Source organism: Thiopseudomonas denitrificans, from assembly GCF_002866065.1.
In the GTDB taxonomy this organism is placed as follows: domain Bacteria; phylum Pseudomonadota; class Gammaproteobacteria; order Pseudomonadales; family Pseudomonadaceae; genus Thiopseudomonas; species Thiopseudomonas denitrificans.
Map to the genome: position 1 here is coordinate 1 of NZ_LNJZ01000009.1, position 230686 is coordinate 230686.

Genomic DNA, 230686 nt, shown 5'->3' on the forward strand with positions numbered 1-230686 from the left:
GTGCGAATAAATTCGCACCTACAGTTGCGCTCTACCCAGACCCAAAAACCTGCCCCAAACACAACGACAGCAGCCCGGCCTGCCGTGCCGAAGCCAAAAACTCAAAGCAGCTCTAACACCGCCCGGGCAGCCTGCCGCGAAGCATCGCGGCGCATCAACTGGTGCAATTCCAGAAAACGCGCCGTCTGCCGGCTGCCGTCAGCCAATTGCTGTTCAATGGCGCCGGCAAGGTTTTCCGCCGTGGCGGCATGCTGGATGAATTCAGGCACCAGCGCCTCGTCCGCCAGCAAGTTGGGCAGGGCAAAATAACGGCTTTTCACCATCAACTTCAGGATGCGGTAGGTCAGCCAGGCCAGCCGGTAGGCAACCACCATGGGACGCTTGAACAGCATCGCTTCCAGCGTGGCCGTACCCGAGGCGATCAGTACCGCATCACAGGCCTGCAATGCCAGCCGGGACTGTCCGTCCAGCAGAGTAACCGGTACATCGGTGAAATTTTCCAGCAGGGTTTCCAGCTGTGCCCGGCGCATGGCATTGGCTGCCGGCAGGACAAAGTGCAACGAGGGATCACGCTGGTGCAACAGCCTGGCAGTCGCCAGAAACAGCTCGCCCAGTCGCGCCACCTCGCCCCCGCGACTGCCCGGCAGCAGCGCCACCACCGGGCCTGCGCCGGACAGCTGCAACTGCTGACGGGCAGCTTCGCGGTCGTGCTCCAGTGCAATGCTGTCGGCCAGCGGATGGCCGACAAAATGCACCGGCACCTGGTGCTCTTGATAGAACTGTGCCTCGAACGGCAACAGGCACAGCATCAGGTCGCAGGCCTGCCGGATCTTGAAAACCCGCTTCTGCCGCCAGGCCCATACCGACGGGCTGACATAGTGGACCGTCTTGATCCCCTGCTCGCGCAGTTTCAGCTCCAGGTCAAGGTTGAAATCCGGTGCGTCGATGCCGATGAACACGTCCGGCTGTTGCTGCAACAGGTAGGTGGTCAACTCTCTGCGTCGTCGCAGCAGCTCGCGCAGGCGGCCAAGCACCTCGACCAGCCCCATGACGGCCAGACGCTCCATCGGAAAGAATGACTGCAAACCCTGCGCCTGCATCAGCGGCCCGCCCACCCCGATGAATTCGATATCGGGGTGCTGTTCACGCAACGCCTGCATCAGGCCGGCACCGAGAATGTCGCCGGAGGCCTCACCGGCGACCAGTGCAACCTTGAGGTGACGCTCCATTAACGGGTAATGCCCCGGGTGGAGTGACGGATCGAGTCACGAAACAACGCCACTTCAGGATATTCGGCGGCGCTATCGGCCAGCTGTTCGATTGCCACATCCACGGTCAGGCCACTGCGATAGACCAGCTTGTAGGCACGGCGCAGCGCCTGCACGGTGGCCGGGCTGAAACCGCGTCGGCGCATGCCTTCAAAATTCATGCTGCGGGCTTCTGCCGGGTTGCCTGCAGCCGTGACAAATGCCGGCACGTCCTTGCCCACCGCCGTACCCATGGCAGTGAAGCTGTAAGGGCCGATGTGGCAGTACTGATGCACCAGCGTATAGCCGGACAGGATGGCGAAGTCGCCGACGTGCACATGACCGGCCAGCGCGGTGTTGTTGACCAGAATGCAGTGGTTGTCGATCACGCTGTCGTGACCGACATGAACATAGGCCATCAGCAGGTTGTCATTGCCGATGCGGGTCTCGCTGCGGTCCTGCACGGTCCCCCGGTGAATGGTGGCACCTTCGCGAATCACGTTGCGGTCACCTATCACCAGCCGGGTCGGTTCGCCCCTGTACTTCAGGTCGGGGGTGTCCTCACCCACCGAGGAAAACTGGTAGATCTGGTTGTCGCGGCCGATCACCGTCGGCCCCTTGATGACCACGTGTGAGGCAATCACACAACCCTCGCCGATCTCCACATCCGGACCAATGATGGTCCAGGGGCCGACCTGCACATTGGCGGCCAGCTTTGCGGATGGATCAATAATGGCGCGAGGGTCGATCAAACTCATAGTTTGCGTTCCGCACAGATGATTTCAGCCGAGCATACCAGAGCATCGCCAACGGTGGCACGGCAATCAAACTTCCAGATGCCGCGCTTGACGCTGAGGAAACGTGCTTCCAGCTCGAGCTTGTCGCCGGGCACCACCGGCTGACGGAAGCGCAGCTTGTCCGAGCCGACAAAGTAGTACAGGGTGCCGTCATCCGGCGTCGAGTTCATCATCTTGAAGCCGAGGATACCGGCCGCCTGGGCCATGGCTTCAGTGATCAGCACACCCGGCATGATCGGATGCTGGGGAAAGTGGCCGTTGAAGAACGGCTCGTTGATGCTGATATTCTTGTAGGCCTTGATGGTTTTTTCTTCAAGGTCGAGGGTCTCTACCCTATCCACCAGCAAAAAAGGGTAACGATGAGGCAACAACTGGCGAATTTGATTGATATCCAACATGGGTAAATAACCTTAAATTTCAAATAGGCATTCGGGGCGCAACAATGCGCCCCGATTCAGCAAATCAAGAAAGCGGAAGCGGCACCTGCCGTGCAACTCACTTCCTGTCGTTTTTTTCCAGTGCGCGAATCCGTTTGGCCATATCATCCAGCTGGCGGAAGCGCACCGCGTTTTTCTTCCAGTCTCCGGCCGGCTGCATGGCGGTACCCGACGAGTAGGCTCCCGGCTCACTGATGCTGTGGGTAACCATGGTCATTCCGGTGACGAAGACATTGTCACAAATTTCGATATGCCCGACCAGTCCGACGCCACCGGCCAGCATGCAGTTGCGACCGATGCGGGTACTGCCGGAAATCCCGACACAGGCAGCCATCGCCGTATGATCACCCACCTCGACGTTATGGGCAATCATGATCTGGTTGTCGAGCTTGACGTCATTACCGATACGGGTGTCGTCCAGCGCACCGCGGTCGATGGTGGTGTTGGCACCGATCTCCACATCGTTGCCGACCGTCACGCCGCCAATCTGGGCAATTTTCAGCCACTGGCCGTCCTGTTTGGCAAAGCCGAAGCCCTCACCGCCCAGCACCGCACCGGACTGGATCACCACCCGCTCGCCGATGCTGACATCGTGATACAGGGTAACCCGTGGCGCCAGCCAGCCATCCTTGCCGATACGGCTGCGTGCGCCCACGAAAGTATGGGCGCCCAGCACCACGTTATCGCCAATCACCGCTTCATCCTCGATGACCACGCCGGGACCAATGGAAGCCGTGGCGGCAACCTGCGCGCTGTCGGCAATCACCGCTGACGGATGAATGCCCGCAGGGGCTACCGGCTTGCGGTCAAACAGGTGCGACAGCCTGGCATAGGCCAGGTAAGGATCAGCCAGCACCAGGCAGTTGCCGGCAAAGCCTTCGGCGTCCTCCGCCCTGAGCAAAACCGCACCGGCACGGGTCTCGGCCAGCTGCTTGCGGTAGCTGGCATTGGCCAGAAAGGCCATCTGGTCAGGGCCCGCATGCTGCAGGGTACCCAGCCCATTGATCTGCAGGTCGGCTGCGCCACGCAGCTCGGCTTTCAGCAGTTCGGCCAGCTCGTGCAGGCGGTAGGTCTTCATCGCTTGTGCCTCTTAGCGCATCTGGTTCATGCGTTCGATCACGCGCAGGGTGATGTCCAGCTGTGGCTTGACATCAACCACGGCATTGCGATCGATGACCAGGTCATAGTTGCCGGCCTTGAGTACTTCTTCGACAGCCTTGTCCAGTTTCGGCTTGAGGGTTTGCAGCACTTCGTTGTCGGCAGCGGCCTTGGCTTCGTTCAGGTCCTGGGACTGGATCTGGAAGTCACGGGCTTTCTGCTTCAGTTCCAGCTCCAGACGCTCGTACTCGGCCTGCTGCATTTTCTCGCCATCTTTCATCAGACGGTCCTGCAGACGCTTGGCGTCGCTCTCCAGCGCCTTCAGCTTGTTCAGCTGGGGGGCGAATTTCTTTTCCGAGTCAACGGCATACTTCTTTGCCGCATCGGAATCAAGCAGGGCCATCTGGTAATCCAGCACGGCAATCTTGACGTCTGCCCAGGCTGCACCCGTTACCGCCAGAGTTGAAAAAACCGCAATTTGAATGAGTTTACGCACGATAGGATTCCTTTTTGATTGACGTGTACAACGGGTTAGAAGGTTTGTCCCAGTGTGAACTGGAAGAACTGGGTTTTGGAGTTGTCCGGTTTCTTGATCGGACGGCCAATGCTGAAGCTCAGCGGGCCCATGGCGGTGACCCAGGTCAGGCCGACACCGGCCGAGCTGGCCAGATCTCCTGCGCGGATGTCACAACCGGTTTCGTTACGCTGCTTCTGCTCCTTGCTGCAGTTGGTGTCAAAAACATTACCCACGTCCCAGAAGGCATAGCTGCGGATGGAACGCTGGTCCTTGACGAACGGCATCGGGAAAATCCACTCAACACCACCCTGCACCAGCACGTTACCGCCGAAGGGCAGGTAGTCTTGATCCGGATCGTTTTTGTGGTAGGTGCTGCGCGGACCAAGGGTGCCATCACGGAAGCCGCGTACCGAGTCGAAACCACCGGCGTAGTAGTGCTCATAGAACGGCAGACGGCTGGTTGAACCATAGCTTTCGGCATAACCCAGCTGGGTATGGAAACGCAGCGCATGATCGCCCCACAGGCTCTTGAAGTACTGACCCTGGTAGTCCAGGCGATAGAACTTCAGGTCGCTGCCGGGCACGGTCGCCTCGAGGAACAGGCTTTGCGAAGCACCTGCGGTTGGCAGCAAACCACGGTTCAAGGTCGACTTGCTCCAGCCGGCAGTGGCCTTGAAGTTGGTGAAGCTTTTGCCTTCACTCTTGATGAAATTCTCGATTTCCACCGCCGGATAGGTACCCGGCTTGATCTTGTCGCTCTGCGCACTCATGCCGAAAGTCAGACGCGACACCTCGCTGATCGGATAGCCCATAGTGACGCCGGCGCCGGCGCTGTCCACCGCATAGCTGGAGACGTCATAGTTGAGCTTGTCGTAGTTGGTTTTGCGATAGAAGGCGTTGTAGCCGAGGCTGACGCCGTCCACGGTCCAGTACGGATCGACAAAGCTGAAGTTGTACTGGCTCTGGTATTCACTGCGGGTCAGGCCGATGGTGACGTGGTTGCCGGTGCCCATGAAGTTGTTCTGGCTGATCGAGCCGCCGAGGATCATGCCCGCGTTCTGGGCATAGCCGATGCTGGCACTGATCGAACCGGACGGTTGTTCCTCAACGCTGAAGTTGACGTCGATCTGGTCATCGGTACCCGGTACCGCCGGGGTTTCCACTGTCACTTCCTTGAAGTGGCCCAGACGCTCAAGACGCACCTTGGACTGGTCGATCAGGTAGGTTGACGCCCAGCCACCTTCCATCTGGCGCATTTCACGGCGCAGTACTTCGTCGCGGGTCTTGGTGTTGCCGCGGAAGTTGATGCGGTTGACGTAGGCACGCTTGCCCGGATCGACCACGTAGGTGATGGTGACGGTGTTGTCTTCGTCGTGGGGTTGCGGCATGCCGCTGACGTTGGCAAAGGTGTAACCCTCGTTGCCCAGACGGCGGGTGATCAGTTCGGAGGTGGTGGTCATCACCTTACGCGAGAAAATCTGGCCTTCCCTGGACAGCAGCAGTGCCTCGACCTCTTCTTCCGGTACTTTCAGCTCGCCAGACAGCTTGACTTCGCGAATCTTGTATTGTTCGCCCTCGTCAATGTTGACGGTGATGTAGACGTGCTTTTTGTCCGGCGTGATGGACACCTGGGTGGAGGTGATGTCCATGTTGATATAGCCACGGTCCAGATAGTGCGAGCGCAGGCGCTCCAGGTCACCGGAAAGCTTTTCACGCGAGTACTTGTCGTCGCCCTTGAAGAACGAGGTGAAGTGCTTTTTCTTCAGCTCGAACAGTCCGGTCAGCTCTTCATCGCTGTATACCGTGTTACCGACAATGTTGACATTGCGGATGGATGCGACCGAGCCTTCCTTGATGTCGATCTTGATCGCTACCCGGTTGCGCGGCTGCTCGACGATCTTGGCATCGATATGCGCCGAATAGCGGCCCTGGGATACGTACTGGCGCTGCAACTCGTTGCGCACGCCCTCCAGGGTGGCCTGCTGGAAAATCTCGCCTTCGGCCAGACCAGCCTGTTTCAGGCCCTTGAGCAGGTCTTCCTTCTTGATCGCCTTGTTGCCGCTGATGTCGATACCGGAAATGGAAGGACGCTCCACCAGGTTGACCACCAGCACTTCCCCGTCACGGCTCAGGCGGATGTCCTGGAAAAAGCCGGTACGGAACAGCGAACGTGTGGCATCAGCCAGCTGCTGGTCGTCGATTTCGTCGCCGACATTAAGCGGCAGTGCAGCAAACACGCTGCCGGCAGAAACCCGCTGCAGGCCGTTAAGACGGATATCGCTGACCGTAAAGGGAGCAGCCGATACCTGGGTGCTGATGATTGCGGAAATCGCCGCGGATAATAACAGACGTTTCATGCTGTCCTTTTTTCTTCCGACTTGTCAGGGCTGTGTCGCAACCACAGCGGTATTTGGGTTGGCCGCCTGAGCGGCATGCATGTCCGGTTCACAAGCGGGCAATGTCGTTAAATACGGCAAATGCCATCAGGCTCAGTACCAGCGCTATTCCGACCTGCATGCCCAGCGCCTGGATACGTTCGGACAGGGGCTTGCCCCGTATCCACTCCACCGCATAAAACAGTAGATGACCACCATCCAGCACCGGAACCGGCAACAGGTTAAGCACACCCAGGCTGATGCTCAGGTATGCCATGAAATTCAAAAAACTGCGCAGGCCGGATTCGGCCGAAGCGCCCGCTACTTTAGCAATGCTGATGGGTCCGCTCAAGTTTTTTGCCGACATCTCGCCCAGCAGCATTTTCTTGATCGAGAGCAGCGTCATGGTGCTCATGCGCCATGTGTGGCGAACACCCTCGACAGCACCATCAAACAGGCCGAAAGAACGCTGGACCAGCATCGACTCCGGCCAGGTTCCGCCGCTGACTCCGGCGCCCAGATAACCACGCGTGATGTTGTCTGCCGTGCGCGAGCCCAGCCGTACCGGCAGCAACAGTTCACTACCGTTGCGCAGCACCCGCAGCTCGACCCTTTGTTCCGGACGTTGCTGCACCAGCTGCACCAATTCGTGCCACTGGCTGATTGCGTGCCCGTCCAGCGCCAGCACCCGGTCCTGCAGTTGCAGGCCAGCGGCCAGCGCCGGCCCCTGCTCGTCGAAATGGGTCAACACCGCCTCTGCCGCCGGCCGCCATGGCTCTATGCCCAGCGCCAGCAGCGGATTGATTTCATCGACGCCCTTTTCCCAGGCATCCAGCTGGATACTGTAACTGTTGGCCAGGCTGTTGCCGTCACGCACGGTCTCGACCCGCAGAATGCCGGTTTCACCCAGCCGGCCCACCAGGCGCATATTGACATCACCCCAGCCGGCAACCGCCACACCGTCAATGGCAACAATTTCCTGCCCGGCTTCCAGCCCCGCCACTTCTGCCAGGCTGTCGGCCGCAACGGAACCGATCACCGGGCGAACCTGTTGCGTGCCCAGCATCGCCAGTGCCCAGAAGAACACAAACGCCAGCAGGAAGTTGGCGACCGGGCCGGCAGCGACAATGGCCATGCGCTGGCGCACCGGCTTCAGGTTGAACGCCTGCGCTTCGTCTTCAGCGGTCAGCGTCTCTTCCCGGCCGTCAAGCATTTTCACATAGCCGCCCAGCGGCAATGCGGCAATCACGAACTCGGTACCCTGGCGGTCATGCCAGCGCACCAGCGGCTTGCCAAAGCCGACGGAAAAACGCAGCACCCGCACACCGCAGCGGCGGGCCACCCAGAAGTGGCCATATTCATGAATGGTCACCAGTACGCCCAGCGCCACCAGCGTACCCAGCAACATGTAAAGACCGCTCATCAACTCATCCTTGCCAGCCACTGGCCGGCAACTTCACGTGCCTGCTTATCGGCATCCAGTATCGCCTCAAGGCTGTCCGCAGCACGGCTGGCCAGCTGCTCCAGAGTGCGTTCGATAATCTGTGCAATCTGCAAAAAACCGGTTTGCCCGCCCAGAAACCCGGCCACCGCCACTTCATTGGCAGCATTCAGGATCGCCGGTGCGGTGCCGCCCTGCTCGGCCGCCTCGCGGGCCAGTCTCAGGCAGACAAACTTTTCCGGGTCCGGTTCAAAAAAATCCATGCGGGCCAGCTGGTACAAGTCCAGCGGCTGCACACCGGAGTCGATACGCTGTGGCCAGGCCAGCGCATGGGCAATCGGCGTACGCATGTCCGGGTTGCCCAGCTGGGCCAGCACCGAGCCGTCGACATAGTCGACCAGAGAATGAATCACGCTTTGCGGATGCACCACCACTTCCACCTGGGCCGGACGCGCGGCAAACAGCCAGCATGCCTCGATCAGCTCCAGCCCCTTGTTCATCATGGTCGCCGAGTCAACCGAAATCTTCTGGCCCATGGACCAGTTGGGGTGCGCACAGGCCTGCGCCGGCGTGACCCCGGCCAGCTCGTGTAGCGCGGTTTCGCGAAACGGCCCGCCCGAGGCGGTCAGCAGCAGCCGGCGCACACCGGTTTGCGGCAAGCCATCGTGGTAGTTGCAGGGCAGGCACTGGAAGATCGCATTGTGCTCGCTGTCTATCGGCAGCAGCGTCGCGCCATGTTCCTGTACCGCCTGCATGAACAGCGCACCACTCATGACCAGCGCTTCCTTGTTGGCCAGCAACACCTTCTTGCCGGCCCGCACCGCCGCCAGCGTCGGGGCAAGGCCGGCCGCACCGACAATCGCCGCCATGACGCTATCAACTTCGTCCGCACTGGCAACCCGGCACAGGCCCTGCTCGCCATGCAGCACTTCGCAATCGAGTCCGTCCAGCTGTTGCTGCAAGGTGTCCGCATCCTGCGCACTGGCCACCACGGCATAACGGGGCTTGAAACGCCAACACAGCCGGGCCAGTTCATCCAGCCGGCTATGGGCGGTCAAAGCAAAGGCGCGGTAGCGCCCGGGATGGCGGGCAATCACATCCAGCGTGCTGCCACCGATGGAGCCGGTCGCGCCGAGAACGGTAATCTGCTGCATGTCAGAGCCAGCCGGTCAGCAAAAACAACAGGGCAAACAGCGGCAGAGCTGCCGTCAGGCTGTCGATGCGATCCAGCACGCCGCCATGTCCGGGCAACAGGTTGCTGCTGTCCTTGATGCCGGCGCTGCGTTTGAACATGCTCTCGGTCAGGTCGCCGACCACAGAAAACAGCACAATCACCGCCGCAGCCGGCACAAACAGCAACAGCTGCGCAGAAGAAAGGCCCAGCACCAGCGCACAGCCCGTGGCCACCAGCACACTGGCCAGCAGGCCACCATACAGGCCGGCCCAGCTCTTGCCGGGGCTGACCGCCGGCGCCAGCTTGCGCTTGCCAAAGGCCCGGCCACTGAAATAGGCACCGATATCGGCGGTCCAGACCATCAGCATCACGGTCAGGATCAGCATGTTGGCCTGCTGCTGGCCTTTCAGCCAGACCAGCGCCACACCGGCCGGCAACAGGATCAGCAACCCGATCAGCAGCTTGCCCGGCACCCCGCCCCACCAGGCGGCGGAGCGCGGATAGGCAAACACCATCAGGGTTGCCAGCAGCCACCAGGCCAGCGCCAGCAGCACGACCGGCAGCGTCGGCACAACCAGCACCAGCGCGACGAACAGCCCCAGCACCACCAGTGCAAAAACGATACGTGCCGGCTGCGTGCCGACTCCGGCCAGCCGCGCCCACTCCCAGCCGCCCAGCGCCATGACCAGCCCGACAAAAGCGGTAAAGGCATGACCCTGCAGGCCAAAAAAGCCCAACAGGGCCAGTGGCAGCAGCCACAGGGCCGTAATGATGCGTTGTTTTAGCATGATGATTGTTTGTCCGCTTCGAGCTGCTCGCTGGTACGGCCAAAGCGCCGCTCGCGATGGGTAAAACTGTCCAGCGCAGCCTGCATGGCCTTGCGCCGGAAGTCGGGCCAGTACAGATCGGTGAAATAGAATTCGGTATAGGCCATCTGCCACAACAGGAAGTTGCTGACCCGCTGCTCGCCACCGGTGCGAATGAGCAAGTCCGGTTCGGGGCCACCCTGAGTAATCAGATGCCGGTTGATCAGCTCTTCGCTGATCTCTTCAGGTTGCAGGCTGCCCTCGCGCACCTGTCCGGCCAGCTGGCGCACCGCCTGGGTGATGTCCCAGCGGCCGCCGTAGTTGGCGGCAACCTGCAGGACAAAACGGGTATTGCCCGCCGTCTGTTGTTCAGCAGCCCGGATCGCCGCCTGCAGATCGGGGTGAAAACGGCTGCAATCACCCAGAATTTTCAGGCAGATGCCGTTTTTGTCGAGCTTGTTCACTTCACGTCGCAACGCTGCCATGAACAGCTCCATCAGCGCACTGACCTCGTCAGCCGGCCTTTTCCAGTTTTCGCTGGAAAAGGCGAACAGGGTCAGGACTTCGACACCGGCCTCGGCACAGGTCTCGATGACTTCACGCACCGCCCGAACCCCGGCCTTGTGCCCGGCGACTCCGGGCAAGAAGCGTTTTTTTGCCCAGCGGTTATTGCCATCCATGATGATTGCCACATGGCGTGGCACTACAGCGTTTTGACTGGGCATAAGGCTTACCGGTCAGACTTCCATCAGGTCGCTTTCTTTCGCGGCCAGCAGCTTGTCAACGTCTTCGACGAACTTGTCGGTGATTTTCTGGATTTCATCGGCGGCGCGGCGCTCCTCGTCTTCACTGATCTCCTTTTCCTTGACCAGTTCCTTGATGTCGCCCAGTGCGTCACGGCGCACGTTGCGCACGGCAACACGGGCGTTTTCCGCTTCCTGGCGGGCCTGGCGGGTGTAGCCCTTGCGGGTTTCCTCGGTCAGGGCCGGCATCGGCACGCGAATGGTGGTACCTGCAGTGGCAGGGTTCAGGCCCAAGTCTGATTGCAGAATGGCCTTTTCCACCGCCTGGATCATGCTGCGGTCAAATACCGTCAGGGCCAGGGTGCGGGCATCTTCGGCCACCACATTGGCCACCTGGCGCAGCGGTGTGTCGCTGCCGTAGTAAGACACCATGACGCTATCCAGGATGCTCGGATGCGCACGACCGGTGCGGATCTTGGCAAACGCATGATGCAGCGATTCCACCGACTTCTGCATGCGGGTTTGGGCATCAGCCTTGATTTCATTGATCATTCAACGGTCTCCTCAACCAGTGTGCCCTCGGCACCGCCCAACACCACGTTCAGCAGCGCACCGGGCTTGTTCATGTTAAAGACGCGCAGCGGCATCTTGTGATCACGCACCAGACAGATGGCCGTCAGGTCCATCACCTCCAGTTTGCGATCCAGTACTTCGTCGTAGCTCAGGCGGTCGAATTTTTCCGCGTTCGGGTTCTTGAACGGGTCATCGGTATACACGCCATCCACCTTGGTGGCTTTCAGCACCACATCGGCATTGACCTCGATACCGCGCAGGCAGGCCGCCGAATCGGTGGTGAAGAACGGGTTGCCGGTACCGGCCGAGAAGATCACCACTTCGCCCTTGCGCAGGTGACCCATCGCCTTGCGGCGGTCGTAATGCTCGGTGACACCGACCATGGAAATGGCCGACATGACCAGCGCAGGGATATTGGAGCGTTCCAGCGCATCACGCATCGCCAGCGCATTCATCACGGTGGCCAGCATGCCCATGTGGTCACCGGTCACCCGGTCCATGCCGGCGGCAGACAGCGCGGCACCGCGGAACAGGTTGCCACCACCGATCACCAGCCCCACCTGCACACCGATACCGATCAGCTGGCCGATCTCCAGCGCCATGCGGTCCAGCACCTTGGGGTCAATGCCGAAGTTCTCCGAGCCCATCAGGGCCTCGCCACTAAGTTTCAGCAAAATGCGCTTGTAACGGGGCTGACGACTATTGTCAGGAAGGGCCATGGGTAGTCTCCTAAAAATTTATCCGGCGAATTATAACCTGATAGCCAACAAGTAACGAGGGGGTGTTGGCCAACATCCCGGTTTTGACACCAAAGAGCAGCTGTCAACTTCACACAAACTGCCTGTCATGCATAACTCAAGCAGCCCATCCGGTTTGCCTGTCGTCAAACAACCCTTCGGGAATTTTTAAGGTAGAATCCGGCAATCGCAAGCCATGGCAACAGCTGCTGAGCAGCCTTCGGCCCGCCTCCCGCATCTGCCCGGTAATTATTGAAGTCTTTAAGGAACGATCATGCTTCCCACCCTCTTGGCCCAGGAAATCAGGACAGAGCTCGAACATTTCCTTCTGAGCGCTTTCCCGGTCACCACTGCCGGCCTCAACCAGGGCAGCCATGACAGCCTGATCAGTCAGTTCCTCGCGCAGCCGCGCAACCTGCTGCAAGGGCCATGGCTGGAAGTCAAGCTACCCTTTCGCACCTGGCAACCCGATAACAACGAGCCCTTGCCATTCAACCATGTCAAGTTGAACTTTCCGCCTTATCAGCACCAGTTCATGGCATATCAGCGTCTGTGTGGCGCACTGGCCGAATCCACCCTGATAGCCACCGGCACAGGCTCGGGCAAAACCGAGTGTTTTCTCCATCCCGTTCTCGATTACTGCTGCGGCGAGCGCCGGCAGGGCATCAAGGCCATCATCATTTATCCGATGAACGCCCTGGCCACCGACCAGGCCACCCGTTTTGCCGAAGAAGTTGCCAAACTGGATACCCGCCTGACAGTCGGCATGTACACCGGCGACACAGCCACCCCGCACAGGGTCATGGGGGCCGATCACGTCATCACCGACCGTGACACCCTGCGCAAAAGCCCGCCCGACATCCTGCTCACCAACTACAAAATGCTCGACATTCTGCTGATGCGACCAGCGGATCAGGTCATCTGGCAACATAACCTCAACACCAGCGGCCTGCTCAAATACCTGGTGGTGGATGAGCTGCACACCTTCGACGGCGCCCAGGGCACCGACCTGGCTTGTCTGGTTCGTCGCCTGCGCGACAAGCTGCAACTGGGCAACGAACTTGCCTGCGTTGGCACTTCGGCCACCATCGGCGGTAAAAACAGCCAGCAGCAAATGCTCGACTACGCCCAAAACATCTTCGCCACCGGGTTTTCACCAGATGCCATCATCATGGAAGACCGTCTTGATGTGGACGAATATCTGGACAGCTTTCGCAACCAGCTCATCCAGGCCGGTGAGCTGACACTGGACTACCGGGAACATGATGAATATCTGTTCAGCAGCTTTCCCGAATGCCAGTCCCGGGACCTGCTGCCAGGCCATTCAGGCCAGGGACCCTACCTGAAAAAACTGGCTCATCTGTGGTTTGAAGCCGACTTCGCCCTCGATGCAGACCCCGAATCCGCAGAGTACAAAGACGCCTGCGTCCAGCTGGGCCAGATGCTGCATCAGCACTTTGCCTTTGCCGCCCTGTTGCGCTCCAGCCAGCCGCTGGTCGATCTTGAGCAATTGGCCGTACAGTGGCAGCAGGCCTTCTCTCTCAAGAACACGGAACACGCCCAGCGCCTGATTGAAAGCCTGTGTGCGCTCGTTTCAGTTGCCCGTACCTGGCAAAACAAAAAGAGCAACAAGGTTGCACCGTTGCTACAGGTTCGTGTTCAGCTCTGGCTGCGCGAATTGCGACGCATGCTGGCCAGCGTCAGCAGCGAGCCCCGACTGGTCCACGCGGACGACCTGCCCAATACCACCGACCCCTTGCACCTGCCCCTGCTGCACTGTCGCGAATGCCACCAGGCTGCCTGGGGGGCCATACAGCGCCAGGGCGAACAGGAAATCCGCCCCAACTATCAGGACTTCTACCAGGCCTGGTTCTCACGTTCTGCCGATGCCATTCTGCTCTACCCCCTGGCCACAGACGACAATCCGGCACACTGGCAAGAAGGCAGAACACACAACCTCTGCACCGGCTGCCTGCACCTGCTTGCCAGCAGCACAAACCAATGCCCCAACTGCGTTGAATCTCCTGCCCTGCTGCCAGTCTGGATACCCAATCTCGTCAACGCCAATGCGGATATCCCGCAACGTGACGAACGCTGTCCGCACTGCCAGGCAGTCAACAGCCTTTCAATTCTTGGCTCACGTGCTGCCAGCCTTGCCAGCGTGATGATCGCCCAGCTGTATGGCTCCCACTGCAACCACGACTACAAACTGATTGCCTTCTCGGACTCGGTACAGGACGCCGCCCACCGCGCCGGTTTCTTTGGTGCCCGCACCTATCGCCAGACCCTGCGCCACGCCATCGCTGCCGTGGCACGCGAGCAGGGCCAGAACAGCAGTCTGGCGCATTTCATTGACGAGGTACCGCGCCACTGGCGCAGCCAGCTACCCACAGCGGAAGACTTTGTCGGCACCTTCATCGCCGCCAACATGCAATGGCTCAACGACTACCGGAGCATGATGGACGAAGGCCGGCTGCCTGGCGGCAACCTGTTGCAAATGGTGGAAAAACGCCTGCGCTGGGAAACCCTGAGCGAACTGGGCCAGCACGCCCGGCGTGGCCGCACCCTGGAGCGCAGCAGCATCGCTACGCTTCTGCCGGACAATGACGAGCTGGAACAGCTGTCTCGCACATTATTGCAACAATGGCGCGAAGAGCTAGGCAGCCTGCGTGACCTGGAGCAACCACGGCTAACAGCCTACCTGATCGGCCTGCTGGATCACTGGCGTCTGACAGGCGCTTTTTACGACCCGGTCCTGCATAGCTACGTCAGCAACAAGGGCAATGTCTTTGCCCTCAACAGGCAGGGCTTCTGGCTGCCCGGTTACGGCTTTAGCAGCCCGCCCCCCGCAGCCATCACCCTGCCCCATGTCAGCAACAATTTTGAAAGCCTGCTCGGCAGCAAAACCCGCCGTCACAGCACCTGGTATTACCGCTGGTTTGCCAAGCTGCTGGCCAGCGACGCCACTGTGCTGGCCACCGCCGAATACGAGCAGGCCATGCAGCTCATGGTTCGCATCATGGAGCGCCACGGCTGGTTGAAAAACATCAACATGGGCAATGACGATGCCTGGCTGCTCGACACCAGCTACTGGCAAGTCAGCAACAGCGTCAACAGCCTGACCTGCAACCATTGCAGCCACCAGGTCCAGGTTGCCTCAACCATGCTGGCCTGGTGGACCGACATGCCCTGCACCCGTCATCACTGCCACGGTCAATACCGCCCCCTCCGGCAGACCGCCAACCACACCAGCTATCAGGCCAGCCCGCGCCGCCTGGTTACCGCCGAGCATACCGGCCTGCTTGACGGCAAAGTGCGTGAACGTACAGAGCAGTCATTCAAGCAGGGACAGCAACGCTGGGACATCAACCTGCTGTCGGCCACTCCCACCCTGGAAATGGGCATCGACATCGGCAGCCTGTCCGCCGTCATGCTCTGCTCGGTTCCGCCCACCCAGGCCAACTACCTGCAACGCATAGGCCGCGCCGGCCGTACCAACGGCAACGCCCTGGCCCTGACCATTGCAACGGGACACTCCCACGACAACTACTTCTACCAGCAACCGCTGGAAATGCTGGCCGGCGAAGTCAGCACCCCCGGCGTGTTCCTCAACGCCACCGCCGTACTGGAACGCCAGCTGATTGCCTTTGCCTTCGACCGCTGGGTTGCCAGTGGCATCGACGACAGCGCCCTGCCCAAGGCCGTGGGCGGCGTCCTCAACAACCTCAAATATCCGCAGGACAACCAGCGCTTCCCCTTCAGCCTGCTGCACTACATCAACCAGCAACGCCAGCCCCTGCTCGATGACTTTCTGCACATGTTTCCCGAGCTGGATGACGACGGGCGCCAGCACCTGCACGATTTCATTTTCACTGTTGACGACGAACAGGACAGACCCTCGCTGACCTGGCGCATCCGCAACCGCCTGCAAGCCCTGTTCCAGTCCAGGGACAGCAACGCCAAACGCATCCGCGACCTGAAAAAACGTCATGACGGCCTGGCCAGCGGCCCGCAAGACCAGGAAAAGGAACGCCTGCTCCGCGACATTGAGGACGAGCGCCAGGCCCTGATCCGCCTCAACGGCACCATCAACGCCCAGCCTACCCTCAACTTTTTCACCGATGAAGGCCTGCTGCCCAACTATGCCTTTCCCGAAGAAGGCGTCACCCTCAACTCGGTCATCATTCGCCGCCTGGAACAGCAAGAAACAACAGGCGACAGCCACGACGACGAAAAAAAGCCGAACTACCAGCGCCTTCCCCTCAAGTTCCAGCGCCCGGCCCAGACCGCCCTGAGCGAACTGGCCCCCGACAATGAGTTCTACGCCTCGGAACACAAGATCAATATCGACCAGGTGGATCTGCGCCTGTCCGAACCGCAACAATGGCGGCTGTGTCCCGCCTGCCACTACTCGGAAGAACAAGCCACCAGCCAGCACGCACACAGCGCCTGCCCACGCTGCGGCACTCCGCACTGGGCCGACAACAGCCAGCTGCGCACCCTGCTCAAACTCAAACAGGTCTATGCCCGCGCCAACTCCCGCTTTGACCGTATCAGCGACGACAGCGAACAGCGCGAACCGCGCTTCTACTCCCGCCAGCTGTTGATCGACATCGAGCCCGGCCAGGTCCAGCGTGCTTTCCATCTGGACAACCCCGAACTGCCCTTCGGCTTCGAATTTGTCCGCCAGGCCAGCTTCCGCGAAATCAACTTTGGCGAGCCGGGCAACAACCTCAACGGCTTTTCCGTGGCAGGGCATGAAAGCAGCCGCACCGGCTTCAAAATTTGCCGCCACTGCGGCAAGGTCAGCAGCACCCGCCGCAAACAGGACAGAGACCGCGCTCATGCCCTCGACTGTCCGCTTTCACAACCCGGCACAACAGAAGCCCCGGAAGACTGGTTCGACAGCCTCTATCTGTACCGCGACCTCAAGTCCGAAGCCGTACGCATCCTGCTGCCCCTGGCTGACGTCGCCGAGTCGGAAACAGCCCGTCACTCCCTGCGTGCCGCGCTGAACATGGGCCTGCGTGAATACTTCCACGGCGCGGTAGACCACCTGGAAATCACCGAAATGCAGGAACCCGCCTCGGGTGCGCACAAGCAATATCTGGTGATCTACGACCGGGTACCCGGCGGTACCGGCTACCTCAAGCAATTGCTGCTGCAGCCGGACAACCTGTTCAACCTGCTGCAAAGCGCCCGCGACAAGCTGGCCAACTGCCGCTGTGTACCGGATGAAAGCAAAGACGGCTGTTATGCCTGCATCCTCGCGTATCGCACCAGCCGCCAGCAAAGCCTCATTTCACGCAAGCTCGCCACCGAATTGCTTGGCAAGATCCTCGCCAGCCGCGACACACTCAAGCCCATCCGGCAGCTCGGCGAAGTCAACATCAACCAGCTGCTCGAAAGCCGCTTCGAAGCCCGGTTCCTTGCCGTCCTGAAAAAACTGTTCAAGGTCAGCGCCCAGCTGGTCAACAACAAGACCGGCTACTGGCTCAGCAGCCTCGACGCAGGCGACAACCCTCCCATGTGGGAGCTGGAGCTGCAGGCAGACTATGGCCCGTCACAGGGTATCGCCCTGTCCACCCGGCCCGATTTTGTCCTGCGTCCGTTGCGCCAGGCCGAACGTGGCCGCAACAGCGAACTGCTGATCTACCTGGACGGCTACCAGTACCATGGTCATCAGGTGCGTGACGATCTTGATAAACGCATGGCGCTGATGCAGGCCGGCTACAATGTGCTCACCCTGACCTGGGACGACATCCCCGATCCCGAGACCATCACCCGGGGGCTGCCTGCAGCCGGTTCACGCCTGTTCCAGCACCAGCTCAATCGCTACAACGCTTCACGCCAGAGCCAGGGTTACTGGGCCATGCGCCAGCAGCAGCTCCAGGCCCCGGCGGCACGTGACATGCTCGAATGGGTCGGCCAAAGCCCGCTGACACTGCTGCAGCACTGGCTGGCCGACTACCAGCAGGCACGCCACATGCAGCAACAAGCCGCCCTGTTTCTGGCCATCGCCGGCTTTGCCCCGCAGCCGGGTATCCAGCACCTGGAACAACAGGCACCACGGCAAAACCTGCAAGTACAGCAGCTGATCGCCCGCACCCTGCTGGACGATGCCGCCAGCCTGGAAGCCGTCAGCGCCCATGACAGCCAGCTCACCCAGCTGCTGACCTACATTCCGCTGAGCAAAATCCAGCAGCTGGGCAGCCCGCAACCGCCGGTTGAAGTCTTCCTCCTGCTCGACGACCGCCAGCACCAGGAAGACCGGCAATCCGCCTATGCCAGTGCCTGGCACGACTTCTGGCAAGCCATCAACCTGTACCAGTTCGGTGTCCGGCTCCACGCCGCCACCCACCAGAGCATCATGCAGGGCCACTTTGCAGCCGCTGAACTGCCAGCAGCAGAACCGGCAGCCACCCAGCCTGATCAACAGGCCTGGCAAGACGTCGCCGAACTGACGGTACTCGACGCCGGCCAGCTGGACGCCCTGATGCAGCTGGGCATTCCCGTGCCGCAGGTCGGTCATGAGCTGACCGGCAGCGACCAGTCCGTCCAGCTCGAAACCGAGCTGGCCTGGCCAGACCAGCGCATCGCCCTGATAATCGAAACAGACATGCCAGCCCTGCCCGACTGGCAACTCTTCAGCCTTGCACACCCCGACTGGCTGCAACACATTAGCAACGCCTTTGCCAAGGAGGCCCCATGACCAACCTCGCCCCCAAAATAGCCCTGGGCAGTGATTTCCTCACCGCTTATTCCCGCATTCCCAAAAAGCAGCAACGCTCGGTAATGAATTTCGTCACCCGCTTTCGCGCCAACCCGCGTGCGCCGGGCATCAACTACGAAGTCATCCGTCATGCCCGCGACAAAAACCTGCGCTCGGTACGCATCGACCAGGACTATCGTGGCATCGTCCTCAGCCCCGAACAGGGTGATGTCTATGTGCTGCTCTGGGTAGACAAACACGACGACGCCTACGACTGGGCCGCCCGCCACCGCTGCGAAATCAACCCCCGCACCGGTGCGCTGCAACTCTATGAAAGCGAAACCCTGCCCGAAGACCAGCCGCAGCCAGCTGCCGGCAAACCCGAATACGCAGCACCACAGCCACAGCCTGCGGCCAACCCCTTGTTCAACCTGGACAGCGAAACCCTGCTCAGCCTCGGCGTCCCCGCCGGGCATCTGGATGCCGTACAACAGCTGACCAGTGACGAACAGCTCGAAACCATGGAACGCAAACTGCCGGTTGAAGCCTTCGAAGCGCTGTACCTGCTGGCCGCCGGCACCAGCTTGCATGACATCCTGCAAGACTACGGCCCGCAAAGCAGCGAAACCATCGACACCAGCGACTACGCCTCGGCACTGGAGCGCAGCCACTCCCAGCGCCAGTTCCACGTCCCCGAAGACGAACAGGAGCTGGGCCGCATGCTCAACGCGCCACTGGATAAATGGCGCGTGTTCCTGCACCCCACCCAGCGCAGCCTGGTCGAACGCGACTGGAACGGCCCGGTACGTGTGCTCGGCGGTGCCGGCACCGGCAAAACCGTCGTTGCCATGCACCGCGCCCGCTGGCTGGTGTCGCGCCCGGACTGGCCAAAAAACGCCAACCTGCTGTTCACCACCTTCACCAGCAACCTGGCGCTGGACATCCGCGAGAACCTCAAGGCCATCTGCACCCCCGAGCAACTGCAACGCATTGAAGTCATCAACCTGGACGCCTGGGTGAGCCAGTTCGTGCGCCGCAACGGTTTCCAGTCCCGGGTGGTCTACTCAGGCAACCCGCTCTATCAGGAAAGCTGGAACCTCGCGCAGGGCCTGCGTCCTTCCGATCTGGACGTACACGCCCAGTTCTACGAAGAAGAATGGCAGCGCGTCATCCTGCCCCAGCAAGTGCGTACCCGCCAGGACTACTTCCTTGCCAGCCGCACCGGCCGTGGTGTCGCCCTCAACCGCCGCCAGCGCGCCGACATCTGGCCGGTGTTTGAAGAAATGCGCGCCCAGCTCGCCCGCCGTGACGCCATCACCGCCGAAGATGCCATCCACCAGGCCATCGACATCCTGCGTCAGGGCCAGGACAGCCGCCAGTATCACGCCATCGTGGTGGACGAAGGCCAGGACTTCACCGCCCAGGCCTACAGCCTGCTGCGCCATCTGGCCCCCGAACAGCCCAACGACATCTTCATTGTCGGCGACGCTCACCAGCGCATCTACCAGCGCACCACCAGCCTGCGCGCCTCCGGTATCAACATCACCGGCCGTGGCCGCAAGCTGAAAATCAACTACCGCACCACCGAGCTGATCCGTCGCTACGCCACCGCCCTGCTGGAAAACCAGCCCATCGACGACCTGGATGAAGGCAGCGACAGCAGCCATGACTACCGTTCGCTGGTACAGGGTGAAGCACCTGTAGTCCAGCAGTTTGGCAATACGCAGGAAGAGACAGGCTGGCTCGCCCACCAGATCCGCGAGCTGATCGAGCAGGATGAAATTCAGGCCAGCGACATCTGCGTTGTCGCGCGCACCAATTACCTGTGCGAGCAATACGAACAAGCCTTGCAAGACCAGGGGCTGGAAACCTGGCGCCTGTCCCGCGAGCGCGACAACCGACAGCACCCCGGCGTACGTCTGGCCACCATGCACCGCATCAAGGGGCTGGAGTTCCGCGCCGTGTTCATCGTTGCCGTCAATGACCAGGTAGTCCCGCTCAAATACAGCGGCCACACCGACGACCCCGTCGAGCAGCGCCTCGGCGAGCTGACTGAACGCGCCCTGTTCCACGTCGCCGCCACCCGTGCCATGCGGCACCTGTATGTCAGCAGCAGCGGCAAACCCAGCCCGTTTTTGTAGTAACCCAAACGAACAACGCCGGCATTTGCCGGCGTTGCGTTTTGCAAACACTGCACAAATGGACTGGCTTGAAATAAAGCCTGCCAGCCGCCGTTGTCATGTCCGCACGATCGTTAGCACCCATGGATTCTGCAACTCGCCATGCTCGCGCGAATGACGGGCAAAGAAGACCACGCCATGCTGCGCATAGTCGCAGCATCCGTGGACTCAACAACTGCATCCTGCTCGCGAAGCATGCAAAACAGCCTGTGGCATCAACACAAAAAAGCCGGCTCAAAATCCGCCAAATCTGGTGCACCCATACCCAGTTGCCTGGCCAAAGGCCTCCAGCCGGCAACAGCCTGTTCAACCTCCTGCCATGTGTCTGCAGCTTCGTCAGAACCCAGACGAAAATACTCCGCCGCATCCAGCAGCATTGCTTTGCTGTCTATCGGCCCGCGGTCTTCGGTCAGCCAGGTTTTGCTTTCTCGCAGATCGCCCGGCATCGGGTTCAGGTCGAACGCAGGTGACAAACGCCAACCCCTGTTTCTGGCGTCATACAAAAACGCCGTATTACGCAAATGGTCATCGGTATTACAGATCAGATAGTTGAATACCAACCGCCGCCATAATTCATGAATATCCGCCAGCGGATCGGCACCTGCCTGCAACAACACATCCACCAGTTCTGTGTAGGCATGCTCCCGCTCTCGGCCTGATGACTGCAACAAGGATGCTGCCGACAAATACGGGATCCGCCCTCCCCCGGCCGTTCGATCAAAACGCCGAACCACCGCCACCGCTGTATCGCCAATCAGCTCAACCCGGCTGTCGGCAACCCGGATACCCGCACGCGCTGCCAGGTGCATGGCCAGCACCTCGCCGCGTATCACATCCCGCTGATCTGCCTGGCTGGGAAACTTGCCCAATGCCAGGCAGCCATCCAGATCAATCACTGTGGACTTGGGTCTGGCACCACCCAGCGAGGTTGCCCGCCCCAGCAGATACTGCAAATCCTGCTCGCTTTCCGTACCCGACTCCAATGCCCGGCTGGCCTGTAACACAGCCGCCAGCTCAACCAAAGGCGGCACATGGCGATGCTCACTTCCAGAGCGCAAATAGCTCTGCTGTTCAGGGTCAAACAGGCGCAGCGCACCCACACGCACCGCATCATCAACCCAGAGGATGAAATCAACCGGCATCAACGGCTCTTGTACGCCCCCTGCCCGCCTGAGCTTGGCATGGACACGACGAATCACCCGCTCACCCCAGGAGTCAGGAGCGGTATCTTCCAGCGCCAAAAAAAACAGACCTGTCGGATACTGCACACCAGACACCTGCTGCAATTCTGGCGACAGATTGAAAAAATCCGGGCTGGCAAGCCAGCGCTCGTCATAGGCAAACCCGCTGCGCCGGCCACTGCTGATAAACAGCCGCCCAACCAGCAACCCCTGCTGCCCAAGCCGTACTTCCAGCTGGCGATTATTCTTGCTCATCAGAAGCCCTCCAGCTCATCGGTTGGCTCGGCAACTTGTGAACTTTGCTGCTCAGCAGTTTTTTGATAGGTCCGCCTGCTTCCCGACACCCGTTTGGGCAGTTGCTCCCGCACCAGCTCCATGCCCAGCGGGTCCTGCTCGATTGCCAGCAGTTCCACTGCCGCATCCAGCCGGCCCAGCACATGCAGTGCGCGCAAAAAGGTATGCAGCGCCGTGCCATGGTAGCCATCCTCCATACGCCGCACCGTGCTGACCGAAGCATCCAGCCTGACCGCCAGATCCTGCTGACTCCAGCCACGCAAACGGCGCGCCACGGAAATAGCTTCGCCTACCCCTTGCAGTGCCCTCCTCACCGGAGCCGGCATAACGGGCTGGCTTTTTTTGCTTGATGTTTGGGAGCTCATACAAGACCCATATTTGAACGAAAACAACCACCAAAAACTCATATATGACATATTACTGAGGCTATTCATTTTCGTCCACATTAAAAAACGTCACCCCTTGCCAGCACTTCTTATCAAAACCGACCGTAATATGATTAAAAACCTCAGCTTTTCGCCCCAGATCACTCCAATTTTTTACCGGTTTGCTAAAGTAGCGACTTTTACCCAGCTAACAGCTCACCCGCACAAGGACCCGCCCCATGCACCCGCAGCTTTTCACCCCCGGCAGCCGCATTGAAGTTCGTGATGCCGAATGGCGCATCAAACGTATCGACCGCACCACCGACGGCGGTGAAGCCTTGGTTTGTGAGGGCCTGTCCGAGCTGGTGCTGGGCCGCGAAACCACCTTTCTGAGCAAGCTGGAACCGCGCATCCGCGTGCTGGAGCCGCAAGACACCCGACTGGTCGACGACCCCTCCAGCCAGTACCGCGCCAGCCGCCTGTACCTGGATACCCTGATTCGCAACAGCGTCCCCACTGACGACCGCATCTACGCCGGCCAGCACGCCGCCCTTGACCTGCTGCCCTACCAGTTCGAGCCGGCCCGCCAGGCGCTGCGCCAACCGCGCCAGCGTATTTTGATTGCCGATACCGTGGGTCTGGGTAAAACCCTCGAAGCCGGCATTCTGGTCAGCGAGCTGATCGCCCGTGGCAAGGGCAAGCGCATTCTGGTGCTGGCGGTCAAAGCCATGCTCACCCAGTTCCAGCAGGAGTTCTGGAACCGTTTCAGCATCGGCCTCACCCGTCTGGACTCGCAGGGCTTGCAGCGGGTGCGCAACCGCATCCCGGCCAACCACAACCCCTTCCACCATTTCGACCGCGCCATTATTTCCATCGACACCCTCAAGCAGGACATCGAATACCGCCACTATCTGGAACAGGCCTACTGGGACATCATCATCATCGACGAAGCCCACAACGTCGCCGAGCGCGGCAGCCGCTCCCAGCGTGCCCGGCTGGCCAAACTGCTGGCCACCCGCTCCGATACCCTGGTCATGCTCACCGCCACCCCGCACGACGGCAAGCCGGAAAGTTTCGCCAGCCTGGTCAACATGCTCGACCCGACCGCCATCGCCAACCCGTCCGACTACCAGAGCAACGACTACCGCGACAAAGGGCTGGTCATCCGCCGCTTCAAGGCCGACGTGCGCGACCAGCTCAGCACCAGCTTCCCCGACCGCGACATTGCCACGCTCAAAGTGCAAGCCAGCCCGGCAGAAGAAGCGCTTTACGAGGCACTAGCCACATCCAGCTTTCAGACCCTCAAGGGCACGGGTGCCGGCCAGCTATTCCGCACCACATTGATGAAAGCGCTGTTTTCCAGCCCTGCCGCCCTGCTCAGCACACTGGACAACCGCCTCCAGCGCCTGGCCAACCGGCAAGAGAAAACCAGCGACCCGCAGCTGCAACAGCAAATCGACCACGATATCGAGCAGCTTGAAGAGCTGCGCCACCACTGCGTGCTGATCGACCAGGCCAGCTTCAGCAAATACCAGCTGCTGGTCGATACCCTCATCAACGGCAGCTGGGATGCCAGCCAGCCCGACGACCGTCTGGTGATCTTTACCGAAAGCATCCCCACGCTGGAGTTTTTACAGCAGCACCTGCCCAAAACCTGCAAGCTGAAAAAAGACCAGGTCGCCCTGTTGCGCGGCGACATGAGCGACCGCGAGCTGGCCGATACCGTCAACAGCTTCAACCAACTGCAAAGCCCACTGCGCCTGCTGCTATGTTCCGACGTGGCCTCTGAAGGTATCAACCTGCACCACCTCAGCCACCGCATGATCCACTTCGACATTCCCTGGTCGCTGATGGTGTTCCAGCAGCGTAACGGACGGATCGACCGCTACGGCCAGACCCGCCAACCACTGATCCGCTACCTGCTCACCGACAGCCAGCACCCCAAGATCCAGGGCGACACACGCATTCTCGAAGTCCTGATCAACAAGGATGCCCAGGCCGGCAAAAACATCGGCGACCCCAGCGAGTTCAACAAGGAAGAAGGCGAAGCCCGTACCGCCGCCGCCATGGAGGCCGAACTGCTCAACCCCGCCGCCGATCCGGCCAGCATCCCGGCCATGCCCGACATGCAGGACATCGACTGGGCCAGCTTTTTCAAACCGGACAACCAGGCCAGCCAAAGCCCGGCCAGCGATCTGCTCGCCGCCTTCACCCCCGACACACCGGCCAACAGCGACGACCACCTCGCCACCCGCCAGCGCCTGTTCGACAACGACTTCGACTACGCCCGCAAAACCGCCACCGGATTGCCCGGCGGCGCTTATCGTCGTATTGGCTCTACCGATCAGCGCTGTGTGGATGAAGACCTTTGGGCTTTGCGTGGCTCAAGCCAACCCTTACACGGCCCGGATTCGACCATTCTGCAAGATGCCCGTATGGACGACTTTGATCCGCAAGCCATTGCCGAATACCGCCGTAAGCGGGCGACGGTTAATGCACAGGCAGAAGAACTCGCCTACAGCGATACCGAGTTACTCGAAGCGCTGGGCGCTTTGCGTTACGACAACGATCAGCTACGCCCGACATTGGCCGGTATTCTGTTGTTTGGCAAACCCATGGCGCTGCGCCGTATGTTGCCCATGGCCAAAATTGACTACATCCGCGTGCCGGGCGTGGAGTGGATTGAAGACCCGCACGACCGCTTCCAGTCCATCGAAATCCGCAAACCGCTGGTGCTGGCCTTGCCACAGGCAGAAGCCAGCGTAATCGACGAGCTACCGCGCGGTTTCCACCTGCCGGATGACTCGCCCTACAGCGTGCAAGAGCCCATAGTGCCGCGCAAGGTGGTGCGCGAGGCCATCGCCAACGCTGTCATGCATCGCACCTACCTCAAGCACAGCCCGATACAAATCATTCGCTACAGCAACCGCATCGAGTTCCGCAATATCGGCCATTCCATCAAGCCTGAAGACCAACTTGGACGACCTGGTTCCTGGCCGCGCAATCCGCTGCTCGGTGCTGTACTGCATGACTTGAACCTGGCCGAGGCCAAAGGCTCCGGTATTCGTACCATGCGCCGTTTATCTGCAGATGCCGATCTGAGCCCGCCAGAGTTCAAATCAGACCGCCAAGGCGACAGCTTTTGCGTCACCGTTTTCCTGCATAACCTGCTTAGCGAAGATGACCACGCCTGGCTGCGCACCCTGACCAGCGAGCCACTGGACGACGAAGAAACCAAAGTGCTGATCTACGCCCGCGCCACCGGCGCAGTGGACAACAGCGCCTGTCGTGATTTTTCCGGCATGGACACCCTCACCGCCAGCCGAGTGCTACGCCGTTTGCGCGACCGGGGATTGCTGGAAAAACATGGGGCGGGGAATAGAACCTATTACAGCTTGCTAGCACTAAGCACAGACGTAATCCCACCCAGTTCAGGCCATGGAAGTAACGAATACCCACCACCTAACTCGGGGGGATTAAGCGAATCCCCCCAAGCTTGGCCACAAATCCCCCCCAGCTTGCAGCAAAAACTGCTAGCAGCAGGGGCAAAGCCTAGGCAAGAAGTGGTCAGGCAGCTGTTACTGGAGCTATGCAGCTTGCAACCTATGAGTGCTAACGAGTTGTGTCAGGTACTTGGGCGCAAAGACAGCAAGGAATTGCGGCGAACCTATCTGCGACCCTTGGTGAATGAGGGTTTGCTGAAGCTGAAGTACCCTGAAACGGAAAGTCATCCGCACCAGGCTTACCAGGCCGCGCCTGCCAACCGGTGAACAAGCAAAGTGGAAACAGGTACATCGCCTCGAACCGGGCAAGCTATACATCCATGGAGGCTATGGATTCCGCGACTTCGCTACGCTAAGTGCGGAGTGACGGGTGGTGGAAATCTTTCAATCTATCCAGCCTCACGCCAATCAGGTGCTGCGATATTACTCATCAGCTTTTCCTAGTATCGCCGGTACCGTGATCTGGTACTGCTCATCATAAACACCGCCCTGGACCACCTGGCGCTTGCCTCTACCCAGTTCTATTTTGCTCTCATCCAAACGATTTACCCATTGATGGCCATGGTGGCGAGCCAAAAACAGGAATATCCGGTTGGTTTGTACTGCATGGCTGCGTTCAAGCAAGGACTGCACTTTTCTGGGACTTAAACCGACCAACCCCTGGAAGAGTTCGGCGACATGCTCAAAAGAAATATGCTTGCCTATGGCATCGACGATCTCATAGGCAGCCAGTTCAACCGTACTTGCCATGAGCTCCTTGCCCTCGACGGGTATTTTTTTTAAGTCCTGCTCTGGTAAAAGTTCCAGCTTGCTGCTGCTACAAAAAATCCAGTTTTGCCCGGAAAAGTTTTTAAACCACTTGGGCAGGGCTTGTTTACCCTTGGTGCCCAGCCAAATTTGTGCGTGGCCAAGCTGCAAATAATGGCTGAGGCCTTGATAAGCCAGACTAGACAAGCCTGCCAGGTGAACAGGCAAGGCCTGCTGTTCTTGCACGGCAAGCAGGGCATTTTTCCAGCCGGGTTGCATGTCTTCATCTGCACCCGGACGGAAAAATACACCGGAACTTAACCTCTTGAGCCAGCCGCTTTGCACATACCTTTGCGTCAGTGAATAGCTGATTCCATGCTCCAGCAGCCAGGACTGCAGCAGAACATCGCCAGGTAGTGTGTGAGTAGCTAGCCAGTTTAGTCTTGGCATGATTTTAATACTCTGGGTATGAATACGATGCCAATAATAAACGGATTGCTATAAAAATCCATGAGTTTGGTTTCATTGCTGGAAAGCATGGAGCGGGTAATCGAACCTACTACAGCTTGCGCCCTACCATGCAGACAGGGGCAAAGCATGGTAGCTACCAAGCCAACCATGGAGGCTATGGATTCCACGACTTCACTACGCTACGCGGGAAATGACGGGTGGTGGAAATCTTTCCATCTCCCCGGCCTCACGCCAATCAAATGCTGTACATCGAGCAACAGCAAGCGCCCGCTCAGGGCTTCGCTGGCCACCGCACTGGCAAATCTGCGTCCATAACGCAGGCAGCTTGACCAGGGTGCCGTAAGTCGGGCCACCCTCACTGCTTTTGTCCTTGCCCTGCTTTTGCAGAATGCTGGATGCTCTCCGCGATCGGTAATAAACACCGGGCCATCAAGCGCATCACGCTTGGCCTTGGCCAGGCCCCGGGTTGAGCTCGTGGCTTGAGATAGTCGTAATCATGGATAAACCCTCGTTACATTTGTAGCAACATTGCCATATGTTTTGATGGGCCAGCGTTCCCGACTCGACGTACATAACTGCCGGTACAGACAACCACTGTAAAACAAAACAGCAAACACAAAAAAACCGCCCCAACCTTTCGGCAGGGGCGGTTTTTTATGCAGCGAATTGCTTACTTCTTGGAAGCGGCAACCTGGGCGGCAACTTCGGCGGCAAAGTCTTCTTCTTTGCGCTCGATGCCCTCGCCCACTTCAAAGCGGGTGAAGCCAATGATTTTGGCACCGGCTTTTTCGGCCAGCTTGCCAACGGTGACTTCAGGGTCCTTGACGAAGGCCTGACCAACCAGGCTGATCTCGGACAGGAACTTGTTGATACGGCCCTTGACCATGTTCTCAACGATGTTCTCTGGCTTGCCCTTGATCTTGTCTTCGTTCAGCTGCATGAAGATTTCTTTTTCCTTGGCAACCAGCTCTTCGGAAACTTCTTCAGGGTTGACCACTTGCGGGTTGCTGGCAGCTACGTGCATGGCAATGTCGCGGGCCAGTTCGGCGTCGCCGCCCTGCAGGGAAACCACAACACCAATGCGGTTGCCGTGCTGGTAGGCACCCAGTACGTCGCCTTCAACGCGGGCAATGCGACGGATGTTGACGTTTTCACCGGTCTTGGCAACCAGCTCTTCGCGGGCGGTTTCACGCTCTTCGATCAGTGGTGCGGCATCGGTGTAGCCTTTGGCGGCAGCAATGTCCAGGCTGTCGGCAACAAAGCCCTTGAAGTCGTCCTGCAGAGCCAGGAAGTCGGTCTGGGAGTTGACTTCAATGATGGTTGCGCTTTTGCCGTCGTCGGCCAGCTTGATGGCGACGGAGCCTTCGGCAGCAATGTTGCCGGCTTTTTTGGCGGCCTTGATGGCACCAGCGGCACGCATGTCGTCAATGGCTTTTTCGATATCGCCGCCAGCAGCTTCCAGGGCTTTTTTGCAATCCATCATGCCCTGACCGGTACGCTCGCGCAGCTCTTTAACCATTGCAGCAGTAATCTGTGACATCGTAGTTCCTCGTAAAATCAGTTTGCATGCGCAGCCGCTCGTGGCCGCTGCGCTCCAATTCGGACAAAAAAGGGGGCCACGCCCCCTTTTTTAAGGCGCGAAAGCCGTTATCAGGCTTCGGTTGCCTCGTTGGCGACTTCTACAAACTCTTCGGCAGAAGTGGCACCGCTTTGACGTGCACGCACGACCGCGTCGGCGGCAGCAGTCAGGTACAGCTGAACGGCGCGAATGGCGTCATCGTTGCCAGGAATGATGTAGTCAACACCGGCAGGGCTGCTGTTGGTGTCCACTACGCCAATCACGGGGATGCCCAGCTTGTTGGCTTCGCTGATGGCAATGCTTTCGTGGTCAACGTCTACCACGAAGATGGCGTCAGGCAGGCCGCCCATGTCCTTGATACCACCCAGGCTGCGCTCCAGCTTTTCCAGATCGCGGGTACGCATCAGGGCTTCTTTCTTGGTCAGCTTGTCGAAAGTGCCGTCCTGGGCCTGGACTTCCAGGTCACGCAGGCGCTTGATGGAAGTACGGATGGTCTTGTAGTTGGTCAGCATGCCGCCCAACCAGCGGTGGTCAACGTAAGGCATGCCGCAACGCTGGGCTTGCTCACGGACGATCTTGCTGGCGGAACGCTTGGTGCCGACAAACAGAACCTTGTTCTTGCCTGCGGCTTTCTGCTCGATGAAGCTCATGGCTTCGTTAAACATTGGCAGGGTTTTTTCAAGGTTGATGATGTGAATCTTGTTGCGCGCACCAAAAATGTACTTGCCCATTTTCGGGTTCCAGTAGCGGGTCTGGTGACCGAAGTGAACACCAGCCTGCAGCATCTCGCGCATGGATACGGTTTGAGTCATGATGATTCCTGTAATGATTCGGGTTAAGCCTCCACATACCCCGCCTTTCAACCCCGCAGGGCACCCAGAAAAACGTGTCGGTATGTGTGTGGATTAAGTGGCTCGCAGGACTTTCCTGCAGAGCGGCGCGTTTTATAGCATACCGGGGAGCAAAACGCCAATTGTTTTGCATTTTTTGTCTAGTCTGGCCCCGTATGAAAACGGCAACAGGCAGAACAGTACCCGCCACTGAAAACCTGCCGTAAAACCGGCTACAATGCCTGCCCCGTGCATTCCCCCTGAACAAGGCAAGTTTGATGATCCAGCAAGACGTCCTCTCGGTTAGCCAGCTCAATCAGCGTGCCCGTCATCTGCTGGAGGATGTCTTTCCGGCAGTGGTGGTCGAGGGCGAGATCTCCAACCTGGCCCGCCCGGCTTCCGGTCACCTGTATTTCACCCTGAAAGACAGCAATGCGCAGATCCGCTGTGCCTTCTTCCGGCAAAACGCTCAGCGCTCGCGCCAGCAGGCCGCCGATGGCGTGCAGGTACGGGTCACCGGCCGCCTGTCGATCTATGAAGGGCGCGGTGACTACCAGCTGATCGTCAGCCAGATGGAAGCCGCCGGCGAAGGTGCTTTGCGGGCGGCTTTCGAGGCCCTTAAACAGCAGCTGCTGCAGGAAGGTCTGTTTGCAGCGGAGCGCAAGCAGGCCCTGCCCCGTTTCCCGCGCCGTATCGGGCTGGTGACATCGCCGACCGGTGCCGTGATCCGCGACATCATCAGTGTCTTTGCCCGCCGTGCTCCGCACGTCGAGCTGGTGCTGGTGCCCACCGCCGTGCAGGGCAAGGAAGCCACCGGACAGATCATCCGCGCCCTGCAGCTGGCCGACAGCGCCGGTTTTGACGCCATTATCCTGGCCCGTGGCGGCGGCTCGCTGGAAGACCTCTGGTGCTTCAATGAAGAAGCCGTGGCCCGCTGCCTGGCCAGTTGCACCACTCCTGTGGTCAGTGCCATCGGACACGAGACGGATACATCCATCAGCGATTTCGTTGCCGACGTTCGCGCCCCGACACCCACCGCCGCAGCCGAGCTGTTGTCACCGGATCGCGGGCAACTGCTGCACGGCCTGGAAGCCATGCAGCAACGGCTGACCCTGCGCATACGCGGTATCCTGCAAAACCACCAGCTGCGGCTGGATGCCCACAGCAAGCGCATGCGCCACCCGCGCGAGCGTATCGAGCAGAACACCCTCAGGCTCGACGAACTGCAGTTGCGCCTGACCCGCGGCATCAACCTGCAGCTGCAACAGATCGACTGGCAACTGCAGCAGGCCCGGCGGACACTGGACGGCCAGGCCATGCTCCAGCGCCTGCGTACCGAGCGCCAGCAGCTGGAGCAACTGGACAAACGCCTGCAACAGGGAGTGCAGCGCCAGTGGCAACAACAGGCTGCCCGCTTTCAGCAGCTGGTGCGCAGCCTGCAACTGGTCAGCCCGCTGGCCACGCTGGATCGCGGCTACGCCATCGCCACCGATGCGCAGCACAAGGTGATTCACAGCGTACACCAGGCCGCGCCCGGCCAGTCACTGGGTATACGTCTGGCCGATGGCAGCCTGCAGGTCGAGGTATCGTCGATACAGCCCGGAACAGGCAACCAGCCCGGGGCCTGATATCATAAGCCAGGCAACAATCGGGCAAAGCTGCTGTCCGACACAGACATGTCCGACACCTGCCATGACCACAACAGGAGTTTTCAATGGAAGCGACAACCAAATTCTGGGAGCTGTGGATCACCGAGTTCCCCCTGCTGGAAACCTTTGTCTACGCCGCCGGGCTGCTCCTTTTTGCCCTGGTCGTCAACCAGGTCATCAAGAAAATCCTGGTACGCGGTTTCTACAGCCTGCTCAAGCATCTGACCCAGGGCCACTCGGACGATTTTGGCACCGTCAAGCGACTGGCCAACATTGCGCCGGCGCTGGTCATCAGTTCCGGCCTGCATGCGGTGCCGCACTTGCCACCGATGCTGGTCACCGTCATTCTCAACGTGGTCAGCGGCTTCATCATTCTCACCATCACCATGGCCATCAGCGCCGCCCTGGATGTGGTCAATCACCTCTACAACCGTCGCCCCGACGCCCACCGCAAGCCCATCAAGGGCTATCTGCAGGTGGTCAAGATCGTCATCTATGCCCTGGCCACGCTGCTGATCATTGCCACATTGATCGACCGTTCACCGTTGATCCTGTTCTCCGGGCTCGGTGCCATGGCTGCGGTGCTGATGCTGATTTTCCAGGACACCCTGTTGTCGCTGGTGGCCAGCGTGCAGATCTCCTCCGGCGACATGATTCGTGTCGGCGACTGGATCGAGATGCCGCAGCAGAATGCCGACGGCGACGTGATCGACATTGCGCTGCACACCATCAAGATCCAGAACTGGGACAAGACCATTTCCTCGGTGCCGATAAAGAGCTTTATCAACTCCTCGTTCAAGAACTGGCGCGGCATGCAGGAAAGTGGTGGCCGGCGCATCAAGCGCAGCCTGCTGATCGACCAGCAGAGCATCCGTTTCCTGACGCAAGACGAAATAGACAACCTGAAAAAATTCAGGCTGATGTACGGCTACTTCGACAGCAAGATCGACGAGCTCAACCAGTGGAACGAGCGCCACATCCATGCCAGGGCTGGCGAAGCGGTCGATACCCGGCGTCTGACCAACGTCGGCACCTTTCGTGTCTACGTCGAGCGTTATCTGCGCAACCACCCGGGTGTACACCAGAACATGACCATGATTGTGCGCCAGCTGCAGCCCACTGCCGAAGGCCTGCCGCTGGAGATCTACTGCTTCACCAACACCACGGCCTGGGTTGCTTACGAGGGCATCCAGTCGGATATCTTTGACCACTTGCTGGCCATTGCGCCAGAGTTTGGCCTGCGCCTGTATCAGGCACCCAGTGGCGGGGATTTCAGCTCAGTATTCGGGCAGCGGACGTCGGCATGACGGCATCCGCCAGCTGTCTGCACATATAAAAAAACGCCAACCGGGGTCTGACCAGTGCGGCTGTCTGGCATCCCTGCCCCGCGGTCGCGCCCCAATTGGCGTTCCTCAATCAGACCGGCCCGGCATGCACAAGGTTTGCCCGCCTTCTATGCCTGCAGCCGGCCATTTGAGCCGTTAAAAACTCATGTCGATACGTGTCCACCAAATGCGGCCCGGCTCGTTCATTCTGGAGTCGGCTGAATATCCTGCGATATCCACACCATCCAGGTTCAGGTGCTCCCTGTACTCCTTGTTGAACAGGTTGTCGATACCGGCACTAAACTTCCAGTTGCTATTGATGCGGTAAGCCCCGTTAAGCGAGAACACGCCGAATCCGGAACTCTTCTCGAAATCCTTGCCAATCGAGTTACCGTAGCCTTCATGGACACGGCTCTGCTTGCCCACTACGCGCCACAGACCACCCGCGCTCCAGTCATTCCTTTCATAACCTAGGCCAAAGCGTGCTTCCATTGGCGCCACTTGCGGCAAGGGGCGGCCATCACTGCTGTTTTTACCCCAGGCATAAGCCAGACTGGCATCGGCTTTCCAGCCCGGTGCGAAGCGGTGTGAACCGCCAATTTCCGCACCCATGATGCGGGCATTGACGTTGTGCGCAGTTGTATTGGCGCCCTTGTAAGAGAATAAAATGTAGTCACGGATAAAGCCGGCATAGCCTGAAGCCCAAAGCTCTACCGGGCCCTGAGCATACTGGAAGCCAAAATCCAGCTGGGTAGTTTTTTCCGGATTGACCGTTTTAAAAGCGGTTGGCAGATAGCCACCTGCGCCGTCAGACAAGTTGGCGGCCGAGAAGAGCTCCCAATAGTCCGGGAAACGCTGGCTATGACCCAATCCCATATAGACTGTAGCCGGCAGGCTGGCCATATCGTGCTCATGGCGGATAAAGCCACTAGGCAAGGTGTCTGTTCTCTTCTTGTTGGCGGTCGGGTTAGGCTGGCAATTGAGGTTCGTGCCCACATCTGGACAGGCGGGAATATTACGGCGCCCCTCAAGGTACTCCCTCTCATCCGTTGCTTCATGCCTGTCAACCCGCAAACCGCCGATCAGGCGATCCCGTTCGGTCAGCGCCCAGGTCAGCTCGCCAAAGACTCCAAGCTGATTCATCTCGGCGTCTTTTTCCATATGGCTACGCACCACAGAAGGCTGGTTCATCGGATAACTGCCATATCTGGCCCGCAGACGGTGCCAGTTGGTTTGCGCGTCCATACCGGCTACCAGCTCAAAGTCATCCCATTCCCAGGTGCTTTTCACCCGGGCACCCAGTGTGCGGCGATCCACCTGAGTCGCCATTGCCATCGGCATGCCATTTGGCATTAGCGGCGCCGGACGCAACTTGTCGTTGGCCATGATGTGGTCAGCGTAGTTGTAGTACAGCTGTGCTTCAAAGGCAGTCCAGGTTTCGCTCATGTTGGTTTTCTTGAAGCGCAAGGCGGTGTTTTCGCGCAGGAAGCGGGTTCCGTCCATGCCGCGCCCACCATAACGGGTCTCGCCATCACCCCGCCCCAGGGTCAGCTCCAGCAGGGTGTCATCATCCGGTGTCCAGCCCAGCGCAGTCTCGGCATTCCACTTGTCCCAGCGTGATGGCACTTTATTACGACCACCGTCTTTGTAGTCACTGGCCCGGGTCGCCTGTCCCATCAGGCGGACATAGCCCTGGCTGTTGCCGATAGCGGCATCCAGATTGCGATCCCAGCGGTTGTTGGAACCGGCAACCACGTTGGCATCAATGCGCATGCCGGGCTCGTCAAACTGCTCCGGGCCACGCTCAAACAGCACGACTGCGGCATAGCTGCCCGGACCATGCTGCACACTCTGCGGTCCTTTAATAACGGTCAGCTTGTCGTAGGTTTCCGGTGCGATATAGGAGCTGGGCGAGTCCATACGGTTGGGACAGGCACCAAGCATCTCGCCACCATTGCTCAAAATCTTGAGGCGCGAACCAAACATGCCACGAAAGGAAGGATCACTGTTAACCCCGCCGCTGCGCATACCGCTAAAGCCCGGAATGGTTTTCAGATAGTCGGCGGCATCGCTGGCCGGTACCGGCTGGCGCGGCAGCTTGGGATCGGTGACCACGGTGCCCGGCGAGCTTTGCGCCACACCCGTCACCACCGAAGTCGGCAGGCGGGTGGTTTGCTGGTCATGATCATGTTCGTGAGCCTGTGCCTGGGCGGCCAGCGCCAGTACGACAGCCACGGCAAGCGGCTGCTTGTTGCAGATGAATTTTTGCATGCTTTTACCTGTGGGAGCCTGCACAAACAGGCCCCTCCTTTCAACAATTCAATAAGGATTTGAAAAAGGCAAAGGCATTACCGCGTCTTTTGTAGGTGCGAATTCATTCGCACAACCCATTCGAATTCATTCGCGCAACCCATGCGAATGAGCCCCGGCAGTCTCGTACAAACCTGTCCGGGCGAGCCCCGGCGTATGCCTTCAGGTAATTTTGTGCGAATGAATTCGCACCTACACCGGCAAGCACACGCCCTGTCGTCATTCTGCGTGCAGCGAAGCGCAGTCGCAGAATCCACACACGACACGGGACCCTGCGACTTCGTGCAGGGCAACAAATCAAAAAAACGGCAATGCCATTCAGACAAAGACAGGCGGGGCGCGCGGGGCGGCGTGATGCCAGAAGCGGGAGGCATAGACTTCGGCAACTGCCCAGGCAATGGACAGCGGGCGCGCAGCCAGCAAGGCCAGTGCAAAGACCAGCGCCAAAATCAGCGCAGGACTAAGCGTCAACAGCTCGCAATAGCCGCACATCTTCAGGTTGTTGACCCAGTCGGGCAGGAACGGATTGGGCCGGTGCCCCATCAACGCATGATGGTCGGCATCATGGCCGGAAGCGGCAGTCACGGCACCATGCTCCGCATGCAGCGGCAGTTCCAGAAACGGCACATCCTGCATGGCCGATACTCCCTGCACCCCTGAAATCAGGGGACCAAGGTGCATCATCAGCACGGCAAAGCAGCCGAGCCAGAATGCAGGATGGAAAAACAGCCGTTCAGGCACAGTATCACTCACGGGCAGGTTCGACAGAGTGTCCAATCTACCACAGGGCACGGCACAGCAGGTGCGATAGAACAGCGCAAGGCAGGTTTATTACAATTTTTTTGATTTGACGCAAAAAGATCGACAAACAAACAGCCACAACAGGATTATCTGCCAATTTTTTAACACTTATTGCATGAAAACACACATACGAGTAGCTTTATCACCATTCCGGCCTCTACCGGGCCACTTTTGTGCAATAAAACCTCAAAAAGGCAGACCTCATGAGCATGTTGAAGAATCCGGCAAAGAAATATCGCGCCTACCCTGTCCTCAATTTACCCGACCGCACCTGGCCCAACCGCATCCTGACCGAAGCGCCCATCTGGTGCAGCTCGGACCTGCGTGACGGCAACCAGTCGCTGATCGAGCCCATGAGCCCGGACAAGAAGCTGAAGTTCTTCAAGACACTGGTGCAGGTCGGCATCAAGGAAATCGAAGTCGGTTTCCCGTCCGCCTCCCAGACCGATTTCGACTTTGTGCGCCTGCTGATCGAAGACAACCTGGTACCGGATGACACCACCATCCAGGTACTGACCCAGGCCCGTGAAGACCTGATCGCACGCACTTTCGAGTCCCTGCAGGGTGCGAAAAAGGCCATCGTGCACGTGTATAACGCTACCTCCCCCGCGTTCCGCAAGATCGTATTCAAGCAGGACAAGGACGGCACCAGGGCGCTGGCCGTACATGCCGCGCAGTTGCTGAAGAAATACGCCGCCCAGCAGCCGGACACCGACTGGCGCTTCGAGTACTCGCCCGAGACCTTCAGCGCCACCGAGCCGGAATTCGCCGTCGAGGTGTGCAACGCGGTCAGCGAGGTGATCCAGCCGACCGACACCCACAAGCTGATCTTCAACCTGCCGGCTACCGTCGAAGTGGCGATGCCCAACGTCTATGCCGACCAGATCGAATATTTCTGCCGACACATCAACAACCGTGACAAGATCGTGGTCAGCCTGCACACCCACAACGACCGGGGTACCGGCGTGGCCGCCAGTGAACTCGGCCTGCTGGCCGGTGCCGACCGTGTCGAAGGCTGCCTGTTCGGCAACGGCGAGCGCACCGGCAACGTGGATCTGGTTAACCTGGCGCTCAACCTTTACACCCACGGCATCGACCCGAAGCTGGATTTCTCCGACATCGACCACATTCGCCAGGTCGTTGAAGAGTGCAACCAGCTGCCGGTACACCCGCGCCACCCCTACGTGGGCGACCTGGTGCATACCGCATTTTCCGGCTCGCACCAGGATGCCATCCGCAAGGGCTTTGCCCAGCAGGACCCGGACGGTATCTGGGAGGTGCCCTACCTGCCGATCGATCCGGCCGATATCGGCCGCAGCTACGAGGCGGTGATTCGTGTCAACAGCCAGTCCGGCAAGGGCGGTGTGACCTACCTGCTGGAACAGGAATACGGCATCCAGATGCCGCGCCGCATGCAGATCGAGTTCAGCCAGGTGATTAAGGAAGAAACCGACCGCTCCGGTACGGAAGTGTCGGCCATGCAGATCTACAACCTGCTTGACACCCATTATCTGCAGGCACACACACCTTATGCCTATCAGACCCACAGCCTGCAGGAAAGCGGTGGCGAGAGCCAGCTGCAGGTGGAAGTGCACAAGAACGGGCAGCCGGTGCAACTTCAGGGCGCGGGCAGCGGCCCCATTGCCGCGTTGGCGGCCAGCCTGCCTGAAGACATCGAGATCATGGACTACAACGAACATGCCATCGGCAGCGGCAGCAATGCCCGTGCCGCTGCCTACATCGAGCTGCGCCGGGACGGCCAGCGGCCGGTGTTTGGCGTCGGCATCGACCACAACATCACCACTGCCAGCATCAAGGCGCTGTTCAGCGCACTGAACCGCAGCCTGGTGTAAGCCTGCGGAAACAACAGACGGACACAAAAAAGCCCCGGTAAAAAACCGGGGCTTTCTCGTCAGGCAGCGCGGATCAGGCTTCTTCGGCAGCTTTCTCTACCGCTTCCTTGACCAGCTTGCACAGCTCGCCGCTTTCGTGCAGTTCGGTGATGATGTCGCAGCCGCCGACCAGCTCGCCACCGACCCACAGCTGCGGGAAGGTAGGCCAGTTGGCGTAGCCCGGCAGATTGGCGCGGATATCCGGGTTTTGCAGAATATCAACAAATGCAAACTTCTCGCCGCAGCTCATCAGCGCCTGGGAGGCACGCTGGGAAAAACCGCACTGGGGCGCATTGGGCGAGCCTTTCATGTAAATCAGGACGGGGTTGCTGGCAATTTGTTCCTTGATGGTTTCAATAATATCCACAGTTCACCTCAACAAGTTTAAACATCTACACCAGGACGGCGTGAATGCAGGCATTTTAACCTATAACCTAGCTACCCGGTCAACTATATCCCGTCTGCAAAAGGCTCTGAACACAGGCAAAACCCAGCCTTCTTGATCCGGATCACCCTGTAATATTTGCACCTGCAGCATTCTACCCGATAAAATCACCCGTTTTACGGTTGCGCCCTGTTTATTGTAGCAGCCTACCAGCACGGAACTTTCCAACATGAACATCAGGCATTTTTTATCATTGTTCGATTGCTCGCCAGCCGAACTGAACCAGATCATCCAGCGTGCCATCGAGCTCAAGCAGCTGCGCCAGCAAGGCGTGGCCCACGAAACACTTAAAGGCCGCATGCTGGGCATGATCTTTGAAAAAGCCTCGACCCGTACCCGTATTTCATTTGAAACCGGCATTTTTCAGCTCGGCGGCAACGCGATTTTCCTGTCGCCGCGCGATACCCAGCTCGGCCGTGGCGAGCCGTTGGCCGACTCGGCCCGGGTGATGTCCAGCATGCTGGACCTGATCATGATCCGCACCTTTGCCCACTCCGGCCTGGAAGAGTTTGCCCGCCATTCGTCCGTACCCGTCATCAACGCCCTGTCGGATGACTCCCACCCCTGCCAGCTGCTGGCCGACATGCAGACCTTCGTCGAGCAGCGCGGCAGCATTGCCGGCAAGACCGTGGCCTGGATTGGTGACGGCAACAACATGTGCAACTCCTATATCGAAGCCGCCATGCAGTTTGACTTCCAGCTGCGCGTAGGCTGCCCGATGGGCTACGAGCCCAGCGCCCAGCTGCTGGAAAAAGCCGGCGACCGGGTACAGATCATCTATGACCCGGCCAAAGCCATCAAGGGAGCCCACCTGGTCAGTACCGATGTCTGGGCCTCCATGGGCCAGGAAGAGGAAGCCCGTGAGCGCATGGAGGCCTTCAAGGGCTACCAGGTCAGCGAAGCTCTGCTCAACAAGGCTGCGCCGGACGTCCTCTTCATGCACTGCCTGCCGGCCCACCGTGGCGAAGAAATCAGCCACAGCCTGCTGGACGACCCCCGTGCCGTGGTCTGGCAACAGGCCGAAAACCGTCTGCATGCACAAAAGGCCCTGATGGAATTCATCGTGTTGCAGGCCTGACACGGCCGCATAAAAAAACCGCAGGCTGATTGTCTGCGGTTTTTTTATGCATCCAGAGCAGCTTATTCGTCCGCTTCTCCGCTCGCTTCCTCAATCGCATCCTCTACCGCGCCGGCTGCTTCATCAGCTTTTTCGGCACCTTTGTGCAGGCCGGATTTCAGCGCCTCCCGGGCGTCTTCGGCTTTTTCAGTCAGGGTTTCTTTGGCCTTTGCGGCTTTTTCAGCAGCAGACTCTTTAAGCGCCTCGCTTTTTTCGGCTACGGCATCCTTGACCTCCCCAGCTTTTTCAACAACAGCATCCTTGCCTTCGGCATAGGCTTCCCTGGCTTTATCGGCCAACGTATCCGCGCCCTCTTCCGCCTTTTCAAGCGTCTCTTCCACCTTTTCTTCAGCTTCGTTCACGACTGCTTTGGCAGCCTCGCGGACCTGTTCGGATGCGGCAGGTTTTTCCGGTGCTGTGGACTGTCCGGGAGCCTCGTCACCACAAGCGGTCAACAGCAGGCTGGCGGAACAGAGCAAGGATGCCAGTAATGTTTTTTTCATTGTGAAGTACCTTTTCTGAATGGACTGGATCACACACCTGACAACAGGTGCTAGGGGACGTTCCCTCTCCGGCTGTCCCCGTGCATATCCTAATCGAAGTGAAGCCATATCGACGAACAGGTAAAACTTTCCGGTCATTCTGTGATGCTGATAACAGTTTGTCACACTACCGCCGGCTCGCTTCTCCGGCCAACGGCCAGCAGAAAACTGTGCAATAATCGGGCAAACGCAGCTTTGGAATCCAATAATGCACCGTTCATGCCTGTTCATTACACTGTGTATTGCCAGCTTTTTTCTGGTCAGCCCGACACTGCAGGCGGCCAGCCAGACCCCTGCATCACAGCTGCCCGTCCTGCAAGACAACCCCGGGAACCTCGCCATGCTTGAGCACAATGACAAACCCACACTCATCAAATTCTGGGCCAGCTGGTGTCCGCGCTGCCTGGCCGAGCTGGAGGACACCGAAGCCCTGGCCAGCGATGCCGAGCTGCAGGCTCGCCTGAACATCTGGACACTGGCCTCACCCGGTGTGCTGGGAGAAATGCCCATGGCAGAATTCCAGACCTGGTACAGCGGGCTGGATTACCCCGGATTGCCGCTGCAGCTGGATCCCAAAGGCGAATGGGTGCGCCACTTCGGCGTACAGGTCTACCCGACCTGGGTTTTGCTCGGCACCGACGGCAAGCTGTTGCGCCAGGTTCGTGGCAGCCTCGACAAGCAACAAATTCTGGCCCTGCTCAACAATACGCAGGTGGCACTGGAACAGCCTTCCGGCAGCTTTTACCAGCCGGCAGGCAAACAGCAGGCCAGCGCCATCAATGCGCGTGAAATCTATCTGGCCGGCGGCTGCTTCTGGGGCGTGGATGCCTATTTCAAGCGCATCAACGGTGTGCTGGATGCGGTATCCGGCTATGCCAATGGCACCACGGAGAACCCCAGCTACGAAGACGTGATTTACCGCAAGACCGGCCATGCCGAAACGGTCAGGGTCACTTACAACCCTGCACAGATCAGTCTTGAGCAGTTGCTGCAGCATTATTTTCGCATCATTGATCCGACCACCCTCAACCGCCAGGGCAATGACCGTGGTACCCAGTACCGCACCGGTATCTATAGTAACGATCCGGCCGAGCGCCAGCAGGTCGCCCGTGCCCTGGAACAATTGCAGCAGCGCTACCAGCAACCGCTGGTGGTGGAGAACCTGCCACTGGAGCACTTCTTTCGGGCCGAGGAATACCATCAGGACTACCTGTTGAAGAACCCGAACGGCTACTGCCACATTGACCTGGGCCTGGCCGCAGTACCACTGCAGGAAGAACAACCACGGTACAGCAAGCCCGATGATGCCACCCTGCGCCAGACGCTAACGCCGCTGCAGTATCAGGTTACCCAGCAAAACGGTACCGAGCGCGCTTACACCCACGAATATGACAGTCTGTATGCGCCCGGCATCTACGTTGATATCGTTAGTGGCGAGCCGTTGTTCAGCTCTGCCGACAAGTATGACGCCGGTTGCGGCTGGCCCAGCTTTGTCCGGCCGATTGCCGCCGGCACCGTCACCGAACACATTGACACCAGCTACAACATGCACCGCATCGAGGTGCGCAGCCGCCATGCCGACTCGCACCTCGGGCATGTATTTCCTGACGGACCGCGTGAGCGTGGCGGCAAACGCTACTGCATCAACGGTGCCAGCCTGGAGTTCATCCCGCTGGCCGACATGGAGGCCCGCGGTTATGGCAGATGGGTTGATGCATTAGAGCAGTAACAGCAAAAGCCGCACACATGGCCGCCGTGCTGTGCCCTGGAGGGTATTCCTCTGCGAATTTATTCGCACATGCCTCTATAGCCCCGCTCTGCCGGGTTTGTCCGAATGAATTCGGACCTACAGGGCCGGCACGCCGCTGTGAAAACGGAATGTTGCGTCAGCGGTGAAAATGGCCTGACGCTCCTGTTCGGCAAAGAACGCCACCCGTTCCTCGATCGGCTCCTTGCTGTATTGCTGCGCCAGCTTGAGGTAGTCCTCGAAATGCCGCGCTTCGGACTTCAGCAGCGACTGATAGAACTTGCCCAGCTCTTCATCCAGGTGCGGCAACAGCCGATAAAAGCGCTCGCAGGAGCGCGCCTCGATGAAGGCACCGATGATCAGGGTATCAATCAGCCGGCCCGGCTCCTGGATGCGGGCATGCTGGTGCAGGCGTTTGGCATATTCGGATGCGCTGAGCTGGCGGTATTTGATGCCGCGTTTTTTCATGATGGCAGTGACCTGCTCGAAATGTCGCAATTCTTCGCGGGCCAGCCGCGACATCTTCTGCTGCAGATCTTCTTTCTCCGCATAGCGGAACATCAGGGTCAGCGCCGTTCCCGCCGCTTTCTTCTCGCAGTTGGCATGATCGATCAGCAACTCTTCCGGATGCTGCAGGGCCTGCTCAATCCAGGCAGGGGGAGTTTCGCACAACAAAAACGCTTCAATTTCAGGAATCATGTCAAGAACAACCAAACAACCGATATAAAACAGGGGCGACAATATACATCCCCCGGTCACTTGCAGCATACTGACGCGGGTCAGAATTTCTGCCCTGATATCAGTTAAACTGAACGCATACCAATAATAACGACAACCCTCCAGTCCGGCATCTGCAGTTGTCATGACAGATGCGGATTGATGAACTTCGCAGGAGATCAACATGCATAGCATCCGCAGAATCCTGGTGGTCATGACCCCCAACCAGCCGGAAGATTACGCCCTTGACCGCGCCAGACAGATTGCCAAGATCACTGGTGCCCATTTGCACCTGCTGGTGTGCGACCGCCGCAACATTCACGGCGACTATCTGAAACAGGCAGCGGACAAGCTGCAGGCCGAGAATATCAGCGTCAGCACCCAGCAGTCCTGGCGTGACAACTTCCACGAAACCATCATCCAGGCCCAGCGTGCGGAAAACTGCCGCCTGGTGGTCAAGCAGCACTTCCCGGAAAACCCGCTCAAGCGTGCCCTGCTCACCCCCGACGACTGGAAACTGCTGCGCTACTGCCCGGTTCCGGTACTGATTGTCAAAAGCAGCCGGATCTGGGACAAGAGCGGCACCATCCTCGCCGCGGTGGATGTGGGCAACAGCGGTTCCGAACACCGGGCCCTGCATGCCAGCCTGATCAACAATGCGCTGGCAGCAGCAGAGGTTACCGGCGCCAGCCTGCATGTATTCACCGCTCATCCGGCTCCCATGCTGTCGGCTGCCGACCCGACCTTCCAGCTGCGTGAAACCATTGAGGCCCGCTATCGCGAGGAATGCCAGAAGTTCGTTGCAGAGTTCAACCTGGACCCGGCCAGCATGCACCTGAAGGAAGGCCCGGCGGACGTGCTGATTCCACGCATGGCCAGAGAGCTGCATGCCATGCTGACTGTTGTCGGCACCGTCGCCCGTACCGGTCTGTCCGGTGCCCTGATAGGCAACACAGCCGAGGTGGTGCTGGACGCGCTGGAAACCGACGTACTGGTGGTCAAACCGAAGAATGTGATGGACTATCTGGAAAACCAGCTGCAACGCTGATTCCTGTCCTGGCCATGCCCCTCCAGGCATGGCCATTGCCCGCCCGGCCCGGGTGCCACCCCCGCACGAAAAATACCGGCCGCCTGCCGGAGCACTTCTTTCGTCTAAGCCGCTGACAACCAAGATTTTGCACCTGCCACTTAACTTGATAGCCAATTTCGCTTAGAATAGTGCCGCCTTTTTGGCCTTTCCGTCCCATTTGAAGCTGTTTTCAAAATATTGACAGAGCTGTTTTTCACTCGCTGCGGCAAGTTGCCGGACATTTGTGAAAACAGCTTCTAAATAAGCGCCCGACACCTGTGTAACGGGCCACTGATGAGGGTAAAAACTGTGCTTGAAGCCTATCGTAAACACGTAGAAGAGCGTGCAGCCCAGGGCGTTGTGCCACAGCCGCTGACCGCTGAACAAACCGCCGGCCTGATTGAACTGTTGAAGAACCCGCCTGCCGGCGAAGAAGAATTCCTGCTGGACCTGATCACCAACCGCGTCCCCGCGGGTGTTGACGAAGCCGCCTACGTCAAAGCCGGTTTCCTGTCCGCCATCACCAAAGGCGACGCAACCTCCCCCCTGATCGACAAGGCTCACGCCGTCAAGCTGCTGGGCACCATGCAGGGCGGCTACAACATCGAAACCCTGGTCAGCCTGCTGGACAACGCCGAGCTGGCTGCCAACGCCGCTGCCGAGCTGAAGCACACCCTGCTGATGTTTGACGCCTTCCATGACGTTTCCGAAAAAGCCAAAGCCGGCAACGAAAACGCCAAGGCCGTGATGCAGTCCTGGGCCGACGGCGAGTGGTTCACCTCCCGCCCTGCCCTGGCAGAAAAAATCACCCTGAGCGTGTTCAAGGTCACCGGCGAAACCAACACCGACGACCTGTCTCCGGCTCCGGATGCCTGGTCCCGTCCTGACATCCCTCTGCACGCGCTGGCCATGCTGAAAATGGAGCGCGACGGCATCAAGCCTGACGTGCCCGGCTCCGTTGGTCCAATCAAGCAGATGGAAGAACTGAAGGCCAAAGGCCACCCGGTTGCCTACGTCGGTGACGTGGTCGGTACCGGTTCTTCCCGTAAATCCGCTACCAACTCCGTATTGTGGTTCTTCGGTGACGACATTCCGAACGTACCCAACAAGCGTGCCGGCGGTTTCTGCTTCGGCACCAAGATTGCCCCGATCTTCTACAACACCATGGAAGACGCCGGTGCCCTGCCAGTCGAGTTTGACTGCACCAACCTGAACATGGGCGACGTCATCGACGTGTACCCGTACAAGGGCGAAGTGCGCCGCAACGGCAGCGACGAGCTGGTCACCAACTTCGAGCTGAAAACCGAAGTGCTGCTGGACGAAGTCCGCGCCGGTGGCCGTATCCCGCTGATCATCGGCCGTGGCCTGACCGAAAAAGCCCGCGCCGAGCTGGGCCTGGCTCCTTCCACCCTGTTCAAGAAGCCTGAAGCACCTGCCGACAGCGGCAAGGGTTTCACCCTGGCACAGAAAATGGTTGGTCGCGCCTGCGGTCTGCCTGAAGGTCAGGGCGTACGCCCCGGCACCTACTGCGAGCCGAAGATGACCACCGTCGGTTCCCAGGACACCACTGGCCCGATGACCCGTGACGAGCTGAAAGACCTGGCTTGCCTGGGCTTCTCCGCCGACCTGGTGATGCAGTCCTTCTGTCACACTGCGGCTTACCCCAAGCCCATCGACGTCAACACCCACCACACCCTGCCCGACTTCATCATGAACCGTGGCGGTGTGTCCCTGCGTCCCGGCGACGGCATCATCCACAGCTGGCTGAACCGCATGCTGCTGCCTGACACCGTAGGTACCGGTGGTGACTCCCACACCCGTTTCCCGATCGGCATTTCCTTCCCTGCCGGTTCCGGCCTGGTTGCCTTTGCCGCCGCCACTGGCGTCATGCCGCTGGACATGCCAGAGTCCGTACTGGTGCGTTTCAAGGGCAAGATGAACCCCGGCATCACCCTGCGTGACCTGGTTCATGCCATTCCTTACTACGCAATCCAGGAAGGCCTGCTGACCGTAGAGAAGAAAGGCAAGAAGAACATCTTCTCCGGCCGCATCCTGGAAATCGAAGGTCTGGACGGTCTGACCGTCGAGCAAGCCTTTGAGCTGTCCGACGCCTCTGCCGAGCGTTCCGCTGCCGGTTGTACCATCAAGCTGCCGGAAGACGCGATTGCCGAGTACCTGCGTTCCAACATCACCATGCTGCGCTGGATGATCAGCGAAGGCTACGGCGATGCACGCACCATCGAGCGCCGCGCCCAGGCGATGGAAGCATGGCTGGCCAAGCCCGAGCTGCTGTCTGCCGACGCCGATGCCGAGTACGCTGCCGTCATCGAGATCGACCTGGCCGACATCAAGGAGCCGATCCTGTGTGCGCCGAACGACCCGGACGATGCCCGTCTGCTGTCTTCCGTACAGGGCCGCGACATCGACGAGGTGTTCATCGGTTCGTGCATGACCAACATCGGTCACTTCCGTGCCGCCGGCAAACTGCTGGATCAGGTCAAGGGTGGCATCCCGACCCGTCTGTGGCTGGCTCCGCCAACCCGCATGGATCAGTACCAGCTGACCGAAGAAGGCTACTACGGCATTTACGGCCGTGCCGGCGCGCGCATGGAAATGCCCGGCTGCTCGCTGTGCATGGGCAACCAGGCCCGCGTCAAGACCGGTGCCACCGTGGTCTCCACCTCCACCCGTAACTTCCCGAACCGTCTGGGTGACAACACCGACGTGTTCCTGGCATCTGCAGAGCTGGCGGCCGTGTCCTCCATCGTCGGCAAGCTGCCAACCGTGGAAGAGTACATGGAGTACGCGAAGAACATCGACAGCATGGCTGGCGATATCTATCGCTACCTGAACTTTGATCAGATGGCCAAATACCAGGAAGCCGCTGACAAAGCCGAGCTGCCAACTGTATAAGTTGCACGGCTGAGAAAAAGCCCCGCCACAAGCGGGGCTTTTTTATGGTTGAAATTGGTGTTTGTCACCGGTTTCACGCTGTTCCCGCAGAGCCTGGATACCCACTCCTGTCACATACAGGCACGGCAACCGTTATGGCGCCCTGCCCCTCATTATTGCGCGAGCAAATGGCGTGTTTCAAAGCCCATGATCAACGAACCCCAGCGCCGGCCGGAAACATACAGCGGGATCGACAGGTCATTGAGAATCTCGCCTGTATCCCGGATGAATGTTTGCAGCAGAAACGGGCTGTCATGGGTACAGCGCCGCTGTTCCGCACGGCTATCAAAAAACTTGCGCATATTGCGGCTATAGGTGTTGTCCTCTTCCGCATTACCGGTTCTGGGCCGAGAGACTCGGGCATGGTGCACCGGGACGTAGCCATCCGTATTCGATGCCACGGCGTAGGCGAAGTCAGGCTGTTGCTGCAGAAAACCATCCAGAACAGGCTGTAAAACCGGCTCAAGGCTGCGCACATAACTTGTCATGTACTGCACATAGCGGTCTTCCGGGTTGAGCGCCTGATAATCCTTGGCAAACAGGTCGACACCCTTGGCATTCAGCGCTTCCATTACCTGCATGATCTGTCCGGCCCACTCCATTCCCAGCCGGGTCGTGGTTTCAAAGCCACCATAGCCAATGATGAAGCGTGACAACACTTCCTGGGTTTTCTGGGTGGCCTCCTCAAGCTCGTAAGCACTGGTCTGCGACAGGTCCATGTCTTCCTTGACCGAGTGGGACAGCTCGGCGATGCTGGCAACGTTCTGGTGGGTCAGCCGGTTGGTGGCAGACAGTTCTTCAATTGCGGTCGAAATCGTACTGAGCTGCTGGCTCATCTGCTCAAAGCTGGCCACCATGCCGGTAAACTGGTCACTGGTGCGGGTCAGAAAGCCTTCCGCCTGCTGTACATTTTCCAGGATGGTGCCGGCTCCGGCTTCGGTTTGTCCTACCAGCCGGCTCATTTCTGAAATGTTGGTGCCGATTTGCTGAGTCGCTTCACCGACCTTGCGGGACAACTGGCGCACCTCATCAGCCACCACGGCAAAGCCGCGCCCGGCATCACCGGCACGGGCCGCCTCGATCGAGGCATTGAGCGCCAACAGGTTGGTCTGGTCCGAAAACTCCTCGACCAACCGCAGGATGTTGGTGATGTTTTCCGAATTCCTGCTCAGTGTGCTGACCGTTTCCTGAAACCCCTGGGCCAGACGTGCAACATCCTGAATTTGCTCCGAGGCATGCTCAAGGTCCATGCCGGACTGGTGGATGTCACGCAAGTTATGCTGTGTCTGGTCACTGATATGGGTGGTATTCAGGGCGATTTCATCAATCGCCTGGGTAGACTGGCTACTGGACTCGAAGATCTGCTCGGCCTGTTGCTCCTGAACCACCGAGGAGCGGTTGGCCTGTTGAACCATTTTCTGCACTTTTGCCGCATTCAGGGCCACATCAACCGAATGCGTGCGGGTCTGGCTGATCATTTCCTTGAGCTGAGTGGTAAACTCGTTGTAACTGCGTGCCATCTGGGATATTTCATCAAAGGTGTAATCAGGCAACACTGCTGAAATATCACCGTTTTTATCCTTTACCGCCTGCAAAACCTCGGTGATGTCCCTGATCGGCCTGACAAAAATGGCCCGCATGAAAAATATCGTGAAGACTCCCGTCCCGGTGGCAAACAGTCCGGCCAGCGCCAGCAGAGTCCAGAAACTGTCCAGCGGAACTTGCTGTGCAACCCCCTGACCTTCCAGCTGCTGCCTCAAATCGATCAGCAAATAGGCGAGACCTGCAATCAGCAATGCTGTCGGCAGCAGCATTGCTGCCACATTGCCAATGATTTTTCTGGTCAGGGTGAACCAGAATGCTTTTTCTACTGTCCGGTATAGCGTCATCATCCGACAGGGTCCTCAAGTGTTCAGTGCCTAGACAGATCACGCCAGCAGTGTGACGCAAATCACAAAATCCGGACCAATATACAACCATGACGCCCGGATTAGGAAGTCTCATAGACCAAGGAAGCACTTTGGCATCACCAGCAGTGTCCTGCAGCGTGATACTGCACTTATAATCAGCAAAAGCATCAAGCCACGGAGACATCATGTCATCACCCAGCACACCACATCATGGGCTTTTCAATGCCTGGCGCTTGCAAGCCAGGGCAAATCCGCTGCTGACTCTGGGCTTCCTTGTTGCCCTGGCCATTCTGGCACTGCTGCTGGCCATCAGCGCAGTACACTCCATGCGCAATGGCAATCCCGAACACTTCACTCTGGCGATCTATGGCGGGCTGGCCGGTTTTGTCGCCACCGCCGGCGGAGCCGCTCTGGTATTTATGCTTGGCCAGCTGAAACACAAGCTGCAGGACGGCATGCTCGGCTTTGCTGCCGGCATGATGCTGGCCGCCAGTGCATTTTCCCTGATCCTGCCCGGCCTGGAAGCTGCGCAGGCGCTTTTTTCCAACTGGCTGGCAGCAGCCGTAGTGGTGGCCGGCATCGGTCTTGGCAGCCTGCTGATGCTGGGCCTGGACAAGTTCACCCCCCACGAACACGCCAGCACCGGCCCCTGTGGTCCCGAATACCGGCGCATCAGCGGAATCTGGCTATTCGTGTTCGCCATTGCCCTGCACAACATTCCCGAAGGCATGGCAATTGGCGTGTCCTTTGCCCAGGGGGACTTCAGTGTAGGTCTGCCGCTGACCACCGCCATTGTCATCCAGGACATTCCCGAGGGATTGGCTGTCGCTCTTGCGCTACGTACCATCGGCATGGGCACTTTGCGTGCGGTCCTGATTGCGGCAGCAACCGGACTGCTGGAGCCGCTGGGGGCGGTCCTCGGTTTCGCCATGGCCAGCAGCATCGCCATTGCCTACCCCCTGAGCATGGGCATCGCTGCTGGCGCAATGATTTTTGTTGTTTCTCACGAAGTCATTCCGGAAACCCACCGCAACGGCAACCAGACGGTTGCCACCATCGGCCTGATGGCCGGCTTCATGCTAATGATGTTCCTTGATACGGCACTGGGCTAATGACCAGTCAGACATCGACGAATGGCCGACCAAAGTTACTCTCCCCCAAAACCAGAAAGAAATGCAAATGTAACCGCCGCGATCGCACAAAACCCTGCTGTAACGTCACGCCTTGTGCAGTAGCGGATAACACACTTGTCCAAACTCAATTAAACCGTTAAAAACAACAGCTTTCACCGTTATCCGCTACTTTGTATCTATTGAAGCAATACTATGGAGCCATCAAGCTAGGCAACCTACATGCATATCCGGCAGTTCGCACTTCAAGCTTTCACCAGTTGCTGCCGATACCCTCAATGGGTTGTTAACGCACATTCAATTACAAGGAACTCGATCATGTCCCCCCTGCTTCGTATTTCAATCAGCAAACGCCTATGGCTGATTCTGCTACTGGTAGTTGCCGTCTTCATCGGCTTCGGTGTCATGATTGCCAGCCAGACCTACTCCGGTCTGCTGGAGGGCAAGGAAATAAAGACCCGCCACCTGGTCGAGAACACCATTGGCATCCTGGAGTATTTTCACGAACAGGAGCAACAGGGCACGCTAAGCAGGGAGCAGGCGCAAGCCGGAGCGCTGGCCGCCATCAAGAAGTTGCGTTACGGCCGCAATGACTACTTCTGGGTCAACGACCTGCAGCCGGTGATGATGATGCACCCGATGAACCCCGCCCTTGATGGCCAGAATCTGTCGGGCTACAAGGACCCGGACGGCAACCAGATCTTCAACGAGTTTGTACGCATTGCCAAGAACGACGGAGCCGGCTTCTACAACTACCGCTGGCCCATGCCCGGCGCCCGTGATCCCGTAGAAAAAATCAGCTACGTCCAGCAGTTCAAGCCCTGGGGCTGGGTACTGGGTACCGGTGTTTATGTCGATGACATCCAGGCGGAGTTCCGCAGTGCCACCATTAAAAGCACCATTACCCGTACGATCATCATCCTGATCGTGGCAGGACTGATGATCAGCATCATGCGCAGCATCACCCGCCCGCTACGCGAGGTGGCCGATGCACTAAAAAATATCGCCAGCGGCGAAGGCGACCTGACACAAATCCTGAATTATAAAGGCAATGACGAGGTCGGCGAGCTGAGTACAAGCTTCAATACCTTCACGGCCAAGCTCAGGTCCGTGATCACCGAGCTGCAACAGACCGGACTGACGCTGCAGCAATCCGCCGGCGAGCTCGACCGGACAGCCCGCGAAAGCCTTGACAGCAGCGAGCGCCAGCTGCAGGAAACCGAAGTGATTGCCACCTCCATGAACGAAGTCACCTATTCGGTACAGGAAGTGGCAAAAAATGCCGAGCAGGCAGCCAGCGAGGTGAGCAGCGCCAACCAGCAGGCCGAGGCCGGCCAGCAAAGCATTCACAACAGCCTGCAACAGACCGACCAGCTGTCGGCGACCATCAGCGAAGCGGTCGCCGTGATGGAAGCGCTGGCAGCCGAAAGCACCCAGATCGGCACCGTACTGGAAGTGATCAACTCGATTGCCGAGCAGACCAACCTGCTGGCCCTGAACGCGGCGATTGAAGCCGCCCGCGCCGGCGAGCAGGGCCGCGGTTTTGCCGTGGTGGCCGACGAGGTACGCCTGTTGGCCCAGCGTACCCAGCAGTCAACCGGCGAAGTGCAGCACATGATCGACAGCCTGCAGAAAAACACGCGGGCCGCGGTGCAGGTCATCCAGGAAAGCAGCCAGGCTTCAGCCAAGACCGTGGAACAGGCCAATATCGCCAGTGCCAGTCTGGAGCAGATCACCCTGGCGCTGGCGGCCCTCAGTGATCTCAACGCGTCCATTGCCAGCAGCACCCTGCAGCAGTCGCATGTCGCCGAGGAAATCAACCAGAATATCAACCGGGTGGCCGGCCTGGCCGGCACCAGCACCGCTGCCGCACAGCAAGCCAGCAACGCCAGCGAAAGCCTTGCTCAACTGGCCCGCAACCTGGCCGGTCTGTTGTCCCAGTTCAAGGTCTGAGCGGCTTGCCCTGCGCCACCGTCAAGTGCCTGGCGTTCTTCGTCAGGCGCTGACGCCATCCTCTGGCGTGCGCCGTATAATCTTGATCTTGCAGTCGAACTTCGCCTTGCGTGTCACACTGATGGCCTTGTGGGTCACGGCATCCACCGTGATGTTCCAGGCCCCGTCAGACGGCACCCGGATTTTTGCCGGAAAGCGGTCAAAGGCGCCGCCATGATAAGTATGACGGCCACCATTTTTGTAGCTGCGGAAGTTGGCATCATTCATCAGGCGGATATTGCATGTCTGCGAGCTGTAAATGACAACCAGGTCGCCTTCATGCAGCACTTCACGCCGGTGGATAAATTTCATGTCCGGATCACCCCTAAATAAACGGCGGATACTATAGCACGGCCCAGCCGGCCGCCGGCATGCTAGAATCCCGCTTTTTCCACGTCCGGCTGCCGTGTTTTTTCGTCCAGATTCCAGTTTTCTCATGACCATTCTCGCCACCCGTGCCGGCTTCTTCCTCGCCGGTCTGGGGCTGGCGGTGTGGGCACCACTGGTTCCTTACGTGCGCGCCCGCATTCCGATGTCGGATGCCACCTTCGGCATGCTATTGCTCAGCATCGGGCTGGGCTCGCTATGCTGGATGCCGCTGGCGGCAGTCCTGACCGGCCGTTTCGGCATCCGCAAAACGATTACCGGCTCCACCCTGCTGCTGGTACTGGCCCTGTGCGGCATGATCTTCGTCAACCAGCTCTGGCTGATGGCTGCCGTGCTGTTCTGCTTTGGCGGCAGCATGGGAGTGCTGGACATCGTGCTCAATGTACAGGGCCTGGCTGTGGAGCGGCGCGCCAATCGCAACATGATGGCCGGTTTTCATGGCATGTTCAGCCTTGGCACCATCTGTGGCGCCCTGCTGGTAACCCTGTTGCTGATGGCCGGGCTATCGCCGGTACTCAGCCCGCTGCTGGCCGTCTGCTGCATCCTGTTGCTCGCCGCCTGGGCCTGGCCCGGCTTCCTGCCCCGGCGCACACACAGCAATGCCGGCGACAGGCGCTGGCCCGGCAGCTTTATCCTGCTGGTCGGGCTGATGTGCTTCATCGTGTATCTGGCCGAAGGGGCGATACTGGACTGGAGCGCCCTGTTCCTGATCGATTTTCGCGGCATGCAGCCCGCCAGCGCCGGGCTGGGCTATGCCTCCTTTGCCCTGATGATCACGCTCGGCCGCTTTCTCGGCGATGACCTGACGGCCCGGCTCGGCCGGGTGCGCATGATCGGGCTGGGCGGCCTGCTTGCTGCCGCTGGCGTTACCCTGACCCTTGTCACACCCCATTGGGGCCTCGCCCTGGCGGGTTATGGCCTGTGCGGCCTGGGCTGTGCCAATGTCTCGCCGCTGCTGATATCCTCGCTGAACCGGCAAACCCGCATGCCGCCCCACCTGGCAGTGGCGGCCGCCACCACCATTGGCTTTGCCGGGGTGCTGGCCGGCCCGGCGCTGATCGGCCTGATTGCACACCACAGCTCGCTGGCCCACGCTTTCGCCATGGTAGCGGCCGGCCTGCTGCTGGTCGCGATAGCCAGCCCCAGGTTCCGCATGAGCTGAATTGCCGGAGCCTGTGTCACAAGCTCCGGCATCGTTCAGAACAGAACAATCAGCACACAGGCTGCCGGCAAATTCGTACAGAACCTGCCGGCCAGCGCTAGCCTACAAAGCTGAGCAATACCCCTGCCGCCACCGCCGAACCGATCACGCCGGCCACATTCGGCCCCATCGCATGCATCAGCAGGAAGTTCTGCGGATTGGCTTCCAGCCCTACGCGGTTGGAGACCCGCGCCGCCATCGGCACCGCAGAAATACCAGCCGAGCCGATCAGCGGGTTGATCTTGTTGCTGCTGAACAGGTTCATCACCTTGGCCATGATCACCCCGGCTGCGGTACCGGCACTGAAGGCGATCATGCCCAGCACCAGAATCCCCAGGGTCTTGATCTGCAGAAAGGAGTCGGCCGACAGCTTGGCTCCCACCGTCAGGCCCAGGGCAATGGTCACGATATTGATCAGCGCATTGCGTGAAGTGTCGGCCAGGCGCTCAACCACACCGCACTCGCGCATCAGGTTGCCAAAGGCGAACATGCCCACCAGCGGTGCGGCATCCGGCAGCAGCAACCCGATCAGCAGGCTCAGCACAATCGGAAACACCACTTTTTCCGTCTGGCTGACGTGACGTAGCTGCGTCATGACAATGGCCCGCTCTTCCTTGCTGGTCAGCGCCCGCATGATCGGCGGCTGGATCAGCGGCACTAGCGCCATATAGGAATAGGCGGCCACGGCAATCGGGCCAAGCAGCTCGGGAGCCAGACGGGAGGTGACAAAAATCGAGGTCGGGCCATCAGCACCGCCAATGATGGCAATGGAGGCCGCTTCACGCATGGTGAACTCCAGCCCGGGAATACCCAGCGCACCAATCGCCAGCGCCCCCAGCAGGGTACCGAAAATGCCGAATTGCGCCGCCGCGCCCAGCATCAGGGTTTTCGGGTTCGCCAGCATCGGGCCGAAATCGGTCATGGCACCCACGCCCATGAAAATCAGCAGCGGAAACACGCTGGTCGGCAGGCCGATCTGGTACAGCAGGTCGAGCAGACCGCCTGCCTCGGCCATGCCGGCACCGGGAATGTTGGCCAGCAGCCCGCCAAAGCCGATGGGAATCAGCAGCAACGGCTCAAAGCCCTTGCGAATGGCCAGATAGATCAGGCCGAGACAGACCAGCAACATGATGGCCTGCCCGCCCTGCAGCTGGTAGATGCCGGTGCTTTGCCACAGGTTCAGTAGTTTTTCCATGATACTGCTCCCTTAAGCGATGACGACCAGACAGTCACCGACGTTGACGCAATCACCCACCTTGACGCTGACGCCACTGATGGTACCGCTGCGGAAGGCGCGGATCTCGGTTTCCATCTTCATGGCTTCCAGGATGATCATCACTTCGCCTTCCTCGACCGCCTGACCAGGCTGCACCAGGATCTTGAAGATATTGCCGGTCAGCGGCGCGCCCTGCGGGTCACCACTACCATCGACAACTGCCGCTGCAGTGTCTGCAGTTGCCGCCGTGGCCAGCGGCTTGATGCCCTCGATGTCACCCCCCTCGTTGACCTGCACCACAAAGCTTTTGCCGTTAACATCAACGGTATACACCGCAGCTTCGTTGCTGTCGCCGGCCGGGCGCTCATTGCCGGTCGGGACCGGCTCGAAGGCAGCAGGATCATGGCGGTTTTCCAGGAACTTCAGCCCGATTTGCGGGAATAGCGCATAGGTCAGGACATCATCGATCAGCGCCGCGCCAGTGGCCAGGCTGATGCCCTTCTCCTGCGCCAGTTGCTGCAGCTCGGCGGTCAGTTTGTCCAGTTCGTTGTCGAGCAGGTCGGCAGGGCGACAGGTCACCGCTGCGGCACCGTCCAGCACGCGGGCCTGCAGCCCGGCATTGAACGGGGCCGGCGCCGCGCCGTACTCGCCCTTGAGCACACCGGCGGTTTCCTTGGTGATCGACTTGTAGCGCTCGCCGGTCAGCACGTTGATCACCGCCTGGGTACCGACAATCTGCGAGGTCGGCGTCACCAGCGGGATAAAGCCGAGGTCTTCGCGTACGCGCGGAATCTCGGCCAGCACCTCGTCAAAACGGTCACTGGCGCCCTGCTCCCTGAGCTGGTTTTCCATGTTGGTCAGCATGCCGCCCGGCACCTGGGCGACCAGAATGCGTGAATCGACGCCTTTCAGGTTGCCTTCGAACTTTGCGTATTTCTTGCGTACGTCACGGAAGTAGGCTGCCACCTCTTCCAGCAGCTCAAGATCCAGCCCGGTATCACGCGGCGTATCCTGGAAGATCGCCACCACCGACTCGGTTGGCGAATGGCCATAGGTCATCGACATGGATGAAATGGAGGTATCGACGTTGTCGATGCCGGCCTCCACCGCCTTGACGATCGCCGCTGTCGACAGGCCGGCGGTAGCATGGCAATGCATGTGTACCGGAACCTCGAGCACCTCTTTCAGGCGGCTGACCAGCTCGAAGGCAGCATAGGGCTTGAGAATGCCGGCCATGTCCTTGATGGCAACCGAATCCGCGCCCAGGTCCTGCAGTTGCTTGCCCATGTCGACCCACATGTCGAGGGTGTGCACCGGGCTGGTGGTATAGCAGATGGTGCCCTGGGCATGCTTGCCATTGGCATGCACGGCCTGCATGGCCCGCTGCAGGTTGCGCGGGTCATTCATGGCATCAAAGACACGGAACACATCAACACCGTTGACTGCCGCACGCTCGACAAACTTGTCTACCACATCGTCGGCATAATGGCGGTAGCCGAGCAGATTCTGCCCGCGCAGCAGCATCTGCTGACGGGTATTGGGCATCGCCGCCTTGAGCTGACGGATGCGCTCCCACGGGTCCTCGCCCAGATAACGGATGCAGGAATCAAAAGTCGCCCCGCCCCAGGTCTCCACCGACCAGAAGCCGATGCGGTCAAGCTTCGGCGCAATCGGCAGCATGTCCTCAAGGCGCAAACGGGTGGCCAGGACGGACTGGTGAGCATCGCGCAGCACCACATCAGTGATGCTCAACGGTTTGTTAGCGGTCATCTGTCAGACTCCATATTTTTTGTAATTATCAGATACTGCGGCTGCGATGCTGACGCAGTGCAAGCCGGATGGCGGCAAGCGTGTCGGCATCAGGTACTGGACCGGCCGGAACCGGGATGCTGGTGGCGACGGCAGAGGTTGTCTCGTGCACCGTGGCCCGCTGCAACAGCAGCGACATCAGGCGTGTGCAGCCGATCAGCATAACGAGGAAAACGAAGACCAGCCCCATGCCGATCAGCATGAGCTCAAGGCCCTCAAGCAGAAGTTGCCCGGACGTCATAATGGCTCCTTTGTCTACAATACAAGCTTGTTGTACTTGAAATGTCTTGCAGTAGTTTTAGCTACTCGTTCCGGATATCGACGGAAGAGCGCAGAGCACCTTAGCCCGAACATTTTATGTAGGCAAACTTTTTAGCCACTACACAATTGGCGAAAATACTTTGTCAACAATATGCCGTCAATAAAACCCCGGGCCGGTTTGACCGGTCCGGGACACGGCACCCGGCGAAAGCGCTTGTCCGCCGGTCTGCATTCAGAGAAGGAACAGCGTGGCCAGGCCAAGGAAGATGAAAAACCCGCCACTGTCGGTCATTGCCGTGATCATCACGCTGGAACCCAGCGCCGGGTCGCGTCCCAGACGCACCATGGTCATCGGAATCAAAACTCCCATCAGTGCCGCCAGCAACAGGTTGAGCGTCATGGCGCCAATCATCACCATGCCCAGGGCAAAGTAGTCATACAACAGCCAGGCCACGACACCAATAACGCCCCCCCAGATGATGCCGTTGATGAAGGCCACGCCCAGCTCTTTTTTCAGCAGGCGGTTGGTATTGCCGGTACTGACCTGCTCCAGCGCCATGGCACGAACGATCATGGTGATGGTCTGGTTACCGGAGTTGCCACCAATACCGGCGACAATCGGCATCAGGGCTGCCAGCGCCACCAGCTTCTCGATCGAGCCCTCGAACATGCCGATCACCCGCGAAGCGACAAAAGCGGTGACCAGGTTGACGGCCAGCCAGGCCCAGCGGTTGGCGATCGATTTCCACACCGAGGCAAAGATGTCTTCCTCTTCGCGCAGACCGGCACGACTGAGCACCTCGCCCTCGGTTTCCTCACGAATCAGGTCAACCATTTCGTCAATGGTCAGACGCCCGATCAGCTTGCCGTTCTTCTCGACCACCGGCGCGGAAACCAGGTTATAACGCTCAAAGGCTTCCGCCGCGTCAATGCCCTCTTCATCCGGATGGAATACTACCGGATCGGTAGCCATCACCTCGGCCACCTTCTTTTCCGGATCGTTGACCAGCAAGCGCTTGATCGGCAGTACGCCCTTGAGGATGCCGGCATGGTCAATCACGAACAGCTTGTCCATCTGGTCAGGCAGCTCCTTGAGCCGGCGCAGATAACGCAAGACCACTTCCAGCGCGACATCCTCGCGCACGGTGACCATCTCGAAGTCCATGATGGCTCCGACCTGGTCTTCCTCATAGGACAGGGCCGAGCGCACCCGTTCGCGTTGCAGCGCATCGAGGGACTCCATCAGCTCCAGCACGACATCCTGCGGCAGCTCGGCAGCCAGCTCGGCCAGCTCATCCGCATCAAGCTCCCGTGCCGCTGCGAGGATTTCCTCCTCGTCCATGTCGGCCAGCAGCGTTTCCCGCACCGCATCCGACACTTCCAGCAGGATGTCACCGTCACTTTCCGCCTGGACCAATTGCCACAGCGTGAGACGTTCTTCCAGCGGCAAACCTTCGAGGATATAGGCGATATCCGCGCTATGCAGAGCGGTCAGGCGCTCGCGCAGCCCGGCCAATAGCTGACCCTGCTCGCTGGCCTCGTCACGCCGGAAGCCTTGTTCGTCATCCAGCGCCTGCAGTCGCTGCAGGATTTCCGTTACATATGCAAAACGCTCTTGCAAGCGCTCCTGGGGCTTTTTGTTTTCAATCTCGCTCATGACTGCCTCCTCGGAAATGCCTTACAAAACGGCGCCGGCTACGCCAGCCAGTGTTTCAGCCCCCTGCTCCCCCCGACAGGAACCGGGATGGTTTTGGCAAAAAAAAAGCTTGCACTGAATGCAAGCTTTTTTATGTGGCGGACTCAGGAGGATTCGAACCTCCGACCGCTCGGTTCGTAGCCGAGTACTCTATCCAGCTGAGCTATGAGTCCGTTACTAGGTTTAGCCAGGCTAGTGCTGGTTTCATCTGGCAGTATCAATTGCCATTTGAATATGGCGGACTCAGGAGGATTCGAACCTCCGACCGCTCGGTTCGTAGCCGAGTACTCTATCCAGCTGAGCTATGAGTCCGTAAGTGCCGCATTATAAAGTATTTATTGATTTTATCAAGCCAACAAAAACACTTTATAAACATGGCGGAGAGGGGGGGATTCGAACCCCCGACACCCTTTTGAGGTGTACTCCCTTAGCAGGGGAGCGCCTTCGGCCTCTCGGCCACCTCTCCGTAACGGGGACGAATCATACAGTGTTTTTTTGTTTTTGCAAGGCGGTTTTTATCTTATTTAAAAATTTCAGTCGTGAGGCTCGTCCTTCTCGTTCTGAATGCGCTGGTAGATCTCTTCACGATGTACGGCCACATCCTTTGGAGCGTCCACACCAATGCGTACCTGGTTGCCTTTCACGCCAAGAACAGTCACGGTGACGTCATCACCAACCATCAGGGTTTCGCCTACACGTCGGGTTAAAATTAACATTCCATTTCTCCTTGATTTAAACACTCAACACACTTGAGCAGCCGCAAGAACCTCACGCCCGGGTTACCAGGGGAGTATCCAGCCCGAACTCGCCATGCAATGCACGCACTGCCAGCTCAGTGTACTTTTCATCAATCACCACAGACACCTTGATCTCGGATGTGGAAATCATCTGGATGTTGATGTTCTCTCTGGCCAGCGCCGCAAACATCCGGCTGGCCACTCCGGCATGCGAGCGCATGCCGACACCGATAATTGACACCTTGGCGATGCTGGTTGTTCCCGTCACCTGGCGGGCACCCAGCTCCTCGCCGGTTTGCTGCAGAATATGCAGCGCCTGCTCGTAGTCCTGCCTGCCCACGGTGAAGGTCAGGTCGGTGGTATTATCCTCTTCAGCCACGTTCTGGACAATAACGTCCACCTCGATATTGGCTGCGCTGATCGGACCCAGGATACGGAACGCCACTCCCGGGGTATCGGCAACGCCACGGATCGTCAGCTTGGCTTCGTCCCGGTTGAAGGCAATGCCTGAAATGATCGGCTGTTCCATGGGGGTTTCCTGCTCCGTTGTAATCAGGGTACCCGGGCCATCCTGAAAGCTGTGCAGGACGCGCAGGGGTACGTTGTATTTTCCGGCAAACTCGACCGAGCGGATCTGCAGGATCCTGGAACCCTGACTGGCCATTTCCAGCATTTCCTCAAAGGTAATGCTGTCCAGCCGGCGGGCTTCGGCCACCACCCGCGGGTCAGTGGTATAAACACCGTCAACATCGGTATAGATCTGGCACTCGTCCGCCTTCAGCACAGCCGCAAGCGCGACTGCAGTGGTGTCCGATCCGCCCCGCCCCAGCGTCGTGACATGCCCGTCGAGGTCAACCCCCTGGAAGCCGGCAACCACGACCACACTGCCAGCATTGAGCCGCTCACGCACATGATCACCGTCAATTTCCTGTACGCGTGCCTTGCCGTGCGCAGAGTCGGTACGTATCGGAACCTGCCAGCCGGTCATGGAGACCGCCGGAACGCCGCGCTGCTCCAGTGCCATAGCCAGCAGTGCAATGGTCACCTGCTCGCCGGTGGAGACCAGCAGGTCCTGTTCACGCGGTGACGGGCTGCTGCTGATCTCCCGGGCCAGGCCGAGCAACCGGTTGGTTTCACCACTCATCGCCGACAGCACCACGACAATCTGGTGGCCGTCAGCATGAAAGCGCTGCACCTTGTCGGCAACCTGCCCGATGCGCTCGATATTGGCTACCGAGCTGCCACCGAACTTCTGGACATAGAGCGCCACCGGTCAGGCTCCCTGAGCGACGAAGCTGTCAACCAGCGCCAGCGCTTCGGCCAGTTTGGCCACTTCGCTGCCGCCGCCCTGCGCCATGTCAGGACGGCCGCCGCCCTTGCCGCCGACCACGGCAGCGGCTTGACGCATCAGGTCACCGGCCTTGTACTGGCCGGTCAGGTCCTTGGTCACGCCCGCCACCAGTACCACCCTGCCCTCAAACTCGGAGGCCAGCAGGATGACGGCGCTGCCCAGCTTGTTTTTCAGCTGGTCCATCAGGTCCATCAGTGCCTTGTTGTCGAGACCGTCAACACGGGCCGCCAGGGTTTTCACGCCATTGATGTCTTTGGCCTGCCCGGCCAGATCACTGCCGGCAGCACTGGCCGCCTTGGCCTTGACCTGTTGCAATTCTTTTTCCAGCGCCTTGCTGTGTTCCAGCACACCTTGCAGCTTGTCGAGCAGGTTGTCGCGGTTGCCGCGCACCAGCCCCATCAACTGACGCAGGGTGTTTTCACTGTCTTTCACCCACTGCCAGGCAAGCTCGCCGGTAACCGCCTCGATACGGCGCACGCCGGAAGCAATACCGCCCTCGCTGACAATCTTGAACAGACCGATATCGCCGGTACGCTTGGCGTGGGTACCGCCGCACAGCTCGACCGAGAAGCCGTCGCCCATGCTCAGCACACGTACATCGTTGCCGTATTTTTCGCCAAACAGCGCCATCGCGCCCATCTGCCTGGCGGTTTCCATGTCGGTTTCGCAGGTTTCCACCGCAGTATTCAGGCGGATTTGCTGGTTGACCCGCTCTTCCAGTTCTGTGATTTGTTCAGGCGTTACCGCTTCAAAGTGGCTGAAGTCAAAGCGCAGGCGCTGGCTATCGACCAGCGAGCCTTTCTGCTGCACATGCTCGCCAAGAATCTCGCGCAGCGCGGCATGCAGCAGGTGGGTAGCGGAGTGATTCAGCACGGTGGCCTGACGCACATTGGCATCCACTTCGGCCTGGACACTCTGGCCGTTTTGCAAACTGCCTTGCAGCAGCACACCATGGTGCAAAACCGCATCGCCGGCTTTGGTGGTGTCGCGCACTTCAAAACGCAGGCCGTCACCCAGCAGGTAGCCGCAGTCACCTACCTGGCCGCCCGATTCGGCATAGAACGGGGTCTGATCCAGCACCACCACCAGCTCGTCACCGGCAGCTGCCTGTTCTACCTCTTTGCCATCACGCAGCAGGCTCAACACCTTGCCACTGGTGCGCAAGTCGCTGTAGCCGAGAAAGTCGGTTTTGCCATCAACCTTGAGTAGGCTGTTGTAGTCCAGACCAAACGAACTGGCGGCACGCGCACGTTCACGCTGAGCATCCATCTCGCGCTCGAAGCCTTCTTCATCGACCGTCAGTTCACGCTCACGGGCGATGTCGGCGGTCAGATCCATCGGGAAGCCGTAGGTGTCATACAGCTTGAACACCACTTCGCCGGGAATTACGCTGCCTTGCAGGTCGGCCAGGTCGGCTTCAAGGATGCGCAGGCCCTGCTCCAGGGTCTTGGCAAACTGCTCTTCTTCACTCTTCAGCACGCGCTCGATCTGTGCCTGCTGCTGTTTCAGTTCGGGGAAAGCATCACCCATTTCCGCCACTAGTGCGGCAACGATTTTGTAGAAGAAGCTGTCCTTCGCACCCAGCTTGTTACCGTGACGGCAGGCGCGGCGGATGATGCGGCGCAGCACATAGCCACGGCCATCATTGGACGGCAGCACGCCATCGGCAATCAGGAAGCTGCACGAGCGGATATGGTCGGCCACCACTTTCAGTGACGGGTTGTCATCGTTGGCACAGCCGATAGCGCCAGCCACGGCAGCCAGCAGGTTCTGGAACAGGTCAATCTCGTAGTTGGAGTTGACGTGCTGCATGACGGCGCTGATGCGCTCCAGGCCCATGCCGGTATCCACGCTTGGCGCGGGCAGCGGGTGCAGCACACCGTCGGCTGTACGGTTGAACTGCATGAAAACGTTGTTCCAGATCTCGATGTAACGGTCGCCATCCTCTTCCGGGCTGCCCGGCAGGCCGCCCCAGATGTGTTCGCCGTGGTCAAAGAAGATTTCGGTACAAGGACCGCAGGGGCCGGTATCCCCCATGGCCCAGAAGTTGTCGGAGGCATAGGGTGCGCCGCCATTGTCGCCAATGCGGATGATGCGCTCGGCAGGTACGCCAGCCACGTCACGCCAGATCTCGAAGGCTTCGTCGTCGGTGTGGTAAACGGTGATCCAGAGCTTGTCCTTGGGCAGGTTCAGCCACTGCTCGCTGGTCAGGAACTCCCAGGCATAGGCGATGGCATCACGTTTGAAATAGTCGCCAAAGCTGAAGTTGCCCAGCATTTCAAAGAAGGTGTGGTGACGGGCGGTGTAGCCGACGTTTTCCAGGTCGTTGTGCTTGCCACCGGCACGTACGCACTTCTGGCTGCTGGCTGCGCGGGTGTAGCTGCGCCTGTCCAGACCAAGGAAGCAATCCTTGAACTGGTTCATGCCGGCGTTGGTGAACAGCAGGGTCGGATCGTTGTCCGGCACCAGCGAGCTGGATGCCACACGAGTGTGGCCCTTGCCTTCAAAGAATTTTAGAAAGGCTTCGCGAATTTCAGCGCTTTTCATATCGGTATCCATACATCGCCGTGCTTCGTCAAGGACGGCAAATTAACAAGCGTGGTCTACAGTAAACAATTCTGGCCGGTCCGGCTCATGAATTGATCCAAATGCCACAATAAACAAAATCTATCGAGTTCCGTACGAATCCTGACAATTTTTTGGTACCGGCTCGCAGGCATGACCAGGCCTTCAGCAATCACTGCCTGGGCCGTACGGATCCGGCGGCTGCATGTCAGTGCTGGCAATCCGGCCCGTGAACATGCCCGTCCGCCATTTCATCGGGGTCTGCCGCTTCCATTTCCAGCTCGACACTGACCAGATTGGTGGCCATGGGACGCAGCAGCAGGTTGGCGTATTCGGTGTCGCCTTCCTCGACATCAACACCCAGCATCAGCTGGTTGCCGACCGGCTGCAGCCAGAGTTCCTTGTCTTGCCAGATCACTGCAACCCGGGCACATTCCTGCAGCTGTTGTTCGCCTGCTTCATTTTCCAGCAACAGGCTCAAGGTTTGTAATTTCATCATCGCTTCCTGGTTTGGCGGCTCAGCCTTCGCACAGCCGCTGGACCGCAACGGCAAAGCGTTGCAGGCCCTCATTGATATCTTCGGGTTCAACAATCAGGCTCGGGGCAAAACGTATGACGTTCGGCCCGGCCATCAGCACCAGCACGCCGGCCGCCTCTGCAGCAGCCAGAAACTCGGCGGCACGGCCCTGCCATGGCTCGGCCAGAACCGCGCCAAGCAGCAGCCCCTGGCCACGCACCTCGCTGAAAATGCCGTACTGGTCGGCCAGCTCCTGAAGTTTCCGGCGCAGCAACGCCTCGCGTTCGGTCACGCCGGCCAGCGTCTGCGGAGTATTGATGATGTCCAGCACCGCCTCGCCTACGGCACAAGCCAGGGGGTTGCCACCAAAGGTGGTGCCATGTGTGCCTGCCGTCAGGTGGCCGGCCCAGCGTTCATGGGTCAGCATGGCGGAAACGGGAAACCCGCCGCCCAGGCTCTTGGCGGCGGTCAGTACATCCGGAATGACACCATAATGCTCGTACGCAAACAATTTGCCGGTACGGCCGACACCGGTTTGCACCTCGTCAAAAATCAGCAGGGCATCGTGCTTGTCACATAGTTCGCGCACACGCTGCACCCATGCCGGGTCAGCCGGGAGCACTCCGCTCTCGCCCTGGATGAGTTCCAGAATCACGGCACAGGTCTTGTCACTGATGGCCGCTTCCATCGCCGCGATGTCGTTGTAGGGCACATGGGTGATGCCCTCCGGACGCGGACCAAAGTCCTCGGAATATTTTGGCTGCCCGGCCACGTTGACGGTAAATACCGTGCGTCCGTGGAAGCTGTTGATCGTGGAAATGATTTCGTATTTGTCGTCACCAAAGCGGTCACGGGCCACTTTCCGCGCCAGTTTCAGCGCCGCTTCGTTGGCCTCGGCACCCGAGTTGGCAAAAAACACCCGTTCGGCAAAGGTGGCATCAACCAGTTTGCCGGCCAGCCGCAAGGCCGGTTCGTTGGTGAACACATTGGACATGTGCCAGAGTTTGCCAGCTTGCTCCGTCAATGCCGCAACCAGCGCCGGATGGCAATGTCCCAGGCCGTTGACAGCAATCCCGCCGGCCAGATCAACCAGCTCGCGGCCAGCCTGGTCCCAAACGCGGGACCCCAGCCCGCGCACGGGCACAAAGCTGGCTGGCGCATAATTGGGCACCATGACCCGGTCAAAGTCGGCCCGTTCCACACGGGGTTGCTGCGTAGACATCCGGTTACTCCTCGTCAGGCAAAATCAAAGACCGCCCTTTAAGGGCGGTCGTAAAAACACAGGCGGCCGACAGCCGCCAACCAGGCGGTCTGCTAGCGATTTTCATCCCCGAACCATGCCAGGCGCTCCTTCAGGGCTACGACCTCGCCGACAATGATCAAACTGGGGCTTTCAACCTTTTCCTCTACTATACGCTGATGAATGTCACTCAGGGTACCCAAAATTACCCGCTGCTGCGTCGTGGTGCCACGCTCGATCACCGCAACCGGTGTAGCAGGCGCCCGGCCATTGGCCATCAGCTGCCTGGCAATGTCCGGCAAGGTGCCCAGCCCCATGTAGAAAACCACGGTCTGGGTGGTTGAGACCAGCTCGCTCCAGGGCAGGTTGAGGTTGCCATCTTTCGGATGTCCGGTGACAAAACGTACCGACTGCGCATAATCGCGGTGCGTCAGCGGGATACCCGAGTAGCAGGAACAACCGGATGCCGAGGTGATGCCCGGCACCACCTGGAAAGGCACACCGTGCTGGGCCAGCTCTTCGATTTCCTCGCCGCCACGTCCGAAAATGAACGGATCACCGCCCTTCAGGCGCAATACCCGCTTGCCTTCCCTGGCCAGTTCGACCAGCTTCTGGTTGATCTTGTCCTGCGGCAGGCTGTGGTTGGATGCCGCCTTGCCCACATAGATACGATCGGCATCGCGCCGGCACATCTCGACAATTTCCGGTGCCACCAGGCGGTCATACAATACCACATCCGCCTGCTGCATCAGACGCAGGGCCTTGAAGGTCAGCAAGTCGGGATCACCCGGCCCCGCTCCAACCAGATAAACCTCGCCTTCCACGGCTGCCGGTTTACCCTGCAGTTTGTCCTGCACCATCTGCTCGGCCTGCGCCAGGTTGCCGGCAAACACCTGTTCGGCAACCGGCCCCTGGAAGGTCTCTTCCCAGAACACACGGCGCTGCTGCAGGTCAGCAAAGCGCTGCTTGACCGCTTCGCGGTATTTCTGGCCAAGACCTGCCAACTTGCCATAGCCGGCAGGCAACACGGTTTCGATTTTTGCCCGTACCAGTCGCGCCAGCACCGGGGCACGACCACCACTGGAGACTGCCACCATCAGCGGTGAACGGTCGACAATGGCCGGAAAAATCACGCTGCACAGTTCCGGGGTATCCACCACGTTGACCGGCAAGCCCAGGGCTTTTGCCTCGGCGGCAATGGCGGTATTGAGCTGATGGTCTTCTGTCGCCGCCACCACCAGCACATGCCCCTTGCAATCGCCCGGCTGCCAGCCACGCAGCTGACAGCTGCCACCGGTCTCTTCCAGCAGCTGGCCAAGCTGCGGATGCAGCTCAAGCGTAACCACATTGACACGGGCACCGGCCTGGGCCAGCAGCCTTGCCTTGCGCAGCGCAACCTCACCTCCACCGACCAGCAGCACGGACTGCTCCTGCAAACGGTGAAATAACGGCAAGTAATCCATTGGTACTCCTTAATGGCTTTTATCGCCTAATCAAAAGACTCTGGTTGCGACTCTACTAACAAAACGTCTGAAGGCTCATGCGCCAAATCAAGAACCAAACCGGATATGAATATATTAAATGTTCATTAACACCCGATAGTCGTCAGCCCGCCCATGTAAGGAATCAGTACTTCCGGCACACGAATGCTGCCGTCGGCCTGTTGGTAGTTCTCGATCACGGCCACCAGTGTGCGGCCTACTGCCAGGCCGGAACCATTGAGAGTGTGGACCAGCTCCGGTTTGCCGGTTTCCGGATTGCGGTAGCGCGCCTGCATGCGGCGGGCCTGGAAGTCGGTGCAGTTGGAGCAGGAGGAAATCTCGCGGTACTTGTCCTGGCTCGGCACCCAGACCTCAAGGTCATAGGTCTTGCTGGCGGAAAAGCCCATGTCGCCGGTACACAGCGCCATCATGCGGTAAGGCAGATTCAGCGCCTGCAGGATCTTCTCGGCATGACCGGTCAGCTCTTCCAGTGCCTCGAAGGATTTTTCCGGATGAACAATCTGGACCAACTCCACTTTGTCGAACTGGTGCTGACGGATCATGCCCCGGGTATCACGGCCGGAAGCACCCGCCTCGCTGCGGAAGCAGGGGCTGTGCGCAACCATTTTGATCGGCAGGTCCTCGGCAGCCAGGATTTCACCGGCAACCAGGTTGGTCAGGGATACTTCTGCGGTAGGAATCAGATACAGCGGAGCCTGCCCCTCACGGTCGAGGCGGAACAGGTCTTCCTCGAACTTGGGTAGCTGCCCGGTGCCCTGCAGGGCCGACGCCTGTACCAGATAAGGGGTGTAGTGCTCCTGATAGCCGTGCTCGCCGGTATGGGTGTTGAGCATGAACTGCGCCAGCGCCCGGTGCAGACGGGCAATACCATTGCGCATCACGGCAAAGCGTGCGCCGGACAGTTTGGCGGCGTTGGCAAAATCCAGTCCGCCGAGGTTTTCACCCAGCTCAACGTGATCCTTCACTGCAAAATCAAACCTGGCCGGCTCGCCCCAGCGGCGCACTTCAACGTTCTGGTCTTCATCGGCACCGGCCGGTACGGATGCGTGCGGGATGTTGGGCACACCCAGCAGAATGGCATCCAGCTGACCCTGAATATCGGCCAGCTGCTGCTTGGCCGCATCCAGTTCGCTACCCATCTTGTCCACCGCTACCAGCAGCGGGGCAATATCCTCGCCACGGGCCTTGGCCTGGCCAATCGATTTTGCGCTGCTGTTACGCTCGGACTGCAGCTGCTCGGTGCGCATTTGCACTTCCTTGCGCTGGGCTTCCAGCTGCTCCAGCGCAGCCACATCCAGCTCGAAGCCACGGGCAGCCAGCTGTTGGGCGATCTCTTGGGGTTGGGTACGAACCAGTTTTGAATCCAGCATAAAATTCTCTTTTCTTTTTTACTTTGTTTGTATACCGGCTGTGTCCACGCAAGATCACAACCGGCATTTGTTACTTCCGCAAGGCCAGGCCAGCAAGGCTGTAAAAATTACGGCAAAGGCATGGGGCTTGCAGCCGGCACGGAGCTGAGCAGCGGCAGCGGCAGCGGCAGCGGGGTACAGGTTCCGCAGGGCTTCGGCGGCATGGATGCCGCCGTAGAGCTTACATGGACGTACTTGCAGCGACCCTGCGGAGCCTGTGCCCCGCTGCAGCAAACACAAAACGCCCACCCGGCAAGCCCCAAAAAATTATCTAATCAACCCCGCCAGCAAAAAACCCATCCAGCAGGCCAGCACACCACCAACAATATTGCCAAAAAAATACAACGATGCCCGGCCCCATTCACCCAGCTGCAGCATCTGCAGGCTGTCCAGTGAAAAGGCCGAGAAGGTGGTAAAGCCGCCTAGTATGCCAGTGACCAGCAGCAAACGCAGCAGCGGATTCTCGCCGCTGGCAAAATACAAGGCACAGACACCAATCAGGAAACTGCCCAGCAGGTTGACCGTCAGCGTCGCCCAGGGCTGCTGGACCAGCAACCCGCACAGGTAGCGCAACACGCTGCCCAGCGCACCACCCAGAGCCACCACGATAATTGCGTTCACGCCTTGCTCCGGCGCTGACGCGGGCTCTGCGCGTCCTGCTGTTTCAGGTGTGCCAGTTTTTCGCCTATCTTTATTTCCAGGCCCCGGGGTACCGGCTGGTAATAATTGCGCGGCTCGATCGCTTCGGGAAAGTAATCCTCGCCTGCCGCATAGGCATTGGGTTCGTCGTGGGCGTAACGGTACTCCTCGCCGTAGCCCAGCTCTTTCATCAGGCTGGTCGGTGCATTACGCAGGTGCAGCGGTACTTCCAGCGAACCCAGCTCGCGGGCATCACGCCGGGCCGCGTTGTAGCCCGCGTACACCGCATTGCTCTTGGCAGCGCAGGCCAGATAGACAATCGCCTGGGCAATGGCCAGTTCGCCCTCGGGGCTGCCCAGGCGCTCCATCACCTGCCAGGCATCCAGACAGATCGCCAGTGCACGCGGGTCAGCATTGCCGATATCCTCGCTGGCCATGCGCACCACACGGCGGGCGATATACAGGGGGTCACAGCCGCCATCGAGCATGCGCGCATACCAGTACAGCGCACCATCGGGGCTGGAGCCGCGTACCGACTTGTGCAGCGCGGAAATCTGGTCATAAAAGGCTTCGCCACCCTTGTCGAAACGCCGGGGTGTATCACCCAACACCTCGACCAGCAGCTGCTCGTCAATCTGCTGGCCGTCCTCGACCAGATCGGCGGCGTTTTCCAGCAGGTTGAGCAGGCGGCGGCCATCACCGTCGGCGGCCTGCAGCAACAAGGTACGGGCCTCATCGCTCAGGGACAGGTTGCGTGTGCCCAGCCCGCGCTCTTCCTGCAGGGCGCGGTTGAGCAAAAACGTCAGCGCCTCGTCGTCCAGGCTTTTCAGTACGTACACCCGTGCCCGCGACAACAGGGCATTGTTCAGCTCGAACGACGGGTTTTCCGTGGTGGCACCAATGAAGATGAAGGTGCCATCTTCCACGTAAGGCAAAAAAGCATCCTGCTGGCTCTTGTTGAAGCGATGCACCTCGTCGACAAACAGGATGCTGCGGCGCTGATACTGGGCAGCCTGCAGCTTGGCCTCATCCACCGCCTGGCGAATTTCCTTCACCCCGGACATTACCGCCGACAGGGTAATGAAGTGCGCATCACTGACCTGTGCCAGCAGCCTGGCCAGTGTGGTCTTGCCCACGCCAGGTGGCCCCCAGAACAGCATGGAATGCAGCGCCCCCTGCCCGATCGCTTCACGCAGCGGCTTGCCGGGCGCAAGAATGTGCTGCTGGCCGGCATACTCGTCCAGTGACTGTGCCCGCAAGCGGGCAGCCAGCGGCTGGGTCAGGGCATCGGGGGCAAACAGATCCAAGATTATTCCTCGATCACATCCACGCCGTCGGGAATTTCAAACACGAAATGGCTGTCATCCAGCGGCTCGTTCATGCGAATGCTCATGAACAGGATATTGGTGCGCTGGCCCACCGCATCGCTGAGCTGCATGTCATAAATCAGATTGTCCTTGAACGACAGGCGCAGGCTGTCAAACAGGGTGTCCTTGGCGGTCGGTGTCAGAAAGAAATCGCTGACCGAGCCGTTTTCCCGGTACTCGATCTCGAAACTGTCACGAATCTGCGCCACATCGCCCGACAGCAGCAGCGCCGGGGTGTGGGTCATGCGCTCGTCCATCGCCTGCACCGTCACCTGCATCAGGTCCGGGTCATACAGCCAGACCTTCTTGCCGTCGGAGACCAGCTCCTGCTCCAGCGGCGGCTCGGTCACCCAGCGGAACATGCCGGGGCGCTTGAGCTCCATCAAACCGGCACTTTCCTGCAGCTGGGTGCCACCGGCATCCAGGGTCAGCTGGGAGAAACGTCCCTGCAGGGTCTGTGCTCCGCCCAGCAGACCGGCGAGTTTTTCTGCGGCCTGGTCCTGTGCCGTATCCGCCTGTGCGGGAATGACCAGTGCCGCCAGCAGCAGGCCAAGCGCCCAGCGGCGCAAGGGTTTGTTTAAATTCATCAACATAAAAACCTCACTGATTGGCATCTCCGGGTCATATCCTGCCCGTTGCCGCTACTTGCTGCCATGACTGGCGGGTAAATTCCGGGTAAAGCGTCCGAATCAGTCACGAACGGGCGGCGGGGCCAGCACCTCGCGCGAACCGTTGTGACCGGCCGATGAAATCACACCAGCGGCCTCCATGGCATCAACAATGTTGGCAGCACGGTTATAGCCCACCTTCAGTTTGCGCTGCACCGAGGAAATGGATACCCGGCGGGTTTCGGTGACAAAGTGGACCGCCTCGTCAAACAACGGATCATCCTCGCTGCCGCCACCGCCGCCCTCGCTGCCACCAAAGCCGGACTCGGCCTCTTCCACGCCAGCCAGAATTTCCTCGATGTAGTCCGGCGCGCCGCGCGCTTTCCAGGCATCCACCACACGGTGTACTTCATCATCAGCGACAAAGGCACCGTGTACACGAATCGGCAGGCTGGTGCCCGGCGGCAGATACAGCATGTCGCCATGGCCCAGCAACTGCTCGGCACCGCCCTGGTCGAGGATGGTGCGCGAATCGATCTTGCTCGATACCTGGAACGCCATACGGGTCGGGATATTGGCCTTGATCAGACCGGTGATCACGTCCACGGACGGACGCTGCGTAGCCAGGATCAGGTGGATCCCGGCCGCACGTGCTTTCTGGGCAATCCGGGCGATCAGCTCTTCGACCTTCTTGCCGACAATCATCATCATGTCGGCAAACTCGTCCACCACCACCACGATGGTCGGCAGCTTGCCCAGCTCGTCCGGCTGGTCATCGGGGTTTTCACGGATGAACAGCGGGTCCAGCAAGGGTTCGCCGGCCAGCTGGGCATCCCTGATCTTGCGGTTGTAGCCGGCCAGGTTGCGCACTCCCAGCTTGGACATCAGCTTGTAGCGGCGCTCCATCTCCGCCACGCACCAGCGCAGGGCGTTGGCCGCCTCCTTCATATCGGTCACCACCGGGCACAACAGGTGCGGGATACCTTCGTATACCGACAGTTCAAGCATCTTGGGGTCGATCATGATCAGTCGCGCATCCTCCGGCGAGGACTTGAACAGAATCGACAGGATCATCGCGTTGACCCCCACCGACTTGCCCGACCCGGTGGTACCGGCAACCAGCAGGTGCGGCATTCTGGCCAGGTCGGCCACCACCGGCAGGCCGCCGATGTCATGTCCCAGCCCCAGCGTAACCGGCGATTTGGCCTCGTCAAAGGCTTCGGTTTCCAATACCTCGGCAAAACGCACGATCTGGCGGTCCTCGTTTGGCACCTCGATACCGACCGTGGTCTTGCCGGGAATAACCTCGACCACCCGCACACTGATCATCGCCATGGAACGCGCCAGGTCCTTGGCCAGATTGGTGATACGGCTGACTTTGACCCCCGGCGCCAGTTCGATCTCGAAACGGGTCACTACCGGTCCCGGATGCACCGATTCCACCTGCACCTCGACACCAAACTCCTTGAGCTTGATTTCCAGCAGGCGCGACATACTTTGCAGCGACTCTGCCGAATAGCTTTGTTTTTTCGCTTGCGGGCGGTCAAGCAGGCTCAGGGGCGGCAGGCTGCCAAGTGCCGCATCATCCACGAACAAGGGCACCTGCTTGTCTTTCAGGGCCCGTTTGCTGGGCTCGTTTTGTGGTGCACTGGCCGCCACCACCGGCTCCTGCCGGGCCGCCCGCGTTTGCACCCGCTGTTCCAGATTGCGCTCGCGCTGGATCACGCGTTCGCGTACCCGCTGCTGCTCGACCTTGTCGGTAACAACCGGCACCACCACTTCGCTCATGTGCTCATCCAGCTCGCGCTCGCGCTGCTGACGATGCTGGCGCTGCTGCGCCCCGTCCCACAGCTTTTGTACCTGGGCACCGATCCAGGCTGACAACCGCAGGGTTCCCTGCCCGAGCAGCTCCATCATGCGGAACCAGGACAGGTTGGTGAACAGGGTCACACCGAACATGAAGACCGCCAGCAGCAGCAGGGTCGAGCCTTCCATGTTGAGCCACAGCTGCAGCGGCTGCACCAGCTGCTCGCCGAGAATGTTGAAGTTGACCGGCCGCACCTCGGGCTCGGCAAAATGCAGGGCACTCAGCCCGGCACCGGCTACGATGACCAGCACCAGCCCCATCAGACGGGCCAGCAACAGGCTGGCACGCCAGTTCAGTGGCTGGTAGCGCTGCTGAAACAGCAAAACGGCTTTCAGCATGAGCACCAGAGGCAGCAGCCAGGCAAAGTAGCCCAGCACGCTCAACAAAAAGTCCGCCAGCCAGGCACCGGCACGTCCGCCGGCATTGGTGATTTCCGCTGTCTGCCCGACCGCACTGCTGAAGCCCGGATCACCGGCATCAAAACTGAGCAGAATCATCCACAAATACACGCACAGGGCAGCCAGCACGATCAACACGCCTTCTTTCAGGCGCAAGCGCACTTGTTGCTGCCACTTGGGCATATCGGCCGCACCCGGCAAACTTGTCTGTTTCAAACCTGATTCCATACCAGTAACAACTTGTCAAAAAGGCGCTTATTGTACGTCCTGCGCAGATTTATTTCATGTCCGGCAATCTCCGGCAAGCCGGACACCCGGCTTCGTCCGGGCACAGCCTGCGCCGCAGTGCTGCAGGCACTGCCTGTTTCGCGCTATCCTGCCGGCCATGTTCATTTACCGGATGCCCGCATGACTCACTGGATCGACCGCCAGTCCGACGCCTTTCCGTCCCTGGATCGTGCCCTGCGCAACCCCAACGGCCTGCTGGCACTGGGCGGCGACCTGTCGGCAGAACGCCTGATTGCCGCTTACCGCCATGGCTGCTTCCCCTGGTACAGCGAAGGCCAGCCACTGATGTGGTGGTCTCCCGACCCGCGCACCGTACTCTTTCCGGAAGAGCTGCACACACCGCGCAGCCTGCAGAAGACCCTTCGTCGCGCGCACTTCCGGATCAGCTACGACCGGGCCTTCACGGAGGTCATCAGCGCCTGCGCACAACCCCGCAGCAACGACAGCGGTACCTGGATCACACCGGCCATGCAGGCCGCCTACTGCGAACTGCACCGGCTTGGACACGCCCACTCGGTGGAAGTTTGGCATGCCGGCCAGCTGGTCGGCGGCCTGTATGGTATCGCCATGGGCCGGCTGTTTTTTGGCGAATCCATGTTTGCCCGCATGGCCGATGCGTCCAAGGCCGGCTTTGTCACCCTGGTCAAGGATTTGCAACAGGCCGGCTTTGTCCTGATCGACTGCCAGATGCCAACGGAACACCTGACCCGCTTCGGTGCCAGGGACATTCCCCGCAAGACATTCGCCAGCTATCTGCAGCAATATCTTGACCAGCCCGGCAGCATGGCCTGGCAGCGGACATAAACAGGCAGGCAAAGCCGGTTTGCCCGGCACCGGTTTTGCCATTTGCGATTAGCGTGACAATGCAGTTATAATATGCGCCTTTTTAAGGCCCCGGGTTATCCGCTGGCCCTTATTTCATTTGAGGATCTGACTGCATGTCCAAAGAAGACAGCTTCGAAATGGAAGGTACTGTCGTCGACACCCTGCCTAACACCATGTTTCGTGTTGAACTGGAAAACGGGCACGTTGTTACCGCGCACATCTCCGGCAAGATGCGCAAAAACTACATCCGCATCCTGACCGGTGACAAGGTACGTGTCGAACTGACCCCCTACGACCTGAGCAAAGGCCGCATCACCTACCGCGCCCGCTAACAGGTCCGTTGCCGCCGGCAACCACCAGACTGCAAAAACGACCCGCAAGCACAGGCTGCGGGTCGTTTTTTATTGTGCGTGACTGTCTCCCCGACAGCGGCCAGTGCCAACACACCGATACCCTGTCGGCACACAAGGCATCAAAGGCTCGGCAACAACGGCTGCGCCGATTCCACCACACAATGCAACACAAGGCCGTCACCCTCAAGATCAAAGTGGGCCACACCGCCCTGCCCGGCCAGTTCGCCAAACAGGATGGCATCGGCCAACGGCTTCTTGATGTGCTCCTGGATCACCCTGGCCATCGGACGGGCACCCATGGCCGGATCATACCCGCTATCTGCCAGCCACTGGCGCGCAGCACGGCTGACGTCCAGCTGCACATGCTTGTCTTCCAGCTGCGCCTGCAGCTCGACCAGAAACTTGTCCACCACCGAAGCCAGTACCTGCGCGTCCAGGCGGCCAAACTGGATAATGGCATCCAGCCGGTTACGAAACTCGGGCGAAAAGCCCTTCTTGAGCACCTCCATGGCATCACTGCTGTGATCCTGCTCGGCAAAGCCCATCGAAGCCCGCGACGACGACTCCGCGCCGGCGTTGGTGGTCATCACCAGGATCACATGACGAAAGTCCGCCTTGCGTCCGTTGTTGTCGGTCAGGGTGCCGTTGTCCATCACCTGCAACAGCAGGTTGAACACATCGGGATGCGCCTTCTCGATCTCGTCCAGCAGCAGCACGCAATGCGGCTGCTTGGTCACAGCCTCGGTAAGCAGCCCGCCCTGGTCAAAACCGACATAGCCCGGCGGCGCGCCGATCAGGCGTGACACGGTATGACGCTCCATATATTCCGACATGTCGAAGCGCACCAGCCCGATGCCGAGCGAGCGCGACAACTGCTTGGCCACCTCGGTCTTGCCGACCCCGGTCGGGCCGGCAAACAGGAAGGCTCCGACCGGCTTGTTCGGCTCGCGCAAGCCGGCCCGTGACAACTTGATCGCCGAAGCCAGCGCTTCGATGGCGGCATCCTGGCCAAACACCGTCAGGCGCAAGTCGCGCTCCAGATTGCGCAGCTGGCTCTTGTCGGAGCGGCTGACCTGCCGGCTTGGTACCCGGGCGATTTTCGCAATGACCTGCTCGATCTGCTCGACATCAATGCAATCGGCACGCTGGTCGGCCGGCTTCAGCCGCTGGTAGGCTCCGGCCTCATCGACCACGTCAACCGCCTTGTCCGGCAGCAATCGATCACTGACATAGCGGGCCGACAACTCGGCCGCTGCCTGCAATGCCTCATCGGTATAGGTAATGCCGTGATGTTCCTCAAAGCGGGACTTCAACCCCTGCAAAATCCGCGTGGTTTCCTCGACACTGGGCTCCACCACGTCAATTTTCTGGAACCGGCGAGCCAGTGCCCGGTCCTTCTCAAAAACTTCGCGATATTCCTGGAAGGTGGTCGAGCCAATGCAGCGGATCTCGCCGCTGGACAACAGCGGCTTGAGCAGATTGGACGCATCCATCACGCCGCCACCGACCGCACCGGCGCCAATGATCATGTGGATCTCGTCGATGAACAGGATCGCATCCGGGCGCTTGCGCAACGCATTGAGCAGATCCTTGAAACGCTTCTCGAAGTCGCCACGGTATTTGGTGCCGGCCAGCAAGGCACCCATGTCCAGCGCATAGACGCGACTATCCAGCAACAGCTCCGGTACCTGTCCCTGCTCGATGCGCCAGGCCAGCCCTTCGGCAATGGCTGTTTTACCTACTCCGGCATCACCCACCAGCAGCGGATTGTTCTTGCGCCGGCGTGCCAGCACCTGTGCCAGCCGTTCAACCTCGTGTTCGCGGCCAATCAGCGGATCGATACGCCCCTGCTGCACCAGCGCATTCAGGTCCTGGGCATAAGCCAGCAATGGGTCATTGCGCTCGTCATCAGGCACCGCAAGGCTGCCGGACTGCCCGGCATCCTGCTCCGCGCCACTGTCATGACCGCTACGTGCCAGATAGCTGACCACATCCAGCCGGCTGACCCTGTATTTGCGCAGCAGATAGACGGCATGGCTGTCGGCTTCGCTGAAGATGGCCGCAAGCACGTTGCCGCCCCCCACTTCATCCTTGCCCGAGCTTTGCCCGTGAAATACCGCGCGCTGCAATACCCGCTGAAAGCCCAGCGTGGTCTGAGTTTCCATATCCTGCAGGTGCTCGGCAAACAGTGGCGTGTTGCGCTCAACGAAAGCCTTCAGTTCGGCCCGCAGGGCTTCGATGTCGGCACCACAGCCGCGCAGCACCTGCGCCGCCTCACGGTTGTCCAGCAGCGCCAGCAGCAGATGCTCCACCGTCATGTATTCATGGCGCTGCGCCCTGGCATCCTTGAAGGCAAGGTTCAGCGTAACTTCCAGTTCCAGATTCAACATGATGGTCACCTCGCTCGAGACAGGACAACAGGCTCTTAATCGTCGCGTTTGACTTCACATTGCAGGGGATGTTCGCACTCGCGTGCATACTGGCTCACCTGCATTGCCTTGGTTTCGGCCACGTCACGGGTATAGATACCACAGAGCGCCTGGCCGCTGGTATGAATCCTTAGCATGGTCTGGGTCGCCTTTTCGCGGCTCATGGCAAAAAAGTCCTCCAGCACCTCCACCACGAAATCCATCGGGGTGTAATCATCGTTCAGCAACAACACCCGGAACATCGGTGGCGGCTGCAGTTCCGGCTCATCCGGTGCCACAGCCAGCGAATGCTGCGACTCCTCGTCAAACAGGGGTTTCTGTATATGGTTGGTCATGGTCATCTGTAATAAAAAGTGAACCTGTTGGCGTATTGTACCTGTTTGCCCGGCAAAAATTGATCCAGATCTTGTCCGGTCCCTGTTTGCCTTGACTGTGGCTCTGTTCGTTATATAACTGCCCCTGATCCGGCGGCATACCGCCGTTACTATTTATAACGCAAGGCTCGTTGATTGAGGGTTCGCCATGCTCAAGGGTACAGTCAAGTGGTTCAACAATAGCAAGGGCTACGGATTTGTAGTGGCCGACGACAGCACTGAAGAGCTGTTTGCCCATTACTCGTCCATCCAGATGGACGGTTACAAGTCGCTGAAGGCAGGCCAGACGGTTCGCTTCGAGACCCGCCAGGGTCCCAAAGGCATCAATGCGGTCAACATCAGCCCATTGCAAGCGGCCCGATAAATAAAAGGCCGCTTTCCGGCAAGATTTGAAGGCGCGAACACCGGTCACGGACGACTGAATCACACCAGGCTGGAGCGGGGACGGAACCGCCCCGGATACTGCGTACTCCGGTATCACAGAACCCGGAGAGCAAGCATCCGTCAAGGCCAGGAAGGCCCCGTGCGGGGTGATTCTACACCTGGGACAGGGGTCGGGCAGGCTTGCTGTCCCTAATTTCGCTGATATAACTGCCGGCAAACTGCTTGAGTGTACGCTGGATGGCATGCAGCGCCCGCTCGAAGAAAGGTGTCGCCTCAACCTGCTCGACAATCTTCGCCTCACCCAGTTGCAACAGCTCAATCAGCTCCTTCCAGTTCTTGATATAAGAACCCTGCCCGGCACTGTCGACAAACATGTAACGCTGGGTGGTCGGACTGAACCATGCCAGCTTGAGCCGGTGCGGCGGCTCCCTGAACTCGAACCAGGTGCCGAAACGCACATGTTTAAGCTTGTTGACCAGCTCGCGCACCTTTTCATCCAGCGCCGACTCATCAATTTTTTCAACCGCCTGCAGTTCCTTCTCATCGGCTTCGCTCATGCTCGAAGCCAGTGTATTACTGAGCTTCTCGACAACTTCATGCTGCTGCGCCTGTACGGCTTTCTGGCAAATCTGGATATCCTTGATCAGCCGCTGGATTTCGACATCCGAATAACAACCAAGCTGCTCCAGCGCCTGCTGCACCCCGGACATGATCAGTTCCTTGCGTGCCATGAACTCCTGGCGCTGCTGTTCATCCAGCGGGGTACAGCTCCATGCCAGCTCTTCGGCAATCTTTGCCTTGTCCTGCCACTGCGCACTGGCCGGGCCGGTGCGCAAAAAATAGAACACCAGCACATCCGTCCAGGCCGCCTGCAGGAAAGCCCGGATGATCTCCGGCGGGTGGTGTCGCTTGATACAGACATCAACAAAGCCACGCGCATGCTTGCGGGCGAATATCAGCTTTTCGCGCCCCTTGGCTGCGTCTACCGCACGCCGTTCACGCTTCTCCACCCGCTGCTGCAAGGCTGCAACCTGCTGGTCAAACTGGCCGAGCAAGCGCTCGAACACCTGGTCATCATGCTGGTATTCCACCAGCGCCTGCTTCACCGTTTCCTCGATGGTATCGGCCAGGCGCTGCTGTTCACTTTCACCCTGGTACTGACTGCCCGCCTGCACCATGCGATTCAGCAACAAGTGTGCCGGGTGGCGGGTATTGTGGAAGAAACTGGCATCACGCAGGGCAACCTGGCAATACAGGTTTTGCAGGTGAATTAGCACGCTCTTGTGATCATCAGCCAGGCGCTTTTCTTCCTTGACGAAATCAAACAGCATGCCGACCAGATCGATCAGGTTGGACTGGCTGCCTTCTATCCTGAAGTCCTTCGCGTTGCCGGTTGCAGCCGCCAGGGTCTGATACATGCTCTGCTTGAACGCATCGGTATCCTGCTCGTCACGCACCGACTCCTGTGCCCGCTGCCGCTGCATGCTTTGCAGCGCCTGCATCACCTGTTGCTGGCTATAGTTCTTGCTCGCTCCCGGCGGAGCAAAGGAGTCCAGCATGCGGCTGCCACTGGGCAATACCACGCCCAGCGTATTGCGATAGCTGCCCAGCAGCTGGTTGATCTCGCTGATCTGGTGTTCAATCTGCTGCTGAAACGGGGTATTGCCCAAAGCGGCATCCCCTGCTCCCTGCCCTGCTTGCGCACCTTCGGCCTGATGCTGCCCGGTACCGGCACCGGAAGCTCCCGGACGCAAGCCATGACCGCCCTTACGGCCCTGCTGCCCGTGCTCCTCTGCCCCAAGCGGCTCGTCCTCGGCTGTCGCGTGAGCATCCGCCATCTGCGCAGCCTCTTGCTTCGCCCGCTGGGCTGCCGACATTTCGGCGACAATATCGTCCACCGAAAGCCCGGGCAAAATGCCGCGTGTCTGGAAAAACTCCCCGAGGTTTGCATACACCTGCTGCAAGCCCTGCATCACGTGGCGCTCAAACTGGACATAGAAAAAACTTTTCAGCCCGGGAGAAACCGCCATCTCCCTCATCACATGCTGCAGCGTCATGGCAACACTGTCAGGACACAACGGACTCAGGATTTCATCGTCATAGCCGGCACCGGCCAGATGGGCCAAACGCCGCCGCATTACCACCAGTTCCAGGCTGTACTGCCGGCTCAGGCGACTGGCCATGGTGTTGATCAGCAGGTTTTCTTCCTGCTCATCTTTTTGCAGCAACGCCAGTGACGGCTTTCCATGCTGCTCGCCTGACGCTTCTTCCGGTTCAGTCTTGTGCGCCGCATGCCCGGAAAAATAGGCATTGAAATTGTCCAGGTGCCTCCCGAGAAAACCATTGACCAGTTCCTGCCTGCGCTCACGAAAAGAAGCAATACTCTCCATGTAATCCAAGCGGGACTCATTATCCCGCGCCTGTTCCATGGCATCAAAGAGTTCGTTTTCGGTTTCCTGGGCGGTATTTTTTATACCTGCACCCAACTGGTCAAACAGCTGCTTTTGCAGCTCCCTGACCAGCTCAGTACGCATCTCTGGCGATATGCCTGGCATCTTTGCAGGCCCTGCCTCAGCTGTTCCGGGTGTTTTGTTCATGGCCCACTATCCTGAAAATCGGGGGTCTGTTGAAAATCCAAAGCTGCCTCGACACAAGGCTGCATAATCCTGATATCCGGGCAGTCAAACCCGGCATCCAGACCAGTCCCGGCTGCCTGAAGCATGATCCATAGGGCAACCGCACAACACTTGCAGCCAATTCTAGCAAAATCACCATTACATTTCTGCGATCAAGGTGGCAAAACGACATCATCGAAATAACCCGACCGTCAAACACTTGGCATATTCGCATAAAAAATGACTTTTTGACAGTATCAATCTACGCGCACCCTCTCCATGTCAAGTCAAGTGCGTTTTTGCTATCATCTGCCGTTTGACTTTATTCCGACTCTCCAGGTGTGCTCAATGTCCGATCGCAGCTCCCGCTTGTCCCAACTTCACGAAGCGCTCAAGTCCCGCATTTTACTGCTTGATGGTGCCATGGGCACCATGATCCAGGCCGAGAAACTGAGCGAAGAAGCCTTTCGTGGCGAGCGCTTTGCCGACTGGCACCGCGATGTACGCGGCAACAACGACCTGCTGATCCTGACCCAGCCGCAGCTGATCCAGAAAATCGAAAAAGCCTATCTGGATGCCGGTGCCGACATCATCGAGACCAACACCTTCAACTCCACCGCCATTTCCCAGGCCGACTATGGCATGGAAGAACTGGCCTACGAGCTGAACTTCGAAGGCGCGCGCCTGGCCCGCGAAGTCTGTGATGCCAAGACGCTGGAAACCCCCGACCGTCCGCGCTATGTCGCCGGCGTGCTCGGCCCGACCAGCCGCACCTGCTCGCTGTCGCCGGACGTCAACAACCCCGGCTACCGCAACGTCACCTTCGACATTCTGGTCGACAACTACAGCACCGCCACCCGCGGGCTGATCGAGGGCGGTGCCGATATCATCATGATCGAGACCATCTTCGACACCCTTAACGCCAAGGCAGCGATTTTCGCCGTGGAAGGCGTGTTCGAGGAGCTGGGCGTAACCCTGCCGATCATGATCTCGGGCACCATTACCGATGCCTCCGGTCGCACGCTGTCCGGGCAGACCACCGAGGCCTTCTGGAACTCGATCCGTCACTGCAAACCGCTGTCGGTGGGCCTGAACTGTGCCCTGGGTGCCAAGCAGCTGCGCCCCTATCTGCAGGAGCTGTCGGAAAAGGCCGACACCTATGTCTCTGCCCACCCCAACGCCGGCCTGCCCAACGCCTTTGGCGAATATGACGAAAGCGCCGCCGAAACCGCCGCGCTGATCGAGGACTTTGCCGCCTCGGGCTTCTTGAACATTGTTGGCGGCTGCTGCGGTACCACGCCGCAGCATATTGCCGCCATTGCCGAAGTGATCGCCAAATACCCCCGCCGGGAAATTCCCGACATCCCCAAGGCCTGCCGCCTGTCGGGGCTGGAGCCGTTCACCATTGACCGCAACTCGCTGTTCGTCAACGTTGGCGAGCGCACCAACATCACCGGTTCGGCCCGCTTTGCCCGGCTGATCCGCGAGGAAAACTACACCGAAGCGCTGGAAGTGGCGCTGCAGCAGGTGGAAGCCGGCGCCCAGGTGATCGACATCAACATGGACGAGGGCATGCTCGACTCCAAGGCGGCGATGGTCACCTTCCTCAACCTGATCGCCGGCGAACCCGACATTTCCCGCGTGCCGATCATGATCGACTCCTCCAAGTGGGACATCATCGAGGCCGGCCTCAAGTGCATCCAGGGCAAGGGCATCGTCAACTCGATCTCGATGAAGGAAGGTGTGGAGCAGTTCATCGAGCACGCCAAACTGTGCCGCCGCTATGGTGCCGCCATCATCGTCATGGCCTTTGACGAACAGGGCCAGGCCGATACCGCAGCACGCAAGAACGAAATCTGCGCCCGCTCCTACGACATCCTGGTCAACCAGGTCGGCTTCCCGCCGGAAGACATCATCTTCGATGCCAACATCTTTGCCGTCGCCACCGGCATCGAGGAGCACAACAACTATGCCGTGGACTTTATCGAATCCATGGCCTGGATTCGTGACAACCTCCCCTATGCACTGACCTCGGGCGGCGTGTCCAACGTGTCCTTCTCGTTCCGCGGCAACAACCCGGTGCGCGAAGCAATCCACTCGGTGTTCCTGTATTACGCGATCAGGAACGGCCTGAGCATGGGCATCGTCAACGCCGGCCAGCTGGAAATCTATGACCAGATTCCGGCTCGTCTGCGTGACAAGGTGGAAGACGTCATCCTCAACCGCCACCCCGGTGCCACCGAGGCTCTGCTGGAAATCGCCGAGGAATACCGTGGCGACGGTGCCAAGAAGGAAGTCGAAAACGAGGAGTGGCGCAGCCTGCCGGTCAACAAGCGGCTGGAGCATGCGCTGGTCAAGGGCATCACCACCCATATCGTCGAGGACACCGAAGAGGCCCGCCAGCAGGCCGAGCGCCCGATCCACGTGATTGAAGGCCCGTTGATGGACGGCATGAATGTGGTCGGCGACCTGTTCGGCAGTGGCAAGATGTTTCTGCCGCAGGTGGTCAAGTCGGCGCGGGTAATGAAGCAGGCGGTCAACCATCTGATTCCCTTCATCGAAGAGGAAAAAGGCGACCAACCGGAAGCCAAGGGCAAGATTCTGGTCGCCACGGTCAAGGGCGACGTACACGACATCGGCAAGAACATCGTTGCCGTGGTGCTGGGCTGTAACGGCTATGACATTGTCGACCTCGGCGTGATGGTTCCAGCCGACAAGATCCTGCAGACGGCGATTGACGAAAAAGTCGACATCATCGGCCTGTCCGGCCTGATCACCCCGTCACTGGACGAGATGGTCCACGTGGCCAAGGAAATGCAGCGCCAGAACTTCCAGCTGCCACTGATGATCGGTGGTGCCACCACGTCCAAGGCGCACACCGCAGTGAAGATCGACCCGCACTACACCAATGACGCGGTGATTTACGTCACCGACGCTTCGCGCTCGGTCGGTGTCGCCACCACCCTGCTGTCGCAGGAGCTCAAGCCCGAATTCGCTCGCAAGACCCGCGAGGAATACGCCAAGATCCGCGAGCGCACGGCCAACCGCAAGAGCAACGTCGAATACCTGACTTATCAGCAGGCCGTCGACAACCGCTTGCAGCTGGACTGGAGCGACTATCAGCCGCCGGTACCGGCCTTTACCGGCCCGCGCCTGATCGAAAAAGCCGACCTGAAGGAAATCCGCAACTACATCGACTGGACACCCTTTTTCATCGCCTGGAACCTGGTCGGCAAATACCCGCGCATCTTCCAGGACGAAGTGGTGGGCGAAGCGGCGCAAACGCTGTTTGACGAAGCCCAGGTAATGCTGGACAAGCTGATCGGCGAAGACCTGATCCAGGCCCGCGCCCTGTTCGGCTTCTGGCCGGCCAACCAGGTCAATCATGACGATCTGGAGCTGTACGACGAGAACGGCCAGCCCTTCCGGCGACTGCACCATCTGCGCCAGCAAAGCAAGATCCGTGACGAGGGTGCCAACCGCTGCCTGGCCGACTTTGTCGCACCAAAAGACAGCGGCCTGACCGACTATGTCGGCGGCTTCATCGTTACCGCCGGCATCGGCGTGGAAGAGCTGTGCAACCGCTACAAGGCCGAGGGCGACGATTACAGCGCCATCCTGATCCAGTCACTGGCCGACCGGCTGGCCGAGGCCACCGCCGAATGGCTGCACCAGCAGGTACGCACCCAATACTGGGCCTATGCCAAGGACGAGCAACTTGATAACGACGACCTGATCCAGGAAAAGTACAGCGGCATCCGCCCTGCTCCCGGTTATCCGGCCTGCCCGGATCACACCGAAAAGGGCCCGCTGTTCCAGCTGCTCGACCCGGAAGGCAGCTGCGGCGTGTTCCTCACCGAACACTATGCGATGTTCCCCACCGCCGCCGTCAGCGGCTGGTATTTTGCCCACCCGGAAGCCAAATACTTCGCGGTCGGCAAGATCGGGAAGGACCAGGTGGAAAGCTATGCCGCGCGCAAAGGCATCAGCCTGGAAGAAGCCGAACGCTGGCTGATGCCCAACCTGGCCTATGATGCCTGACTGGCTGTTGCGGGCATTCGCTTGGCGGATGCCCGCAGCAATCCTGCCGCAGATGCACTAGCGGCCGCCCATCTCTTCCAGCGCTTTCAGCATCTCGCCCAGCGCTTCCATGGCTTGTGGTGTCTGCTCTGCCGCCTGCTCCAGCAGCACGCCAAAGTCCGGCATGCCGCCCGGCGCGGCCGGCAACACAAACCGCTCCGCCGCCGGCGTCTGCCCGTTCAGGGAGATCAGTCGCATGTCCTGGCCCATGCGCAACAGGCCAAGATTGTCGTCAAGCAGCATACGGGAAAACTTGTCCAGCGCATCGTTCGGCTGTCCCAGTGCGCTGGTCAGCACCCGTGACAGGTGTACCATGGTCCGGGTCAGCTCCAGCGCCCGGGGGTCGCTGCTCAATACCGCCTCGTCCGTCTGCCGGTTACCCTTGTCATCGACATGCTCCACCTGATACAGCTGCCCGCTGATGCCGGCAACAGTCTCGGTCCGGTCTTGCCGGCGAAGCTCCAGCACCTCGCCAGCCAGCGCATCCAGCGGCATGGCCGGCTGACCGGCAGCACCGGCCATGGCTCCCATCATCCGGCCCATACTGGCCATGTCCAGTACCACTGGCTGGCCGTTGTCCAGACTGACGGCATAGGCCTTGTTGCCATCAATGACCAGGTAGCCGTTCATGCCGCCCTGCTGCGGAGCCTCCAGGCGAATCTTGTCGCCATCGTATTCCAGTGTCGCCTGCTCGCCGGCATTGCCGGTACCTATCACCGCTGTACCGCCAGCCCAGACCGGGCCGGAAAAAATCACGGCCGCTGCGGCCAATACCACGGGTTTCATCAGATGTTTCATGGGCACGCTCCTTCTCGTGGACTACCTGCATACTGCCGGACAAGCACGGCATAATCCACTGCGTTTTTAACTCATTAGCGCTGCCAGAAAAGACCCCGGTTTGAATCGTCACACAAAATACTCCACCATACCGACCCTGGCTCGCAGCTATCATCTGATATACAAATGCCAACTGTGGATTGACCTTGCGTGTACATCCCGTAAGCGGCCAACGGGCGGTGTATGCTGCCAGTGTGCAGCATGGGTGCGTCATTGGCACCCTGCGCTCAACCCGGATGCGCAATAGCGAACACTTCAGTTTTGCCTACAATTCTGAGTGGCTGCCACAGACAACAGCCTCGACTTTGGCCTGGCCATGGAAGTCATTGCGCATTTTCAGCTGAGCGAACAAGAAGCAAAAATTATTTTTCAGGATGTGTGCGATAGTGTGAAAAACTGGCAGAAAGAAGCTGCCTCGGCAGAAATCGACCGTGCCGGGCAAGACAGGATGGCGGCTGCGTTCAGGTATTAGAACCACGCAGTATCCACCCAGCCCTACACCGCTATAGTCCTCCCCTTTTTACCTCGTGCGAGTATTCCCCATGCCCATCCAACACGCTCAACTGCACTGGGACGACCAGGGCCAGCCTCTGTCCAGCGCCTATGACGATGTGTACTTCTCCCGCGAGTCGGGGCTGGAGGAAACCCGCTATGTATTTCTGCAGCACAACCGGCTGGCCGAACGCTTTACCGCACTGCGCGAGCATGACTGCATGGTGGTGGGTGAAACCGGTTTTGGCACCGGGCTCAATTTTCTGTGCTGCTGGCAGCTATTTGAACGACAGGCACCATCAGATGCCCGGCTGCACTTCATCAGTGCCGAGAGGTTCCCCCTGCAACCAACCGACTTGCAGCAGGCACTGGCACTCTGGCCGGAACTGGAAGACTACAGCCGGCAGCTGCTGCAAGCCTATCGGGTGATCCAGCCCGGCATGCAGACACTGCTGCTGGCGAACGGACGGGTCCAGCTGACATTGCTGATCGGCGAGGCCTGCGAACAACTGGTGCAGCTCGATGGTCTGGTCGATGCCTGGTTTCTCGACGGTTTTGCACCTGCGAAAAATCCTGACATGTGGACCGATGCGTTGTTCAATCAACTGGCCCGGCTGTCGGCACCAGAGGCTACGCTGGCTACTTTTACCAGCGCCGGCTTTGTGCGCCGCGGCCTGCAGGCGGCCGGTTTTGCCATGCAGCGCACTCCCGGTTTTGGCCGCAAACGGGAAATGCTCTGCGGCCAGCTGGAAAACGCTCCCCTTGCAGAATGGCAAGCGCCCTGGTTTGCCCGGCCGTCCCGCCGTTTGTCCGCTAAAAAACATGCCATTGTGGTCGGTGCCGGTCTGGCCGGCTGTGCCACCGCCCGCAGTCTGGCCAATCGCGGCTGGCAGGTCACCGTGCTGGAACGTGAAGCGCGGATAGCCGGCCGGGCTTCCGGCAACGCCCAGGGCATGCTCTATCTCAAATTGTCGGCAGCACACACGCCGCTGTCACAGCTGGTGCTGGCCGGTTTCGGTTTCAGTCGCCGCTTGCTGCAACAGTGGCCGAACAGCGATCACTGGCAGGCCTGCGGCCTGTTGCAGCTGGCCTGGAACCCGCAAGAAAGCAAACGCCAGCAACAATTGGTGGCAGCCTTTTCCAACGATCTGTTGCAACCACTGAATGCACGGGAAGCAACCACAGTCGCCGGCATCGGACTGGAGCACGGCGGACTGTTCTACCCGGACTCCGGCTGGATCTCCCCGGCCCACTGGTGCCGGTGGCTGCTGGATCACCCGCTGATAACGCTGGAAACCTCGACTACGGTGGCGCAGCTGCAATTCGAGGAGCCACACTGGCAGGTCCTCACCACTGATGGCCGCCACTGGCAGGCACCTGTGGTGGTGCTGGCCAATGCAGCGGATGCCGCTCAGCTATCGCAAGCGGCACACCTGCCACTCAAGGCCATTCGCGGCCAGACCAGCCTGCTGCCCGCCAGCCCGGCCAGCTCGGTACTGCGCTGTGTGGTCAGTGCTGACGGCTATGTCGCGCCCGCGCACAATGGCCAACACTGCACTGGTGCCAGCTTCGTCTTTGACAATCCGTCCACAGCGCTGAACGGACAGGAGCAACTGGACAACATCCAGCGGCTGCAACAGCTGTCTCCTGAGCTTTACCGGGCCATGGGCGGCGATGCGCTGCAGCAGGCAGCGCTGGCCGGACATGCCGCCCAGCGTTGCAGCACACCGGATTATCTGCCACTGGTTGGCCCGCTGGCCGATGCCGAAATCTTCACTTCGCGCTATGCCGGCCTGCGACACAACGCCCGCCTGCAAGCGGACACGCCCTGCCCCTGGTTGCCCGGGCTCTATGTCAATCTGGCTCATGGATCGCGCGGACTGGTCACCGCACCGCTAAGCGGCGAGCTGCTGGCCGGCTGGATCTGCAACGAGCCGCTGCCCTTGCCGCGCCAGGTGGCCGAAGCCTGCCACCCCAACCGTTTCCTGCTGCGCCAGCTGGCACGGGGAGTCTGAACAGGCACGGTTCGTGGCAAACTTTCATGCTAAGATATCGCGTTATTTGCAAACATCACCCAGAGGCAGTTCATGAGCGTATCCATCAAAACCCCGGAAGACATCGAGAAAATGCGTATTGCCGGCCGTCTGGCCGCCGAAGTTCTGGAGATGATCGGGCCGCATGTCAAAGCCGGGGTGACCACCGACGAACTGAATACCCTGTGCCACAACCATATCGTCAACGTGCAGAAGGCGATTCCCGCGCCACTCAACTATAACGGATTCCCGAAATCCATCTGCACCTCGATCAACCACGTGGTGTGCCACGGCATTCCCAATGACAAACCGCTCAAGGATGGCGACATCATCAATATCGACATCACCGTGATCAAGGACGGCTACTACGGCGATACCAGCAAGATGTTCCTGGTCGGCGAGACACCCGAGTGGGCGCAGCGCCTGTGCCAGATCACCCAGGAGTGCATGTACAAGGGCATCGAGATTGTCCGCCCCGGCACCCGCCTGGGTGATATCGGCGCCGTTATCCAGCAGCATGCCGAAAGCAACGGCTATTCGGTAGTTCGCGAGTTCTGTGGCCACGGCATTGGTACCGTATTCCATGAAGAACCCCAGATATTGCACTACGGCAAGGCCGGCACCGGTCTGGAACTGAAGGAAGGCATGTGCTTCACCATCGAGCCGATGATCAACCTGGGCCGCAAGGAAACCCGCGTGCTGGGCGACGGCTGGACCGCCATCACCAAGGACCGCAAGCTGTCCGCGCAGTGGGAGCACACCCTGGTGGTGACCGCCAACGGTTACGAGATCTTCACCCTGCGCGAGGAAGAAAGCTTCCCGCGCATCACTCCCTGAACAAGCGGAGCAGCGCGTGACCACCGATCTGGAGCTGTTTGACAGTGCCGCCTTTCACCAAAACCTGAGCGGCCATGAACAGCCGCGCGTGCTATTCCGGCAGGCGCTGGAACATGCCCGCCTGGTGCTCGACCAGCGCTTTCTCGATGGTCACGACATCAACGGGCTGGTACAGGCCCGTACCAGCCTGATCGACCAGCTGCTGGGGCAGGCCTGGATGCATTACGGCCTGGAAAACCACAGCACACCCACGGCCCTGGTGGCGGTCGGCGGCTACGGGCGCGGCGAGCTGCATCCGCACTCCGATATCGACCTGCTGATCCTGCTACAACATGAACCCAACCCGGCGCTGGTCGAAGTCATCAGCCAGTTCCTGACATTCCTCTGGGACCTGGGGCTGGAAATCGGCCATAGCGTACGCACACTGGAACAGTGCAGCGAAGAAGCCGCCAGCGACCTCAGCGTAATCACCAACCTGCTGGAAAGCCGGCTGGTACTGGGCAACCGCCCGCTGTTTCTGCAGATGAACGAAGCCATCGGACCGTTGCACATGTGGAGCAGCCGCGAGTTTTTCCTCGGCAAATGCGACGAGCAGCGGGATCGCCACGAGCGCTACAACGACACCGAATACAACCTGGAACCGGACGTGAAAAGCTCGCCCGGCGGGCTGCGCGACCTGCAAACCATCATGTGGATCGCCCGTCGCCGCTTCGGCATGCAGACACTCGCCAGCCTTGAGGCTCCGGGCTTCCTGACCGGCGGCGAATACCAGCTGCTGGCCCGCTCCCGCGCCTTCCTGTGGCGGGTGCGCTACGCCCTGCACATGCTGGCCGGACGCAGCGAGGACCGCCTGCTGCTCGAATACCAGGCCAAGGTGGCCGGGTTGTTCGGCTTTGATAGCGACGATGTGAAAAGCAACATCGAAGGCTTCATGCAGCAGTACTACCGCACGGTCATGGGCATTGCCGAGCTCAGCGACCTGATCCGCCAGGTATTCGAAGAGCAGATCGTGCGTGACGCCAGCCACCAGCCGCCACAGATCATCAACGAGCGTTTCCGCATCCGTGACGGCTATCTGGAACACATCCACCCCTATGTGTTCAGCAGAACGCCCTCGGCCATGCTTGAAGTGTTCGTGCTGATGGCCCAGCACCCGGAGCTGAAGGGCGTGCGCTCGGAAACCATCCGTCTGCTGCGTGACCACCGCCACCTGATCGACGACGATTTCCGCCAGAACCCGGACAACACCCGCCTGTTCGTCGAGCTGTTCAGCTGCGCCGAAGGCGTACACATGAACCTGCGCCGCATGAACCGCTACGGCATCCTCGGCCGCTACCTGCCCGAGTTCGGCCGCGTCGTCGGCCAGATGCAGCATGACCTGTTCCACATCTATACGGTGGACGCACACACCCTGAACCTGGTCAAACACCTGCGCAAGCTGCGCCACCCGGACTTTGCCGAAAAATTCGCGCTGGCCGGTGCCATCATCGCCCGCCTGCCGCGCCCCGAGGTGTTGTACATGGCCGGCCTGTATCACGACATCGCCAAGGGCCGGGGCGGTGACCATTCCGAACTGGGCGCGGACGACGCACACGCCTTTGCCGTGCGCCACCAGCTGCCCGCCGAGGACCGCCGCCTGATGGTCTGGCTGGTACGCAACCACCTGATCATGTCGACCACCGCCCAGCGCAAGGACCTGTCCGACCCGGACGAGATCCACAACTTCGCCACCCTGGTCGGCGACCAGATGCGTCTGGACTACCTGTATGTCCTGACCGTCGCCGATATCAATGCCACCAACCCCAAACTGTGGAACTCATGGCGCGCCCAGCTGCTGCGTCAGCTGTACAGCGAAACCCGCCGCGCCCTGCGCCGTGGCCTGGCCAACCCGCTGGAGCGCGAAGAACTGATCGAAACCCGGCAAAGCACCGCCCTCAGCTGGCTGTGCAGCGATGGTGCCTGCAACAGCGCGGTGCAGGCCCTTTGGGCCAATCTGGGCGACGACTACTTCCTGCGCCACGGTACCGGCGATATCGTCTGGCATACCGCTGCCATGCTCGAACACGGCAACAGCAGCGACCCGCTGGTACTGGTACGCGAATCCAACCAGCGCGGTTTTGCCGGCGGTACCCAGATCTTCACCTATGCGCCCAACCGTCAGGATTTCTTCGCCGCCACCACCGCCGCCCTGGCCCAGCTCAACCTGAGCGTGTACGAAGCGAAAATCACCACCTCCAGCTCGCAGTTCACCATCGACAGCTACATCGTGCTGGAAGCCGATGGCGGACGTATCGGCAATGACCCCAAGCGCATACAGACCATCCAGCAGCGTCTCAGCGAGGCACTGCGCAACCCCGAACACTACCCGGACATCATCCAGCGCCACATTCCGCGCCAGCTCAAGCACTTCACCTTTGCCCCGGTGGTCAATATCCACAACGACGCGCAGCGCCCCTATACCGTCGTCGAAGTCATGGCCCCCGACCGCCCCGGCCTGCTGGCCCGCATCGGCAAGGTATTCATCGACTTCGGCCTGTCGCTGGTCAACGCCAAGATCATCACCCAGGGCGAGCGCATCGAGGACGTCTTTTTCATCACCGACAGCAACGGCCAGCCCCTGTCCGATCCGCAGCAATGCCAGCAACTGCAGGAAGCCCTGACCGCCCAGCTGTCACCCGGCCTGACCCCGCGTACCTGATTACCCATCGCAACAAGGACCCGTAATGAACAACCCGCTCAATATCATGACCCTGCTGATCATTGTCAGCATGATCATTCTTGTTTTCGGTTTCACCTGGCGCAACAAGCACTGGGGACCGGTCGTCATGCTGGTCGGCGTGCTCAGCATGATGAGTTCGATCATCTACCGTATCGTGCTGGCCCTGTCCTTCTGACGGGCAGCACCGGACCTGCAGGAGCACACCATGACCACCCTGACCCTCTACGGCATCAAAGCCTGTGACACCATGAAAAAAGCCCAGAACTGGCTACAGGAAAACGGCCACGACTTCGCCTTTCATGACTACAAGAAATCCGCGATCGACCGCCCGTCCCTGGAACGCTGGTGCAACGAACACGGCTGGGAAACCCTGCTCAACAAGCGCGGCACCACCTTCCGCAAACTGGATGACGCCGATAAACAGGACCTGGACCAGGAAAAAGCCATCCGCCTGATGCTGGAACACACCTCCATGATCAAGCGCCCGGTACTGGACCTTGGCGAGCGCACGCTGGTCGGCTTCACGCCCGACAGTTACGCAGAAGCACTGGGCCAATAACCCGTGGCGGCGCACTCACCCGCCTCGCCCTGGCGCAAGGAGTTTCCCGGTTTGTTGCAGCTGGCCGTCGACGGCCAGACCTGGCTCGACAGCGCCGCCACCGCGCAAAAACCCCGCGCCATGCTGGAAGCCCTGCAGCAGTGGTACGCCAGCGGCGTCGCCAACGTACACCGCGCCCAGCACCGGCCCGGCGAGCGTGCCACTTCCGCCTTTGAACAGGCCCGTGGCACCATTGCGCGCTGGCTCAATGCTGCCAGCGCCAGCCATATCGTACTGACCAAAGGCACCACCGAAAGCATCAACTTGCTCGCCCATGCACTGGCCGGGCAATTTCAGCCGGGCGATGAAATTCTGGTGGGCGCACACGAGCATCACGCCAACCTGTTGCCCTGGCAGCAACTGGCCCGGCGCCAGAACCTGGCGCTGCGCATCCTGCCGCTGGACACAACCGGAGCCCTGGACCTCGAAAAAGGACTGGACATGCTCGGCCCGCGCAGCCGGCTGCTGGCGGTCAGCCCGCTATCGAACGTGCTGGGCCGGCGGCACGACCTTGCTCCGCTGCTGCAACGGGCCCGCGAGCTGGATGTACTCAGTGTGGTGGATGGTGCGCAATATGCCGTGCACCAGCGCCCCGACCTGCAGCAACTGGATGCCGACTTCTTTGCCTGTTCGGCCCACAAACTATACGGTCCGGACGGTATCGGCCTGCTTTACGCCCATCCCCGTCGTCATGCGCTGCTGCAACCCTGGCAATGGGGCGGCGAAATGATCGAACACTGCGATTACCACAGCGCCAGCGCCCGCCCGTTGCCGCTCGGGCTGGAAGCCGGCACGCCGAACATTGCCGGCACCATCGCCTTTGCTGCAACGCTCGACTGGCTCGACAAGCTGGATAGCAACGCCATCCGGCAGCATGAAGCAGCCCTGCATCGCTTGCTGATTGACGGGCTGCACGCCCGTGACATGCAGCTGGTCGGCCAACCGGATACCGCCCTGGCCTGCTTCAACGCTCCCGGTGTCCATAGTGCCGATCTGGCCATGCTGCTGGGCGAACAGGGCGTTGCAGTACGTGCCGGCCAGCACTGCGCCATGCCGCTGCTGCACAGCCTCAGGCTGGGCGGAGCGGTACGGGTATCGCTGGGCCTGTATAACGACGCAGAGGATCTGCAACGCTTTTTCGAGGCACTGGACGCTGCCCTGGAGATTCTCGCATGACAACCCCAAGCCCGGCTGCACAGGCCCTGCTGGAACGCTTTGCCGCCTGCAGGGGCTGGGAACAACGCGCGCGCCTGCTGCTGGAATACGGGCAGCAACTGCCGGCGCTGTCACCGGATGAACGCACTGATCAGCGCCTGATCCGGGGCTGTGAAAGCCCGGTCTGGTGTCTGGCCGGCTGGCCGGCTGGCCGCCTGCAATTGCAGCTGGATACCGATGCCCGTCTGCTCAGGGGCCTGCTTGAAGTGTTGCGGATACGCTTGAGCGGTCTGACCCCCGAACAACTGGGCGAGGTCGATCTGGCAGACTGGTACAGCCAGTTGGGCCTGGCACGCCAGCTCTCCGGCTCGCGCAGCAACGGGCTGAATGCAGTCTATCAATACGTGATGCAAAGCCGGCCGGCATAGGCGAGCCGCTCAAGGCCCGCCGCGCGGCGACGCGGCTCACACATCCGCGTTGGCAGCAAAAGGGGAGTCCCTCAGTACTTGAGGCTCAGCTGGCGACGTTCGAAATCCAGCACACGCTGGCGATAATGCTCGATGGTCTGCCCGGTCAGGTCACTGCGGTGATCATCCTTGAGCTCGCCGCCCAGTTCACTGGCCAGCTTGCGCGCTGCGGTCAGCATCAGCTCGAAGGCCTGTTTGGGCTGTCTGGGTCCCGGCAGGCTCATGAAGAAACACAGTGAGCGGGTGCTGAAGCCTTCCAGGTTGTCCAGGTCGAAGGTGCCCGGATTCAGGGCATTGGCCATCGAGAACAGCTTGTCACTGTTGCTGGAGGCGCTTTCGTGGCGGTGAAAAATATCCATGTCGCCAAAGCGCATGCCGCTTTCCAGTACCGATTGCAGCAGGTCGGGCCCCTGGAAGCCCCCGGATGACAGCGATTCGACATAAATGATGAAGATATCGGTGACTTCCTGTTCTTCCGCTTCGGCTGCAGCCTCGGACGCAACGCTTTCCGCTCTGGCCGCTACCGGCTGTGCAACGGGTTCGGGGTCGTCCGCCAGCGGCTCATTATCAAAATATACCGGCTCCATCGGCTCGAAAACCTCAGGTTCCGGATAGTTCTGCGGCTCTTCCTCGCCCAGAACCGGCTCTTTCGGCTGGGCAACCCGCACCGGGCCAAGAATCTCGGCGTTTTCGGTTTCTTCGGAAAACTGGCTGATCAGCTTGCGGTCGAGCTTGAACTTGAGTGTGCTGCGGCCCAGATAACGGCGGAAACCGTCAGCCACTATCGCCAGGATAATCAGGACACCAACAATCACCAACCACTCACGCAATCCGATATTCATAACCCGTCAACCACCTGCAAACACGTCAAATAAAAAATAAAATACTGCAAAAACAACTGTAAACCATACCGGAAAAAGCATTCCGGCTCTTCAGTCAGAGCACGACCTGATCCGTTTGTTGCATAAAAGTCGCCATTTTAACAAAGTCCGGCAGGACATTGACACCCCTGTTTGCCCAACGTCTATTGTTCCGCCAGCGCGACCGCCTCTTCCAGGTTGACTGATACCAGCCGCGAGCAGCCCGGTTCCTGCATGGTCACACCCAGCATTTGCTCCGCCATTTCCATCGCGATCTTGTTGTGGGTGATGTAGATGAACTGCACCTGCTCCGACATTTCCTTGACCAGTCGCGCGTAGCGGCCGACGTTGGCGTCATCCAGCGGTGCATCCACTTCATCCAGCATGCAGAACGGTGCCGGATTGAGCTGGAAAATGGCAAACACCAGCGCCAGTGCGGTCAGCGCCTTCTCGCCCCCGGACAGCAAGTGAATGGTGCTGTTTTTCTTGCCGGGCGGACGCGCCATGATCGCCACACCGGTATCCAGCAGGTCGTCACCGGTCAGTTCGAGCCAGGCCAGCCCGCCGCCAAACACCTTGGGAAACAGTGTCTGCAGGCCACTGTTGATCTGCTCGAAGGTATCCTTGAAACGCTGGCGGGTTTCGCGATCGATCTTGCGGATGACATTTTCCAGCGTGGCCAGTGCTTCTTCGAGATCGTCATTCTGTGCATCAAGAAAGGTTTTACGCTCAGACTGCTGGCGATATTCTTCAATGGCCGCCAGGTTGATGGCACCCAGTCGCTGGATCTGGCTACCGAGCTGTTCCAGTTGCCGCTGCCAGTCGTCAATACCGGCATCCGCCGGCAACCCGAGCAGCACGTCCTGTACGCTATCGCCGGCCTCGCGCAGTTGTTCGTCCAGTGCATCACGCTGCACCTTCAGGGTATGCCAGTTCAAACGCAGCTGGTCGGCATCGGCGCGGATCTGCTCTGCCTGCTGGCTGGCCTCATGCCGCTGCCGGTCCATCTGGCGCAGCCGGTCATCCAGCTCTTCCAGCGCCAGCCGTTCGCCACGCAACTCATCGTCAACCTGCAAGCGCTGCTGCAGCTGCTCTTCCAGCTTCGCCTGCAGCAACTCCACCGGTGACTCGCCATCGGCCAGCCCCAGCGCCAGCTGCTCCTGGCGCTGCATGGCCCGCTCGATCTGTTGCTGCAGGCGCTCTAGCGCCTGCATGGTGGCCTGCCGCCGGGTAACCAGCTTGCCGTGCTGCAACTGCAGCTCCTGCCAGCGCTGCTGCTGTTGCCCGGCCAGCTGGCGAGCCTGCTCATGCTGCTGGCGCAAACCGGCCTGGCGCTGTTGCAGCTGCTCGCTGCCGGCTTCGGCCAGCCGCACCGCCTCTTCGGCCTGTTCCTGCTGCAGCTGCAATTCGGCCTGGCGCTCCTGCTCCTGTTGCTGCTGCTCGCGCAACTCCTGCAACTCATCACGCGCCTGCGCCAGCCGCTGTTGCAGCTGTTCGCTGCGGGCCTGGCCGGCCGCCAGCCGGCTTTGCAGGCGGGCCAGTTCGGCACCATCCTGTTGCTCCCGCTCGCGCAATTGCCGGGACTCCTGCTGCAGGCGGCCACGCTCTTCGCTGCACCGCTGCAAATGCTGCTCCTGTTGTTCCAGCTCTTGCTCCAGCAACTCCTGTTCGGCAGTCAGTTGCTCCAGCAGCCGGGCCCGTTGCAGCAGGCCCTGCTGCTGATGTTCGCCGCGCTGCAGGCGGAAAAAACTCTGGCTCAGCCAGCAGCCGTCAGCGGTAACCAGGCTGTGCCCGGCAGCCAGTTGCGGCAATTGCTGCAAGGCTTCGGCCAGGCTGGCAACCGGACGGACCTGCCCCAACCAGGGCGACAGGTCGAGACTGGACGCACGAACCTTCTCCAGTAACGAGCCGGCCACCGGCGTCAGCCTCGCCCCTTCCCTGACCAACCGCAGGTTGCCTTCCTGCAGCCCGTTGCAGTGTTCCGGCCAGCTGTCCACACAGAGCGCCTGCAGATCGCCAGCCAGCACGGTTTCCACCGCCAGCTCCCAACCCGGCTCCACCTGTAAACCGTCCAGCACACGGCCGGCGGGCCGCAGATCCTGCCCCTGCAACCATGACAACAGGTCGTCATCCTGTTGCAGTGTCTGCTCCTGCAAGGCGCGCAGGGCACTTGACTGGCCCTGCAACTGGTGCAGGCGCGAACGCCGCTCGTTGAGCTGCTGCTGCAGCTGCTGTTCCTGCTGCTGCAGGGCATGCAAGCGTTCCTGTTGCTCTTCCTGCTGCAGTTGTAGCGTCAGTACCTGCTCCTGCAGCAGCGCCTGCTCTTCCGCCATGACCTGCAGGCCGGCATCTGCCATGTCGGCCTGCAGGCTGTCCTGCTCGCTGTCCAGACGCTGGATGCGTTGCTGCAACTGCTGGCCGCTGTTGCCCAGCTGTTGCAACTGCAGGCGCACCCGCTGCAACTCTTCACGTGGCCGCTGGCCGTCAAGACTGGCAGCCTGCCACTGCTCCTGCCACTGCTGCCAGGCGTCATCCGCCTGCAGCAGTCCGGCCTGCGCCAGCTCGTGCCGTTCCCCGGCCTGCGCCAGTTCTTCCAGCAACATCTGCTCTTCACACTCAAGCTGCTCCAGCTGATCACGGTCCCCGGCCAGCTGGCTTTCGGTTTCCTCACGCTGACGTTCGGCATCGCGCAGGTCATCCTGCAGCTGTTGCAGGCGCTGGCGTGCATGCTGGATGGCCTGCTCGCTACGGGCAATCTCGGCACCGACCAGATAAAAGCGCGCCTGCACCCGGTTGAAGCTTTCGGTACGGTCATGGTGCTGGTCGCGTAGCTGTTCGGTCTGTGCATCGGCCTGATATTGCAAGCTGATCTGCGCCTGCAGGGCGGTTTCACGTTCATCCAGCAACTGCTGCAACTGCAAGGCCTGCTCGTCCAGCGCACGCCAGCGCATCGCGGTCAGCTGGGTTTCAAAGCGCTGGCCATGCTCGCGCAGCTGCTGATAGCGTTCGGCCGCCTGCGCCTGGCGCTGCAGGCGCTCCAGCTGGCGGCCCAGCTCCTCGCGCAGGTCGCTCAACCGTGCCAGGTTGTCCTGGGTACGGCGCATGCGGTTCTCGGTTTCGCGGCGACGCTCCTTGTACTTGGAGATGCCAGCGGCTTCCTCGATGAAGATGCGCAGGTCATCCGGCCTGGCCTCGACCAGCCGGGAAATCATGCCCTGCTCAATGATGGCATAGCTGCGCGGACCCAGCCCGGTGCCCAGAAACAGGTCGGTGATATCGCGGCGGCGGCACTTGGTGCCGTTCAGGTAATAGGTGCTCTGCCCTTCCCGGGTAACCTGGCGACGCACGGAAATTTCCGCATAGCTGGCATATTCACCGGGAATCCGGCCTTCGGTATTGTCGAACACCAGCTCGATGCTGGCCCGCGACACCGGTTTGCGACTGGTTGAGCCGTTGAAGATGACATCCGTCATCGCTTCGCCCCGCAGGTTCTTCGCCGAGCTTTCGCCCAGTACCCAGCGCACCGCATCAATGATGTTGGACTTGCCACAGCCATTAGGCCCGACCACTGCCGTCATGTTGCCGGGAAAGCTGACGGTGGTCGGGTCAACAAAGGACTTGAAGCCGGACAGGCGGATACATTTGAGGCGCACAGGATCTACTCGGGCCGGAAACGGGATCGGCGAAGTGTAGCAACATGCCGGCCACAGGCCAATGCAGGGCCGGTCATCCGCGCATGCGGGCCAACGCGCTTTGCCGCCAGCATCAATTCGTCAAAAAACCGTGGAAGTGCTGAATAATGCTGGCGGGGCGGTCATGGCAAGGCTAAAACAGGCTGGGCAACGGCAAGCCGACCCGCATGCACGCCCCGCCCAACGCGCCGCCATTGAGAAGCTCAAGGCTGGCTTCGGCAGATGGCTGGTCATGCATGGCGACAATGCTGGCGGCAAAGTACAGCCCGAGCCCGGTGCTGCCGGTTTCGCGGTCGATGCCGCTGGCTTCGCGCCGACGCACCGGTCCGGTCATGCCGGCAGGGTAGCCCGGACCGTCATCGCATACGCTCAACAGCAAGACCCCGTCCACCAGAACGGCATGCAGGCCGATGGCCGAACGGCAATGATTCAGGGCATTGCCCAGCGCATTATCCAGCACCGTGGCAATCAGGTTGCGGTCAAAAAAGCCTTCCAGATCCGGATCGTCCAGTTCCACCTGCAACTCCACCTGACGATAGGCCAGTAGCTCGGCGTGGCGGTTATGCAAATCCTCGAACAGGTCGTCCACACGGCAGTAGCCACCCTGCAGCTGCAACTGGCCATGTTCAAACTTGTACATGCCCAGCAGCTGTACCAGCATGGCATCCAGCCGCAGGGACTCGCGCTCGATCAAGCGCACTTCGGCAGACTGCTGCAATTCGGCCGGCATCTGCGCCACCAGGCTCTCGTACGCATGGCTGACGGCAGCAATAACGTTTTTCATGTCATGCACGCTGGATGCCATCAGCGTGGAAAAATCGACCTGCTTCACCATGGGCGTACCTCCAGCGGGTTGGTCATTCGGGAAAATTCTCGCGCTTCCGGCTCCAGCGGCGAAAGCTGGCCGATGCGCTGCAAACAGGCCTGCAACAAGGTGCGTGCCTGCCCGTCGTGGTCTGTGGCGGCCTGTGCCGCATACAGGCGGGCGGCAGCCATGTTCAACCCGATCAGCGCGGGAGCCTGCTGCAGCGCATGCGCAAACAACCCGGCGGCCTGCTCCGGCTGGCCGGTCAGTTGCAAGGCAACCGCCTCCCGCCCCTGGCGCACCGGCTGCTGCATGGCCCTGATGTCGTAGTCCGGCAGGCGTGCGGCCAGTTGCTCCGGCACACCGGTCACCGCGCTGTGACGCTGCGCACAGTGCTGCCAGCATTCCAGCGCGGCCGGCCTTTGGTCGAGCTGCTGCAGCCAGTCGCCCAGCTGCAGCAGGGTCATTGCCGCATAACCCGGCAAGCGGGTGCGCAGCTCGTCCGCAACATCGTGCAGCTGCCCTGCATCCACCGCCCGGCCCCGGATGTGCTGTTGTGCCAGACGCAACAATGCCGTGGCAGGCTGCAACACCGGTGTCTGCATGTCGCTCTGTTCCAGGATTTTCAACCAGTTTTGCGCCTCATCGGCAGCCCGTCCCTTGTTGCCGGCCAGCAGAATGGACGCCAGTTGCCACAACAGCTCGGCATCAAAGGCAATCGAGTGACGCCCGATCTCCCAGCACTGGCGCAGGGCATGTGCGGCCACATCTGGCTGACCGGCCAGCCAGGCATACCGGGCCAGCGCGATCTGGCGGCGAACGGTATTGGGCGACAAGGCTACGGCCTGCTGCAGCGATTGCACCATGACGGCAAGGTCGTTGGCGTGTGCGGCCTGTGTGGCACGAATATCGTGCAGCTCCGGCATCAGCGGAAACTGCCGCATGCCGGCATCCAGCAAGGGGCCAAGCCGTTCCTGCCGGTTTTGCTCCAGCCAGAGGCCGGCCAGCATCTGCAGGTTCCAGCTGGCCGGCCGGCTGCGTGCCTGCTGCTCCAGCAATTGCTCCAGCTCGCCATGGCGGCCCAGTTGCCGGAGCGCCTCGGCCTTGTAACGCTGGCACAACACGGCATGGCGCGAGTCCTGTTCCTCGATGGTCTGGCAGGCCTGCAAAACCTGCTGGCAATCGCCCCGTTCCAGCGCGCTCAACACCGGCGCCAGCACTTGCTTGCGCCGGACCAGCCGCTCCAGCCGGGTTTGCAGGGCCACTTTGCTGAACGGCTTGCTCAGATAGTCATCCGGCTCGCACTCGATGGCGGCCAGCACCATGGCCTGGGTGTTTTCTGCCGTGACCATGATGAAAATGCAGTGCGGCGACAGCAGTTTTTCCGCATGCAGGCGCTCCAGCACCTGCTGGCCACTGACACCGTCCCCCAGGTTGTAGTCATGCAGGATCACGTCGTAACGGTTGCGCCGGCACAGCTCCAGCACATCTTCGCCATTGGCTGCGGTATCGATCTTCTGAACCGCCAGCAGCCCGAGAATGCCGCGAATGGAGCTGCGAAACTCGGAAAAGTCATCTACCACCAGAAACCGCATTTTGCTGAAATTGATCATCATGAAATTCCCCGGACAACGGCTCCTGTTGGGCCGATCCTTTATGCGACAGTTGCCGGTGCCTTGGCCAGCCTGAACAGCGTATGGCCCAGACCGACGTCATCCTCCTCGGACAACAGGACAAAACCTGCCTCGTGCACCAGCCGCAGCAGCTCATCACTGCGGTAGAAACGGCTGTTGCCATTGGCCAGACAGGTGAAATAGAGCGATGTGGCATTCAGCGAGTAACTCGCCGCCGCATGCTGTTGCCGGTCCCAGAACAGCTCGAGGATATACAGCCGCGCATCATCCGGCATGGCGGCATGGGCCGCCCGCAGGATGTGCAGGACCTGCTCCGGCGAAAAACAGTCGAGGAACTGGCTCATCCACCACAGGTCGCCGCTGCGCGGCAAGCGTACATCCGGCTCCAGCATGTTGGCCGGATGCAGGCTGACCCGTTGCGCAAAACCCTGCTGCACCATGCTGGCACCGGCCAGCTGCAGTTGTTGCGGCAAGTCGACCAGGGTCATTTGCACGCTGGCGTCATGCTTCAGGCACTGGCTGGCCCAGCGTCCGGTATTGGCGCCAACATCGACAATATGCTGCGGGGCGTTGTCACCGAATATCTGTTTGAGCAGTTCGGGAAAGGCGCGGTCGCTATAGAAATGATCAAACTCGAACCAGCTGGTGCGCGCCGGTTCCGGCAATGCGGCCAGCGCCGGATAGATGGTCGGCCAGTCGCCCAGCTCGCTCAGGCCGGCCGGACGCCCATCACGGATGGCGTCGTCCAGATGCTCCATGGCGCGATAACACACATCATCGGTGAAGGCCATGTTGACCCGGGTCATGTCATCATGCAGCAGGAAATAGCCGGTTTTGGCCAGCCGGTACAGGCTGCCGTCAAAAATCACCAGACGACTGCTCATGCCCATGTCCAGCAGCACCTGCACGCCATATTCGTCCACACCGGTTTGCTGCGCGAGTGCCGCCACGTCACACCCCTGTTTGCCGGCGGCATCCAGCGCTTCGAGGATGCCCAGCCGCAACAGGCTGCGGGCAGCCTGGAAGGCAATGGGGGCAAAAGCAAGGTACTGGGCCAGTTCCTTGGCCTGCATGGCGGTCAGATTGTCTTGCGCATGGTGCGGCATGGATCACTCCTGTCGGGTACGTTGAGGGCCGGCGATCAGCTCACCGGCCCGGTGCAAATGGCAATCATCCTGTTTTTGCCATCACAGTCAACGTATAAAACAGGATTCCATGACGGTACCCCCGTCAGGCAGCGAAGCCATGCGCCTGACGGACTCAATAGCCGGTAAAGCTCTCGCTGTGGATGTCATCCTCGTCAACGCCGGCATCCTCAAGAATGTCATACATGGCTTCCACCATGGCCGGCGGCCCGGACAGGTAAAACAGCGGCTGTTCGAGGTCCTGGCAATGCTGGCGAATACCTGCGGCATCGAAGTAGCCGGTCGGACCGTCCCAGCTCAGGGCAGAATCATCCATATTGGTCATGGTGGCCACCAGACTGAAGGGCGGGTACTGCTGCTGCAGTTGCTGCAGCTCAGCCAGAAACGCGGTGTCTTCCGGCCGGCGGTTTGAATACAGCAGGCGCAACGGGCGCTGCAGCTGCCTGTATGCGGAATCGCGCAGAATGCTCATGAAGGGCGTGATGCCAATGCCGCCGGCAATCAACACCAGTGGTCGCGCCGAATCATCCGGCACCAGCGCAGTGCCGAAAGGGCCTTCAAATTGCAGCGTTGCACCAACCGGCAAGTCCGCCAGGGCATTCTTGAACGCACTGTCACGCATGCGTGTTGCTACCGTCAGCTGGCCCTCGTGCGGCGCACTCACCAGCGAAAACGTGTGCATGACATCCTGCAGGGGCGCGCCGTCCGGGGTCCCTGTCAGGCTCAGGTCAATCGACTGGCCGGGCGAGAATTCGAACCCTGCCGGTTTGGCAAGATGGAACTCCTGAGTGCCCCGGGCCAGCTGTGTGCCGCCTGTCAGCTCGGTATGAAGAATGGTCATTGCATGTTCCCCTTCAGGCTGTTGATCAGGCCTACAGTCTGAACTGACTGACCAGTCGGCGCAACTCGAGCGCCAGCTCCACCAGTGCCTCGCTTTGTTCATGCGTGCCTGCGGCACCCTGCGAGGTGTTGTCGGCAATCTGGCTGATGGTCGCGATGTTGCGGTTGATCTCTTCAGCCACTGCACTCTGCTCTTCTGCCGCTGCCGCAATCTGCAGGTTCATGTCATTGATGCCCGATACTTCCGCAGCAATGCTGTTCAGGCTCTGCGCCGCGTTCTCTACATGACCCACACTGTGCGCCGCCCGCTGACGGGCAACTTCCATTGCCTTGACCGCATCGGCAACCGCCGCATGCAGACGCTGGATCATCTGCTGGATCTCTTCGGTGGAATTCTGCGTGCGTGATGCCAGGGTACGCACCTCGTCGGCGACCACGGCAAAGCCCCGGCCCTGTTCGCCAGCCCGTGCCGCCTCGATGGCAGCGTTCAACGCCAGCAAGTTGGTCTGTTCGGCAATGCCGGTGATGACACCCAGCACCTCGCTGATGCTGGAGGAGTCGGCCTGCACCCGTCCAACCACCTGCGCCGCCTGCTCGATCTCCTCGATCAACAGGCCAATCGCCTGGCTGGCCTCGCTGGCCACGCTGACACCCTGCCGCGCCTCGTCATCGGCGTTCTGCGAAGCCTGTGCGGTACGCGCCGCATTGCCCGCCACCTCCTGCACGGTAGCGCTCATCTCGTTCATCGCCGAAGCCACCATGTCGGTTTCGGTACGCTGTTGCATCACCTGCTGCAGGGTATTGTCAGCCACGCTGGACACCTCGTCCGTCACCCGGCCCAGACGCCCGGTAACATCGGCCACTGCCTGCAGGCTATGACGGAACTTGGTGATCATCTGGTTGAAGGCATGTCCCATGGCCCCGATTTCATCATTGGCACCAATGCTGACGGTATGGCTCAGGTCGTCATCCCGGGTCATGTCTTCCATGGTGCGGCGCAGGGCATGCACCCGGCCGATCACCACACGCCGGACAATGGCAATGATCACCGCCAGCCCCAGCACCAGCAACACGGCCTGGATCAGCGCCGACGTCCAGAAATTGCGTTGCACCTGCTTGTCCAGCTCTTCCAGTGAATAGCTGATGCGCACAGCCCCGACCACCGAATCTTCCGGCACCATGTGGCACATCAGGCAGTCAGTTCCGCGATAGTTGCGGCTGGCATGCACCGGATTGATCACGGTGAGGATACGCTGACCGCTGCTGCTGTCGATCTCGATAATGGCTTCATCCTGCAGGGCCCGACGGTCAAGCTCGTCGGCCGGAGCCTGGTGGTCATAACCCGGGCCAAATACCGAGGTAATCGCCTCGTTGCGGATGATGCGGGCATCCACCACACCGGGACGCTCGAGGATTTTTTCGCGCAGCACGCCACGCTGGGCCATGGTGCCGGTCAGCATCATGGTGTTGATGCTGTCAAAATAGCTGTCGGCAGCGTCCCTGGTTTGCTGCTCGACCACCTCAAGCACCAGTTTGCGCTCGGCCATTACGGAAAACGCCAATGAGACGGCCATAATGACAAAAAAGACGGCCAGTAGCGCCAGGTTGATCTTGCTTTGTACTGACAGCTGCCGGGGCTGATTGGTAGGGCTCATGCCGTTGACTCCACTGCTAACGGTTGCAGATTGATTCAAAACTGTGTTGCACATCACATGTATCGGCCAAAGATTACAAACCTTTTGACGCCATGATTATGACATGCCTCAAGGAACTGACTACACTCAAGCAAATGCCAAGCCAACTTGCAATGAGAAAAGGATAAAGGGGTCAGGTACATTTAATCGGAGATTAAATGTACCTGACCCCTTTATCGACCCTTTTGTCTTGCTCCTCACCACATCAGGTCATCAGGCACCTGGTAGGCGGCGTAGGGATCATCCTCGTCCGGCGCAGCGGTCTGCGTATTGAGCAACACGATCCGCCGGGCATCCCGCTCCTGGATTTTCAGCGCTGCATCCCGCGGGATGACCTCATAACCACCGGCATGGCCGACAATCGCCAGGCTGCCGCTGCTGAGCTTGTTGCGCATCAGGTCATTGACGGCGATGCGCTTGACCTTTTTCTGGTCAACGAAGTTGTAATAATCCCCGGTGTCCAGTTTGGGCAAACGACAGCTTTCGACCAGCTGCTTGATCTGGGCATTACGGGCCTTGCGATCCGCTTTTTCCTGCTGTTCGCGGTTCAGCTCCTGATCTTTTTTCGCTTTCTCGGCCAGCGCCTGCGCGGCAGCCTGCTGCGTGCTCAGGTCTTCCTCGGCCTGGCCCTTCTTGACCATGCGCTGCTGTTTCTTCTGCTGACGCTCGGCCTGTTTGGCCTGTTTTTCATTGACCAGCCCGGCTTTGAGCAGCTGGTCACGCAAGGACAAACTCATCTTCACTCTTCCTTTCAACTGTTCCAACCACGCACCCAAGGGCGCATGGACTCATACAAAAACCTGGCAAACAACATGCAACCACTTCCACTATGCTGCGCAGCGGCAGCACCCGGAAACATCCGGCAAACGCCATCTGGTTACCGTTCAAGCCCGTGACAACACGCGCTTGGCTTCATCCCACAGGGCATCCAGTTCCTGCAAGCTGCAATCTTCCAGCTGCCGGCCGCTGCCGGCCACCTGCTGCTCGATATGCGCAAAGCGCTGACAAAAACGCTGATTGGTCCCGCGTACCGCCTGTTCCGGGTCAATGCCGGCATGGCGGGCCAGATTGGTCACGGCAAACAGCAGATCGCCAATTTCGTGTTCAAGTGCCTGATGCGAGCCGCTGGCCAGCGCTTCATGCACCTCGGCCAGTTCCTCGTGAATCTTCGCCAACACCGGCTCCGGGCCGTCCCAGTCAAAACCGGTGCGGGCGGCTTTCTTCTGCAATTTCACCGCCCGGGTCATGGCCGGCAGATTAAGCGGCACATCAGCCAGAACCGAAGCCGCATCATCCCTGCCCTGCTCGCGTTTTTCCTGTGCCTTGATCGCCTGCCACTGCCCCGGCACTTCCTCGCTGGCCACTGTCTGCCCGTCATGGCTGGCACGCAGATCACCACCGGGAAACACATGCGGATGCCGGCGCACCAGCTTGCGCACAATGCCATCCACCACATCGGCAAACCCGAAGCGTTCCTGCTCCTGGCCGAACTGCGCGTAATACACCACCTGGAACAGCAGGTCGCCCAGCTCGCCGGGCAGCTCGTCCCAGGCCTTGCGCTCGATGGCGTCGGCCACTTCGTAGGCCTCTTCCAGTGTGTGCGGCACTATGCTGTGAAAATCCTGCTGCAGATCCCACGGGCAACCGCTTTGCGGGTCACGCAGACGGGCCATCAGATACAGCAGGTCTTCCACCTGATAGCGCTGCTCACTCATCGCCTTCCTCCGCCAGCTCTTCAAACTGGGTGGCATGCAGACGGGCGTAATAACCGTTTTCCGCCAGCAACTGGGCATGGCTGCCACGCTCGACAATACGGCCCTGGTCCATCACCAGAATCAGGTCGGCCCGCTCGATGGTGCTCAGGCGGTGGGCAATCACCAGCGTGGTCCGGCCCTGTACCGCATGCTCCAGTGCAGCTTGAATGTGCCGCTCTGATTCAGTATCCAGCGCCGAGGTGGCCTCGTCCAGAATCAGCAGCGGTGCATCCTTGAGCAGTGCCCGGGCAATTGCCAGGCGCTGGCGCTGGCCACCGGACAGCAACACACCGTTCTCGCCAACCAGCGTCTGGTAACCGTCGGGCATGCGTTCGATGAACTCGGCAGCAAAGGCGGCCTCGGCGGCAACCCGCACCTCATCTTCACTCTTGCTGGCCAGATCGCCATAGGCGATGTTGTTGAACACGGTATCGTTGAACAGCGAAACCTGCTGGGTTACCAGCGCAATGTGCCGGCGCAGGCTCTGTAAAGGCAACTGGCGGATTTCAACGCCATCAATGAGTATCTCGCCTTCGCTATGGTCATAAAAACGCGGAATCAGGTTGGCCAGCGTCGACTTGCCACTGCCCGAGCGGCCGACCAGCGCCACCATCTGGCCCGGCTCGGCAACGAAGCTGATATTGTCCAGCACCCGCTTGTCAGTCTGCGGATAGACAAAGCCCAGGTTGCGTACCTCCAGCCGGCCCTGCACCTGCTGCAGCTGCTGCGTGCCTGTATCCACTTCCTGCGCTTCATCCAGCTGCTCGAAAATGCTTTCCGCTCCGGCCACACCGCGCTGAATGGTCGAGCTGACTTCCGACAGCTGGCGAATCGGTTTGGGCAACAGGCCGGCCAGCGTGATATAGGCCACCAGATCGCCCGGCGAGGCATCACCGCGCAACCACAGCACCAGAAACAGCAGCACCGACATCGCCGAATAGATCACCAGCTGCAACGACGGCGTATACACCGAGGTGGTCTTGACCATTTTCAGCTGGCGCTTGGTGTTCTGCTCGCTGGCATCAAGAAAACGCTCCTGCTCGTAGGCTTCGCCACCAAAGCTGCGCACCACGCGATGGCCCTGGATCGCCTCCGACGCGACATGGGTGACATCGCCCATCGCCACCTGGATCTTCTTGCTCTGCTTGCGAAATTTCTTGCTGGCACTGCCCACCATCAGGGCAATCACCGGCAAAATCGCCACCATCACCAGCGTCAATTTCCAGTTCATCCACAGCAGCATGCCAAACAGGAACACCACCGTCATGCCTTCACGCACCACCACCTTGATCGCCTCGGTGGCGGCACCGGTGACCATGGTGACGTTGTAGGTGATGCGGGAAATCAGGTGACCGGAGTTGTGGTGGTCAAAATAGCTGTTGGGCAGGGTTAGCAGGTTGTTGAACAATTGCACACGCAGATCGTGCACCAGCCCCAGCGAGGTCTTGGCCAGGAAAAAGTTGCCAAGGAAGGAGCCGACACCCTGCCAGAAGGCAATCAGCACAATCAGCAACGGCACCGCCTGCACCAGACGCAAATCCGCCAGCCAGCTCACGTTCGGGAACAGCACCGCTTCCGGATTGGTCAGCCCGTCAACGAAATATTTGAGAATGTAACCCAGCATCGGCTGGGTCGAGGCGAAGATCAGATAACCGAGGATACTCAGGCTGAAATAGCCGATATAGGGCCTGACATAGCGCAACAGGCGAAAGTAGATCTTGACACCGGACATGGCCGGTTTTTCTGCTTCTTTATCAGTATCAGTCATGCCGACTCACTATAAAATTCGATATCAGGGCAACAGCCCGCACACTAAAGCCGGCCATTATCGCCAAACAGCACATCTTTGACAAAAGGAATGGTCAGCTTGCGCTGGGCCTGCAGTGATGCCTGGTCCAGCTGCTCTAGCGCGGCAAACAGCGCATCCATGCTGCGCGTCAGCCGGCCCAGCAAAAAACGTCCGACCTCGTCCGACAGGTAGAGTCCGCGCCGTGACGCACGCAATTGCAAAGCACGCAATTTTTCGTCGTCGTCCAGTTCCTGCAGGTGAAACACCAGCGCCAGGTTGAACCTGGAATGCAAATCCGGCAGGTCAATCACCAGTTCGCGTGGCGAACAATCGGCGCTGATCAACAGGCGCTTGCCGGCATCACGCAACCGGTTGAAGGCATGAAACAGCCCCTGCTCCCACCCGGGCTGGCCGGCAACCAGCTGTACATCATCCAGTGCCAGCAGATCGCAGTACTCGACGCCATCAAGTACCCCCGGGCCATAGTCCAGACACTCCTGCAGCGGCAGATACTGGGCGCGCAACCCCTGTTCCTCGGCACGCAGGCAGGCTGCCTGCAACAGGTGGCTGCGGCCGGAGCCGGGCTTGCCCCACAACCAGATGAAACTGTCGACCCAGGCATCCTGTGCATGGCAGGCCCGCTCGATATAACCCTGCGCGGCGGCATTGGCACCGGCATAATAGTTGGCAAAGGTGGCATCATCACGCAGACGTATGCCCAGCGGCAACTGCACCGGTTTCTGTTCTGGATTCATTTCATTCCTGCCGGTACAGCTCGGAGGAGCGATAGCGCTGATACAAGAACCGCACCCAGACCATCAGCACCGCGGCCACTGGCAAGGCCAGCAACACACCGGTAAAGCCGAACAGCTGGCCCCCGGCAAGGATGGCAAACATCACCGCCACCGGATGCAGGCCAATGCGGTCACCCACCAATAAGGGAGTCAGGGCGACCGACTCAAGCACCTGGCCCAGCAAGAATACGCCGACAATGCCGCCCAGCATCAGGTAATCCAGCCCGAACTGGAACAGCCCGGCAATCAGTGCCACGCCGATACCGACGATAAAGCCCATATAGGGCACAATGCTGGCCAGCCCGGCCAACACCCCGACCAACAACCCCAGCTTGAGGCCAAGCAGCATCAGGCCCAGCGCATAAACCACCGCCAGCGCCAGCATCACCAGCAGCTGGCCACGCATGAAAGCGCCCAGCACTTCATGGCATTCACTGGTCAGGCGGATCACCAGCGGCTCTTCACGCCGGGGCAACAATACCTGCACCTTGCCAACAATCAACCGCCAGTCGCGCAGCAGGTAAAACGTCACCACCGGCACCAGAAACAGATTGGTTAGCCAGCCGACCAGCGCCATGCCGGAGCTGCTGAGCACTCCGAGCAGCATGCCGGCGATATTGGGAGCCTTCTCCAGCTGGCTGCTCAGCGCCTGTTTGAGCTTGTCCACCTCCCAGACGTCTTCTTCCAGCCCGAGGGTCTCCTGCAGCCAGGGCAGCAGGCTTTGTTGCAGCCAGTCCAGCAGTTGCGGAGTCAGCGCGTAAAGATCGGTCAGCTGGCGACCCAGCATGGGTACCAGAATCAGGATCAGCAGCGCCACTATTCCGGCCAACCCGAGAAACACGATCGCCACGGCCCAGGTGCGTGACAGGAACTTCAGCTGCTGCAGCCGCTCTACCAGCGGATTGCCCATATAAGCGAGCAGTGCGCCCAACAGGAAGGGGGTCAGCACCGGCAACAGGGCATAACCCAGCACCAGTGCTGCCAGCAAGGCCAGCCATGGCCAATAGGCCCTCAGGGCCTGAGCGGGTTGCATGGCCATCAGCGCACAAAGACCAGCTCGGTCACGGCAGGCGAAGCCTCGTCCTGCTCGTCATCCTGATACTGCGGCAACTCCCGGAACTGGTACAGCGCCAGCTGGCTGCGCAGTTGCTCGGGCAGTGCGGTCAGCTGCCAGATGGCCTGATTACCCTGCAGGGACACCAGTTTGCCGTCAAATACCTGCAGCGCTTTTTCGGCGGCCAGCATGCCGTCCAGGTCCAGCCCCTGCAGGCGCACACGAATATGATCGCCCTGCCCCGGCACCACCGCATATTCCTGTGCCATGTCGGCGGCCAGCTGCCGGAACAGCGCATCGGCGGCCGCCACCGCGTTGTCACCAGACAGCTTGCCGGACAACTTGTGGCTGCTGCCAAGCAGCTGCCAGTTACCGCTGATGCCTTCGGCCGCCTCCTGTGCGTTGACCACCAGCAGCGCGTCACCGCCATAACGCTGCAGCAACTCCTGCCACTGCTGCTCATCGGTGCTGTCCCAGCCCTGGTCAGCACGCACCTGTTCGCTCAGGTCAGCCAGCGGAAAGCGTGCCGGCAAGCCCCGGTGCAAGGCGGCCTGCTGCAGGTTGAGCGAACGGTTCTGGCCATCCCCCAGCAACTGACGACCCTGCAACCCCTCCTGCACCCACCACAGCAGCAAGACCGGACGATCATTACCCCAGACCGGAACCTGCGCATCACGCAATGCCTGCATGACGCTGGCCGGATCAAAGCTTACCTGCAGCTCGTCCTCCTGGTAGGTATAGCCCAGTGCCAGGTCCTGCGGGCTGGCCAGTTGTGCGGCCAGCGCCCTGTTGTGTGCATTGTCGGCAGAGCCGGTCAGGCGCTGCATCAGCGTGACAAAGGCGCGTGAAAATGCCTCCGCCCTGGCATCGTCACCAGCCTGTGCAAGGGGTTCACGCACCTGATACAGCCCGGACACCGGCGCAGCCCAGACCGCCTGCGTTGCCAGTAGAATGATGCCACCGAGTAATGTTGCCTGAAGCTGCTTCATCTTTACCTCTGCTCTTGCCGGCCTGTTGTGTGCCATCCGCTGCATTGACGTGACAGCACCGAAAAATGGATGCAATAGTGTATAAGATTCGGCAATGAAAAACCGCACTTGTCTTGCCGGCAACCGCCCAACGAAAAACGGCCCTGTCCACATCAGCAGACAGGGCCGTTGCCGGCAACCGCTCCGGTCAATCAACCGTTAGCTGGTCACGAATGCGCTCCAGCGTAGAGACGCCGATGCCGTTGACCTCCAGCAGCTCATCCACCGAGACAAAAGCCCCCTGCTGGGTACGGTAATCGACAATCGCCTGGGCCTTGGCCGGGCCGACTCCTTTCAGCTCCTTGGCCAGGGTTTGCGCATCGGCTTCATTGATGTTGATTTTCGTTGTGATGGCCGCCATGGCAACGGCCGGTGCTTCTGTTTGCGCATGTACCTGCGATGCCAGCGGCAGGCTGGCCAATGCGGCAAACAACAGTGCAGCCAGTTTGTTCTTCATTATCATGATATTGCTCTCCTTGTCAGTCTGACGGCCGGCGGCAAGCGCTCCGGCCATTCCTTGTGTCCCCTGCACTGCAAAACCCGGGTCCGGTTCTCAGGTGACACCCATAACAATAATCCACCCCGGAAAATCGTCTGCCTTTATTGCCGGTTCGTGAAGCAGATCACAAAAGCACCGCTGCCCTCCTCAGAAGCCGGCAAACTGCAAATAACTTTGGGTGATCTGCTCACCCCAGATCAGGGCAATCCAGCCGGCAACAGCCAGATAAGGGCCAAACGGCAGCGGTTGCGCCATGCCCTGGCGCTGCAGGCGCAAGATGATCACCCCCAGCACCGCCCCTACCACCGACGACAGCAAAATGGTCAGCGGCAGCACCTGCCAGCCACCCCATGCACCCAGCATTGCCAGCAGCTTGAAATCGCCATAGCCCATGCCTTCCTTGCCGGTCACCAGCTTGAACAACCAGAACACCGACCACAGCGACAGATAACCGAACGCCGCACCATAGACTGCATCCTGCAGGCTGACAAACAGCCCGAAACTGTTGACCAGCAAACCCAGCCACAGCAACGGCAACACCACCACGTCGGGCAGTAGCTGATGGTCAGCGTCAATCAGGCTCAGTGCAATCAGGCCCCATGTCAGCAGCAGCATCGCCGCCCCTTCTGCGGTTGCACCGAAGTGCCAGGCAACCACCAGCGACAGCAGGCCCGAGGCCAGCTCCACCAGCGGATAACGCGCGCTGATGCCTCCCTTGCACGAACTGCAACGCCCACGCAACGCCAGCCAGCTCGCCAGCGGAATGTTCTGCCAGGCACGAATCGGGGCTGCACAATGCGGGCAGCGTGACGGCGGCCACAACAGGTTGAACGGCTTCTGCTGCTCTGTCGCCGGCAACTCCAGTATATCCCGCGCCTGGGTTTCCCAATCCCGCTGCAGAATCACCGGCAAACGGTACACCACCACATTGAGAAAACTGCCGACCATCAGGCCCAGCACGCCAGCCACCAGCAGCAGCGCCACAGAGTTGGTCTGCAGCAAGTCGACCACATTCATCAAACCACCGCGCCCAGCTGGAAAATCGGCAGGTACATGGCAATGATCAAACCACCAACCAATACCCCCAGTACCGCCATGATCATCGGCTCCATCAGCGCAGTCAGGCCGTCAACCGCGTTGTCCACCTCGGCCTCGTAGTGGGTGGCCACCTTGTCCAGCATCTCGTCGAGGGCACCGGACTCCTCACCAATCGAGGTCATCTGCAGGGCCATGGCCGGAAACACCTGGGTCGCACGCATGGCGATGTTCAGCTGGGTACCACCGGTGACTTCGGTCTTGATTCTTTGCACCGCATTTTTGAACACCACGTTACCGGTGGCACCGGCCACCGAGTCCAGCGCATCCACCAGCGGCACACCGGCCGAAAAGGTGGTGGCCAGCGTACGCCCGAAACGGGCCACCGCCGAGTTGTAAATGATGTTGCCCACCACCGGCACCTTCAGCAGCATCCGGTCAATGCTGTCACGCAATTTTTCCGAGCGCTGCATCGCCGTACGAAACAGGAAACCGGCCGCCACCAGCGCCAACAGAACAACCAGACCATGCTCCTGCAGGGTCTCCGACAACCCGATCACCATCATGGTAAAGGCCGGCAGCTCGGCACCGAAGTTGGCAAACACTTCCTGAAACTGCGGCACCACCTTGATCAGCAGGATCGCGGATACGATCACCGCCACCAAGATCACCGCAATCGGATAGTTCATGGCTTTCTTGATCTTGGCTTTCAGCGCCTCGGTCTTTTCCTTGTAGGTGGCAACCCGGTCCAGCAGGGTTTCCAGCGCACCGGACTGCTCACCCGAGTCCACCAGGTTGCAATACAGGTCATCAAAAAACTTGGGGTGCTTGCGCAAACTGCTGGCCAGGCTGTTACCGGCCCCCACATCCACCTTGATCGACTCCACCAGACGGGTCATGTTGGGGTTCTGCAAACCCTCAAGAATGATGTCGAACGACTGTAACAACGGCACCCCGGACTTCATCATGGTAGCCAGCTGGCGGGTAAACACCGCAATGTCCATCGGCTTGATCCGTTTGCCGGAGCCAAACAGCTGCACTCCCTGCTTGCGCACCTTGGTCGGGTTGATGCCCTGCTTGCGCAGCTGCGCCTTGACCAGCGATGGGTCCTGGCCCGACATCTGACCCTTGATCTTCGTGCCCTGCCGTGTGGTGCCTTCCCACAAAAAAATCGTCTCTTTAGCTGCTTTGGCCATGATTTAGTCCTTGGTTACACGGTTCACTTCTTCCAGGCTGGTCACGCCCTGGATAACTTTCAACAAGCCGGAGGCGCGCAGATCGGGATAGCCCTCCGCGCGCATCTGTGCACTCAGTTCAATGGAGTTGGCGTTTTCCATGATCAGGCGTTGCAGAGGCGGTGTAATGCTGACCACTTCATAAATCCCGACCCGCCCCTTGTAACCGCCATTGCAGTTCTCACAGCCCTTGGGCCCATACACCTTGAAGGTGCCGATCTGCTCCCTGGTGAAGCCTTCAGCCAGCAACACATCAGCCGGCACATCAACCTCTGTCTTGCACTTGCACAACCGCCGTGCCAGCCGCTGGGCAATGATCAGGTTGACCGAAGTGGCCAGGTTGAACGAGGCAACCCCCATGTTGATCATGCGGTTGAGGGTTTCCGCAGCACTGTTGGTGTGCAGCGTGGACATCACCATGTGCCCGGTCTGTGCCGCCTTGATGGCAATCTCTGCGGTTTCCAGGTCACGGATCTCACCCACCATGATGATGTCCGGGTCCTGCCGCAGGAAAGCACGCAGCGCCTGGGTAAAGTCCATGCCCTGCCGAGGGTTGACGTTGACCTGGTTGATGCCTTCCAGGTTGATCTCGACCGGGTCTTCGGCGGTGGAAATGTTCACGCCCACGGTATTGAGAATATTGAGGCCGGTATACAGCGAAACGGTCTTGCCCGAACCGGTCGGGCCGGTAACCAGAATCATCCCCTGTGGCTGGGCCAATGCGTTCAGATACAGCTGTTTCTGGTCATCTTCATAACCCAGCGCATCAATGCCCATCTGCGCGCTACTGGCATCCAGAATCCGCATGACGATCTTTTCGCCCCACAGGGTCGGCATGGTATTGACACGAAAGTCGATAGACTTGTTGCTCGAAACCTTGAGCTTGATGCGCCCGTCCTGGGGTTTGCGGCGCTCGGAAATATCCAGCCCCGCCATCACCTTCAAACGTGCGGAGATCCGGTCGCGCAGCTGGATCGGCGGCCGGGCCACCTCGTGCAATACACCATCGGTACGGAAACGCACGCGATAGGATTTCTCGTAAGGCTCAAAGTGCAAGTCCGACGAACCGCCCTTGATGGCGTCCAGCAACATCTTGTTGACAAAGCGCACCACCGGGGCTTCGTCTGCCGGGTCCATGGAAACAGCAGCATCTCCACCGTCACCGGTCTGTTCCGTCTCCAGGCCGTCAAGCTCCATGTCATCCAGCCCTTCCAGGGCTGCCGACGGCGAGTCATACAGCCGGTCAATGGCCTGGCCGAGCTTGTCGTCTTCAACCAGCAAACCTTCGACCGTCAGGCCGGTGCTGAACTGGACATCGTTCATTGCCTGCTGGTTGGCGGGGTCAGACATGGCGATGTACAGCTTGTTGCCGCGCTTGTACAGCGGCAGGATACGGTGCTGGCGCGCCAGTTTTTCAGCCACGCAATCCTTGACAAAAACTTCCGGATTGATTGCACTCAAGTCCATGTAGGCAACGCCAAACTGGTCGGCAGCCAGCTCCATCAGGCGTCTGGCCGGTGCCAGCTTGTTCTGCACCAGCCAGGTAACCAGGGGCGTCGAATTGCGCCTGGCCTGCTGCACCGCGTCGATGGCCTTGCTGTCTTCGAGCAAGCCTGCCTCAACAGCAGCTCGTGCCAAACCGACCAGATGAACCTTAGTATTCATGCGTATTACTCATTCCCCACCCGTTGTCACTGCAAATCTACAAGACCGCAAACAACGGACTTATACCCTAATCTTGTGTTGCAGTATCAAAACCCGCGCACACTTTAGCAAACTCGCAGCCATCTCTGCTGACTAAATAGCATCACAAACGATCTGCATCAATTGCAGGCAAGGATTTATCCTGCCGGACAGCAGCGTCATCAAGTGCCTTCCGCAATCACCACCAGCCCGTCATGCCCCTTGCCGACAAACTGCTGCGTGATGGCCTGCTGCAACACCTGCTTGGCGCGCGCATCGCCATGCACCAGCCGCACTTGCTGCGGCCAGCGCTGCATGCCGGTGACAAAGCGCACCAGCCCGGCCTGATCGGCATGGGCCGAATAGCCCTCGACAGCGGCAATGCCGGCACGAATGGTCAGACGCTTGCCGTTGATATCGACATAACCGTTCTTCGGCCCGTAGGTCTGGATCTTGCGCCCCAGCGTCCCCTCGGCCTGATAACCGACAAACAGCACGTTGTGCCGCGAGTCTGCCAGCATTTTTTCCAGATAATTGACAATGCGGCCACCCTCGCACATGCCACCTCCGGCAATCACAATCGCCGGACGGCCGGTACGGGCCAGAAACTCGACCATCTGCGCATGCGCGGCATGCTCATCAATCGTCAGCAGGTGCAGAAAATCCAGCGGGTTGCGCCCCTGGCTCAAACGCTGCCGGGCCTCACCATCCCAGAACGGATACAGGCGCTGATAGGCAGCGGTGAACTTGCTGGCCAGTGGCGAATCCAGAATCACCGGTACATCTTCCCAGCGCGGGCTGGCCTGCCCGTCCAGCTCGCGCGTGAACAGCGCCAGCGGGTCCGTCACGCAACTGCGGCAACCGGCCTCGTGCAGAATGGCCTCCAGCTCGTAAAGGATTTCCTGGGTGCGCCCCATGCTGAACGCCGGTATCAGCACCGTTCCCTGGTCACGCAGGGCGGCTTCGATGACCTTTTTCAGTTGTTGGCGGCGGTTGCGGCGGTTCTTGTGCAGACGGTCGCCGTAGGTACTTTCCAGTACCAGCACATCGGCCCGATACGGCGGCTTGGGTGCCGACAGGATGGGCGCATAAGGAGCCCCCAGGTCGCCGGAAAAAACAATGCGCGGCGCAAGCTGTGCACCTTGCGGCTTTGGCAGCTCGAACTCGACATAGGCAGATCCCAGAATATGCCCGGCGCGCTGCAAGCGCATGCGCAGCTGAGACCCGGCAGCCGATGATAGCGGCAGCCACTGGTTATAGGGCACGGCAATAATGCGTTTGTGCAACAACCGCAGATAGCCATCGACCAGTTCGCGCTCGCGGCTGACACTCAGCTTGAAGGCATCTTCCAGCACGATCGGCAACAGCTCGGCACTGGGCTCGCTACAGATGATCGGCCCGTCAAAACCGGCATCCAGCAACCAGGGAATGCGCCCGACATGATCGATATGTACGTGCGTGACAATCAGTGCCCTGATTGTGCTGATATCAAAATCAATCGCCAGCCGGGTATTGGCACCCCGTTCCAGATCAGTGGTTTCCGCACCCTGAAACAGGCCGCAATCAATCAGGAAACTGGTATCGCTGTCGATCAGCAATTGATGACAGGAACCGGTGACACCGGCATGGGCACCATGATGGACGATGCGGGGCCATTCAACGTTCTGCATCCGGCAAGTTCCTTTTGTCCAGCGGCTCCGTGCAGCCATGCCGGGCGCTATCGCGCCGCAGCGGCCAGGTTGCCCAGCACACGTTGAAACACATGCTGGCACAGCTCGATATCCTCATCGGCAATGCCGTTGAACACCTCACTGCGCAGCTGCCTGGAAATCTCCTCGATTTCGCTGGCAATCTCGCGAGCCTCCTCCGTCAGCAACACGCGCTTGATGCGGCGGTCCTCCCCGCACGACTGCCGCTGCACCATGTTCATGCCTTCCAGCGTATCCAGGGTACGGGCCAGCGTGGGGCTCTCGATGCCGATCAGGTCGGCCAGCTCACGCTGGGTGGGTGGCGTACCTTCGTTGCGGATCAAATGAAGCAAAACCATCCAGCGCGCCTGTGACAAGCCGGTACTGACCAGACGGCGATCCAGCTCTGCCCGCCATGCCCTCGACACATGCGCCAGCTCCATGGCAAAACGATGTTTTTCGTACATAGAGTCCCTGCCATCCTAATTGTTGTTTGTGTCGAGTATAGCCAGTAAAAGCAAAAGGGAAGCACGCCCTTGGTCTAATGTCGAGTTTTCATCTGCAGCAATCCATGCACAACCAGGCCCATCCCTGCATCCACAAAACGCCAACCCGCTCACAAACATGCCATAACGCCAGCCACTCATCCCCCGTCAGTGACCGGCTGTCACATGACGAACGACAAGACAGAAGCGGCCAGGCAGGATGACAGTCAGAAATCCCTCAGGAGAGAGATGATGTTGAAAACTTCAAAAAAGACACGTGGTTTTACGCTGGTAGAGCTCATGGTCACGCTGGCTGTTCTGGCCATAATCATAGGTATAGCCATGCCAGCCATGGGTCAGTTTACAAAAAAACAAGCTGTGCGTAGCACGGCCGACGAGCTGATGCTTAGTTTGGTCTTTGCTCGCAGCGAAGCTCTGAAAGCCGGGCACGACATTCACATAATGCCCGTCGCCGCCGGTTGGAATGTTGGCTGGTGTGCAACCCCTGACCTGACTGGCTGCAAAGACACATCTTTATTGCGTAGTTTTTCCCCCTCAGGAAAAGGGCTGGAAATCACCAACAGCAGAAGCTTCAACACCGGAAACCCAGTCACTTTTACCCCAAGGGGAATGCTCAAGTCTGGCGGTACCGATGCCATTTTCACAGTTAAAGATCCGTTGCTGTCTGACGCTGAAAGGCGCTGTATCACACTGGTCAAAACCGGACGGGCAAGCGTCAGCGGCTGCTGATCTGTAAACCACATTCAAGGCATGCATCATGAACAGACAAAAAGGCATCACCCTGATTGAAGTTCTGGTTACTTTGCTGGTAACCACAGTAGGCTTACTCGGTTTGGCCGCTCTCCAGCTCAACGCGCTGCAGGCAACCGCCGACAGCGGACAACGTAGCCAAGCCGTGTGGCTAATGCAGGATCTGATCGAGCGCATGCGGGTCAACCCCAGGGCCAGTGATGGCCAATACCTGCAGGCTGTCACCTGCACCACAACACCGCAACAATGTGCCCCTACTCCCAACGAAACAAATTCGGTCGCCTGTTCAGCCGAACAAATGGCGTACTTCGATCTATGGGAAACCCAATGTCGCTACAGCAGTAACAATAACGAGATTTACAACAGCCGTGATGCCCTGCTACCTGCCGGCAGCCAGCCGGGCATCATCAGCTTGGCACAAGAAACCAACTCGGATGTTTTCAGAGCTACTGCTACATGGTTCTACAAAGGTGGGTCCAGTCACACCAGCTCTGGTATCAACACTCCACAGGAGATCCGCAGATGAATATCCAGTCACGTTTCCAGCGTGGATTATCCCTCGTGGAGCTAATGGTTGCACTAGCCATTGGCATGGTTTTAATTGCAGGTTTTCTGCAAATTTTTCTTTCGGTCCGCAGCACTTACTCTACGAACGAAGCTGCCTCAAGAACACAAGAAAACGGGCGCTTTGCTCTGGAATTTCTTTCCGAGCATGCACGTATGGCCGGATACCGCGACCCCAAGCATCTTGACCGCCCTCTGCCAATCATGCCTCCTACAGGTAACGGCTGCGCATTTTCCAGTGGTACCAAAAGCGCTTTTTGTACCGAGGAACGCGGAATCGTTTCCAGCCCGGATAATGGTGATGAAACTGGTGACCGCATTGCCTTCACTTACCAGCCACCACTGGACTCCAGCGGAAAACGACTCGACTGTGCAGGCAATGAAGTAACCGATGCAGATGGGGTCATTATTAACACTTTCACTACCCGCGCCACTGAATCTTCGAGCGGACTTGCCTGCCGCAGCATCTATGATGACGGGACCACACTCTCCTCAGGATACACCGAGCTGGTAGATGGTATTGATGCCGTGCAATTCCAGTATGGGCTAATGTCACCCACCGGTTTCATCCATCAATATGTAACAGCAGATAACGTACCCAACTGGTCCGATGTCGGTGCTCTACGTATTGCCGTGCTGGCCAACTCTATAAGTACGGTCACCCCGCCACCACCTGACAAGGACTACTATCTACTAGATGCCGGGCCCTACAACTTCAGTGACGGCAAGATACGTCAGGTTTTTACCACTACCGTATACCTGCGTAACAGCATTCAATAGGAGCCCCGTGCCATGAACAATCTTCACAATATTCATTCAAACCGTGGCTCTGCGCTGGTAATGTCGATGATTTTCCTGCTGGTACTGACCATTGCCGGCGTCACCGCCATGCGCTTTGCTACCCTGGAAGAAAAAATGGCTGCCAACAGCCAGGCCAGCGCCCATGTGTTCCAGCAGGCACAAAGTGAAATTCGCACACAGCTCAAACATCTGGCCACGGCCGCCGGGCGCAATCAGCTGAATAGTCTGGATTATCCGACCATGCCCAAGGAAGCCAATTCCACCACACTCAAATACATGCCTGAAACTGCAAGCCAGCGCGAATATCTTGCTGTTGCCTCCACTGAAACCTCCACCAACTTGATCTCCAATATCAATGACAACCGTCAGATCCGCTTTGTACGTGATGGCCATTGCGGGGACGGTTCCAGCATCGGCCTATTCATCTGCATCGACTTCGAAATTGAGGTCGAAGCGGCAGTGGGTAGCGGCGCACAGACTCACCAGGCACAGGGCTTTACCTTCAAGAACAACGTTGCGGACGGAAACTGACATGAAGAAGAATATTTTATTTGCACTACTTGCAATCGCAGCACTGAGCACCACCGCAACACGGGCCGAAGAATCCGGCCATGTCAACGCGGTTGAATACGAACGCTTGATCGTCAACTGGAACCCCAGTGGTACCCGTCTGGCCCGGGTACTGGCTTATGGCTGTCAAACCTGCGCACCAGCACGCTTTGAAATTCATCAAAATACCGAACTAGAAGGAGAGGACGGCAGCCCGCTGGATATTGAGTTCCTGAAAACCCGGGTGGACTGGGCCGGTACGGTACAGACCCTAGAAGGCCAAACCGATAGCATTTATAAAATCATGCTGCACTGAGCCGGCACTACGCGAGGACCGAATCATGAAACACTTTCAACTCAAGCCAGTAGCTCTTGCAACAGCCGCTTTTCTGTACGCCAGCGCAAGTTTTCAGGTCGCGATCGCTGAAGACACGGAAATCTATGTACCCAAGGACATTCCGGCAGACCAGCAAGTGCGTCCCAATATCCTGCTGGTGCTAGACACTTCTGGCAGCATGTCTACTACAGTTACAGGGACGTCACCAAAGAAATCGCGTATTGAAGTTCTTCGCGAAGTGGTGCACGACCTTGTAGGTACTTTAAAAAACCAAAACGTCAACTTGGGCTTCATGCGCTTTCACGGCAGTGATGGCGGGGCTGTTACAAAAGCGGTCGAGCACCTCACAGCAGATAATGCAGCAGCTTTCCTTCAAAAAATTGATGATACAATCAAGGACGGGGGAAACACCCCCATGTCTGAAACCTATTATGAATCATATCTCTACCTAGCCGGAAAACAACCATACTGGGGCAAGTATGGCACCAACCAGAGAAATGGAACCGATAGAAATGCTTTAACAAATGCAACAAAAAATGGCACATGCTCTACCGCTAACAACTGCCAATGGGTATACAAATCGCCCATTACACATAGCTGCCAAAAAACACACATCGTTTATATCACCGATGGAGCTCCGGTAAGCGATAACAGCTCAAATACCTCCATTCGTAATTTACTGGAAAAGACCTCTCCGCAAGGAAATCAGACCAACCCTGTCTGGAAAAAGAGCACTTGCAACTCCGGAAACGGAGAATGCCTGCCGCATCTCGCCGAGTATATGTACAACCAGGACATAGCAGCAGAAAATGGCCTGCCGAAAGGTTTTGACGATCCAACAGGACGCAAACAAAACATCACCTCCCACTTCATCGGCTTTGCTCTTGACTTGGCGCTACTTAAAAATGCTGCCGATGCAGGCGGTGGAAAATACTACACCTCCAACAACGTCAGCGGCCTTGTCGATGCGCTCCAGTCCATCATTGTCGATATTACCGCCGACAACACCACCTTTGTCGCGCCCAGTGTTGCGGTTACTGCCTACAACAACTTCGGCTTCCGTGACGAACTGTATTACGCCCTGTTCCGCCCTTCCGAGGGTAGCAACTGGCCGGGCAACGTAAAGAAATACAAACTGAAAAGTACCGATGCTGACGGTAAGCCCGTTACTCCGCTGATTGTGGATCGCAACGGTACCCACGCCATTGATCAAACCACCGGTTTCTTCAAGGAAACCTCGTCCAGTTTCTGGAACACCGTTGTGGATGGTGAGGATGTCAGCAAAGGCGGCTTTGCCGCTCGCCTGCAACCCGGTACCCGTAAAATCTACACTTGGTATGGCACCGACAAGAAAGCCGGCAACCCGGGTGCCGCCGAAACCTTGAAAGTGTTTTCCAGTAACGGCACCCTCAACACGACCACCACCAATACCAGCAATATCAGCAACACCATGCTGGGTGTTAATAGCTCAGGCGATCGCACCAAAGTGCTCCGCTGGATTCGTGGCTATCAGGAAGATAGTGACAGTGCTGCACGCTATGCTATTGGCGATATATTGCACAATGAACCTCGCCTGATTGCTTATAAGACCGATGAGAACATTGAGCGTGCTGAAGGAGAAAACTCTAAAGAGGAAGTTGTCATTTTTGTCGGCACCAATGAAGGTTTCATCCACGCCATTGATGCAAATACCGGTGACGAAAAATTTGCCTTCCTGCCCAAGGAGCTGTTGTCGGTACCCAACAAGTACCGGCAAAACAACGTAGGCTACAACAACAAAGCCTACGGCATGGATGGCTACTTCACCGCTCTCACCGAATACGGCTCACGCCTGTCGGACGACACCCGTGTCGCCAGCAAGGTAAACCTGTACGCAGGCATGCGCCGTGGTGGCAGCAACTACTATGCACTGGATGTGAAAGACCTGAGCACTCCCCAGTTGAAATGGGTACTCAAGGGCGCATACAAGGACAACTATCGCGACCTGATCAACCAGAACAGCGATGACATCTATCGTCCGGGCGGTGCCAACAGTGAAACCACCAGTGGCTTTGAACGCCTTGGCCTGACCTTTTCCGCAGCCAAGATCGGCAAGCTGAAAGTGGGTGGCACCACCAAGGACGTTCTGGTATTTGCCGGTGGCTATGATGCCAAGCACGACGTCGTCGGCAACAACGTGCCCCGCAATGACGAGGTCGGCAACGCCATCTACATTGTAGATGCAGACAGCGGAGAGCTGTTGTGGCGTGCCTCGGGCAATAACGGTCGCACACAATCCAGCCTTGCCAACAGCATGCAACTGGCCAGCATGACCAACAGCATGCCGGCCAGTCCGACCATCATCGATATCAACGGCGATGGCCTGATCGATATAATCTATGCCACCGACTTGCGTGGACAGATTTTCCGCTTTGATATCACCAGCGGCAATGTCAACAGCATCAACGGACACCTGTTTGCCCAGCTGGGCGGTGCAGATGCCACCAACAACCGCCGTTTCTTCAACAGCCCAGACGTTGCCCTGATCCGTGACCGGGGCCAGAAGCCCTACTTCACTATTTCGGTAGGTAGCGGTTTCCGTGAAAGCCCGCTGAATGAACAAACCGATGACCGCTTCTACATGATCCGGGACACCTACGTGACCCAGTCCCGCTCTTCACTGGCCACACCGCCCGTCATCACCGAAAGCGACCTGACCGACGTATCCGGTCTGGACAGCAGCGCCGCCAACACCGAAGCTGCCTATGCCCGGATTGCCGAGCATCAGTCCAAAATTGATGCCCTGGAAGCTGCCGTCCGTCAAAAAGAGCAGGAGTTTGAAGACCATAAAAATAGCATTGGCTATACGGCCGAGCACAACGCCTATCTGGATGCTATGACAGCCGCCAACGATCTGCAACGGGATATCGATGGAATCATCCTGAGCGCCTATCCGGCATTCGACCCCGAGAATTACACAGAGGACGGGTATTACAACAGCAACTACTTTGCAAATCATGTTGATGAAGCAGCACAGCAGGCCAATTATCAAAAAGCCATTGCCGGACTACAAGCTGCTATCAACAAGCTGGAAACTGACGGTAACGTGCCTGATGCCAAACTTCTGGCACAACACTATGAGCTCTTGCTTGCTTCGCAGCAGATACAGCAAAACTCTGCTAAAGAGCTGCTGAAAAAAGAAAACCTCGTACTGTACGGGCATGCCAATCCAGAACTGACACCAGAGCTAATTGCAGAAATCGAGAGTCAGTTTGGCAATCCGGGAATTGCCTATGAAAACTATGGCGACTTCTCTGACCTTGCCGAACTCGAGCTGGATTCCAGGATTGCAACATCATATGAAGCCCATTTAATCAAACCAGAGGTGCTTTTCCGAAAAAACCTCATTGAAAACAATCTCGCGGGATTGCTGACAGCACTGGATGCAGACCCACTCGATTTAACGGATATCACTAGCAATCTACCAACGATATTAACAGGTACTGAGCCAGAGCCGGACCTTGTCAACCTGCTTGAAAAAAACCAGGAAACCATTCTGGATGAACTTCAAGCAACTGCTGATAACTTCAGCAATAAGGCAAGTGATATGCAAGAAAAAGCTGACCAACTGGTAGCTGTCCAAGGCACGGCAAATACTCATAAAGCAGCCGCCGATGCCTTGGAAACCGGCTTCCAGCCTTACCTTGATGCCATCGAAGCCGCTTATGAGGCAACCCGCGACCCCAACACCGGAATCTACGCTTGGCGTGTCAAAATCAATGACGAGTACAAATCGCTTGATCTGGACGGCGACACCATGAGTGACGAGCAGAAAGCCCACCTGCTGAACAGCGACGGCTTCATGCTGCGCCTGCCCCGTGGCGAGAAAGTCCTGGCGGACTCGATCTCCTATAGCGGCACCGTGCTGTTCTCGACCTTCTCGCCCCGTGGCGAAAACATTTCCGACTGCGGTTCCGACGTAGGCGTGGGCCGCACATACGGACTCAGCCTGCGTACAGCGGAAGGAGTCTTCACCACCGAAATCGGTGGTGATACCAAATACGTCCGCAGCATGGTCAACAAGCAGGCCGGCATACCGCCAACTCCGGTGATTCTGGTCACTCCGGAAGGCACTGAAGGAGGCCTGCACGACGGTATCTACACCACACCCAACGACAGCCCCATCAACCCGACCTATTGGAGGGAGGAAGAATGAAAAAGCAACGGGGCTTTACCCTGATCGAAGTCATGATCGTAGTGGTCATCGTAGGGATTCTGGCTTCCATCGCCTACCCCAGCTACCGCAACTACGTGTTGCGGGCTAACCGTGCCGAAGGAGCTGCGCATATCCTGCGCGTGCTCCAGGCACAGGAACGTCATCACTCACAAAACATGACGTACACCACAACGCTGAGTGATCTTGGGATCAATCCAGGCTCGGAAACAGGAAGATATACCATTACAGCCACTGGTCTGGCTGCATGCGGCGGTCAGACCATCGCACAATGCGTCACCGTGACGGCAACAGCCGCAACAGCCGATCCGGTCTGTAACACAATGAGTATGGATTCACGCGGAGCCAAAAACCCAACAGCATGCTGGTAATCCCGACGTCAATAACCCGGCTCAGGCCGGGTTATTGTTTATATGCACCCTGACAAGCCAGAAGTTCCTTCTCCCGCTTCCCCATCCGCTTGATATCGACTTCCCTTCTCAGCGCCGTCCCCTTGTCCGCGCACTCTTCGACATACACCATCGCCAGCGCCGGGCTGCTGTTGAAAAAACGTGCGCCCTTGCCGCTCTGGTGCTGTTTGAAGCGCCGCTGCGGGTCGTTGGTGATGCCGCAATACAGCGCACCATTGGCAGCCCGCACCAAATAGACGTACCAGCGGCCCGGGCTAGGCTGCGCTGTCTGTTCTGGGCTAGACTGCGTGCTCTTGTTATCTGACAAACCGTTGAATTCCCATGTCAATCCAGATTTTCACCACCGGTGGCACCTTCGACAAGCTGTACCATGATGCCCTGTCCGAGTTCAGCATTGGCGAGCCCATGGCCGGCCCGTTGCTGGCCGACGCCGGCGTCAATTTTGACTACCAGATCACCAGCCTGCTGAAAAAGGACAGCCTGGAGTTTACCGACTCCGACCGCGAATTGCTGGCCCGGCATGTACGGCAGGCTGCCGGAGACAAGATCCTGGTTATCCACGGCACCGACACCATGACGCACAGCGCAGCGGCGCTGGGTGGCGTGCCCGGCAAAACGGTAGTCTTCACCGGAGCCATGCTGCCGGCGCGCATGCTGCACAGCGATGCCCCCTTCAACCTGGGCTTTGCCCTGGGCGCATTGCAGTGCCTGCCAGCGGGTGTCTACATTGCCATGAACGGGCAAATTTTCAACGCCGGGCAGGTGCAAAAAAACCGTGCCCAAAGCCGTTTCGAATCACTGTAAAGAGAGGATCACCATGCTGGAAACCGCCCTGATTGTTGAAGCCCTGAAACCTGCCGATGCCTGTGTCATCTGGCTGCATGGTCTGGGCGCCGGCCGTAGCGACTTCGAGCCGGTCGCCCGCATGCTGCAGCCGCAACTGCCGCATGTACGTTTCATCTTGCCGCAAGCGCCATCACAGGCTGTCACCATCAATGGCGGCTACAAGATGCCCAGCTGGTACGACATTCTGTCCATCAGCCCCGGCAAGCGGGCGATCAACAGCGACCAGCTGGAGGAGTCCAGCCAGAAGCTGATCCGCACCATCGAGGCCCAGCGTGACGCCGGCATTGACCCAAAACGGATTTTCCTCGCCGGTTTTTCCCAGGGTGGCGCGGTGGTGTTGCACACCGCCTACCTGCGCTGGCAGCAACCGCTGGGCGGCGTTATGGCGCTGTCAACCTACGCCCCGACCTTTGAAGAGGTCAGCACCCCGGTAGCCAAGCCCCCTGCCCTCAACATGCATGGCCGTTATGACGGCGTGGTACCACTGGTGATGGGGCAGTCGGCCTGGCAACAGCTTGAAGAATGGGGCGTGTCCACCACCTGGAAGGACTACCCCATGCAGCACGAGGTAACCCACGAGCAGATTCTGGATATCGGCAACTGGCTGTATGCCCGTCTGCAGGACGAGCACAACTGACACGGGATGTTTTAGTAACCGGACAGGGGTTCTTTAGTAATCGCCTGCTTCCCCGGTTTCCATTAAGCCCGGGCGGGTTTACATAACCTTTACCCGCCAGAACTTTATCTGTCTGCCAGTTTTGCTACTGTGTGCGCTCCCGAATGGGCCGGTGAATCTGGAGGGTTCCTTGAGCGCACGTCCTGTTTTTATTCTGCGTCTTGCCATGCGTAGCGGTGTTCTGGCGGCTGCCAGCCTGCTGGGTGCCTGCGCCGTGATCCGGGCGCCCGAGGTGACCCTGTCCGCACCGGCCACGCCACCGGCCTGGCAAGTAATCCAGCCTGCCCGGCTGGACCTGCAAACCGACACCGGGGCCGCCAACGATGCGGCGAATAATCTGGCCGGCTGGTGGCAGGCCCTGCACGACCCGGCACTGAACAAGCTGTTGCAGGCAGTGCTGGCCAACAACCCGTCGATGCAAAGCAGCGGTATCAGTTACCGTCTGGCCGAGCTCAAGGCCGGCGTGGTCAATGCCGGTTACGGCCCCAAAGCCAATGCCGGCATCAGCAGCTCACAGTCCAGCCCGCTCGGTGAAAGCGGCCACTCCAGCTCGCACAGCCTGAGCCTGAGCGCCTCCTGGGAGCTCGACCTGTGGGGCGCACGCAGTGCCCAGCGCCAGCAGGCACAAGCCTCGGTGCTGCGTGCCGGGCAGGAAGTACGTGCGGCACAGGTCAGCCTGCTGGCCGAAACCGTGCAGGCCTACATCAGCCTGCGCATTGCCCAGGCCAACCAGCAACTGGCAGCACAGACCATAGAGCTGCGTGCGCAAAGCCATGACCTGGTGCGCTGGGAATACCAGGCCGGCCTGAAAACCGAGCTGGAGCAAAACCAGGCTCTGACCCTGCTGCGCCAGGCCGAGGCGGTAGCGCCCCAGCATGAGCAGTCCCGGCTGTTGGCCCTGCAACAGCTGGCGGCCCTGCTGGGCGGCGAGTCCACCGAAGCCCTCAAGCCACTGGCTGAACCGGGTGCCATTCCCGAATTTCAGGGCCCGCAAAGCCTGCGCATTCCCGCCGACGTGCTGCGCCAGCGCCCGGATGTGCTGGCACAGGAGCTGGCCGTGCAGGAACAGGCCCAGTCGGTCGCACTGGCCCGCATCAGCCGCCTGCCATCCTTTGGTCTGAGCGGCAGCATAGGTACCAGCAGCGACCTGTTTGCCGACATTTTCGATGTCGATGCCGCCGTGGCACGGCTGGCCGGCAGCCTGTCGGCGCTGCTGTTTGATGGCGGCGTGCAGCGCTCAAATGTCAAACAGAGCCGACTGCTGCTGGATCAGGCCCTGCTGGCCTACCGCAGCAAGCTGCTCACTGCCCAACAGGAAGTGGAAGCGGCCCTGACCCAGCTGGAAACCGCACGGCGGCAACAGCTTTCCTACCAGCAGGCGCTGGATGCTGCCGAGCAGGCCGCCGAGCTGGCACTGTTCCAGTATGACGCCGGCCTGCTCGACTTCTCCGACCTGCTGACCACCCAGACCGCGCTGATCAGTGCCCGCAGCAGCCTGCTGGGCAATCGCAGCACCATTCTGGGCAGCTGGATTCAGCTTTATCGCAGCCTGGGCGGCGGCTGGCAAAACCTGCCACTGCCGGCCACTGCCTTTGCCATGGGTGACACCAATGAATGAAGAACAGAAACAACGCGCCCAAGAACTGGGCCTGATGACGCCCGCCAGCGGCCGCCTCAAACGCTGGCTGCCGCTGCTGCTGTTGGCGACTGCCGGGCTGGCACTGGCATTGTGGCTATGGCTGCGGCCACAGGAAGCCACCCTGCAATACAAGACAGCGCCGGCCCAGCGCCTGGATATTTCGCTTCAGGTCTCGGCCACCGGCCAGATTTCGCCGAAAGACCAGGTGGAGGTCAGCTCCGAGCTGTCCGGCATCGTCAGCGGCGTGTATGTGGACTTCAATGACTCGGTCGAACAGGGCCAGCTGCTGGCCGAACTGGATACCAGCAAGCTCAATGCCACCGTGCTGCAAAAGCAAAGCTCGCTGCGCTCGGCGCAGGCGCAGGTGACCACTGCCCGTGCCAACCTGGAAGAGGCGCAGCTGAATTACAACAACTACCAGGACGTGTGGAAAAGCAGCAACGGCAAGCACCCGTCCCGCCAGACCATGGACAACACCCGCATCGCGCTGCAAAAAACCAAAGCCAGCCTGGAACAGGCGCTGGCCAGTGTCGAAAATGCCAAAGCCGACCTGGAATATGCTGAAACCGACCGTGAAAAAAGCCGCATCATCTCGCCCATCGACGGCATTGTGCTGAGCCGCTCGGTGGAGGTCGGCCAGACGGTGGCCTCTTCACTGTCGGCCCCGACCCTGTTCCTGTTGGCCCGCGACCTGCGCGACATGGAGCTGCTGGTCAACATTGACGAGGCCGATATCGGCCAGATCCGTGAAGGCCAGAGCGCCAGCTTCACGGTTGACGCCTACCCCGGGCGACGCTTCAACGCCACCGTGGTGCAGATCCGGCTGGCCAGTTCGGCATCCGGCTCATCCAGCACCAGCAGCGTGGTGTCGTACCAGACCGTGCTCAAGGTGGATAACGAGGAATTGCTGTTGCTGCCCGGCATGACCGCCGTCACCGACATCCAGGTGCAGTCTGCCCGCGACACCCTGGCCGTAGAAAACGCGGCCCTGCGCTACCGCCCCGCCACCCCTGGCGACAACAGCACACAAACCGGCCGCGCCACACAGCAAAGCGGGCAGCAAGGCGGCATCATGGGTGCCCTGACATCCCAACGCCGGCCACCCGGAATGGGCCGTCCAGAACGACGTGCCGGTGAGAATGCTTCGGCCAGCCGGCAGACTGCGCGTCGCCAGGCGGTGATCCATGTACTGCGTGACAACCAGCAGGTGGCGATTCCTGTCGAAACCGGTATCTCCGACGGTATCCACACCCAGGTACTGGCCGGTGAGCTGCAGGAAGGAGATCTGGTGATTAGCGACGCCGTGCAGGTCAGCAAATGAACCGGCAAAGCCTGATCGAGTTCCGGCAGGTGACCAAAACCTATGCCCAGGGCAATACCAGTTACCAGGCGCTCAAGGGGGTCGATTTTTCCATCATGCCCGGCGAGTTTGTCGCGGTGATGGGCCCTAGCGGTTCGGGCAAGTCCACGGTGATGAACCTGATCGGCTGTCTGGATGTGATCACCAGTGGCGAGTATTTCTTTCAGGGCGTGCCGGTGTCACAGCTGGACCGTCAGCAACGCGCCCGCTTGCGCCGCCAGCATGTCGGTTTCGTGTTTCAGGGCTTCAACCTGCTGGCCCGTACCACGGCGCTGAAAAATGTCGAGCTGCCGCTGATCTATCGCGGCATGGGCAAGCGCGAACGCCAGCTGCAGGCGCTGGAAGCACTGGACAAGGTCGGCCTGCTGCCCTGGGCGCAGCACCGCTCGGAAGAGCTGTCCGGCGGCCAGCAACAGCGCGTTGCCATTGCCCGTGCGCTGGCCATGCAACCGGCGATCCTGCTGGCGGATGAACCCACCGGCAACCTGGATTCGCAGCGCAGCATGGAAATCATGGAGCTGCTGTACAGCCTGAACCGCGAGCAGAACCTGAGCATCATGATGGTCACCCACGAGGCCGACATGGCCGCCTACGCCAGCCGCATCATGCATTTTGTCGATGGCCGGATGGACAGCGACCAGCCCAACCAGCCAGTGCTGGCCAGCCACCCCGCAGCGGAGAATGCATCATGTTCCTGAGCATGTTTGGCAACGCCCTGATACTGGCGCTGCAGGAAATCCGCCACAATATTCTGCGTTCGGTGCTGACCACGCTGGGCATCATCATCGGCGTGGCGGCGGTCATCACCATGGTCACGCTGGGCCGAAGTGCCACCCAGCAGGTGACCGAACAGGTAGCCAGCCTGGGCAGCAACCTGCTGATGCTCAATCGTGGCCAGGGCTTTGGCCCGGGGCGTGACCGGGTCAGCGCACCGGCGTTCAAGCTGGAGGATGTCGATGCCATCCGCCGTGAGGTGGCCGGCATCCAGGCCATTGCGCCACTGAGCAGCAGCAACGCCACCCTGGTGGTCGGCAACAACAACTGGAGCTCCAGCATTCGTGGCAGCACCAACGAGTTCATTGTCGCCGGCAACTGGACGCTGGGCGAGGGCCGCGAATTCACCGAAGATGAGGAAACACGAGGCGGCAATGTCTGCATCATCGGCCGTACCGTCAACAGCGAGCTGTTTGCCAGCCAGGGCAGCGCACTGGGCAAGACCCTGCGGGTCGGCCGTTATGCCTGCACCGTGATCGGAGTGTTCAAGGGCAAGGGCCAGACCAGCTTTGGCCAGGACCAGGACGATGTGGTGCTGATGCCCTTCCCCACCTTTGCCCAGCGCATGGCCGGCAGCCGTGACGTACACCAGATTTATGTCTCGCTGGAAGACGGCATCGACAGCGAGCACGTCAAAAGCCGGCTGACCACACTGATGAAGGAAAGGCGCAACCAGACCAGCAGCCAGAACTTCAGCATCATGGACACCGCCGAGCTGTCCGATGCGCTGACCAACACCAGCCGCACCATGACCCGCCTGCTTGGCGCGGTGGCCGGTGTCAGCCTGCTGGTCGGCGGCATTGGCATCATGAACATCATGCTGGTATCGGTCACCGAGCGCACCCGCGAAATCGGCATCCGCCTGTCGATTGGCGCGCTGGAGCATGAGGTGCTGTGGCAGTTTCTGGTGGAGGCGGTGGTGCTGTCATCGCTGGGCGGGCTGCTCGGGGTCACCCTGTCGGTCGGGCTGTCGTTTGGCCTGTCGCTACTGATGGGCATGCCTTATGTATTCGACCCCGGCATCAGCCTGCTGGCGTTTGCCTTCTCGGCGCTGATTGGCGTGCTGTTTGGCTACTTCCCGGCCCGCCGTGCCGCCCGTCTCAACCCGATCGACGCCCTGCGTTCGGCCTGACTACAAACGGCAGCAGACCTGCCGGCAACCGATCCGGCATGGCGCAAATCTGCATCAATTTTGACGCGTTTCTGTTGCATCGCCCGCAGTTCCCGGCAGTAGTCTGTCAGGTACTTGCAGAACTCTGGACAACGGGCCATTCTGCACGCACACTTTTTTATTTTTGGTCACGCTGGAGAACAACAATATGAATTCGACCCTGAATGACGTGGTTATCGTCGCCGCCACCCGTACCGCCATTGGCAGCTTCCAGGGGGCGCTGGCCAATACGCCGGCCACCGAACTGGGTGCCATTGTCATCCGTAGCCTGCTGGCGCAAACCGGCGTGACTGCCGAACAGGTGAACGAGGTCATCATGGGCCAGGTGCTGACCGCCGGTTGTGGCCAGAACCCTGCCCGTCAGGCGGCGATTCTCGCCGGTTTGCCGGCATCCGCTTCGGCACTGACCATCAACAAGGTCTGCGGTTCCGGCCTGAAAGCGGTGCAGATGGGCTGTCAGGCCATTCGCTGCGGCGATGCCGACATCGTCATTGCCGGCGGTCAGGAAAACATGAGCCTGGCCAGCTATGTGCTACCCAAGGCCCGCACCGGGCTGCGCATGGGCCATGCCCAGATGCTCGATAGCATGATCACTGACGGACTGTGGGACGCCTTCAACGACTATCACATGGGCATCACTGCGGAAAACATTGTCGAGCGTTTCGGCATCAGCCGTGAGGAACAGGATGCCTTCGCTCTGGCCTCGCAACAGAAAGCGGCACAGGCTATCGAAACCGGCCGCTTTGCCAGCGAAATCACGCCAGTGGAAATCACCCAGCGCAAGGGCGACCCGCTGGTGTTCGCCACCGATGAGCAACCGAGGACAGACACTACACTGGACAGCCTGACCCGTTTGCGCCCCGCCTTCAAGAAGGACGGCAGCGTGACCGCCGGCAACGCTTCCAGCCTGAATGACGGTGCCGCCGCCGTGCTGCTGATGAGCGCTGCCAGGGCCAGAGAACTGGGCCTGCCGGTACTGGCACGCATCGCCGCAGGTGCCAGCGCCGGGGTGGACCCGCAAGTCATGGGTACCGGGCCAATTCCGGCCACGCAAGCCTGCCTGGCCAAAGCCGGCTGGACACTCGACCAGCTGGACCTGGTTGAAGCCAACGAAGCCTTTGCCGCCCAAGCGATCGCCGTCAACCGCGAGCTGGGCTGGGATACCGGGCTGGTCAACGTCAATGGTGGCGCCATTGCACTAGGCCATCCGATCGGGGCATCCGGCTGCCGCATCCTGGTTTCGCTGGTGCACGAAATGCAGCGCCGCCAGGCCAAAAGGGGGCTGGCCACCCTGTGCATCGGCGGCGGCATGGGCGTTGCCCTAGCAGTCGAGGCCCCCTGATCCGCACTTGTCTTTTTGAGAAGCGGCTCCCACACAGCAAAATGCCGGCCCCGCACACAGTTGCGGGAGTCGGTGCATGGTTGTCGCAACGGGATCTGCTCCTGTTTTCCACAGCAACGACGGCTGCGCAATAGCTGACTATACTTCAGGCAAAGGACTTGCCTGATACTGCAAAAGGAGTTTGCATGAATGATCTGTCACCACCCGTAAATCCCGATGATACCAGCGACCACGACAGCCCGTGGAAATCCGCCATCGAGGTGTTTTTCCAGCCCTGTATGGAGCTGCTGTTCCCGTACGTGGCCAGCCAGCTGGACTGGCACCACGAGCCGGTCTTCATGGACAAGGAGTTACAGAAGCTGACCAGCGACAGCAGCGACTCACGCCGCCATGTCGACAAGCTGATCCGCCATACCCAAGCAGGAGCTGGACTACTATAATGAACACATCGACCTGATCGAACAGGAGGACGAAACCATGGGTTACATGGCGATTTATAAGCGTGAATCCTTTGCCAAAGGGATTGAACAAGGGATCGAGCGAGGAATTGAGCAGGGTATCGAACGAGGCATTGATAAAGGCCGCGCTGCCACCCTGCGCAAGCAGTTGCAACTCAAATTCCGTGATCTGAATGCTGATGTCCTGGCCCGGCTGGACAACGCCAGCGAAACCGAGCTGGAGCTGTGGACCGAGCGCATTTTGTTTGCCGACAGCGTGGAAGCGGTATTTGAAGGATAGGCATCCAACCGTTCGTCAGCTGGCTTCTGTCACGGCCGGAGGCGGCCCGGTTACGCCGCCGTGCCCGCTTCCTGCAGCATCTGGGCAAACCTCGGCACGCGCTCCAAGGAAACAGCATGTACATTGATCCGGAAATCACCTTCCGCAAAATCGAGATTTTCCTGGCCTTCATGGAACACAAGACCCTGACCGGGGCTGCCGAAGCATTGGGCATCAGCACGGTCAGCGTTCCAAGGCATTGCGCTCGCTGGAAAACGCGCTGAGCTGTCCCCTCTTCAAGAAAGAAGGCCGCCTGCTGTTGCCGCTGCACAGTGCCACCGTGTTTGCAGACAAGTGCCGGGACATCCAGAAAAACATGCATCAGGCAGTACGCCTGGCCCGTGATGCGGCCGGCTTCTCCTCCGAGCGCTTCAAGCTGGGTTCCATCTACTCGCTGACGGTGCGCATTGTTCCGGCACTGATCATGGGGCTCAAGCTCAGAAGGAGCAACCTGAACATCGACCTGAACCTCGGCTCCAACAGTGACCTGCTGTTCCAGCTCCGCAGCATGGAGCTGGATGCCATTCTGATCAGTACGGATTACATCCCGCACAGGTCGGACCTTGAGATATACAACATATTCACGGACGAAATTTATCTGGCGGTTGCCAACGATTCCCCCTATGCACAGCATGAGACGATCGATCTGCGCAAGCTGAAACAAGACAGTTTCATTACCCTGACCGAAGGCTTTGCCACCTACCAGGATGGCATGCGGATTTTCGAGGCTGCCGGCTTCAAGCCGAATATCAGCATGCAGGTCAATGATATTTTCACCCTGCTCAGTATGGTCAGTTCCGGCATGGGTTGTGCCCTGCTGCCCGGGCGTATTGCATCGGTCTATCAGAACCAGATCCGCCTCATCCGCCTGAGCATTCCGGCGGTCAGCGAACAAAACATCGGGCTGGTGTTTCTCAAGACCAAGGAACATGACCCCAACCTGTTGAGCATGCTGGCCGAGTGCCGGATGTACGCAAAAAAAAGCCAGCCGTGACGGCTGGCCAAAAGGTCGAGTGCCCGTTATAAAATCGCGTTGGTCACCAGGTACAGCAGTGACGGGCCAAGCAGGCAGCCCAGTGCCGTGTAGAATGCAGCCGTCAGGCAGCCATAAGGTACAAGTTTGGGATCGGTTGCCGCCAGACCACCGGCCACACCGCTGCTGGTTCCCATCAGGCCGCCAAAGATCACCGCGCTGCGCGGGTTGTTCAGGCCGATCAGCGGGGCCACAAAAGGCGTCACCACCATGACCAGAATGGCCTTGACCAGTCCGGCCGTAATGGACAGGGCCATCACTTCCGAGCTTGCGCCAATCGCCGCTCCGGTAACAGGGCCGACAATGTAGGTAACCGCTCCCGCACCAATGGTGGTGACACTGACAGCATCGGTATAACCAAACGCCAGCGCCACTCCGGCCCCTGCGATAAAGGATATGAAGACGCCGAGAATAAGTGACAAAACTCCGCTCACTCCCGCCCTTTTCAGCTCTTCAACCTTGACGCCATACCCGGTGGCAATAATGGCAAAGTCCCGCAACATGGCGCCGCCAAGGATGCCTATGCCGGAAAACATCGGAATGTCGACAATGCCTTTCTGGCCGCCGGTGAAAACACCACCGATATAGGACAGGACCAGCCCGATCAGAATGGCAATGGCAGAGCCGTGCAGGCGACCCTTGGTGAACTTGCCGGATATCCAGTAAGACGCCCACATGGTCACGCCGATCACGGCAAAGCCGCTGATCATTCCATAACTGTTGAGTACTTTGAGAAGTGATTCCATAATCATGGCCGGGCTCCTTAATGAGTCAGTGACTGGGCTGCGTCAGGAGCCTGCTTGTCCTGCCCCAGACGGGTCAGTACAGGCACCATGATAAAGCTCAGCGTTACTGCAAGAACGCCGGCGAGAATGGCCGAGATGCCACCGCTCAAGGCACCGTAGACGTTCTGCTGGGCCGCCATTGCAACCACGATCGGGATGTAGATCGCATTCCAGAACTCGATTCCCTGTTCTGTCTTGGGGTTTAGTGCGCTTTTGCTGGACAGGTAGCTGCCACCAAAAATCAGCAGCAGCATGGCAATGCCCACACCACCGACGTTGGCCGGGATGCCGAACAGGGCTCCAAGCACTTCCCCGATAAAGATGCCTGTCAGGGTACACAGGGACAATAAAGCTACGCCATATATTATCATTTTTGTAATCCTCAGTTAGCTTTGCAATACGTTGTTATTGTTGGGTTAAAACTAGTTTCTGTAGTGTTTCAAGGCTGTTTTCCTGGTATGAGATATTGATTGCTTCCGGTATGGCTCGCCTCCCAAGATTTGTCAGTACCGAGCCGGGCGCAAGCTGCACATGCAGCCTGACGCCGCGCTCGAATGCGCTTTCCATGACGCCTTGCCAGTTGACAATGCGACACATGTTGAATGCCAGGTCATCCCTGATGCGCTCGACAGTGGTCAGCAAACGTGCGCTGCTGCCACTCAGATAACGCATGACCGGCTGTTGCAGGACAACATTTTCAAAAGCCTCCATCAGTTGTCCGGCTTGTTCGTTCAATAACTCACAGTGAGAGGGGACGCTGATACGGATCCGTGTGACACGTCCGTTACCCGTTTCACGCACCTTTTTTTCGACCTCCTCCAGCAACCCTGTCGTGCCGGCCAAGGCATGCTGGTTATCCGCATTGATATTGGCCAGATACAAGGGCAGGCCCTGCTGGCGATAGGGTGCCAGCAGCGCTTCCACCTCCGCGATGGTCAGGCCCTGGACTGCCGCCATGGTGTACCCGGACGGATAGGCTTCCTGCATCAGGCGGCCACGCAGGGACACCAGCTGCAGCGCATCGGCAAAGGCCAGCGCACCGCTGGTCACCGCTGCTGCATAGGCGCCGATGGACAGGCCGGCGGTATAGGCCGAAAGCCGGGGCAGCCCTTCCAGCAGGCGCCGGGCGCTGGCCACGCCAGCGATCAGCAGGCATAGCTGCACGGCGCGGGTATCTGCCAAGGCGTGCTCCGAGTCCAGTTGCAGGACATCTTCGTGCAAGGCATCGCCGGCCTCTTCCAGCACCAGCCGGGTCAACGGATGCTGCTGAAGCGCCTGCAACATGCCCGTTTGCTGTGCCCCCTGTCCGGGGAACGAAAACAGAACACTCATGCCACACCTCCTGTTTGCCATGGGTTATCGGTCAGCAGCGCTCCGGTTCCGGTCTTGAGCAGCACCCTGCTCCTGCTGCCCGCCCAGTCCCGCAGGGAAAAGCCGCCCAGCCCTGACTCGACCTGGATATCGACACGCACCGGCAGTCCGGCCAACTGTTGAAGCCAGCCGGCGGCCTGCTCCGGGCTGACGAGTTCCGGCAGCCGCAGCAGAATATCGAGGTCACTGGCCGCACGGGTCACCTTCACCCCGGTCAGCGCCTCAAACGCATGGCTGCCGGTGATTCCCCAGGCCATGCCGAAGAAAACCTGCCCGATGCCGTCCAGTGTTGCCTGCACCGCAGTGCCGGCCCCCTTCAGTTGCCGGATCTGTTCCGGTTGCACCCGCCTTGCCACTTGGCTGGCCGGCATCCAGCCGGCAAAACGCTGCCCGCGCTGCAGCCCGCGCACACCCACCGCAACCTGTTCCGGCTGGTTGGCATCACGCCGCACCACCACCGGATCACCCAGGGCCAGACGTTCCCTGGCCCAGCCCGGAGCAGCCGCCGTCAGCTGCTCCGGCGACATGCCCCAGAGCAGATCATGCGGCTGCAGGTCGGCAGCGTTGTAGACCGGTATGCGCGACATGCTCAACGTCCTCTAGCCTGCCAGCCACTGCTCACGCATCAGCGTGCGCACATGCGCGCTGGCCTGCCGGTTGGCAGCGCCCAGCCGGTTGTCGATGCCGCAGCCGTCCTTGCGCGCCTGCCCGATGCAGCCGGCCAGGTGTGTCCTGACGCTGTGTAGATCGTCAGCGTCCGGCTGTTCTGCCGAACCGACCTGCAAAGAGCCGCCGGTCAGCAGGCCAAGCGATGCGTAGTTGACGATGTCATAGGCCATCGGCGGAATACGGGCACTCAATGCCTCAAGCTGCTCCACGGTACGCAAGGTGACACGCGCGGCAGACTCCTTGCCCATGGCATGAACCATGACGCCGTCATCAAGCAGGGCAACAATCTGGTTGGCCTGATAGCCATGGGCCAAAAAACCGCCGGACATGGCCTTGCCAACCAGCAGGGCAATCACCGGATGGCCTTTCAGCCGGGCCTGCGCATAGGCCGCTGCCGCTGCCGCCAGCGCCAGGTGAATGCCCAGCGCTTCCTCGCGCCGGCCATAGGCCTGGCTGGGCACATCCACCACCGCCACAATCGGGGTTTTTACAGTCGCGTTTTCATCCTGGCTGATAATCCAGTGCACGGCTTTCGACAGGCCCCAGCCCTCGAGCAGCCCGACCTCGCCCTGCCTGGCCCGTGGAAACGGGTTACCGGCATCCGGGCGTACGCCAACAAAGTACACACCGGCATGCCCCGGCAGCTCACCCTGCGCCAGCAGCACCGAGCCGGGCAACTCCGGCCCTGCACTAACGGCGGTACCCAGGGCATCCATCCAGGTCTGGGTGCGGTTATTCGTACTCATGACAATTCCTCCGGCAATGTGCTGTATAGCTCGCGTACCTGTTCGGGTGTGACCTGCTCCTGACCAACCCGGGCCAGCTGCCCCAGGAAAAACTCGTGGCATTCACTGCGTGGCGTGGCGCTGTTGTCTGCCAGTCCCAGCCGGACCTGCTCACGAATGGCTTCGACCGAATCCTCACAGAAGGCATCCGCCAGATGGCTGGCATAACGCTGCTCGCCACCGGTGAAACTCCAGATGAACGGACGGTCCCGGGAGTCGTACTCGTCCAGACCGGCCTCCTGTTCAATGACCTGCGGACCGTTGAGGCCGATGCGGGCATCCCGGGTCACGATCAGGCGCGAACACAGGCCGGCGGCAATCGACATGCCGCCAAAGCAGCCGACCGTACCGGCGATAACACCGATGACTGGCCGCATGGCCCTGAGATCGACAATCGCTGCGTGGATATCGGCAATAGCCGCCAGCCCAAGGTTGGCCTCCTGCAGGCGTACTCCGCCGGTTTCCAGCAGCAGGATGGCTGCACGGGGAATACCGTTGCGGTTGTCTTCCGCTGCCAGCTCAAGGGCTGCGGCAATCTTCGCGCCCGACACTTCACCCATGCTGCCGCCCTGAAATTCGCCCTCAATGGCGGCCACAACCACCGGCTGGCCATCAATGGTGCCCTTGGCGATCACCACGCCATCATCGGCCTGGGTGACCAGCCCCTGCTGCTGCAGCCAGGGTGACTTGACCCGGTCAAAAGGCCCCAGCAGCTCGTGCATGCTGCCCTCGTCCAGCAGCGAGCGCACACGTGCCCGGGCACCCAGCTCAATAAAACTTTCCGCGTTCAGCAGTGCATTGAAATCAGGCATGCCCCATCTCCTCCAGACCCTGTTCGATACGCAAACGGACCACGCCGGGAGTCGCACCAAAATCGTTGATTTCCAGCTTCATCGCCGGGTACAGGCTTTCGGCAAACATCCGCTCAAACAGGTTCTGCCAGCGAGCCTCGCTGCCATCCACCGAAGTGGTCACCTGGACGCTGAGTACGCCGTCCACGTTGGGCTCCATCAACACTTCAAGATCGCCCGAGCCGACACAGCCAACCAGGCAACGCTGGGTGGCAGGCGCACCGGCCTTGAATTCAAATTCTAGGATTTCCATGCAATCACTCCTCTGGTGATCAGGCTGTCAATAAACAGGCAGGCACCCAGCAAGTCTGCGGCCCCGCCCGGTGAGGCATTGCGTTGCTGCATGCCTGCTTCCAGCGTGTCATAACAGGTCTGGCCGGCCCGGGTGCCATAGCCTCCGACAGTCAGAACTTTTTGTGCCTGCTGCTGCATCCACTCCAGGCCCTCAAGGCCCGAACGGTGCACAACACAGGTGTCATCCAGCCGTGCGGCAATGGCTAGCAAGGCGTCAACGCGCGCGGCCTGCTCGGACATGCCGGCCTTGCGGCTGCGGTAAAGCTGCTCAAGACCATCCATGATCTGGGGAAAGTTGCGTGCAGCCTGCTCACGCGCGCCACCCACGCCATAACGGATGCGAGCCTGCGCGCCATTGCTGGATTGGCCGGCAACATGAAAGCGGTCATCCATTCGCGCCAGCGCGCCAGCGTTGTTGAGCAGGTCCGGCACTGTTGCCGGAGCCTGACGCACACAGAGCCCGCCAATCAGCAAGCCCAGCGCCCAGATCGCCCCCCGGTGTGTATTGACCCCACCGGTTTCCTGCAACATGACGTGCTCGCCAAGCCGTCCAAGCCGGGCCAGCTCTTCACGCAAAAACTGGTTGACCCATTGATGGCGGGCAGCCTCCTGCGCAAGCAGGTCAAATGTGGTCCGCAGGCTTTCTGCCGAATGCTCCATCAGCCGGAGCGTCAGGTCCCGGTGTACCCCGCTGCCGCGCAGGTCAACCAGCCCGGGTTTGGGCGTCAGGCGGACCTCTTCAAGCAGCGCCAACACTGCCAGGTCGGCCAGCCCGGCGTGTGTCAGCGGCGACACATAATTCAATGCCAAGGCTCTCATTACCAGCTCCTGAAACGTGCGGGCGGGTTGTACAGGCCACCGGACCAGGTGACCAGATCGGCCACGCTCTTGGCAGACAACAGGCTGCGGGAGGCATCGGTACGGCGGATTCCGAGATCCTCCGGCAAAGCAATCAGCCCCTGCTGGCGCATTTGCGCGGTATCAGCCGGATTGTGTTTCAAGCCGACACTGGTGACCCCGGCCACCGCCGCAATCATCTGTTCACGCTGCTGCAAGGACTGCGCCTTATACAGATAGGCGATGCCCTCTTCGGTCAGCAGGTGGGTCACGTCATCGCCATAGATCATCACGGGCGCCAGCGGCATGCCGGTCTTCTTCGCCACATCGACGGCATCAAGCTGATCGACAAAGGTCGGCTTGCCGCCTTCCTGGAAGGTTTCCACCATCTGTACCACCAGTTTCTTGCCACGCTCCAGCAGAGTCTGCTCCGGCGTGGCCTGCTGCTGCAGCAAGTCCAGCCAGGCATCGCTGGGGTGACGGCGGCCACGCGGGTCATGCCCCATGTTCGGTGCGCCGCCAAAACCGGCCAGCCGGCCACGTGTCACGGTAGAGGAATGTCCCTGTCCGTCAACCTGCAAGGTGGCACCAATGAAAAGGTCAACGGCGTACTGGCCAGCCAGCTGGCACATCATGCGGTTGGAGCGCAGGGAGCCGTCGCGGCCGGTAAAGAAGACATCCGGCCGTGCGGCCACATACTCTTCCATGCCCATTTCGGCACCAAAGCAATGGATGCTTTTCACCCAGCCGGACTCGATCGCCGGAATCATGGTGGGGTGCGGGTTCAGGGCCCAGTGCTGGCAGATTTTGCCCTTGAGCCCGAGTTGCTCGCCATAGGTCGGCAAAATCAGCTCGATCGCCGCTGTGTTGAAGCCGATCCCGTGGTTGAGGGACTGCACATTATGCCGGGCATACACGCCCTTGATCGCCATCATCGCCATCAGCACATGCACAGAAGTGATATGCCTCGGGTCACGGGTAAACAGCGGCTCGATGTAGAATGGTTTGTCCGCCACCACAACAAAATCAACCCAGGACGCCGGAATGTCGACCCGTGGCAGTGCCTCCGGATCATCCACCACTTCGTTAACCTGAACGATAACGATGCCGTCACTGAACGCGGTAGGCTCGACCAGTGCCGGGGTGTCTTCCGTGCTGGGCCCGGTATAGATGTTGCCAGCACGGTCGGCGGCATAACCGGCCACCAGCGTGACGTTTGGCGTCAGGTCGATGAGCAGACGCGAGTAGAGTTCGATGTAGGTATGAATTGCACCGATTTCCAGCAGGCCGTCTTCCATCAGCTGCCCGATCCGCAGGCTTTGCGGGCCAGCAAATGAGAAGTCCAGCCTGCGGGCAATGCCCTGCTCGAACAGGTCAAGGTGCTCGGGCCGGCTCACGCTAGGCATGATCATGTGCAGATCATGCAGCTTGCCGGGGTCCACCCTGGCCAGCGAGCGTGACAGGAAGTCGGCCTGTTTCTGGTTGTTGCCTTCCAGCACCACCTTGTCACCGGGAGCAATCAGCACCTCAAGAGCCTGGGTGATGTTTTCGGTTTCCAGAACCACGCCGTCCGAAAAACGCCGGGCTGCGGCCAGCCTGCGCTGCTTCTCTTCACGTCTGCGTGTCCAGTTGCGCGGAGTGTTTGTTGTAGTCGTCATGTAACTTCACCTGGGTTAACGTTCGGTTTGAAACTACCGTGCGCACCCGGTCACATCAATTAACCGAACCCCGAATTCATTAACTAAAAGTTAACGATTATATTTCTTTTGACTTAAGTGTTTGATTTGCCTGCAAGTCAGTGACCGACTGGTCAAACGGGCTTTCCGGGGCATATGACTTTGGTCGGATAAAAAACCACCAAAAAAAGCTCCGAACCCCCTTCCCCTTTCCGCTACTTGCGCAGAGCGCCAGCAGGTTTACCATCAGGGGCTCACTTGCATGTTTACGGAGCTTACGATGGAGCAGCGACTCGATTACCAGAAGATTTCCAGCGGCGCATTCAGGGCCATGCTGGGCATGGAAAACCATGTGCGCCAGTGCGGCCTGGAACACTCCCTGCTTGAGCTGGTGAAAACCCGTGCCTCACAGATCAACGGTTGTGCCTACTGCATCGACATGCACACCAAGGACGCCCGTGCCGCCGGCGAAACCGAACAGCGCCTGTATGGCCTGAGCGCCTGGCACGAAACCCCGTTTTATACTGAACGTGAACGCGCCGCCCTTGAACTGACCGAAGCCGTCACCCTGATCGCCAACGGCCCTGTACCGGACGAGCTGTACCAGCGGGTGCGCGAGCATTTCTCAGAAGAGGAAACTGTCAACCTGGTGACTGCCATCATCGCCATCAACGGCTGGAACCGCCTGGCCCTGACGTTCCGTACCGTGGCCGGCACCTATCAGCGGGGCTGAGCCCGACTTGCCACACCGCAAAGACCTGCCGCCAGGCTGCTACTGAACGGCAGGCCGATCCCGTGAAAACAACCAAGACAAGAGGTCAACAACCATGAAAGGCAGCTGTTTGTGTGGAAGCGTGAAGTACGCGATCGATCCACCCTTCAAGATGTTCCAGTATTGCCACTGTTCAAGGTGCCAGAAGTTCACCGGCAGCCAGCACTCGGCAAATATTTTTGTATCGCCGGAACAGTTTCGCTGGCTGCAAGGCAGTGAGCAGGTCGGCACCTATGACCTGCCCGATTCCAGGTACCTGACTACGGCATTTTGCAAGAACTGCGGCTCGTCCCTGCCTTTCACGGTCAAGGGCGGCAGCAATGTGGTGGTGCCGGCAGGCACCCTGGATGAAGATCCCGGCATTCGCCCACAAGGCAATATCTACTGGGGTTCGCGTGCCTCCTGGTGTGTCGAAACCGCCGAGTTGCCCAAGCACGAGGAACTGCCGCCACGTAAAAAAACCACGTAGGTGCGAATTTATTCGCACAGCGCTCTATTTGCCGTTTGTTTGCACAATTGCTCATTTACCGTTTGTTCGAATAAATTCGACCCTACAGGTCTCACGCGTGATGCAGCGACAAGACCCGGTACAATCCGGGTTCTGCGGCTGCGCTATACCGCTGTAACCGAGGGCTTCACCGGCGTAGGTGCGAATTTATTCGCACAGCGCTCTATTTGCCGTTTGTTTGCACAATTGCTCATTTACCGTTTGTTCGAATAAATCCGAACCTACAGGTCTCACGCGTGATGCAGCGACAAGACCCGGTACAATCCGGGTTCTGCGGCTGCGCTATACCGCTGTAACCGAGGGCTTCACCGGCGTAGGTGCGAATTTATTCGCACAGCGCTCTATTTGCCGTTTGTTTGCACAATTGCTCATTTACCGTTTGTTCGAATAAATTCGAACCTACAGGTCTCACGCGTGATGCAGCGACAAGACCCGGTACAATCCGGGTTCTGCGGCTGCGCTATACCGCTGTAACCGAGGGCTTCAACCGGCGTAGGTGCGAATTTATTCGCACAGCGCTTTATTTGCGGTTTGTTCGCACAATTGCTCATTTACCGTTTGTTCGAATAAATTCGAACCTACAGGTCTCACGCGTGATGCAGCGACAAGACCCGGTACAATCCGGGTTCTGCGGCTGCGCTATACCGCTGTAACCGAGGGCTTCAACCGGCGTAGGTGCGAATTTATTCGCACAGCGCTTTATTTGCGGTTTGTTCGCACAATTGCTCATTTACCGTTTGTTCGAATAAATTCGAACCTACAGGCCTCACGCGTGACGCAGCGGCAAGACCTGTTACTATCCGGGCTCTGCGGCTGCGCTATACCGCTGTAACCGAGGGCTTCACCGGCGTAGGTGCGAATTTATTCGCACAGCGCTTTATTTGCGGTTTGTTCGCACAATTGCTCATTTACCGTTTGTTCGAATAAATTCGAACCTACAGGCCTCACGCGTGACACAGCCGCAAGACCCGGTACAATCCGGGTTCTGCGGCTGCGTCATGTTGCTTTGCCGGTTTAGAAGCTCCAGCGCAGCTCCACATCCAGCGCACGGCCTGCAGCCTGCAGCTCGTCCGGATTGCGGTAGCGGCGGTTGGCGAGGTTCTGTGCCAGCACTGCAACGCTCAGGTTTGGCAGCCAGGCCGGCTGGTAGTAGGCACCCACATTCAGCTCGGCATAGGAGCTGGTACGCTGACGATCCGGGTCACCCTTGGAGTCGTAATCATCACGACGTGACTTGCCGCCACCACGCACATAGAAGTCCAGCTCCAACTCCTGTGTGGCATACCACTCAACACCGGCACGCCCCTGGAACTTGGGCAAGCCGCTGTCCCAGGTTTTCAGACCGGTACCATATTCAAGACGACGCTTTTGGGCCCCCATATTGACGTAAGGACGCCAGCTTTCCAGCTGATAAGCCAGCATCAGCTCCACCCCGGTAGTGCTGGCTTTGTTGGCATTGAACCACTGAAAACAAATATCCGTGGTTGCACAAGCTGTTAAGTAATCATCAGCAGTGCTGCTAATTCGTACTTTATCGATGAAGTTTTTCGCCTTGCTGTGGTACAGGGCCAGGTCAGCTGTCAGCTGTTCACCTTCCATACGCCAGCCGACCTCATAGGTAGTGGCTTTTTCAGCTTTCAGGTCGGGGTTGCCGTAGTTCATCGCACCATTGCCCGGAGTCGCCGAAAACTGCTGGGTCAAACTCGGGTAGGTATAGCCTTGGGCAATATTGGCCCGAAGTGATGATAATTCATTGTATTGCCACACCAGTGATGCTGAGCCCACCAGTTGATCGTCGGTTTTCTTGGTTTTACCTCGATCGGTACTCTTTTTCAGGCGAGATTCAATATCGTAGTAGCGGGCACCCAGGTTGGCCTCCAGACTGTCAGTCAGCTTGATCTGTTGCTGGACAAATGCCGACCAAAAGGCCTGCTCAGACAACTGGCTGGATGGAGTCAGTGTTGTCACCGGCGGCATAGCGGCTGGCACACGTGCAATTCTGGTTGCCAACTTGTCTACATCCAGTTTGTCTTTCTGATACTCAAAGCCGAATACCGTATTGTTATCAGCAAACAGGCGGCTAGCTGCCGTAAACTGCAAGCCATGGGTGGTCAGCTTGTCATGGGAGCGGGTAAAGGTGTTTCGCGTCATGATGGGGGCCATATCAATATTGATTGTGTTATCCATCACCCGCTTACCGGTCTGGTGAAAGATCCGCCCATCAATGCTATGAAACAGCGCACTGTCATCCTCAAAGGTATAGGTCAGTGCATTACGCAACGAATCCCGCTTGGGGAAGTCCAGCCCCATCTCCATGTTTTCCTGCGCTGGCAGCCAGGCTTCTGCCTCCTGCTTGAAGTAATCTCCCTGCCAGGCAATACGCTGACGCTCATCCAGCGTCCAGCCAAGTTCGGCAGACAACGACTTCTGCTCCGAGCCGCTAGGCTTCAGACGGCTGTACTTGTTGGGGTCATCAGTTCCCTTGGCCGTTCCGCGCGGAATGCGGCGGTCACCAAAGTCCGCTTTGCTGGCCTGCAAACGCCAGTCAAAGCGGTCGGTAGCACCAAGAATGCCACCATTTAGGCGATGACCACGGGTAGCGGAATAGTAACCGGCACCAACAAAGGCTTCGGTATCACCGGCTGCTGTACGACGGGTGGTGATGTTGACCACACCACCAATGGCGTTGCTGCCATGCACCACCGAAGCGGAGCCGCGCACCACCTCGATGCGTTCGATCATGTTGACGTCCAGCAGCAGCGGCGAGCCGTAACTGGAGTGGTCGGGAATCGGCTGGCCATTGACCTTGACCAGCACCCGGCGCGAGCTTTCACCGCGCAGAGAGATACGTTTCATACCGGCCACACCAGAGTCCACAATCGCCACACCGGGGATGTCGCGCAACACTTCAGCCAGATCCGCTACCGGCTTGCGCTGAATCTGCTCCTGATCCACCACGGTAATGGATGCCGGTGCACGCAGGGTTTCCTGCTTGTAACCGGTGGCCGAAACCACCATGGCCGGCAATTCGGCAGAGCCCTGCGCCGACCATGCCGCCGGCGATACGCCGAGCCCGCCAGCGGCACACAACATGACAGCTACCGCCAAAGGCGTTTTCGACATCAACATGAAGCACTCCAAAACTCGAAAAAACAGGGCGACAGGATACATTAAGCCAGCATGATTTACAGTCCTGTCAGCAGCAATCGGCAGCCTTGGCTATAGTAGGCAGCCGCCCGTTCCGGAGTCCTGCCTGTGTCATCCCGTATCCTGCGTTTCTGGCTTGCCGGCCTGCTGTTTCTCGGCACTACGGCTGCCGCCCATGGCCAGCCGGCCAACTTCGAGGACGCCAAACAGCTGCTGCGCGACAGGGTCTATTTCGACCAGCACCAAAACGGTGCCCAGGGCACCCTGTACTGCGGTTGCAACTGGCGCTGGACCGGCGCCAGCGGCGGTCGTGTCGATCTGGCCAGCTGCGGCTATCAGGTCCGTGCTCTGCCCCAGCGGGCAGCCCGCATCGAGTGGGAACACGTGGTACCGGCCAGCTGGCTAGGTCAGCAACGTCAATGCTGGCAACAAGGTGGGCGCAATCACTGCCGTGACAGCGACCCGCTGTTCAATCTGATGGAAGCCGACATGCACAACCTTGCACCGGTGATTGGCGAGGTCAATGCCGACCGCTCCAATTATCGCTTTGGCACGGCACCGCAGGCAGAGGCGATGTATGGGCGCTGCACCAGCCGCACCGACTTCAAAAAAAGGGTTTTCGAGCCGCGCCGTGAAGTGCGCGGCATGGTCGCCCGGATCAATTTCTACATGCACGACCGCTACAACCTGAAAATGTCACAGCAGCAGCAACAGCTGTTCATGCAATGGCACAAGGCATACCCGCCCGGCACCTGGGAGCTGGAGCGCAACCGCAGGATCAAGTCAGTTACCGGCCAGGACAACCCCTTCGTCAGCGGCACGCGCCAGTGGCAGCCCGGACACAGGAACAGCGCTGAAGGCCTGCGCCTGCCACCGGCAAGCCGGCACAAAGCGCCAGCGGCAACGGCAACCACAGCCCGGGTCAAGGGCAACCGCAACAGCAGGATCTATCACCTGCCGCACTGCCCCAACTATGCCGATGTCAACCCGCGCAATGTGGTACCGTTCCGGTCCGAACAGCAAGCGCGTCAAGCCGGTTATCGCAAGGCACGCAACTGCCCCTGACAACAGCGTGACCAACAAGTCAACTAACCGGCACAATATTCCACAGCACGCTGAACACGTCAGAAAACAGCCACTTGACGCTGTATTTACCGTCAAAGCCATGCATTTTCAGCGCCTGATCAAGTTTGCATGATTTTAGCCGATAGCCCGGAAGCAACGGTTATACACTTATGCACCCTAATGACAAATCGCGCCGGAAAATCGCTTACCGACTTGCAGGCATGTTTTTTGCTTAGAAAACCTGTAGCGTTCCTTTTCCGGCACGATCGCCTGGAAACTCCCGTTTACACCCAATCGATTCAACCGAGTAATAAACTGATGAAAAACCTGAAAGTAATGACCAAGCTGGCAATAGGCTTTGGTGCCGTCGTATTACTGCTGGCAACCATGTCAATCAGCAACCTGATGGGCCTCAACCATATTTCCGAACGCGGCAAAAACCTGGATTTGCTGTATGAAATCGAGGATGGCACCATCCGCCTGCAGCAGCTCAGTAACGCCTATCAGATCGACCCGGACATCCGTCATCTGGAAAGCACCGCAACCCTGGTCAACGATATCACCGGTTATGTACGGGAGGTGACCGGCCGCCTGACCCTGGAGCAGAGCCGAATCAAGGTGGGCGAAGTGCCGACAATGGCACAAACCTACTATCAGGCATTCCAGTCGTATGCTGACGCGCAGCGCACCAAAGCGGATAACGTGAAAAATGCCGTTGAGCTGGGCTACAGATCGGACGACCTGATCAGTCGACTGAATCCGCTAATCAATGGTCCGGCCCAGCGCCCGGTACTGCATGACAACATGGCCGCAGCCACGGCCGGACGACTCAGCAGCCGCTTGCTGACCGCACGCAAAAATCTGGCTTATCAGGCCAGGGGCTACCTGATGACAGAAACCCCGGAGGCGATGCAGGTACTGGAAACAGCCTACAGCGACCTGCAGGAGATTGCACAACAGCTACAGGCCAGCCTGTTCCTGACACCCCAGGCCAGCCAGTTGCTGGATGAAGTCATCACCAGCACCGCCCAATACATGGCAGCCCTGCGTGACATCCCTGCCCTGGTGAGCCGACAGGACAACGCCCTCCAGTCAATGAACCAGACATTCAATGATCTGTACACACGCACGCTGGAACTGACCAGCGTACAAAGCGAATTCATGAATAGCGAGATCAGCAAGTCCACCCGGGTATCCATTAGCCTGTCGATTGTTGCCATCTTGCTGGCAATCCTGATTGCCTGGCTAATTGCCCGCCAGATTACCCAGCCACTTGAAGCCGCAGTCCGCATTGCCCAGAGCATCGGCAACCGTGACATGACCGGCAATGGTGTGGAACAGCGCAGTGACGAGTTCGGCACCCTGCTGCGCGCGCTGGATACAACACGCAGCAACCTGCGCGACGCCCTTGGCGAAGTCAACGGTGTCACCACCCAGCTGGCCGCTGCTGCCGAAGAGCTGTCGGTAGTCACCGGCCAGACCAGCGCCGGTGTCAATGCCCAACGGGTCGAAACCGAGCAGGTGGCAACCGCCATGAACGAAATGGCCGCCACCGTGCATGAAGTGGCACAAAATTCCGAAGAAGCAGCCCAGGCCGCACAAAAAGCCGACCAGCAGGCACAAAGCGGCAACAAGGTACTGCAAACGGCACTGGATGCGATTTCGCGCCTGTCCGGTGAAGTGCAGGAAAGCGCCCAGGCGATGTACCGCCTGAACGAGAACAGCGCCAACATCAGCACAGTGCTGACCGTGATCAACGGGATTGCCGAGCAGACCAACCTGCTGGCCCTCAACGCGGCCATTGAGGCCGCCCGTGCCGGCGAAGCCGGACGCGGTTTTGCCGTGGTTGCCGACGAAGTCCGTGGCCTTGCCCACCGCACCCAGGAGTCCACTGCCCAGATCGAGGAGCTGATTGCCACCCTGCAAAAGGGCGCACAAGATGCCGTCGAAATGATGGACAGCAGCAGCAGCCTGGCCGGCAATACCCTGGAGCTGGCACAGCAAGCCGGTGGCGAGCTGGCAGCGATTACCCGTACCGTATCTGAAATCCAGGCGATGAACATGCAGATCGCCACGGCCGCCGAGGAGCAAAGCTCAGTCGCCGAAGAGATCAACCGCAGCGTCATCAACGTCAACAACATTGCCGACCAGTCGGCCGCCGCTGTGGAAGAAATGGCCGCATCCTCGGCCGACCTGGCCCGCCTGGGTCAGGCCCTGCAGGATCTGGTGACACGCTTCAAGGTGTAACCGGGCTCCTGGTTTCCCGTTCAAAACAAAACCGGCGCATAGTGCGCCGGTTTTGTTTGTATCTGTAGCCGACCGCCGGCCAGGAGCCAGTCAGCCCTGCAAAGCGGCCGCGTGATGGGCGATATGCTCCTCGATGAAGGATGCGATGAAGTAATAGCTATGGTCGTAGCCTTCCTGGTAACGGATGGTAGCCGGATAACCCGCCTTGCTACAGGCGTCTTCCAGCAAGCCGGTACGCAGCTGCTCTTCCAGGAAATTGTCCGCCAGCCCCTGATCCACCAACAGTGGCAGTTTTTCCTGCGCCTTGGCAATCAGCACTACAGCATCGTACTCAAGCCAGGTATCGCGGTCATCACCCAGATAGGCAGCAAACGCCTTTTCACCCCAGGGCACCTGACTCGGCGCAACAATGGGAGCAAACGCGGAAACACTGCGGTAGCGGCCGGGATTTTTCAGCGCCAGCACCAGCGCGCCATGGCCGCCCATTGAGTGCCCGCTGATGGCACGGGCATCCGTCGCCGGAAAGTGCTGCTCAATCAGTGCCGGCAGCTCGTCCCTGATGTAGTCATACATGCGGTAGTGTGGCGCCCAGGGCTGCTGCGTGGCATTGACATAAAAGCCGGCACCCTGCCCCAGATCATAGGCATCGTCGTTGGCGACATCATCGCCACGCGGACTGGTATCCGGTGCCACGATGATCACTCCGTGCTCGGCCGCATAACGCTGGGCATTGGCCTTGGTGATGAAGTTCTGCTCGTTACAGGTCAGCCCGGACAGCCAGTACAGCACCGGGCATTTCTTTTCGGCTGCCGCCGGCGGCAGATAGACGGCAAAATTGACCGTGCAGTCAAGGCTTTCCGACTTGTGCTGCCAGACTTCCTGCCAGCCACCAAAACAGGCATGACGTTCAATACGTTCCATGAATTATTTCTCCTTATCAAGAATTTTGACTTTATGAATAACGGCCATGCCGCACACAGTCGCAGCATGACAGAGCCACCGCGACAGCAGCCCGGCCAAGCCGGGCCAACCTCCCCCCAAACACACGCGGTATATCCGGGGCCGGGTGAGGTTGGCGAAAGCCTCAGCGAGTGTTTCGAAGCTTGCTTCGAGACGGGAAGCGCAGCTTTACGCCAGCCTCATCCAGCCCCATCACCGCAAGGTAAAATCTCACTCAAAATGCACAACAGAGCGAATCGACTTGCCCTCATGCATCAGGTCGAACGCCTCGTTGATATCCTCCAGCCCCATGGTGTGGGTAACAAAAGGCTCCAGCTCGATCTTGCCCTGCATGGCATCTTCCACCATGCCCGGCAACTGGCTACGCCCTTTCACACCACCAAAGGCGGTACCCTTCCAGGCACGCCCGGTCACCAGCTGGAACGGCCGGGTGGAAATTTCCTTGCCGGCCCCAGCCACACCGATAATCACCGACTGACCCCAGCCGCGGTGGGCACATTCCAGCGCCGAACGCATCACCTCGACATTGCCGATGCACTCAAACGAGTGATCCACACCCCAGCCGGTCATCTCGACAATCACTTCCTGGATCGGCTTGTCGTGGTCCTTGGGATTGATGCAGTCGGTCGCACCAAACTGGCGTGCCAGCTCGAACTTGTCCGGGTTCAGGTCTACCGCAATAATGCGGCCGGCGCCCGCCTGGCGCGCCCCCTGAATCACCGCCAGGCCAATACCGCCCAGTCCGAACACCGCCACGCTGTCACCTTTTTGCACCTTGGCCGTGTTATGCACCGCGCCAATACCGGTGGTCACACCACAGCCCAGCAGGCACACCTGTTCGGGGTTGGCATCCGGGTTGATCTTGGCCAGCGACACTTCAGCCACCACCGTGTACTCGCTAAAGGTGGAACAGCCCATGTAGTGATAAATCGGCTGGCCGTTATAAGAAAAACGGGTGGTACCGTCCGGCATCAACCCCTTGCCCTGGGTAGCGCGTACCGCCACACAAAGGTTGGTCTTGCCGGATGTACAGAACAGGCACTCGCCGCATTCGGCGGTATACAGCGGAATCACATGATCGCCAGGTTTGACGCTGGTCACACCCTCGCCCACCTCAACCACAATGCCTGCACCTTCGTGGCCCAGAATGGCCGGAAATACACCCTCGGGATCGGCACCGGACAGGGTAAAGGCATCGGTATGGCAAACACCAGTATGGGTAATTTTCACCAACACCTCGCCTGCCCTGGGCGGCTCGACGTCCACTTCGACAATTTGCAGAGGTTCACCGGGGGCAAAAGCTACGGCAGCGCGTGATTTCATGGTCTTTCCTTCTGGTGGAACAATAATGATATTCGCAAACATCTAGCCACTGCCATCGGCTGCTGTCAAGGAGCGCCGGTGGCGCTATGGACAATCCGGATAGCGAGGCAGACAATGCTGGGGTCAACAGACAACAAGCGAGGAAAACATCATGAAACTCTATAGTTTTACCGGTTCCTGCGCACTGGCCAGCCATATCTGCCTGCTCTGGGCACAGCTACCTTTCGGGCTGGAAATGCTCGAGCGTGACCAGATGTCCACGGACGCCATCCGCCGACTCAGCCCCAACGGCAAGGTACCCATTCTGGTCGACCGCGACACCGTACTGACCCAGAACAATGCCATCCTGCACTATATTGCCGACAGCAACCCTGCAGCCAATCTGCTCGGTGGCACACTCAAGGAGCGCGCGGCAACCAACATGTGGCTGGGCCTGATCAACTCCGACATGCATCCGGCCTACACGCCGCTATTTGGCGCAACCGCCTATCTGGCTGATGAAGCTGTCATCGAACAGACGAAAGCCAATGCCCGCCAGCGGCTGCGTATCTATTATGAGCAGATCGACCAGCAACTCGAAGGCCGTGACTGGCTGACCGGCACCCGCTCGGTAGCAGACGCCTACTTGTATGTCACCGGACTATGGGCCGGCTTTGTCGAAGTGGATCTGAGCGGACTAGTCAACCTGGCCCGCTTCATGGAGCGCATGAAGACCGACCCTGCCGTGCAGCAGGCCATGAAGGATCAGGGGCTGGCGTAGATACGCAGCTTCTCATCAAGTAACTCTGTCATGCTGCGCGTAGTCGCAGCATCCATTAAACGTGTATGTGCGAATTTATTCGCACATATGTCTTCATATACCCAGCTGTGCTGAGAGTTTTGTTCGAATAAATTCGAACCTACAGCTACCCCTGCGCATTGGCACTAATGAAGATTGCCGTATCAAAAAAGGGGTCAGGTCCATATTTTCTCTTTAAGAAAAATGTACCTGACCCCTTTTCTGATGAATAGTCGGCGTCCCTGCCTTTCCCTTACACCTCCCTGGCGTATTCTTCACGCAGCTGCTTCGCTGCAGTAACCATGTGTTCCAGTGCCGCTTTGGTCTCCGGCCAGCCACGGGTTTTCAGGCCGCAGTCGGGATTGGCCCAGAGTTGCTCCACCGGCAGGCGCTGGGCCGCCTTGCGCAGCAGGTTGGCCATTTCTTCGCTGTCCGGTACACGGGGCGAGTGAATGTCGTACACGCCGGGACCAATGTCGTTCGGATAGTGGAAGCTCTCGAACGCATCCAGCAGTTCCATTTGCGAGCGCGAAGTTTCGATGGTGATCACGTCGGCATCCATGGCGGCAATGGCGGCGATCACGTCGTTAAATTCGCTGTAACACATGTGGGTGTGAATCTGGGTTTCGTCACGCACACCGCTGGCGGTCAGACGGAAAGACTCGGTGGCCCAGTCCAGATACTCCTGCCAGTCGGCACGGCGCAGCGGCAGGCCTTCACGGAAGGCGGCTTCGTCAATCTGGATGATCTTGATGCCGGCGGCTTCCAGATCGACCACTTCGTCACGAATCGCCAGCGCCAGTTGCTGCGCCTGCTGCTTGCGGGTCAAGTCTTCACGCGGGAAGGACCACATCAGCATGGTCACCGGACCAGTCAGCATGCCCTTCATGATCTTGCCGGTCTGCTGCTGGGCGTAGGCAATCCACTCCACGGTCATGGCCTCGGGGCGGGAAATATCGCCGTAGATCACCGCAGGTTTTACGCAACGCGAACCATAGCTCTGCACCCAGCCAAAGCGGGTGAACAGATAGCCGTCCAGTTGCTCGGCAAAATACTCGACCATGTCATTGCGCTCGGCTTCGCCGTGTACCAGCACGTCCAGACCCAGCTCTTCCTGCACTTCGACCGCCAGACGGATTTGCTCCTGCATGGCTGCCTTGTATTGCGCTTCGCTCAGTTTGCCCTGACGCAGCCCCTGACGGGCGGCGCGAATATCGGCCGTCTGCGGGAAAGAGCCAATGGTGGTGGTCGGGAACAGCGGCAGATTCAGGCGTTCGCGTTGCAGCTTGATACGCTCGGCAAATGGCGAGTTGCGCTGGCTGTCCTTGCTGCTGATGGCAGCAATGCGCTGCTGCACCTGTGGCTTGTGGATGCGCGGTGAGGCGGCACGACTGGCCTGCACCTTGCGGCTTTGCTCCAGTGCGGCCTGCACCTTGGCGCTATCGGGGTTATTGATGGCTTCGGCGAGAATGGCAACTTCTTCGCACTTCTGCACGGCAAACGCCAGCCAGCTTTTCAGTTCATCATCAAGCTGGTCCTCACGCGCCAGATCCACCGGGCTGTGCAGCAGCGAGCAGGATGGCGCGACCCACAGACGATCACCCAGACGCTCGTGAGCGTGATTCAGGGTTTCAAGAATCTTTTCCAGATCGGCACGCCAGACGTTGCGGCCATTAACCACGCCCAGTGACAGCACTTTATAGGCGGGCAGACGGTCGAGAATCGTCGGGTATTGTTCCGGCGCACGTACCAGATCAATGTGCAAGCCATCTACCGGCAGGTTGGCGGCCAGTCCCAGATTATCGTCCAGACCGGAGAAGTAGGTGGCAATCAGCTTTTTGCCCGGCTCGGTTTGCAGCAGGTTGTAAGCACGTTCGAAGGCGTTCTTCCATTCTTGCGGCAGATCAAGCCCCAGAATTGGCTCGTCAATCTGCACCCACTCCACGCCCTGGCTATTCAGCTTGCGCAGAATTTCACCGTACACCGGCAACAAGCGCTCCAGCAGGTCGAGACGATTAAAGCCTGCTTCCTTCTCTTTCGCCAGCCACAGCCAGGTCAGCGGACCGATGATCACCGGCTTGACCTTGTGACCCAGCGCCAGTGCTTCATCGACTTCTTCAAACAGCTCATTCCAGCTCAGGCTGAACTGCTGATCGGAGGTCAGCTCCGGTACCAGATAATGGTAGTTGGTATCGAACCATTTGGTCATTTCCTGCGCATGGGCACCACCACAGCAGCTGCTGCCCACCACGCCACGGGCGATGGCAAACAGGGTGTCCAGCGTCGGCTTTTCGCCAGCTTTCAGGAACCGCTCGGGAATCGCGCCGAAGGTCAGGCTGTGGGTCAGTACCTGGTCGTACCAGGCAAAGTCGCCAACCGGCAGCAGCTCGATACCGGCATCTTTCTGGAGTTGCCAGTGTTTTGCCCGCAGTTCACGGCCGGTCTGTTGCAGTTGTTCCTGGCTGATATCACCTTTCCAGTAAGCTTCGACGGCTTTTTTCAATTCACGGTCGCCGCCAATGCGCGGGAAGCCGAGGTTGTGTGCTAATGCCATTGGGGCACCTCCTTAAAGTTGAGGTGGCCATTGTCATGCCGAATAGCTGTTGAAACAAACTCAAAGATTTAACATTGATCATGAGTTTTTTTCATATTGATGAAGGAGTTTTATTTTGTGGCTTCATGCGAGTTGGAACGGATTTGTGTGGGGTGCTGGATAGGCAATATTTGCCTGTAGGTGCGAATTTATTCGCACACAAATCTCAGCTGTCTCGTCATGCTCCGCTTGTCCGAATAAATTCGGACCTACAGTTGATAACTGACTGATTTGGCCACTACAACCAGAAACAGGATCCTGCGATTCCGCTTCGTTACACGCAGGATGACAGCAAAGGTGAAAACACTCCCCCATAAACGCAAAAAGCCACCCAAAGGTGGCTTTTTGCTCAAGCAGCGAAACGCTTACGCCTGTTCGGCGCGAGCGGCTTCGACGTCCTTGATGGACAGCTTGATGCGGCCACGGTTGTCCACGTCCAGTACAACCACGTCGATCATCTCGCCTTCTTTCAGGTAGTCGGTGACTTTTTCCACGCGCTCGTTGCTGATCATGGAAATGTGCACCAGACCATCCTTGCCAGGCAGGATGTTGACAAAGGCACCGAAGTCAACGATGCGCTCGACCTTGCCGTGGTAGATCTTGCCGATCTCGGCTTCGGCGGTGATGCTCAGGACGCGCTCGCGTGCGGCTTCGGCATCTTCCTTGGTCTGGCCAAAGATCTTGATGGAACCGTCGTCTTCGATGTCGATGGAAGCGTTGGTTTCTTCACAGATGGCGCGGATGGTGGCACCGCCTTTGCCGATCACGTCACGGATCTTGTCCGCGTCGATACGCATGGTCAGCATGGACGGTGCGTTCTCGGAGATCTCGCTGCGTGAGGCCGGCAGGACCTGGTTCATCTGGTCGAGGATGGTGATACGCGCGGCATGAGCCTGCTCCAGCGCGATTTCCATGATTTCCTCGGTGATGCCTTCGATCTTGATGTCCATCTGCAGCGCGGTGACGCCATTGGCGGTACCGGCTACCTTGAAGTCCATGTCGCCGAGGTGGTCTTCGTCACCCAGGATGTCGGTCAGAACGGCAAAACGCTCGCCTTCCTTGACCAGACCCATGGCAATACCGGCCACCGGTGCTTTCATCGGCACACCGGCATCCATCAGCGCCAGGGAGGCACCACAGACGGAAGCCATGGAGCTGGAGCCGTTGGATTCGGTGATCTCGGAAACCACACGCACGGTGTAGGGGAAATCGTCAACGTTGGGCAGCATGGCAGCAACGCCACGACGGGCCAGACGGCCATGACCAATTTCACGACGGCCGGTGGCACCCATGCGGCCACACTCGCCTACGGAGTACGGAGGGAAGTTGTAGTGCAGCATGAAGTGGTCACGCTTCTCGCCTTCCAGGGTATCCAGCAGCTGGGCATCACGGGCGGTGCCGAGGGTTGCCACAACCAGCGCCTGGGTTTCGCCACGGGTGAACAGGGCAGAACCGTGGGTCTTGTCCAGCACACCGACTTCGATGTTCAGCGGACGCACGGTCTTGGTGTCACGGCCGTCGATACGCGGCTTGCCGGAGACGATGTTCTCGCGCACGGTGCGGTATTCGATCTCGCCGAAGCAGTCCTTGACTTCCTGGGTGCATGGACCGGTTTCATCGTTGACCAGCGCAGCAATGGCCTGGTCACGCAGCTCGCCCAGACGGGCGTAACGGTCTTGCTTGATGGTGATGGTGTAGGCCTTGGAAATTTCCTCACCGAACTGGCCGCTGATGGCGTTCAGCAGCTCGGTGTTTTCGGCAGGGGCCTGCCAGTCCCAGCGTGGCTTGGCAGCCTGGGCGGCGAATTCCTTGATGGCGTTGATGGCCACCTGGAACTCTTCATGCGCGTACAGCACCGCGCCCAGCATCTGGTCTTCGGTCAGCTCTTTGGCTTCGGATTCAACCATCAGTACCGCATCTTCGGTACCGGCAACCACCATGTCCAGAGCGGACGCCTGCAGCTGCTCGTAGGTCGGGTTCAGCAGGTAGCCGGATTCGGGGTGGAAACCAACACGGGCGGCACCGATCGGGCCGTTGAACGGAATGCCGGAAACGGCCAGCGCAGCCGAGGTACCGAGCATCGCGGCGATGTCCGGATCGGTCTTCTTGCTGGTGGAAATGACAGTACAGATGACCTGTACTTCGTTGTGGAAGCCGTTCGGGAACAGCGGGCGGATCGGACGGTCGATCAGGCGCGAGGTCAGGGTTTCCTTCTCGGAAGGGCGGGCCTCACGCTTGAAGAAACCACCGGGGATCTTGCCGGCGGCGTAGGTCTTTTCCTGGTAGTGAACGGACAGCGGGAAGAAGTCCTTGCCCGGATCGGCCTGCTTGGCGCCAACCACGGTCACCAGTACGGTGACGTCGTTGTCCACTTTTACCAGTACGGCACCGGAAGCCTGACGCGCAACGCGGCCGGTTTCCAGGGTTACGGTCGACTGACCGAATTGAAATGTCTTGATTACCGGATTCACGGTTTATTCCTTCTTTCTTTGTTACCGGGGGGAACAGTTCAGGTCCGCCGGGCCATGGCCCTTGCGGCTTCGCAGTATTCTTTTATGGAAACTCTGAAAATCAGCCGTGCTGGCACAGATGCTTTTCAGAGCTTCCACCGGGTAACGGGCAGTTAAAAAACAAAAAGCTGGCGGCTGAAGCATCGGGTTTGCACCTGAAACACCCCAGAACACCAGCTTTTCGCACTGAATTGCGTTCGCTTAGCGACGCAGACCCAGACGACCGATCAGGGCAGCATAACGGCCCAGGTCTTTCTTCTTCAGGTAATCCAGCAGCTTGCGGCGCTGGTTGACCATACGGATCAGGCCACGACGGGAGTGGTGGTCTTTCTTGTTGGTCTTGAAGTGGTCTTGCAGCTTGTTGATGTTGGCGGTCAGCAGGGCAACCTGGACTTCGGGTGAACCGGTGTCACCGGCGGCTTGCTGGTAATCGCTAACAATCTGGGCTTTTTCTTCAACGCTAAGTGCCATGTCTGGCTCCTTCAATCATGGACAGGCCGGGCTGCTCTCGTGGTCACAGTCCCGTGTTTGGGAAATGGAATGACCGCGCCTGCCGACAGCCACCCATGGGTTCCGGTCTGAGCCGGAAAAACTTGTCTATTGTGACCTAATCAGTCGTCTGGGCGCAACCAGTCCGTCATCGTCGATCTCGGCCACGCCAATAAATTCCTGTGCATGACTGTATACCCGCACCAGGCCGCTGGCCGGGGCACCGGGCGCACGCACCGGCTGGCCGTTCTGCCAATAGAAGGTAGTGTGTTCGGTCAGGGTCACAGCGGGCCAGTCCAGCAGGCCGGCATCACTGGGCAGCAGATGCACGTCCAGCGCCTCACTGCCCTGCTCTTCATGCAGCGCGATCAGCTGATCCAGCGTGATGGATTGCGACAGGTCAAACGGTCCGGCCTGGGTACGGCGCAGGCCCGCAACATGGGCACCGCAACCCAGCACTGCACCAATGTCTTCGGCCAGCGTGCGAATGTAGGTGCCCTTGCTACAGCTGACGCGCAGGCGCAGCAGGTCGCCGTCCAGCGACAGCAGGCTCAGCTCGGCAATGTGTACCGGACGCGCCTTGCGCTCGACCACTTCGCCGGCCCGGGCCAGCTTGTACAGCGGCTGGCCGTCCTGCTTGAGTGCCGAATACATCGGCGGCACCTGCATGATGTCGCCACGGAACTGTGGCAACACCGCTTCGATCTGCTCCCGCGTGACGCTGACCGGACGGATTTCCACCACCTGGCCCTCGGCATCACCGGTATCGGTGGTCTGGCCGAGCCGGACGTCGGCTTCATAGACCTTGTCGGCATCCAGCAGATAGCGGGAAAACTTGGTGGCCTCGCCAAAGCACAGCGGCAGCACGCCTGTGGCCAGCGGGTCCAGACTGCCGGTGTGGCCGCCCTTGTCAGAATTGAACAGCCAGCGGACCTTTTGCAAGGCGCCGTTGGAGCTGACACCCAGCGGCTTGTCCAGAATCAGGATGCCGCTCACGCTACGACGTTTGCGCTTGACCTGCTGACTCACTGGCTGTCCTCATCCGTCTGGTGATGGTTGCGGTCACTGGCGACGGCACGCTCAATCAGTGACGACAGATAAGCACCACGGCTGACACTCTCGTCATAATAAAAATGCAGCTGCGGTATGCTGCGCACCCTGATCGCCTTGCCCAGCAGCATGCGCAGGTAGCCCGCCGTTTCGTTGAGCACCTCCAGGTTGCAGTCAATGGTTTCAGCGTCATCACTGTTCATCAGCGTGATGTAGACCTTGGCATGGCCCAGGTCACGGCTGACATCAACACCGGTCAGGGTGACGAAGCCCAGGCGCGGATCTTTCACCTCACGCGGAATCAGCACCGCCAGTTCACGCTGGATCTGGTCGCCGACCCGCTGGGCACGGCTATATTGTTTGCTCATGATGTTGTACCTCATGCAGCCTTGTATTGAAGCAACAAACGGCACGCCAGACAGGCTGGTCGTGCCGTTGTCGTATTGCTGGCATCTGAAGGTCAGAGTGTGCGGGCCACTTCGATCTTCTCGAACACCTCGATCTTGTCGCCGACCTTGACGTCGTTGTAGCTCTTGACGCCGATACCGCACTCCATGCCGTGACGCACTTCGCTGACGTCGTCCTTGTAGCGGCGCAGGGATTCCAGCTCGCCTTCAAAGATCACCACGTCATCACGCAGTACGCGGATCGGACGGCTGCGCAGCACGGTACCCTCAATGACCATACAGCCGGCAATGGCACCAATCTTCGGTGAACGGAAGACATCGCGCACTTCGGCGACACCAATGATCTGCTCGCGCAGGTCACTGCCGAGCATGCCGGTCAGCGCTTTCTTCACATCCTCGATGATGTCATAGATGATGTTGTAGTAGCGCATTTCGAGGCTTTCGGTCTCGACGATCTTGCGCGCACCGGCGTCGGCACGCACGTTGAAGCCGAAGATCACCGCATTGGATGCCAGCGCCAGGTTGGCATCGCTCTCGGTGATACCGCCGACGCCGCCTGCCACCACGCGCACTTCGACCTCGTCGTTGCCCAGCTCGGTAAGCGAGCTTTGCAGGGCTTCGAGGGTACCGCGCACGTCGGCCTTGATGACCACGTTGAGCACTTTCTTCTCTTCCTGGCCCATGCTTTCGAAGATGTTCTCCAGCTTGCCGGCGGAAGCGCGGGCCAGCTTGACCTCGCGGAACTTGCCTTGACGGAACAGGGCGATTTCACGCGCCTTGCGCTCGTCGGCAACCACGGTCATTTCGTCACCGGCTTCAGGGGTACCGTCCAGACCGAGAATTTCGACCGGAATCGAAGGGCCGGCTTCCTGGATCGGCTTGCCGTTCTCGTCCAGCATGGCACGTACGCGGCCGAAGTTGACGCCGACCAGCACCATGTCGCCCTGGTGCAGGGTACCGTTCTGAACCAGAATCGATGCAACCGGGCCACGGCCCTTGTCCAGACGGGACTCGATCACCACACCACGGCCGGAGGCGCTCGGAATCGCAGTCAGTTCAAGTACTTCAGACTGCAGCAGAACCGCTTCAAGCAGCTCGTCGATACCTGTGCCCTGCTTGGCAGAAACATGCACGAACTGGGTATCGCCGCCCCACTCTTCGGGGATCACGTCATGCTGGGCCAGATCGTTCTTGATGCGGTCCGGATCGGCCTCGGGCTTGTCGATCTTGTTCACCGCCACGATGATCGGAACGCCGGCCGCCTTGGCGTGCTGGATACCCTCGATGGTCTGTGGCATCACACCGTCGTCAGCTGCAACCACCAGAATCACGATGTCGGTGGCCTTGGCACCACGGGCCCGCATGGCGGTAAACGCAGCGTGACCGGGGGTGTCAAGGAAGGTGATCATGCCGCCTTCGGTTTTCACGTGGTAGGCACCGATGTGCTGGGTAATGCCGCCAGCTTCGCCAGTGGCCACCTTGGCGCGACGGATGTAGTCGAGCAGAGAGGTCTTGCCGTGGTCAACGTGACCCATGACGGTCACTACCGGAGCACGCTGGAAGGATTCACCTTCCATCTTCAGCGACTCGGCCAGTTGCTCTTCAAGGATGTCATCACTGATCAGTTTGACCTTGTGACCCATTTCTTCGGCCACCAGCATCGCGGTATCCTGGTCCAGCACCTGGTTGATGGTAACCGGGGTGCCCAGTTTGAACATGAACTTGACTACCTCGCCACCCTTGACCGACATCTGGGCCGCCAGGTCGGCAACGGTGATGGTCTCGCCGATCTGCACTTCGCGCACGATCGGGCCAGCCGGTGTCTGGAAGCCGTGCTCGTTGCGACGCTTGTTGCGGTTGCGACCGCCACGGCCGCGTCTGCCACCGTCCTCGTCACCATCACGCAGGCTGATCTTGCGGCCCTGTGGGCGCTGTGCGGCCGGTTTGCGATCACGACGATCGTCGTCCTCGCGACGGGTACTGCGGCGCGATTCTTCTTTCTTGCGCTCGGTGCGCTCGGCTGCAGGTTGCTCGACAACCGGAGCGGCAACAGGTGCAGGGGCAGCTTCCTGCGCCTGGCGGGCCTGTTCCTCGGCTTTTTCACGAGCGGCCTTGGCCTCGGCCTCTTTGGCCAGACGCGCCTGCTCTACTGCCTCGATGCGACGCTGTTCAGCTTCCTGCACGATGTTGGCAGTCGACTCCTGTACCACCGGCTCGGCCACGGGCGCGGCAGCCGGCTTGGCAACGGCCTCCTCGGCGGCGATTTCCTCGGCACTGCGCTTGACGTAGGTACGCTTCTTGCGTACTTCAACGCTGATGGTCTTGCTGCCCGGCGCACGCAGGGTCGTAGTGGTCTTGCGCTGCAGGGTGATTTTCTTGCCATCACCGGACTTGTCACCCGGTGCTGCGCGCAGGTGGGCCAGCAGCTTCTGCTTTTCCGCATCATTGACTGCGTCAGAAGCCTTGGTGTGAGCCAATCCGGCCTCTTTCATCTGCTGCAGCAACAGCTCAACCGGTGTATTAACCGTTTGAGCCAAATCTTTAACCGTGACTTGCGTCATGTGAACTCCTCCTCAAGCCGCTACGTGCTTATTCAAACCAGTGGGCGCGGGCGGCCATGATCAGCTTACCGGCATTTTCTTCATCCATGCCTGCAATTTCCAGCAAGTCATCAATGGACTGTTCGGCAAGGTCTTCACGACTTAAAACACCACGGGTGGCCAGCTCGACGGCCAGCTCTTTGGTCATGCCTTCCAGATCGAGCAAATCCTGCTCCGGCTGGATATCTGCCAGCTTCTTTTCTGTGGCAATGGCACGTGACAGCAGGCGATCCTTGGCCCGGGCACGCAGCTCATTGACAATTTCCTCATCGAATCCGTCGATTTCCAGCATTTCTTCCATGGGAACGTAAGCCACTTCGTCCAGCGAGCTGAAGCCCTCTTCAATCAGCACCTGGGCCAGCTCTTCATCCACCTCCAGCTCATCGACAAACAGGCGCAAAATATCGCCGGTTTCCTGCTGCTGGCGTGACTGGATGTCAGCTTCGGTCATCACGTTCAGGGTCCAGCCGGTCAGCTGGGAAGCCAGACGGACGTTCTGGCCGCCACGGCCAATGGCCTGGGCCAGGTTGTCTTCGGCCACGGCAATGTCCATCGAGTGGGCATCCTCATCAACAATGATGGCCACCACTTCGGCAGGCGCCATGGCGTTAATGACAAACTGCGCCATGTTTTCGTCCCACAGCACAATATCGACACGTTCGCCACCAAGCTCGCCGGTAACCGCTTGCACGCGCGAACCGCGCATGCCGATGCAGGCACCCTGCGGGTCGATGCGCTTGTCCTTGGAGCGCACGGCAATCTTGGCCCGCGACCCCGGATCACGGGCGGCTGCCATGATCTCGATCAGGCCCTCGGAGATCTCCGGCACCTCGATGCGGAACAGCTCCATCAGCATTTCCGGTGCAGTACGCGACAGCATCAGTTGCGGGCCACGGTTGTCGGTGCGAATTTCCTTGAGCAGCGCACGAATGCGGGTGCCGACACGGAAATTTTCGCGCGGAATGGTTTCCTCGCGTGCCAGCAGGGCCTCGGCGTTGTTGCCCAGGTCAATGATCACGTTGTCGCGGGTGACCTTCTTGACGGTACCGGAAATGATGTCGCCCAGCTTGTCGCGATAGGCTTCAACCACCTGCGCACGTTCGGCCTCGCGCACTTTCTGCACGATCACCTGTTTGGCAGTCTGGGCAGCAATGCGGCCAAATTCAATGGACTCGACCTGCTCCTCAATGGTGTCACCCACCTGCTTGTCGGCATACTGCGCGGGCAGCATGTCAGGGGTGTACTGGTACGCCGGATCTTCCAGCTCTTCGTCGGTGACCACATGCCAGCGACGGAAGGTGTCGTACTCGCCGGTGTGACGATCAATCTCCACACGCAGCTCGACTTCATCTTCGTAGTTCTTTTTGGTTGCAGTTGCCAGAGCCACTTCCAGGGCCTGGAAAATATCTTCCGCAGGAATCCCCTTTTCGTTGGAGACAGACTCAACTACCAACAGAATTTCTTTGCTCATTATATGCCTCAATCATGACGGGCTCACAGGGCCCCTGCCCTGTCAGTCAAAAACCGGAATTACATTTGCCTTGTCAATAAACTCGATCGGGAGCAGGTACTCGTACTCATCGACCTGAACCACCACATCCTGTTCTTCCACACCTTTCAGGATGCCCTGGAAGTTGCGGCGCTCTTCCACCGCGACCCGCATCTTCACCTTGACCCTGTGCCCTGCATAAGCGGCGAACTGCTCCAGGGTAAACAGCTGACGGTCCATGCCGGGAGAAGATACCTCAAGGGTGTATTCGCCACTGATGGGATCTTCCACATCCAGTACGGCACCTAGCTGACGGCTGACGGCTTCACAATCGTCAACACCAATGCCATTTTCATGCTCGATGAATACCCGCAGCACGGAATGCCGGCCCTGGGAAATGAACTCGATACCCCAGCACTGAAACCCCATGGCCTCGATAACCGGAGCCAGGATCGTCTGCAGTTGTTGCAGCTTGCTCATCTGCCCTCCACTGTGCTTTTGTGCATTCCGCAAATAAAAAATGGGCGAAACGCCCACATCCAAAACCGTACTCTCTGACTACGGCCTATGAAAAAGCCCCTTAAAGGGGCTCTGATGAATTCCTGGTCACCTGCCTGGCGTAAAACAACCATTTCAGGCTCCAGGCAATGCCCGGGATTTGCCACCCAAGCATAGAAAGCGGCGTAATTCTATGCGCTCGCCCCCAAAAAGTCAAGCAACCGGCATTTTGCATGGTTATCGGGCGATTCTCCAGCCGGGCCACCTGAAAAGCAAAAGCCCCGACATGCGGGGCTTTTGATGTCTCCTGAGCATTGCTGCACAGGATATATGGTACCGAGGAGGGGACTCGAACCCCTACAGCCTATGGCCACTACCACCTCAAGGTAGCGTGTCTACCAATTCCACCACCTCGGCAAAACTAGTCGGCTTGCGGAATGTCTCCGCCAGCCTGCTCCCCAACCGGAAGGTCAGAGCCTTCAGCAGCCCGAACCTCTTCCAGCTGCGGAATATCACCCTGCGCAGGGCGCGCCACTTCAGTCTTCTGCGCCTGCTGGACCTGGATGCTGGGCAGTCCCAGATCATCCACACCCATTGAGCGCTCCTTGGCATAGAAAGCCAGCGCCAGACTGGTGACAAAGAAAACGGCGGCCAGTATAGCCGTCATGCGGCTAAAAAAGCTACCAGTTCCTTGCGCACCGAATACGGTTGCAGAAGCACCGGAACCAAAAGAAGCTCCCGCCTCGGCACCCTTGCCTTGCTGGATCAGAACCAGACCAACCAGCGCAAGCGCCATGACCAGGTGAACGATGATGATTACAGATTCCAGCATGTCAGTTTCCTGCAGCACGACAGATCGCGCCAAATTCTTCGGCATCCAGCGAGGCTCCGCCTACCAGACCGCCATCAATATCTTCCTGGGCAAACAGCTCAGTGGCGTTATCCGCCTTGACACTGCCGCCGTATAAAATCCTCAACCCCTGGGCGATGCCTGCACTATGACAGGCAATCACGCCACGCAAGGCCTCATGCACCTGCTGCGCCTGCTCCGGTGTTGCCGTCAGCCCGGTACCAATGGCCCAGACCGGCTCATACGCCAGAACCGCATCGGCAAAAGCATCAATGCCGGCAACCCGGATCACCGCCTCGACCTGCTCGGTGACCGTTTCGATCGCCCGGCCCTGCTCGCGCTGCTGCAGGGTCTCACCGACACAAAGTACCGGAACCAGCCCTGCAGACTGGGCAGCAACAAACTTGCCTGCCACGGTATCGTCGCTTTCACATTGCAGCTCGCGACGTTCGGAATGCCCGACCAGCACCATGCTGCAACCGGCATCTTTCAGCTGGGTCGCCGAAGTTTCACCGGTCATGGCACCAAAGCCTGCACTCACCGCACAATCCTGGGCACCAACAGCAATACCTTTCAGGGTACTGCCTGCCTGCGCCAGATACAGCATGCCGGGAAATACCGCGACATCCACATCACCGGGCAACTCCAGGGCAGCCAGAGCGTTCAGCAATACAGATACCTCCTGCATGCTGCCGTTCATCTTCCAGTTTCCCGCGACCAATGGACGACGCATAATAACTCCCGTGCCTCAAAGTGGGTGCAGATATTACTCAAGCCGTCGCGCGCATGCAAGCAAAATCAGGCACAAACCTTTTCCACCGCATCAGCCAGCTGACGCGCGTATTGCAACACCTCGGCTTCGTCCTGCCCCTCGACCATCACCCGCACCAGCGGCTCGGTACCGGACTTGCGCAACAGGACACGGCCACGCCCTTCCAGTGCAGCGCTGATCTGCTCGCTCAGGGCCTGTACCTGTGGATGCTGCAACGGGTCGGAGTCGGCATTCTTGAAACGCACGTTGATCAGGCGCTGCGGCAGCTTTTTCCACGCCAGACGCTCTTTGGCCAGGCTATTGCCACGACGCCGCAAGGCCAGCAACACCTGCAGGGCAGCAATGATGCCGTCGCCAGTGGTATGGTGCTGGGTGCACAGGATATGCCCCGAACCCTCACCGCCCAGCACCCAGTTGCGCTCTTGCATTTCCTGCATCACATAGCGGTCACCAACGTTGGCGCGGGCAAAGGGAATACCGCGCTCGCGCAGTGCCATTTCCAGCCCGTAGTTGCTCATCAGCGTGCCCACTACACCCGAGCCTTCGGGCAGTCGCTCACGCTCTTGCAGGTCGGTTGCAATGATGTAGAGAAGGTCGTCACCATCCAGCACCGCACCGGTATGATCAACCATCTGCACCCGGTCACCATCGCCATCAAAGGCGATACCGAAATCAGCCCCATGCTCGACCACGGCTTTTTGCAGGGCCCCCATGCTGGTCGAACCGACGCCGGCGTTGATGTTGATGCCGTCGGGCTGATTGCCGATGGTGATTACGTCCACACCCAGCTCAGAGAACACGCTGGGCGCAATCCGGTAGGTGGCGCCATGAGCACAGTCAATCACCACCCGCAGGCCGGTGAAATCCGTGCTGGTCGGCACGCTACTCTTGCAGAACTCGATGTAACGCCCGGCAGCATCACCAATGCGTGACGCCTTGCCCAGCTGCTCCGACTCCACCACCTGCATGGGTGCGTCCATCAGCTCCTCGATCATCTGCTCGATCTCGTCGGGCAGCTTCATGCCGGTGGTCGAAAAGAATTTGATGCCGTTGTCATAGTGCGGGTTGTGCGAGGCGCTGATGACAATGCCGGCCTCGGCCTTGAAGGTGCGGGTCAGGTAAGCGATGCCCGGCGTCGGCATCGGGCCGAGCAGGGCCACGTCAGCACCGGCAGCGGACAACCCGGCCTGCAGTGCCGACTCGAACATGTAGCCGGAAATGCGCGTGTCCTTGCCGACCAGGATGCGACAGCGGCCCTGCTTGCGAAACGCCATGCCCGCGGCCCAGCCCAGTTTGAGCATGAAGTCGGGGGTGATCGGCGCTTGCCCTACCCGCCCGCGAATACCATCGGTGCCAAAATATTTTTTGCTCATCGGTGCTCCTGCCATCCTGTCTGTACTGCCTGAAACAGCTTTAGTGCATCCATGGTTTGCACCACGTCATGCACCCGAATAATTCTTGCGCCACGCTCCAGCGCCATCACGGCCAGCGCCAGACTGCCGTACAACCGCTGGTCGACCGGTTTGTCGAGTACCGCCCCAATCATGGATTTACGCGAAACTCCGACCAGCAGGGGCAATTCTAGCGCATGCAGTTCCGCCATTCGGTGAAACAGCTCAAGATTATGCGAGAGCGTCTTGGCAAAACCGAACCCCGGGTCCAGCACAATGCGCTCCCTGGTGATGCCTGCCGCCACACAAGCCTCGACCCGCTGCTGTAGAAATGCCGCCACCTCTGCCGCCACATCATCATAATGCGGAGCCTGCTGCATGGTTTGCGGTTCGCCCAGCATGTGCATCAGGCAAACCGGCAAGCCGCTCTGCGCAGCCGCCTGCAACGCGCCTTCACGTTGCAGCGAACGTACATCGTTGAGCAGCCCGGCGCCCAGCGCGGCAGACTCCGTCATCACTGCCGGGGTGGAAGTATCCACCGAGACAATGCAGTCAAAATTCCGTACCAGCGCCTCGACCAGCGGTGCAACCCGCTCCAGTTCTTGCTGCGGTGTAACCGTTGCAGCCCCGGGCCGGGTCGACTCGCCGCCGACATCCAATAGGCTGGCTCCCGCCTGCAGCATGCCTTCGGCACGTCGCAACGCGGCATCCAGGTTATTGTACTGGCCGCCATCGCTGAAGGAATCAGGAGTGATATTGATAATCCCCATGACATGGGGAACCGAGAGGTCAAGGCTGTGCTTTCCGCACTGTAAAACTGTTTGCATAGAAATATCTTACCGGGAGTGACTTATGTTTGTTGCAGATCAGTGATGCGTGCATTTTGTAGGTGCGAATTTATTCGCACATTCGCACATTCGCACATGAACCGAGATCGATTAAGCAGCATCCGGTTTGTTCGAATAAATTCGAACCTACAGTTTGCAGCATGCGTGCATGACTGCACAGATTATCCTGACAACAAATAAAAACCGCCGACACCAAGGTCGGCGGCTTTATTCACCACGCCACACGCTCGTTCTGACAGCGTCGAACGTCGATGTCTACGGCTTAGTGCTCGCCGGCCGGGCCGCCAATGGGTGCTTCGGGACGGCGCTGTTCGGGCTCTTCCGGCTCGCCGGACTGCTCGGCACTGGGTGGTGGCGTGTTGCCGCCACCACTCCAGTCTTTCGGCTCGCGCACAGCCACGCCGGCCATGATGTCGTCGATCTGGTCGCTGTCGATGGTTTCGTATTTCATCAGCGCATCGGCCATGGCATCCAGCTTGTCACGGTTGTCCTCAAGGATCTGCTTGGCGGTGGCGTAGCAATCATCAATGATTTTGCGTACTTCCACGTCAATCAGCTTGGCGGTCTCGCCGGATACATTACCGACATGACCGCCGCCGCTGCGGCCCAGATAGCTTTCGTTCTCGTCCTCGGCATACAGCAGCGGACCAAGCTTTTCCGACAGGCCCCACTTGGTCACCATGTTCTTGGCCAGCTGGGTGGCCCGCATGATGTCGTTGGAGGCACCAGTGGTGACACCCTCAAAGCCCAGGGTCATTTCCTCGGCGATACGACCGCCATACAGCGAGCAGATCTGGCTGATGATGCCACGCTTGGACAGGCTGTAGCGGTCCTCTTCCGGCAGGAACATGGTCACACCCAGGGCACGACCACGCGGAATGATCGATACCTTGTAGACCGGATCGTGCTCGGGCACCAGGCGGCCGACAATCGCGTGGCCTGCCTCGTGATAAGCGGTATTGAGTTTTTCCTTCTCGGACATGACCATGGACTTGCGCTCGGCGCCCATCATGATCTTGTCCTTGGCCAGCTCGAATTCCTTCATGCCAACCAGACGATGGTCGGAACGTGCAGCGAACAGGGCCGCCTCGTTGACCAGGTTGGCCAGGTCGGCACCTGAGAAGCCGGGCGTACCACGAGCAATCACTGCCGCATCCACGTCCTGCGCCACCGGCACCTTGCGCATGTGCACATGCAGGATCTGCTCCCGACCCCGGATGTCGGGCAGGCCGACCACCACCTGGCGGTCAAAGCGCCCCGGACGCAGCAGCGCAGGGTCCAGTACGTCCGGGCGGTTGGTTGCGGCGATCACGATCACACCGTCATTGTCCTCAAAGCCGTCCATCTCGACCAGCAACTGGTTCAGGGTCTGCTCACGCTCATCGTGGCCACCACCCATGCCGGAGCCACGGTGGCGACCGACGGCGTCAATCTCGTCAATGAAGATGATGCAGGGGGCGTGTTTTTTGGCTTGCTCGAACATGTCGCGCACACGGGAAGCACCGACACCAACGAACATCTCGACAAAGTCGGAACCGGAAATGGTGAAGAACGGCACCTTGGCCTCGCCGGCAATCGCCTTGGCCAGCAGGGTCTTACCGGTACCGGGCTGACCGACCATCAGTACGCCACGGGGGATCTTGCCGCCCAGACGCTGGAAACGGCTCGGATCACGCAGAAATTCGACCAGCTCGCCGACTTCCTCTTTCGCTTCGTCACAACCGGCCACATCGGCCAGCGTGGTCTTGATCTGGTCTTCCGCCAGCAAACGCGCCTTGCTCTTGCCGAAGCTCATCGGGTTGCCACGGCCACCCGCTCCACCCTGCATCTGGCGCATGAAGAACATGATCAGGGCAAACACAATCAGGATCGGGAAAGCGGCCACCAGCAGCTGCATCCAGATACTCTGGCGCTCTGGCTGCTTGCCGACAATGCTGACATTGTTCTCGATCAGGTCTCCCATCAGGCCGTTGTCCTGGATGGCGGGACGTACGGTTTCAAAGGTGGTGCCGTCGGCACGACGACCGCTGATGGTGAAGCCGTCAACAGTCACCTGCTGGACACGGCCCGAGTTGACCTCCTCAAGGAAGGTGCTATAGGTCATCTTGCCGGCATCACTGGGCGTGGAGAAGTTGTTCATCACGGTCACCAGAACGGCGGCAATGACAAACCACATCAGCAGGTTTTTCGATAAATCATTCACGTTACAATCACCTTCGCTGCTTTAACCGCAACAGATCTAAAACTGAAATTCCAATGTACATCAAACAGGGCACCTTTTGCATGCCATGCAAGTGTAACATCAGACAATCCCGGGTTATGCCTTCATTAGTCCAACGGATGGTACCCCGGGTTCCGTAACCTGCCCGGGCACATAATACAGGCTACCGTAGCCGGCCGTAGCCACACCACCCCGGCATGCCCGCAAGGGCTTAGCCATTTGCCGCACGCCGTCCCCGCGCCAGCAGATACTGCTCACGCGAGCTGTCACGGGAAGATGCCGGCTTGCGCATCAGTACCCGGTCAAAGTGCTCGCGCACATCCTTGAGATACTGGTCAAAGCCTTCACCCTGAAACACCTTGATCAGGAAATCGCCGCCAGGCCTGAGCACTTGCAAGGCCAGATCCAGCGCCAGCTCGCACAGATACATCGAACCGGCCTGATCAGCCGCCCTGACCCCGCTGATATTGGGGGCCATATCAGAGATTACAAGATCAACCGGCTGGCCATTGACCGCAGCCATGATTTCATCAAATACGCTTTGCTCGGTAAAGTCGCCCTGGATGAAGGTCACGTCGGCCATGCCGTCCATTGGCAGAATGTCGGACGCGATCAGCCTCCCCTTCTCGCCAACAATGCGACTGGCCACCTGTGACCAGCCGCCCGGCGCACTGCCCAGATCGATCACGGTCATGCCGGGCGCCATGATGCGGTCCTTCTCCTGGATCTCCAGCAGCTTGTAACTGGCACGTGAGCGATAACCATCCTTTTGTGCCATTTGCACGTAAGGATCCGACACATGCCGTTTCATCCAGTTTGCACTACTTTTAGAACGTGCCACTACATACCTCACAGGCTGCTTCTGGGGTAGAATGCGCTTTTTACCGCACACAGAGGTTGTCTGTCATGTCGCTCACCCAGGAGCAAAAGAAACAATTCAAATCGATCGGCCATCATCTGAAGCCGGTGGTGACCATTGCCGAGCAAGGGCTGAGCGAAGGCGTACTGGCCGAACTGGACCGCGCACTGAACGATCACGAACTGATCAAGATTCAGCTGCGTCTGGCCGACCGCGATGACCGGGCCGTCATTCTAACCGAGCTGTGCCAACAAATCAGCGCCAGTCTGGTACAAAGCATTGGCAAGATGGCGCTAATCTACCGCAAAAACCCCAACGCCAACCCCAAACTGTCGAACGTACTGCGCTTTTGAAGGAGCCAAAATGACCAGCGACCGCTTTCTCAAAGGCATGGAGAAACTGAAGGAACTGACCGTTCCCGACGCAAACAGCCCGACCGGCCACATGGAAATCGGTGACAGTTTCAAGGACATCGCCCCCGATCTGACCCGTATTGTGGTGGAGTTCGCCTTTGGCGACATCTATGCCCGTGACGGGCTGGACAACAAACAGAAGGTCCTGACCACCATCTCTGCCCTGGTAGCCCAGGGCACACCGCAAATCGGCATGCATGTGATCACCGGCCTGAATGTCGGCCTGACGCCGGACGAGATCGCCGGCTGCATCATGCACCTGATCCCCTATGTTGGCTTCCCGCGCGCGCTGAACGCGCTCAAGGTGGCGCAGGAAGTGTTTGCCGAACAGGGCGTGGCGATCAGCAACAAACCCGAGTAACCCCATCCTTTGCCCTGCCAAGCAGGGCAAAGAGTGATACCACCCCGGAACGAGGATGAAAACTGTCAGTCCTTAACGCCGCGCAACACTTCCACCAGCGCATTGAGCGCATCAGTGGCGGTGAAAATACCAAGAAACTCGTCCCCTTCCCGCACAATCAAACTACTGACCTTGTTGGCCGACATCTGCAATGCGGCCTCGTCCAGCGGCGTGCTGGCATCAATCGTCAGCAGATCCTCGGTCATGATGTCGGCTGCAGTCAGCCCCGCCCGCTCCGCCGCCGGCATGCCGGCAAACAGCCGCACATCCCGGTCACTGATGATGCCTGCCAGCTCACCACCACGCATCACCGGCAGATGCCGGAAGCCCTCATCGCTCATCAGCCTGAGCAACTCATCCAGCGCCATCGTCTCCTCGATACTGACCGGGTCAGGCGTTGTGAACTCTTCTACCGGAACAATCAGCTGTTTCATGCTTGTACTCCTCAAGCGGATTCGGGCAGGCTGTAACCTGCGCCTTGATATTCTGCCAACTTTTATACCCTGCCTTGCCCGGCAAGGCACGGACTCAAATCAATGAATGACGCCGGAGGCCATCATGGGCAAGACATTCAGGACAGGTGACCACGTACGCTGGAACTCCGAGGCCGGCCATGTCAGTGGCCATATCATCCGCATCCACACGGAGGACTTCATGTGGAAGGGCTATCAACATCGTGCCAGCCCGGACAGCCCGCAATACGAGATCAAGAGCGACAAGACCGATCACATCGCGGTACACAAGGGCACTGCGCTAACGTTGCTGGATGATTGACCATTAATCCAGGCATGATCTTTACGAGCATGGGGAAACCCAGAAGATGTTTGACGATAATGCAGCATCGGTTTTCTAATCTGCCTGCGCGGCAGCGAACGAAATCGAGGCCGCAGTGATTTTCGGTGTCGTCCTTCCGGCAGGCACTCCGAAGGCCCTTGTCTCCTGGCTCCAAGAAGAAATCAACACCGCACTGCAGACTAGGCAAACGTGCTTAATGCCTGTTTCGCGCTTCGCACGAAATCACCGCACGCCCTGCGGATAGCCCTTACTACATGCATATAGACCCAGAACACGTTCATACGGCGCGCAGGCGCTTAACCGGGAACGAGACGAACGGCTTGATTTCCTTAAGCACGAACATGCTCTGCATCTCCTTGATGCCGGGCAGTTGCCGCACGATTGACATCGCAAATTCAGCGAACGAATCGAGATCGGGCGCCACCACCTGCAACAGGAAGTCGGCATCCCCACCGATGCTGTAGCACGCCACCACGTCCTGCAGTTGCATGACCTCCTGCTCGAATTTCTTAGCCTCGGCCTCGCTGTGGCGGTCGATCTTGATCCGTATGAACACCATGACCCCCAAGCCGATCTTGCGCCGGTCCAGGACGGCCCGGTAGCCCTGAATATAGTGTTCATCCTCCAGCTGCTTCACCCGCCGCCAGCACGGGGAGGCGGACATGTTGATCCGTTCAGCCAGCGCTTGGTTGGTGATCCTGCCATCTTGCTGCAGGGTAGTAAGGATCTTGATATCTGTCAGATTCAGGGCTTCATCGGTCATATTTTTCACATCCACGCAAAAATTAGGTAAATCCTACCAAAATTCGTATGTTTCTCAACAAAAATAGAAAGCTATTTTCCAGCCAAATCAAATATCATTTTTTCACACAAGAGCATCAGCAGAAATAACTGGCAACTCGGCATTCTGTATTTATTTGAAAGTATGGATTGTTGCGGACAGCTATGTTGATCGCCATCCCTTATTGATGCGACACGAGAACCAATTGTGATTTTTCATATAGTGATTTTTAAACTCAACAGCCCCTTTCAATGGGGTGATGACGAAGTTGTCGAGGCTGAAACATCAACACGACAACATCCAAATCACATCAAAGAAATACAAGGCTGGTTTTGCGCCAGAAATATCAGTCCTCGCGAACAAGCCATGGACTTCGTGGCAATAGGCCTATTTAAAGACCAAGAAGAACTCCGGGTATATCTGGAGCATCCCGACCATCAACAGGGGGTGCGAAAGTGGAAAAAAATCGCCAACTGGAAAGTGATTGATATTGATCTCAGCAGCGACACGACAAAGTTCTTCGGGTTACTGGATGCTCTGACCAATATCAACTCGACATCAGCATAGTGCTGAATATTTTTAGAGATATAGGAGTAATAAATGGATTTCGACGCCACCATTCACAAGTGTGTCATTGTGGTCGATAAAGCCTTGGGGCTGGGGCATGCTATCAATGCCGTTAGCGTCATCGGCGTCAGTATGGGGCGCTCGGTGGAAGGATTGGTTGGCCCAGATATGCAAAGCAGGGACGGCGTAAATTACCCGGGAGTCATTTACGCGCCCTTGCCGATACTGCTTTCCAACAATGAACTTCTGCGGAATATTCTGGAGAAAGCGCTGGAGGACGATGAAATCCAAAGTATCCCGTTCAGTGCTTTGGCGCAATCCTGCAAAACCTACCAAGAGTACGAAGAGCGCATTTCGGAAGCGGACAACTCCACCATTGAAGTGGTTGCCATCGGCTTGATCGGGTCTAAGAAGAAGATCAGCAAACTGACCGGCAGTCTTCCACTGTTCAAGTAAGGAGAAGATCACAGTGTACGCCTTATTTAAACCCGAATTACTGAAACTGGCCCACGCAGTTCATCAGCAACACGAGCTATTCGAGCGCGGCGGAATTTCCGCAGAAGAGTTGAGCTGTATTCAACTGAAGCGGCTTAAAAGCATACTTTGCCATGTCAGGAATAACTCGCCTTTTTACCAACACACACTCTCTTTTCTGTCTGATGCGGACATCAATAGTTTGGATTTGAATGCGTTTCGCAAATTGCCGTTCACCACCAAGGAAGATTTGCGTGCAGCAGGGCATGACATGGCTTCCGCTCCACTGACGGCAGCCTGGATCTATTACGAGACCACGGGCACCACTGGTGCGGCAACACCTTGTCCACGCAATGAGCAGGACTCCATATTCAACAATACCCCTCTGATACTTCGCTATGGCGAGATTTTCCGCACCCACGGCCAGCAGCACATTGTCGGCGTGATGGGGCCTACGGAGCTGCACTCAACCGGCGATACCTTCGAGGATGTGTGCCGCAGCCTAGGACATACCGTCGTAAAAATGTGGCCGCGTTCTCCGGTCGTAGGCCTGGATCGCGCGGTGACCCTGATAAAAGAGTTGAAGATCACCGCACTGGTCTGCACGCCAGCGATTGCCATCAGCCTTGCCAGACACCTGCACGAGAAAGGTCGCGCACCCGCCGACTTGGGGGTGAAGCTGATTTTCACCCTCGGCGAGCTGACCACGCCAGCCTTGCTGCGCAATATCGGCCAAGTCTGGGGTAGCGCCGTTTACAACTGCATGTATGCCTCACAAGAATCGTCCATCCTGGCCGCGAGCGACAAGGGCGGCAACCTCTGCACGGTTCCCTTGAATGTCCTCTATGAAGTCATCGATCCGCTGACGGGGCAAGTCTTGGTGCCTGAGAACGCCGGCATGACCGGCGAACTAGTCATCACCCACCTGTACCAGGGACAAAAGCCTCTGATCCGCTATCGCACCGGCGACATGGTCAGAGCCTGGGTGGTGGACAACGGTCGATGGCACATCATCCCCATAGGCCGAACCAGAGACACCTTGACGATCAATGGCCGCAACCACTGCGCTTACGATATCGAGGCCGCGTTGCTCGACCGCCTTGAGGGTTGTCTGGACTATCACATGCAGGTGGAAACGATTGCGGGTGCCGATCAGTTGAGCATCACGCTGGAGCTGGCAGCGAGCACTGAGGCCCAGAACGATCTGGAGTCCGTCGCAGACGCTATGACATCCAGACTCGATGCCCGGGTCTGCATCACGGTTGGTTCAACCGATGCCGTAACGGGCACTGCGGCGATGGTCAGTTGGAAGGCTGCCAGGTTCCACGACAAGCGCCAAGGCAGTGACAACCAGGAGCGCGAAACCGCATTGAAGATTGCTGCCCGGAGGGCCTGATCATGACTGACTTGTCAGGCGAAGCCTTGTCCGCCCCGCGTAGCCCCCACCCCTGGATGTATCTGGATGGAGAAATCGTCGCGGCGGTCGAGGCTTTGGTGCCCATAACGACCCAAGCGTTCAACTATGGCACCGCTGTTTTCGAGGGGATTCGTGCCTATGTCGCAGACCATGGCGAGCTGAATGTCTTCAGGCTGGATGATCACCTGAAGCGGTTGGAGAACTCGGCCAGGCTTCTGCAGTTGGAAGATCTGCCGCCGCGCCCAGCAATGAGGGAGATCATTCTCGATCTGCTGCAACGCAACCAAACAGCAACCGATAGCTACGTCAGGCCACTGGCCTACAAGAAGGCGCTGCTGCCCGGCTTCGGCTTCGGTGTCAAGCTGACCGGCGTCAGCACCGGCCTGGCCATCAATACCCTGGCCATGGGAGCCTACATGCCGGCGGATGGTATTCGCTGTGCCGTTTCCAGCTGGCGACGCATACCCGACTCCTCGCTACCGGCAAGGGCAAAAATCACTGGCAGCTATGCAAACTCGGCACTGGCCATGGAGTCAGCATATCGCCAGGGCTGCGATGATGCGTTGATGCTGAATGTGCATGGCAACCTCGCCGAAGCGACAACCTCCAATGTCTTCATCGTCAAGGATGGCCAACTGGTCACGCCTCCTTTGAGTGCACACATTCTCGAAGGCATCACGCGCGATACGGTCATTACCTTGGCCAGGGATGAGCTTGGCCTGAAAGTCATTGAGCGGGATATCCCGTTCTCCGAACTGTTCTCAGCTGACGAATGCTTTCTATCCGGTACAGGCGTCGAAGTCGTGCCTGTGACGGAGATCGACCACCACAAGTTGCAAGAGGGTGGCGTCGGAGAAATAAGCACCGCAATCAGGAGGATCTACCTGGAGACCGTGAAAGGTATGAACGCCAAATACGCTCACTGGCTGACCTCTGTATCCAAATGATCTGACTGGAGACTTTTGACCCATGAACAGCAGATTTATCAACTTGGGCATTGGCGATTGGTGCGATGTCGTCATTAACACCTTGGGCCCCGAGGGAACCAGCAGCGAAGCTGCAGCAGGTTTCTTCACCGAATGGTTCGAGCAACGACATCCTGGCTCACGTGTACGGCTCAAACTCAGCGACTCCTATGAGGACGCCCACTCCGGGATGGATGAGGACACGCCAGCGGTGCTGATAGTCGCCAACGCCTATCTGGATATTCACAACTTCTACATGGAACCGCAACTAAGCCTGGTCGCAACCTTCGTATTCGACACGCCTTTGTATGGGCTGGTGAGCAAAGGGCCATTGACAACCAGTAAACCAACCATTGCCACTCATCCCGCACCACGGAAGTTGATTGAGGAATTGTTGCCTCCAGGCCTGCAAGTCGATGCTGTGGTACTTGCAAGCTCTACCAGCGCTGCCGCAGCCGCGGTCGCTAAAGGTGAAGTGGATATGGCGCTGACCACGGAAATAGCGGCCAACATCCATGGCTTGCATTTCATCTCTAACACCCGCCCGATCAGGATGCTGTGGTCTGTCTTCGCGCACAGTCATTGGTGCATGCGACTCGCCGAGGCCAACTCGCGTCGGTTGACATGCTCGCCCTCTGATCGAATTGCCACTGGACTAACCTTCGAGGTCATGATGCCCATCTTGCAACGACACACGATCGACTCAGCACCGGAAAAAAGCAAAACTCTGCTTCAGAGTTCGATCGACAACTTCGGCTGGATTCCCAACCAGAGTGCCTACATGTCGGAGTCGCCGTCATTGTTGGCAGCTTACCAACGCGCGCATGATTTGTTTATCGACAGCTCGTTAAACGAAGAAGAAAAGGCCGTTGTATGGATAACCTGCGGCGTCGAAAGCAACTGCACTTACACGGTTCAAGCTCATGCCTACATTGCCTTGGCCAAAGGCGTGGCTGATCACGTGGTCGACGCCATTGCACACGATCCGGCCAGCCTCGATGACCGACTGAAGGCGCTGCATAGCTTCACCCTGAAGGTGATTCACTGCCATGGCCGATTGCAGAAACAGGCCATTGATGCTGCCCTGCAGGCCAGTCTCAGCAAGCGAAACATGTTGGATGTGATTCTCGGCGTTTCACAGAAGAACATGTCGACCATTCTCAACAGCATCGCCGGTACAGAAATTGATGATCGCTTCAAGTGGGATGCTTTTCAAGGTCTCAAGTTGACGGGCGAGGCTTGAGTGATGCTCCACGTCAATGGCGACTCGGTCAGGAAACTCCTGGATTTCGAACTGGGCCTGCGGCTTAGTGAAGAGGCATTCAGGCTGCACTCCTCGAATCAGGTGGAGCAGCCGTTGCGCACGATCGTCAGAGGAAACGATGGCGAGTTGATGGGAGTCATGCCTGCCTATATCAAATCTGGCCCTTATCAGGGGTTTGGTTTGAAATCGGTGGTGGTCAGGCTGGGGGCCGACACTCGCGGCCCTTCCCATATGGGGAGCGTATTGATCTACGACGAGACTGGCACATCCTCGGTCGTTGCCGTGGATGCAGGGGCGATCACTGAAATCCGCACGGCGGCAGCTTCAGCTTACGCGACAAACATTCTTGCCGCGCCCAACGCCGACCGCCTGGCCATTCTGGGCACAGGTTTGCAGGCTCGGGCCCATCTCCTGGCCATGCAAGCCGTAAGGCCGACCAAACAACTTTCCATATGGGGACGCACCGAAGCTGCCTGCCAGGAATTTATTGCCTGGAGCAAGCGCTATTGCGAATTTCCGGTATCGGCCCACTCCACGGTCGCCGAGGCTGTGCGCGACAGCGACATCATCTGCACGACCACAGCGGCCCGCTCACCCATTCTGGCCCGCGCTGATCTGCCCGCAAGCTGTCACATCAACGCAATTGGCTCTTCGGCTCTTGGTTTTCAGGAGCTGCACGAAGACATCTATGAGGAGAACTCCTTGTTCACGGACTGCAATCGTTCGGTACTTGCCTCATCCGAGTGCGTGATCAAGGCCGTTAAAAAAGGCTTGCTGCCCACACAAGAGGTCGGGACAGAAATCGGTGCCCTCCATGCCAGTCGCACGCAGATCGATGGACGAGGCGTGAGCATCTTCAAATCGGTCGGATTGGCCGTCCAGGACTTGGTCTTTTCCCGAGAGGCCATAAGGCGGTGGCTCTCCTCATGCCACTAACGCCCATAACCATTTCATCAGGATCGTGACATGCTAGATTTAACGCAGGTACTTTCATATTCAGTGGCGCTGGGGATTGCCGCAGCCGTTCCCGGGCCGGGTTTGGCCGCTCTGGTTGCACGCAGCGTCAGCAGCGGCACCTTGTCAGGGTTTTGTCTGCTATTCGGCTTGATCCTTGGTGATCTGATCTATCTGTCTTTTGCTGTTTTTGGCTTGGCCATGGTCGCCGAGCATTTCAATGAGCTATTCGAGGTCGTGCGCTGGGGCGCAGCACTGTATCTCTGCTACTTGGCCTGGCAGTTCTGGTTCGCCAATCACCAGGCGATAGAAGTCGGCAGATCGGTGAAGAAGCGGGAACTCCTTTCAGCTGCTTTATCCGGACTGACCATCACGCTGGGCAACCCGAAGACCATCGCTTTCTATCTGGCAATCTTGCCGCTGGTCATCGATCTGCAGGCGGTATCACTGCAGACTTGGGCGCTTATGCTGGTGCCCCTGACCGTCCTGGTGTTACTGAGCGTGAACGCACTGTTCATTGTCGCTGCGGTGCGTATTCGACACCTGCTGTCCAGCCCGCATGCTCAAAGGCACTTGTTCCGTGGCGCAGCGACGATCATGGTGGCTGCGGCGGCGTCCATGCTACGTCGCTAAGGCAGGGCAGGCGCAAGCGCCTGCCCTACGGATCGTCATCCCGCCTTATTCACGAGCATTGACTAAAAACAAAGAAAGCGAGCGATTTATCCTTTAAAATCAATATGTTACGCCAAGAGCTTGATTAGAGAGGCCGCTCACCATGGGTGAAACCATATCAACCTGGAAACCAACCTGCAACAGCTCCGTTTCCGTCCAGATTAGCAACCGTCAAACCAGCAGCGACGGTGGGGCTTTGCTGTTGCGCGAAACGCTGGATCGCAGCGGTGTAATTGAGCGGCTGGATCAGCAACTGATTGATCCTCGTGATCCGTCCCGGGTCGTGCACAGCCTGTCCAGCCAGCTGCGTACCTTATTGATTCAGCGCGCCCAGGGCTGGGAAGACCTGAGTGATACCGCAACGCTGAGCGGTGATCCCGGGCGGGCTCAAATTACGAAATCAGCATAACTGCTGAGGCTGTTTCTGGCTGAACACCCTGCTCTAAGCTTCAGCAAAAAACAGCTGAATTTTGATGCTTGGTGAATAAGGCGGGGGGAAACCGGCTAAGAACAAAGTCACGAAACTGTTTTTTATCTTCACACCACGCTCGTATATGCCAGCGCGCTGCGGTCTTGACCAGGTGATGAGGCACAATAACCCGGCCATTGCGATCTGCACTGGTAATCGAACCATAGTCAACGTCAACACGGCGGCCTTCACGCAGCGCCTGCACAATCGGGCGCATCAGTTCCGGCGTGATGTGTCGGGGCGGCAGCTGCAGCGCCCAGGCAGCCAGTCGCTGTTGTGTGGCCGGGCTATAACCCGTCAACCAGTTGAGGTACTCATTGGCTTCGCGGGTAATGCTGGCGGGAACAAACCCAGAAGCCGGCAAGTAGGCCTTCAAAGCCCTGGAATAGGCCAAAGCATCCGGATGAAGTGCTCTGTATTCATTCAACCTTTTACTGGCATGCTGCCGCGTGCACTGCCAATAAAGGGCCAGCTGCCCGGGCTGAACCCTGCCTTCCCACCAGGTCAGCAGTTCGATCAGCCAGTAGGCCGGATTCGGGATTTGTATCATGGCGCCCCCATGGTTATTTATAATTTGGTAATGCCGAAGTATAGCCATCCGGGACAGTCCGGCCCGGAACCGGGATCAAACATCGGGCTCAAAACTCCTTTTGCCGACACCACAGGCGACCCCGGCACCCGACCTTTGAACCCGCTCACAACAAGGCATCAGTTTCACACCACTTGCTGGCTAAAGTTTTTTACTTTCAAGTCGATACCTTTGGCATGCCCCTGCTGACAATGTGCCAGCCTGCCCGTTTTATCAAAACCGGCAGCACCCATAAACATAGCAAGCCCGGCCTCGCACAATGAGCCCGGTCGCCATAGAAGTGAGTCCTCATGAACAGCTTTAGCATTCGTACCCGTGTCCTGTTTCTTGCCTTGTTGCCTGTAACCCTGCTGGCAGCATTCCTGACTTACTACAGTTTTGAGCAAGCACGCAAAATCGGCGATCAGGCGATCCTCGAGTTCACCACCAACATGGAAACCAGCACCCGCCAGGAGCTGCGCAACTACGTCGAACTCGCCCGTACCTCGATCGAGCACCTGTACCGGCAGCCCGGTTCGGCAAACAATCCGGCAATACAGCAGCAGGCATGGGAGATTCTCAGTCAGCTGCGTTTTGACGATTCCGGCAGCACGGGTTATTTCTTTGCCTACGACACCCAAGGTGTCAATGTGATGCACGGTGTCAACCCGGCGCTGGTGGGCAAGAACCTGCTTGATTTCAAGGACCCCAACGGGGTGCTGATGATCCGGCAGCTGCTTGCCGCCGCCCAAAAAGGTGGCGATTTCACCCCTTACAGCTGGGAAAATACCCAAACCCGCAGCATCGAACCCAAACTGGGCTACTCCATCATGCTTGAGGACTGGGGCATCATGCTGGGGACCGGTTTCTGGATCAGCGGGCTGGAGCAACAGGTTGCCCACATGCAGCAAAGCGTGGCGGACAGCATCCGGAGCACGCTGATCGGCTCGCTGACAACCGCGCTGATTGCACTGGTTGTCATCGTTGCACTGGCCCTGCTGGTGGTACGCACCATCAGCCAGCCGCTGGCCTCGGCGGTACTGGCCATGAACGATGTTGCCCGCGGCGATGGTGATCTGACCCGCCGCCTGGCGGTCAACGGCAAGGATGAAATCAGCCAGCTGGCCTGCGCCTTCAACAGCTTTGCCGACCAGGTACAGGGGCTGATCAAGAACATCAACTCCACGTCCGGCACGCTCAACGACTCCTCCATCGAACTGGCCGAAATCATGCGGCAAGCCGAACAGGGTGTCGAGCAGCAGAAAAGCGAAAGCGACCAGGTGGCCACGGCCATGGACGAAATGACTGCCACCGCCCATGAAGTGGCCAGCAGCGCCAGCGAAGCCTCACAGGCTGCACACAGCGCGGCCAGCCAGGTCAATGATGCACAGACACTGGTGGTACAAACCCAGTCAGTGATTGCCGGCCTGTCCGAACAGGTAACGGAAGGCGTACACATCATCGAGACCCTTGGCGCGGACGCCCAGCGTATCGACAGTGTATTGGAAGTGATCCGCAATATTGCCGAGCAGACCAACCTGCTGGCCCTGAACGCGGCCATTGAAGCTGCTCGTGCCGGGGAGTCCGGACGCGGCTTTGCCGTGGTGGCCGACGAAGTGCGCACGCTGGCCAGCCGGACCCAGGACAGCATCCAGGAAATCCAGCAAACCATCGAGGCCCTGCAGGAGGATGCCGGCAAGGCCGTCAACACCATTACCTCGATCAGCCAGCGCAGCGAAGAAACCGTCAACCAGACCCGGGCCGTCAGCCAGGCGCTGCAAAGCATCACCGAGGCGGTCAACATCATCAACGACATGAACCTGCAAATTGCCAGCGCGGCAGAAGAGCAGACGGCGGTATCTGGCCATATCAACCAGAACATTCACCAGATCGTTGCCATCAACCAGCAGACCAGCGATGGCACACGCCAGGCCGGCACTGCCACGGCCCGCCTGAGCGATCTGGCGGCGCAGCTGGCCCGCGAGGTCAGCCGCTACCGGGTGTAACCGAAACCCTTGCCCCGCACTTGCGGGGCAAGCCTGCATTTAGCCGATCTGGATTTCAGGCATCACCGTACCCGCATGGGCAGCCACGCTCAGGCGTGCGCCAACGGTGCGCGCCAGCTGCTGGTAGATCATGGCGATCTGGCTTTCCGGGTCGGCCATGGTGGTCGGCTTGCCGCCATCGCACTGCATACGGATGGCCATGGACAGCGGCAACGAGGCCAGCAGGTCGACTTCGTAGGTATCGGCCAGCCGGCCACCACCGCCCTCGCCAAAAATGTGTTCGATATGGCCACAGTTGGAGCACACATGCATGGCCATGTTCTCCACCACACCCAGCACCGGAATATTGACCTTGCGGAACATCTCGATGCCTTTTTTCGCGTCCAGCAGGGCGATGTCCTGTGGTGTGGTGACAATCACCGCACCGGCCACTGCCGCCTTTTGCGACAGTGTCAGCTGAATGTCACCGGTGCCCGGCGGCATGTCCACCACCAGATAATCCAGCTCACCCCAGGCAGTTTGCGTCAACATCTGCAGCAGCGCACCGGAGGCCATCGGGCCGCGCCATACCATTGGTGTCTCGTCATTGGTCAAAAACGCCATCGACATTACCTTGATGCCCATGGCTTCTACCGGTACGAAGTACTTTTCATCCCTCACACCCGGGCGGGTGCCCGGCGCGATACCGAACATGATGCCCTGGCTCGGGCCATAGATGTCGGCGTCCAGCACACCCACCCGGGCTCCCTCACGGGCCAGCGCCAACGCCAGGTTGGAAGCAGTGGTGGACTTGCCGACCCCGCCCTTGCCGGAGGATACGGCAATCACGTTTTTCACTTGCGCCAGGGTGGCCGGCCCGGCCATGCCGGCCTGCGCAGGCACTTCCCAGTCGACTTGCACACGTGCTGCCGTCACACCCTCAAGCTGCTCCAGCTTCATTTGCAGCATCTGCGCCCAGCCTGTCTTGAACTGGTCGGCGGCATAACCAAGCTGCAGCTGTACATCAACCTGGCCATCGGCAATGCGGATGTCACGCACACACCCGGCACTGACCGGATCCTGATTCAAATGGGGGTCGGTCAGCTCGCGCAAAGCGGCTTCTACCTGCTCACGGCCAGGCTGTGTCATGGCTGCTTACTCCTGTGACGAATAAAAACGGAACCGCCTCAGTCTAGTCGATCAGGCTTTTTTTTGCTGTGTGATTTGCCGCCCGCTTCCCGTCCCGGCATCGCGCCGGCAAGCAGTCCGGGCCGAAAAACAAGCAACCGCTACCTCACACAAAAACACCCGTACAACAGCTTGTCGTGCCAGGCTGGCACATCGCCACCCGCGACAACGCGCCACCGGTACCACTACAGGTGAACAACCCGCCACTTTTCGCTACAATGTGACGCTTTATTTCATCTTTATCCTGTTGGAAGCACCATGAACCCGACCCGCCAGATTCTTGTTACCAGCGCACTTCCCTACGCCAACGGCTCCATTCACCTGGGGCACATGCTGGAGTACATCCAGACCGACATGTGGGTGCGTTTTCAGAAAATGCGCGGGCACCAGTGCATTTACGTGTGCGCTGATGATGCCCACGGCTCGGCGATCATGCTGCGTGCCGAACAGGAAGGCATTACGCCCGAGCAACTGATTGCCAACGTACATGCCGAACACAGCAGCGACTTTGCCGACTTTCTGGTGGATTTCGACAACTATTACAGCACTCACAGCGAAGAAAACCGCGAGCTGTCCGAGCTGATCTACAACCGCCTGAAAAAGGCCGGCCATATTGCCACCCGTTCGGTGACCCAGTATTTCGACCCGGAAAAGGGCATGTTCCTGGCCGACCGTTTCATCAAGGGCACCTGCCCCAAGTGCAAGGCCGAAGACCAGTACGGTGACAACTGCGAAAAGTGCGGTGCCACCTACCACCCGACCGAACTGAAAAACCCGCGCTCGGCGATCTCCGGTGCCACCCCGGTGCTGAAGGATTCGGAGCACTTCTTCTTCCGTCTGCCCGAGTTCAGCGACATGCTCAAACGCTGGACCCGCAGCGGCGCACTGCAAACGTCGGTGGCCAACAAGCTGGCCGAATGGCTGGATGCCGGCCTGCAGGAGTGGGACATCTCCCGTGATGCGCCCTATTTCGGTTTTGAAATCCCCGGCGCACCGGGCAAGTTCTTCTATGTCTGGCTGGATGCGCCCATCGGCTACATGGCCAGCTTCAAGAACCTCTGTGAACGCCGCACCGATCTGGACTTCGACAGCTTCTGGGCCAAGGGTACCGACACCGAGCTGTACCACTTCATCGGCAAGGACATCATCAACTTCCATGCGCTGTTCTGGCCGGCCATGCTGCAAGGTGCCGGTTTCCGCAAACCGACTGCCGTCAACGTGCACGGTTACCTGACCGTCAACGGTGCCAAGATGTCCAAATCGCGCGGCACCTTCATCAAGGCGCGCACCTATCTGGAACATCTGCAGCCTGAATACCTGCGTTACTACTACGCGACCAAGCTGGGCCGTGGTGTCGAGGATCTGGACCTGAATCTGGAAGACTTCATTCACAAGGTCAACTCCGACCTGGTCGGCAAGCTGGTCAACATCGCCAGCCGCTGTGCCGGCTTCGTGCACAAGGGCAATGCCGGCGTGCTGGCCGAAGCCAATGCCGCTCCCGAGCTGTGGGACAGTTTCCTGGCCGCCGAAGCCAGCATCGCCGAGGCTTACGAAAACCGTGATTTTGCCCGCGCCATGCGCGAGATCATGCATCTGGCCGACGATGCCAACGCCTGGATTGCCGACAAGGCGCCCTGGGCCATGAACAAGATCGACGGCAAGCAGGACGAGGTTCAGGCCATCTGCTCGCTGGGTATCAACCTGTTCAAGCAGCTGGTCATCTACCTCAAGCCTGTGCTGCCTGTCTTGGCGGAAAACGCCCGCCAATTCCTGAATGTGGACAGTCTGGACTGGGATCAGCTACAGACCCGTCTGGTCAATCACCAGCTCAACCCGTTTCAGCCACTGATGACCCGGATCGATGCCAAACAGGTCGAAGCCATGACCGAAGCAGCCAAAGAGGATTTGCAAGAAGTGGAAAACCAGCAGCCAGCAGGCGAACCAACCGAGCTGGACAAGGACCCGATTGGTGACGAGATCAACTTTGACGCCTTTGCTGCCGTTGACCTGCGCATTGCGCTGATCGAAAAGGCCGAATTCGTGGAGGGTGCCGACAAGCTGCTTTGCCTGACACTGGATCTGGGCGGCATCAAGCGCAATGTATTTTCCGGCATCAAGAGTGCTTACCCTGACCCTGCCAAGCTGGAAGGCCGGCTGACTGCTTATGTGGCCAACCTGGCCCCGCGCAAGATGAAGTTCGGCGTGTCGGAAGGCATGGTGCTGGCGGCCGGCCCTGGCGGAAAGGATATTTTCCTGCTGAGTCCTGATAGCGGGGCTGTGCCGGGGCAGCGGATTAGTTGATTTTTGGATTGGTGTTTTTTGGGCGCGGGGGTTTGCACTTCGGCGTCAGGGCCGGGCGTGGCCGGAGTCAGGCTGACGCTGGTTCGTGTCACTGAAGTGCCACAAACCGCTAATGCCTGACCCTCGGCCACACCCGGCCCGAACCTGCCTTGTGCGGGTGGAGGGATTGGCCCCGCTATCGATGATAGCGGGGTGCTGTCGCCATGTGGGTTGCTGGTTTTATGAGTTTTGTCCGATCTGTGAATGAAACTGTCATTTGTACTGAAGGTTCTGGATATACGTGCAACAAAGGAATCAGCCCATGCCCATGAAAGCCGGACAAGCTCTACGCGTACTCGCCTGCCTGCTGTTTCTCTGTGCCCTGCCCGGTCTGGTGGCTGCCAAGGATTATGGCTATCCCCTTGCCAACCCTTTTGAGGCGACCATTGCCGGTACGCCCGGGCCGCTGATGCCGCAGCTGCCTGCCACGCGTGATATCAAACAGAAAGACTACAGTTTCAACCTGCGCCCCGAGCGCGAGCATGGTTTGCCGGCCAATTTCTGGGCGGTGAAGCGTTTCAAGTACCGGCTGGCCCGGCAAAAGCACGAGGCACCGCTGATTTTCATCATTGCCGGTACCGGCGCGCGCTATGACGCCAGTGGCATGGAATACCTGAAAAAGCTGTTTTACGGCGCCGGCTTCCATGTGGTCCAGCTGTCCTCGCCGACCAGTTACGACTTCATGGTTTCGGCCTCCAAACATGCGACTCCCGGCTACTCGCCGCTGGATGCTGCCGAGCTGTACGCTGTCATGCAGCGCATCCGCCAGCGTCATGACGACCTGCCGGTCAGCGACTGGCATCTGACCGGTTACAGCCTTGGTGCCCTCGAGGCCGCCTTTGTCAGTGAAATGGACAGCCAGCAACAGGCCATCGGCTTCAGCCGCACATTGCTGATCAACCCGCCGGTCAATCTGCATACTTCGGTGAGCAATCTGGACCGCATGGCCCGGGTCAGGCTGGACGATTTGCCTCTAGGCGAATCCTTCTATCAGTCCCTGTTCGACCGTCTGGCCCGTTTCTTCGAGCGCAAGGGCCGTTTCGACCTCAACGAAGCGATGCTGTTCGAGTTCCAGCAATCCCGTGAGCGGCTGAATGACGAGCAGCTGGCGCTGCTGATTGCCAGCGTGTTCCGCTTCGCTTCCGCCGACATCAACTTTGTCTCCGACCTGATCAACCGCCGCGGCCTGATCACCCAACCCGGCGTGCGCATCAACGACGGCACCAGCCTGACGCCCTATTTCGAGCTGGCCATGCTGTGTGATTTCAACTGCTACCTGCGTGACCAGCTGCTGCCCTTCTGGCAGAAACGCTACCAGCCCGATGGCAGCCTTGAGCAGCTGATCCACGCCACCAGCCTGTACGCCCTTGCTGATTACCTGCGTCAGGCTGACAACCTGGCCGTGATGCACAATGCAGACGACATCATTCTTGGCGAGGGTGATCTTGAATACCTGGACGGCCTGCTCGGCTCCCGGCTGATGCTCTACCCCCGTGGCGGACACCTGGGCAACATGCAGTTCACCACCAATGCCGCCGACATGCTGGAGTTTTTCCATGCGCAGACCTATGAATAGACTCCTGCTGGCAAGCGCCCTGCTGCTGGCGTTACCGCTGGCCAGTGCGCAGCAGTACGAGTTCACCCGCCCGCTGGAGCGGCTGACCTTCAGCGACGAACTGGAACAGTACCAGTTCGAACGCGCCACCCTTGGCGCCCTGAAAGTCAGCGACCCGCTCGAACAACTGAACCGGCGCATCTATCACTTCAACTACAAATTCGACCAGCATGTATTTCTGCCGACAGTACGCACCTACCGCAAGGTCACGCCGCGCCCGCTGCGCAGCGGCATCAGCAATGCCTACGCCAACCTGAAGGAAGTGCCCACCATCGCCAACAGTCTGTTGCAGCTGAAGGGCAAGCGGGCCATGCACAGCACCGCACGCTTGTTGTTCAACAGCATTTTCGGCGTTGCCGGACTCTGGGACGTAGCCAGCAAGATGGGGCTGGAGCCAGTCAAGGAGGATTTCGGCCAGACTCTCGGCCACTACGGCGTGCCTCCCGGCCCCTACCTGATGCTGCCCTTTCTCGGGCCGTCCAGCCTGCGTGACACCGGTGGCCTGGTCACTGATTTCCTGCTGGAACGGGATATCAACTGGCTCGACTACCCCGAAACCAGCCGACGCCAGCCGGCACTGTACGGACTGGAAGTCATTGATACCCGCCATACCACCGAACTCAGGTACGGCCAGCTCAACTCGCCGTTCGAATACGAGAAAATCCGCTACATCTATATCAAGGCACGCGAGTTGCAGATCAGGGACTGATTTGCAGGCAAGGCACTGCTGCGGCACTTTCACTGCCGGAAGGCAACCCGGCACGAATAAAAGGATGCGTCCGTTCACCATAAAAGAGTTAAACTGACACCATCCCTGCGGAATGCCGCGCTATAGTGGCACAAAGCAATCAATAGCGCTTTGCACAGGGCATGCACATGAAAAAGCTGCTGATCCGGACCATACTCCTGCTGATGGCAGGCGCCGGCCTGACCTTGCTGGCCGAACAATTCTCTGCCAGCCTGCATGAGCGCATGCATCAGAAGGAACAGGATGCCTACCTTGCCGATATCCGCGACAACCTGCAGGCGCGCATCGACCGGATCATCACCAATAACCGCAACCTGGCCACACAGCTGGCTGCACAGCCGGACACCTTCAACAACCCGGCCGGCAGCGAGCTGCTGAACAGCCTCCGGACAACCGACCCGGTCGCCAGTATCTCGCTGTCACGCAACTACAAGATCTTCCATGTCATTCCGGAAGAAAACAACGAAGCCATTGCCAACATGGACTACCTGTTGTACCCGGAAAACATGCGTTCGATCCGGCGTGCCTTCATTACTGGCGAGACCGTCATCAGCGAACCCTATCGCCTGCAACAGACCAGCCGGCCAGGCATGATCATCCGCACCCCGGTGGCCCTGCCCGTCGACCAGCTGGGCATGGTGTCCACAGCCGTGGACATCCAGAGCCTGCTGCTGGCTGCCGGACACCAGCCCGAGCGGTACGGCTTGCTGGTCGAGCTGCATCACCCCGAATACAGCGATCACATGGTGCAGGGCGACTCGGAAACATTCAGGCGGCTTCCGCCGGGAGTGATGGTCACACTGCCCGAACAGGCCATCTGGGATATCCGCAGCCTGCCGCGCCAGAGCGATCACAAGAGCTTCAAGATCCGTCAGGACCTGATCCGGCTGGGCGGTGCCGGCCTGACCACCCTGCTGCTGGTTTACTGCCTGAAACGCCATGGCCTGCTCAGCGGCCTGTTTTCCTCGCGCCGCAAGATCACCCTGCGTCTTTCCCTTTTGCTGCTGACCGTGACCCCCATTGTCGTGCTGATCATGCTGTTCGAGCTGCTGTACTACTCGTCGGTACAACAGGTCAGCCAGCAGCAGCTGAAACAGCAGAGTGAAACCCTGCTGCAACAGGCCGGCACACAGATCCAGGCAGTACTGGGCACGCCCCGGCAGGCCGCCTTCAACAGCGAGCTGTTTCACCAGGACGTGCTGAAAGCCAGCCGCTCCGAAGACATCCTCGGCTTCTTTGCCACCCAGCTGCGTATCCAGCCCTATCTGAGCTTCCTGGCCATGGCCAACACCGAAGGCGAGTTCTATGCCGCCAGCCGGCCACCCGGCGGCACCGACCGCACCCTGCGCATGCAGTGGGCCACCCTGGCAACCGGTCGCGAAATGCGCGTGCACTGGGTCAATGACAACAACCGCCCCAGCGTCAGCTTCATTCGCGGCAATCCGGCTTACGACTCCCGCGATCAGGCCTGGTATCAGCAGGCACAGAAGAACCTGAGCATGCAGTGGTACCCGCCACACCTGTACAAGACCTTCGACGACAAGAAGCAGTATGCCGGCCTCGGCATCGGCATTTCCGCGCCGCTGTTTGACAGCAACAACATATTCATTGGCGTCATCAGCGCCGATGTGGCCCTGTCCCAGCTGGACGAAGTGCTGGAAAAGCACGACAACAACCGGCAGGCCACCCTGGTCCTGAGCGAAGCCGACGGCACGCTGCTGGCTACTTCCGGCCGCGACCAGGTCTACCAGAGCGATGGCGATACGCTCCGGCGGCTGAGCCTGGCCGACAGTTCCAACCCGGTGATCCGGGCCATGAGCGGAATCCTCTCGACGGACAGCTCCGGCACGCCATCCATGAAAGTCGCTGGCGAGACCTACCTGCTTGCATGGCAGAACATCATCCTGCCGGACGGGCCCGAGTTGCGCCTTGCCATTGCCATGCCGGCCAGCAGCCAGACCGCACTGACCAACATGATCTGGCGCGATGCACTCTCTGCCGGCTGGCTGATCCTGATGTTCAGCAGCCTGGTGGTGATTTTTGTTACCGACCGGATTTCCCGCCCGCTACTGGCGCTTGAACGCTGGGCCACGCGCCTGAGACGCGGACAATGGGCAGCGCCACTGCCGGATGTCGGCCCGGTCCGGGAAATGGTCTCTCTGGCACACTCGCTGGACAGCATGGCCCAGCAACTGCAGGCCCACACGTCCGAACTGGAACACCAGGTCAACCTGCGCACCGAAGAGCTGTCCCGCGCCAACCGCCTGCTGGAACAGCAGTCAATCACCGATGGTCTGACCGGACTGGCCAACCGCCGCTGTCTTGACCAGCAGTCGCTGCGGCTGTGGCAACAGGCACAGCGCCAGCGCAGCAGTTTTGCCCTGTTGATGATCGATATCGACTGGTTCAAGAACTATAACGACCACTACGGCCACCTGCAGGGAGACGACACCTTGCGCCGGGTCGCCACCATTCTGGATACCCATGCCCGCCGCCCCGGTGACCTCGCTGCCCGCTACGGCGGCGAGGAATTCGTACTGGTCCTGTCGGATACTCCCGACAAAACGGCCAGGGACATCGCCGCTCACATACTGGCCGCCGTCAACCTCGAACAGATCGAACACAAGCACTCCCCGCTGGGCCACATCACCGTCAGCATTGGCCTGGCCGCCTGTGAGCACGTGCTGCCGGGGATGGAATTCGGACAGTTGCTCCAGCAGGCCGACAACGCCCTCTATCAAGCCAAGCAACAAGGGCGCAACCGGGTGGCATAACTTGATATTGACGCCAAAAAAATGTAAAACACTTTGCTTACAAGCAGGATTCCTATTAAATGGCCAATGGCCACAGCCGGTCCGCACCGTTTTCATGTCAACCGAGAAGTCCATGCCCAACCCGCAACATGCCCGGGAGCATATTGATGCTCACCCATAGCAGTCATGGTGCCGAAGCCCGGATTGCCTTTGCTGCCGCCGCCATCGGCCTGTTGCTGATCATGCTTGCTTCCATTGTTCCGCCGGACAGCGGCTGGGCGGCAATCATTGTGAGCTATATTCCCCTGCATACCCTGCTGGAAACCATATCGATCATCCTGGCCCTGCTGGTATTCACCATCATCTGGAGTACCCGCAACAAAAGCCTGCCCCGCAACCTGTCGATCATTGCACTGGCCTCACTTGCCAGCGGCATTCTCGACTTCTCCCACCTGTTGTCCTTTCCCGGCATGCCGGACTACATCACGCCCAACAGCACCGACAAGGCCATCCTGTTCTGGCTGGCTGCCCGTCTGGCCATGGGTACCGGATTGCTCGCCAGCGCCTTTTATGCCTGGCACAAGCCGCTGAACCTCCTGCGTTCCTGCTTTTTGCTGCTGTTCACGCTCGCCCTGCTGTTTACACTGCACGTCCTGTTCCTGTGGTATCCGGGCATGCTGCCGGCGATCTACATCGATGGCCAGGGGCCGACGGCATTCAAACGGAACCTGGAATATCTGGTCATGGCAGTTTTTTTCATTGCCGCACTGGGCTTTTCCCTGCACCTGCGCCGCCCACGCCTCTTCAATGCCAGCGGTTTCTTTGCCGCCAGTCTGCTGATGGCATTTGGCGAGATGTTCTTCATTCTTTACATTGACATTCACGACACTTACAGCCTGACCGGCCATCTGTACAAAATCGCCGGCTACTTTTTTCTATTTCGTGCAATCTTCAGCGATACCATCAAGCGCCCCTATGACCTGCTCGAACAGTCGCGCCGACGTCTTGACCTGACACTCTGCACCCTGCCCGACCTGCTGTTTGAAATGAGCCGTGAAGGGCGTTATCTGCAGGTTTACACGCCCGAGCGGGCCGTTCTGGAATCCCCGACACCACACCTGCTGGGACGCTCACTGTACGATGTGATGCCCGTCGAGTCAGCCGACATCGTCCAGCAGGCCATTGACCAGGCAGCTGAAAGCGGCAATGCACGGACCGGCCCGTTCAGCCTGGAAATAGCCAGCGGGAGTACCGACTGGTTCGAAGTTTCAGTAGCCCGGCTCAACAACACCCCGGCACCGCCTTCTTTCCTGGTGATCTCGCGCAATATCACAGATCGCTATCGGGCCGAACAGTCATTACGCACCCTGTCCCACGCCGTCGAATTCAACCCCCTGTCGATTGTGGTCTTCGACAGCCAGTTGCGCATCCAGCAAGTCAACCAGGCATTCACCCGCCTGACCGGCTATCAGGAAGCCGAAGTGCTCAACCGGCCCCCGCACTTCCTGCATGCATCCGGCACTTCGGCCAGACAAGCCGACACAATCAACCGTGAAATTCTTCAAGGCAGCCCATGGTCTGGCGAAATCCAGGGCACCCACAAGGATGGCAATCCTTTCACCATATATCTGCGCGTGTTTCCGTCCCGCTCTCCCGCTGGCGAAATCACCGGTTTTCTGTCGATTGCCGAGGACATTACCGACAAGAAAAACTACACCATTCTGCTTGAGCAACTGAGCCGCCATGACCCGCTCACCGGGCTGCCCAACCGTGAGCTGCTGCAGCAACACTTCGAACTGTTCTGCGCCGACAACAATCCTGTTGCCGTGCTCTGGCTCGACCTGGACAATTTCAAGGAAGTCAACGACGCCCTGGGCCACACCACCGGCGATATCCTGCTGCAACAGATCGCCTACCGCTTGCGTGACAACCTGTACAAAAACGAGACCATTGCCCGGATTTCCGGAGACGACTTTGTCATCCTGTTGACCAACGCAACCGAAAACCATGTCATCCGCCGTATCCAGCAACTACTGGAGCTTGTCGTCGAGCCCATTACCCTGCCCGGTCAGGTGTTGTCGCTGACTGCCTCGGTCGGTATCGCACTCTGGCCTGCCGATGCGGACAGCCTGGGCAGCCTGCTGCAAAAAGCCGAAATCGGCAAATACAAGGCCAAAACTGCGGGGCGCAACAGTTACCAGTTCTACGAATCCCAAATGCAGGAAATGGCCGGGCTGCGTCTGGCACAAAGCAATGCCCTGAAAACCGCCATCGAGCACAACGAGCTGCACCTGGTCTATCAGCCCCAGGTATGCCTTGAGCAACAGCGCGTGATCGGGGTCGAGGCCCTGCTGCGCTGGGACTCCCAAAGTTGGGGAAGTGTCCCGCCGTGCGACTTCATCCCGCTGGCCGAAGCCAGCGGGATGATCCTGTCGATTGGTGAATGGGTTCTCGACTCCGCACTGGCCCGGCTGCGCAGCTGGCTGGATCAGGGCCTGCCGCCGGTGGCCATGGCCGTCAACATTTCGGCCATCCAGTTTGAGCACCCCGGCTTTACTGAGCAGATCAGCCAGTTGCTGCAGCGCCACCAGGTACCGCCCCACCTGCTGGAACTGGAGCTGACCGAAGCCATGGCAATGAAGAAGCCGGACTTTTCCGAGCAGCGCATCCGGCACCTGCACGCCATGGGCGTCAAGCTGTCCATTGATGACTTCGGTACCGGTTATTCATCACTGAGTTACCTGAAGCGTTTCAAAATCGACAAGCTCAAGATCGATCGCGAGTTCATTGCCGACATGGACAACGACGCTGGCGACCAGGCCATTGTCACCGCCATCATCCAGATGGCGCGCCGCCTGTCGATCACCGTGCTGGCCGAGGGCGTGGAAAGCGCCCGCCAGGCAGAACTGCTCAAGCGTTTCGGCTGCAGTCAGATCCAGGGGTATTACTACAGCAAACCCCTGCCGCCGGAAGAAGCTGCCCGATATATCGTCGGCTACAACCCGCAGGCCTGAGCACTCTCAGGCCGCGGCATGCCCAACTAACTCAGCTCGATCAGCCGTTCGCGCAATGCCGCCACCTGGTCGCGCAGGTTGGCCGCCGCCTCAAATTCCAGATCGCGGGCATGCTTGAACATTTTCTCTTCCAGCTTGCCGATTTCCCTGGTGATGTCCTTCACCGTGCGTAGTTCGGCATAGTCGCCCTGCCCCTCGGCAGCGCGCGCCTGCGCCTTGCGCTTGTTACTGCGCGCACCAGGCACGGTGGCGCCTTCGAGAATTTCCTTGATGTCCTTCTGCACGCCACGCGGAGTGATGCCGTGCTCCTCGTTGAAGGCGATCTGTTTCGCTCGGCGGCGCTCGGTCTCGTCAATCGCCCGCTGCATCGAGCCGGTGATGCGGTCGGCGTAGAGAATCGCCTTGCCGTTGAGGTTGCGCGCGGCACGGCCAATGGTCTGGATCAGCGAGCGCTCGGAGCGCAGGAAGCCTTCCTTGTCGGCATCCAGAATCGCCACCAGCGACACTTCCGGCATGTCCAGGCCCTCGCGCAGCAGGTTGATGCCGACCAGCACGTCGAACACGCCCATGCGCAGGTCGCGGATGATCTCCACCCGTTCCACGGTGTCGATATCCGAGTGCAAATAACGCACCCGCACGCCGTGTTCTGCCAGGTATTCGGTCAGGTCCTCGGCCATGCGCTTGGTCAGCGTGGTGACCAGCACCCGCTCCTCCACCGCCACGCGGGCATTGATCTGTGACAGCAGGTCGTCCACCTGGGTCAGCGCCGGCCGGATCTCCAGCTCGGGGTCGACCAGCCCGGTCGGCCGCACCACCTGCTCGACGATCTGGCCGGCATGCTCGGCCTCGTAGGGACCGGGCGTGGCGGAGACAAAAATCGCCTGCGGGCTGGCCGTTTCCCATTCCTCAAAGCGCATCGGACGGTTGTCCAGTGCCGACGGCAGGCGAAAGCCGTAGTTGACCAGGGTTTCCTTGCGCGAGCGGTCGCCCTTGTACATGGCACCGATCTGCGGCACCGACACGTGGGACTCGTCGATCACCATCAATGCATCGTCCGGCAGATAGTCATACAGCGTGGGCGGTGGTGCCCCGGCCGGACGCCCGGAGAGGTAGCGCGAGTAGTTCTCGATGCCGTTGCAGTAGCCCAGCTCCAGGATCATTTCCAGATCGAAGCGGGTACGCTGCTCCAGCCGCTGCGCCTCGACCAGCTTGTTTTCACTGTAGAGGAACTCCAGCCGCTGGGCCAACTCGGTCTTGATGTTCTCGACCGCCTCCAGCAACACCTCGCGCGGGGTGACATAGTGGCTCTTGGGGTAGAAGGTGAAGCGCGGCAGGCGGCCCAGCACCTCGCCGGTCAGGGGATCGAAGGCACTGATGTTTTCCACTTCGTCATCGAACAACTCGACACGGATCGCCTCGAAATCGGATTCGGCCGGGTAGATGTCGATCACGTCACCACGCACCCGGAAGGTGGCACGGGCAAAGTCCAGATCATTGCGGGTATATTGCAGCGTGGCCAGCCGCTGCAGGATCTCGCGCTGGTTGATGCGGTCGCCCCGGTCCAGGTGCAGCACCATCTTCAGGTAGCTTTCCGGGCTGCCCAGGCCGTAGATCGCCGAAACGGTGGCGACAATAATGACATCACGCCGCTCCAGCAGCGCCTTGGTCGCCGACAGCCGCATCTGCTCGATGTGGTCGTTGATCGAGGCATCCTTCTCGATGAAGGTGTCGGACGCCGGCACATAGGCTTCGGGCTGGTAATAGTCGTAATAGGAAACAAAATACTCGACGGCGTTATCGGGAAAGAACGCCTTGAACTCGCCATACAGCTGCGCCGCCAGGGTCTTGTTCGGGGCCAGTACAATGGTCGGACGCTGCACGCGCTGGATCACGTTGGCAATGCTGAAAGTCTTGCCGGAGCCGGTCACGCCGAGCAGGGTCTGGTAGGCCAGCCCGGAATCCAGCCCCAGTACCAGCTGCTCGATGGCCTTGGGCTGGTCGCCCGCCGGTGTGTAGGATGTGACCAGATTAAATTCGGACATGCTGTACCTGTTGTTCAATACTGCTTGAAAATTTGTTAACTGCCGCCTTTTGACCAGGACGGAACTGCTTCAATACCGCCTATTCAGCAGGTCCCTGCAGGCCGGCCTCGATCAGCGGCCAGGCATTATCCAGCAACAGCGGCTGGGCTGCAGCGGTGGGGTGAATGCCGTCGCTCTGGATCATGCCCTCGACACCGCCGACGCCCTCCAGAAAGAAGTCCAGCACCGGCACATCCAGCTCCTGCGCCAGCTGCTGATACACCTGATAAAAGCCCTCGGTATAACGCGGCCCGTAGTTGGGCGGAATGCGCATGCCCAGTAAAATCACCTCGCTACCCTGCTGCCTTGCCTGCTCCACCATGGTACCAAGGTTGTCCTGCAGGCGTTCCAGCGGTAAACCGCGCAAGCCGTCATTGCCGCCCAGCTCGATGATGGTCAGGGCCGGCCGGTGCCGCTCCAGCAATGCCGGCAAGCGGGCGCGACCACCGGCACTGGTATCGCCACTTATGGAGGCATTGACAACCTGATAAGATGAGCCCCGTTCATCCAGCCGCTGCTGCAGCCGTGCCACCCAGCCCTGTTCGATTTCGATGCCGTAGGCGGCACTGATGCTGTCGCCCACCACCAGCAGGGTCTGCGCCTGTGCCATGGTGCACAGGCCGGCAAACAGCACCGCACACATCAGCCGTAACCAGTTTTTCATCAGGGTCTCCATGTCCGAATACGTTTTGCAAGCCCGCAACCTCAGTAAAACCGTCGCCGTTGCCGACCAGCAGCTGTGCATTCTGCACGAGTTGAGCCTGTCCTTGAAGCCCGGCGATAGCCTGGCGATTGTCGGCCGCTCCGGTTCGGGCAAGTCGACCCTGCTCGGATTGCTGGCCGGCCTCGACCTGCCCAGCAGCGGCGAAGTGTTGATCGCCGGCCAGAGCCTGGCACCGCTGGACGAAGACCAGCGTGCCGCCCTGCGCGCCCGCGAGGTCGGTTTCGTGTTCCAGTCATTCCAGCTGCTCGACAGCCTGACCGCGCTGGAAAATGTCATGCTGCCGCTGGAACTGAAGCATCGCAAAGACGCCCGGCAACGTGCCCGTGATCTGTTGCAGCAGGTCGGACTGGAGCAGCGCACCGGCCACTACCCCCGGCAAATGTCCGGCGGTGAGCAACAACGTGTGGCCATTGCCCGCGCCTTCGCTGCAGAACCCCACATCCTGTTTGCCGACGAACCCACCGGCAATCTGGACAGCCAGACCGGCGAACGCATCACCGACCTGCTGTTCGAACTTAACCGTGCTCACCACACCACGCTGGTGCTGGTCACCCATGACGAGCGGCTGGCACAACGCTGCGCCCGGCAAATCCGGCTCGAAGCCGGCCATCTGACGGAGCAGTCATGATGCAGCAGTGGTGGTTTCTGGCCCGCATGGCCTGGCGGCAGAGCCTGCGCGAAGCCCGCTCGCCGGAGCTGTATACCCTGTTCTTTGCCATGCTGGTGGCGGTCGCCAGCAGCAGCACCATCGCCCATTTTGCCGAACGCCTGCACCTGGCCATGGAGCTGCGTGCCAGCGAATTCCTCGCCGCTGACCTGGTCGTCAGCGGCAGCATCGCCTCCAGCCCCGAACTGATCGAACAGGGCCGCCAGCTGGGCCTGAGCACTGCCCATACCGTCGAATTTGCCAGCATGCTGGCCAGTGACAACGGCATGCAACTGGCCACCCTGAAAGCGGTGGACGATGCCTACCCGCTGCGCGGCAGCCTGGGCTCCAGCGCCACAGTGCAGGGAGAAATCAGCAAAGGCGGTCGCCCGGCGCCCGGCGAAGCGTGGCTCGATGCCCAGCTGTTCGATCTGTTGCAGATCCGTCCTGGCGACATGCTGGAAGTGGGTGCGGCCCGGCTGCGTGCCAGCCGTGTGCTGACCGACGAGCCGGACCGCGCCGGCGGCTTTGCCGCCTTTACGCCACGCGCCATGATCAACCTGCAGGACCTGCCGGCCACCGCCGCCATCCAGCCCGGCAGCCGTGTGCAATACCGCCAGCTGTGGCGCGGCGACAGCCAGGCATTGCAGAGCTACCGTGACACCCTGCAGGAGCACCTGCAACCCCAGCAAAAGCTGGAAAGCCTCGCCGATGGCAACCCCACGCTGAACCAGGCACTGGAGCGTGCCCGCCAGTATCTGGGGCTGGCCAGCTTGGCGGCCATTCTGCTGGCCAGTGTCAGCATTGCCCTGTCGGCCGGCAACTTTGCCGGCAAAAGGTATGATCACGCCGCCCTGCTACGCTGCTTTGGTCTGTCACGCCGCGACACCCTGTTGCTGTTTCTGCAACAGCTGTTGCTGGTCGGCCTGGTTGCCAGCGTACTGGGCATCATTCTTGGCTGGCTGGCACAGCATCTGCTATTTGCCACGCTGGCCGACCTGTTGCCAGCCGATATCCCGCCTGCCGGCGGCAGCGCCGCCCTGACCGCGCTACTGACCGGTTTGGCCAGCCTGCTCGGCTTCGGCCTGCCGCCGCTAATGGGGCTGGGCCAGGTCCCGCCGCTACGGGTCTTGCGCCGCAACCTGCAACCCATGCCCGTCGCCGGCTGGCTGGTGTATCTGCTGGCACTGATCACCCTGGGACTGCTGATGTGGCGGCTCAGTCTGGACCCGCAGCTCACCACAACACTGCTGGCGGGCGGTGTGCTGGCCGCACTGGTGCTGGGCCTGCTGGTCTATTCCGGCTTCAAGACCCTGGCCGGTCAGCTCGTCGAGCGCCGGCTGGTCTGGCGGCTGGGGCTTGGCCACTTGTTGCAAAAGCCGTTGCTGGCCGTCGGGCAGAGTCTGGCCTTTGCCCTGATCCTGTTCGCCATGGCACTGATCGCCCTGCTGCGCGGCGAGCTGCTGAGCAACTGGCAGGCCCAGCTACCCGAGCAGGCCGCCAACCACTTCGCCTTCAACATCCTGCCGGACGAGCGTGATGCCGTCAGCGACTGGCTGCACCGGAGCAGCCCGAGCGTGGCGCACTTCTACCCGATGACGCCCGGCCGCCTGACCCATATCAACGATCAACCGGTACTGGAACGGCTGGAGCCGGATTCCCGCGCCCTGTCCACGGTACAGCGCGACCTCAATCTGACCTGGAGCCAGGATCTGCCCGATGCCAACTATCTGGCCGACGGCCTGTGGTGGAGCGACGATGACGCGGACGGCGAGACCATTGATATATCCATGGAACAGGAATTGGCCGAGCGTCTGCAGGTAGTGCCGGGAGACCGGGTCAGCTTCAACATCGGCGGCCAGATCATACACAGCCGGGTACACAACCTGCGCACCGTGGACTGGGGCAGCATGCAGCCCAACTTCTTTGTGATCTTTGCCCCGCACAACCTGCCGGCACTGCCGCACACCTTCATCACCAGCTTCTATCTGCCTGCTGAACAGGCCGGCGAGCTGCGCAGTTTCAGCCAGCAATTTCCGGCGGTCAGCCTGCTGCGTATCGATGCGATTCTCAATCAGCTGCGCGACATCATGGCCCAGGTCACCCTGGCCATCGAGTTCATTCTGCTGTTTGTGCTGGCTGCCGGCATCAGCGTGCTGCTGGCCGGTGTGCAAAGCACCCTGTCCAGCCGCATCCATCAGGGCGCACTGCTGCGGGCACTTGGCGGCGAGCGCAGGCTGCTACAGGCGATCAACCGTCACGAGTTCATGACCCAGGGGGCTGCCAGTGGCGTGCTGGCCTGGCTGGCCTGCGAGCTGACCAGCTACCTGCTCTACCAGCGGGTATTCGACCTGCCATGGCATTTCCATCCATGGCTGGCCATTTTGCCGATAATCGGAGCGCTATTGGTACTGGCCGCCGGCCATCTGGGCACACGCAGCGTATACGACAGCAGTCCGATGCGCCTGTTGCGCGGCTCCTGAGGCTTGTCCTTGCCCCGTGCCCCCCCGCATCCATCCGGTTGCGAGGGGTCACCGACAACAACGTACTCAGCGCGTACCGCTCACCGCGACAATGGCATCGGTAACCGCGTTGATGTTGTTGAGATTCAGGGCGGCCACACAGATGCGGCCAGTACTGACGGCATAAATGCCGAACTCGGCGCGCAGCCGCTCGACCTGATCCGCGCTCAGGCCGGAGTAGGAAAACATGCCGCACTGGCCGGTGACGAAGCTGAAGTCCTGGCGGGCTCCCTTGTCTTTCAGCTGCTGCACCATCAGCTCGCGCATGCTCTTGATGCGATTGCGCATTTCCGCCAGCTCCTGCTGCCACATGGCATTCAGCTCCGGCGTATTGAGCACGGTACTGACAATGGTCGCACCGTGGGTCGGCGGGTTGGAATAGTTGGTGCGAATCACGCGCTTGACCTGTGACAGCACCCGTTCGGCTTCCTGCGCCGAGCTGGATACCACGGACAATGCGCCGACACGTTCGCCATAGAACGAGAACGATTTGGAAAACGAGCTGGAAACAAAAAAGTTCAGGCCCGAGTCGGCAAACATGCGTACTGCCACCGCGTCTTCCTCGATACCGTCACCAAAGCCCTGGTAGGCGATGTCCAGAAATGCAATGTGCTGTTTGCGCTCAACCAGCGCGATGACCTGTGCCCAATCGGCCGGAGTCAGATCGACACCGGTCGGGTTGTGGCAGCACGCATGCAGCACAAGCACCGAGCGCTCGGGCAGCGCTTCCAGGTCGGCCAGCATGCCGGCCAGATCCAGGCCATGACTGGCCGGGTCGTAATAGCGGTAGTCCTGCACCTGGTAACCGGCAGCAGTAAAAAGTGCGCGATGGTTTTCCCAGCTCGGATTGCTGATGGCAACCACGCCACTACTGTCCAGGGTGCGAATGAAATCAGCACCCAGCTTGAGCGCCCCGGTACCGCCAATCGACTGTGCAGTAACCACCAGCCCTTTGGCCAGCAGGCCGGAGTCTGCGCCAAACAGTTGTTTTTGCACTGCGCTGCTGTAGGACGGCACACCCTCGATCGGCAGATAGCCCCGTGCCGCCTGCGCCTGCTGGTGCAGCTGCTCGGCTGTGGCCACCGCCTTCATCAGCGGAATCTTGCCGGCTTCATTGAAATAGACGCCAACACCAAGGTTGACCTTGTCGGTTCTGGGATCTGCGTTAAATGCTTCGTTCAGGCCCAGGATTGGGTCCCTGGGTGCCAGTTCAATGGCGGAGAAAAGACTCATGCGTACTCGCTTGCTTAAACACGGTGAAATGGAAATTGCCGGTTATCCTGGTATATGAGCGTGGCCTGCACCGGGTGCGTCAGGCCTGTCATGCATGGAGCGGTAGTCCAGCGGGCGGGCGACACTCTTGTGGAGTGCGGCCAGGCCAAGATGCCTGGAAATGGTTGAAAAGTATCTTATGTTGATTCGCCGGGGCATGGCTGTCAATGCCCAGAGGGACGCAGCAAGGTCGCGGATCTTTTAACTGGCTGGGCTTTCAGGTAATGTGGCGCCCTTGAATCCGGAGTCTAGTATGCCGCGCCCGCATTGGTCCCTACATGCCTATCATGTTTTACAGCTTGACGAGCAGCTGGACCTGTTCGGCTGCCGCGAAGGCTGGCTACACGGCGTGGAGCGCCAATTGGCACTGGCACAGCCGGCCGACCGCACCCTGTGTGGTGCCCTGTTACCTTCCCGTCCGCGCTGGGGGGCCCTTGACCGGAAAAAACTGCATGACACCCTGTTTTGTCCGCAGTGCCGTGCCGCCATTGCCAGCCACCGGCAAGGCGTGCGTCCCGCCTGGAACAGCCAGCCCGGCAGCCGCGCATGAATGTCGATCGGGTATTTTTACCACAAGAGAATTTTTGATATTGTTCCCGGATGCCGGGCTGGCTGCTTGCCAGTCCCGCGTCCGGATCAACCAACGCTTTAAAGGTGAGTTCGATGCTTGATAAAGGAATGCGCCTGCTTGCAGCCGCGTGTGCAATGCTGGGCCTGCAGTCAGCCGCGATGGCGGCACAATGGCCAATGCCGGCACAAGGCAATGATCTGGCCGGCGAGGTACAGATTCACAAGGCCGCTTACGAAGACACCTTTGCCGACATCGGCAAGGCCATGCACCTGGGCTACCTGGAAATGGTTGCCGCCAACCCCTTCATTGATGCCTGGCTGCCCGGCGAAGGCCGTGAAGTGGTGCTGCCCACCCGCTATATCCTGCCGGATGTCGAGCGCACCGGGATTGTCATGAACCTGGCCGAATATCGCCTGTATTTCTATGACAAGAAAGGCACCCTCTATACCTACCCGATCGGCATTGGCCGTGAAGGCTGGAGCTCGCCGGTCAATTCCACCAGCATCGTGATGAAAACACCCAACCCCGGCTGGACACCACCGAAGTCGATCCTGCAGGAACATGCCGAAGCCGGCGACCCCTTGCCCGCCTACGTACCGCCCGGCCCGGACAACCCCCTGGGGCCCTACAAAATGACCCTGGGCCTGCCCGGCTACCTGATTCATGGCTCCAACAAGAAATTCGGCATCGGCATGCGCGTCAGCCATGGCTGCTTCCGCATGCTCAACCACAACGTGCTGGAACTGGCCGATATGGTGCCGGTTGGAACCAAGGTGCGCATCATCAACCAGCCCTACAAACTCGGTTGGGAAGGCGACACCCTGTATCTGGAAGCCCACACGCCGCTTGACGACCACGGCGAGCCTTCGGTCGTGGACAAACATCAACTGGTTCTTGAGCTGATCCACTCGCGCAGCGACGTGCAAGACGGTGCCCGCATTGACTGGAACCGCGTACGCGAAACCGTCGCGGCGGAAACCGGCATCCCCGAAGCCATCGGTACCCGTTTGTAATATTATCGGCCCAAGGTGTTGACAAAAAATATTTAAGCCGTAGAATACGCGGCCATTGAAGGCACATAGCTCAGCTGGTTAGAGCACCACCTTGACATGGTGGGGGTCGTTGGTTCGAATCCAATTGTGCCTACCAAACAAACCCGCATGATACGGGGCTTACAGGGCAATCCACACGGATTGCCCTTTTTGTTTTTGAAAGATTTTTGAAACATCAACCATCTGCAGACACTGCTTCAGCACCAAGCTGGAAAACAGCCGGCAAAATATCGCCATGACTCCTGCTGCAAGCACGCTGACCGCAGCAGGAGCCGGCGGACGACGGATCAGTCAGCCGTATAGGTACGCCTGATCAGCGCATCGGGCTTGAGGAAATCCTTCTCGCCGACATTGTCATGATCACCCAGCAACTTGCCGTCGTGCTCCAGGCCATAGCTGGTATGCACGTGGAAGGTTTCCAGGTATTTCTCCCGGGTTTCCTTGACGTTGCCGGTATAACGCGGCTCCTGCGGGCGCTCATGGTTGTTGATGTAGTAGGCCACATCCCAGGCCTGCTGGTCGCTCAGGCTGTTGGGACGTCCCAGCGGCATGTTGTGCTTGATGAACGATGCCAGGGTGAAGTGACGGGTAATCCCCGCACCCCAGTTGTAGGAGGTGTCACCCCATACGGCGGGAAACACCACCTTGTCGTTCTTGACCACACCAGCACCATCAGCCTGGTGGCAAATCACGCAGTTTTCTTCATACACCTGCTGGCCACGCGCATAGTCAGGCTGCTGTGCGGGGTCTGGCAGGTTCGGATAGCCACGGCCATACAGCGTCTTGCCCGGCTGGTAGATCGGCACACCCTTGGCCAGCCACTGGTGATAGGTGGTCAGGGCAACCATGTCGTCACTGCCCCAGGCGGGTGGCTTGCCGTTCATGGAGTAGCTGAAACAGCCGGCAATGCGTTCTTCAAGGTTGTTGACCTGATCGTTTTTCGGACGGTAGTTGGGCAACACCACGGCCGCCGGCCAGACCGGGCCGGCAAATGGCAGGCGTCCTTCACCCATGTGACAGCTGCTGCAGTTCATGCTGTTGAAGACGTTCTTGCCGCGCAGCTGTTGGGTATTCATGAACAGGTCATGGCCCCGGCGGATGACACGCTTGAGCTCCGGGTGCATGTCGGATTTTTCCAGGTCCTCCATGGTTGGCGGCACGTGAACATACTGGCCCTCAACCGGCTGCGGATTGTTCACCGGGAAGCGTGGTTCTTTCTGCACATCTGCCCGGGCAGCAAAGGATGTCATGACCACGGCTGCGGCCACGCCCTGCAACAAAAAGCGGGTTGTGTTTTTCATGAGCAGGCTCCTTGTCATTGTGCAGGCTGGCGGGACAACCAGGCAGATACGGCCTGAATGTCCTCATCGTTGAGGCGCTCGGCAATAGCTGCCATCAGGTGCTGCGGGTCATTGTCCCTTGTGCCCTTTTGCCAGTTGCGCAGCTGGTCTTCGATGTAATTGGCATGCTGCCCGGCAATACCGGGGAAGCTGGCACCGACACCCTGATTGTCCGGGCCATGACAGCTCTGGCAAGGCACGATGTAACGGTCCCAGTCACCCTGCTCGGCCAGTTTCTGCCCATGCGCCAGCCGGGCTTCACTGGCATCTTCGCCGCCCTTGGCCGGTGTCGCCGGCATCTGGCTGTAGTAGGCTGAAACGTCACGCAGCTGCTGGTCGCTCAGCATGTTGACAAAGGGCAGCATGGTGGCGCTTTCCCGCGTGCCGGATTTGACATCCAGCAGTTGCTTGTACAGGTACTGTTCGTCCAGGCCTGCAAGGCGCGGCCAGGACTCGCCACCCGGAATGTTCATGCCGCTACCATCGGCCTGATGGCAAGCCAGACAAAGTCCAGCCGCCTCGGCTCCGGCCTTGGCATCCCCTTGTGCGGCATGCGCCGTCGATATGGCAAGCCCCAGCGCGAGCGCCAGCCTGCCTGAATTACGGATTTTCTTCATTCCGTCTCTCTCCTCTCGCTCCCGTCCAGGGAGCTTTGCAACACGGGCTGCAGGCTGGCTGTTCACCAGTCCATACAGCAAAACAAGTCCTTCGGTACACCGCCATGCCCCGAACCGGGCCATGCCTGCGCACCGAAAGCATGAATTGCGCCAACCTTTGGTAGTGCGACAATATGCTTACCATCTTATAACAAGTTCTTGATTTTTGTTAATTTATGACCTGCTTCATAAGTCTGAGATGCTTTGCTTGCAAAGCACCAACGGCTGCACGGCGGAACACTGATAAAACCACCCGACGCCCGACAAGGTTGTTATGATGCATGGCAAACAACACCTCATGGAGCCGTAGAGCCAGCATGCCCAGCGAGATTCCTGCCAGTCGCCCTGCCGCAACCGTTGCCCCGGTCAGTCGCAGCCCTGCGGCCGAGCTCGCCAACACCCTGCGCATGCTCGACGCCCTGCCTCAGAACATCGTTGCCGGCCAGCAGCTGCAGGCACAGGTAATTGCCGTCCGTGAAGCGGCACAGCTATTCAGCATGCTGCTCAAACTGCAGATGCCGGACGGCAGGCAGGCCAGTATCCAGGCACAAACCAGCCAGCCGCTCACCTCCGGCCAGATGCTGACCCTGACCGCGCTTGGCGGACCAAGCTTCAGTTTCAGCCCGGGCGGCGGGCAGGCCGCCCCGCCCCTGACCAGTTTCGATCCCGCCCAGTTTCCTCCCGGCAGCCTGATCCAGGCGCGTGTCCTGCATGTCGAGCCCCAGGCACAGGGCAACTTCCGCATCACCCTGACCCTCAACAGCGGCAATCAGTCCGGCCAGCACTTTACCGTGGAGTCGCCCAAAGCCCTGGCGATCAACAGCCTGGTCAGCGCCCAGGTCAACGGCCGCTTTGAGCTCAACCTGATACCCGCCCGACAAAACTTTCAGCAGCTGGCGATCCAGCAGGAACTCGGCAGCCAGTTCGCGCGCCAGGGCAGCCCCGCGCAAGTACTCCACCAACTGTTGCAACTGGGTAGCGGCGGTTTGCCGGGGGTTTCCGGTGATGGCCAGAAGGTCATCCAGCAACTGCTGGCCAGCATGCCCGAGCTTGGCAGCAAGCTCACCGGCGCCCAGCTGGCCGAGCTGGTCAAGAACAGCGGCATCCAGATGGAAAGCCGGCTGCATGGCGAACAAGCGGCCCAGCAGGACCTCAAAGCCAACCTGCTGCGCCTGATCGGCCAACTTTTGCCACAACAGGCCCAGGCCAACCCGCTGACTGCCGGAGCACAGGCCGCCCTCACCTCCCAGGCGTTGCCCCAGCTGCTGCGCGAGCTGGGCGGGCCGGCCGCCTCGATACGCGAGCAGGCACTGCGCTTTCCGGTCACCAGCCGTATCCTGGAAAAACTCGACAACCCCAACGATCTCGGCTCACTGCTGCGCCTGGCTGCCGCTGCCATTTCCCGCTTGCAAACCCACCAACTGTCCAGCCTGGCACAAACCTATACCACGCCGGACGGCACCCAGGTCACCACCTGGCAAACCGAAGTGCCGATGCGTGACCAGAGCCAGGTCGTGCCGCTACAGGTCAAATTCCAGCAGGAGCAGCACAACCCCGCCGACGAACGAGAGCAGCGTCCGCCGGTCTGGCGACTGGAGCTGAGTTTTGAACTGGAGCCACTGGGAGCCCTGCATGCGCAGGTCAACCTGCAGGAAAATGCGCTGTCCAGCCGGCTCTGGGCCGAACAGGAAAACACCGCCGAGCTGGTCAAAAAGGAACTGCACGTATTGCGCGACAAGCTGCTGGCAGCAGGCCTCGACATCCGCGAACTGGACTGCGAACAAGGCATGCCGCCCGCCGCGCCCAAGGCACTCATTGAACAACGCTGGATAGATGATTTGGCATGAATACACCCGACAAGGCACCCAGCCAGGCGATTGCCCTCAAGTATGACGGCAGCAATGCCCCCACCCTCACCGCCAAAGGCGATGACGAGCTGGCCGAGGCGATTCTGGCCGTTGCGCGCCAGCATCAGGTGCCCATTTACGAGAATGCCGAACTGATCCGCCTGCTGGCACGGCTGGAACTGGGCGACTCCATTCCCGAGTCGCTATACCAGACCATAGCGGAAATCATCGCCTTTGCCTGGTACCTGAAAGGCAAGGCCCCCAAGGGTTTTTACCAGCGCGAGGCAGCCGGCAAGCCGCTGTCACTCGGTCACGACAAAACCTGAGCAGGCAGGATTACTGCTGCCGCCCCGGCATACCGGCGACTACCACATCCAGAGCGGCAGGTGTTTCTTCGCCGTCAGGAACATCAGCACCCAGCAGCCAATGGCCAGCGCAAAGCACAGCCAGCGTACCGATAGCGACAAGCGGTTACGAAACGCGAACACCCCGAGAATCACATAAGCCACCAGAAAACCCAGTTTGCTCGACAGCCAGGCAGTGGTTACCGGGTTCAGCTGCAAAATCACCAGCAACAACACGCCCATCAGCAACAACAGGGTATCAACCCCGTAACTGACACGATCGGTCAGCTTGCGCAGTTTCAGGCTGACCCGCTCACCGGCCGTCAGCCGGTACAAACCACGCAGCACAAACAGCATGATCGTCAGGTAGGCCATACCCATGTGAAAGTGTTTGATCCAGACATAATGCTCAGCCACAGTTGCATCCTTGATACGGTCAAAAATAAGGCCGACAGCTTAGCAAAAAGACAAAGAAAAGGGGTCAGGTCCATTTATCCTTGGATAAATGGACCTGACCCCTTTTCTGCTTTTCCGCTTTCCTCAAATCTTGTTGAACAGATTAAGGCCACTGACCTTGACGTAGCTTTGCTGGGCCGCCTCCAGGATCACGCTCTGGAACGCCAGCTTGGACAAGGCTTCCGCGTAATCCACCTCACGCAATTCAGCCTGCACCGCCTTGTTGACCAGGGTAACGTCCTCGTTATTGGTCTGGGTGGTCTCGATAATGTTCATGCGCGCACCGATGTCGCCACGGGTCTGGTCAATGGTAACCATGGCGTGATCGATATTGGTGATGGCGGCGGCTACCGCATCACGAGTGTCGCGATTGCCTTCGGGACTGTCGGGATTTTCTTCCAGCGCCTTGCGCAGCTGGTAGATGGTGTCGAGTACGCCTTGTTTTTCGCGGGCCGGATCGGCCGTAATGCTGATGGTTTCAGTACCGTTGGGCACGCCATCAAGGTGCACGACAACGCCGGCAAAAACCAGTGAGTCATGCAATTTGTCATCATCATCCAGGCTGCCGGTTTGCAATGATGTTCCGGTGGTGGTTTCAACAATTTCATAATTTTTGGGGTTGGCCGGGTCGTTAAAGCGAATTTCAAACTGGCTGTCCGGATACCCTGGCGCGCTGGTGTAAGCTATTTCATCCTGCACCAGCGGGCTTGATACCGTCAGGCTGGAACCGGTTGGCTGAGTATAGTTGGCATCCAGACGCGCCGCGTTGGTGACGTTCTGAAACACCTTCTTGCCATTGTCACTGATAGGAATATCCAGCGAACTGGCCACCTGCAGCTTGCGCTGGCCTTCATCACCCATGTAGACAAAGCTGCCGTCACCCTGGCGCACAAACGGCTGGGTCTTGCCCTGAAAGCCCGAAAACAGGTACTCGCCACGGGCGTTCTTGGTATTCATCAGGCCCAGCAGTTCGTCCTCACGCTCGCGCAGCTCGGCGGCAATCGACTGGCGGTCCGACTGGCTCAACGCACCGTTACCCGCCTCTTCGGCCAGCACCCGGATGCGCTGCATGATATCGTTGACCGAGTTGAGTACCGACTCTTCCTGCACCAGACTGTTGTTGGCCGCGACCAGATTGTCCTTGTACTGGCCAAGCATGTTTTGCTGTTGCTCCAGCTGCATCAGGCGTACAGATGCCACCGGATCGTCAGCCGGGGTCAGTATGCGGTTACCGGTGGTGATTTGCTGATTGGTGCGGATCAGTTCGGCATAGTTGTTCTGTATTCCCTTCACCCCGAGGTTGAATGCCTGCTGACTGGAAATACGCATGATGCTGCTCCTTGGGCCTGTGTGCGGCCGGGTCTGACCATTGTGCCGGTTAATTGGCACAACTGGCTGTATCGGTTATGTCTGGTATTTCTTAAGCAGGTTTTATGCCAGAAAACCCGTGAACTTATATCCGCACGAAGTCGAGGCTTTTCCGGCAATAACCTTCGTATAACCCCTTACCTCACTATCATTCTTTGTCTATGATGGCCCGGTCCATTAATTGACTGGTGAGCACCCAATGAAAATAAAAACCTGGATTAGCGCAGGCGCAGCCTGCATTACCCTGACAGCCAGCATGGCATTTGCCCAGCCGCGCGAGTACTCCGTTTCCACCGTACTGTCCGATGCCTTCCCCTGGGGCCAGGCTGCGGCCAAATGGGCCGAACTGGTCGAGGAACGCAGCGAAGGCCGCATCAAGCTCAAGGTATACCCCAACGCGCAACTGGTATCCGGCGACCAGACCCGCGAGTTTTCTGCCATGCGCAGCGGGCTGATCGACATGGCGGTCGGCTCCACCATCAACTGGTCGCCCCAGGTGCCCGAGGTCAACCTGTTCTCCCTGCCCTTCCTGATGCCCGACAACGCTGCTGTTGACGCCATCACCACCGGCAAGGCCGGCGAAATGGTGTTCAAGGCGATTGAAAAGCGTGGCGTGATGCCGCTGGCCTGGGCCGAGAACGGCTTCCGTGAAATCTCCAACTCCCGTGGCCCGATCAGCCAGCCGGCTGACCTCAAGGGCCTGAAAGTACGTGTGGTTGGCTCGCCGCTGTTCCTGGATACCTTCAACGCGCTGGGTGCCAACCCGACCCAGATGAGCTGGACCGACGCCCTGCCCGCACTGACCACCGGTGCCGTCGACGGCCAGGAAAACCCGCTGGCGGTGTTTGACGTGGCCCGCGCCGACCGCGCCAGCCAGAAGCACCTGACACTGTGGCATTACATGAATGACCCGCTGATTTTCGGCGTCAGCCAGCGCCTGTGGAAAACCCTGTCAGCCGACGACCAGCAACTGCTCAAGCAGGCCGCCCATGATGCCGGCCAGTGGGAAATTGAAAAATCCCGCACCGAGCTGGCTGCCACGCTGGATGCCATTCGCGAGCGCGGTGTGGAAGTGACCGAGCTGACGCCCGAGCAGCATCAGGCCTTTGTCGCAGCGACACAAAGCGTGTACGAAAAATGGATTCCACGCATTGGCAAGGAGCTGGTGGAGACTGCACAGCAAGCCATTGCCGAGCGCCACTGATCTACCCCCTGTACGGCACCCTGCGGGGTGCCGTTTTTGATGAACTCAGACTGTTATTCCTCCCATGTCCAAACCCAAATCCCGCTTCATGCCCGAGTCCTGGCTGGGCATTCTGGCGCTGGCCGGCATCACCGCCATCAGCCTCGCCAACGTCGTGGTGCGCTATGCCACTGACGTATCTTTCGCCTTCACCGAAGAATTCTCCGTATTTCTGATGGTCGTTCTGGCCTTTGCCGGCGCTGCCGTGGCTGCCCGCAACAACGAACACATCCGCATCACCCTACTGGAAGAAAAACTCGGGCACACCGGCCGCAAGGTGCTCTACACCCTGCAGTGGCTGGGTGCCATGCTGGTACTGGCACTGGTTGCCTGGTATGGCGGCGAGCTGGCCTGGGAAGAATACAGCTGGGAGTCACTGTCACCCGGGCTGGGCTATCCCACCTGGCTGTACCTGATCTGGCTGCCGATTCTGTCACTCGCGATCATGCTGCGCAGCACCCAGAACTGGTGGCAGCGCCTGCGTCAGCCCGTTGTGGAGGCCGGCCATGAGTCCTGATCTCTGGATGTTGCTGATTTTCGGCTTGTGCCTGCTGATCGGCATGCCGGTGGCCTTTGCGCTGGGTCTGGGCGGAGCCGCCGGTATCGTCATGGGTCTGTCGCCGGAAATGCTGGCGACTCTGGGCACCAATACCTACAACAGCGTTGCCAAATACCCGCTGATCGCCATTCCGCTGTTCATACTGACCGGTATCATTTTCGAGCGTGCCGGGGTGGCAGCCAGTCTGGTCAATTTTGCCCAGTCCATCATTGGCCGGCGCCATGCCGGGCTGGCAGTGGTGGCGGTACTGGTATGCATCATCATGGGCGGCATGAGCGGCTCCGGCCCGGCCGATGCTGCCGCCGTGGCCATGGTGATGCTGCCAAGCATGACCAAGGCGGGGTACCCGCGACCTTTTTCTGCCTCGCTGATTGCCGCCGCTTCGTCCACGGCCATCCTGATTCCGCCATCGATCGCGCTGATTCTTTATTCGGTGATGATGCCCGGGCTGGACCTGCGCGCGCTGTTTGCTGCCGGCCTGTTCCCCGGCATTCTGGCCGGCTGCTCGCTGCTGGTACCGGTGTACTTTCTGGCCCGCCGCTACGGCTGGGAAGCCACCGATACCGGCGAGGTCAAGCCGCCTTTGCGGGCAAGCTTCATCAAGGCACTGCCGGCCCTGTTTGCCCCGGTGATCATCCTTGGCGGCTTGCGCTCCGGCCTGTTCACGCCAACCGAAGCCGCTGTGGTAGCAGTCACCTACGGCCTGATCCTGGGCACGCTGGTGTACCGCCAGCTGAAATGGCGTGACCTGTTGCAAATGTTTGACGAGGCCGCACGCATCTCCGGTGTGGTGTTGCTGATCATCTCGCTGGCCGGCATTTTTGCCTGGGCCGGCACCACGCTGGGCACCTTCACCCGTCTGGCCGAAGTCATGCTGTCAATCTCCGACCAGGGCTGGGTATTGCTGTTGCTGGTGATGCTGCTGGTACTGATTGCCGGCATGCTGCTGGACGCCATTTCCATCTATCTGATCCTGACACCGGTGCTGGTGCCACTGATCCAGCATTTTGGCTGGAATCCGGTATGGTTCGGCATCCTGCTGGCGATGAACATTGCCATCGGCCAGTTCACGCCTCCCGTGGCGGTCAACCTGATGGTAACCAGCAAGGTGGCCAACATCCGGCTGGAGCATACCTTCATCTGGGCCATGCTGTTCATGGTGACCATGTTCAGTGCGCTGTTGCTGGTGATGATTTTTCCCGGCATTGCGCTGTGGCTGCCGGAGTATCTGGGCTTTGCCATCGACTAAGCAACTTCACCCGGCTCACGCCGGGTGAAGGTCCTGCCCGCCGAAAGCGGCTGCACTGTCATGCCTCGCACAATCGCAACATGCGCGGACCTTGCGACTGAACGCAGGATGACAGGTTTCCGGATTGCAGGTGGCTACTCCGGTTTGCGCGCCAGCAGGGTGGCAAACTGCAGCTGGGCACCATTGTGCATGGTACCCATGTCCTCGTTGTACTTGATCAGTTCCCAGCCCTGATAGGCCTCGCTCAGCTCGCCTTCCCCCAGGGTGAACGGAAAACCCATCGGGCACGGATACGCGGCGGTGTCCATGGCGCAGACGATCAGGTTATAGCCACCCGGCAAGGTGTGCTGCTGCATGTCGGCAATCACCGCATCAACCCGGCCCGGGTCGAGGAACATCAGGGTCACGGTACAGGCGATGAAGCCGTAATCCTCACCCAGGCTGGCCTGATTGATGTCATAGATGCGCGCCTCGACGTTATCCATCCCTTCCTGCGCCACGATCGACTGCAGCATGTGGATCGCGTTGGGGTTGTGATCGACAGCAGTGACAGCAAAGCCGAGCTGACCCAGGTACAGGGCATTGCGGCCATTGGAGCAGCCCATGTCGAGCGCCTTGCACGGCTCGATCAGCTGGCAGGCGCTGACCACTTCACTATGCGGCGAGTTCATGCCGTAACGGCTGTTGAGGTCGGTCATGGTGTTCTCCTTCAGATCGGGGCCTGCACCGATGCTGGCCACCCGTGATTGGTTCAGGAGATGCATTGTGCCCGCAGCCCGCACCGGCAACCCATGATCAGGATCTGTTTTTGCAGCAAAGACGGATACCCCGCTGCTGGTGCGCGTCCGTTCGCACCACATGCCTGTCACTGATTTACCTGAAGGTGCTGATCAATGTATCAAACAGGCTGCGGGCAACCTGGATGATCTGCGCGGAGGCATTGTAATACTGCTCGAACTGGATCAGCTTGGCCGCCTCTTCGTCCAGGTTGACGCCAGACAGCGAATCACGGTTGTCGGTGGCCTGCTTGAGCACCGCATCGGTGGCTATCTCGTCCTGACGCGCCTGGGCAGTCAGCGTTCCGACACGCTCGATGGTATTGCCGTAGTCGTCGGTGAAGCTCATGCCTGTGCTGATGCCGGACACATTGGCGTCGACCCCAACCACCTGCTTGTTTTGCAGGTCGGCCAGTTTCAGGGCGTTGCGGTTGTCGGAGACACCATGCTGGTTAAAGCTGACGGAAAAGGTATCGCCGTTTTCCGGACGACCACTCAGGGTCTGGCTGACGGTATAACTCTGAGTCACACCGCCCACACTGACCTGAATGGCATACTCCAGATTGTTGGTCTGGCCGGGAACAAAGGGCAGCGAGCCAATTGTGCCCGGAGCTGCCGCCCCCTCCTGAGGTACGGAGGTAATAGTCACGCCTGGCGGTAATGGTGTGACGAAATCCATCTGCCCGGTCGCGCTATTGTACTCCAGCCTGATTTCGCCAATGGCTTCCACATGTGTTTTGTTTAGGGCGTCGGCAACAAAATTATCCATGGGCAGCATGCCCGGGTTGAGCACCATGTCCACCGAGGGCTGCCCAATGGCCCCGGTTCCCTTATTCTGCAAATCCGCCTCGCTGCGCAGCGGTGCGGCAAAGGCCAGCTGGTCAGCCTGATCCAGCACACTGGAAATATCCGTAGCGCCGCGCCGGGTAGGCTGCACCAGAAACTGGTCACCATGGCCCGGGGTTCCCGACATGGTGATGGTAAAGCCCTGGTCACGGCCCTCGGCATCCGCCAGGCTAAGCTCGCCGGTCACCGGATCAACATTGACTTGCATATTGGCCCCGTCGCTGAGCCGGCGGGCGCTATAGGTGCCACTGGTTTGATCATATTCCAGCCGGTAATCGCTGGTGGTAAGCAAGCGGGTATTGTGAATGTTCAATGAGCCACTGATATTGCCCACGTTGTCACTCATCGGGCGCACACGCAAGCCGGTCAGCTGCGGGTCGTTGATGTCGCCAAACAATGCCGCCCCGACATTGCCCTTGAGGTCCAGCCCCTGGCCCAGTTGACGGTTGATCTCGTCGCTGATGGACAACGCCAGCCGGCCCATGGCGTTCAGGGTCGGGTCCAGCACTTCGTCACGGTAACGCACCAGACCACCCATTTCACCACCGGTAACCATGCTGGTGATCGTCTGGCTGGAGCCACCACTGACAAAGTTGATATCAAAACGCATCGGGTCGCCGCGCCCCTGCACCACTTCAAGCGAGTTGGCTTTACTGCCCACCACCAGCGGCTGTCCGGAGCCGATGAAAACGTTCATGCTGTTGTCGTCCTGCGGTACCACCGTCACACCGATAAAGGTCGACAGCTGGCGGATCGCCTCGTCGCGCTGATCAAGCAGGTCGTTGGGCGGGTGACCGCTGGAACCGACCTTGGCAATCGCATCGTTGTACTCGGCAATCGACTTGGCCAGACGGTTGATCTGGTCACCGGTGACCACCATCTGCTTGTTGATGAACTCGTTTTGCGAATTGATATTGTCGTAAATGGTATTGAAACGGCGGGCCAGACCTTCGCTTTCGGCCAGCACCAGCTGACGGGCCGGAATATTCGCGGGGTCTTCCGCCGCTGTCTGCATCGCCGAAAAAAATGACTTCAGCGCTGGAGTAATGCCGGTAGTGGTACCGGCCAGCAACGAATCAAGCTGGTCGATCTGGCTTTTGTAGGCCTTGACGTCACTGTTGAGTGCCGTGCTGGAGCGCAGCTGGGTGGTCAGAAATTCGCTGTAAGTACGACGAATATCGGTCAGGCTGGTGCCGGAGCCAATAAAGCCTGCGCCGGAAAACTGCGGCGGACGGGTGACCTGCACGGTGTCCTGGCGGCTATAGCCGGGCGTATTGACGTTGGTGATGTTATGCCCCACCACCGACAGGTTGGTTTTTGCGGCACTCAGACCGGACAGGCCAATGTTGAGTAAGTCAGCCATGGTTCACCTCAGGTACGTTCGGCAATGCTGGGGCCCTGCGCCATGAGCACGGGCTGTTGTTGCTGGATCTGGCGGGCAATGCGGCTGATCTTGGCGGCATAGTCCGGGTCGGTAGCGTAACCGGCACGCTGCAGTTCGCGCACATAGTTCTCGGCGTTGCCGGCGGCCTGCAGGGCTTTTTCATAGCGCGGGTTCTGCTGTAAAAAGTTGACATAATCATTGAAACTATGGGCAAAAGAGTCGTATTTGCGGAACGAATCGTTCTGTTTGACGAAGCGCCCGTTGATGTATTCAGTGGTGCTGGCATTGGCCGAACGGCCCTGCCAGCCATGGGATTTGATGCCGAACAAGTTGTAAGAGCTCTCGCCGCCTGCACTGCGCTGCATGCGCTTGCCCCAGCCGGTTTCCAGTGCAGCCTGCGCCACCAGATACTTGGGGTCCACACCCAGGCGCTGCGCGGCCTGCTCGGCCATCGGCAGCATGGCGGCAACGAACTCTTCCGGCGAGTCAAAGCGTGTTTTCTGTGTCAACAGGCCCGGCGGTACCGGCAGGCTATCCTTCACCTCGGTGTAGCTGCGCAGGGCCTGTTGCTGTTGCCGCCCGGGCGGGCCAGCGGCAACATCCGTCGTGGCGACGCCCTGTGCCCGGCCTGCCAGCTGGCTTTGCAGCAAACCGGTAAAGCGGCGGAACTTGATATCGCTGGTATCGGCCACGTGCACGTATTTGGGCTTGTCAGTCACGACGCCAGCACCGGCAGCCGCCTCCACATCAGCTTTGGTGCTGCCATCCGCCGGCTTGCTGCCGGTGGCTTGTCCGGGTACCGTTGCCGCCCTGGCGGCATCCGTCGCGCCCAATGCGGTTTTGGCTTCGGCAAAAGGATTGGGGCGCACCTTGCCCTGCTGCATGCCGCTCATCTGGCGCACCAGCACATCGGCCATACCCATGCCCTTGCCCTGCGACAGGGTCACGGCCATCTGCTGGTCGTACATGTCGCGGTAGGTCTTGCTTTCATTGCTGTTGAACAGGTCGCTGGCCAGCACATCGTTGGCCGAACGCATGGCTTTCATCATTTCGCCAATAAACAGCGACTCGAATTCCTGCGCGACCTGGCGCAGGTTGGCTTCGCTATCGCGTCCCTCGCCGACTTTCAGTTTTTGCAGCCGGTTCAGGTCGGTATATGTGCTCTGGACAGCCGTATTATTGGGCAGTTGCATGGCCTTGACCTCGTGATTCCCGGACTGGAGCGATAACGCTTTTTTGACTCCAGCCACATTTGGGCAAGATCAAAGCAATAAGCGTGCCGACTTACCAGCCAGGGTAAAACAGGTCACAACCCGGCAAACCGGCTCAGCCTGATCCGGCAACCACCGAAGCTTCTGCCGAAACATCCGCCGGACGCCTCTTGCCGGCAACGATGGCATCCAGCACCCGTGCGGCCGCCACCAGGCCAAAGGTTGCGGTTACCGTCATGGCCGCACCAAAGCCACCGGCACAGTCCAGCTTGACGCCCTCGCCAATAAAGCCCTTTTCATGACACACCTGGCCATCCGGGGTCGGATAGCGCAGCTGTTCGCTGGAAAACACGCAAGGCACGCCGAAGTTCTTCTTCGGCGTGCGGGTAAAGCCATAGTCCTTTTTCAGCCGCGAGCGCACGCGGGCCGCCAGCGGATCATGGAACGTCTTGTTCAGGTCGGCAACCTGCACCTGCGTCGGATCAATCTGCCCGCCCGCACCTCCGGTGGTGATCAGCGCAATCTTGCGCCGCCGGCACCAGGCAATCAGCGCTACCTTGGCAGCCAGGCTGTCGATACAGTCAATCACATGATCAAGCCGCTCATGCAGCAGCTCGCCCAGGTTATCTTCGGTCAGAAAATCAGCCACGGCATGCACCTGGCAGGCCGGGTTGATCGCCAGCAAGCGCCCGGCCATGGCGTCCACCTTGAGCTGGCCGACAGTGCTGCCCAGGGTATGTACCTGCCGGTTGGTATTGGTCACGCAAATATCGTCCAGGTCAATCAGGGTGATTTCGCCAACCCCGGAGCGCACCAGCGCTTCGGCTGCCCACGAGCCCACCCCGCCAATTCCGACCACCGCCACATGGGCCTGCTGCAAGCGCTGCAGCCCCTGCACCCCATACAAACGGGCAATACCGCCAAATCGTTGTGTTTCCATGCCTGTTTCCGAAAAATTTTGCGCAGTTTAACAAAGCGGCCAGCGCTTTCGTGATTTGCAGGCACAAAAAGCAGCGTGGATGAAAGCACCGGAACTCCCTGCCGAACCGCCACTGCCCCGCCATCACAACAACAGCCGGCCCGGTTTTGCAGCCCCCGGACATGGACAAAGCAGCCTTCTTGTGCGCCCCGCTGCAGTTTCTTTGCCCGCTACCGCTGCTGCAGGTAAACTTGGCCACTATCTTTTCAACAACCGGAATCCCGCATGGGCATCTCTCGTCTTGTCATCCTCGGCCTGCTGGCACTGGCCGGCTGGTGGCTATGGAAAAAAGTCAAACAGCTGTCTGCCGAACAGGCCCGCGAGCGCCTGTCGCAAGCAACGCCGATGGTATGCTGTGAACACTGCCGCCTGCATTTGCCCGAGCCCGATGCCATTCGCCACCAGAACCGCTGGTACTGCAGCCGGGCCCATGCCAAGGCCGGACCCGGCCAGCCATGACCGGTAACGAACTCGCCCTGCTGGGCCAGGCCGGCCAGCGTGCCCTGCGTCTGTACCATCTGTATCGCCTGCTGATCGGCCTGTCGCTGGTGTTGCTGGTGTCCAGCAGCCTGGAAAACCACCTGTTTAACATCACTCACGACCGGCTGTTCATCACGGCCAGCTGGGGCTACCTGATCTTCAACACCCTGGTCAGCCTGGCCATGCCGCGGGCCGACCGGCTCGCCCCGCTGTTTGTCCTCGCCCTTACCGACATTCTGCTGCTCAGCCTGATCTACTATGCCGCCGGCGGCGCCACCAGCGGCATCGGCAACCTGATCGTGGTCTCGGTTGCGGTCGCCAATATACTGCTCTATCGCAACATCGGCCTGCTGATTGCCGCCGTCGGCGCCGCCGGCATCATCTATCTGGCCTTCTACCTCAGCCTCAGCCAGCCGGAAGCCTCCGGCCAGTTCATGCAGGCCGGAATCCTTGGCACCCTGTGCTTTGCCGCCGCCATGGGCGTACAAGCGCTCAGCCGCAAGCTGCTGGTCAGCCAGCAACTGCTGCAACAGCAGGCATCCACCGTTGCCAACCTGGAAGCGCTCAACGCCGCAATCATCGAGCGCATGCGCACCGGCATCCTGGTACTCAACGAAAACTTCCAGGTGCTGCAGGCTAACCAGGCCGCCCATACCATGCTGGAAAGCCGCTACCTGCTCGCCCTGGACCTGAAGGGCTACTTTCCGCCACTGATCAACACCTACCAGGCCTGGCAAAAAAACCCCGCCATCATGCCCGGCCCGGTGCAGTTTTCCGCGCAAAGCCCGCAGCTGCAGCCAGGTTTCGTGATTCACCGGCACAACAACGAACAGCAGCTACTGGTATTTCTGGAAGACACCAAATACCACAACCAGCAAGCCCAGCAGCTGAAGCTGGCCTCGCTGGGCCGCCTGGCCGCCGGCATCGCCCATGAAATCCGCAACCCGCTCGGTGCCATCAGCCATGCCGCCCAGCTGCTCGGCGAGTCCGACACACTCAACCGTGCCGACATGCGCCTGAGCCAGATCATCCAGGAGCAGACCAGGCGCCTGAATCACGTCATCGAAAACGTGCTGCAACTGTCACGCCAGCAAAAAACCGAGCCTCAGCTGCTCGATCTGAAATACTGGGTACACCGCTACGTCACCTCCTACCGGGAAAGCGCCGCCCCCGGCCACCTGCTCAAGCTGGAAGTGGCCGGCAACCACCTGAACACCCGCATGGACCCCCATCAGCTCACCCAGGTGCTCGACAATCTGGTAACCAACGCCATGCGTTACACCAGCGAGCACAACGGCAAGCGCACGGTTGAAATCATCCTGTTCCGCCACCACAGCCTGTTGTTGCCGGTACTGGAAATCCGCGACACCGGTCCCGGCGTGCCGGTGGCCGAACAGGACGCACTGTTCGAGCCGTTCTTCACTACCGACAAGCAGGGCACCGGCCTTGGCCTATACATCGCCCGCGAACTGTGTGAAAGCAATCAGGCCCGCCTCGATTATGTCGCACGCCCCGGGCTGGGCGCCTGCTTCCGCATCACCTTTGCCCACCCGAAAAGCTCTGGTTTACAAAAATGAACGCCCAAACCGTACTGATCATTGACGACGAGCCGGACATCCGCGAGCTGCTGGAAATCACCCTGCTGCGCATGGGGCTGGAAACCGCCAGCGCCAGCAATGCCGGTGAAGCCTATGCAGCCCTGCAGGCCCGCCCCTATGACCTATGCCTGACCGACATGCGCCTGCCCGACGGCAATGGCCTGGACATCATTACCCATGCCCAGCAGCACCACCCGCACATGCCGATCGCCATGATCACCGCCTATGGCTGCATCGAAACCGCCACCCAGGCACTGAAAGCCGGTGCCTTCGACTTCATCACCAAACCCATGGACCTGAAGCGCCTGCGCGAGCTGGTGCAAAGCGCCCTGCAACAGTCTGCCAGGCAGGCATCCGCCGTCAACCACGACAATCCGCTGCTGGGCGACTCGGTTCCCATGCAACAGCTACGCCAGCAAATCGACAAACTGGCACGCAGCCTGGCACCGGTACACATCAGCGGCGAGTCCGGTACCGGCAAGGAAGTGGTCGCCCGCGAGATTCACCAGCACGGCAATCGCGCCAACCTGCCCTTTGTGCCGGTCAACTGCGGCGCGATTCCGGCCGAACTGATGGAAAGCGAATTCTTCGGCCACAAGAAGGGCAGCTTCACTGGCGCCCATGACAACAAGCCCGGCCTGTTCCAGGCCGCCCACGGCGGCAGCCTGTTCCTGGACGAGGTTGCCGACCTGCCGCTGCACATGCAGGTCAAACTGTTGCGCGCCTTGCAGGAAAAAGCCGTACGCCCGCTCGGCAGCCAGCAAGAGCTGCCGGTGGACGTGCGCATCCTCAGCGCCACCCACAAGGACCTGGCCGCCGAAGTCGCTGCCGGCCGCTTCCGCCAGGACCTCTACTACCGCCTCAATGTCATCGAGGTGCGGGTACCGTCGCTGCGCGAGCGCGGTGACGATGTCCTGCTGCTGGCCCGGGTCTTCCTGCAACGCCTGTGCGCCGGCAACCGCCCCGTACGCCTCAGCCCGGAAGCGCTGGACACCCTGCGCCAGCACGATTTCCCCGGCAACGTGCGCGAGCTGGAAAACATGCTGGAGCGGGCCTACACCCTGTGCGACCACGACCTGATCCGCCCGCACGACCTGCAACTGCAGGGCGGTCGCCCGCTCCACGACCCGGTTGCCCACAGCGGCCCGGCAATCAGCGAAGTACCCGGCCTGCCCGTCCACAGCCGTACTGACCGGCTGGAACAGGCCGAACGCACCCTGCTGCAACTCACACTGGAACAGACCGGCCACGACCACAAGGCCGCGGCTACACAGCTGGGCCTGAGCCTGCGTTCGCTGCGCTATCGCCTGCGCACCCTCGGTATTGATTAAGGAGGCCCCATGGCCCGACACGATTTCCGCTACACCCTGCTGGCCCCCCAGCACACCCTGATCGAATGCCGCTCGCTCAAGCCCGGCCAGTACCAGGTCACCGGCAACGGCGGTCACATTCAGCCCGGCGACACCCTGGTGGTCAGCCTCAAGGGCAGCCGCGACCTCAGCATGGAGCTTGAGGTGCGCAGCGTGCGCCATCTGATCAACCCGCCCGGCCAGTGGACCGCCACCGCCAGCGGCCCGGCCTTCAAGGAACTGGAAATCCACGACTGGCAGGTACAGTGCGACGGCTGCGGCAGCCTGCTGCAGCTTGAATTCGCCGTGGATGCGGCGCTGGGCAAAGATGCCCGCGTACCGGCTGCCGAAGCCCGTCTGCAGGAGCTGGGCTGGGCCAACCACCATGGCCGCCACCTGTGCCGCCAGTGCCGCCAGCAGGAGGCCTGAACATGAAAACCGCCATCTCCCTGCTGGCCGGTCTCGGTCTGCTGACTGGCTGCAGCCTGTCGGGCGGCCAGCCACAGCTGCAAACCGGCGATGAATATATCGTCGAATGGATCGACGAGCGCCCGCTGATCGACCGCAGTCATCTGACCCTGCAACTGGATGCCCAGCAGCAGCGCGCTCACGGTTTTGCCGGCTGCAACCAGTGGTTCGGCAGCTACCAGCTCAACGGCAACCAGCTGAGCATCAGCAACATCGCCAGCACCCGCAAGGCCTGTGCGCCTTCCCTGATGGAGCAGGAAAACCGCTATCTGCAGGCCCTGCCGCAAGTCGAGCGCTGGGATTTTTCCGAACACGGCCAGCTGCAGCTCTGGCCCGCCGAGGGCGCACCCATCCGTCTCTGGCCCCGGGATAATTACTAAAAGGAACAGCATGTCCACTCAACAGCATTTCACACAGCTGGCAGACTTTCTTGCCTCTTCCCCCACTCCCTTCCATGCCACCGCCAGCATGGCTGCCATCCTGCAGCAGGCCGGTTACAGCCGCCTGGACGAGCGCGAGCCCTGGCAGCTGGAAAAGCGGGGCAAATACTTCGTCACCCGTAACGACTCGTCCATCATCGCCTTCAGCCTGGGCAGTAACAACCCCACCGAACATGGTCTGCGCCTGATCGGCGCCCATACCGACAGCCCCTGCCTGAGAGTCAAGCCCAACCCCGAGCTAAATTGCCACGGCTACTGGCAACTGGGCGTCGAGGTGTACGGCGGTGTATTGCTGTCACCCTGGTTTGACCGCGACCTGTCACTGGCCGGCCGCGTCAGCTACGAGCAGGACGGCCAGCTGCACAACCAGCTGATCGACTTCAAGACACCCATCGCCGTGGTCCCTAGCCTGGCCATCCACCTCAACCGTGACGCCAACAGTGGCTGGGAAATCAACAAACAAACCGAACTGCCGCCGATCCTCACCCAGCTGGCCGAGGGTAGCAACAAGGACTTCCGCGCATTGCTGGCCACACAGCTGCAACGTGAGCACGGCATCAGCAATGCCCGCGTGCTGGATTACGAACTAAGCTTCTACGACACCCAGCCGCCGGCACAAATCGGTCTGGAACAGGACTTCATCGCCGCTGCCCGCCTGGACAACCTGCTGTCATGCCATGCCGGCCTGCAGGCACTGCTCAATGCCGGTGCTGACCACACCTGCGTACTGGTGTGCACCGACCACGAAGAAGTCGGCTCGGCCTCGGCCTGCGGTGCCGATGGCCCTTTCCTGGAGCAGGTGCTGCGCCGCCTGTTCGACAGCGAAGAAAGCCTGACCCGTGCCATCCAGCGCTCGCTGCTGATCTCGGTCGACAATGCCCACGGCATTCACCCCAACTATGCCGACAAGCACGATGGCAACCACGGCCCGCTGCTCAACCAGGGCCCGGTGATCAAGATCAACAGCAACCAGCGCTACGCCACCAGCAGCGAAACCGCCGCGCAGTTCCGTCATCTGTGCCAGCAAAACGGCATCCCCGTACAGAGCTTTGTCACCCGTAGCGACATGGGCTGCGGCTCCACCATCGGTCCGATCACCGCCAGCAAGCTGGGCGTACCGACCATCGACATCGGTGCCGCCACCTTTGCCATGCACTCCATCCGCGAACTGGCCGGCAGCAAGGACCTGGATTATCTGGTGCGGGCACTGAGTGCGTTTTACGCATAACTCTGCTAAAAAGGAGTCAGCGTTGTGCCTCTCTGCACACAAGCATTGCCCAAGAAGCCAGCCTGAAGAAAACTTGCCTTGCAGCTGAGCGGCTTTCATGTGCCAGTTACGTTCAAATCAGGTAGAATCCTCCTCCTTGTCATTCTTGTCATTGCGTAGGCACCAAAAGTGCCGTGCACAGCCTTGTCATCCTTAGAGGACCGCCATGTTTAGTCGTAAAGTGACCATTGCCCAGTTTGATCCAGAGCTTTTTGATGCCATGGAGCAAGAAGCCCAGCGTCAGGAAGAGCACATCGAGCTGATTGCTTCAGAAAACTACACCAGCCCGGCGGTCATGGAAGCCCAGGGTTCCGTGCTGACCAACAAGTACGCCGAAGGCTACCCCGGCAAACGTTACTACGGCGGCTGTGAATACGTCGACATTGTTGAGCAAATGGCCATCGACCGCGCCAAGCAGCTGTTTGGTGCCGACTACGCCAACGTTCAGCCGCACGCCGGCTCCCAGGCCAACTCCGCCGTGTATCTGGCGCTGCTGCAGGCCGGCGACACCATTCTCGGCATGAGCCTGGCCCACGGCGGCCACCTGACCCACGGTGCCAGCGTCAGCTCTTCCGGCAAGCTGTACAACGCCGTTCAGTACGGTATCGACGAGCAGGGCCTGATCGACTATGACGAAGTAGAGCGTCTGGCCGTTGAGCACAAGCCGAAGATGATCGTGGCCGGTTTCTCAGCCTACTCCCAGGTGCTGGACTTCCCGCGCTTCCGCGAGATTGCCGACAAGGTTGGTGCCTACCTGTTTGTTGACATGGCCCACGTGGCCGGTCTGGTTGCCGCCGGCATCTACCCCAACCCGGTGCCTTACGCTGACGTTGTTACCACCACCACCCACAAGACCCTGCGCGGTCCGCGTGGCGGCCTGATCCTGGCGCGCGCCAACGAAGAGATCGAGAAGAAGCTGAACTCCGCCGTATTCCCCGGCGCCCAGGGTGGCCCGCTGGAGCACGTGATTGCCGGCAAGGCGATCTGCTTCAAGGAAGCACTGCAGCCCGAGTTCAAGACCTATCAGCAGCAGGTACTGAAGAACGCCCAGACCATGGTGCAGGTGTTCCTCGACCGTGGCTACGATGTGGTTTCCGGCAGCACCTACAACCACCTGTTCCTGGTGTCGCTGATCAAGCAGGACATCACCGGTAAAGATGCCGACGCAGCTCTGGGCCGCGCCTTCATCACCGTGAACAAGAACTCCGTGCCCAACGATCCGCGCTCACCGTTCGTCACTTCCGGCATCCGTCTGGGTACCCCTGCAGTCACCACCCGTGGCTTCAAGGAAGCCGAGTGCCGTGACCTGGCCACCTGGATCTGCGACATCCTCGACAACCTGGGCGACGAGTCCGTCGAGGCTGCCGTACGCGAGAAGGTCAAGGCCGTTTGCGCCAAGTTCCCGGTTTACGTGGACTGATCCTTTTGGCTGTTTGACCACCCCGTTTTTCGACAGGGTGGTCAACTACCTGAAACCCGGCCCCGGCCGGGTTTTTTTTATCCGGCAAGCCTTCAAACCGCACCGGTGCAACTCCGGCCCGGTTTTAGGCTAGAATACGGGCAATTTTTGCCGGCGGGAGGCTGTCCCGCACTCACTGTCATTTCAGGTATTTATGTCTCAATACGTATTCACCATGCATCGCCTTGGAAAAGTGGTACCGCCCAAGCGCGAAATCCTCAAGGACATTTCTCTCTCCTTCTTCCCCGGCGCCAAGATCGGCGTGCTCGGCCTCAACGGTGCGGGTAAATCAACCCTGCTGCGCATCATGGCCGGCGTCGACAAGGAGTTCAACGGCGAAGCCCGCCCGATGCCCGGCATCAAGATCGGCTACCTGCCGCAAGAGCCCGAGCTGGATCCGAACAAGAACGTGCGCGAAGTGGTCGAGGAAGCGGTAGACGAGATCAAGCAGGCCCAGGCCCGCCTGGACGAGGTCTACGCCGCCTACGCCGAGCCGGACGCCGACTTTGATGCGCTGGCCGCCGAGCAGGCCAAGCTAGAAGCCATCCTGCAAGCCTCTGATGGCCACAACCTTGAGCGTCAACTGGAAGTGGCCGCCGATGCGCTGCGCCTGCCCGACTGGGATGCCAGGATCGAGCACCTGTCCGGTGGCGAAAAGCGCCGTGTGGCGCTGTGCCGCCTGCTGCTGTCCGCCCCCGACATGCTGCTGCTGGACGAACCGACCAACCACCTGGATGCCGACTCCGTCGCCTGGCTTGAGCGTTTCCTGCACGACTTTCCCGGTACTGTAGTGGCCATCACGCACGACCGTTACTTCCTCGATAACGTGGCCGGCTGGATTCTGGAGCTCGACCGTGGCCAGGGCATTCCCTTCGAGGGCAACTACTCCCAGTGGCTGGAAGCCAAGGCCGACCGCCTGGAACGCGAAGCCAAGCAGGAGGCCAGCCACAACAAGGCGATGAAAGCCGAGCTGGAATGGGTACGTCAGGGTGCCAAGGGCCGCCAGACCAAGTCCAAGGCCCGTCTGGCCCGCTTCGAGGAAATGCAGTCGCAGGAATTCCAGAAGCGTAGCGAAACCAACGAGATCTACATCCCGGCCGGCCCGCGTCTGGGCGACAAGGTGCTGGAGGTCAATGGTGTGCGCAAGGGCTACGGCGACCGTGTGCTGATTGATGACCTGAGCTTCAGCGTACCCAAGGGCGCGATTATCGGCATCATCGGCGGTAACGGTGCAGGCAAGTCCACCCTGTTCCGCATGATCACCGGCCAGGAGCAGCCCGATGCCGGCGAGATCGTGCTCGGTGAAACCGTACAGGTGGCCAGCGTCGACCAGCACCGCGACAACCTGGACGGCAAGAAAACCGTGTGGGAACAGATTTCCGACGGCCGCGATGTCATCCGCATCGGCAACTACGAAGTGGCCTCGCGCGGTTATGTCGGCCGTTTCAACTTCAAGGGCTCGGACCAGCAGAAGTTCGTCAAGGACCTGTCCGGTGGTGAGCGTGGCCGCCTGCACCTGGCACTGACGCTGAAACAGGGCGGCAACTTCCTGCTGCTTGACGAACCGTCCAACGACCTTGACGTGGAAACCCTGCGCGCGCTGGAAGAAGCCCTGCTGGACTTCCCCGGTTCGGCCATGGTGATCTCGCACGACCGCTGGTTCCTGGACCGTATCGCGACCCACATCCTGTCCTATGAGGACGATGGCAGCGTGTATTTCTTCGAAGGCAACTACACCGAGTTCGAGGAAGACCGCAAGAAACGCCTGGGTGATGCCGCCGCACAGCCCAAGCGCGTGCGCTACAAGAAACTGGCCTGATCCGCTCCGGCCCTGCATGCTCATCCCCGCGCCCTGCGCGGGGATTTGCTTTTATGCCGGCAAATGGCCGCATTCGCTGCATCGATAGTCACGCCCGGAGTGTCCAACCCCGCTACATTGTGCGTGCCAGCAGATCCTGAGGCATAATGTAGCCACCGTGACTCCAAGGATCAGCAACATGCGCAAATTCCTCAAGGGACTGGGCTGGGCCCTGGTTATTCTGCCTCTGTTTTATCTCTGGCTGGGCTTCCTGGCCATTCCCGGGCTGGGCCTGTTTTTCGGCAACCAGCTGCTGGCCCAGTACAGCACGCAACCGGCACGGTTGCAGCGTCTTGAGTTCAACCCGCTGACCCTTGAGCTGCGCCTGTGGCATTTTCGCATCGGCGAGGAACAACCCGCCATTTCACTGGAAGCCGCCCGCGCACAACTGGGCTGGAAAAACCTGTTCCAGGGCCGCGTTCACCTGAAAGAAGTGCTGTTGCAACAACCTTACGCACACATCGGGCTGGATGAAACACGCCGGCTGACGCTGCTCGATCTGTTCAAGCTGCCGGAAAGTACCGACAAGGCCGAAGAACCGGCTACAACACCCTTCCCTTTCACCCTGGAGCTGGCGCGCATCGAACAGGGCAGCCTGTCGTATCAGGACCGCGCCCTGCCCGAGCCGCTGGACATGGATTTTGCCGGTATCGATATCGAGCTGCGGGAATTCACCCTCGACCGTGAAGATCCGGCGACCTTTAGCCTGCAGCTCAGGGCCGGCGACGACACCGATATTCAGGGCTCGGGCGATTTTGCCCTGCACACCCTGACCAGCCGTGGCCAGCTGCAGGTCAGCGGCCTGCAGCTGGCCAGCTGGTGGCCCTATGTGCTGGAACAGCTGCCACTGCACCTGCAGCAGGGCAGCCTGCAGCTGAATGGCAATTACCAGCTGCAGCTGGACCCGCAGTTGCAACTGCAGCTGAACGGACTGAACCTGCAGCTGGACAACCTGGCCCTGTCGGATGCGGACCAGAATTCACTGCTTGAACTGGCCCGGCTGCAAATCAGTCAGGCCGGCATGGATCTGGCCGCACAACAGCTCAGCGTCGCGCAAATCAGCCTGCAGGAACTGCATGCGCCGCTGCTGATCGACGCGCAGGGCCGCCTCAACTGGGAGAAAATCGCCCCGCCGGCCAACACTGAGAAGCCTGCCCATCTCGAGCCCACGCAGGACAGCAACGACGGCTTCAAGCTGGCGGACATTCCCTGGCATCTGCAGCTGCAAACGCTCAAGGTTGAAAACAGCCGGGTCGCGCTGGACATGCACAACCAGCCGGAACCGGTCAGCCTGCAACTCAGCGCCATCAACCTGCAGCTGGACAGCCTGGACAGCCGCAGTGACGAGCCGGTCCGGCTGCAGCTGGCTACCCGGCTGGGCGAAGGCAGCATAAATCTTGCAGCGGCCATCGCCCCGCAATCCATGACCGGCAACGCGCAGCTGAAAAGCCGCGACCTCGACCTGCGTATCGTCCGCCCCTGGATCAAGCCCTATGCCCGCATCGAGCTGCTCAGCGCCTTTCTCGACACCGACCTGGAAGCCAGCATCAAGTCACTGCAGCAGCCGGACCTGAACGTCAGCGGCGGGGTCAAGGTACGCCAGCTGCATGTGCGTGATCAGGCCCAGAACCGTGACCTGCTGAAATGGCAGGCGTTGCAGCTGGAGCAGCTGTCATTCGCCCAGGCGGCCAACAACAGCACGCTGCGCATTGGCCGTATTCGCGCGCAGCAGCCCTACGCCCGGCTGGTGATCAACGAGAACCTGGAAACCAACATCAGCCAGGTGCTGATCCCGCAGCCTGAAAGCGCACCAGCCGCCAGCAGCGACGCCACCTTCGCCTTCGAGCTGGGCGAGGTGCTGGTGGAGGACGGCTCGGCCAACTTTGCCGACTACAGCCTGAAGCCGCACTTTGCCACTGCCATCCAGAAGCTCAATGGCCGCATTGGTACTCTGGCCAGCGAAAGCAAAAAACCCACCCCGGTGGACATCACCGGTGCCGTGGACAACTATGCGCCGGTGCATATCAGCGGCTCGCTGACACCATTCGACCCGCTGCAGCAACTAGATATCACCACCGAGTTCAAGCGGGTCGAGCTGACCGCGCTGACGCCCTATTCCGGCAAATTTGCCGGTTACCGCATCCAGAAGGGCCGGCTCAACATGGAGCTGCATTACCAGGTCAACGAGGGCCAGCTGGATGCCAGCAACACCGTGCTGCTGGAGCAGCTGCAGCTGGGCGAAAAGGTTGACAGTGCCGATGCCGTCGATCTGCCGGTACGTCTGGCAGTGGCCATGCTCAAGGACACCAAAGGCGACATCAGCATCCACCTGCCGGTCAAGGGCGACCTCAACAGCCCGGAGTTCAGCGTGATGCCGATCGTCTGGCAGACCCTGCGCAACCTGCTGACACGGGCCGTGTCATCCCCGTTCAAGATGCTGGCCGGCATTGGCAAGGCCGGTGACAAGGATCTCGGGCAGATTCCCTTTGCTGCCGGCAGCCCCGGGCTGAATCCTGACGCTATCGCCGCGCTGGACAGCCTGGCCGACGCACTGCAGCAGCGCCCGATGCTGAAACTCAACATCGAAGGCACCAGCGCAGCCGTACTGGACGGCCCTGCCCTGGCCGAGCGGGTGCTGGAACGCCGCTATCAGGAGATTCTCTACCGCCAGCTGCAGGAGCGCGGCAAACCCCTGCCTGACGACATCTACAGCATGGAAGTGCCGGAGAAAAGCCGCGACAAGCTGCTGGAACAGGTGTACGAATCCATGCTGGCAGACGGCAAGGTGGCTGCCATGCCGTCCATGCCGCGCAAGGAACGCCATGACTGGCAGCGCCAGCAGGTGCTTGGGCAGATGGCCGACGATCCGCTATTCCTGCGCCGGCTGGCCCAGCAACGCGCAGCGGCCATCCGCAGCCATCTGGTCGAACAGGGTGGTGTCGATGTCGAGCGCCTGTACCTGCTCGACGTGAACGAAAAGGCCGAAGCCGGCAGTGATGTCATCTTCAGCCAGCTGCATCTGGATGTGTTATGAGCAAACTGTCTTTTGGCCTGCTGGCCACCGGTCTGGTATTGGCCAGTACCACTGCCGGCGCGGAAACCCTGCGCTGCGGCAGCGATCTGGTCAGCCTCGGGGACCGTGGTTTCGAGATCAGGCGCAAGTGTGGCGAGCCGGTTTACCGCGACACGGTAGGCTATACCCTTGGGCCGGGCCAGCGACTGGAGCTGATGATCGAAGAGTGGATCTACGGCCCGCGCAACGGCATGACGTATATTCTGCGCCTGGAAGGCAACCGGCTGGTACGCATCGAAGGCAAGCGCCTGCCCTGAGGAGAACATCATGAAACTGTTGGCATCCATCGCCCTTGTGCTGGCGTTCGGGCTGGGCAGCCTGCCGGTGCAGGCCGGCTCGACCCTGCGCTGCGGCTCCGGCCTGATCAGTACCGGCGACAGTGAATACCAGGTGCTGGCCAAGTGCGGCCAGCCGGTCGAACAGGCATCACTGGGCTACCGCGAAGTGGTCAACCAGTATGGCCACGTCAATGACGTCCGCGTTGAGGAGTGGGTATATGGCCCGCGCAACGGGATGTATCACTATCTGCGTTTTGAGGGCGGCAATCTGGTGAAAATCACCAGCAGCCGTTAATGCCATGCTGGAAATACGTCATCTGAAAACCCTTGTCGCATTGCGCGACGCCGACAGCATGGTGGATGCCGCCGAACGCCTGCACCTGACCCAGTCCGCCCTGTCGCACCAGTTCCGCGAGCTGGAGGAGCGCCTCGGCATGCAGCTGTTTGTGCGCAAGACCAAACCCGTGCGTTTCTCCAGCGCCGGCCTGCGTTTGCTGCGGCTGGCCGATGATGTGTTGCCGCTGATGCGCGGTGCCGAGCGCGACATGGCCCGCCTGCAGGGTGGCAGTTCCGGCCGCCTGCACATGGCCATTGAATGCCATAGCTGCTTCCAGTGGCTGATGCCGACCATTGACCAGTTTCGCGAAGCCTGGCCCGAGGTAGAGCTGGACCTGGCCTCCGGTTTTGCCTTTGCTCCGCTGCCGGCGCTGGCCCGTGGCGACCTTGATCTGGTCGTCACCTCCGACCCGGTCGAGCTGAACGGCATCAGCTATATCCCGCTGTTTGCCTACGAAGCCCTGCTCGCGGTGGCCAACCAGCATCCGCTGGCGGCCAAGGCCTTTATCGAACCGCAAGACCTGGCCGGCGAGGTGCTGATCACCTATCCGGTGGAACGTGACCGGCTGGATATTTTCAATCATTTTCTGGAACCGGCGGATGTCGAACCGCTGAGCATCCGCACCTCCGAGCTGACCATCATGATGATGCAGCTGGTGGCCAGCGGTCGCGGGGTGTGCTGCCTGCCCAACTGGGCCATTCACGAGTACAGCAGCAAGGGTTATGTGACGGTGAAAAAGCTCGGGGAAAAGGGGCTGTTCTCGACCCTGTATGCCGCGGTACGTACCGACATGCTGGATGCTGCCTTCATGCAGGATTTTTTGCTGACGGCCAAGGATACATCGTTCAATACCCTGGCCGGGGTAACCGCCGCGCGGGAGCCGGGCTTGTCCGAATAAATTCGCACAACCACACCCCGCATGGCACAAATTCATTCGCACAACCGCCTGCCCTGTACAAAATGCCGCCAATCAGCCCAGCAAAATTAACGCCCAGACGATGGCAATCATGCACAGGCCGATCAGCTGGGCGGCGCTGCCCATGTCCTTGGCATTCTTTGACAGGGGGTGACGCTCAAGCGAGATGCGGTCAACCACCGCCTCGATGGCCGAGTTGAACAGCTCGATGATCAGCGACAGCAGACAAACTGCAATCAGCACGGCCCGCTCGACGGCGGTGACAGAAAAAAAGAAACTTGCGGGAACCAGCACCAGATTGAGGACCACCAATTGACGAAAAGCCGCTTCCGAAACGAAAGCGGCTTTCAGGCCGTCAATGGAGTAACCGGC

The 230686-nt window shown here is 59.4% G+C and carries 188 protein-coding genes, 5 tRNA genes and 2 pseudogenes (1 of these 195 cut by a window edge); 86 read left to right on the top strand and 109 right to left on the bottom strand.

Annotated features, from left to right (window positions below; translation table 11 throughout):
• Nucleotides 1-101 precede the first annotated feature (101 nt).
• The 12 genes from lpxB to pyrH all read right to left on the bottom strand — a co-directional run bounded on the left by lpxB (nt 102) and on the right by pyrH (nt 11927).
• Nucleotides 102-1229 (bottom strand): lipid-A-disaccharide synthase, encoded by a 1128-nt coding sequence (gene lpxB / locus AR306_RS09310; protein WP_101497315.1) that lies wholly within the window; start codon nt 1227-1229, stop codon nt 102-104.
• Entirely contained in the window at nt 1229-2005 is a 777-nt protein-coding gene (gene lpxA / locus AR306_RS09315; protein ID WP_101497316.1) for an acyl-ACP--UDP-N-acetylglucosamine O-acyltransferase, read from the bottom strand. The genes lpxB and lpxA overlap by 1 nt, the downstream gene beginning before the upstream one ends.
• The gene (gene fabZ / locus AR306_RS09320; protein WP_101497317.1) at nt 2002-2442 is read right to left on the bottom strand and encodes a 3-hydroxyacyl-ACP dehydratase FabZ; all 441 of its coding nucleotides are present in this window, start codon (nt 2440-2442) and stop codon (nt 2002-2004) included. The genes lpxA and fabZ overlap by 4 nt, the downstream gene beginning before the upstream one ends.
• Nucleotides 2443-2539: 97 nt before the next feature.
• Nucleotides 2540-3559 carry a UDP-3-O-(3-hydroxymyristoyl)glucosamine N-acyltransferase gene (gene lpxD / locus AR306_RS09325; RefSeq protein ID WP_101497318.1) on the bottom strand — a complete coding sequence of 340 codons (1020 nt, stop codon included), beginning with the start codon at nt 3557-3559 and terminating at the stop codon, nt 2540-2542.
• A gap of 12 nt (nt 3560-3571) precedes the next feature.
• Entirely contained in the window at nt 3572-4075 is a 504-nt protein-coding gene (locus AR306_RS09330) for an OmpH family outer membrane protein (protein WP_101497319.1), read from the bottom strand.
• A gap of 35 nt (nt 4076-4110) precedes the next feature.
• Complete coding sequence (gene bamA / locus AR306_RS09335; protein ID WP_101497320.1) at nt 4111-6453, bottom strand: outer membrane protein assembly factor BamA; 2343 nt, start codon at nt 6451-6453, stop codon at nt 4111-4113.
• Nucleotides 6454-6541: 88 nt separating this feature from the next.
• Nucleotides 6542-7894 (bottom strand): RIP metalloprotease RseP, encoded by a 1353-nt coding sequence (rseP, locus tag AR306_RS09340; RefSeq protein ID WP_101497321.1) that lies wholly within the window; start codon nt 7892-7894, stop codon nt 6542-6544.
• A complete protein-coding gene (ispC, locus tag AR306_RS09345; protein WP_101497322.1) occupies nt 7894-9066 on the bottom strand; it encodes a 1-deoxy-D-xylulose-5-phosphate reductoisomerase in 1173 nt (390 codons plus the stop codon). The genes rseP and ispC overlap by 1 nt, the downstream gene beginning before the upstream one ends.
• Before the next feature lies 1 nt (nt 9067).
• Entirely contained in the window at nt 9068-9874 is an 807-nt protein-coding gene (locus AR306_RS09350) for a phosphatidate cytidylyltransferase (RefSeq protein WP_101497323.1), read from the bottom strand.
• On the bottom strand, nt 9868-10617 hold the full coding sequence (uppS, locus tag AR306_RS09355; RefSeq protein WP_101497324.1) for a polyprenyl diphosphate synthase: 750 nt from the start codon (nt 10615-10617) through the stop codon (nt 9868-9870). Before uppS ends, AR306_RS09350 begins: the two co-directional genes overlap by 7 nt.
• A 12-nt stretch (nt 10618-10629) precedes the next feature.
• Nucleotides 10630-11187 carry a ribosome recycling factor gene (gene frr / locus AR306_RS09360; RefSeq protein ID WP_101497325.1) on the bottom strand — a complete coding sequence of 186 codons (558 nt, stop codon included), beginning with the start codon at nt 11185-11187 and terminating at the stop codon, nt 10630-10632.
• Nucleotides 11184-11927, bottom strand: coding sequence for a UMP kinase (pyrH, locus tag AR306_RS09365; RefSeq protein WP_101497326.1), 744 nt, complete (start codon nt 11925-11927; stop codon nt 11184-11186). The genes frr and pyrH overlap by 4 nt, the downstream gene beginning before the upstream one ends.
• Before the next feature lie 292 nt (nt 11928-12219).
• Between pyrH and AR306_RS09370 the strand changes: the two genes are divergently transcribed.
• On the top strand, nt 12220-18657 hold the full coding sequence (locus AR306_RS09370) for a DEAD/DEAH box helicase (RefSeq protein WP_101497327.1): 6438 nt from the start codon (nt 12220-12222) through the stop codon (nt 18655-18657).
• Nucleotides 18654-20798 carry a UvrD-helicase domain-containing protein gene (locus tag AR306_RS09375; protein ID WP_101497328.1) on the top strand — a complete coding sequence of 715 codons (2145 nt, stop codon included), beginning with the start codon at nt 18654-18656 and terminating at the stop codon, nt 20796-20798. The genes AR306_RS09370 and AR306_RS09375 overlap by 4 nt, the downstream gene beginning before the upstream one ends.
• Before the next feature lie 254 nt (nt 20799-21052).
• On the opposite strand, the gene AR306_RS09380 is transcribed toward AR306_RS09375, so the two are convergent.
• Both AR306_RS09380 and AR306_RS09385 read right to left on the bottom strand, forming a co-directional pair.
• The gene (locus tag AR306_RS09380; protein WP_206167995.1) at nt 21053-22273 is read right to left on the bottom strand and encodes a type II toxin-antitoxin system HipA family toxin; all 1221 of its coding nucleotides are present in this window, start codon (nt 22271-22273) and stop codon (nt 21053-21055) included.
• Nucleotides 22273-22587 (bottom strand): helix-turn-helix domain-containing protein, encoded by a 315-nt coding sequence (locus tag AR306_RS09385; protein ID WP_240622536.1) that lies wholly within the window; start codon nt 22585-22587, stop codon nt 22273-22275. The genes AR306_RS09380 and AR306_RS09385 overlap by 1 nt, the downstream gene beginning before the upstream one ends.
• A 329-nt stretch (nt 22588-22916) precedes the next feature.
• Between AR306_RS09385 and AR306_RS13470 the strand changes: the two genes are divergently transcribed.
• Nucleotides 22917-26447 carry an SNF2-related protein gene (locus AR306_RS13470; RefSeq protein WP_206167996.1) on the top strand — a complete coding sequence of 1177 codons (3531 nt, stop codon included), beginning with the start codon at nt 22917-22919 and terminating at the stop codon, nt 26445-26447.
• A 156-nt stretch (nt 26448-26603) separates the two neighbouring features.
• Here AR306_RS13470 and AR306_RS09395 read toward each other — a convergent pair whose 3' ends face one another.
• The 3 genes from AR306_RS09395 to rpsB form a co-directional block, all read right to left on the bottom strand.
• Complete coding sequence (locus AR306_RS09395; protein WP_455431902.1) at nt 26604-27377, bottom strand: type IV toxin-antitoxin system AbiEi family antitoxin; 774 nt, start codon at nt 27375-27377, stop codon at nt 26604-26606.
• A gap of 691 nt (nt 27378-28068) precedes the next feature.
• Nucleotides 28069-28938 carry a translation elongation factor Ts gene (tsf, locus tag AR306_RS09400; RefSeq protein ID WP_101497332.1) on the bottom strand — a complete coding sequence of 290 codons (870 nt, stop codon included), beginning with the start codon at nt 28936-28938 and terminating at the stop codon, nt 28069-28071.
• A 110-nt stretch (nt 28939-29048) separates the two neighbouring features.
• On the bottom strand, nt 29049-29789 hold the full coding sequence (gene rpsB / locus AR306_RS09405; RefSeq protein ID WP_101497333.1) for a 30S ribosomal protein S2: 741 nt from the start codon (nt 29787-29789) through the stop codon (nt 29049-29051).
• A gap of 296 nt (nt 29790-30085) precedes the next feature.
• On the opposite strand from rpsB, the gene xseA reads away from it, so the two are divergent.
• Complete coding sequence (gene xseA / locus AR306_RS09410) at nt 30086-31435, top strand: exodeoxyribonuclease VII large subunit (RefSeq protein WP_101497334.1); 1350 nt, start codon at nt 30086-30088, stop codon at nt 31433-31435.
• Between the two features lie 86 nt (nt 31436-31521).
• The gene (locus tag AR306_RS09415) at nt 31522-32763 is read left to right on the top strand and encodes a mechanosensitive ion channel family protein (RefSeq protein ID WP_101497335.1); all 1242 of its coding nucleotides are present in this window, start codon (nt 31522-31524) and stop codon (nt 32761-32763) included.
• A 174-nt stretch (nt 32764-32937) separates the two neighbouring features.
• Here the strand turns inward: AR306_RS09415 and AR306_RS09420 are convergent, their stop codons facing one another.
• Nucleotides 32938-35052, bottom strand: a complete 2115-nt coding sequence (locus AR306_RS09420; protein ID WP_101497336.1) for a TonB-dependent copper receptor — start codon at nt 35050-35052, stop codon at nt 32938-32940.
• A gap of 357 nt (nt 35053-35409) precedes the next feature.
• Nucleotides 35410-35844, bottom strand: coding sequence for a DUF2946 domain-containing protein (locus AR306_RS09425; protein WP_133539616.1), 435 nt, complete (start codon nt 35842-35844; stop codon nt 35410-35412).
• Nucleotides 35845-36095: 251 nt separating this feature from the next.
• On the opposite strand from AR306_RS09425, the gene leuA reads away from it, so the two are divergent.
• On the top strand, nt 36096-37745 hold the full coding sequence (leuA, locus tag AR306_RS09430; protein WP_101497338.1) for a 2-isopropylmalate synthase: 1650 nt from the start codon (nt 36096-36098) through the stop codon (nt 37743-37745).
• A 73-nt stretch (nt 37746-37818) separates the two neighbouring features.
• On the opposite strand, the gene grxD is transcribed toward leuA, so the two are convergent.
• Nucleotides 37819-38151 carry a Grx4 family monothiol glutaredoxin gene (gene grxD / locus AR306_RS09435; RefSeq protein ID WP_101497339.1) on the bottom strand — a complete coding sequence of 111 codons (333 nt, stop codon included), beginning with the start codon at nt 38149-38151 and terminating at the stop codon, nt 37819-37821.
• Nucleotides 38152-38398: 247 nt separating this feature from the next.
• Between grxD and argF the strand changes: the two genes are divergently transcribed.
• Nucleotides 38399-39307: an ornithine carbamoyltransferase gene (gene argF / locus AR306_RS09440; RefSeq protein WP_101497340.1), complete on the top strand. Its 909-nt coding sequence runs from the start codon at nt 38399-38401 to the stop codon at nt 39305-39307.
• Between the two features lie 62 nt (nt 39308-39369).
• Here the strand turns inward: argF and AR306_RS09445 are convergent, their stop codons facing one another.
• Nucleotides 39370-39987 (bottom strand): hypothetical protein, encoded by a 618-nt coding sequence (locus AR306_RS09445; RefSeq protein ID WP_133539614.1) that lies wholly within the window; start codon nt 39985-39987, stop codon nt 39370-39372.
• Between the two features lie 109 nt (nt 39988-40096).
• Between AR306_RS09445 and msrAB the strand changes: the two genes are divergently transcribed.
• Nucleotides 40097-41617 (top strand): bifunctional peptide-methionine (S)-S-oxide reductase MsrA/peptide-methionine (R)-S-oxide reductase MsrB, encoded by a 1521-nt coding sequence (gene msrAB, locus AR306_RS09450; protein ID WP_101497342.1) that lies wholly within the window; start codon nt 40097-40099, stop codon nt 41615-41617.
• A 117-nt stretch (nt 41618-41734) separates the two neighbouring features.
• Here the strand turns inward: msrAB and miaE are convergent, their stop codons facing one another.
• Nucleotides 41735-42334 carry a tRNA-(ms[2]io[6]A)-hydroxylase gene (gene miaE / locus AR306_RS09455; protein WP_206167997.1) on the bottom strand — a complete coding sequence of 200 codons (600 nt, stop codon included), beginning with the start codon at nt 42332-42334 and terminating at the stop codon, nt 41735-41737.
• 202 nt (nt 42335-42536) lie between these two features.
• Here miaE and AR306_RS09460 point away from each other — a divergent pair, with 202 nt between their 5' ends.
• Nucleotides 42537-43400 carry a universal stress protein gene (locus AR306_RS09460; RefSeq protein ID WP_101497343.1) on the top strand — a complete coding sequence of 288 codons (864 nt, stop codon included), beginning with the start codon at nt 42537-42539 and terminating at the stop codon, nt 43398-43400.
• Between the two features lie 330 nt (nt 43401-43730).
• Nucleotides 43731-46334: a bifunctional aconitate hydratase 2/2-methylisocitrate dehydratase gene (gene acnB / locus AR306_RS09465; protein ID WP_101497344.1), complete on the top strand. Its 2604-nt coding sequence runs from the start codon at nt 43731-43733 to the stop codon at nt 46332-46334.
• A gap of 152 nt (nt 46335-46486) precedes the next feature.
• Here the strand turns inward: acnB and AR306_RS09470 are convergent, their stop codons facing one another.
• On the bottom strand, nt 46487-48265 hold the full coding sequence (locus AR306_RS09470; RefSeq protein ID WP_206167998.1) for a methyl-accepting chemotaxis protein: 1779 nt from the start codon (nt 48263-48265) through the stop codon (nt 46487-46489).
• Nucleotides 48266-48468: 203 nt separating this feature from the next.
• On the opposite strand from AR306_RS09470, the gene AR306_RS09475 reads away from it, so the two are divergent.
• The gene (locus tag AR306_RS09475) at nt 48469-49395 is read left to right on the top strand and encodes a ZIP family metal transporter (RefSeq protein WP_101497345.1); all 927 of its coding nucleotides are present in this window, start codon (nt 48469-48471) and stop codon (nt 49393-49395) included.
• A gap of 336 nt (nt 49396-49731) precedes the next feature.
• Nucleotides 49732-51366, top strand: a complete 1635-nt coding sequence (locus AR306_RS09480; protein ID WP_101497346.1) for a methyl-accepting chemotaxis protein — start codon at nt 49732-49734, stop codon at nt 51364-51366.
• Between the two features lie 42 nt (nt 51367-51408).
• Here the strand turns inward: AR306_RS09480 and AR306_RS09485 are convergent, their stop codons facing one another.
• Complete coding sequence (locus AR306_RS09485; RefSeq protein WP_101497347.1) at nt 51409-51717, bottom strand: DUF1883 domain-containing protein; 309 nt, start codon at nt 51715-51717, stop codon at nt 51409-51411.
• A 124-nt stretch (nt 51718-51841) separates the two neighbouring features.
• Between AR306_RS09485 and AR306_RS09490 the strand changes: the two genes are divergently transcribed.
• On the top strand, nt 51842-52954 hold the full coding sequence (locus AR306_RS09490; protein ID WP_101497348.1) for an MFS transporter: 1113 nt from the start codon (nt 51842-51844) through the stop codon (nt 52952-52954).
• A 97-nt stretch (nt 52955-53051) separates the two neighbouring features.
• Here AR306_RS09490 and AR306_RS09495 read toward each other — a convergent pair whose 3' ends face one another.
• The 18 genes from AR306_RS09495 to AR306_RS09580 all read right to left on the bottom strand — a co-directional run bounded on the left by AR306_RS09495 (nt 53052) and on the right by AR306_RS09580 (nt 72391).
• Nucleotides 53052-54188 carry a sodium ion-translocating decarboxylase subunit beta gene (locus tag AR306_RS09495; RefSeq protein WP_101497349.1) on the bottom strand — a complete coding sequence of 379 codons (1137 nt, stop codon included), beginning with the start codon at nt 54186-54188 and terminating at the stop codon, nt 53052-53054.
• A 12-nt stretch (nt 54189-54200) separates the two neighbouring features.
• Complete coding sequence (gene oadA / locus AR306_RS09500; RefSeq protein WP_101497350.1) at nt 54201-55979, bottom strand: sodium-extruding oxaloacetate decarboxylase subunit alpha; 1779 nt, start codon at nt 55977-55979, stop codon at nt 54201-54203.
• Nucleotides 55980-56007: 28 nt separating this feature from the next.
• Entirely contained in the window at nt 56008-56259 is a 252-nt protein-coding gene (locus AR306_RS09505) for an OadG family protein (RefSeq protein ID WP_101497351.1), read from the bottom strand.
• A gap of 252 nt (nt 56260-56511) precedes the next feature.
• Nucleotides 56512-57936, bottom strand: coding sequence for a magnesium transporter (mgtE, locus tag AR306_RS09510; protein ID WP_101497352.1), 1425 nt, complete (start codon nt 57934-57936; stop codon nt 56512-56514).
• Between the two features lie 135 nt (nt 57937-58071).
• Nucleotides 58072-58148, bottom strand: a tRNA-Arg gene (locus AR306_RS09515).
• Between the two features lie 62 nt (nt 58149-58210).
• Nucleotides 58211-58287 (bottom strand) — tRNA-Arg (locus AR306_RS09520).
• Nucleotides 58288-58350: 63 nt separating this feature from the next.
• Nucleotides 58351-58441, bottom strand: a tRNA-Ser gene (locus tag AR306_RS09525).
• Between the two features lie 67 nt (nt 58442-58508).
• Nucleotides 58509-58691 (bottom strand): carbon storage regulator CsrA, encoded by a 183-nt coding sequence (gene csrA / locus AR306_RS09530; protein ID WP_101497353.1) that lies wholly within the window; start codon nt 58689-58691, stop codon nt 58509-58511.
• A gap of 52 nt (nt 58692-58743) precedes the next feature.
• Nucleotides 58744-59982 (bottom strand): aspartate kinase, encoded by a 1239-nt coding sequence (locus AR306_RS09535; protein ID WP_101497354.1) that lies wholly within the window; start codon nt 59980-59982, stop codon nt 58744-58746.
• A gap of 3 nt (nt 59983-59985) precedes the next feature.
• A complete protein-coding gene (alaS, locus tag AR306_RS09540) occupies nt 59986-62610 on the bottom strand; it encodes an alanine--tRNA ligase (RefSeq protein WP_101497355.1) in 2625 nt (874 codons plus the stop codon).
• Between the two features lie 226 nt (nt 62611-62836).
• Nucleotides 62837-63124 carry a topoisomerase II gene (locus tag AR306_RS09545; RefSeq protein ID WP_101497356.1) on the bottom strand — a complete coding sequence of 96 codons (288 nt, stop codon included), beginning with the start codon at nt 63122-63124 and terminating at the stop codon, nt 62837-62839.
• Between the two features lie 22 nt (nt 63125-63146).
• The gene (locus AR306_RS09550; protein WP_101497357.1) at nt 63147-64367 is read right to left on the bottom strand and encodes an aspartate aminotransferase family protein; all 1221 of its coding nucleotides are present in this window, start codon (nt 64365-64367) and stop codon (nt 63147-63149) included.
• Between the two features lie 92 nt (nt 64368-64459).
• The gene (gene cysG / locus AR306_RS09555) at nt 64460-65848 is read right to left on the bottom strand and encodes a siroheme synthase CysG (RefSeq protein ID WP_101497358.1); all 1389 of its coding nucleotides are present in this window, start codon (nt 65846-65848) and stop codon (nt 64460-64462) included.
• 125 nt (nt 65849-65973) lie between these two features.
• Complete coding sequence (gene serS, locus AR306_RS09560; RefSeq protein WP_101497359.1) at nt 65974-67257, bottom strand: serine--tRNA ligase; 1284 nt, start codon at nt 67255-67257, stop codon at nt 65974-65976.
• Nucleotides 67258-67563: 306 nt separating this feature from the next.
• On the bottom strand, nt 67564-67917 hold the full coding sequence (gene crcB, locus AR306_RS09565; protein WP_101497360.1) for a fluoride efflux transporter CrcB: 354 nt from the start codon (nt 67915-67917) through the stop codon (nt 67564-67566).
• The gene (locus AR306_RS09570; RefSeq protein ID WP_101497361.1) at nt 67914-69242 is read right to left on the bottom strand and encodes a replication-associated recombination protein A; all 1329 of its coding nucleotides are present in this window, start codon (nt 69240-69242) and stop codon (nt 67914-67916) included. The genes crcB and AR306_RS09570 overlap by 4 nt, the downstream gene beginning before the upstream one ends.
• Before the next feature lie 2 nt (nt 69243-69244).
• Nucleotides 69245-69889, bottom strand: coding sequence for an outer membrane lipoprotein chaperone LolA (gene lolA / locus AR306_RS09575; protein ID WP_101497983.1), 645 nt, complete (start codon nt 69887-69889; stop codon nt 69245-69247).
• Between the two features lie 102 nt (nt 69890-69991).
• Nucleotides 69992-72391 carry a DNA translocase FtsK gene (locus tag AR306_RS09580; RefSeq protein ID WP_407071202.1) on the bottom strand — a complete coding sequence of 800 codons (2400 nt, stop codon included), beginning with the start codon at nt 72389-72391 and terminating at the stop codon, nt 69992-69994.
• A 192-nt stretch (nt 72392-72583) separates the two neighbouring features.
• On the opposite strand from AR306_RS09580, the gene aat reads away from it, so the two are divergent.
• Both aat and infA read left to right on the top strand, forming a co-directional pair.
• A complete protein-coding gene (gene aat / locus AR306_RS09585) occupies nt 72584-73267 on the top strand; it encodes a leucyl/phenylalanyl-tRNA--protein transferase (RefSeq protein WP_101497985.1) in 684 nt (227 codons plus the stop codon).
• Between the two features lie 134 nt (nt 73268-73401).
• On the top strand, nt 73402-73620 hold the full coding sequence (infA, locus tag AR306_RS09590; RefSeq protein WP_002553999.1) for a translation initiation factor IF-1: 219 nt from the start codon (nt 73402-73404) through the stop codon (nt 73618-73620).
• A gap of 140 nt (nt 73621-73760) precedes the next feature.
• On the opposite strand, the gene clpA is transcribed toward infA, so the two are convergent.
• Both clpA and clpS read right to left on the bottom strand, forming a co-directional pair.
• Nucleotides 73761-76031, bottom strand: coding sequence for an ATP-dependent Clp protease ATP-binding subunit ClpA (gene clpA, locus AR306_RS09595; protein WP_101497362.1), 2271 nt, complete (start codon nt 76029-76031; stop codon nt 73761-73763).
• A gap of 35 nt (nt 76032-76066) precedes the next feature.
• On the bottom strand, nt 76067-76405 hold the full coding sequence (clpS, locus tag AR306_RS09600; RefSeq protein WP_407071203.1) for an ATP-dependent Clp protease adapter ClpS: 339 nt from the start codon (nt 76403-76405) through the stop codon (nt 76067-76069).
• Between the two features lie 187 nt (nt 76406-76592).
• On the opposite strand from clpS, the gene AR306_RS09605 reads away from it, so the two are divergent.
• Nucleotides 76593-76808 carry a cold shock domain-containing protein gene (locus AR306_RS09605; protein ID WP_101497364.1) on the top strand — a complete coding sequence of 72 codons (216 nt, stop codon included), beginning with the start codon at nt 76593-76595 and terminating at the stop codon, nt 76806-76808.
• 172 nt (nt 76809-76980) lie between these two features.
• Here the strand turns inward: AR306_RS09605 and AR306_RS09610 are convergent, their stop codons facing one another.
• Nucleotides 76981-79362, bottom strand: coding sequence for a DUF1631 family protein (locus tag AR306_RS09610; RefSeq protein ID WP_166627828.1), 2382 nt, complete (start codon nt 79360-79362; stop codon nt 76981-76983).
• Nucleotides 79363-79791: 429 nt separating this feature from the next.
• Between AR306_RS09610 and metH the strand changes: the two genes are divergently transcribed.
• Complete coding sequence (gene metH, locus AR306_RS09615) at nt 79792-83484, top strand: methionine synthase (protein WP_101497366.1); 3693 nt, start codon at nt 79792-79794, stop codon at nt 83482-83484.
• Between the two features lie 57 nt (nt 83485-83541).
• On the opposite strand, the gene AR306_RS09620 is transcribed toward metH, so the two are convergent.
• Nucleotides 83542-84321 (bottom strand): hypothetical protein, encoded by a 780-nt coding sequence (locus AR306_RS09620; protein WP_101497367.1) that lies wholly within the window; start codon nt 84319-84321, stop codon nt 83542-83544.
• 316 nt (nt 84322-84637) lie between these two features.
• On the opposite strand from AR306_RS09620, the gene AR306_RS09625 reads away from it, so the two are divergent.
• The 8 genes from AR306_RS09625 to AR306_RS09655 all read left to right on the top strand — a co-directional run bounded on the left by AR306_RS09625 (nt 84638) and on the right by AR306_RS09655 (nt 92622).
• Complete coding sequence (locus AR306_RS09625; protein ID WP_101497368.1) at nt 84638-84832, top strand: hypothetical protein; 195 nt, start codon at nt 84638-84640, stop codon at nt 84830-84832.
• A gap of 70 nt (nt 84833-84902) precedes the next feature.
• On the top strand, nt 84903-86867 hold the full coding sequence (gene mnmC, locus AR306_RS09630) for a bifunctional tRNA (5-methylaminomethyl-2-thiouridine)(34)-methyltransferase MnmD/FAD-dependent 5-carboxymethylaminomethyl-2-thiouridine(34) oxidoreductase MnmC (RefSeq protein ID WP_101497369.1): 1965 nt from the start codon (nt 84903-84905) through the stop codon (nt 86865-86867).
• A 72-nt stretch (nt 86868-86939) separates the two neighbouring features.
• The gene (map, locus tag AR306_RS09635; protein WP_101497370.1) at nt 86940-87722 is read left to right on the top strand and encodes a type I methionyl aminopeptidase; all 783 of its coding nucleotides are present in this window, start codon (nt 86940-86942) and stop codon (nt 87720-87722) included.
• 16 nt (nt 87723-87738) lie between these two features.
• Nucleotides 87739-90420, top strand: coding sequence for a [protein-PII] uridylyltransferase (locus AR306_RS09640; protein WP_101497371.1), 2682 nt, complete (start codon nt 87739-87741; stop codon nt 90418-90420).
• A gap of 25 nt (nt 90421-90445) precedes the next feature.
• Nucleotides 90446-90616, top strand: a complete 171-nt coding sequence (locus AR306_RS13405; protein WP_166627827.1) for a hypothetical protein — start codon at nt 90446-90448, stop codon at nt 90614-90616.
• A gap of 30 nt (nt 90617-90646) precedes the next feature.
• The gene (locus tag AR306_RS09645; RefSeq protein ID WP_101497372.1) at nt 90647-91000 is read left to right on the top strand and encodes an arsenate reductase; all 354 of its coding nucleotides are present in this window, start codon (nt 90647-90649) and stop codon (nt 90998-91000) included.
• 3 nt (nt 91001-91003) lie between these two features.
• Nucleotides 91004-92215 (top strand): aminotransferase class V-fold PLP-dependent enzyme, encoded by a 1212-nt coding sequence (locus tag AR306_RS09650; RefSeq protein WP_101497373.1) that lies wholly within the window; start codon nt 91004-91006, stop codon nt 92213-92215.
• The gene (locus AR306_RS09655; RefSeq protein ID WP_101497374.1) at nt 92212-92622 is read left to right on the top strand and encodes a SufE family protein; all 411 of its coding nucleotides are present in this window, start codon (nt 92212-92214) and stop codon (nt 92620-92622) included. Before AR306_RS09650 ends, AR306_RS09655 begins: the two co-directional genes overlap by 4 nt.
• 71 nt (nt 92623-92693) lie before the next feature.
• On the opposite strand, the gene zipA is transcribed toward AR306_RS09655, so the two are convergent.
• From zipA to AR306_RS09750, 19 genes are all read right to left on the bottom strand, one after another.
• Nucleotides 92694-93503 carry a cell division protein ZipA gene (gene zipA, locus AR306_RS09660; RefSeq protein ID WP_101497375.1) on the bottom strand — a complete coding sequence of 270 codons (810 nt, stop codon included), beginning with the start codon at nt 93501-93503 and terminating at the stop codon, nt 92694-92696.
• A gap of 182 nt (nt 93504-93685) precedes the next feature.
• A complete protein-coding gene (smc, locus tag AR306_RS09665) occupies nt 93686-97174 on the bottom strand; it encodes a chromosome segregation protein SMC (RefSeq protein WP_101497376.1) in 3489 nt (1162 codons plus the stop codon).
• 172 nt (nt 97175-97346) lie between these two features.
• Nucleotides 97347-98048, bottom strand: a complete 702-nt coding sequence (locus AR306_RS09670; RefSeq protein WP_101497377.1) for a sensor histidine kinase — start codon at nt 98046-98048, stop codon at nt 97347-97349.
• On the bottom strand, nt 98042-99634 hold the full coding sequence (locus AR306_RS09675; protein WP_101497378.1) for a response regulator: 1593 nt from the start codon (nt 99632-99634) through the stop codon (nt 98042-98044). Before AR306_RS09675 ends, AR306_RS09670 begins: the two co-directional genes overlap by 7 nt.
• A 38-nt stretch (nt 99635-99672) precedes the next feature.
• Complete coding sequence (locus AR306_RS09680) at nt 99673-100758, bottom strand: methyltransferase (RefSeq protein ID WP_101497379.1); 1086 nt, start codon at nt 100756-100758, stop codon at nt 99673-99675.
• Between the two features lie 154 nt (nt 100759-100912).
• The gene (locus AR306_RS09685) at nt 100913-101638 is read right to left on the bottom strand and encodes a ferredoxin--NADP reductase (protein ID WP_101497380.1); all 726 of its coding nucleotides are present in this window, start codon (nt 101636-101638) and stop codon (nt 100913-100915) included.
• A 31-nt stretch (nt 101639-101669) separates the two neighbouring features.
• Nucleotides 101670-103292: a methyl-accepting chemotaxis protein gene (locus tag AR306_RS09690; protein ID WP_101497381.1), complete on the bottom strand. Its 1623-nt coding sequence runs from the start codon at nt 103290-103292 to the stop codon at nt 101670-101672.
• A gap of 236 nt (nt 103293-103528) precedes the next feature.
• Nucleotides 103529-104068 (bottom strand): DUF2058 domain-containing protein, encoded by a 540-nt coding sequence (locus AR306_RS09695; RefSeq protein ID WP_101497382.1) that lies wholly within the window; start codon nt 104066-104068, stop codon nt 103529-103531.
• Nucleotides 104069-104215: 147 nt separating this feature from the next.
• Entirely contained in the window at nt 104216-105046 is an 831-nt protein-coding gene (gene mazG, locus AR306_RS09700; RefSeq protein ID WP_101497383.1) for a nucleoside triphosphate pyrophosphohydrolase, read from the bottom strand.
• Nucleotides 105039-106817, bottom strand: a complete 1779-nt coding sequence (msbA, locus tag AR306_RS09705; RefSeq protein ID WP_407071212.1) for a lipid A export permease/ATP-binding protein MsbA — start codon at nt 106815-106817, stop codon at nt 105039-105041. The genes mazG and msbA overlap by 8 nt, the downstream gene beginning before the upstream one ends.
• Before the next feature lie 80 nt (nt 106818-106897).
• Entirely contained in the window at nt 106898-107629 is a 732-nt protein-coding gene (hda, locus tag AR306_RS09710) for a DnaA regulatory inactivator Hda (protein ID WP_101497385.1), read from the bottom strand.
• Between the two features lies 1 nt (nt 107630).
• A complete protein-coding gene (locus AR306_RS09715) occupies nt 107631-108707 on the bottom strand; it encodes an AI-2E family transporter (RefSeq protein WP_407071204.1) in 1077 nt (358 codons plus the stop codon).
• Nucleotides 108707-109711, bottom strand: coding sequence for a DUF2066 domain-containing protein (locus AR306_RS09720; RefSeq protein WP_166627826.1), 1005 nt, complete (start codon nt 109709-109711; stop codon nt 108707-108709). The genes AR306_RS09715 and AR306_RS09720 overlap by 1 nt, the downstream gene beginning before the upstream one ends.
• 187 nt (nt 109712-109898) lie before the next feature.
• Entirely contained in the window at nt 109899-110213 is a 315-nt protein-coding gene (locus AR306_RS09725) for a ComEA family DNA-binding protein (RefSeq protein WP_407071205.1), read from the bottom strand.
• A gap of 183 nt (nt 110214-110396) precedes the next feature.
• Nucleotides 110397-111266 carry a prepilin peptidase gene (locus AR306_RS09730; protein ID WP_101497387.1) on the bottom strand — a complete coding sequence of 290 codons (870 nt, stop codon included), beginning with the start codon at nt 111264-111266 and terminating at the stop codon, nt 110397-110399.
• Nucleotides 111266-112483, bottom strand: a complete 1218-nt coding sequence (locus AR306_RS09735; RefSeq protein WP_101497388.1) for a type II secretion system F family protein — start codon at nt 112481-112483, stop codon at nt 111266-111268. The genes AR306_RS09730 and AR306_RS09735 overlap by 1 nt, the downstream gene beginning before the upstream one ends.
• Complete coding sequence (gene pilB / locus AR306_RS09740) at nt 112484-114184, bottom strand: type IV-A pilus assembly ATPase PilB (protein ID WP_101497389.1); 1701 nt, start codon at nt 114182-114184, stop codon at nt 112484-112486. It abuts the gene before it with no gap.
• 200 nt (nt 114185-114384) lie between these two features.
• On the bottom strand, nt 114385-115872 hold the full coding sequence (locus AR306_RS09745; protein WP_206167999.1) for an MBL fold metallo-hydrolase: 1488 nt from the start codon (nt 115870-115872) through the stop codon (nt 114385-114387).
• Nucleotides 115873-115919: 47 nt separating this feature from the next.
• Entirely contained in the window at nt 115920-116357 is a 438-nt protein-coding gene (locus tag AR306_RS09750) for a MarR family transcriptional regulator (protein ID WP_101497391.1), read from the bottom strand.
• Between the two features lie 204 nt (nt 116358-116561).
• Here AR306_RS09750 and AR306_RS09755 point away from each other — a divergent pair, with 204 nt between their 5' ends.
• The 7 genes from AR306_RS09755 to AR306_RS09785 are packed head-to-tail and all read left to right on the top strand — an operon-like array spanning nt 116562 to nt 123981.
• Complete coding sequence (locus AR306_RS09755) at nt 116562-117125, top strand: GspH/FimT family pseudopilin (protein ID WP_101497392.1); 564 nt, start codon at nt 116562-116564, stop codon at nt 117123-117125.
• A gap of 28 nt (nt 117126-117153) precedes the next feature.
• Nucleotides 117154-117672: a type IV pilus modification protein PilV gene (gene pilV, locus AR306_RS09760; RefSeq protein ID WP_101497393.1), complete on the top strand. Its 519-nt coding sequence runs from the start codon at nt 117154-117156 to the stop codon at nt 117670-117672.
• On the top strand, nt 117669-118490 hold the full coding sequence (locus AR306_RS09765) for a PilW family protein (protein ID WP_166627831.1): 822 nt from the start codon (nt 117669-117671) through the stop codon (nt 118488-118490). Before pilV ends, AR306_RS09765 begins: the two co-directional genes overlap by 4 nt.
• 12 nt (nt 118491-118502) lie before the next feature.
• On the top strand, nt 118503-119042 hold the full coding sequence (locus tag AR306_RS09770; protein ID WP_101497395.1) for a pilus assembly PilX family protein: 540 nt from the start codon (nt 118503-118505) through the stop codon (nt 119040-119042).
• A 1-nt stretch (nt 119043) separates the two neighbouring features.
• Nucleotides 119044-119376: a hypothetical protein gene (locus AR306_RS09775; protein WP_101497396.1), complete on the top strand. Its 333-nt coding sequence runs from the start codon at nt 119044-119046 to the stop codon at nt 119374-119376.
• A 25-nt stretch (nt 119377-119401) separates the two neighbouring features.
• Complete coding sequence (locus tag AR306_RS09780) at nt 119402-123592, top strand: PilC/PilY family type IV pilus protein (protein ID WP_101497397.1); 4191 nt, start codon at nt 119402-119404, stop codon at nt 123590-123592.
• Complete coding sequence (locus tag AR306_RS09785) at nt 123589-123981, top strand: type IV pilin protein (RefSeq protein WP_101497398.1); 393 nt, start codon at nt 123589-123591, stop codon at nt 123979-123981. Before AR306_RS09780 ends, AR306_RS09785 begins: the two co-directional genes overlap by 4 nt.
• 31 nt (nt 123982-124012) lie before the next feature.
• Here the strand turns inward: AR306_RS09785 and AR306_RS09790 are convergent, their stop codons facing one another.
• Complete coding sequence (locus tag AR306_RS09790) at nt 124013-124252, bottom strand: GIY-YIG nuclease family protein (protein ID WP_240622549.1); 240 nt, start codon at nt 124250-124252, stop codon at nt 124013-124015.
• Nucleotides 124253-124341: 89 nt separating this feature from the next.
• Between AR306_RS09790 and AR306_RS09795 the strand changes: the two genes are divergently transcribed.
• From AR306_RS09795 to AR306_RS09840, 10 genes and pseudogenes are all read left to right on the top strand, one after another.
• The gene (locus AR306_RS09795) at nt 124342-124824 is read left to right on the top strand and encodes an asparaginase domain-containing protein (RefSeq protein WP_101497400.1); all 483 of its coding nucleotides are present in this window, start codon (nt 124342-124344) and stop codon (nt 124822-124824) included.
• 16 nt (nt 124825-124840) lie between these two features.
• The gene (locus AR306_RS09800; RefSeq protein WP_101497988.1) at nt 124841-125503 is read left to right on the top strand and encodes an alpha/beta hydrolase; all 663 of its coding nucleotides are present in this window, start codon (nt 124841-124843) and stop codon (nt 125501-125503) included.
• Nucleotides 125504-125672: 169 nt separating this feature from the next.
• Entirely contained in the window at nt 125673-127160 is a 1488-nt protein-coding gene (locus AR306_RS09805; protein ID WP_101497401.1) for an efflux transporter outer membrane subunit, read from the top strand.
• On the top strand, nt 127153-128502 hold the full coding sequence (locus tag AR306_RS09810) for an efflux RND transporter periplasmic adaptor subunit (protein ID WP_101497402.1): 1350 nt from the start codon (nt 127153-127155) through the stop codon (nt 128500-128502). Before AR306_RS09805 ends, AR306_RS09810 begins: the two co-directional genes overlap by 8 nt.
• Nucleotides 128499-129239: an ABC transporter ATP-binding protein gene (locus AR306_RS09815; protein WP_101497403.1), complete on the top strand. Its 741-nt coding sequence runs from the start codon at nt 128499-128501 to the stop codon at nt 129237-129239. The genes AR306_RS09810 and AR306_RS09815 overlap by 4 nt, the downstream gene beginning before the upstream one ends.
• The gene (locus AR306_RS09820) at nt 129230-130447 is read left to right on the top strand and encodes an ABC transporter permease (RefSeq protein WP_206168000.1); all 1218 of its coding nucleotides are present in this window, start codon (nt 129230-129232) and stop codon (nt 130445-130447) included. Before AR306_RS09815 ends, AR306_RS09820 begins: the two co-directional genes overlap by 10 nt.
• 199 nt (nt 130448-130646) lie before the next feature.
• On the top strand, nt 130647-131828 hold the full coding sequence (locus AR306_RS09825) for an acetyl-CoA C-acetyltransferase (RefSeq protein WP_101497990.1): 1182 nt from the start codon (nt 130647-130649) through the stop codon (nt 131826-131828).
• A gap of 185 nt (nt 131829-132013) precedes the next feature.
• A complete protein-coding gene (locus AR306_RS09830) occupies nt 132014-132268 on the top strand; it encodes a hypothetical protein (protein ID WP_101497404.1) in 255 nt (84 codons plus the stop codon).
• Nucleotides 132269-132305: 37 nt separating this feature from the next.
• Nucleotides 132306-132566, top strand: a complete 261-nt coding sequence (locus AR306_RS09835) for an RpnC/YadD family protein (protein WP_101497405.1) — start codon at nt 132306-132308, stop codon at nt 132564-132566.
• 116 nt (nt 132567-132682) lie between these two features.
• Nucleotides 132683-133599, top strand: a pseudogene (locus AR306_RS09840) (LysR family transcriptional regulator).
• Between the two features lie 26 nt (nt 133600-133625).
• On the opposite strand, the gene madM reads toward AR306_RS09840, so the two are convergent.
• From madM to mdcA, 9 genes are read right to left on the bottom strand one after another with little or no spacing between them, the layout of a single operon-like run.
• The gene (gene madM / locus AR306_RS09845; protein WP_101497991.1) at nt 133626-134387 is read right to left on the bottom strand and encodes a malonate transporter subunit MadM; all 762 of its coding nucleotides are present in this window, start codon (nt 134385-134387) and stop codon (nt 133626-133628) included.
• A gap of 14 nt (nt 134388-134401) precedes the next feature.
• Complete coding sequence (gene madL, locus AR306_RS09850) at nt 134402-134794, bottom strand: malonate transporter subunit MadL (RefSeq protein ID WP_101497406.1); 393 nt, start codon at nt 134792-134794, stop codon at nt 134402-134404.
• A gap of 34 nt (nt 134795-134828) precedes the next feature.
• Nucleotides 134829-135755, bottom strand: coding sequence for a malonate decarboxylase subunit epsilon (mdcH, locus tag AR306_RS09855; RefSeq protein ID WP_101497407.1), 927 nt, complete (start codon nt 135753-135755; stop codon nt 134829-134831).
• Nucleotides 135752-136381 carry a malonate decarboxylase holo-ACP synthase gene (locus AR306_RS09860; RefSeq protein ID WP_101497408.1) on the bottom strand — a complete coding sequence of 210 codons (630 nt, stop codon included), beginning with the start codon at nt 136379-136381 and terminating at the stop codon, nt 135752-135754. Before AR306_RS09860 ends, mdcH begins: the two co-directional genes overlap by 4 nt.
• 12 nt (nt 136382-136393) lie before the next feature.
• Nucleotides 136394-137209 carry a biotin-independent malonate decarboxylase subunit gamma gene (gene mdcE / locus AR306_RS09865; RefSeq protein WP_101497409.1) on the bottom strand — a complete coding sequence of 272 codons (816 nt, stop codon included), beginning with the start codon at nt 137207-137209 and terminating at the stop codon, nt 136394-136396.
• On the bottom strand, nt 137206-138060 hold the full coding sequence (locus AR306_RS09870; protein WP_101497410.1) for a biotin-independent malonate decarboxylase subunit beta: 855 nt from the start codon (nt 138058-138060) through the stop codon (nt 137206-137208). Before AR306_RS09870 ends, mdcE begins: the two co-directional genes overlap by 4 nt.
• Nucleotides 138053-138352, bottom strand: a complete 300-nt coding sequence (locus AR306_RS09875; RefSeq protein ID WP_101497411.1) for a malonate decarboxylase subunit delta — start codon at nt 138350-138352, stop codon at nt 138053-138055. The genes AR306_RS09870 and AR306_RS09875 overlap by 8 nt, the downstream gene beginning before the upstream one ends.
• Complete coding sequence (locus tag AR306_RS09880) at nt 138340-139212, bottom strand: triphosphoribosyl-dephospho-CoA synthase (protein WP_101497412.1); 873 nt, start codon at nt 139210-139212, stop codon at nt 138340-138342. The genes AR306_RS09875 and AR306_RS09880 overlap by 13 nt, the downstream gene beginning before the upstream one ends.
• Nucleotides 139212-140888: a malonate decarboxylase subunit alpha gene (mdcA, locus tag AR306_RS09885; protein ID WP_101497413.1), complete on the bottom strand. Its 1677-nt coding sequence runs from the start codon at nt 140886-140888 to the stop codon at nt 139212-139214. Before mdcA ends, AR306_RS09880 begins: the two co-directional genes overlap by 1 nt.
• A gap of 298 nt (nt 140889-141186) precedes the next feature.
• On the opposite strand from mdcA, the gene AR306_RS09890 reads away from it, so the two are divergent.
• A complete protein-coding gene (locus AR306_RS09890) occupies nt 141187-141639 on the top strand; it encodes a carboxymuconolactone decarboxylase family protein (RefSeq protein WP_101497414.1) in 453 nt (150 codons plus the stop codon).
• Between the two features lie 94 nt (nt 141640-141733).
• Nucleotides 141734-142147 (top strand): GFA family protein, encoded by a 414-nt coding sequence (locus AR306_RS09895; RefSeq protein ID WP_101497415.1) that lies wholly within the window; start codon nt 141734-141736, stop codon nt 142145-142147.
• A 1053-nt stretch (nt 142148-143200) separates the two neighbouring features.
• On the opposite strand, the gene AR306_RS09900 is transcribed toward AR306_RS09895, so the two are convergent.
• Nucleotides 143201-145315, bottom strand: a complete 2115-nt coding sequence (locus AR306_RS09900) for a TonB-dependent receptor plug domain-containing protein (protein WP_166627825.1) — start codon at nt 145313-145315, stop codon at nt 143201-143203.
• A 126-nt stretch (nt 145316-145441) separates the two neighbouring features.
• On the opposite strand from AR306_RS09900, the gene AR306_RS09905 reads away from it, so the two are divergent.
• Both AR306_RS09905 and AR306_RS09910 read left to right on the top strand, forming a co-directional pair.
• Nucleotides 145442-146398, top strand: a complete 957-nt coding sequence (locus AR306_RS09905; protein WP_101497417.1) for an endonuclease — start codon at nt 145442-145444, stop codon at nt 146396-146398.
• 318 nt (nt 146399-146716) lie between these two features.
• Nucleotides 146717-148645 (top strand): methyl-accepting chemotaxis protein, encoded by a 1929-nt coding sequence (locus AR306_RS09910; RefSeq protein ID WP_166627824.1) that lies wholly within the window; start codon nt 146717-146719, stop codon nt 148643-148645.
• A gap of 90 nt (nt 148646-148735) precedes the next feature.
• Here the strand turns inward: AR306_RS09910 and fghA are convergent, their stop codons facing one another.
• Both fghA and AR306_RS09920 read right to left on the bottom strand, forming a co-directional pair.
• A complete protein-coding gene (gene fghA / locus AR306_RS09915) occupies nt 148736-149566 on the bottom strand; it encodes an S-formylglutathione hydrolase (RefSeq protein WP_101497419.1) in 831 nt (276 codons plus the stop codon).
• Between the two features lie 249 nt (nt 149567-149815).
• Entirely contained in the window at nt 149816-150928 is a 1113-nt protein-coding gene (locus tag AR306_RS09920) for an S-(hydroxymethyl)glutathione dehydrogenase/class III alcohol dehydrogenase (RefSeq protein ID WP_101497420.1), read from the bottom strand.
• 151 nt (nt 150929-151079) lie between these two features.
• Between AR306_RS09920 and AR306_RS09925 the strand changes: the two genes are divergently transcribed.
• Nucleotides 151080-151688, top strand: coding sequence for a glutathione S-transferase family protein (locus tag AR306_RS09925; RefSeq protein WP_101497421.1), 609 nt, complete (start codon nt 151080-151082; stop codon nt 151686-151688).
• Nucleotides 151689-151959: 271 nt separating this feature from the next.
• Here AR306_RS09925 and metE read toward each other — a convergent pair whose 3' ends face one another.
• From metE to rlmE, 15 genes are all read right to left on the bottom strand, one after another.
• Nucleotides 151960-154260 carry a 5-methyltetrahydropteroyltriglutamate--homocysteine S-methyltransferase gene (gene metE, locus AR306_RS09930; protein ID WP_101497422.1) on the bottom strand — a complete coding sequence of 767 codons (2301 nt, stop codon included), beginning with the start codon at nt 154258-154260 and terminating at the stop codon, nt 151960-151962.
• Nucleotides 154261-154664: 404 nt separating this feature from the next.
• Entirely contained in the window at nt 154665-156770 is a 2106-nt protein-coding gene (gene pnp, locus AR306_RS09935) for a polyribonucleotide nucleotidyltransferase (protein WP_101497423.1), read from the bottom strand.
• A gap of 240 nt (nt 156771-157010) precedes the next feature.
• Complete coding sequence (gene rpsO, locus AR306_RS09940) at nt 157011-157280, bottom strand: 30S ribosomal protein S15 (RefSeq protein ID WP_101497424.1); 270 nt, start codon at nt 157278-157280, stop codon at nt 157011-157013.
• A gap of 126 nt (nt 157281-157406) precedes the next feature.
• Nucleotides 157407-158327, bottom strand: a complete 921-nt coding sequence (gene truB, locus AR306_RS09945) for a tRNA pseudouridine(55) synthase TruB (protein ID WP_101497425.1) — start codon at nt 158325-158327, stop codon at nt 157407-157409.
• Nucleotides 158324-158716 (bottom strand): 30S ribosome-binding factor RbfA, encoded by a 393-nt coding sequence (gene rbfA / locus AR306_RS09950; RefSeq protein ID WP_101497426.1) that lies wholly within the window; start codon nt 158714-158716, stop codon nt 158324-158326. The genes truB and rbfA overlap by 4 nt, the downstream gene beginning before the upstream one ends.
• 92 nt (nt 158717-158808) lie before the next feature.
• Nucleotides 158809-161316 (bottom strand): translation initiation factor IF-2, encoded by a 2508-nt coding sequence (infB, locus tag AR306_RS09955; protein ID WP_101497427.1) that lies wholly within the window; start codon nt 161314-161316, stop codon nt 158809-158811.
• A 28-nt stretch (nt 161317-161344) separates the two neighbouring features.
• Nucleotides 161345-162826, bottom strand: a complete 1482-nt coding sequence (nusA, locus tag AR306_RS09960) for a transcription termination factor NusA (protein WP_101497428.1) — start codon at nt 162824-162826, stop codon at nt 161345-161347.
• A 42-nt stretch (nt 162827-162868) separates the two neighbouring features.
• Nucleotides 162869-163324, bottom strand: coding sequence for a ribosome maturation factor RimP (gene rimP, locus AR306_RS09965; protein WP_101497429.1), 456 nt, complete (start codon nt 163322-163324; stop codon nt 162869-162871).
• 349 nt (nt 163325-163673) lie between these two features.
• A tRNA-Leu gene (locus AR306_RS09970) sits at nt 163674-163759 on the bottom strand.
• A gap of 4 nt (nt 163760-163763) precedes the next feature.
• Entirely contained in the window at nt 163764-164174 is a 411-nt protein-coding gene (gene secG, locus AR306_RS09975; protein ID WP_101497430.1) for a preprotein translocase subunit SecG, read from the bottom strand.
• 1 nt (nt 164175) lies between these two features.
• Nucleotides 164176-164925 carry a triose-phosphate isomerase gene (gene tpiA / locus AR306_RS09980; protein WP_101497431.1) on the bottom strand — a complete coding sequence of 250 codons (750 nt, stop codon included), beginning with the start codon at nt 164923-164925 and terminating at the stop codon, nt 164176-164178.
• A 65-nt stretch (nt 164926-164990) separates the two neighbouring features.
• Entirely contained in the window at nt 164991-166337 is a 1347-nt protein-coding gene (gene glmM / locus AR306_RS09985) for a phosphoglucosamine mutase (RefSeq protein WP_101497432.1), read from the bottom strand.
• On the bottom strand, nt 166334-167182 hold the full coding sequence (gene folP, locus AR306_RS09990; protein WP_101497433.1) for a dihydropteroate synthase: 849 nt from the start codon (nt 167180-167182) through the stop codon (nt 166334-166336). The genes glmM and folP overlap by 4 nt, the downstream gene beginning before the upstream one ends.
• A gap of 283 nt (nt 167183-167465) precedes the next feature.
• Nucleotides 167466-169406, bottom strand: a complete 1941-nt coding sequence (gene ftsH / locus AR306_RS09995) for an ATP-dependent zinc metalloprotease FtsH (protein ID WP_206168001.1) — start codon at nt 169404-169406, stop codon at nt 167466-167468.
• Nucleotides 169407-169635: 229 nt separating this feature from the next.
• Entirely contained in the window at nt 169636-170265 is a 630-nt protein-coding gene (gene rlmE / locus AR306_RS10000; protein WP_101497434.1) for a 23S rRNA (uridine(2552)-2'-O)-methyltransferase RlmE, read from the bottom strand.
• Between the two features lie 65 nt (nt 170266-170330).
• Here rlmE and AR306_RS10005 point away from each other — a divergent pair, with 65 nt between their 5' ends.
• Together AR306_RS10005 and AR306_RS10010 are read left to right on the top strand one after the other, a co-directional pair.
• On the top strand, nt 170331-170636 hold the full coding sequence (locus AR306_RS10005; protein WP_101497435.1) for a YhbY family RNA-binding protein: 306 nt from the start codon (nt 170331-170333) through the stop codon (nt 170634-170636).
• A gap of 10 nt (nt 170637-170646) precedes the next feature.
• Entirely contained in the window at nt 170647-171057 is a 411-nt protein-coding gene (locus tag AR306_RS10010; RefSeq protein ID WP_101497436.1) for a carboxymuconolactone decarboxylase family protein, read from the top strand.
• Between the two features lie 65 nt (nt 171058-171122).
• Here the strand turns inward: AR306_RS10010 and AR306_RS10015 are convergent, their stop codons facing one another.
• On the bottom strand, nt 171123-171530 hold the full coding sequence (locus AR306_RS10015; RefSeq protein WP_101497437.1) for a CBS domain-containing protein: 408 nt from the start codon (nt 171528-171530) through the stop codon (nt 171123-171125).
• Between the two features lie 124 nt (nt 171531-171654).
• On the opposite strand from AR306_RS10015, the gene AR306_RS10020 reads away from it, so the two are divergent.
• Nucleotides 171655-171870 carry a hypervirulence associated TUDOR domain-containing protein gene (locus AR306_RS10020; protein ID WP_101497993.1) on the top strand — a complete coding sequence of 72 codons (216 nt, stop codon included), beginning with the start codon at nt 171655-171657 and terminating at the stop codon, nt 171868-171870.
• A gap of 298 nt (nt 171871-172168) precedes the next feature.
• Here the strand turns inward: AR306_RS10020 and AR306_RS10025 are convergent, their stop codons facing one another.
• Entirely contained in the window at nt 172169-172654 is a 486-nt protein-coding gene (locus AR306_RS10025; protein ID WP_101497438.1) for an Lrp/AsnC family transcriptional regulator, read from the bottom strand.
• A gap of 225 nt (nt 172655-172879) precedes the next feature.
• Here AR306_RS10025 and AR306_RS10030 point away from each other — a divergent pair, with 225 nt between their 5' ends.
• From AR306_RS10030 to AR306_RS10070, 8 genes and pseudogenes are all read left to right on the top strand, one after another.
• Nucleotides 172880-173239: a Dabb family protein gene (locus AR306_RS10030; protein WP_101497439.1), complete on the top strand. Its 360-nt coding sequence runs from the start codon at nt 172880-172882 to the stop codon at nt 173237-173239.
• Nucleotides 173240-173272: 33 nt separating this feature from the next.
• Nucleotides 173273-173695, top strand: a complete 423-nt coding sequence (locus AR306_RS10035; RefSeq protein WP_101497440.1) for a DUF2000 domain-containing protein — start codon at nt 173273-173275, stop codon at nt 173693-173695.
• 13 nt (nt 173696-173708) lie between these two features.
• Entirely contained in the window at nt 173709-175109 is a 1401-nt protein-coding gene (locus AR306_RS10040) for a phenylacetate--CoA ligase family protein (RefSeq protein ID WP_101497441.1), read from the top strand.
• Between the two features lie 2 nt (nt 175110-175111).
• Nucleotides 175112-176077: a branched-chain amino acid transaminase gene (locus AR306_RS10045; protein WP_101497442.1), complete on the top strand. Its 966-nt coding sequence runs from the start codon at nt 175112-175114 to the stop codon at nt 176075-176077.
• Between the two features lie 22 nt (nt 176078-176099).
• Nucleotides 176100-177338 carry a carboxymuconolactone decarboxylase family protein gene (locus AR306_RS13585; protein WP_240622537.1) on the top strand — a complete coding sequence of 413 codons (1239 nt, stop codon included), beginning with the start codon at nt 176100-176102 and terminating at the stop codon, nt 177336-177338.
• 3 nt (nt 177339-177341) lie between these two features.
• A complete protein-coding gene (locus tag AR306_RS10060; protein WP_101497443.1) occupies nt 177342-178295 on the top strand; it encodes an ornithine cyclodeaminase family protein in 954 nt (317 codons plus the stop codon).
• 30 nt (nt 178296-178325) lie between these two features.
• Complete coding sequence (locus tag AR306_RS10065) at nt 178326-178946, top strand: LysE family translocator (RefSeq protein ID WP_101497444.1); 621 nt, start codon at nt 178326-178328, stop codon at nt 178944-178946.
• A gap of 142 nt (nt 178947-179088) precedes the next feature.
• Nucleotides 179089-179364 (top strand): annotated as a pseudogene (locus AR306_RS10070) (transposase); the annotation flags it as partial.
• Nucleotides 179365-179434: 70 nt separating this feature from the next.
• Here AR306_RS10070 and AR306_RS10075 read toward each other — a convergent pair.
• On the bottom strand, nt 179435-180004 hold the full coding sequence (locus AR306_RS10075; protein WP_166627823.1) for a WYL domain-containing protein: 570 nt from the start codon (nt 180002-180004) through the stop codon (nt 179435-179437).
• Nucleotides 180005-180333: 329 nt separating this feature from the next.
• Here AR306_RS10075 and AR306_RS10080 point away from each other — a divergent pair, with 329 nt between their 5' ends.
• Complete coding sequence (locus AR306_RS10080) at nt 180334-182028, top strand: methyl-accepting chemotaxis protein (RefSeq protein ID WP_101497447.1); 1695 nt, start codon at nt 180334-180336, stop codon at nt 182026-182028.
• Between the two features lie 39 nt (nt 182029-182067).
• On the opposite strand, the gene apbC is transcribed toward AR306_RS10080, so the two are convergent.
• On the bottom strand, nt 182068-183156 hold the full coding sequence (gene apbC / locus AR306_RS10085) for an iron-sulfur cluster carrier protein ApbC (RefSeq protein ID WP_101497448.1): 1089 nt from the start codon (nt 183154-183156) through the stop codon (nt 182068-182070).
• A 297-nt stretch (nt 183157-183453) separates the two neighbouring features.
• Here apbC and metG point away from each other — a divergent pair, with 297 nt between their 5' ends.
• The 5 genes from metG (at nt 183454) to AR306_RS10110 (ending at nt 193665) form a co-directional block, all read left to right on the top strand.
• Nucleotides 183454-185496, top strand: a complete 2043-nt coding sequence (gene metG, locus AR306_RS10090) for a methionine--tRNA ligase (RefSeq protein WP_101497449.1) — start codon at nt 183454-183456, stop codon at nt 185494-185496.
• Nucleotides 185497-185797: 301 nt separating this feature from the next.
• On the top strand, nt 185798-187111 hold the full coding sequence (locus AR306_RS10095) for an alpha/beta fold hydrolase family protein (RefSeq protein WP_101497450.1): 1314 nt from the start codon (nt 185798-185800) through the stop codon (nt 187109-187111).
• Entirely contained in the window at nt 187104-187859 is a 756-nt protein-coding gene (locus tag AR306_RS10100; protein ID WP_101497451.1) for an MlaA family lipoprotein, read from the top strand. The genes AR306_RS10095 and AR306_RS10100 overlap by 8 nt, the downstream gene beginning before the upstream one ends.
• A gap of 167 nt (nt 187860-188026) precedes the next feature.
• Nucleotides 188027-190672 carry a sensor domain-containing diguanylate cyclase gene (locus tag AR306_RS10105; protein ID WP_166627822.1) on the top strand — a complete coding sequence of 882 codons (2646 nt, stop codon included), beginning with the start codon at nt 188027-188029 and terminating at the stop codon, nt 190670-190672.
• Nucleotides 190673-190818: 146 nt separating this feature from the next.
• Nucleotides 190819-193665 carry a bifunctional diguanylate cyclase/phosphodiesterase gene (locus tag AR306_RS10110; RefSeq protein ID WP_166627821.1) on the top strand — a complete coding sequence of 949 codons (2847 nt, stop codon included), beginning with the start codon at nt 190819-190821 and terminating at the stop codon, nt 193663-193665.
• 26 nt (nt 193666-193691) lie between these two features.
• Here the strand turns inward: AR306_RS10110 and uvrB are convergent, their stop codons facing one another.
• Nucleotides 193692-195707, bottom strand: a complete 2016-nt coding sequence (gene uvrB, locus AR306_RS10115; RefSeq protein ID WP_101497454.1) for an excinuclease ABC subunit UvrB — start codon at nt 195705-195707, stop codon at nt 193692-193694.
• Nucleotides 195708-195786: 79 nt separating this feature from the next.
• Nucleotides 195787-196389, bottom strand: a complete 603-nt coding sequence (locus AR306_RS10120) for an arylesterase (protein WP_240622550.1) — start codon at nt 196387-196389, stop codon at nt 195787-195789.
• A 31-nt stretch (nt 196390-196420) separates the two neighbouring features.
• On the opposite strand from AR306_RS10120, the gene AR306_RS10125 reads away from it, so the two are divergent.
• A complete protein-coding gene (locus AR306_RS10125; RefSeq protein WP_101497456.1) occupies nt 196421-197098 on the top strand; it encodes an ABC transporter ATP-binding protein in 678 nt (225 codons plus the stop codon).
• Nucleotides 197095-199599 (top strand): ABC transporter permease, encoded by a 2505-nt coding sequence (locus tag AR306_RS10130; protein WP_407071206.1) that lies wholly within the window; start codon nt 197095-197097, stop codon nt 199597-199599. The genes AR306_RS10125 and AR306_RS10130 overlap by 4 nt, the downstream gene beginning before the upstream one ends.
• 66 nt (nt 199600-199665) lie before the next feature.
• Here the strand turns inward: AR306_RS10130 and AR306_RS10135 are convergent, their stop codons facing one another.
• On the bottom strand, nt 199666-200871 hold the full coding sequence (locus tag AR306_RS10135) for an amino acid aminotransferase (RefSeq protein WP_101497457.1): 1206 nt from the start codon (nt 200869-200871) through the stop codon (nt 199666-199668).
• Between the two features lie 292 nt (nt 200872-201163).
• Here AR306_RS10135 and AR306_RS10140 point away from each other — a divergent pair, with 292 nt between their 5' ends.
• The 3 genes from AR306_RS10140 (at nt 201164) to AR306_RS10150 (ending at nt 202630) form a co-directional block, all read left to right on the top strand.
• Nucleotides 201164-201460, top strand: coding sequence for a hypothetical protein (locus AR306_RS10140; RefSeq protein WP_101497458.1), 297 nt, complete (start codon nt 201164-201166; stop codon nt 201458-201460).
• A 113-nt stretch (nt 201461-201573) separates the two neighbouring features.
• Entirely contained in the window at nt 201574-202494 is a 921-nt protein-coding gene (locus tag AR306_RS10145; RefSeq protein ID WP_407071207.1) for a L,D-transpeptidase family protein, read from the top strand.
• Nucleotides 202495-202553: 59 nt separating this feature from the next.
• Nucleotides 202554-202630: transfer RNA gene (locus AR306_RS10150), tRNA-Val, on the top strand.
• Nucleotides 202631-202820: 190 nt separating this feature from the next.
• Here AR306_RS10150 and AR306_RS10155 read toward each other — a convergent pair.
• Nucleotides 202821-203834 (bottom strand): c-type cytochrome, encoded by a 1014-nt coding sequence (locus AR306_RS10155; RefSeq protein WP_101497459.1) that lies wholly within the window; start codon nt 203832-203834, stop codon nt 202821-202823.
• Nucleotides 203835-203848: 14 nt separating this feature from the next.
• Nucleotides 203849-204490, bottom strand: coding sequence for a c-type cytochrome (locus tag AR306_RS10160; protein WP_101497460.1), 642 nt, complete (start codon nt 204488-204490; stop codon nt 203849-203851).
• A 320-nt stretch (nt 204491-204810) separates the two neighbouring features.
• Here AR306_RS10160 and fliK point away from each other — a divergent pair, with 320 nt between their 5' ends.
• Together fliK and AR306_RS10170 are read left to right on the top strand one after the other, a co-directional pair.
• Nucleotides 204811-206376, top strand: a complete 1566-nt coding sequence (gene fliK / locus AR306_RS10165; protein ID WP_101497461.1) for a flagellar hook-length control protein FliK — start codon at nt 204811-204813, stop codon at nt 206374-206376.
• Nucleotides 206373-206702 carry an EscU/YscU/HrcU family type III secretion system export apparatus switch protein gene (locus AR306_RS10170; RefSeq protein WP_101497462.1) on the top strand — a complete coding sequence of 110 codons (330 nt, stop codon included), beginning with the start codon at nt 206373-206375 and terminating at the stop codon, nt 206700-206702. Before fliK ends, AR306_RS10170 begins: the two co-directional genes overlap by 4 nt.
• 39 nt (nt 206703-206741) lie before the next feature.
• Here AR306_RS10170 and AR306_RS10175 read toward each other — a convergent pair whose 3' ends face one another.
• Together AR306_RS10175 and flgL are read right to left on the bottom strand one after the other, a co-directional pair.
• On the bottom strand, nt 206742-207137 hold the full coding sequence (locus AR306_RS10175) for a SirB2 family protein (protein ID WP_101497463.1): 396 nt from the start codon (nt 207135-207137) through the stop codon (nt 206742-206744).
• A gap of 123 nt (nt 207138-207260) precedes the next feature.
• Complete coding sequence (gene flgL / locus AR306_RS10180; protein ID WP_101497464.1) at nt 207261-208505, bottom strand: flagellar hook-associated protein FlgL; 1245 nt, start codon at nt 208503-208505, stop codon at nt 207261-207263.
• A gap of 238 nt (nt 208506-208743) precedes the next feature.
• Here flgL and AR306_RS10185 point away from each other — a divergent pair, with 238 nt between their 5' ends.
• The 3 genes from AR306_RS10185 to AR306_RS10195 all read left to right on the top strand — a co-directional run bounded on the left by AR306_RS10185 (nt 208744) and on the right by AR306_RS10195 (nt 211595).
• A complete protein-coding gene (locus AR306_RS10185) occupies nt 208744-209748 on the top strand; it encodes a DctP family TRAP transporter solute-binding subunit (protein ID WP_101497465.1) in 1005 nt (334 codons plus the stop codon).
• Nucleotides 209749-209812: 64 nt separating this feature from the next.
• The gene (locus AR306_RS10190; protein WP_101497466.1) at nt 209813-210304 is read left to right on the top strand and encodes a TRAP transporter small permease; all 492 of its coding nucleotides are present in this window, start codon (nt 209813-209815) and stop codon (nt 210302-210304) included.
• Nucleotides 210294-211595: a TRAP transporter large permease gene (locus AR306_RS10195; protein ID WP_101497467.1), complete on the top strand. Its 1302-nt coding sequence runs from the start codon at nt 210294-210296 to the stop codon at nt 211593-211595. Before AR306_RS10190 ends, AR306_RS10195 begins: the two co-directional genes overlap by 11 nt.
• A gap of 134 nt (nt 211596-211729) precedes the next feature.
• Here the strand turns inward: AR306_RS10195 and tehB are convergent, their stop codons facing one another.
• The 4 genes from tehB to tcdA all read right to left on the bottom strand — a co-directional run bounded on the left by tehB (nt 211730) and on the right by tcdA (nt 216752).
• Nucleotides 211730-212293, bottom strand: a complete 564-nt coding sequence (tehB, locus tag AR306_RS10200) for a tellurite resistance methyltransferase TehB (RefSeq protein ID WP_101497997.1) — start codon at nt 212291-212293, stop codon at nt 211730-211732.
• A gap of 175 nt (nt 212294-212468) precedes the next feature.
• The gene (gene flgK / locus AR306_RS10205; RefSeq protein WP_101497468.1) at nt 212469-214580 is read right to left on the bottom strand and encodes a flagellar hook-associated protein FlgK; all 2112 of its coding nucleotides are present in this window, start codon (nt 214578-214580) and stop codon (nt 212469-212471) included.
• 8 nt (nt 214581-214588) lie between these two features.
• Entirely contained in the window at nt 214589-215794 is a 1206-nt protein-coding gene (flgJ, locus tag AR306_RS10210) for a flagellar assembly peptidoglycan hydrolase FlgJ (protein WP_101497469.1), read from the bottom strand.
• Nucleotides 215795-215927: 133 nt separating this feature from the next.
• Nucleotides 215928-216752: a tRNA cyclic N6-threonylcarbamoyladenosine(37) synthase TcdA gene (tcdA, locus tag AR306_RS10215; RefSeq protein ID WP_101497470.1), complete on the bottom strand. Its 825-nt coding sequence runs from the start codon at nt 216750-216752 to the stop codon at nt 215928-215930.
• A gap of 264 nt (nt 216753-217016) precedes the next feature.
• On the opposite strand from tcdA, the gene AR306_RS10220 reads away from it, so the two are divergent.
• The 12 genes from AR306_RS10220 to metR all read left to right on the top strand — a co-directional run bounded on the left by AR306_RS10220 (nt 217017) and on the right by metR (nt 230296).
• Nucleotides 217017-217250 carry a PP0621 family protein gene (locus tag AR306_RS10220; protein WP_101497471.1) on the top strand — a complete coding sequence of 78 codons (234 nt, stop codon included), beginning with the start codon at nt 217017-217019 and terminating at the stop codon, nt 217248-217250.
• Nucleotides 217247-218848 carry a two-component system sensor histidine kinase NtrB gene (locus AR306_RS10225; RefSeq protein WP_101497472.1) on the top strand — a complete coding sequence of 534 codons (1602 nt, stop codon included), beginning with the start codon at nt 217247-217249 and terminating at the stop codon, nt 218846-218848. Before AR306_RS10220 ends, AR306_RS10225 begins: the two co-directional genes overlap by 4 nt.
• Nucleotides 218845-220200, top strand: a complete 1356-nt coding sequence (locus AR306_RS10230; RefSeq protein ID WP_101497473.1) for a sigma-54-dependent transcriptional regulator — start codon at nt 218845-218847, stop codon at nt 220198-220200. Before AR306_RS10225 ends, AR306_RS10230 begins: the two co-directional genes overlap by 4 nt.
• A 9-nt stretch (nt 220201-220209) precedes the next feature.
• On the top strand, nt 220210-220647 hold the full coding sequence (locus AR306_RS10235) for a hypothetical protein (protein WP_101497474.1): 438 nt from the start codon (nt 220210-220212) through the stop codon (nt 220645-220647).
• Nucleotides 220648-220649: 2 nt separating this feature from the next.
• Complete coding sequence (locus tag AR306_RS10240; RefSeq protein WP_101497475.1) at nt 220650-221066, top strand: META domain-containing protein; 417 nt, start codon at nt 220650-220652, stop codon at nt 221064-221066.
• A 10-nt stretch (nt 221067-221076) separates the two neighbouring features.
• On the top strand, nt 221077-222354 hold the full coding sequence (locus AR306_RS10245) for a M18 family aminopeptidase (protein ID WP_101497476.1): 1278 nt from the start codon (nt 221077-221079) through the stop codon (nt 222352-222354).
• Nucleotides 222355-222559: 205 nt separating this feature from the next.
• Nucleotides 222560-223813, top strand: coding sequence for a serine hydroxymethyltransferase (glyA, locus tag AR306_RS10250; RefSeq protein WP_101497477.1), 1254 nt, complete (start codon nt 222560-222562; stop codon nt 223811-223813).
• Between the two features lie 193 nt (nt 223814-224006).
• The gene (ettA, locus tag AR306_RS10255) at nt 224007-225671 is read left to right on the top strand and encodes an energy-dependent translational throttle protein EttA (RefSeq protein WP_101497478.1); all 1665 of its coding nucleotides are present in this window, start codon (nt 224007-224009) and stop codon (nt 225669-225671) included.
• A gap of 178 nt (nt 225672-225849) precedes the next feature.
• The gene (locus tag AR306_RS10260; RefSeq protein ID WP_101497479.1) at nt 225850-228744 is read left to right on the top strand and encodes a DUF748 domain-containing protein; all 2895 of its coding nucleotides are present in this window, start codon (nt 225850-225852) and stop codon (nt 228742-228744) included.
• Nucleotides 228741-229040, top strand: a complete 300-nt coding sequence (locus AR306_RS10265) for a DUF2845 domain-containing protein (RefSeq protein ID WP_101497480.1) — start codon at nt 228741-228743, stop codon at nt 229038-229040. Before AR306_RS10260 ends, AR306_RS10265 begins: the two co-directional genes overlap by 4 nt.
• Nucleotides 229041-229050: 10 nt before the next feature.
• Nucleotides 229051-229356, top strand: coding sequence for a DUF2845 domain-containing protein (locus tag AR306_RS10270; RefSeq protein WP_101497481.1), 306 nt, complete (start codon nt 229051-229053; stop codon nt 229354-229356).
• Between the two features lie 4 nt (nt 229357-229360).
• Nucleotides 229361-230296 carry a transcriptional regulator MetR gene (gene metR / locus AR306_RS10275; RefSeq protein WP_101497482.1) on the top strand — a complete coding sequence of 312 codons (936 nt, stop codon included), beginning with the start codon at nt 229361-229363 and terminating at the stop codon, nt 230294-230296.
• 72 nt (nt 230297-230368) lie between these two features.
• On the opposite strand, the gene AR306_RS10280 is transcribed toward metR, so the two are convergent.
• Nucleotides 230369-230686 carry the 3' portion of a diacylglycerol kinase gene (locus AR306_RS10280; protein ID WP_101497483.1) on the bottom strand. The gene runs 51 nt beyond the window's last position, so the window shows 318 of its 369 coding nt (coding positions 52-369); the start codon falls outside the window, past its right edge; the stop codon is at nt 230369-230371.

What these genes read in the sequence shown, in the direction of transcription:
- infB (WP_101497427.1), bottom strand. Translation starts at nt 161,316, where the DNA reads ATGACGCAAGTCACGGTTAAAGATTTGGCTCAAACGGTTAATACACCG.
- AR306_RS09830 (WP_101497404.1), top strand. Translation starts at nt 132,014, where the DNA reads ATGAATGATCTGTCACCACCCGTAAATCCCGATGATACCAGCGACCAC.
- AR306_RS09485 (WP_101497347.1), bottom strand. Translation starts at nt 51,717, where the DNA reads ATGAAATTTATCCACCGGCGTGAAGTGCTGCATGAAGGCGACCTGGTT.
- zipA (WP_101497375.1), bottom strand. Translation starts at nt 93,503, where the DNA reads ATGAATATCGGATTGCGTGAGTGGTTGGTGATTGTTGGTGTCCTGATT.
- nusA (WP_101497428.1), bottom strand. Translation starts at nt 162,826, where the DNA reads ATGAGCAAAGAAATTCTGTTGGTAGTTGAGTCTGTCTCCAACGAAAAG.
- tpiA (WP_101497431.1), bottom strand. Translation starts at nt 164,925, where the DNA reads ATGCGTCGTCCATTGGTCGCGGGAAACTGGAAGATGAACGGCAGCATG.
- AR306_RS09490 (WP_101497348.1), top strand. Translation starts at nt 51,842, where the DNA reads ATGACCATTCTCGCCACCCGTGCCGGCTTCTTCCTCGCCGGTCTGGGG.
- AR306_RS10120 (WP_240622550.1), bottom strand. Translation starts at nt 196,389, where the DNA reads ATGTGTGCGGTGCTGTTTGCCGGCCTGTGCACCATGGCACAGGCGCAG.
- rpsO (WP_101497424.1), bottom strand. Translation starts at nt 157,280, where the DNA reads ATGGCACTTAGCGTTGAAGAAAAAGCCCAGATTGTTAGCGATTACCAG.
- lpxA (WP_101497316.1), bottom strand. Translation starts at nt 2,005, where the DNA reads ATGAGTTTGATCGACCCTCGCGCCATTATTGATCCATCCGCAAAGCTG.
- AR306_RS09380 (WP_206167995.1), bottom strand. Translation starts at nt 22,273, where the DNA reads ATGAGCAAGAATAATCGCCAGCTGGAAGTACGGCTTGGGCAGCAGGGG.
- uppS (WP_101497324.1), bottom strand. Translation starts at nt 10,617, where the DNA reads ATGCCCAGTCAAAACGCTGTAGTGCCACGCCATGTGGCAATCATCATG.
- AR306_RS09725 (WP_407071205.1), bottom strand. Translation starts at nt 110,213, where the DNA reads ATGATAATGAAGAACAAACTGGCTGCACTGTTGTTTGCCGCATTGGCC.
- AR306_RS10010 (WP_101497436.1), top strand. Translation starts at nt 170,647, where the DNA reads ATGACCAGCGACCGCTTTCTCAAAGGCATGGAGAAACTGAAGGAACTG.
- flgK (WP_101497468.1), bottom strand. Translation starts at nt 214,580, where the DNA reads ATGGCTGACTTACTCAACATTGGCCTGTCCGGTCTGAGTGCCGCAAAA.
- metG (WP_101497449.1), top strand. Translation starts at nt 183,454, where the DNA reads ATGAACCCGACCCGCCAGATTCTTGTTACCAGCGCACTTCCCTACGCC.
- AR306_RS09715 (WP_407071204.1), bottom strand. Translation starts at nt 108,707, where the DNA reads ATGGCCATGCAACCCGCTCAGGCCCTGAGGGCCTATTGGCCATGGCTG.
- AR306_RS10035 (WP_101497440.1), top strand. Translation starts at nt 173,273, where the DNA reads ATGGATTTCGACGCCACCATTCACAAGTGTGTCATTGTGGTCGATAAA.
- AR306_RS09610 (WP_166627828.1), bottom strand. Translation starts at nt 79,362, where the DNA reads ATGCGTACTGAGCTGGTCAGGGAGCTGCAAAAGCAGCTGTTTGACCAG.
- tsf (WP_101497332.1), bottom strand. Translation starts at nt 28,938, where the DNA reads ATGTCACAGATTACTGCTGCAATGGTTAAAGAGCTGCGCGAGCGTACC.
- AR306_RS10110 (WP_166627821.1), top strand. Translation starts at nt 190,819, where the DNA reads ATGCTCACCCATAGCAGTCATGGTGCCGAAGCCCGGATTGCCTTTGCT.
- clpS (WP_407071203.1), bottom strand. Translation starts at nt 76,405, where the DNA reads ATGACCAACCATATACAGAAACCCCTGTTTGACGAGGAGTCGCAGCAT.
- mazG (WP_101497383.1), bottom strand. Translation starts at nt 105,046, where the DNA reads ATGAGTGAGCAGCGCTATCAGGTGGAAGACCTGCTGTATCTGATGGCC.
- fabZ (WP_101497317.1), bottom strand. Translation starts at nt 2,442, where the DNA reads ATGTTGGATATCAATCAAATTCGCCAGTTGTTGCCTCATCGTTACCCT.
- AR306_RS10145 (WP_407071207.1), top strand. Translation starts at nt 201,574, where the DNA reads ATGCTTGATAAAGGAATGCGCCTGCTTGCAGCCGCGTGTGCAATGCTG.
- aat (WP_101497985.1), top strand. Translation starts at nt 72,584, where the DNA reads ATGACTCACTGGATCGACCGCCAGTCCGACGCCTTTCCGTCCCTGGAT.
- lpxB (WP_101497315.1), bottom strand. Translation starts at nt 1,229, where the DNA reads ATGGAGCGTCACCTCAAGGTTGCACTGGTCGCCGGTGAGGCCTCCGGC.
- AR306_RS09910 (WP_166627824.1), top strand. Translation starts at nt 146,717, where the DNA reads ATGAAAAACCTGAAAGTAATGACCAAGCTGGCAATAGGCTTTGGTGCC.
- AR306_RS10245 (WP_101497476.1), top strand. Translation starts at nt 221,077, where the DNA reads ATGTCCACTCAACAGCATTTCACACAGCTGGCAGACTTTCTTGCCTCT.
- xseA (WP_101497334.1), top strand. Translation starts at nt 30,086, where the DNA reads ATGATCCAGCAAGACGTCCTCTCGGTTAGCCAGCTCAATCAGCGTGCC.
- AR306_RS09920 (WP_101497420.1), bottom strand. Translation starts at nt 150,928, where the DNA reads ATGAAATCACGCGCTGCCGTAGCTTTTGCCCCCGGTGAACCTCTGCAA.
- AR306_RS10140 (WP_101497458.1), top strand. Translation starts at nt 201,164, where the DNA reads ATGCCGCGCCCGCATTGGTCCCTACATGCCTATCATGTTTTACAGCTT.
- AR306_RS10270 (WP_101497481.1), top strand. Translation starts at nt 229,051, where the DNA reads ATGAAACTGTTGGCATCCATCGCCCTTGTGCTGGCGTTCGGGCTGGGC.
- hda (WP_101497385.1), bottom strand. Translation starts at nt 107,629, where the DNA reads ATGAATCCAGAACAGAAACCGGTGCAGTTGCCGCTGGGCATACGTCTG.
- AR306_RS09685 (WP_101497380.1), bottom strand. Translation starts at nt 101,638, where the DNA reads ATGACCATTCTTCATACCGAGCTGACAGGCGGCACACAGCTGGCCCGG.
- AR306_RS09370 (WP_101497327.1), top strand. Translation starts at nt 12,220, where the DNA reads ATGCTTCCCACCCTCTTGGCCCAGGAAATCAGGACAGAGCTCGAACAT.
- AR306_RS10260 (WP_101497479.1), top strand. Translation starts at nt 225,850, where the DNA reads ATGCGCAAATTCCTCAAGGGACTGGGCTGGGCCCTGGTTATTCTGCCT.
- AR306_RS09375 (WP_101497328.1), top strand. Translation starts at nt 18,654, where the DNA reads ATGACCAACCTCGCCCCCAAAATAGCCCTGGGCAGTGATTTCCTCACC.
- AR306_RS09925 (WP_101497421.1), top strand. Translation starts at nt 151,080, where the DNA reads ATGAAACTCTATAGTTTTACCGGTTCCTGCGCACTGGCCAGCCATATC.
- AR306_RS09350 (WP_101497323.1), bottom strand. Translation starts at nt 9,874, where the DNA reads ATGCTAAAACAACGCATCATTACGGCCCTGTGGCTGCTGCCACTGGCC.
- pilB (WP_101497389.1), bottom strand. Translation starts at nt 114,184, where the DNA reads ATGAATACTAAGGTTCATCTGGTCGGTTTGGCACGAGCTGCTGTTGAG.
- csrA (WP_101497353.1), bottom strand. Translation starts at nt 58,691, where the DNA reads ATGTTAATTTTAACCCGACGTGTAGGCGAAACCCTGATGGTTGGTGAT.
- AR306_RS09770 (WP_101497395.1), top strand. Translation starts at nt 118,503, where the DNA reads ATGAACAATCTTCACAATATTCATTCAAACCGTGGCTCTGCGCTGGTA.
- argF (WP_101497340.1), top strand. Translation starts at nt 38,399, where the DNA reads ATGAACATCAGGCATTTTTTATCATTGTTCGATTGCTCGCCAGCCGAA.
- metE (WP_101497422.1), bottom strand. Translation starts at nt 154,260, where the DNA reads ATGGCATTAGCACACAACCTCGGCTTCCCGCGCATTGGCGGCGACCGT.
- AR306_RS10225 (WP_101497472.1), top strand. Translation starts at nt 217,247, where the DNA reads ATGACCGGTAACGAACTCGCCCTGCTGGGCCAGGCCGGCCAGCGTGCC.
- uvrB (WP_101497454.1), bottom strand. Translation starts at nt 195,707, where the DNA reads ATGTCCGAATTTAATCTGGTCACATCCTACACACCGGCGGGCGACCAG.
- ettA (WP_101497478.1), top strand. Translation starts at nt 224,007, where the DNA reads ATGTCTCAATACGTATTCACCATGCATCGCCTTGGAAAAGTGGTACCG.
- frr (WP_101497325.1), bottom strand. Translation starts at nt 11,187, where the DNA reads ATGATCAATGAAATCAAGGCTGATGCCCAAACCCGCATGCAGAAGTCG.
- glmM (WP_101497432.1), bottom strand. Translation starts at nt 166,337, where the DNA reads ATGAGCAAAAAATATTTTGGCACCGATGGTATTCGCGGGCGGGTAGGG.
- msbA (WP_407071212.1), bottom strand. Translation starts at nt 106,817, where the DNA reads ATGTCCGGTGTCAAGATCTACTTTCGCCTGTTGCGCTATGTCAGGCCC.
- map (WP_101497370.1), top strand. Translation starts at nt 86,940, where the DNA reads ATGAGCGTATCCATCAAAACCCCGGAAGACATCGAGAAAATGCGTATT.
- alaS (WP_101497355.1), bottom strand. Translation starts at nt 62,610, where the DNA reads ATGAAAAGCGCTGAAATTCGCGAAGCCTTTCTAAAATTCTTTGAAGGC.
- lpxD (WP_101497318.1), bottom strand. Translation starts at nt 3,559, where the DNA reads ATGAAGACCTACCGCCTGCACGAGCTGGCCGAACTGCTGAAAGCCGAG.
- AR306_RS09505 (WP_101497351.1), bottom strand. Translation starts at nt 56,259, where the DNA reads ATGACGTCCGGGCAACTTCTGCTTGAGGGCCTTGAGCTCATGCTGATC.
- AR306_RS09420 (WP_101497336.1), bottom strand. Translation starts at nt 35,052, where the DNA reads ATGCAAAAATTCATCTGCAACAAGCAGCCGCTTGCCGTGGCTGTCGTA.
- AR306_RS09755 (WP_101497392.1), top strand. Translation starts at nt 116,562, where the DNA reads ATGACGAACGACAAGACAGAAGCGGCCAGGCAGGATGACAGTCAGAAA.
- AR306_RS10075 (WP_166627823.1), bottom strand. Translation starts at nt 180,004, where the DNA reads ATGATACAAATCCCGAATCCGGCCTACTGGCTGATCGAACTGCTGACC.
- cysG (WP_101497358.1), bottom strand. Translation starts at nt 65,848, where the DNA reads ATGGATTACTTGCCGTTATTTCACCGTTTGCAGGAGCAGTCCGTGCTG.
- AR306_RS09550 (WP_101497357.1), bottom strand. Translation starts at nt 64,367, where the DNA reads ATGTCTACGCAGCAACCCCGTGTGGAACGGGCCGACTTTGACCGGGTC.
- AR306_RS09785 (WP_101497398.1), top strand. Translation starts at nt 123,589, where the DNA reads ATGAAAAAGCAACGGGGCTTTACCCTGATCGAAGTCATGATCGTAGTG.
- AR306_RS09860 (WP_101497408.1), bottom strand. Translation starts at nt 136,381, where the DNA reads ATGTCGCGCATACCGGTCTACAACGCTGCCGACCTGCAGCCGCATGAT.
- tcdA (WP_101497470.1), bottom strand. Translation starts at nt 216,752, where the DNA reads ATGGAAACACAACGATTTGGCGGTATTGCCCGTTTGTATGGGGTGCAG.
- flgL (WP_101497464.1), bottom strand. Translation starts at nt 208,505, where the DNA reads ATGCGTATTTCCAGTCAGCAGGCATTCAACCTCGGGGTGAAGGGAATA.
- AR306_RS09750 (WP_101497391.1), bottom strand. Translation starts at nt 116,357, where the DNA reads ATGTACGAAAAACATCGTTTTGCCATGGAGCTGGCGCATGTGTCGAGG.
- AR306_RS10065 (WP_101497444.1), top strand. Translation starts at nt 178,326, where the DNA reads ATGCTAGATTTAACGCAGGTACTTTCATATTCAGTGGCGCTGGGGATT.
- metR (WP_101497482.1), top strand. Translation starts at nt 229,361, where the DNA reads ATGCTGGAAATACGTCATCTGAAAACCCTTGTCGCATTGCGCGACGCC.
- AR306_RS09605 (WP_101497364.1), top strand. Translation starts at nt 76,593, where the DNA reads ATGCTCAAGGGTACAGTCAAGTGGTTCAACAATAGCAAGGGCTACGGA.
- AR306_RS10025 (WP_101497438.1), bottom strand. Translation starts at nt 172,654, where the DNA reads ATGACCGATGAAGCCCTGAATCTGACAGATATCAAGATCCTTACTACC.
- pyrH (WP_101497326.1), bottom strand. Translation starts at nt 11,927, where the DNA reads ATGGCCCTTCCTGACAATAGTCGTCAGCCCCGTTACAAGCGCATTTTG.
- oadA (WP_101497350.1), bottom strand. Translation starts at nt 55,979, where the DNA reads ATGACCGCTAACAAACCGTTGAGCATCACTGATGTGGTGCTGCGCGAT.
- AR306_RS09470 (WP_206167998.1), bottom strand. Translation starts at nt 48,265, where the DNA reads ATGATGACGCTATACCGGACAGTAGAAAAAGCATTCTGGTTCACCCTG.
- glyA (WP_101497477.1), top strand. Translation starts at nt 222,560, where the DNA reads ATGTTTAGTCGTAAAGTGACCATTGCCCAGTTTGATCCAGAGCTTTTT.
- AR306_RS09880 (WP_101497412.1), bottom strand. Translation starts at nt 139,212, where the DNA reads ATGAGAGCCTTGGCATTGAATTATGTGTCGCCGCTGACACACGCCGGG.
- AR306_RS10235 (WP_101497474.1), top strand. Translation starts at nt 220,210, where the DNA reads ATGGCCCGACACGATTTCCGCTACACCCTGCTGGCCCCCCAGCACACC.
- AR306_RS09745 (WP_206167999.1), bottom strand. Translation starts at nt 115,872, where the DNA reads ATGCAGAACGTTGAATGGCCCCGCATCGTCCATCATGGTGCCCATGCC.
- AR306_RS09445 (WP_133539614.1), bottom strand. Translation starts at nt 39,987, where the DNA reads ATGACCGGAAAGTTTTACCTGTTCGTCGATATGGCTTCACTTCGATTA.
- AR306_RS09870 (WP_101497410.1), bottom strand. Translation starts at nt 138,060, where the DNA reads ATGCCTGATTTCAATGCACTGCTGAACGCGGAAAGTTTTATTGAGCTG.
- mdcH (WP_101497407.1), bottom strand. Translation starts at nt 135,755, where the DNA reads ATGAGTGTTCTGTTTTCGTTCCCCGGACAGGGGGCACAGCAAACGGGC.
- AR306_RS10015 (WP_101497437.1), bottom strand. Translation starts at nt 171,530, where the DNA reads ATGAAACAGCTGATTGTTCCGGTAGAAGAGTTCACAACGCCTGACCCG.
- AR306_RS09690 (WP_101497381.1), bottom strand. Translation starts at nt 103,292, where the DNA reads ATGAGCCCTACCAATCAGCCCCGGCAGCTGTCAGTACAAAGCAAGATC.
- AR306_RS10060 (WP_101497443.1), top strand. Translation starts at nt 177,342, where the DNA reads ATGCTCCACGTCAATGGCGACTCGGTCAGGAAACTCCTGGATTTCGAA.
- AR306_RS10130 (WP_407071206.1), top strand. Translation starts at nt 197,095, where the DNA reads ATGATGCAGCAGTGGTGGTTTCTGGCCCGCATGGCCTGGCGGCAGAGC.
- AR306_RS10020 (WP_101497993.1), top strand. Translation starts at nt 171,655, where the DNA reads ATGGGCAAGACATTCAGGACAGGTGACCACGTACGCTGGAACTCCGAG.
- AR306_RS10160 (WP_101497460.1), bottom strand. Translation starts at nt 204,490, where the DNA reads ATGAAGAAAATCCGTAATTCAGGCAGGCTGGCGCTCGCGCTGGGGCTT.
- AR306_RS10195 (WP_101497467.1), top strand. Translation starts at nt 210,294, where the DNA reads ATGAGTCCTGATCTCTGGATGTTGCTGATTTTCGGCTTGTGCCTGCTG.
- AR306_RS10045 (WP_101497442.1), top strand. Translation starts at nt 175,112, where the DNA reads ATGACTGACTTGTCAGGCGAAGCCTTGTCCGCCCCGCGTAGCCCCCAC.
- AR306_RS13405 (WP_166627827.1), top strand. Translation starts at nt 90,446, where the DNA reads ATGAACAACCCGCTCAATATCATGACCCTGCTGATCATTGTCAGCATG.
- mdcA (WP_101497413.1), bottom strand. Translation starts at nt 140,888, where the DNA reads ATGACGACTACAACAAACACTCCGCGCAACTGGACACGCAGACGTGAA.
- folP (WP_101497433.1), bottom strand. Translation starts at nt 167,182, where the DNA reads ATGCAAACAGTTTTACAGTGCGGAAAGCACAGCCTTGACCTCTCGGTT.
- secG (WP_101497430.1), bottom strand. Translation starts at nt 164,174, where the DNA reads ATGCTGGAATCTGTAATCATCATCGTTCACCTGGTCATGGCGCTTGCG.
- AR306_RS09395 (WP_455431902.1), bottom strand. Translation starts at nt 27,377, where the DNA reads ATGCCAAGACTAAACTGGCTAGCTACTCACACACTACCTGGCGATGTT.
- AR306_RS09835 (WP_101497405.1), top strand. Translation starts at nt 132,306, where the DNA reads ATGGGTTACATGGCGATTTATAAGCGTGAATCCTTTGCCAAAGGGATT.
- AR306_RS10135 (WP_101497457.1), bottom strand. Translation starts at nt 200,871, where the DNA reads ATGAGTCTTTTCTCCGCCATTGAACTGGCACCCAGGGACCCAATCCTG.
- bamA (WP_101497320.1), bottom strand. Translation starts at nt 6,453, where the DNA reads ATGAAACGTCTGTTATTATCCGCGGCGATTTCCGCAATCATCAGCACC.
- tehB (WP_101497997.1), bottom strand. Translation starts at nt 212,293, where the DNA reads ATGACCGACCTCAACAGCCGTTACGGCATGAACTCGCCGCATAGTGAA.
- AR306_RS10185 (WP_101497465.1), top strand. Translation starts at nt 208,744, where the DNA reads ATGAAAATAAAAACCTGGATTAGCGCAGGCGCAGCCTGCATTACCCTG.
- fliK (WP_101497461.1), top strand. Translation starts at nt 204,811, where the DNA reads ATGGCAAACAACACCTCATGGAGCCGTAGAGCCAGCATGCCCAGCGAG.
- AR306_RS10005 (WP_101497435.1), top strand. Translation starts at nt 170,331, where the DNA reads ATGTCGCTCACCCAGGAGCAAAAGAAACAATTCAAATCGATCGGCCAT.
- AR306_RS09720 (WP_166627826.1), bottom strand. Translation starts at nt 109,711, where the DNA reads ATGAAGCAGCTTCAGGCAACATTACTCGGTGGCATCATTCTACTGGCA.
- AR306_RS09815 (WP_101497403.1), top strand. Translation starts at nt 128,499, where the DNA reads ATGAACCGGCAAAGCCTGATCGAGTTCCGGCAGGTGACCAAAACCTAT.
- AR306_RS10240 (WP_101497475.1), top strand. Translation starts at nt 220,650, where the DNA reads ATGAAAACCGCCATCTCCCTGCTGGCCGGTCTCGGTCTGCTGACTGGC.
- AR306_RS10190 (WP_101497466.1), top strand. Translation starts at nt 209,813, where the DNA reads ATGTCCAAACCCAAATCCCGCTTCATGCCCGAGTCCTGGCTGGGCATT.
- ispC (WP_101497322.1), bottom strand. Translation starts at nt 9,066, where the DNA reads ATGCAGCAGATTACCGTTCTCGGCGCGACCGGCTCCATCGGTGGCAGC.
- AR306_RS09765 (WP_166627831.1), top strand. Translation starts at nt 117,669, where the DNA reads ATGAATATCCAGTCACGTTTCCAGCGTGGATTATCCCTCGTGGAGCTA.
- AR306_RS09545 (WP_101497356.1), bottom strand. Translation starts at nt 63,124, where the DNA reads ATGAAATTACAAACCTTGAGCCTGTTGCTGGAAAATGAAGCAGGCGAA.
- AR306_RS10100 (WP_101497451.1), top strand. Translation starts at nt 187,104, where the DNA reads ATGAATAGACTCCTGCTGGCAAGCGCCCTGCTGCTGGCGTTACCGCTG.
- AR306_RS13470 (WP_206167996.1), top strand. Translation starts at nt 22,917, where the DNA reads ATGCACCCGCAGCTTTTCACCCCCGGCAGCCGCATTGAAGTTCGTGAT.
- AR306_RS09730 (WP_101497387.1), bottom strand. Translation starts at nt 111,266, where the DNA reads ATGAATGTGGTCGACTTGCTGCAGACCAACTCTGTGGCGCTGCTGCTG.
- AR306_RS09810 (WP_101497402.1), top strand. Translation starts at nt 127,153, where the DNA reads ATGAATGAAGAACAGAAACAACGCGCCCAAGAACTGGGCCTGATGACG.
- AR306_RS09460 (WP_101497343.1), top strand. Translation starts at nt 42,537, where the DNA reads ATGCATAGCATCCGCAGAATCCTGGTGGTCATGACCCCCAACCAGCCG.
- rbfA (WP_101497426.1), bottom strand. Translation starts at nt 158,716, where the DNA reads ATGAGCAAACAATATAGCCGTGCCCAGCGGGTCGGCGACCAGATCCAG.
- mdcE (WP_101497409.1), bottom strand. Translation starts at nt 137,209, where the DNA reads ATGAGTACGAATAACCGCACCCAGACCTGGATGGATGCCCTGGGTACC.
- flgJ (WP_101497469.1), bottom strand. Translation starts at nt 215,794, where the DNA reads ATGCAACTGCCCAATAATACGGCTGTCCAGAGCACATATACCGACCTG.
- AR306_RS09670 (WP_101497377.1), bottom strand. Translation starts at nt 98,048, where the DNA reads ATGGTGAAGCAGGTCGATTTTTCCACGCTGATGGCATCCAGCGTGCAT.
- AR306_RS09495 (WP_101497349.1), bottom strand. Translation starts at nt 54,188, where the DNA reads ATGGAAAAACTACTGAACCTGTGGCAAAGCACCGGCATCTACCAGCTG.
- AR306_RS10265 (WP_101497480.1), top strand. Translation starts at nt 228,741, where the DNA reads ATGAGCAAACTGTCTTTTGGCCTGCTGGCCACCGGTCTGGTATTGGCC.
- apbC (WP_101497448.1), bottom strand. Translation starts at nt 183,156, where the DNA reads ATGACACAGCCTGGCCGTGAGCAGGTAGAAGCCGCTTTGCGCGAGCTG.
- AR306_RS09480 (WP_101497346.1), top strand. Translation starts at nt 49,732, where the DNA reads ATGTCCCCCCTGCTTCGTATTTCAATCAGCAAACGCCTATGGCTGATT.
- metH (WP_101497366.1), top strand. Translation starts at nt 79,792, where the DNA reads ATGTCCGATCGCAGCTCCCGCTTGTCCCAACTTCACGAAGCGCTCAAG.
- rpsB (WP_101497333.1), bottom strand. Translation starts at nt 29,789, where the DNA reads ATGACTCAAACCGTATCCATGCGCGAGATGCTGCAGGCTGGTGTTCAC.
- AR306_RS09875 (WP_101497411.1), bottom strand. Translation starts at nt 138,352, where the DNA reads ATGGAAATCCTAGAATTTGAATTCAAGGCCGGTGCGCCTGCCACCCAG.
- leuA (WP_101497338.1), top strand. Translation starts at nt 36,096, where the DNA reads ATGAGCATGTTGAAGAATCCGGCAAAGAAATATCGCGCCTACCCTGTC.
- AR306_RS10230 (WP_101497473.1), top strand. Translation starts at nt 218,845, where the DNA reads ATGAACGCCCAAACCGTACTGATCATTGACGACGAGCCGGACATCCGC.
- AR306_RS09900 (WP_166627825.1), bottom strand. Translation starts at nt 145,315, where the DNA reads ATGTTGATGTCGAAAACGCCTTTGGCGGTAGCTGTCATGTTGTGTGCC.
- clpA (WP_101497362.1), bottom strand. Translation starts at nt 76,031, where the DNA reads ATGTTGAATCTGGAACTGGAAGTTACGCTGAACCTTGCCTTCAAGGAT.
- AR306_RS10170 (WP_101497462.1), top strand. Translation starts at nt 206,373, where the DNA reads ATGAATACACCCGACAAGGCACCCAGCCAGGCGATTGCCCTCAAGTAT.
- AR306_RS10125 (WP_101497456.1), top strand. Translation starts at nt 196,421, where the DNA reads ATGTCCGAATACGTTTTGCAAGCCCGCAACCTCAGTAAAACCGTCGCC.
- AR306_RS13585 (WP_240622537.1), top strand. Translation starts at nt 176,100, where the DNA reads ATGAACAGCAGATTTATCAACTTGGGCATTGGCGATTGGTGCGATGTC.
- msrAB (WP_101497342.1), top strand. Translation starts at nt 40,097, where the DNA reads ATGCACCGTTCATGCCTGTTCATTACACTGTGTATTGCCAGCTTTTTT.
- AR306_RS09795 (WP_101497400.1), top strand. Translation starts at nt 124,342, where the DNA reads ATGTCAATCCAGATTTTCACCACCGGTGGCACCTTCGACAAGCTGTAC.
- serS (WP_101497359.1), bottom strand. Translation starts at nt 67,257, where the DNA reads ATGCTGGATTCAAAACTGGTTCGTACCCAACCCCAAGAGATCGCCCAA.
- AR306_RS10080 (WP_101497447.1), top strand. Translation starts at nt 180,334, where the DNA reads ATGAACAGCTTTAGCATTCGTACCCGTGTCCTGTTTCTTGCCTTGTTG.
- AR306_RS10155 (WP_101497459.1), bottom strand. Translation starts at nt 203,834, where the DNA reads ATGAAAAACACAACCCGCTTTTTGTTGCAGGGCGTGGCCGCAGCCGTG.
- madL (WP_101497406.1), bottom strand. Translation starts at nt 134,794, where the DNA reads ATGATAATATATGGCGTAGCTTTATTGTCCCTGTGTACCCTGACAGGC.
- infA (WP_002553999.1), top strand. Translation starts at nt 73,402, where the DNA reads ATGTCCAAAGAAGACAGCTTCGAAATGGAAGGTACTGTCGTCGACACC.
- mnmC (WP_101497369.1), top strand. Translation starts at nt 84,903, where the DNA reads ATGCCCATCCAACACGCTCAACTGCACTGGGACGACCAGGGCCAGCCT.
- AR306_RS10220 (WP_101497471.1), top strand. Translation starts at nt 217,017, where the DNA reads ATGGGCATCTCTCGTCTTGTCATCCTCGGCCTGCTGGCACTGGCCGGC.
- AR306_RS09655 (WP_101497374.1), top strand. Translation starts at nt 92,212, where the DNA reads ATGACAACCCCAAGCCCGGCTGCACAGGCCCTGCTGGAACGCTTTGCC.
- AR306_RS10105 (WP_166627822.1), top strand. Translation starts at nt 188,027, where the DNA reads ATGAAAAAGCTGCTGATCCGGACCATACTCCTGCTGATGGCAGGCGCC.
- mgtE (WP_101497352.1), bottom strand. Translation starts at nt 57,936, where the DNA reads ATGAGCGAGATTGAAAACAAAAAGCCCCAGGAGCGCTTGCAAGAGCGT.
- AR306_RS09890 (WP_101497414.1), top strand. Translation starts at nt 141,187, where the DNA reads ATGGAGCAGCGACTCGATTACCAGAAGATTTCCAGCGGCGCATTCAGG.
- fghA (WP_101497419.1), bottom strand. Translation starts at nt 149,566, where the DNA reads ATGGAACGTATTGAACGTCATGCCTGTTTTGGTGGCTGGCAGGAAGTC.
- AR306_RS09780 (WP_101497397.1), top strand. Translation starts at nt 119,402, where the DNA reads ATGAAACACTTTCAACTCAAGCCAGTAGCTCTTGCAACAGCCGCTTTT.
- AR306_RS09620 (WP_101497367.1), bottom strand. Translation starts at nt 84,321, where the DNA reads ATGAAACATCTGATGAAACCCGTGGTATTGGCCGCAGCGGCCGTGATT.
- miaE (WP_206167997.1), bottom strand. Translation starts at nt 42,334, where the DNA reads ATGATTCCTGAAATTGAAGCGTTTTTGTTGTGCGAAACTCCCCCTGCC.
- rimP (WP_101497429.1), bottom strand. Translation starts at nt 163,324, where the DNA reads ATGAGCAAGCTGCAACAACTGCAGACGATCCTGGCTCCGGTTATCGAG.
- AR306_RS09645 (WP_101497372.1), top strand. Translation starts at nt 90,647, where the DNA reads ATGACCACCCTGACCCTCTACGGCATCAAAGCCTGTGACACCATGAAA.
- AR306_RS09680 (WP_101497379.1), bottom strand. Translation starts at nt 100,758, where the DNA reads ATGCCGCACCATGCGCAAGACAATCTGACCGCCATGCAGGCCAAGGAA.
- AR306_RS09675 (WP_101497378.1), bottom strand. Translation starts at nt 99,634, where the DNA reads ATGATGATCAATTTCAGCAAAATGCGGTTTCTGGTGGTAGATGACTTT.
- AR306_RS09415 (WP_101497335.1), top strand. Translation starts at nt 31,522, where the DNA reads ATGGAAGCGACAACCAAATTCTGGGAGCTGTGGATCACCGAGTTCCCC.
- AR306_RS09475 (WP_101497345.1), top strand. Translation starts at nt 48,469, where the DNA reads ATGTCATCACCCAGCACACCACATCATGGGCTTTTCAATGCCTGGCGC.
- AR306_RS09820 (WP_206168000.1), top strand. Translation starts at nt 129,230, where the DNA reads ATGTTCCTGAGCATGTTTGGCAACGCCCTGATACTGGCGCTGCAGGAA.
- AR306_RS09695 (WP_101497382.1), bottom strand. Translation starts at nt 104,068, where the DNA reads ATGAGTTTGTCCTTGCGTGACCAGCTGCTCAAAGCCGGGCTGGTCAAT.
- pilV (WP_101497393.1), top strand. Translation starts at nt 117,154, where the DNA reads ATGAACAGACAAAAAGGCATCACCCTGATTGAAGTTCTGGTTACTTTG.
- AR306_RS09775 (WP_101497396.1), top strand. Translation starts at nt 119,044, where the DNA reads ATGAAGAAGAATATTTTATTTGCACTACTTGCAATCGCAGCACTGAGC.
- AR306_RS10095 (WP_101497450.1), top strand. Translation starts at nt 185,798, where the DNA reads ATGCCCATGAAAGCCGGACAAGCTCTACGCGTACTCGCCTGCCTGCTG.
- rseP (WP_101497321.1), bottom strand. Translation starts at nt 7,894, where the DNA reads ATGAGCGGTCTTTACATGTTGCTGGGTACGCTGGTGGCGCTGGGCGTA.
- lolA (WP_101497983.1), bottom strand. Translation starts at nt 69,889, where the DNA reads ATGAATTTAAACAAACCCTTGCGCCGCTGGGCGCTTGGCCTGCTGCTG.
- AR306_RS09895 (WP_101497415.1), top strand. Translation starts at nt 141,734, where the DNA reads ATGAAAGGCAGCTGTTTGTGTGGAAGCGTGAAGTACGCGATCGATCCA.